The 167,211-nt window shown below is 35.3% G+C and carries 139 protein-coding genes and 1 riboswitch (1 of these 140 running past the window's edge); of the genes, 68 read left to right on the top strand and 71 right to left on the bottom strand.

The window, feature by feature from the left end; all coding sequences use genetic code 11:
* Positions 1-631: nucleotidyltransferase family protein (locus V4538_07700; GenBank protein ID MES2380910.1), on the bottom strand; the 631-nt coding region annotated here is incomplete at its 3' end.
* A gap of 137 nt (positions 632-768) precedes the next feature.
* Here V4538_07700 and V4538_07695 point away from each other — a divergent pair.
* Positions 769-1,239 (top strand): heme-binding domain-containing protein, encoded by a 471-nt coding sequence (locus tag V4538_07695; GenBank protein ID MES2380909.1) that lies wholly within the window; start codon positions 769-771, stop codon positions 1,237-1,239.
* A gap of 18 nt (positions 1,240-1,257) precedes the next feature.
* On the top strand, positions 1,258-1,665 hold the full coding sequence (locus tag V4538_07690) for an AAA family ATPase (GenBank protein ID MES2380908.1): 408 nt from the start codon (positions 1,258-1,260) through the stop codon (positions 1,663-1,665).
* A 2-nt stretch (positions 1,666-1,667) separates the two neighbouring features.
* Here the strand turns inward: V4538_07690 and purQ are convergent, their stop codons facing one another.
* Both purQ and thiL read right to left on the bottom strand, forming a co-directional pair.
* Positions 1,668-2,360, bottom strand: a complete 693-nt coding sequence (purQ, locus tag V4538_07685; protein MES2380907.1) for a phosphoribosylformylglycinamidine synthase subunit PurQ — start codon at positions 2,358-2,360, stop codon at positions 1,668-1,670.
* A 68-nt stretch (positions 2,361-2,428) separates the two neighbouring features.
* Positions 2,429-3,463: a thiamine-phosphate kinase gene (gene thiL / locus V4538_07680; protein ID MES2380906.1), complete on the bottom strand. Its 1,035-nt coding sequence runs from the start codon at positions 3,461-3,463 to the stop codon at positions 2,429-2,431.
* Between the two features lie 107 nt (positions 3,464-3,570).
* Here thiL and V4538_07675 point away from each other — a divergent pair, with 107 nt between their 5' ends.
* The 3 genes from V4538_07675 to V4538_07665 all read left to right on the top strand — a co-directional run bounded on the left by V4538_07675 (position 3,571) and on the right by V4538_07665 (position 6,563).
* Positions 3,571-4,215 carry a carotenoid biosynthesis protein gene (locus V4538_07675; GenBank protein ID MES2380905.1) on the top strand — a complete coding sequence of 215 codons (645 nt, stop codon included), beginning with the start codon at positions 3,571-3,573 and terminating at the stop codon, positions 4,213-4,215.
* 67 nt (positions 4,216-4,282) lie between these two features.
* Positions 4,283-5,509 carry an FtsX-like permease family protein gene (locus V4538_07670; protein ID MES2380904.1) on the top strand — a complete coding sequence of 409 codons (1,227 nt, stop codon included), beginning with the start codon at positions 4,283-4,285 and terminating at the stop codon, positions 5,507-5,509.
* 13 nt (positions 5,510-5,522) lie between these two features.
* Positions 5,523-6,563 carry an acyltransferase gene (locus V4538_07665; GenBank protein ID MES2380903.1) on the top strand — a complete coding sequence of 347 codons (1,041 nt, stop codon included), beginning with the start codon at positions 5,523-5,525 and terminating at the stop codon, positions 6,561-6,563.
* A 32-nt stretch (positions 6,564-6,595) separates the two neighbouring features.
* Here V4538_07665 and V4538_07660 read toward each other — a convergent pair whose 3' ends face one another.
* The 11 genes from V4538_07660 to V4538_07610 all read right to left on the bottom strand — a co-directional run bounded on the left by V4538_07660 (position 6,596) and on the right by V4538_07610 (position 17,787).
* Entirely contained in the window at positions 6,596-7,696 is a 1,101-nt protein-coding gene (locus V4538_07660) for a mannose-1-phosphate guanylyltransferase (protein ID MES2380902.1), read from the bottom strand.
* 172 nt (positions 7,697-7,868) lie between these two features.
* A complete protein-coding gene (locus tag V4538_07655) occupies positions 7,869-9,266 on the bottom strand; it encodes an MBL fold metallo-hydrolase (GenBank protein ID MES2380901.1) in 1,398 nt (465 codons plus the stop codon).
* 197 nt (positions 9,267-9,463) lie between these two features.
* Complete coding sequence (locus V4538_07650; GenBank protein ID MES2380900.1) at positions 9,464-9,892, bottom strand: hypothetical protein; 429 nt, start codon at positions 9,890-9,892, stop codon at positions 9,464-9,466.
* A gap of 12 nt (positions 9,893-9,904) precedes the next feature.
* On the bottom strand, positions 9,905-10,432 hold the full coding sequence (locus tag V4538_07645) for a hypothetical protein (GenBank protein MES2380899.1): 528 nt from the start codon (positions 10,430-10,432) through the stop codon (positions 9,905-9,907).
* Positions 10,433-10,459: 27 nt separating this feature from the next.
* A complete protein-coding gene (locus V4538_07640; GenBank protein ID MES2380898.1) occupies positions 10,460-11,023 on the bottom strand; it encodes an RNA polymerase sigma factor in 564 nt (187 codons plus the stop codon).
* Positions 11,024-11,072: 49 nt separating this feature from the next.
* Positions 11,073-11,774, bottom strand: coding sequence for a DNA repair protein RadC (gene radC / locus V4538_07635; GenBank protein ID MES2380897.1), 702 nt, complete (start codon positions 11,772-11,774; stop codon positions 11,073-11,075).
* A gap of 111 nt (positions 11,775-11,885) precedes the next feature.
* Positions 11,886-12,185 carry a 30S ribosomal protein S20 gene (gene rpsT, locus V4538_07630; protein ID MES2380896.1) on the bottom strand — a complete coding sequence of 100 codons (300 nt, stop codon included), beginning with the start codon at positions 12,183-12,185 and terminating at the stop codon, positions 11,886-11,888.
* A 108-nt stretch (positions 12,186-12,293) separates the two neighbouring features.
* The gene (locus V4538_07625; protein MES2380895.1) at positions 12,294-12,620 is read right to left on the bottom strand and encodes an iron-sulfur cluster assembly accessory protein; all 327 of its coding nucleotides are present in this window, start codon (positions 12,618-12,620) and stop codon (positions 12,294-12,296) included.
* Between the two features lie 98 nt (positions 12,621-12,718).
* Positions 12,719-13,387, bottom strand: a complete 669-nt coding sequence (locus V4538_07620; GenBank protein ID MES2380894.1) for a SprT-like domain-containing protein — start codon at positions 13,385-13,387, stop codon at positions 12,719-12,721.
* Positions 13,388-13,478: 91 nt separating this feature from the next.
* Positions 13,479-17,324 (bottom strand): S8 family serine peptidase, encoded by a 3,846-nt coding sequence (locus V4538_07615; GenBank protein ID MES2380893.1) that lies wholly within the window; start codon positions 17,322-17,324, stop codon positions 13,479-13,481.
* Positions 17,325-17,340: 16 nt separating this feature from the next.
* A complete protein-coding gene (locus V4538_07610; protein ID MES2380892.1) occupies positions 17,341-17,787 on the bottom strand; it encodes a hypothetical protein in 447 nt (148 codons plus the stop codon).
* Between the two features lie 124 nt (positions 17,788-17,911).
* On the opposite strand from V4538_07610, the gene pssA reads away from it, so the two are divergent.
* The 6 genes from pssA (at position 17,912) to V4538_07580 (ending at position 24,771) form a co-directional block, all read left to right on the top strand.
* On the top strand, positions 17,912-18,616 hold the full coding sequence (gene pssA / locus V4538_07605) for a CDP-diacylglycerol--serine O-phosphatidyltransferase (protein ID MES2380891.1): 705 nt from the start codon (positions 17,912-17,914) through the stop codon (positions 18,614-18,616).
* Entirely contained in the window at positions 18,613-18,864 is a 252-nt protein-coding gene (gene purS, locus V4538_07600) for a phosphoribosylformylglycinamidine synthase subunit PurS (GenBank protein ID MES2380890.1), read from the top strand. The genes pssA and purS overlap by 4 nt, the downstream gene beginning before the upstream one ends.
* A gap of 38 nt (positions 18,865-18,902) precedes the next feature.
* Positions 18,903-20,186: a M28 family peptidase gene (locus V4538_07595; GenBank protein MES2380889.1), complete on the top strand. Its 1,284-nt coding sequence runs from the start codon at positions 18,903-18,905 to the stop codon at positions 20,184-20,186.
* Positions 20,183-21,631 (top strand): oligosaccharide flippase family protein, encoded by a 1,449-nt coding sequence (locus tag V4538_07590; protein ID MES2380888.1) that lies wholly within the window; start codon positions 20,183-20,185, stop codon positions 21,629-21,631. The genes V4538_07595 and V4538_07590 overlap by 4 nt, the downstream gene beginning before the upstream one ends.
* An 18-nt stretch (positions 21,632-21,649) precedes the next feature.
* Positions 21,650-22,081, top strand: coding sequence for a dUTP diphosphatase (gene dut / locus V4538_07585; GenBank protein ID MES2380887.1), 432 nt, complete (start codon positions 21,650-21,652; stop codon positions 22,079-22,081).
* A 158-nt stretch (positions 22,082-22,239) separates the two neighbouring features.
* Positions 22,240-24,771 carry a zinc-dependent metalloprotease gene (locus V4538_07580; protein ID MES2380886.1) on the top strand — a complete coding sequence of 844 codons (2,532 nt, stop codon included), beginning with the start codon at positions 22,240-22,242 and terminating at the stop codon, positions 24,769-24,771.
* A gap of 132 nt (positions 24,772-24,903) precedes the next feature.
* Here V4538_07580 and V4538_07575 read toward each other — a convergent pair whose 3' ends face one another.
* Positions 24,904-25,239 (bottom strand): hypothetical protein, encoded by a 336-nt coding sequence (locus V4538_07575; protein ID MES2380885.1) that lies wholly within the window; start codon positions 25,237-25,239, stop codon positions 24,904-24,906.
* Positions 25,240-25,683: 444 nt separating this feature from the next.
* On the opposite strand from V4538_07575, the gene V4538_07570 reads away from it, so the two are divergent.
* Positions 25,684-26,400 carry a hypothetical protein gene (locus tag V4538_07570; GenBank protein ID MES2380884.1) on the top strand — a complete coding sequence of 239 codons (717 nt, stop codon included), beginning with the start codon at positions 25,684-25,686 and terminating at the stop codon, positions 26,398-26,400.
* A gap of 115 nt (positions 26,401-26,515) precedes the next feature.
* On the opposite strand, the gene V4538_07565 is transcribed toward V4538_07570, so the two are convergent.
* The 12 genes from V4538_07565 to V4538_07510 form a co-directional block, all read right to left on the bottom strand.
* Positions 26,516-27,592 (bottom strand): DUF2971 domain-containing protein, encoded by a 1,077-nt coding sequence (locus V4538_07565; protein ID MES2380883.1) that lies wholly within the window; start codon positions 27,590-27,592, stop codon positions 26,516-26,518.
* Between the two features lie 43 nt (positions 27,593-27,635).
* A complete protein-coding gene (locus V4538_07560; protein ID MES2380882.1) occupies positions 27,636-28,187 on the bottom strand; it encodes a hypothetical protein in 552 nt (183 codons plus the stop codon).
* Positions 28,188-28,368: 181 nt separating this feature from the next.
* A complete protein-coding gene (locus V4538_07555; GenBank protein MES2380881.1) occupies positions 28,369-28,926 on the bottom strand; it encodes a hypothetical protein in 558 nt (185 codons plus the stop codon).
* 23 nt (positions 28,927-28,949) lie between these two features.
* Positions 28,950-30,965, bottom strand: a complete 2,016-nt coding sequence (locus V4538_07550; protein ID MES2380880.1) for a thioredoxin domain-containing protein — start codon at positions 30,963-30,965, stop codon at positions 28,950-28,952.
* 78 nt (positions 30,966-31,043) lie between these two features.
* The gene (locus V4538_07545) at positions 31,044-31,907 is read right to left on the bottom strand and encodes an RNA polymerase sigma factor RpoD/SigA (protein ID MES2380879.1); all 864 of its coding nucleotides are present in this window, start codon (positions 31,905-31,907) and stop codon (positions 31,044-31,046) included.
* A 220-nt stretch (positions 31,908-32,127) separates the two neighbouring features.
* Positions 32,128-34,491 carry a M6 family metalloprotease domain-containing protein gene (locus tag V4538_07540; GenBank protein MES2380878.1) on the bottom strand — a complete coding sequence of 788 codons (2,364 nt, stop codon included), beginning with the start codon at positions 34,489-34,491 and terminating at the stop codon, positions 32,128-32,130.
* 82 nt (positions 34,492-34,573) lie between these two features.
* On the bottom strand, positions 34,574-34,768 hold the full coding sequence (locus tag V4538_07535; protein MES2380877.1) for a DUF5522 domain-containing protein: 195 nt from the start codon (positions 34,766-34,768) through the stop codon (positions 34,574-34,576).
* A 2-nt stretch (positions 34,769-34,770) separates the two neighbouring features.
* On the bottom strand, positions 34,771-35,811 hold the full coding sequence (locus tag V4538_07530) for a DUF5074 domain-containing protein (protein MES2380876.1): 1,041 nt from the start codon (positions 35,809-35,811) through the stop codon (positions 34,771-34,773).
* 3 nt (positions 35,812-35,814) lie between these two features.
* On the bottom strand, positions 35,815-36,804 hold the full coding sequence (locus V4538_07525) for a T9SS type A sorting domain-containing protein (GenBank protein ID MES2380875.1): 990 nt from the start codon (positions 36,802-36,804) through the stop codon (positions 35,815-35,817).
* Between the two features lie 207 nt (positions 36,805-37,011).
* On the bottom strand, positions 37,012-38,652 hold the full coding sequence (locus V4538_07520; GenBank protein ID MES2380874.1) for a DUF4465 domain-containing protein: 1,641 nt from the start codon (positions 38,650-38,652) through the stop codon (positions 37,012-37,014).
* A gap of 15 nt (positions 38,653-38,667) precedes the next feature.
* Positions 38,668-40,539, bottom strand: coding sequence for a TonB-dependent receptor plug domain-containing protein (locus V4538_07515; protein MES2380873.1), 1,872 nt, complete (start codon positions 40,537-40,539; stop codon positions 38,668-38,670).
* 151 nt (positions 40,540-40,690) lie between these two features.
* Positions 40,691-40,915, bottom strand: a riboswitch (cobalamin riboswitch).
* 156 nt (positions 40,916-41,071) lie between these two features.
* Positions 41,072-41,491: a BrxA/BrxB family bacilliredoxin gene (locus tag V4538_07510; GenBank protein MES2380872.1), complete on the bottom strand. Its 420-nt coding sequence runs from the start codon at positions 41,489-41,491 to the stop codon at positions 41,072-41,074.
* Positions 41,492-41,733: 242 nt separating this feature from the next.
* Between V4538_07510 and ahcY the strand changes: the two genes are divergently transcribed.
* From ahcY to ade, 3 genes are all read left to right on the top strand, one after another.
* Positions 41,734-43,047, top strand: coding sequence for an adenosylhomocysteinase (ahcY, locus tag V4538_07505; protein MES2380871.1), 1,314 nt, complete (start codon positions 41,734-41,736; stop codon positions 43,045-43,047).
* Positions 43,048-43,234: 187 nt separating this feature from the next.
* The gene (gene ndk / locus V4538_07500; GenBank protein ID MES2380870.1) at positions 43,235-43,651 is read left to right on the top strand and encodes a nucleoside-diphosphate kinase; all 417 of its coding nucleotides are present in this window, start codon (positions 43,235-43,237) and stop codon (positions 43,649-43,651) included.
* 112 nt (positions 43,652-43,763) lie between these two features.
* Positions 43,764-45,353 carry an adenine deaminase gene (gene ade / locus V4538_07495; protein MES2380869.1) on the top strand — a complete coding sequence of 530 codons (1,590 nt, stop codon included), beginning with the start codon at positions 43,764-43,766 and terminating at the stop codon, positions 45,351-45,353.
* Between the two features lie 16 nt (positions 45,354-45,369).
* Here the strand turns inward: ade and V4538_07490 are convergent, their stop codons facing one another.
* A complete protein-coding gene (locus tag V4538_07490; protein MES2380868.1) occupies positions 45,370-46,152 on the bottom strand; it encodes a patatin-like phospholipase family protein in 783 nt (260 codons plus the stop codon).
* 109 nt (positions 46,153-46,261) lie between these two features.
* On the bottom strand, positions 46,262-47,479 hold the full coding sequence (locus V4538_07485; GenBank protein ID MES2380867.1) for an acyl-CoA dehydrogenase family protein: 1,218 nt from the start codon (positions 47,477-47,479) through the stop codon (positions 46,262-46,264).
* 102 nt (positions 47,480-47,581) lie between these two features.
* On the opposite strand from V4538_07485, the gene folB reads away from it, so the two are divergent.
* Positions 47,582-47,935, top strand: a complete 354-nt coding sequence (folB, locus tag V4538_07480; GenBank protein MES2380866.1) for a dihydroneopterin aldolase — start codon at positions 47,582-47,584, stop codon at positions 47,933-47,935.
* A gap of 63 nt (positions 47,936-47,998) precedes the next feature.
* Here folB and V4538_07475 read toward each other — a convergent pair whose 3' ends face one another.
* The gene (locus V4538_07475) at positions 47,999-50,596 is read right to left on the bottom strand and encodes a cation-translocating P-type ATPase (GenBank protein ID MES2380865.1); all 2,598 of its coding nucleotides are present in this window, start codon (positions 50,594-50,596) and stop codon (positions 47,999-48,001) included.
* 304 nt (positions 50,597-50,900) lie between these two features.
* Between V4538_07475 and V4538_07470 the strand changes: the two genes are divergently transcribed.
* The 7 genes from V4538_07470 to V4538_07440 all read left to right on the top strand — a co-directional run bounded on the left by V4538_07470 (position 50,901) and on the right by V4538_07440 (position 58,301).
* Entirely contained in the window at positions 50,901-52,193 is a 1,293-nt protein-coding gene (locus V4538_07470; GenBank protein ID MES2380864.1) for an aminopeptidase P N-terminal domain-containing protein, read from the top strand.
* Positions 52,194-52,304: 111 nt separating this feature from the next.
* Entirely contained in the window at positions 52,305-53,126 is an 822-nt protein-coding gene (locus V4538_07465) for a 1-acyl-sn-glycerol-3-phosphate acyltransferase (GenBank protein MES2380863.1), read from the top strand.
* A 161-nt stretch (positions 53,127-53,287) separates the two neighbouring features.
* The gene (locus V4538_07460; protein ID MES2380862.1) at positions 53,288-54,229 is read left to right on the top strand and encodes a GNAT family N-acetyltransferase; all 942 of its coding nucleotides are present in this window, start codon (positions 53,288-53,290) and stop codon (positions 54,227-54,229) included.
* Positions 54,230-54,343: 114 nt separating this feature from the next.
* Positions 54,344-55,165 carry a universal stress protein gene (locus V4538_07455; GenBank protein MES2380861.1) on the top strand — a complete coding sequence of 274 codons (822 nt, stop codon included), beginning with the start codon at positions 54,344-54,346 and terminating at the stop codon, positions 55,163-55,165.
* A gap of 81 nt (positions 55,166-55,246) precedes the next feature.
* A complete protein-coding gene (locus tag V4538_07450; GenBank protein ID MES2380860.1) occupies positions 55,247-56,392 on the top strand; it encodes a hypothetical protein in 1,146 nt (381 codons plus the stop codon).
* Positions 56,393-56,494: 102 nt separating this feature from the next.
* Positions 56,495-57,814, top strand: coding sequence for a regulatory iron-sulfur-containing complex subunit RicT (gene ricT / locus V4538_07445; protein MES2380859.1), 1,320 nt, complete (start codon positions 56,495-56,497; stop codon positions 57,812-57,814).
* Positions 57,798-58,301 carry a gliding motility lipoprotein GldH gene (locus V4538_07440; GenBank protein ID MES2380858.1) on the top strand — a complete coding sequence of 168 codons (504 nt, stop codon included), beginning with the start codon at positions 57,798-57,800 and terminating at the stop codon, positions 58,299-58,301. The genes ricT and V4538_07440 overlap by 17 nt, the downstream gene beginning before the upstream one ends.
* An 11-nt stretch (positions 58,302-58,312) precedes the next feature.
* Here the strand turns inward: V4538_07440 and V4538_07435 are convergent, their stop codons facing one another.
* Complete coding sequence (locus V4538_07435) at positions 58,313-59,002, bottom strand: c-type cytochrome domain-containing protein (protein ID MES2380857.1); 690 nt, start codon at positions 59,000-59,002, stop codon at positions 58,313-58,315.
* A 525-nt stretch (positions 59,003-59,527) separates the two neighbouring features.
* Between V4538_07435 and V4538_07430 the strand changes: the two genes are divergently transcribed.
* Entirely contained in the window at positions 59,528-60,580 is a 1,053-nt protein-coding gene (locus V4538_07430) for a class I fructose-bisphosphate aldolase (GenBank protein MES2380856.1), read from the top strand.
* A gap of 72 nt (positions 60,581-60,652) precedes the next feature.
* Complete coding sequence (accD, locus tag V4538_07425) at positions 60,653-61,519, top strand: acetyl-CoA carboxylase, carboxyltransferase subunit beta (protein ID MES2380855.1); 867 nt, start codon at positions 60,653-60,655, stop codon at positions 61,517-61,519.
* 37 nt (positions 61,520-61,556) lie between these two features.
* Here the strand turns inward: accD and V4538_07420 are convergent, their stop codons facing one another.
* Together V4538_07420 and pth are read right to left on the bottom strand one after the other, a co-directional pair.
* Positions 61,557-62,636, bottom strand: a complete 1,080-nt coding sequence (locus V4538_07420; protein MES2380854.1) for an AMP-binding protein — start codon at positions 62,634-62,636, stop codon at positions 61,557-61,559.
* Complete coding sequence (gene pth / locus V4538_07415; protein ID MES2380853.1) at positions 62,636-63,196, bottom strand: aminoacyl-tRNA hydrolase; 561 nt, start codon at positions 63,194-63,196, stop codon at positions 62,636-62,638. Before pth ends, V4538_07420 begins: the two co-directional genes overlap by 1 nt.
* Positions 63,197-63,311: 115 nt before the next feature.
* Here pth and mutL point away from each other — a divergent pair, with 115 nt between their 5' ends.
* The 3 genes from mutL to V4538_07400 are packed head-to-tail and all read left to right on the top strand — an operon-like array spanning position 63,312 to position 66,828.
* Complete coding sequence (gene mutL / locus V4538_07410) at positions 63,312-65,159, top strand: DNA mismatch repair endonuclease MutL (GenBank protein ID MES2380852.1); 1,848 nt, start codon at positions 63,312-63,314, stop codon at positions 65,157-65,159.
* Positions 65,160-65,172: 13 nt separating this feature from the next.
* Entirely contained in the window at positions 65,173-65,928 is a 756-nt protein-coding gene (locus tag V4538_07405; GenBank protein ID MES2380851.1) for a rhomboid family intramembrane serine protease, read from the top strand.
* Positions 65,929-65,946: 18 nt separating this feature from the next.
* Entirely contained in the window at positions 65,947-66,828 is an 882-nt protein-coding gene (locus tag V4538_07400) for a rhomboid family intramembrane serine protease (protein ID MES2380850.1), read from the top strand.
* A gap of 70 nt (positions 66,829-66,898) precedes the next feature.
* Here the strand turns inward: V4538_07400 and V4538_07395 are convergent, their stop codons facing one another.
* Positions 66,899-68,590: a DUF4139 domain-containing protein gene (locus V4538_07395; GenBank protein MES2380849.1), complete on the bottom strand. Its 1,692-nt coding sequence runs from the start codon at positions 68,588-68,590 to the stop codon at positions 66,899-66,901.
* Positions 68,591-68,669: 79 nt separating this feature from the next.
* Between V4538_07395 and V4538_07390 the strand changes: the two genes are divergently transcribed.
* Both V4538_07390 and V4538_07385 read left to right on the top strand, forming a co-directional pair.
* The gene (locus tag V4538_07390; GenBank protein ID MES2380848.1) at positions 68,670-69,290 is read left to right on the top strand and encodes a sigma-70 family RNA polymerase sigma factor; all 621 of its coding nucleotides are present in this window, start codon (positions 68,670-68,672) and stop codon (positions 69,288-69,290) included.
* Positions 69,269-70,327 (top strand): hypothetical protein, encoded by a 1,059-nt coding sequence (locus V4538_07385; protein MES2380847.1) that lies wholly within the window; start codon positions 69,269-69,271, stop codon positions 70,325-70,327. Before V4538_07390 ends, V4538_07385 begins: the two co-directional genes overlap by 22 nt.
* An 18-nt stretch (positions 70,328-70,345) precedes the next feature.
* Here the strand turns inward: V4538_07385 and paaD are convergent, their stop codons facing one another.
* Complete coding sequence (paaD, locus tag V4538_07380) at positions 70,346-70,831, bottom strand: 1,2-phenylacetyl-CoA epoxidase subunit PaaD (protein MES2380846.1); 486 nt, start codon at positions 70,829-70,831, stop codon at positions 70,346-70,348.
* A 31-nt stretch (positions 70,832-70,862) separates the two neighbouring features.
* Positions 70,863-71,366: a MarR family transcriptional regulator gene (locus tag V4538_07375; protein ID MES2380845.1), complete on the bottom strand. Its 504-nt coding sequence runs from the start codon at positions 71,364-71,366 to the stop codon at positions 70,863-70,865.
* 125 nt (positions 71,367-71,491) lie between these two features.
* Here V4538_07375 and V4538_07370 point away from each other — a divergent pair, with 125 nt between their 5' ends.
* From V4538_07370 to V4538_07360, 3 genes are read left to right on the top strand one after another with little or no spacing between them, the layout of a single operon-like run.
* A complete protein-coding gene (locus V4538_07370; GenBank protein MES2380844.1) occupies positions 71,492-72,532 on the top strand; it encodes an HlyD family secretion protein in 1,041 nt (346 codons plus the stop codon).
* 1 nt (position 72,533) lies between these two features.
* Entirely contained in the window at positions 72,534-74,108 is a 1,575-nt protein-coding gene (locus tag V4538_07365; protein MES2380843.1) for a DHA2 family efflux MFS transporter permease subunit, read from the top strand.
* Between the two features lie 15 nt (positions 74,109-74,123).
* On the top strand, positions 74,124-75,413 hold the full coding sequence (locus tag V4538_07360) for a TolC family protein (protein MES2380842.1): 1,290 nt from the start codon (positions 74,124-74,126) through the stop codon (positions 75,411-75,413).
* Between the two features lie 90 nt (positions 75,414-75,503).
* Here the strand turns inward: V4538_07360 and paaC are convergent, their stop codons facing one another.
* The 6 genes from paaC to V4538_07330 all read right to left on the bottom strand — a co-directional run bounded on the left by paaC (position 75,504) and on the right by V4538_07330 (position 80,380).
* Positions 75,504-76,253: a 1,2-phenylacetyl-CoA epoxidase subunit PaaC gene (paaC, locus tag V4538_07355; GenBank protein ID MES2380841.1), complete on the bottom strand. Its 750-nt coding sequence runs from the start codon at positions 76,251-76,253 to the stop codon at positions 75,504-75,506.
* Between the two features lie 31 nt (positions 76,254-76,284).
* Entirely contained in the window at positions 76,285-76,659 is a 375-nt protein-coding gene (locus tag V4538_07350) for a hypothetical protein (GenBank protein MES2380840.1), read from the bottom strand.
* Positions 76,660-76,758: 99 nt separating this feature from the next.
* Positions 76,759-77,748: a 1,2-phenylacetyl-CoA epoxidase subunit PaaA gene (paaA, locus tag V4538_07345; protein ID MES2380839.1), complete on the bottom strand. Its 990-nt coding sequence runs from the start codon at positions 77,746-77,748 to the stop codon at positions 76,759-76,761.
* A 58-nt stretch (positions 77,749-77,806) separates the two neighbouring features.
* Positions 77,807-78,409 carry a TetR/AcrR family transcriptional regulator gene (locus V4538_07340; GenBank protein ID MES2380838.1) on the bottom strand — a complete coding sequence of 201 codons (603 nt, stop codon included), beginning with the start codon at positions 78,407-78,409 and terminating at the stop codon, positions 77,807-77,809.
* A 159-nt stretch (positions 78,410-78,568) separates the two neighbouring features.
* Entirely contained in the window at positions 78,569-79,039 is a 471-nt protein-coding gene (locus V4538_07335) for a DUF255 domain-containing protein (GenBank protein MES2380837.1), read from the bottom strand.
* Between the two features lie 81 nt (positions 79,040-79,120).
* A complete protein-coding gene (locus tag V4538_07330; GenBank protein ID MES2380836.1) occupies positions 79,121-80,380 on the bottom strand; it encodes an aminotransferase class I/II-fold pyridoxal phosphate-dependent enzyme in 1,260 nt (419 codons plus the stop codon).
* A gap of 225 nt (positions 80,381-80,605) precedes the next feature.
* Between V4538_07330 and V4538_07325 the strand changes: the two genes are divergently transcribed.
* Positions 80,606-81,601: an aspartate-semialdehyde dehydrogenase gene (locus V4538_07325; GenBank protein MES2380835.1), complete on the top strand. Its 996-nt coding sequence runs from the start codon at positions 80,606-80,608 to the stop codon at positions 81,599-81,601.
* A gap of 11 nt (positions 81,602-81,612) precedes the next feature.
* Here the strand turns inward: V4538_07325 and V4538_07320 are convergent, their stop codons facing one another.
* The gene (locus V4538_07320) at positions 81,613-83,244 is read right to left on the bottom strand and encodes an amidohydrolase (GenBank protein ID MES2380834.1); all 1,632 of its coding nucleotides are present in this window, start codon (positions 83,242-83,244) and stop codon (positions 81,613-81,615) included.
* 66 nt (positions 83,245-83,310) lie between these two features.
* On the opposite strand from V4538_07320, the gene V4538_07315 reads away from it, so the two are divergent.
* Entirely contained in the window at positions 83,311-84,387 is a 1,077-nt protein-coding gene (locus tag V4538_07315; protein MES2380833.1) for a DUF4421 family protein, read from the top strand.
* A 1-nt stretch (position 84,388) separates the two neighbouring features.
* On the opposite strand, the gene V4538_07310 is transcribed toward V4538_07315, so the two are convergent.
* On the bottom strand, positions 84,389-85,096 hold the full coding sequence (locus tag V4538_07310) for an SAM-dependent methyltransferase (protein ID MES2380832.1): 708 nt from the start codon (positions 85,094-85,096) through the stop codon (positions 84,389-84,391).
* A gap of 108 nt (positions 85,097-85,204) precedes the next feature.
* Between V4538_07310 and V4538_07305 the strand changes: the two genes are divergently transcribed.
* The 5 genes from V4538_07305 to V4538_07285 all read left to right on the top strand — a co-directional run bounded on the left by V4538_07305 (position 85,205) and on the right by V4538_07285 (position 90,927).
* A complete protein-coding gene (locus V4538_07305; protein MES2380831.1) occupies positions 85,205-87,319 on the top strand; it encodes a SurA N-terminal domain-containing protein in 2,115 nt (704 codons plus the stop codon).
* A 68-nt stretch (positions 87,320-87,387) separates the two neighbouring features.
* Entirely contained in the window at positions 87,388-88,155 is a 768-nt protein-coding gene (locus tag V4538_07300; GenBank protein MES2380830.1) for an alpha/beta hydrolase, read from the top strand.
* Positions 88,156-88,235: 80 nt separating this feature from the next.
* On the top strand, positions 88,236-89,096 hold the full coding sequence (gene rfbA, locus V4538_07295; protein ID MES2380829.1) for a glucose-1-phosphate thymidylyltransferase RfbA: 861 nt from the start codon (positions 88,236-88,238) through the stop codon (positions 89,094-89,096).
* 35 nt (positions 89,097-89,131) lie between these two features.
* Positions 89,132-90,109 carry an SIS domain-containing protein gene (locus V4538_07290; protein MES2380828.1) on the top strand — a complete coding sequence of 326 codons (978 nt, stop codon included), beginning with the start codon at positions 89,132-89,134 and terminating at the stop codon, positions 90,107-90,109.
* Between the two features lie 56 nt (positions 90,110-90,165).
* Positions 90,166-90,927 (top strand): CpsB/CapC family capsule biosynthesis tyrosine phosphatase, encoded by a 762-nt coding sequence (locus V4538_07285; protein ID MES2380827.1) that lies wholly within the window; start codon positions 90,166-90,168, stop codon positions 90,925-90,927.
* 13 nt (positions 90,928-90,940) lie between these two features.
* On the opposite strand, the gene V4538_07280 is transcribed toward V4538_07285, so the two are convergent.
* From V4538_07280 to V4538_07255, 6 genes are all read right to left on the bottom strand, one after another.
* A complete protein-coding gene (locus tag V4538_07280) occupies positions 90,941-91,459 on the bottom strand; it encodes a rod shape-determining protein MreD (GenBank protein ID MES2380826.1) in 519 nt (172 codons plus the stop codon).
* Positions 91,456-92,301: a rod shape-determining protein MreC gene (mreC, locus tag V4538_07275; GenBank protein ID MES2380825.1), complete on the bottom strand. Its 846-nt coding sequence runs from the start codon at positions 92,299-92,301 to the stop codon at positions 91,456-91,458. The genes V4538_07280 and mreC overlap by 4 nt, the downstream gene beginning before the upstream one ends.
* Before the next feature lie 89 nt (positions 92,302-92,390).
* Positions 92,391-93,413 carry a rod shape-determining protein gene (locus V4538_07270; protein ID MES2380824.1) on the bottom strand — a complete coding sequence of 341 codons (1,023 nt, stop codon included), beginning with the start codon at positions 93,411-93,413 and terminating at the stop codon, positions 92,391-92,393.
* Between the two features lie 184 nt (positions 93,414-93,597).
* Positions 93,598-95,391, bottom strand: coding sequence for an HAD-IB family phosphatase (locus V4538_07265; protein MES2380823.1), 1,794 nt, complete (start codon positions 95,389-95,391; stop codon positions 93,598-93,600).
* A 115-nt stretch (positions 95,392-95,506) separates the two neighbouring features.
* Positions 95,507-96,199 carry a T9SS type A sorting domain-containing protein gene (locus V4538_07260; GenBank protein MES2380822.1) on the bottom strand — a complete coding sequence of 231 codons (693 nt, stop codon included), beginning with the start codon at positions 96,197-96,199 and terminating at the stop codon, positions 95,507-95,509.
* Between the two features lie 91 nt (positions 96,200-96,290).
* Positions 96,291-97,922, bottom strand: coding sequence for a LysM peptidoglycan-binding domain-containing protein (locus tag V4538_07255; GenBank protein MES2380821.1), 1,632 nt, complete (start codon positions 97,920-97,922; stop codon positions 96,291-96,293).
* A gap of 208 nt (positions 97,923-98,130) precedes the next feature.
* Here V4538_07255 and V4538_07250 point away from each other — a divergent pair, with 208 nt between their 5' ends.
* The 3 genes from V4538_07250 (at position 98,131) to V4538_07240 (ending at position 104,526) form a co-directional block, all read left to right on the top strand.
* Complete coding sequence (locus V4538_07250; protein MES2380820.1) at positions 98,131-100,206, top strand: cytochrome c biogenesis protein CcdA; 2,076 nt, start codon at positions 98,131-98,133, stop codon at positions 100,204-100,206.
* 250 nt (positions 100,207-100,456) lie between these two features.
* Complete coding sequence (locus V4538_07245) at positions 100,457-104,053, top strand: CotH kinase family protein (GenBank protein ID MES2380819.1); 3,597 nt, start codon at positions 100,457-100,459, stop codon at positions 104,051-104,053.
* A gap of 68 nt (positions 104,054-104,121) precedes the next feature.
* On the top strand, positions 104,122-104,526 hold the full coding sequence (locus tag V4538_07240; GenBank protein MES2380818.1) for a VOC family protein: 405 nt from the start codon (positions 104,122-104,124) through the stop codon (positions 104,524-104,526).
* Between the two features lie 180 nt (positions 104,527-104,706).
* Here the strand turns inward: V4538_07240 and V4538_07235 are convergent, their stop codons facing one another.
* From V4538_07235 to V4538_07225, 3 genes are all read right to left on the bottom strand, one after another.
* Entirely contained in the window at positions 104,707-111,651 is a 6,945-nt protein-coding gene (locus tag V4538_07235; protein MES2380817.1) for a BNR-repeat neuraminidase N-terminal domain-containing protein, read from the bottom strand.
* A 128-nt stretch (positions 111,652-111,779) separates the two neighbouring features.
* Positions 111,780-112,412, bottom strand: a complete 633-nt coding sequence (locus V4538_07230) for a response regulator transcription factor (GenBank protein MES2380816.1) — start codon at positions 112,410-112,412, stop codon at positions 111,780-111,782.
* A 66-nt stretch (positions 112,413-112,478) separates the two neighbouring features.
* A complete protein-coding gene (locus tag V4538_07225; protein ID MES2380815.1) occupies positions 112,479-115,448 on the bottom strand; it encodes a two-component regulator propeller domain-containing protein in 2,970 nt (989 codons plus the stop codon).
* A 299-nt stretch (positions 115,449-115,747) separates the two neighbouring features.
* Here V4538_07225 and V4538_07220 point away from each other — a divergent pair, with 299 nt between their 5' ends.
* Positions 115,748-116,203, top strand: coding sequence for a cold shock domain-containing protein (locus tag V4538_07220; protein ID MES2380814.1), 456 nt, complete (start codon positions 115,748-115,750; stop codon positions 116,201-116,203).
* A gap of 69 nt (positions 116,204-116,272) precedes the next feature.
* On the opposite strand, the gene V4538_07215 is transcribed toward V4538_07220, so the two are convergent.
* The 5 genes from V4538_07215 to V4538_07195 all read right to left on the bottom strand — a co-directional run bounded on the left by V4538_07215 (position 116,273) and on the right by V4538_07195 (position 122,027).
* The gene (locus tag V4538_07215) at positions 116,273-117,565 is read right to left on the bottom strand and encodes a cation:proton antiporter (protein MES2380813.1); all 1,293 of its coding nucleotides are present in this window, start codon (positions 117,563-117,565) and stop codon (positions 116,273-116,275) included.
* A 62-nt stretch (positions 117,566-117,627) separates the two neighbouring features.
* Positions 117,628-118,494 (bottom strand): universal stress protein, encoded by an 867-nt coding sequence (locus tag V4538_07210; GenBank protein MES2380812.1) that lies wholly within the window; start codon positions 118,492-118,494, stop codon positions 117,628-117,630.
* A 104-nt stretch (positions 118,495-118,598) separates the two neighbouring features.
* Positions 118,599-119,963, bottom strand: a complete 1,365-nt coding sequence (locus tag V4538_07205; protein ID MES2380811.1) for a M28 family peptidase — start codon at positions 119,961-119,963, stop codon at positions 118,599-118,601.
* Positions 119,964-120,102: 139 nt separating this feature from the next.
* Positions 120,103-121,374 carry a serine hydroxymethyltransferase gene (gene glyA, locus V4538_07200; protein MES2380810.1) on the bottom strand — a complete coding sequence of 424 codons (1,272 nt, stop codon included), beginning with the start codon at positions 121,372-121,374 and terminating at the stop codon, positions 120,103-120,105.
* A 20-nt stretch (positions 121,375-121,394) separates the two neighbouring features.
* A complete protein-coding gene (locus V4538_07195; GenBank protein ID MES2380809.1) occupies positions 121,395-122,027 on the bottom strand; it encodes a LysE family transporter in 633 nt (210 codons plus the stop codon).
* Positions 122,028-122,194: 167 nt separating this feature from the next.
* On the opposite strand from V4538_07195, the gene V4538_07190 reads away from it, so the two are divergent.
* Positions 122,195-124,159 carry a KUP/HAK/KT family potassium transporter gene (locus V4538_07190; protein MES2380808.1) on the top strand — a complete coding sequence of 655 codons (1,965 nt, stop codon included), beginning with the start codon at positions 122,195-122,197 and terminating at the stop codon, positions 124,157-124,159.
* Between the two features lie 16 nt (positions 124,160-124,175).
* Positions 124,176-124,952, top strand: a complete 777-nt coding sequence (locus tag V4538_07185; GenBank protein MES2380807.1) for a CPBP family intramembrane glutamic endopeptidase — start codon at positions 124,176-124,178, stop codon at positions 124,950-124,952.
* A gap of 11 nt (positions 124,953-124,963) precedes the next feature.
* On the opposite strand, the gene V4538_07180 is transcribed toward V4538_07185, so the two are convergent.
* A complete protein-coding gene (locus V4538_07180) occupies positions 124,964-125,626 on the bottom strand; it encodes a thiamine diphosphokinase (GenBank protein MES2380806.1) in 663 nt (220 codons plus the stop codon).
* A gap of 100 nt (positions 125,627-125,726) precedes the next feature.
* Between V4538_07180 and V4538_07175 the strand changes: the two genes are divergently transcribed.
* The 3 genes from V4538_07175 to V4538_07165 all read left to right on the top strand — a co-directional run bounded on the left by V4538_07175 (position 125,727) and on the right by V4538_07165 (position 129,978).
* A complete protein-coding gene (locus V4538_07175; protein ID MES2380805.1) occupies positions 125,727-126,530 on the top strand; it encodes a DUF4292 domain-containing protein in 804 nt (267 codons plus the stop codon).
* Positions 126,469-127,869 carry a peptidoglycan DD-metalloendopeptidase family protein gene (locus tag V4538_07170; protein ID MES2380804.1) on the top strand — a complete coding sequence of 467 codons (1,401 nt, stop codon included), beginning with the start codon at positions 126,469-126,471 and terminating at the stop codon, positions 127,867-127,869. The genes V4538_07175 and V4538_07170 overlap by 62 nt, the downstream gene beginning before the upstream one ends.
* 81 nt (positions 127,870-127,950) lie before the next feature.
* Positions 127,951-129,978, top strand: a complete 2,028-nt coding sequence (locus tag V4538_07165) for a tetratricopeptide repeat-containing sensor histidine kinase (protein MES2380803.1) — start codon at positions 127,951-127,953, stop codon at positions 129,976-129,978.
* 66 nt (positions 129,979-130,044) lie between these two features.
* On the opposite strand, the gene V4538_07160 is transcribed toward V4538_07165, so the two are convergent.
* The 5 genes from V4538_07160 to V4538_07140 all read right to left on the bottom strand — a co-directional run bounded on the left by V4538_07160 (position 130,045) and on the right by V4538_07140 (position 136,500).
* Positions 130,045-131,748: a M3 family oligoendopeptidase gene (locus tag V4538_07160; protein MES2380802.1), complete on the bottom strand. Its 1,704-nt coding sequence runs from the start codon at positions 131,746-131,748 to the stop codon at positions 130,045-130,047.
* Between the two features lie 136 nt (positions 131,749-131,884).
* Complete coding sequence (locus tag V4538_07155; GenBank protein MES2380801.1) at positions 131,885-132,388, bottom strand: GNAT family N-acetyltransferase; 504 nt, start codon at positions 132,386-132,388, stop codon at positions 131,885-131,887.
* Between the two features lie 50 nt (positions 132,389-132,438).
* Positions 132,439-133,179: a response regulator transcription factor gene (locus V4538_07150; GenBank protein ID MES2380800.1), complete on the bottom strand. Its 741-nt coding sequence runs from the start codon at positions 133,177-133,179 to the stop codon at positions 132,439-132,441.
* Positions 133,176-136,124, bottom strand: coding sequence for a histidine kinase (locus V4538_07145; GenBank protein MES2380799.1), 2,949 nt, complete (start codon positions 136,122-136,124; stop codon positions 133,176-133,178). Before V4538_07145 ends, V4538_07150 begins: the two co-directional genes overlap by 4 nt.
* A gap of 136 nt (positions 136,125-136,260) precedes the next feature.
* Positions 136,261-136,500 carry a DUF2158 domain-containing protein gene (locus tag V4538_07140; GenBank protein MES2380798.1) on the bottom strand — a complete coding sequence of 80 codons (240 nt, stop codon included), beginning with the start codon at positions 136,498-136,500 and terminating at the stop codon, positions 136,261-136,263.
* Between the two features lie 683 nt (positions 136,501-137,183).
* Between V4538_07140 and V4538_07135 the strand changes: the two genes are divergently transcribed.
* Positions 137,184-137,504 (top strand): hypothetical protein, encoded by a 321-nt coding sequence (locus V4538_07135; protein MES2380797.1) that lies wholly within the window; start codon positions 137,184-137,186, stop codon positions 137,502-137,504.
* Between the two features lie 44 nt (positions 137,505-137,548).
* On the opposite strand, the gene V4538_07130 is transcribed toward V4538_07135, so the two are convergent.
* Both V4538_07130 and V4538_07125 read right to left on the bottom strand, forming a co-directional pair.
* Positions 137,549-137,806 (bottom strand): hypothetical protein, encoded by a 258-nt coding sequence (locus V4538_07130; protein MES2380796.1) that lies wholly within the window; start codon positions 137,804-137,806, stop codon positions 137,549-137,551.
* 88 nt (positions 137,807-137,894) lie between these two features.
* The gene (locus V4538_07125) at positions 137,895-141,272 is read right to left on the bottom strand and encodes a methylmalonyl-CoA mutase family protein (GenBank protein MES2380795.1); all 3,378 of its coding nucleotides are present in this window, start codon (positions 141,270-141,272) and stop codon (positions 137,895-137,897) included.
* 353 nt (positions 141,273-141,625) lie between these two features.
* Between V4538_07125 and V4538_07120 the strand changes: the two genes are divergently transcribed.
* Positions 141,626-142,153, top strand: coding sequence for a GNAT family N-acetyltransferase (locus V4538_07120; GenBank protein MES2380794.1), 528 nt, complete (start codon positions 141,626-141,628; stop codon positions 142,151-142,153).
* A gap of 66 nt (positions 142,154-142,219) precedes the next feature.
* Here V4538_07120 and V4538_07115 read toward each other — a convergent pair whose 3' ends face one another.
* Positions 142,220-142,645, bottom strand: coding sequence for a YciI family protein (locus tag V4538_07115; GenBank protein ID MES2380793.1), 426 nt, complete (start codon positions 142,643-142,645; stop codon positions 142,220-142,222).
* Positions 142,646-142,820: 175 nt separating this feature from the next.
* On the opposite strand from V4538_07115, the gene V4538_07110 reads away from it, so the two are divergent.
* Entirely contained in the window at positions 142,821-143,510 is a 690-nt protein-coding gene (locus V4538_07110; GenBank protein ID MES2380792.1) for a hypothetical protein, read from the top strand.
* Positions 143,511-143,518: 8 nt separating this feature from the next.
* Here V4538_07110 and V4538_07105 read toward each other — a convergent pair whose 3' ends face one another.
* On the bottom strand, positions 143,519-144,457 hold the full coding sequence (locus tag V4538_07105) for a MerR family transcriptional regulator (protein ID MES2380791.1): 939 nt from the start codon (positions 144,455-144,457) through the stop codon (positions 143,519-143,521).
* 38 nt (positions 144,458-144,495) lie between these two features.
* On the opposite strand from V4538_07105, the gene V4538_07100 reads away from it, so the two are divergent.
* From V4538_07100 to V4538_07090, 3 genes are all read left to right on the top strand, one after another.
* Positions 144,496-145,401, top strand: a complete 906-nt coding sequence (locus V4538_07100; protein MES2380790.1) for a TIGR01777 family oxidoreductase — start codon at positions 144,496-144,498, stop codon at positions 145,399-145,401.
* The gene (locus tag V4538_07095) at positions 145,401-146,711 is read left to right on the top strand and encodes a deoxyribodipyrimidine photo-lyase (GenBank protein MES2380789.1); all 1,311 of its coding nucleotides are present in this window, start codon (positions 145,401-145,403) and stop codon (positions 146,709-146,711) included. The genes V4538_07100 and V4538_07095 overlap by 1 nt, the downstream gene beginning before the upstream one ends.
* Before the next feature lie 65 nt (positions 146,712-146,776).
* Positions 146,777-147,424 carry a metal-dependent transcriptional regulator gene (locus tag V4538_07090; protein ID MES2380788.1) on the top strand — a complete coding sequence of 216 codons (648 nt, stop codon included), beginning with the start codon at positions 146,777-146,779 and terminating at the stop codon, positions 147,422-147,424.
* 17 nt (positions 147,425-147,441) lie between these two features.
* Here V4538_07090 and V4538_07085 read toward each other — a convergent pair whose 3' ends face one another.
* Positions 147,442-148,026: a riboflavin synthase gene (locus V4538_07085; GenBank protein MES2380787.1), complete on the bottom strand. Its 585-nt coding sequence runs from the start codon at positions 148,024-148,026 to the stop codon at positions 147,442-147,444.
* A gap of 87 nt (positions 148,027-148,113) precedes the next feature.
* On the opposite strand from V4538_07085, the gene V4538_07080 reads away from it, so the two are divergent.
* From V4538_07080 to V4538_07045, 8 genes are all read left to right on the top strand, one after another.
* On the top strand, positions 148,114-149,133 hold the full coding sequence (locus V4538_07080) for an asparaginase (GenBank protein ID MES2380786.1): 1,020 nt from the start codon (positions 148,114-148,116) through the stop codon (positions 149,131-149,133).
* A 47-nt stretch (positions 149,134-149,180) separates the two neighbouring features.
* A complete protein-coding gene (locus V4538_07075) occupies positions 149,181-150,458 on the top strand; it encodes an anthranilate synthase component I family protein (GenBank protein MES2380785.1) in 1,278 nt (425 codons plus the stop codon).
* A 42-nt stretch (positions 150,459-150,500) separates the two neighbouring features.
* The gene (locus V4538_07070) at positions 150,501-151,622 is read left to right on the top strand and encodes a WG repeat-containing protein (GenBank protein MES2380784.1); all 1,122 of its coding nucleotides are present in this window, start codon (positions 150,501-150,503) and stop codon (positions 151,620-151,622) included.
* A 17-nt stretch (positions 151,623-151,639) separates the two neighbouring features.
* Complete coding sequence (locus tag V4538_07065; GenBank protein MES2380783.1) at positions 151,640-155,620, top strand: hypothetical protein; 3,981 nt, start codon at positions 151,640-151,642, stop codon at positions 155,618-155,620.
* 95 nt (positions 155,621-155,715) lie between these two features.
* Complete coding sequence (gene mnmE / locus V4538_07060) at positions 155,716-157,134, top strand: tRNA uridine-5-carboxymethylaminomethyl(34) synthesis GTPase MnmE (GenBank protein MES2380782.1); 1,419 nt, start codon at positions 155,716-155,718, stop codon at positions 157,132-157,134.
* 226 nt (positions 157,135-157,360) lie between these two features.
* A complete protein-coding gene (locus V4538_07055) occupies positions 157,361-157,567 on the top strand; it encodes a hypothetical protein (GenBank protein MES2380781.1) in 207 nt (68 codons plus the stop codon).
* A complete protein-coding gene (locus tag V4538_07050; protein ID MES2380780.1) occupies positions 157,564-160,200 on the top strand; it encodes an AAA family ATPase in 2,637 nt (878 codons plus the stop codon). Before V4538_07055 ends, V4538_07050 begins: the two co-directional genes overlap by 4 nt.
* Before the next feature lie 13 nt (positions 160,201-160,213).
* Complete coding sequence (locus V4538_07045) at positions 160,214-161,584, top strand: hypothetical protein (GenBank protein ID MES2380779.1); 1,371 nt, start codon at positions 160,214-160,216, stop codon at positions 161,582-161,584.
* A 267-nt stretch (positions 161,585-161,851) separates the two neighbouring features.
* Here the strand turns inward: V4538_07045 and V4538_07040 are convergent, their stop codons facing one another.
* Together V4538_07040 and V4538_07035 are read right to left on the bottom strand one after the other, a co-directional pair.
* Complete coding sequence (locus V4538_07040; protein ID MES2380778.1) at positions 161,852-162,100, bottom strand: hypothetical protein; 249 nt, start codon at positions 162,098-162,100, stop codon at positions 161,852-161,854.
* A gap of 407 nt (positions 162,101-162,507) precedes the next feature.
* Positions 162,508-163,293, bottom strand: coding sequence for a DUF4382 domain-containing protein (locus V4538_07035; GenBank protein ID MES2380777.1), 786 nt, complete (start codon positions 163,291-163,293; stop codon positions 162,508-162,510).
* Positions 163,294-163,550: 257 nt separating this feature from the next.
* Between V4538_07035 and V4538_07030 the strand changes: the two genes are divergently transcribed.
* The 5 genes from V4538_07030 to V4538_07010 all read left to right on the top strand — a co-directional run.
* A complete protein-coding gene (locus tag V4538_07030) occupies positions 163,551-163,673 on the top strand; it encodes a hypothetical protein (protein MES2380776.1) in 123 nt (40 codons plus the stop codon).
* A gap of 339 nt (positions 163,674-164,012) precedes the next feature.
* Entirely contained in the window at positions 164,013-164,522 is a 510-nt protein-coding gene (locus tag V4538_07025; GenBank protein MES2380775.1) for a hypothetical protein, read from the top strand.
* Positions 164,523-164,824: 302 nt separating this feature from the next.
* Positions 164,825-165,487: a hypothetical protein gene (locus V4538_07020; GenBank protein MES2380774.1), complete on the top strand. Its 663-nt coding sequence runs from the start codon at positions 164,825-164,827 to the stop codon at positions 165,485-165,487.
* Positions 165,488-165,591: 104 nt separating this feature from the next.
* A complete protein-coding gene (locus tag V4538_07015; protein MES2380773.1) occupies positions 165,592-166,182 on the top strand; it encodes a low affinity iron permease family protein in 591 nt (196 codons plus the stop codon).
* A 118-nt stretch (positions 166,183-166,300) separates the two neighbouring features.
* Positions 166,301-167,211, top strand: partial view of a PAS domain S-box protein gene (locus tag V4538_07010; GenBank protein ID MES2380772.1) — the beginning only. Its footprint extends 1,162 nt past the window's final position; 911 of the gene's 2,073 nt are visible here — the first part of the coding sequence; its start codon is at positions 166,301-166,303; its stop codon lies off the right edge, out of view.

Below are 167,211 nucleotides of genomic sequence, written 5' to 3'. Positions count from 1 at the left end.
GAGTACCTTTTGCTTTCATGTTTTCCAAAGCATTGGTTAATTGGTATTCGCCTTTGTCAGTAACATTGTTATCTAATAAATACTGTAATTCAGATCGTAAATAAGCACCATCTTTAAAGTAATAAATACCAATGATAGCCAAGTCAGATACAAAATGCTCAGGCTTTTCTACAAAATCAGTTATTACGTTTTTGTCGTTTACTTTTACTACACCAAACGGACGAGGGTCTTCTACTTTCTGAACCCATATAATTCCTTCTTTGCTTCTGTCCAATACAAAATCAGCTTTAAATAAAGTATCGGCAAATACTACCAGTACATTACCATCTAAACTTTCCTTTGCACACATAATAGCATGGGCAGTACCCAAGGCTTCGTGCTGATAATAAATACTGCCTTTTGCACCTAGTTTTTCTGCTACAGCTATTAAATCTTTTTCAACTGCTTTACCAAAGCTTGGCCCTATAATAAAAGCCACTTCTTCAATGCCTTTACCGCAAACTTTTTCTAAGTCTTCAATCAGTTTTTGAACAATGGGTTTACCTGCAACAGGTACTAACGGTTTTGGAGTAGTTAGTGTATGTGGCCTCATGCGCTTACCCATGCCGGCCATTGGTACTATTATTTTCATATGTTTTTTTGTGCAATTAAATAATAATTGAGCAAATATCCCCATTTGTTTTACACATATTTATACGCACTAAAACCTCCTTGAATTAACTATTTGGTTACAATATTTAGCTATTATTGTTTCATATTTGTTCACTTATGAGAAATAAACTCCTTTTCAAATTCGCACTCATCCTTATAGGTGCTTTTGTTATTCTTCAGTTTGTAAGGCCTGCCAGAAATCTGGGTGAAACACCTGTAAATGGAGATAGCTTATCCATTCAAACACCCGCAGAAATAAATACCATACTACAAACCTCGTGTTACGATTGCCATAGTAACCATACCAATTACCCTTGGTATACTAATATACAACCTATTGGTTTATGGATGCAGCACCATGTTGATGAAGGAAAAGAGGAATTAAACTTTTCTGTATTCAATACCTATTCAGCCAAACGTAAAAAACATAAATTGAAAGAAATAATGGAAGAAGTGGAAGAGCATGAAATGCCTTTGAGTTCGTATACGATGATACATAAGGAAACGGAATTAAGTGCCGAACAAATAAGTACTTTAACCAAATGGGCTGCTGCCGAAATGGAAAAAATAATTGAACCGGGTCATTAATAAACAGTACGCTATCCATTGGAAAACAAAACGCTCATTTTATTAAGAGGTTTACCGGGCTCAGGCAAATCATCATTAGCCGGTATTTTAGCTGAACAAGGCAAATACCCTGTTTTTAGTATTGATAGTTATTTTACGAATAGCAAAGGAGAATATAATTTTGACTATAGCCAAAACCATTTGGCTTATAAGCAATGCGAACAATTAACAGCAGAAGCAGCCCAACAAGCAACGGAAAAAATTTTTGTAGATAATACCTTTACCCTTGACTGGGAAATGGAACCTTACTTTAAAATAGCAAAAAAATACAATTACGCCATTTACGTATTAACTGTTGAAAAGTACCACACCCATAAAAATGTGCATGGTGTTTCGGAAGAACAACTGGAAAAAATGGCGGCTAAATATAAGGTGAAGCTTCTATAGCACTATTGTGCTACCAAAGTCAACAGGCTTTCAAACAACATACGTCCGTCAGTATTGTAAACATCGCTGTCAACAACACGTTCCGGATGCGGCATCATACCAAATACATTGCGGTTTTTATTGCAAATTCCGGCAATATTATCTAAGGCTCCGTTTGGATTACTTTCAGTGGTAATGTTTCCATTTTCATCGCAATACCTGAACAATACCTGGTCGTTGTTTTTTAATTCTTGCAAAGTTTCATCGTTACAATAAAAACGTCCTTCACCGTGTGCAATAGGAATTTTCAAACCTTTTCCAATTACAGCCTGACCTGTAATTTTGCTTTTATTGGTTTCGGCTTTTATAAATACATTTTTACAGTTAAACTTTTGGTGGTCGTTGTGCAACAAAGCACCCGGTAATAAACCGCTTTCGCATAAAATTTGAAAACCATTACAAACACCCCAAACCAAACCGCCATTATTGGCAAACTCTATTACACTTTGCATAATAGGAGAAAAACGGGCAATAGCGCCACTGCGTAAATAATCTCCGTAGCTAAAGCCACCGGGTAAAAACACTAAATCTACGTTTTGTAAATCAGTATCTTTATGCCAAAGCTCTACTACCTCCTGGCCAAACATATTTTTAAATGCCCAAATTGCATCTTTATCGCAATTACTTCCCGGAAAAATTAATACTCCTATTTTCATATATTTTGCTTTTGGCCGCTGGCTCCCGATAGCTATCGGGATGGCTGCTAGCCTGTGTTTATTTTATTTTAAAATGCTTTCCAGCCTTGTGCTTTCAGCTCGTGTTTTTGTCCGCCTTTACTTATCATATGCACCCCTTCTTCTGCTTTGGTAATATGCCCTATTACAGTAAAGTCAGGATGGTTTTCTAGTTTACTGTAATCGCTTTGTTTAATGGTAAAAAGCAATTCATAATCTTCGCCACCACTCAAAGCTGTTAAAGTCGGATCTAAATCCAGCTCGCGTGCCATATTGTAAGTAGTCGCGTCAATTGGAATTTTATCTTCATAAACCGTAATACCTACTTTCGACTGGTCGGCAATATGAAATAACTCTGAAGCCAATCCATCGCTCACATCAATCATAGATGTGGGTACAATTTCCATGGCCTTGAACATATCAATAATGTCTTTCCTAGCTTCCGGTTTTAACTGGCGTTCCAATATATAATCGTGTCCGGCCAAATCAGGTTGCACCTGCGGATTATCAATAAATACCCGTTTTTCTCGCTCTAACAATTGAAATCCTGCATAAGCACCGCCTAAATCGCCTGTTACACAAACCAAATCAAACTCTTTTGCCCCGTTTCTGTATGTTACATCGTTGGGGTTAGCTTCGCCAATTACGGTTGCGCTAATAACCAAACCCTGTTTGCTGGAAGTGGTGTCGCCACCCACTAAATCAATTTTATATTTTTCGCAGGCTACTGCTATTCCATCATAAATTTCCTGAATAGCCTCTACACTAAATTTACTGCTAATGCCTAAAGAAATAGTTATTTGTTTTGGCGTTCCGTTCATCGCATAAATATCGCTTACATTTACGCTTACCGTTTTATAACCCAAATGTTTTAAGGGGAAATAACTCAAATCAAAATGAATGCCTTCTAAAAGCATATCGGTTGAAACCAAAGTAACTTTATCTTTGGTTGGATTAATAACCGCTGCATCATCACCCACACCTTTTAAAGTATTGTTCTTTAATTCAATGTGTTGTGTTAATTGTTTAATTAATCCAAACTCTCCTAGGTCTTCTAATTTTGTTATTTCGGGTTCATTAAACATGGGTGCAAATTACTAAAAAATATAGGAAGTGAAAGAATAGAAAAAGCTAATTTTTGTTTTTTAAAAATAAATAAAATCCAAACTTACCTTTGGGCTTATTATCCAATATGAGAAAAGAAACCATTGCCATTATATTTCTTGCTGTTTTATATACCCTTCACTTAGTTGGTTCAACCATTTTACACTGGAATTTATTACCGCTTACACCTTTTCTCTTAATCATCAGTGCGGCTGTCCTTTTTTATTTTCATCAACCCAAAAATGCTTTGTTTTGGATTTGGGCTATTGGTGTTTTTCAAGCAGGATACATTCTAGAACTTTTAGGTATAAGCACCGGACGCATTTTGGGTCAGTATTTTTATGGCAATAGTCTTGGCTTTAAGCTGGCTGATGTGCCTGTAATTATTGGATTAAACTGGCTTATTTTGTGTTATATTTCTATGCATGTAGCTGCATTATTTTTCAAAAACATTTTAAAAAAACCGGACATCAATCCAATTATACAAATAGCATTCAGTGCATTTTTAATGGTTTGCATTGATATTTTAATTGAGTCCATAGCACCGCAGCTAGATTTTTGGTATTGGAAAAGTAGTGTTGTTCCACTGCAAAATTATACGGCTTGGTATATTTTTGCTTTTGCATTTATGTTTGTATACCATCAACTCGAGTTGCCATTGCAAAACAAAGTAGCACCTTGGCTCTATGGTTTACAGGTTTTGTTTTTTGCAGGTATGAATTTATTGTATTAACAAAACACTATTGTTTGCTTATATTTTTTAGCGATTAAACAGTATAATTGTTGCTCAATACCACCATTTGAACTTACCATTTAATATAGCCAGAAAATACTTTTTCTCTAAAAAGAAAAGTGGCTCTTACAATGCCATTACTGTTATTTCCAGCATTAGTCTGTTAGGTTATGTGGTGGGCACTTGTGCGCTGATTATTATTCTTTCTGTATTTAATGGCTTTGAAAATTTGTTTGCCAATATGTACAGTAATTTTGATGCGCAATTACAAGTAACGGCTTTAAATACCAAAACGTTTTCTGCCAATGCCATTCCTTTTAACAGCATACAGCAAATAGACGGCATTGCAACTTACAGCAAGGTTTTAGAGGAAAATGTACTGTTAAAATACAGCAACAAAACAGGTATTGCCACCGCCAAAGCAGTTGACGAAAATTATTTAAAGGTAGCGCATATTGATACGTGTATTGAAAAGGGGGTTGCGCTTATACAAAGCGGAGATACTAACTTTGCTTTATGTGGCGAAGGTCTGGCTTATCAATTGGGTATTGACCCAGATAATCAGTTTGATTTTTTAAGCATTTATGCACCTAAAAAGGGCGAAGTTAATTTTATTAACCCCGAAAATGCTTTTAACAGGGAGTTGGTTATACCCACGGGCATATTTGCTATTCAACCTGAAATTGACAACAAATTTATATTGGTTCCGCTCCGCTTTTTAAATGCTTTATTGGAAAAGGAAAATCAAATTAGTGCTATAGAAATAAAACTAAAACCCGATGCTTCTATAACACAGGTAAAGGCAAAGCTATCGGCTTTAATGGGACCTCAATTTATTGTTAAAAACAGGTTTGAGCAACGGGAGGCTTTTTATAAATTAGTAAAAACAGAAAAGCTAATCAGTTATATTATTATTCTGTTCATTTTAGTGATAGCTATATTTAATACGGTAGGTACTTTGTTTATGCTGGTAATGGAAAAGGAAAGGGAAATTAAAATATTGCACAGCATGGGTTTTAATGCCAACAGTATTGCCAATATATTTGCCTGGCAAAGTTTATTTATAGCCTGCGTAGGCGGTATTATAGGCATTATTTTAGGGGCTGTTATTTCGTTTGTACAACAAACTTTTGGCTTCATAAAAATAAGTGCTGAATCAACACAAGCTTACCCCATTGCATTTGCCGCTACCGATGCCATTATTGTTTTTATAACCATTTTTGTATTGGGTTTAATTACGGCTATATATCCTTGGTTAAAAGCAAAAAAAATAGCTAGTTACCAAATTAAGTAATGTGAATGTGCCTATGAAAAAACTTGAATTTATTGACTTTGCAAAAGGTATAAGCATTTTTGCCATTGCCTTTTTTCATTTTGGCCAATTTATTAGCAATGCTGAAATTCCAAGTGGCATGAATATGTTTTTTGCCGTTGGTGGCAGTGGTATTCATTTGTTTTTATTTTTAAGCGGATTTGGTTTAAGTCTTTCAAAACCAACCGATGCTTTCAGCTTTTTTAAACGCAGATTCTTTAAAGTATACACTCCCTTTGCTATTACTGTTACACTCATTTTTTTATCTAACTATATTTGGCATATATACCTTAACCAAGGGGTAAGGGAATGGTTAAGCAATGTGTTTTTATACAAAATGTTCGACTTTACCGGCAATGGCGATTTAAATGCCAGCTTTGGCGATCACTTTTGGTTTATTGGCACTATTATTCAGTTTTATATTGTTTTCCCTGTATTGGTCTTTTTATTGAAAAAATTGGGTAGCATTTGGTTCCTTGTTTTATGCTTCACTACCAGTTTTGCTTATTGGTACTTTTTAGATGTCAATAATCTTTTCTACCACAAGGCATGGTCAAGGGAGTTTCCGCAGTTTTTATGGGAATTTGCGTTGGGTATGGTTGCTGCTGAATTGTACAAAACAAAAAACTTTGAATTTTGGCGTTTACCTTTATGGCAAGCCATTCTTGCCACTATTGTATGTGTACCAACTGTATTTTTATTGGTTAAATATTTAGGCAGAACGGGACAAATATTAAACGAAATACCTTCACTTATTTTGTTTACTTCCTTGGTGGTAATTGCTTTTCAAATCTTTCAAAAATATATTCCATCCATCAAGCAGTTTTTTATTGGTTTAGGTAATTACTCTTTTGCTTTATACCTAAGCCATATTTGGGTATTGTGTATGTATGGACTTGTACTTCAGTCTTTGGGTATAACCATAAACATTTTGCACCTTCCTGTATTTTTGGCTTTAGCTACTGTAATTGCCTTTTACTATAATAAGGTGGTTGAGTTTATACAAAATAAAAGAGCACCTAAAACTTTGTCTTAGGTGCTCTCCATAAATATTCAATAACATATACCTTAAGTATATTTTTCATTGAATTTTATTTTAATATCGGTAGCAATCTGTTTTACTTCCTGCTCTTGGCTTTTATCGCATATCAGTAAAACATCTGGCGTATCTACTACTATTAAATCTTTAACTGATTTAAGGGCAATTATTTTTCCATTTAAGCTCTCTGATTTGTTCACCAAACAGCCTTCCACATTGTATAAAAATACGTTTTTACCTTTTACTGCATTTTGCGATTCATCTTTACTTGATATTTCATACAATGAAGTCCAGGTACCTAAATCGCTCCAGCCAAATTCACTGGGTATTACATACACATTTTCTGCCTTTTCCATAATACCATAGTCAATACTAATGCTGCGGCATTGTTCGTAAAAAACTCTGATGGTTTCAGCTTCATTTTCAGTAAATAAACTATGTGAAGCATTCTCGAAAATATCGTACTGCTCGCTTAAATGTTGCTTAAATGCTTTTTTTATTGATGATATAGACCAGATAAAAATACCTGCATTCCATAAAAAATCGCCACTTTCTATAAAGGTTTGTGCAATTTCAAACGAGGGTTTTTCTGTGAATGTTTTTACTTTAAAAATATCCCTGTTGCTATTGTCTTCGTCAATATATTGTATGTAACCATAACCTGTATCAGGTCTACTTGGCCTGATGCCTAAAGTAACCAAAGAAGGATTTTTGTGTGCATAGTTTAAACCCAATTCTACATAGTTTAAAAACTTGGCTTCATCTAGTATTAAATGGTCGCTGGGAGCTACAATACAAGCAGCGTGGGTATTTAACTTGTGTATTTTAGCACTTGCATAAGCAATGCAGGCAGCGGTATTTTTTGCCGTTGGTTCACCCAAAATTCTATCCTCCGGCATATTGGGTAACTGTTGCTTAACCAAAGGTAAATAAGCAATATTGGTTACTATAAAAATATTCTCTGGTAAAAATGCTTTTAAAAATCTATCGTAAGTCTGTTGTAAGAGTGTTTTACCTGTACCTAATATATCTAAAAATTGTTTTGGATATGTTCCTCTGCTTGCTGGCCAAAATCTACTTCCAACGCCACCCGCCATAATTATGGCGTAATTATTTTTACTTTTTTCCATTAAATTTTGTTTAACTAAAAACTAATCTATGTTGCAATAATAAGCCCTCTTTTTATTAAAAATTTATGCCTAAGAATTACTCTTGCAAATAACTATTTTTTTTCGCCTTTTTTAAACTATTTTTATTGATCAAATTTCAATGTTAATGAGGCATTTAACCATTTTAGTTTTACTATTTTGCAGTTGCGTTGTCTACTACAATATTGGCTTTTTCTTCTAATTTTATTTGTGCCCAGCCTCCCCAAACATTTTTCACATTGGTAAAACCTTTTCTTTTTAATATAGTGGCAGCTACCATACTTCTATAACCACCGGCACAATGAACCAAGGTTTCTTTATTTTTGTCTAACTCTTCGGCTTTGGTATTTATATCAGCCAATGGTAAGTTTATAACATTGGCTAAATGGCCATCTGCAAACTCGGTTGGTTTACGTACATCTAATATAACAGCACCGGGGTTATGCAAATTATCTAAAACCAATTCTTCTGAAGAAATGCTAATAACCATATCATACCTTTTATCTGCCTCTCTCCATGCATCAAAACCGCCTTCTAAATATCCCTTAATATTATCAAAACCTACACGTGTTAATCGCTCAATAGATTCTTTTTCTGTTTCTGATTTTGCTACAATTATTATTGGCTCATGAATATCAAGCAGGGTAGCAGCCCAAATTGCATACTGTCCGTTTAAACCAAAGTTTAACGATTTGGGAATACAACCTAATTCGTAAAAATCGGCTACACGTGTATCAACAACCACAGCCCCTTCTTCCATTTCCTGTTGAAATTGGCTAACTGTTAAAGGTTTGTAGCCTTTGTCAATTATATCTTCAAAACTTGCATAACCTTGTTTGTTCAGTTGGGCATCTTTGAAAAAATAAGCCGGTGCCGGTGTTATACCTTCTGTTACTGCTTTAATAAAATCGGCCTCACTCATTGGCTGTAAAGCATAGTTACTGCGTTTTTGCTCGCCAATAGTGCTAAAGGTTTCTTTACCTATGTTTTTACCACAAGCTGAACCGGGACCATGCGCAGGATAAACAATTACGTCATCAGCTAATGTTTTTATTTTGGTATTGAGTGAATTAAACATTTTAGCTGCTAACTCTTCTTTGGTTATGATGCCATCTAATAAATCAGGTCGGCCAACATCACCCACAAACAAGGTATCACCTGTAAAAACACAGTAGTCTTTTCCGTTTTCGTCTATTAACAAATAACTGCTCGACTCTAATGTATGGCCGGGTGTATGTAATACTTTAATTTTTAACTTACCTAAACTAAGTATTTCATTGTCATTGGCTACATGTACTTTGTATGAGGTAGTTGTTGTGGGGCCATAAACGATGGTAGCTCCTGTTTTATTGGCTAAATCTATGTGTCCGCTTACAAAATCGGCATGAAAATGTGTTTCAAAAATATATTTAATTTTAGCGCCATTGCTATTGGCTTTATCAATATACATCTGGTAATCGCGCAAAGGATCAATAATGGCTATTTCTCCTTCGCTCTCAATATAATAGGCTGCCTGAGCAAGGCAATTGGTATATAGTTGTTCTACTTTCATTGTGGTATTTAGTTATCTTATTTAATACAAATGTTACACTTTTTGTTTTACCAAAAAAATATTGAAGTTTAATTAGTAATAATTGTACCATATTTTACTTAAGGTGTTTTGACATAATAAGTTTATTGATAACGCAATAAAAAAAAGTCATTCAAATAAATGAATGACTTTCCTTATAAAAATAAATGAAATAAAAACTAGTCTCGCTTACGCTGTGAGAGCTTTTTCAGTAATTCTCGTTTAAAATCATTTTCGGCTTTAAACAGTAATACTACTTTTTTTATGGGCAATACTTTTTTAAACTCTTGCGCATATTTCTTTATTAATTCTGCTTCGTTCATTTTAAAATTGACCATATCATTTAAAACTTTTTCTGCTTCAGTATCAGTCATAGTTGTCATATCAGCCATTTCTTCGCTTATTTTACCCTTTGTGGTTTGGCGCAGCTTTTTAAGTTCGTCTGTAAATTTATTATAAACAGGCCAAAACACTTTAGCTTCTTCTGATGTAAGATTTAAACGTTCTGTTATAAATCCTATTTTCATGGTTTCCAGCCTTTCTCCATTCTGCGCCTTAGCCAGTAGTGTCAACCCGACAATTAAGCTTATAAATAATATACGTTTCATAATTTTTACTTTTTATAGTTCTTCTAATAATACCTGCTCGTCTGCATGGTCAATCAAGTACTGTTCAATTTCTTTTGTATTTGCAGGTGTGCTTTCTTTTGTCTGCGTATAGTTAACCTCACTAATCCATTCTATTTTCACATCGTTAGTAGCCAGGTAATCTATCAACTCATCCTGGCTTACTTTATTCAATTTGTCGCTTAAGGTTTGTGCTGATTTGTTTTTAATTACAATAAAAAAAGTAATTCCAACAATGGCTATAAATACTGCTGCCACCTTTGCAACATTACTCCAACTCCATAAGTATATTTTTTTAGGCTCAACAACTTTTACTTTTTGTAAAATTTGTTGCGTTGTTTGTTCAAAATAACCATCAGGTACTGTGTAGCCTCCTTCTTTACCAACTGCTAAATCATCATTGATTGTATGAAGCAATCTATCAGCCGATTGATTAAAGTACCCATCCGGCACTTCAAATCCTCCACTAACAGGTAGCTTTCTAATAAACGAATCATCTATATGTTGATCTTGCTCTTTCATTTGTATTACTCTGATAGATAGCTTTTTTTAACTTTGGTTTAATTGCTTTTTTAAATATTCTTCAATTTTTTTTACCGCATGATGATATGAAGCTTTAAGCGCCCCAACACTGGTATTGAGTACTTGCTGCATTTCTTCGTATTTTAAATCATCATAGTATTTCATATTGAAAACTATTCGTTGCTTTTCAGGAAGTGTCAATATAGCCTGCTGTAATTTTAATTCAATTTGGTTGCCATTAAAATAAGCACCTGCACTTAATTTTTCAGTTAGTTCATTGGCCACATCATCAAACTTTGTATTTAGGTTTTGTTTCTTTTTTTGCAAAAACTGTAAAGCTTCATTCGTGGCAATCCTATAAATCCAAGTATATAGCTTACTATCTTCTCTAAACTTTGCTAAATTCTCCCACACCTTAATAAAGGTGTTTTGCAAAATATCATCCGCATCATCGTGGTCTATTACTATCCTCCGTATATGCCAATAAGTTTGCTTCTGATATTTTCTTAATATCAATTCAAAAGCCTCATTTTTTTTATTTGCTTGTGCAAACAAGGCTATTAACTCATTGTCTTCAGTCTCTACTTTCAAATAGTGATTGCTCTATTTTGCAGGTATGATAGTAAATTACCCAAAAGGTTTAAATTATATCTTTATCAGCAAAACTGTAGTAGCCGTTTTGCCCGATAATTAAGTGGTCTATTACTGATAAATCAAGGAATTTGGCTCCATTCACCAAATTTTTGGTAATTTGAATATCAGTACTACTTGGCTTTAAATTTCCTGAGGGATGATTATGACATAGAATAATGCTACTCGCTAAATTTTCAATGGCATGTTTAAATATAATACGCGCATCTACAACGGTTCCTGTTAAACCGCCTTCGCTTATTCTTTTTCTACAGATTACTTTATTGTTTCGGGCTAATAATAAAATCCAAAACTCTTCGTGAGGTAAGTCGGTTAACAGGGGTTCAAAATAATTGAATATGTCGCGGGAACCTTTAATAATCTCAACCTGCTTGGCATCTTCATCTTTTCTTCTACGACCCAGCTCCAGTGCAGCCGCTATTATAATAGCTTTTGCTTCACCTATACCTTTTACTTTGGTCAGGCTATTTATATCAAGCTTGGCTAATTCATTTATATTGTCTTTGGTTAAAGCTAAAATATTACGTGCTAAATCAACAGCACTCTGGTCTTTAGCACCAGTACCTATTAATATGGCTAATAATTCTGAATTACTTAAACTTTGCTTTCCTTTTGCTAAAAACTTTTCTCTTGGCCTGTCATCTTCGGCCCAATACTTAATGCTATTTTTTCTGTCTAAACTTGATTTCATCTGTTCAATATCTTAGTTGCAACATAAACATTTGAAAAGAGCAAACAAAAAAAGCCTGTCCATTTTCTTAAATGAACAAGCTTTCAATATTATAATAAACTAACAGCTAAATTATGCTGCTTTTTTCTTAGTAGTTTTTGTTGCTTTTTTAGGAGCAGTTCCAATCTTGTTAACTAATTTAGCTAATTTAGATTTTTGGTTAGCCGCTTTATTTTTGTGAATAATGCTGCGTTTAGCCAATTTGTCTAACATACTTGCAACTTTTTTGTATAACTCAGAAGCAGCACCTTTGTCTTCTGAAGTGCGAAGTTCTTTTATAGCAGTACGGGTACTTTTAGCTTGGTAACGGTTACGTAAGCGTTTTGCAGCATTACTTCTATTGCGTTTAATCGCTGATTTATGATTAGCCATCTTTTATTTATTTAATCGTTTTAAATTTTACTGAATCTATTTTACTCAATAAAGGGCTGCAAATATAATTGTTTGATTTAAAAATCAAACAATCCACAAAAAAAATGTTTAGACTGAAAAACTTTCTCCACAACTACATGTACGTGAAGCATTTGGATTAATAAAAGTAAAGCCTTTTCCATTTAAACCGTCTGTAAAATCAAGCTCAGTACCAAATAAATACAAAACACTGCGTTTATCTGTAACTACTTCTACGCCATTATCTCCAAATTTTTCATCACCTGGTTTTAATTCATTGTCAAAATCAAGTTTATAGGAAAGACCTGAGCATCCACCGCTTTCAACGGCTACTCTTAAAAAATGTGATGGCGTATAATTTTGCTCAACTATTAATTCCTGTATACGTTTTTTTGCTTTTTCGCTAACTGTAATCATCTTATTCTGATATTTTTAAATATAAAATACAACTACAAACATAGTTGCTTTATAAAAACTGAACAACTATTTTATCCTTTTTGTTTCTGCCAGTCTATTTAATTTTCAATAATAGTGACTTCCACCATGGCATGTACCCGGTATTTTTTCCCGTTTGATGATTCGCAAAGAACGTAGGTACGTAATTTTTCTATTTTTTTTAAAACATCCGGATGTCCTTTCATTCTAAAAGAACTACCTACGGGTATATCTGCCAATACTTTAACATTTACTTTACGCCCATCATACTTTTTAAGTGCCTGTAGCAGGTTTACATCTGACGAATGGGTATATTTAGGGTTACGCATGTGTTTAGCCAATGCCGCTTTTAAATCGTATGGAAAAATATCGTCTGCTTCAAAAAAGGGAATCATATTTTTTTGAAATTCTTTTTTCCATTCTGCACCGTGAGGGTCATGGTTTGAACCAAATTTAACGTAAGCAGTATGGTGCGACAGCTCATGAATAAAAGTAACTAAGAAATCGAATTTACTTAAATTGTAATTAATACTTATCCTGTTCCCTTTTCCATCATGCGGGCTATAATCTCCATACTTTGTTTTGCGTTCTTTTTCTATATGCAAATGGAGGTTATGGTAAATAATTAGCTCTGCACAATACTCAACTGCCGGTGCAGGAATAAACCTTTCTAATGCCATTACAAACTGTTGTTTTTGTACAATTTGTTTAGCTGTTAATTCCGTAAATAATTTTAATTCTTTCTTCAAGTTTATCGGGATGATTCCACATCATTACAATAAAAGCTACCATACTATTTAAAGTATGATAGCTTTTAATATTGAATACAAAAATAACTGTTTAGTCTTTAGTGAATCGCTTGTTTGATGAATGATTTAAACCATCAATTTTCAAGAAATAAATACCTTTAGAAAGACCTGATACATCTATTGTTTGTTCATCGTTAGCTATAAAATTAAATTGATAATTGGCTACGTTTTTACCCAATATATCAAACAAACTAACTTTTACATTTTTAGCATCTGCACCATTCCATTTTATATTTAACTGGTTTGATGTTGGGTTAGGATAAATAACAAACTGGTTAGCGGCATCTATATTTTTCACCCCGGTGTTTAACAGGCTTACGGCTAATGTTTTTTGTAATCCATTACATTGGTTTGTTCCTTTTTCAGTAACATTTACCGTCCCATTGGTGGCTGTTGTACTCCATTTTACATTAATAGCATCTGTCAGGTTTCCGTTTAAAATAGTTCCACCTGAAACGGTCCAGTTAAAGGTTGAACCTATTGTGCCTGTAACACTATAAACAATGGTGTCGCCTTTATAAGCAGGTTGCTTGGCAGGAGTTATTTCGCTGGTAACAGGGCGGGTTAACTTATTAATTGTAACAGGTAACGAGGTTGAGAAACAAGCTCCGTTAAATACTTTAACAACAAAGGTACCCGAATCGTTATAGTTAAGGGTTGTAGCGGTTTGGCCTGATAAATCTACTCCGTTTCTTACCCATTGGTTATTGGCAGTAGCAGTAGATGTTAAAGTAAAGGCTCCACCATCGCAAAAAACATTGCCTGCTAAACTTTTACTAACAACTGCAACCGGAGGTTTTACGCCCGTTGTAAATGTATACATATTTGATTGAGCAGCACAACCATTGGCGGCCATCGTTCTTACTGCATAACGCCCACCATCTTTTACTACTAAATTTAATCCATTTGCGCCTGATAAGGCTATACTATCTCTATACCATTGTAAGTTAGTACCTGAAGTTACCAATAAAGAAGAATCTCCATCGCAAATAGCTAAACTACCTGTTAAATTGGCTACAGGGCTTGTAGGTACTTGTTTAACCTCAAAAGCATTATTAACGGTTATACTATCGGCACCTGAACTGTTGGTAGCTTTTAACTTAACATTGTAAAAACCTGTTTGTGTAAAATTAAAAACGGGTGTTTTTCCGGTAAATGTTTGATTAGTTGGGCCGGTTACAGTCCATTCCCAAGTTAAAGGATTATTGATAGTGGTATCGGTTAAGCTAAAAGGTTGTCCTGAACATACGGTGGCTGGTACGGTAAAACCTGCTTTGGGTTTAAATGGCGTACCTGTAACATTTACATTGTCTATAAAAATATTGTTTCCTCCTGAGTAATAAGCGTTGAAACGAATCATTACATTGTTCAATCCAACAAATGGTGTTAGGTTAATATTGGTACATGGTGTACTGTTTGCATCGCTGCTACACCAATCAGCGGCCTTAGTTGGAATAAAGAATGAATTAGCTGTTTGTGCAGCATTACCCGGCCCGGTATAAGTAGCCAATCTTGCACCTGCATTCGGGCGTGTTTCTGTTAAACCAACCAATCTTGTCCAGGTACTTCCGCAGTTGGTACTTATGCTTACAATTAAAGAATCTCTATCGCTGGTAAAATATCTGGTATAAGCATGTTGGAATGTAAGGTTGGCATTTTCCATACCTCTTAAATCAAGAACGGGGCTAAATAAATCGTCTCTTGTACCGGCAGTTGGATTATCGTAATTGTTTAAGCCTGCCACAAAACTGCCCGGTGATGTTCCTACTGTATTATCCCAAAGTCTCCAGGTTGAATCCGCATCAGGATTATTAACTGTCCATAAACCAAGTGTGCTTGATGTTGGCTCAAAAGTTTCCATAAAAGGCAACGTAGCTCCACCTACTTTAACAAAATTTACTTTATAAATAGAATCAACTCCACTTAAGCCAACTACTTTAATAGCTGCTGCATATTGTCCGGCTGTAGCATAGGTAACTACCGGATTGGTTGCTGTAGAAGTTGAAGGTGTGCCACCCGGGAAATACCAGGTAACTGAAGAACCTCCTACTGATGCATTGGTATAGGTTACTTGGGCACCCACACAAATATTTTGTTTATTAGCTGTAAAGTTAGCAGCCGGTTTAGGGTTAATACCGCTAATTACTAATGAAAAAGTCTGGTTAACATTTGCTGCTAATGAACCTTTGTAAGAAACAGTAACAACATAGGTTCCTGCACTTGGTGCATTTATAAATATTTGCTCTACATTGTCTCTTGTATTGTCGCCCGTAGTTGCAGCAGCATTGGGTGTAGCCGGATTTAATATATATGGATAATAAACGGTGTTATCGTTTAATCTGGTTAACCTAACATCTAAATCGTTAACTAATTTTTTGGTCCCTTCATCCACAGCTCCTGAAGCGGGATTACCCGGTCTGTCTGTCCAGCACAATGTTACTTTTAGTGGTGCTGATCCATTGGAAACAACTGTTTTGCTATAAGGGGTTGAACTGTTGAAATTCAATTGTGATTCTATAATATTATTTGTTCCGCTATCGGTTATTGCCTGAACAGCTTTTGCTGTATTCATTAAACCCCAACCATAGCTATAATCAGGACCAGCGTTGGTACCTGCTTCATCGGCTGTATGTATAATAAGGCCTTTTAATGTGGAAGCACGTAAAAAACGGCTTTTCAAATTATTAAAATGTTGTTGTATTAACAATGCTGACCCACTAGCACTAGGTGTTGCCATAGAGGTTCCGCTAATGGTACTGTAAGCCGTATTTGAATTAGAAAAGCTTGAAGTTAAATTTACACCTGCCGCACATACATCCGGTTTTATACGACCATCATCTGTTGGGCCCCAACCGCTAAAGCTACTCATTACTACTGAGCTGGCACTTGACCAACCATTGGTAATTTTATTAACTGCCCCTACTGTAAGTATATTTTTAGCATTGCCATAAGTAGCTATACAATCATACGGACCATCTGCCGCAGGAATAGTACTGCCAAATTCTTCCCATGAACCTGTATTGACGTTAAAAAATTGTTTTGGAGTAGAACCTGAAGGATAATCACCTCTATCGTTACCTGCTGCTTTAAAGGGTAAGTAAAATGGATTGTCGTAAACCAACTGATCCCAAGTTTGTGCCCTGTCATCATATTGCCCAAAGTTGGCATCTTCAGTTGTACTTGCTGAAATATTACCATACCATTTCCAAACATTTTCTGATTCATCAAAATTCCAACCTACTATATTTCCATAACTGTGATTAGAGATTAATAAGCCTAATCCTGCAGCTCCACTCATTTCTGAATTATCACTATTCCAATCATAACATTTTAAAGGTGCCTGAAACGACATTCCTTTTGCATTGGCTTGCACACCACCCGCAACCATTGTTCCTGCCACGTGTGTAGCATGGTCGCTTAAAGTTGGTGATGGAGAGTCCATTTGTGTAGCTCTTCCCTGAAACTCCTGATGGGTTGTTCGTACACCACCGCCATCCCAAACGGCAAGGCGGTTGGTCATGCCACTGCCTGTAAGGCTTAAACCCAAACTTCCGCCCGGATATAAGCTATTGGTGCCTATGGTTTGTGCTGCACCTGCATTGTTTGTTTTGTTATATAAAGGTATTCCATTTTTAGAAACACCTACCAACTGTTTAATAGTTCCATCTGCTAATAATTGTGGTTCTGTTGACAAGCCTAATACATCTCTTGCATAAGCCAATTCTGCTTTTACATTTTCCGCATAAATGGCTTGTAATTCTTGCCCGTTTTTAGCTTCTAATAAACTTCTGTGTGGTATTTTTATATTGCTATGTTGTGCATTTATTTCTGTAAACAAAAATAAAGCGAGAGATGCCTGGAGTAACTTTTTATACATATATGGATTGATTATTTTAAAATGTTTTAACGTATTCTTTGGGTTTTGATTTTACTGTTAATGATGCTGAAATATTGATGGTTGATCGTCCGTTTTTTATTTTGCCTAAAAAAATAACGATGTATTGACGGGCAATGCCTGTACACGAAATGGATACCTGAACATTTCCTACGGAAGTATATGTTCTATTATTTTTTGAATCTATATAGGTTATTTTTATAGTCTCTTCTTTTAACCTTTTTCCACAGGCAAACTGGCTTTCCTCAATATTGTTTAATTCAATTACACTGGTATTGTTACCAATTATGCTCAAATTAATCATTCCGTTCAGGTTTTCGAACTGGGCATTTGGTTTTGCTGCAAACTTTAATGTTTTACCATTTTGCGTTAAGGTAACCCTGTTTTGAGCCGTTGAAGCCAAAACAAGCATTATTGTAAAAATTAAAACCGCAATTTTTTTCATTAAACATTTGAAATTTAGTCTTCAAAAGTATAAACCTATCCTAAATAAGCAACTTATTATTATCTTCATTTTGTCAAATTATGAATTAACCAATACTTTGCAAAAGTTTTTACCCTTCCTATCTATGAAAAAACATATTCCAAATGCACTCACTTCCTTTAACTTACTGTTTGGTGCTTTATCAATTATAGCCAGTTTAGTTAACAACGATTTGGAGTTAGCCGCTTACTTTATTGGTGCTGCTGCTATTTTGGATTTTTTTGACGGTTTTGTAGCCCGGGCACTAAAAGTAGGCTCGGAAATGGGCAAGCAGTTGGACTCGTTGGCCGATTGCATTAGTTTCGGCCTGGCTCCGGGTTTTATTTTTTATAAAATAACCAATATACCTATTGATTTTACTCATTTCAATATTTTGTCCTATCTGCCTTTTATTATTCCTGTATTTTCAGCTATCCGCTTGGCTAAATTTAATATTGATACCCGCCAAACTGATTCATTTATAGGGGTACCTACGCCTGCTAATTCATTGTTTATAGCTGCTATTCCATTTGTTATTGCACAAAACAACTGGGGCTTAGGCACCTTTTTTGAAAACCCGGTTTTCTTGGCTGTATTTCCTTTCATCAGTGCTTATTTATTGGTAGCTGAACTACCATTATTTGCATTAAAGTTTAAAAGTTTCAGCTGGCAGGCAAATCAATTGCGTTATGTGTTTTTAATATGCTGTTTGATTAGTTTATTTGCATTCGGATTTTTAGGAGTAAACATTAGTATTATACTTTACATTCTATTTTCAATTTATAATAATTTTCAAAACAATAAAAAATGAAATACACCGCAGACATAAACATTATGCCGCACAAGGCTTTATTAGATCCACAAGGAAAAGCCGTTACAGGTTCTATGACCAATATTGGTTTACCCAACATAAACAATGTTAGAATTGGTAAACATATTACTTTAGAATTGGAAGCAGCTAATGAAACTGAAGCTAAAGAAATGGTTGATACTGCATGTAAAAAATTATTAGCCAACCTAATTATGGAAAGCTACGATTTTACTGTTCAAGCTTTATAATAAATAGCCAAAAGCCCTTATTATCTTTTAAACAAAACATGAAAAAATTCTTTTATTTATTTTGTTTACTGCCCCTTATTGGCTTTAGCCAAAACAAGGAGTATGCTAAACAGGTAATTGAAAGATTATGCTCCGAAGAGTTTTCGGGCAGGGGTTATGTAAATGAGGGAGATAAAAAAGCGTCCAAATTTATAGCTGAAACATTCAGGCGATTCAGACTTGGTTCGCCTAATGTTGATTACTACCAGCCTTTTGGCTTTCCGGTTATTACTTTTCAAGGTGAAACTTTTTGCAATATTGATGGGGTAGGCTTAGAGCCCGGCCGCGATTTTATTGTAAATGCGGGTTGCCCACCTGTTAAAGGCAAATTCAATATTTTATATGTCGACTCTGCTACCATTGACAATGCCAATGCATTTGAAACTTTTATGAAAAGTGCTTTCAGAAAAAGTTTTATAGTGATTACGGCTATTCAAAAGAAAACATTTTTACACCCTGAAAGAGCGGAGCAAATTTTAAAGAATAAGGTAAAGGCAAAAGGTTTAATTATTGACAAGCAGGATAAGTTTACCTGGAGTGTTGCCACCGCTAAAGATGAATACCCAATAGTTTATGTTCAAAAAGATGCTATTAAGCATAGCATGATTGAAATGGAGATAAACATTGAATCGACTCCTGTTAACCACCAAACCCAAAATGTAATTGGTGTATCAAAAGGAAAGCTTTATCCTGATTCGTTTATTGTATTTACTGCCCACTATGACCACTTGGGCATGTTTGGCCCCGCTATGTTCCCGGGCGCTAATGACAATGCCAGCGGTATAGCCATGATGCTTGATTTGGCGAGTTATATCAGCAAAAATCCACTTGATTATTCTGTTGCATTTATTGCTTTTGCAGGCGAAGAAGCAGGCTTGTTTGGCTCGTACTATTTTACCCAAAACCCATTAATACCTTTGGAGAAAATGGCTTTGTTAATCAATATTGATTTAATGGCAACGGGCGATAAAGGTTTAACGGCTGTAAACGGAACTATTTTCCCTGATGAGTTTAAACTACTTAATTATGTAAACGACCAGGGAGGCTATTTACCCACCATCAATGCCAGAGGTAAAGCACAAAACAGTGACCATTATTTTTTTACGGAAGCGGGTGTAAAATCTTTTTTCTTTTACCTAATGGGCGATTACCATTTTTACCACGATATTGACGATACGGCTAAGGCTGTTACGCTAAGCAAATACAATGAGGCTTATAAGTTGATTTACGATTTTGCATCGGCCTATATAAAGTTAAGTATAAGCAATAGCCCTAAAAAATGAGTTCAATAAAAAAACTGGTATCGCAAACGGCTGTATACGGACTAAGCACCATATTGGGCAGGTTCTTAAATTACCTGCTGGTTCCTTTACATACGGCTTTGTTCAGCAAGGCCGACTTTGGTACCAATGCGGAAATGTATGGTTATGTTTCTTTTTTCAATGTAGTGCTTTTGTATGGAATGGAGACTGCCTTTTTTAGGTTTGCGAGCGAAAACAAAGACAACCCAAAGGTATTTTCAACAGCTCTTATTTCTGTACTTGTTTCATCTGTTGCTTTTATTTTTTTATTCAGTGGTTTTGCCCAACCTATTGCTGACTTAATCAGGTATCCTGACCATGCTGAATACGTTTCTTATTTTGCTATTATCATCGGGTTGGATGCTATTGCTTCCTTACCCTTTGCTTACCTGAGGCAACAGAACAAAGCGTTGAAATTTGCGCTTATTAAAAACATAAGCATATTTACCAATATTGGTTTAAACTTATATTTTCTATTGCTGGGACCTTATATGCAAAACAAGGGTGTTATTATTCCTTTATACGATGGAACCATTGGTATTAAATACATTTTTATAAGTAACCTGATAGCAAGTATTATTACCATACCTTTATTGTTTATTGAGTTGAAGCAAATTAAAATAGGCTTTGATAAAATAATCTGGCGTAAAATGATGCATTACGGGGCACCATTGATTATAGTGGGTTTAGCGGGCATGGTTAACGAAACGCTTGACAGGGTATTGATTAAATACCTTTACCCGGATGTGGCATTGGCCAATGATATGAACGGTGTTTACGCGGCCAATTATAAGCTATCTATACTCATGACCTTGTTTATACAGGCTTTTCGTTTTGCGGCTGAACCTTTCTTTTTCAGCCATGCCCAATCAACCGATAAGAAAACCATTTATGCAACGGTAATGGATTATTTTGTACTGGTATGCTTAACCTTATTCCTGCTGGTTACTATGTATATTGATGTATTTAAGAATTTCATCAATATAAAGTTTCATGAAGGATTACATATTGTGCCTGTTTTATTGTTGGCCAATATGTTTTTAGGTATTTACTATAATTTATCTATCTGGTATAAGCTGTCAGATAACAACAAAAAAGGCGCTAATATTTCACTGATGGGTGCAGGTATAACGGTTCTTTTAAATGTTATATTGATTCCTATTTGGGGTTATACGGGCTCTGCCTGGACCACTTTTATATGCTACTTTACCATGATGATAGTATGTTATTTAATGGGCAAAAAATATTACCCTATTAACTATAATATTGTAAAATGTACGCTGTATACTTTGGTAGCGGTAGCTCTTTTTTATTTAACACCGTTTATTCCTTTTACAGGCTCAGCTTTACTGGTTACCAAAGCAGTTATTATAATGGCTTTTATTGGCCTTGGCATATTAAACGAACGCAAACAATACATACGCTAAACAGCATCCGCTTACTTTATGGAAATAAAAATAATTAATACCTCCACCAATGATTTACCTGCTTACGAAACACAACATGCAGCAGGCATGGATTTAAAAGCATTTATAGATAGCCCTGTTGTGTTAAAACCTATGCAAAGAGCATTGATACCTACGGGCTTGTTTATGGAATTACCCATAGGTTACGAAGCACAAGTAAGACCCAGAAGCGGATTGGCTTTTAAACATGGCATAACCGTATTAAACAGTCCCGGCACTATTGATGCTGACTATAGAGGCGAAATAAAGGTATTGCTTGTTAATTTGGGTACTGACGATTTTACCATACAAAACGGTGAGCGCATAGCACAAATGGTAATAGCTAAACACGAAGCTGCTGAGTGGGTTAAAGTGACTGAGCTAAGTGAAACCAACAGAGGTGCCGGAGGTTACGGAAGCACCGGCAAATAATTGGCAGTTTGAGCGGAGTCGAAAACGGTAAATGTACCTGTCTCGGCTCAGCTCGACAAACCTTTAGTTAAAACGCATACTCATTTCTTATATTACATAAATGGTTTTGTTATTTTTAATTTAAAAAGCACATTTGCTTTTTATACCCAAACTCATTTATGCGTAAAATTTACTCCCTTGCTATCCTTTCTATTATTGTTTCATCGTGTGCTACCAAAAAGCCACCTGTAGCCAATGCAGCACCTGCACCCAAAACTGTTTCCATTGCCGATAAAACAAAATCGTGCAAAAAAATAGATGGTTTGTTTCCATTATACCAGGATACGCTTACAGGAAATGTATTGATGCTGATTAAGAAAGATCAGCTGAACAAAGAATACATTTACTTTTCGTATACGGAAGATGGCGTAGTAGCCGCAGGACACCACAGGGGAAGCTTTAGGGATAATAAAGTATTTACCATTAAACGTTATTTTGATAAAATAGAATTTGTGGTACAAAACACGGGGTACTATTTTGATACCTTAAACCCCATCAGTAAATCGGCCAAAGCCAATATAAGCCCTGCTATACTGGTTAACCAGAAAATAATGGCGGAGGATGCTAAAAAAGGAGAAATACTATTAGATGCCAGTACCATATTTTTAAGTGAAAGTATGTGTCAGGTAAAACCATCGCCATTCTTTGGTTTACCTCCGGGCATGCAAATGTTTTCGTTGGGTGGTTTAAGCAGGGATAAAACCAAGTTTACCAGCTTAAAAAACTACGAAAAAAATACCGACTTAGTTGTTGAATATGTTTACGATAATCCAATGCCTGTGGCAGGCGGAGGAAAAGAAGTAACGGACGAACGTGCGGTAAGCATTGTATTACAACACTCGTTAATAGAAGCCCCTAAAAACAATTTTAAACCTCGTTTTGACGACCCGCGTATTGGTTATTTCAGTGAGCAGGTAGAAGACATGACTACTACCAACGCTGTGGCGTACCGCGATTTAATACACCGCTGGAATTTAGAGAAAAAAGACCCTAACGCTGCCCTTTCTGAACCGATAATACCTATAGTTTGGTGGATTGAAAACACTACGCCAAAAGAATTCAGAGCTACTATAAAAGAAGCAGGCGAAAAATGGAACCTGGCTTTTGAAGCAGCGGGTTTTAAAAATGCCGTGGTAGTAAAAGAACAGCCAGATACTGCTACCTGGGATGCCGGGGATATACGTTACAATGTATTGCGTTGGACATCGTCACCACAACCACCATTTGGCGGTTACGGACCAAGCTTTGTTGACCCAAGAACGGGAGAAATATTAGGTGCAGATATTATGTTGGAATATATATTTATAACCAACCGCTTACGCCAGGAAGATTTATTTGATGCGGCTACCGGTATGCAAAACCCATTGAACCCTGACAAGCATACTTTTTGTGATGCAAGTAACCAATTGCACCAAACTTCTTTATTTGGTTTAAATGCATTGCAACTGCAAGGATTAAATGATATTGAAAAACGCGATTATATTAAACAATCATTATACTATTTGGTACTGCATGAAATGGGCCATACCATGGGCTTAAACCATAACATGAAAGCCAGCCAAATGTTGAAGCCAAGCCAGTTGAACGATAAAAACATTACACGTAAAATAGGCTTAACGGCTTCGGTTATGGATTACCCTGCTGTAAACGTAGCGTTGGATAAAACCAAACAAGGCGACTACTTTACTACCTGCCCCGGACCTTACGACAATTGGGCTATTGAGTTTGGATACTCTGCTGCTGTAAACGATGAAGCCAAAGAAAAAGAACGTTTAGCCAAAATACTTTCACGCTCGGCTGATACTTTATTAATTTTTGGAAACGATGCAGATGATATGCGTGGCTTTGGCAGTGGCATAGACCCACGCATTAACGTAAACGACATGAGTGGCGATGCCATTACTTTTGGTGTAGACCGCATAAAACTAGCCAACCAGTTGTTTGCTAAAATAAAAGACAAATACAGCAAGCCGGGCCAAAGCTACCAGGAGTTACGCCAGGCCTACAGCATAGCACAATCGGAATATTTTAGCCAGGTAAATGTAATAGCCCGTTATATAGGCGGTGTGTATGTAGACAGAAGCTTTATAGGACAAACAGGTGCTACTAAACCTTTAATACCGGTTGACTACAAAGAGCAAAAACGTGCCATGGAAACTTTAAGCAAATATGCTTTTGCACCTGATGCTTTTGCCGTACAAAATGATTTGTATAACTACTTACAATTACAACGCAGAGGCTTTAACTTTTTTGGTACCAATGAGGACCCTAAAGTACATGCACGTGTGCTTGGTTACCAAACCATGCTATTGATGCATTTGTTAAACCCAACTACTTTAAAACGTTTAACTGATTCAAAACTATATGGAAATAAATATAGTGCTTTGGAAATGATGAACGATTTGACGAAAGCATGCTTTGCAACCGATGCAAGCAACCCGAATACTTTCCGCCAGAACTTACAGAACGCCTATACGGAGAACTTAATCTCCTTATTTAAATCAAGCCGTTACGATGCTGTTTCGCAAGCGGCTGCATTAGCCCAATTGAAACAAATTTTAACTACCTGCAAAGGTGGTAGCACCGAAGAAGCCAAAGCGCATTATGCCAATTTAAAACTAAAGATTGATCAGGCGTTTACGGAGAAATAAAAAGAATATATTTTACAAAAGAAAAGAGGCTTATGTTTCCATAAGCCTCTTTTCTTTTTATCACTATAGTTGTTGGTGAAGAACACCAACAACGGCTGAACCACGGGCAAAATGTACAAAAAGCTAAAGTCTTTAAAACACCTTATAAACCAAACAATCACTATTTAAATCAATTGATACAGTTGCAGTACCACAAACATTTTTAAATGTAACCGACTTTTTACCTCGTTTAGTTGTAACAGTCAATGAAATCTTAGATGCAGTACAGCTGCTTGGAGCAATGGCTTGCCAGTTTGTTATTTGTCCTACACTGGTGCTATCTATTGATACATCGACATAACCACAACCATTGTCTCTGCTTATCCAAAAAGTTATTTTTCCACTTGGTGTACTACTACTACTTTCTTTGGTACACGAATAATTCAATAGTAGTAGAAATGTAAATCCGAGAATTGTTAATTGTTTCATTTTATAATTTGTTTAGGGGTTTATTTTTTTATAGCCTCCCTTGCAAGTACTGTACCATTAAATAATTCCTGATGCTTTAAAAAAGTAATTACTATTTTATTTAGGCAACTTCCTTTCGTTTCTATTTCAAAAAATAAAAACATCCGGTAACTCCTTTATGGGCATTTCAGAAAATTTATGGACACATAGTAACTCCTTTATAGACATTTTGAAAAAATTATAGCTATAAAGGAACTCTCTTATAGGCATTTCAGAAAAATTATAGCCATATAGTAACTCCTTTATGGGCATTTTGAAAAAAATATAGGCATAAAGGAACTCCTTTATACCCTTAAAAAGTTTAAACCACCCATGTAGGAGTTTCCATACATTTTTATAAAAAATATGTACAGCCACACTACTTTAAAATAAGCTTCGTTATCCTGTTATATTAATTTTCTTATTATGGAAAGAACAGACAACAATGTTCCTGAACCTCCGGATGATGTTCCTGAACAACCCGCAAAAAAAACCGTTAAAAGTAATGTAGCTAACAGAGATGCTGATTTAAGCACCTTAGCTATTACCGTTTCCGATGTTTGGCTCACCAAAAACAACATTACGTTGCTTTGGAAAACAGCCGAAGATTTTAGCGAAGAAGTAGCAGCCTTCGCGCTTTTATTAAACAGCAAAAGCAATACAGGTAAGGACCGACCGCGTATAACGCACGACCTGCAACGATGTAACGATGCTTTAGACGCTGGCATAACCTTGCTTAAGAAGGCCATTGACGCAGATTCAAGGTCTATGGAGGAAGCCCGTGCTACTTATGCCCGCTTTGGTATTGTACTGGAAAACCGCACTTACCGCCTACCGCTTGAACGTAACAACCGTTTGTTTGCTTTAAGGCTCATATTGCCTGCTTTGCTTGCAGCGGGTTACGATAAGAAAACTTCTATAGGTACAGCTTACTTTACCCCGCTTATAACCCAGTATACTACGCTTACTCATTTAGCTACCAATACGGACCAAGATGTAAGCGGTATTATAGGTAATAAGAACGAACAGAAGAAAAACATAAGCAAGGTACTGGTAGCCTTAGCCAGGGTAATACAAGGCAATTACCCCGACACCTATAAAAACGAATGGCGTGCCTGGGGCTTTCAAAGAGAAAAGTTTTAGGGGTTAAAACTTGAATAGTGCATAATTGAAAACAAAAAGCTACTCTGTAATGGAGTAGCTTTTTTGTTTTATATCATATCTAGTAGAATGCTTTGCTAACCATAAAAATTGCAGGTTACTCGTCAAGGTGCTGCCATTCTCTAAATTCCATAAGTTTGCCAGAAACTATTTCACAGTCATAAAACTGAATAGTTTTGCTCCATCTATTAAAAATTTTATAAATCCTATTTTTTACATTTTCAGGAGTATTACACCCAAAATAAATTGCACTTAAACATTCAATGGGATAATGGCGTATTCTATCTTCAGGTTCCTTAGAATCACCGAAATTTATCTCAATAGCCCGCCATTCATTTTCATATTTCCATGGGTTTGTTTTGATAGAAAAAATATTTTCTAGTTCGTAAGCAAACCCATGTGTCCAACTTTTGGATAATCCTATTAAATCACAATCGTACTCATTATCAAAAACGGGAAAAAAGTCAAAAAAATTAATATATGGTTGTTCTTCTTCATAAGTTACTTTTTTTAAACGACCTGAGTAAACAAGTTCTTTTACACTCCACTCGGAGGCTTTACTTTTGTATTTTTCTTCATTTGTTTCTCTTTTCCCTATCATTCTGTATGGAAATAAACCTTCAGATGGTAATGAGAATTCAATGCAAATACCAGAATGTTTACTAGCATAATGTGACCACATCAATGGATTATCATTATTTTCAGAAAAGCATGTTGTATAACTGTTTGCCAAAAATTTTATAGTCAACCTATTTATTTCTTTTTTAAAATTTTCTATATCAAATTCGAAATTAAGACTACTTGTGGTACTCTTTAAAACCTGTTCAAGTTCATAGATTGTGATTATTTCATTTGGTGTTTTAATTTCCTGTAATTGTTTAAATATTTCCTTTTGAAGTTTATTCTTTGAAACATTATTTGTATTAAATTTATACAATGATTTGTTATTTTCTTCTTCTGAATGTGAAATGGATTCAAAATTCATCTTAAAAGACGTCTTGAACATTACTTTAAGCAAATTTGAAATTTGTTTAATATCATTAGTTGTAAAATCAATTTTAGCCTTTAAATCCAATGGGTCATTTAATTCATTATATGATGCAAAGTAAATTTCTTGATAGTATAATTCCTTGAATAAAAATTCCGATAAAGGTCTGTATTTATAAAGTTTCATGGTCCTTGAAATCAAGTTTTTTAGTGTTACTATACTTCTTTTACTAGGATTTTACCAATTGTAAATAACCAATAATTAATCCAACAATAGTCAAAACAATACCAACTATAGTAGCTATTTTATTCATATTGTCCGGCTTGGTCTTATTATATTTAGGATTAATTTCAAAGTTGGAAGAGGTTTGATTTACTTCTTTAGGGTTGTCACCAACAACCATGTTACCATAGTTTGTAATGTTTTGGTACTTATTGTCCATAGTATTCTTATGTTTATCGTCTATAAGGCCAACTGCTGCTAAATACTCAACACCTTCCAAACTTATAGAATATCTTTTGTCAACTTTACGATGAAATGGTAGTCCGGGAACTGGTCCACCATCTTTTTCAGTCTTGATAATCCAATTTTTAGTTTCAAGTTCTGTCATTACAGATTCAAATTCAGGCATTCCTCCTCCAGGCATATTATCAAGGAAAAGGTCGCTAAATGTTATAGGTTTATTACTTTCATGCAGCACTTTTAAATAATGAATTAAAAGGTCTTTGCGAGACTCATAGTCACCTTTTTTATGATAAAACGGATTTTCTTCTATTGTCATGGTGTCGTCTTAATTAGGTTACTTTTTATACACACTACTCGATAGTTTTTTATTACTCAATAATAATCTTTTTAGTCACTATTCAACACCCACCTCATCCACACTAAAAACAGGCAATGCACCTATTTTATCCGTGCAAACATATATAGCAGTTTTACCGGCTACCAAAGGTTTATTGGTTCTAATTGGTTGTCAATTCAACCAAGTCAATATATGCTCCACTGTTTTGGCTGGTGCTTTGCATAATTTTTACTCTTAATGAGTCTTGGTTCTGCAAAGAAAGCGTGTCTATCACGCTGAATTTTTTCCAGTCGTTAAAAGCCAGATGGGAATCAGATTTACTATCAATTACCTGGCCTCCCCTTATATGGTATAAAGAAAGATAAATATCCTGTCCACCATATAGTGACCTTATATATGCTGAAAGTGAAATGATTTTTTTTCCTGAGATATTAGTTATATAGGTTTCAGCATATGGATTCCACTTAACATCCTTTGTGCCCTCCAACCGCAGTGAAAATTGCCCTCCACCTACTGGGACTGTATTTGAAAAAGTATCAGGAAAAGTTCTAAAGTCCTTCACTAAATTCCAGCCGTTCACACTCCCTTTCCCATTAATTTCAAAGCTTGCATTATTAATAAGATTATTTATAGGTGTTGGATTATCACTAATTTCTTTATCTTTTTCGCACGCCATAAAAGTACTTGCGATTAAAATGGTTATCAAAATGTATTTCATATTCTTCTCTTTTAAACTTATCATTATTTAACACCCACCTCATCTGCACTAAAAACAGGTAAGGCACATGTTTTATCGGTGCAAACATATATAGCGGTTTTATCGGCTACCAAAGGCTTATCCTGTACCAACGGAATGGTGGATTCAGCGGTGGCTATAGCAAATAAAGTATGGGGCCTGTATGGTTGTTGCAGTTGCTTTATTACATCCCTGGCATCGGCTCCTGCTACTACTATTTGTTTTACGCCTTGTAGTTGGTTTAAACATACCTGCATCCAGTTAGTATAACCACTGGTGCTTTTGGCAAATTTACTTTGTACCAGCAGCAACATTTGCTGTAGCATTTTTTCGTATTCGGTATTATCAAAATAATAAGCCAGTGCCTGTAAGCAATGTGCAAAGGTGCTGTTGGCACTAGGTATTACATCATCGTTTAAATCAAGCTTACGGGCTACCAATGCTTTATCGGTATTTGATTTAAAGTAAAACAATTGTTGGGTTTCATCGTAAAAACAGGCAATGCTTAATTGCATCAGCTCATTGGCTTTATGCAGGTATTTTTCGTCAAAGCTTATCTGGTAAAAATCAATGAAGGCTTTACATAAGCAGGCGTAATCTTCGGCAAAAGCAGGTATACTTATCTTGCCATTTTTATAAATGCGGTACAGGGTTTTATCTACCCAAAGCTCATCTAGTAGACCATCTATAGCCTTGTGGGCTGCGTTGTAAAAAGCTACATCGTTAAACGCTTTGTAAGCCTGGCAATAGCCGCTTACCATTAAGGCATTCCAACTGGTTATTATTTTATCATCCAAGCCGGGCTTTACGCGCTTGTTGCGTTCCTGTACCAAAATAATATTGCACTGCTGTATGGTTGCTTCAATAGCTGCTATGTCTTTACCCGTAAGCTGCTCTAACTCTTCGGCACTGCGTGTTTTATACAATATATTGGCTCCATGCTCCCAATTGCCATAGGCATCAACGGAATAATACAGGCTAAACAAGGGTTCTTTATCGCCTAATAATTGTTGCAGCTCTGTTTTGGTCCATATATAATATTTGCCTTCCACGCCTTCGCTATCGGCATCTAAAGCAGAATAAAACAAACCCGTAGCGTGGGTCAGCTCATAGCTGATGAAATGGTGGGTTTTATATACCACATCGCGGTACAGCTCGTTATGGGTTAATTGATAGGCTTCTGCATATAAGCCCATTAATTGTCCGTTATCGTAAAGCATTTTTTCAAAGTGAGGTGCTTTCCAATATACATCGGTGCTGTAACGGGCAAAGCCACCTGCTATCTGGTCAAATATACCGCCATTGGCCATTCCATTCAGGGTTTCGGTTACGGCCTGTAAATATAATTTATCTTTTGAGTGCTTGTAAAACTGTAAATAAAACTGCCAGTTATTAGGCATAGGGAACTTGGGCGACCATACATAACCGCCTAAATTTAAATCGAAATTACTGCTCCAGTCATGTACGGCTTTTTCTATGGTTTCTACCTTTATGCTTGTTTCATTGTTGGGTAAAATAACATCTAACTTTTTTATGCCATTGGTTAAATCATCGGCAAAGCCATAAGCTTCGTCTTTTTTTGTTTTATAAAAATCAGCTATGGAAAGCAAGGTTTGTTTCCATCGTTCCATAGGAAAGTATGTTCCACCATGCAAAGGTTGTCCGTTAGGCAATGCAAAGCAGTTTAAAGGCCAGCCTCCCTGCCCTGTTAGCAGTTGTACGGCATCCATATATATCTGGTCAATATCGGGGCGCTCTTCCCTGTCTACTTTTATGCATATAAAATGCTCGTTCATAATGGCAGCTACTTCTTCGTTCTCAAAGCTCTCATGCTCCATTACATGACACCAATGGCAAGCGGAGTAACCTATGCTCACCAGCAACATTTTATCCTGCTTTTGGGCCAAAGCCAGTGTTTCATCATTCCACTCTAACCAGTTTACAGGGTTGTGTGCATGTTGTAATAAATAAGGACTGGATGCATGGATTAATGCGTTGGTGTATTTATGCGTAGTTTCCATAATGTAGGGGGTATTAAAATAAAAAAATCCCAATTGCAAAATACAATTGGGATTGATGTTAAACTAACACAAATATGATTAGCCTAAATATGTTTTTAAAATTTTGCTTTTCGATGATTTACGTAACCTGCGTAGTGCTTTTTCTTTGATTTGGCGCACGCGTTCACGGGTTAAGCCTATTTTCTCGCTAATATCTTCTAAAGTGTGTGCAGGGCCTCCGTCTAAACCATAATAGAATTTCAATACGTCTTTCTCTTTTTCGCTTAAAGTAGAAATAACGCGGTTAATTTCTTTTTGTAATGACTCGTTGATTAACTGTACATCGGGACGAGGCTCATCATTGCTATCTAATATACCTAATAATGTATTGTCTTCTCCTTCTGTTAAAGGTGCATCAATTGATAAATGGCGACCTGTGCTTCTTAATGCGTTTTCTACTTCCAAAATCGGAATATCCATCGCAACAGCAATTTCTTCTACTGTTGGTTCACGCTCTAATTCTTGCTCTAATTTAGCCGCAGTGTTTCCAATACGACCAATTGAACCTACTTTATTTAAAGGTAAACGAACAATACGGCTTTGGTCTGCCAATGCCTGTAAAATAGATTGACGAATCCACCAAACGGCATAAGAAATAAACTTAAATCCACGGGTTTCATCAAAACGTTTAGCTGCTTTAATTAATCCAAGATTTCCTTCATTAATTAAATCGCCTAAGGTTAAACCTTGGTTTTGGTATTGTTTTGAAACGGAAACCACAAAACGTAAGTTGGCATTTACTAAACGCTCCAAAGCTACCTGATCTCCTTCTCTAATTCTCCTTGCAAGCTCTACTTCTTCTTGCGCATCTATCATCGGAACTTTGCTTATCTCGTTAAGGTATTTGTCTAACGATTTGCTTTCGCGATTGGTAAATTGTTTGCTTATTTTTAGTTGCCTCATGGCTTAAATATTCCCTCTTTACTTAATTAAACGTTTAAAAATTGACTTGCAAATGTCGTATAATTTTACAGCCTTTTAATCATTTAACCATATAAATTTAAAATTGTTTTCTATATTAATTTATTAAGCACTGAAAGACAAAATCTTATAGTATAATAAAATTTCTATTATTTTTTCGTGCCAAACTTCTTAAATCGGCACTTTTCAATAAACTATTTTACTATCTGTTGATTTTAAGAACCTTATAAACAAAAAAGCTATCATTTGCTCTTATTGTTAAAAAGTAAGTGCCTTGCATTTGCGTACCTATTTCGTTGCTCAAATCAAGGGTGTTTTTACCTTTGCTTAAAGCTATTTCTTTGGCAAATATTTGCTGGCCAATAATATTGCTCATGGTTACTGTTGCATCACCGCTCGACAATGATTCTATGTCAACCATTAACTGGTTTGTAAATGGATTTGGAAAAACAGATACATTTTGCAATAAGCTGAACTCATTAATACCGAGGTTGTAAATATCTAATTCAAAGTTAAAAGTATCGGTACAAGTAGCTTTGTAAGCAATAAGCATAGCCGACATTTTTCCTGGACTTGATGCTTTTAAAATAACAGGTTCCTGGCTGCTGTTACTGCTTGAACCAAAACGCCAGGTAACAAAATCATAATTGGTTGAAGTGTTGGTTAACAGGAATGAATCTGGTCCCAATCTGTTAATTAAAGCGGCTGCTTTAGGACTTTCATTGATAACAAATGTTTGACTGTTTGAATCAACAATATTGTCAATTGAATCTAACACATAAAGAGTTACTTTATAGCTTCCTTTTTGCGTAAATACGTGTGTAGGATTGGTTTCACTGCTTTCTCCAATGCTATCGGCAAAAATCCATTTGTATTTATTGGCAAATAACGAGTTGTTATTTAAGGTAACAGTATACGGAACACAACCATTTAAGCTGGCTGCACTGTATGAAGCGGAGGCTTTATTGCCTAAAGTAAAGGTAATAGAGCTATCTGCATTCAGCGTTATGTTTGATATAACTACATTTGAAGATGCTCTTACACCACCACTTGTTGTAGGATATAATGCTGATGAAGGGTTGGTAGTGCCGCTAAAGCTTCTATTAGTTGTTGTACCCGGAAATAAATCGCCTCCATCACCCCTGTTGGTTGCTTTTTCCAAGCCTCTTAATCCGTCTGCCTGCACTAAACCCATTCCGTATTTGGAAGTATCGTTGTTTACATTATTACCCCCACCTTGCGAAAGTAAACGGGCGGTATTGGTATTGATATGCCAGATAGCTAAACCTTTTCCGGGTATGTAGCGGTCAAAGCCTTTTAGCTGTTTGTTTTCTAACAAGAAATACTCATTGGCTTTAGGGGTATTAATTCTATAGCAGAAGTTAGAGTCAACTGCTGCTTTTTTAATAGTGTACGTACCATTTTGCGAAATAACGGTTGGTTGTAACCACTCCATTACGCTTTTACTCCAAGCATCAAAAAGGCAAGGTGTTTTTTCATTGTTTAACCACGGACCACCGGCCATATTGGTAAAGTTACCTGCTCCCTCACCTCTGCTTTGTGTACTGTATAAATCGGGTAAATCAAGTATATGTCCAAACTCGTGGCTAATTACACCTATACCTACTGCCGTATATGATCCACCATTGTATCTTTTTTCGGGAAACATACAATATGAATTAACACTAACGCCTGCGTTGGTAACCACCGAACCTGAACCTAAACTGCTTCTAAAACTCCAAATATAATCGTTGGCATTAGGTGCGCTTTGTTCTTCTGCTCCAATACCTGAGTGTAGTATAAGCAATCCATCCACTTCTCCATCTAAATCATTGTCATATGCAGAAAAATCTACTCCTGCAGAATCTGCTGATTCTACTGCATCGCGTACTAAAGCACGTGTATTTGCTGAATAGTTAACATTGTTTTTTCCGTAAAATTTATAGCCATTATCTGCCGTGTACCAACCATATACATCGCTGTTTAAGGTTAACTGCCCGTATGATGTTTTTAAATAATAATCTCTAAAACTACCTGTTGATGTATAGTTTACTTGGTTAAATAAATTCTGGTATACCGTTTTATCAATGGTAGCCAACAAATCAGGATATTGAATTAACAGTACACAAACTTTATTAACTCCTTTATTGGGGAATCCTTGTGGTGCTTTTTTGCCTAAACCTGGTTTTGATTCTAATTGCGTAAATATTTCAGCTAAAATAGCTTTTTGGCTATGGCTGTAACGCAGGTGTTTTTCAGGTGTTGCTTTGCCTTTAAAGGTAACTTTGTTATTGGCTTTTATGCCGCTTGGTACTAAATTACCAGTGTTATCAATAGTAGCATATTCAAAAACACCTTCACTATTGGCTAAAATGGTATAACCATCTTTTGTTTCTAAATAATGTTCTTGTTCGTTTCCGTAAGCTAATACGGTAATTTCACTTCCGTCTTTTTGGGTAAATGTATTGGGTTCCGGTGAAACGCCACAGTTGCTTCTTTGTGCAAACAATGGGTTTGTACCAACTAAAAGTAAACTTAATAAAGTAATTGTAAAATATCTCTTCATGATGAATAATTAGATTTGCAAAATACTGATTATTCATTAAAATACAACTGCTTACAAAAAGGCCGCAGGTAATTTTACAAAATTAAAACTGAACGTTTTTATGATTATACGGGCAATGCTTACAGCCATTGCCACAACAGTAACCACGTAATTTGTGATAGGCCTCGGTAAAAACCATATAGCCCTGTTCATTAAAATAAAAATGTTCTCCTTCTTTTAATTCATTTTTGGCAGGTAATTTATTGGCTTTTATATCTTCATTAATTCGATTTGCCATCTCTAATCTGCATAAAAGTAAAAATCGCTTGTTATTTTCCCTCCGTTTAGTTTCTCTATTAAACTTCCATTCAGGTCGTAGCGGTATATATCGCTGGTGGTATTAAAATCTTTTACATCGCTAACCCATATCTGGTTACGCTTATTGTCAATATTAAACCCATAAAAAAGCCTGCCTGCTTTTTCAATAAATGCCTGTGTAGGTAACTGCTGCTCGTAAATACCCATTTTAAAAATACCTTCATCTATCCAAAACAGGGTATTGCCCGCTTTGTTTATGTGTAGTTTACTGGCAGCTGTTTGTGGAGTTGTTATCTGCCATTGATGTATAATGGATTGTGTATTGATATCTATCTGAACTATAAAATGTTTTTTATCCGTAGCATTCACATCGCCACAGAGTATCCATAAATTATGGGCTGAATCCTGTACGATGCTTTTGGGTGCAAACGGTGTTGCTATACTATCTGTAATCTGGTCGGTTAATTCATCAATAATACTTATGTGGTTTGTTTTAACATTGGTTACATAAGTTTTCCCTTTATACGAAATCATTTCTTCGCTCCATCCAAATAAATCAATGGTTTTGGTGGTTTCATAAGTGCTTAAATCAACTACGGAGATTTTGTTTGCATATAAATCGCTCACGTATATTTTGTTGTAGCTTGTTTTGCAAATATAACGCGGGGAGCGTAAGCCTTTAATGGTATTTACTGACTGAAATGTTTTGGCATTGATTACTTCTACTTTACCTGAATTATTAATAACCAAATAGGCATTATCGTTTATAACAGTCATTGACTGAAAAACATCGCCCAGCTTCCTGTTATTTTTGCTTTCAAAAACATTATCGTATGTTTTATTGGTGCTATAGTCTATAAAACCTAAAGTAGCGTTGCTTTGGGTATAGTTACCTTCATTTACAATAAAAACACCTCCCAACGTAGAGTCAGGCAAGGTTTGAATTGCCTTTGTTTGTGGTGGCTTATCGCACGCAGTTAAAGCAAAACAAACAACTAAAATATAAAGGCAATATTTATTCATTGTTTAGTTTAACATTAATGTTTTAGCATATGTTTTATTGAGCCCGTTAACCAATAAAACATATACGCCTTTGTGTAATCCTTCAGTATCAATAAAACTATCTTCACTTGTTTCTTTGGTTAACAAACATTTTCCATTGGCATCAAACAAACTAATGGATGCTTGCTGGCTATTGTTGATGTATATTTTATCACCTGCTTTTACCGGATTTGGATATACTTTAAATACTTCATGCTCACTGTTAGCAATGCCATTAGGCTCTGCCTGATTCATAACACCTACGGCATCTAAATCGAAACCACCTGCTGCAAATGGTGTTGGCCATGGGTCGTTTATTTTATTACCTAAATTATCACGGGTAGCGTATACATTGTTAATGCTTCCTACTACATCTATAATTTTTACATGGGTAATTTTATTTATATTCAGGTTTGGCTGATTGGCTAAAACTGCTAAATCGAAAGGGGTTCCATAGTTAGCAATATATTTACCTGCTAAACCATCTACCAAATTGGTATTCATATAATCGAAAGAAGCCTTTTGAACCAGTGTATCTATTTTTGATTGGGAAGGAAAACGGAAAAACTGAACGCCATCGCTACTTACTTCTACGTGCGCATATTCTAAAAAAGCTTCCGCCACACCTGAATTAAGGGTAAAGCCATTTTCAAACACACAAAAATCATAGCCTTGCCCATTGGTAATTGGTCTTTCAAATTGCAGAATTGCAATACCCGAATCGCCTAAGCTTAATACCGTTCCATCGGCTATGCCTGTGGTGTAAAAAGGAGTGCCCACCGTTGCTTTACCAAGGCTTGTATCGCTAATATCCTGCCAGCCTCTTTGCAAAGTAGTTTTGGTAGCCCAAGCTTTTATAATACTGCTATCTTTATGGATAGCATTTTTTGCACCAAAACCTACCTGGTTATCGAATTGTGCACTCAACTTACCCGTGCTTATAATGATTAAAATAAGGACTAAACTTTTTTTCATTTTATAACTTTATTGATGTATTTAAAACTGTATTGATTGTATTTAAACTTACCTTCATAGTCAAGCTCAAATTAAAGGTAAAACAGCTGTAACAAATAGCAAAAAATTTAATAAAGTGACTTTGGTAAATAAATACCAAAGCCACTTTATAGAATATATGTTTGGCTAAACAAATTGATTGATGCCTTTATATTAAAGGCATAATCGTTATTCTTTAATAAATTTACTTTTAATGGTTCCGTTGCTTGTTGTTGCACTTACCATATATACTCCCTGCTCCAGTAAACTTACATCTACACTATTACCTGTAGTAGTCAATACTTCCTGACCTTGTACATTGTATATATTTACTGTTTCTATTTTTTCATCAGCCATTAATTGAATATAGCTAGCACTTGGATTTGGATATACTGTTAAGCTTTTTAATTTATTGATATCAGCCACACCAACTCCTGAGTTTAATGTAGTAAAATCATCAATAGCAAAGTAAGCAGGGGTATTCATTCCAAATTGTCCTACATCGCTTGACTCTAAAGTAAACTGTAAGCTGTCAACATTACCAAAGCTGGTTAAATTAACCCATCCCCAATTTTTTAATATATAATCCTGGCTGTTATCAGTAAATCTAAAATCAGCTAAATAAAACAACACGCTATCGTTTAATTTTGTTCCGTTGTGCCATGCTTTAATATTTAATCTAAACCAATCTTGATCGTTTCCAGTTGCACCACCGAATTTTTTAGCAAATGCATCGCCTTTTAACATGCTGTAATAAGCATAAGTACCATTGTTTACATATAAGCCTGATACTCTTTTTCCAATAGCAGTGCTGGTTAGTTTAATGATTGAGTTGTTGTTTGCAATAGCATATTTAGCTGAACCATTGCTACCTTTTCCATTTGCACTTGCATAAATATTATCCAATCCTTCAGTAACACTATCGGTATAATTAGAAATAGCAAATCCTTTACTCCAGTAGTTGTATGAAGGACTAACAGTATAAGCACTTACAAAATTGGCATTACCGTCAGTATATACTTCGGTAAATACTTTGCTGCCTCTGTTCCAATAGTTTTGGCCAAAAGGAAAAGTTAAATTTTCAAAAGTAGCGGTATCTGTTTGTGAAATAATTTCATCAATTGCAAAAAAAGCAGGGGTGTTCATACCAAACTGGCCTGCATCGCTTGAGCTTAATTCAAACATTAAACTATCTACATTACCAAGACCTGATAAATCAACCCAAGTCCAGTCTTTAATAATATAATCGTTTGCGTTGTTGCTTGATCTGAAATCGGCTAAATAAAAATCAACTGCCTGGCTTTTTAAAGTACCACTGCTGTATCCTTTAATTTCTAGTTTAAACCAATCTGTATCGTTTCCAGTTGTACCACCAAATTTTTTGGCAAATGCATCACCTGTTTTCATACTTAAAGCAGCAAATGTTGCATTGCTCACATACAAACCTTTTAGTGTGGTATTTTGTGCTGCAGTACTTAAGCTAAGAACTGTATTGTTTTGTCCTACTACATAAGCCGGGCTATTGTTATACCCTTTATTTGCATAAGAACTATATAAGTTATCAAATGATTGGGTAGTGGTATCGTTTACTTTTGAGTAAGCCCAACCTGCACTCCAGTAACCGCCAAAACCAATTTGGTAAACACTTTTAAAATTACATGAGCCACTGGTAAACTGGCCAACAACACTGCCGTTGCTAGGAATTTTTACGTTGTTTGCTCCGCCTAATTCAACTGACTCGAAAGTTGAAACCGTTTGTGCATTAGCTCCAACTCCCAATAAAAAGGCAGTGGCTAAAACGCTGATTTTTGTGTAGATTCTATTTTTCATTTTATATATTTAGTTTTAATTTAAAGTATATTGAATTGTAAATTGGTAGTTACGTAAAGGCATAGGTCTGTCTGGCATAACCAAATAACTTTTATCCCATACATTGTTCACTGCTACCTGTAAATTGAGTTTGTTTTGTTGATTAAGCGCAAAGCTTTTTGAAACAACAAAGTTGCCTATGTCAAAATCATCGTTCCACTCACTGTGGTCTGATTTTGTAAAGCTAACCCCGTTATAAATGTGGTTGTATTTTAAGGTTAAGCTTTTGTACAGGAACAAAATATTAAATACATGCTTTATCCTGGGTGTAAATATTAATTGCAAGTCACTGTTTTGGTCAACTGCTTGCAAAAAGCTACCTAAGTAACTGCCCTTAATACTTGATTTCTCTGAAGTTTGAACAGTTGACTTTGCTATGAATTCAATTCCTCTGGCATTTACATTGCCAATATTAATAGGAGAGAAAATGGCTGCATTGATAGGAATCCATTGAATATAGTTTTCGGTGTTTCTGTAAAAAACCGATAGGGTTATATCATAGTTCCATTTGTCCTTATTCTTTAGGTATGAAAAAGCACAATCGCTGCTCCAGCCTTGTTCCGGTTGTAAATTTATATTGCCTCCGTTTTTCCAGTATAAATCGTTAAACGTTGGTAAGCGATAGGTGCGGGCTATGTTTATTTTAAATAATATATTTTTTACAAGGGGTAGCTGCATATAATAACTTGGCATCAAAGGGATAAATTTTTCATTTACCAACTCGCTTCTTAAGCCAAATTGTTGCTGCATTTTTATTTTTTTAATGCCTGATTTATAATAGGCAAATCCGGCCAACCTGTTCTGGTTTACCTGCTGGTCGTAACCATCTACATTGGCAAAAGCAAGCCAATTATTAATACCAAAATGAATACTGTTTTGGCTATTGAATGTTATTTGATGCTCTCCTGTTAAATTAAATGTATTGCTTTTGCTTAATGATTGAGGTATATCATAGCTGCTGTAAAATATTTCATCGTAGTAATAAGCCAGTTTTACCTCATTGCTATGCTTAGTTGTTTTATTATTCCAAGTAATAGCGGCTCTTGCATTTTTATCCTTTTGATTGGCATTATTAAATGCGGCATTTAAACTAGGGGCAATTTGCTTGTCGCTTTCATTGTACCAAAACAATCCAGTTATGGTATTTTTTGCGTTGGCCTGATAAGCCAATACCTGTTGAAATCCTTTGTCGTTTAAATGGGCATTCTTTTGATAGAAATCCTGCCCCCTGTATCGATACATAAAGCTGTTATCGCCTGTATTTAAAAAGGCCTTTGTGCTTGAAAATAGTTTTTTATAGTTAAAGCTAACTTTGGCTCCCTGCTGAAATACACCATAGTCGAACGCACTGGCCAATAGCTCTACTTTTAACTTTTTATTGGTACTTACGGCACTATTAATAAAAAGCAAGCCAGCCATAGCTCCACTGCCCCATACGCCTCCGTTTCCTCCATACTGCAAGCTAATTTCATCGCTTAAAAAAACAGGAATAGAACTGAAATCGATTTGTCCATTCATTGGATTCTGGATATTGATTCCATTCCAGATTACCGGTGTATGGTAGGCATTACTGCCCCTGAAACTGGCGGTAGCTAAACCTCCGGAGCCATAGTTCCTAATAAATATGGGGGTGTTTTCCTGCAATACTTCGGCCATTGTACTGCCTTGCCTGCTTAATAAATCGGTGGTGGATAGTGTTTGAATAACACTGGCACTATTCAGGTTTGTGGCACGTAACCCTTTAATAAAAACTTGGTTTAACTGGTGCGCAGAGTCTGTTTGGCTAGTTTGGCCCCAAGCCAAATTAGTCAATAAAATACCTACAACTACACAACAATATTTTTTCATTTCAAAAAAATTAAAATAGGTGTAGCCGGGAAATCAATTAGTATGAAAGAACCAGTCTTTTCAAACTAAGTTGAGTAATGATACCGATGATAAAACTTTTTAAAAGTATTATTGAGTCGAAACCACTGCACGCTTTTATTCCCGAAAGCTACAATATTTTTTTGCATATGGCAGGTCTTCTGACTCGTATCATTTTTATTCAGTCTTCCCATCGTTACGATAGTGACAAAGAGTGGAAACAAAAATTAATTTTAGTATTTACTAAAATTGAGATACTCACAGCAGCGGGTACTGTTTAGGTTTTTCACCTAATTCCCTTTTAATTTTTTAAATAAACTACGTTATTATTCTCAAAACCAAAATGCAGCGCAAATATAATTTGAAACATTTATTGAGCAAGGTTTATTTTTTTAATAGCTAAATTTTACGCTGGCTCTAAGCATATATGTTTTAGGCAAGGCTATTAAATAAAAAAGTCTGACAAACTTGAAGCTGTCAGACTTTTCCTATTAATATTTGGTTAAATATACTATTAGCAATATTCTTCGAACACCGCTTTTAAATGTTCTGCTATCATATCGGCACTTCTGCCCTCAATATTGTGGCGCTCCACAAAATGAACCAACTCGCCATTTTTGTATAAGCCAATTGAAGGTGATGAAGGGGGGTAAGGTGCTATAAACTCACGGGCTTTAGCAACTGCTTCTACTTCCTGGCCCGCAAATACCGTCAATAACTCAGTGGGTACTTTACTTGACTCTTTAATGGCTTTCATCACTCCCGGGCGTGCAGTTCCTGCAGCGCATCCACAAACTGAATTAAAAACCATTAACTGGGTTCCTTCTGTATTTTTCATAGCGGTTTCTACTTCGCTGGCTGTCATTAGTGATTTGAAACCCGCATCAACTAACTGTTGACGCATTGGGGCTACTAACATTTCTGGATATGGCATAATATTTTTATTAAAATTTATATAATTAGATAACTGCAATTTTACAATTTTGTTTCCAAATAGTTTAAATAAGTCTAATTGTCATTTAATTTAACTTTAAAACAATTTATCCGGTAATACCGTTATTTCAAAAGCAGGAATTTTACATGACAATTTGTAAAACAATTAAAATCAAATTTTCATAAGTGTCATTTTATACTATTTTTGCATCAAAATAAGATACTTATAAATTAAAAAATAATATGTCAGAAACAAAATCAGTAGCTCCTTATAAAGTAAAGGACATCAGTTTAGCCGAGTGGGGCCGTAAAGAAATTAAATTAGCTGAAGCAGAAATGCCGGGTTTAATGTCAATTAGAAAAGAGTATGGCCCTCAACAACCGTTAAAAGGTGCTCGTATTGCTGGTTGCTTACACATGACTATTCAAACTGCCGTGTTAATTGAAACACTTAAAGTTTTAGGTGCTGAGGTAACTTGGAGTTCATGTAATATTTTCTCAACTCAAGATCATGCTGCTGCTGCTATTGCTGCTGCCGGTATCCCTGTTTACGCTTGGAAAGGTCAAAATGAGGAAGAGTTTGACTGGTGTATTGAGCAAACTTTACGTGCTTTTGAAGGCGGTAAAGCATTGAACATGATTTTAGATGACGGTGGGGATTTAACCAATATGGTTTTTGACCGTTTCCCTGAGTTAACTAAAGATATCAAAGGTTTATCAGAAGAAACTACTACCGGTGTTCACCGTTTATACGAACGTATGAAAAAAGGTACTTTAGTAATGCCTGCTATCAACGTTAACGATTCGGTTACTAAATCTAAATTTGATAACAAATACGGTTGTAAAGAATCATTGGTTGATGCTATTCGTAGAGCAACTGATATTATGATGGCTGGTAAAGTCGCTGTTGTTGCTGGTTACGGTGATGTAGGAAAAGGTTCTGCTGAGTCATTACGTGGTGCTGGTGCAAGAGTATTGGTTACTGAAATCGATCCTATTTGTGCTTTACAAGCTGCAATGGATGGTTTTGAAGTAGTAACTATGGAAGAAGCTTGTGGCCGTGCTAATATTTTTGTTACTGCTACCGGTAACGTAAATATTATTACTGACCGTCATTTCAAAGCTATGCGCGATAAATCTATCGTTTGTAACATTGGTCACTTTGACAATGAAATAGACATGGCTTGGTTAAACGGTAATTTTGGTAAAACTAAAGATACTATTAAACCACAAGTTGATATTTATAATGTAAACGGTAACGAAATTATTATATTAGCTGAAGGTCGTTTAGTTAACTTAGGTTGTGCTATGGGTCATCCAAGTTTTGTAATGAGTAATTCATTCTCAAACCAAACTTTGGCTCAAATTGAATTATGGAACCACAGTGATAAATACGAAAACAAAGTTTACGTATTACCTAAACACTTAGATGAAAAAGTTGCATTCTTACATTTAGAGCATATTGGTGCTAAATTAACTAAGTTAGATGCTAAACAAGCTGAGTATATTGGTGTAAAAGTAGAAGGTCCTTTCAAAGCTGAAATGTACAGATACTAATTAACCATTAAATATAATTCTAAACCCTGAAAATTAATTTTTTCAGGGTTTTTTTATGCCTGTCAAAATCTCTAACATTATATTTATGATAATTATTTATAAAATAATACCATTATAAGTGTGAATTAGCTTGTTCGTAAAGGGTATTATAAATACCTTTGCAGCGCAAAAATTTAAAGAAAATACAATGAGCAATATAACATTCACAATGATTAAGCCTGATGCAGTAGCAAATGGCAATATCGGTAAAATTTTAGATCATATTACTTCAGCTGGTTACAAAATTGTAGCTATGAAATATATTCACTTAACTGAAAAAACGGCTGGTGAGTTTTACGGTATTCACCGTGAGCGCCCTTTCTTTAAGGATTTAGTTGGCTTTATGACCAGTGGTCCTATTGTAGCAGCCGTGTTACAAAAAGAAAATGCTGTAGCTGATTTCAGAACTTTAATCGGTGCAACTGATCCTAAAAAAGCTGACGTTGGAACAATTCGTAACTTATACGCTGATTCAATTGAAGCGAATGCGGTACATGGTAGCGATAGCGATGAGAATGCAGCCGGTGAAGCTTCTTTCTTCTTCTCTAACTTTGAAAGATTCTAATTCAAAAAAATAATCATAAAGGAGCCCATTTAGTAAAACACTAAATGGGTTTTTTATTGCCCTAACTTTACCCGTAATAAGTTAATTTGCCTTCTCAAACTAAATTGGCTACATGCAAATAAAATCTAACCTTATTGATATAGGCAATCAACAAATATATGCTGCATTAATAACTGTTGATGAAGGGAAAATTACTGGTATTACAGCCATTAACGAGCAACTTGATACGTATATTTTACCCGGGTTTATTGATGCGCATGTACATATAGAAAGTAGTTTATTGGTACCAAGTGAATTTGCCCGTATGGCGGTTTCACATGGCACTGTAGGTACAGTTAGCGACCCTCACGAAATAGCCAATGTGTTAGGCTTAACGGGAGTAGAGTTTATGATTGACAATGCCAAACAAGTACCGTTTTACTTTTATTTTGGGGCTCCAAGTTGTGTGCCGGCTACTGCTTTTGAAACGGCTGGTGCTCGGTTAGATGTAAATGAAGTAACGCAACTTTTAGCCAGACCTGAAATTCGTTATTTATCTGAAATGATGAATTTTCCGGGGGTCTTGCATAACGATGCGGAAGTAATGGCTAAAATTAAAGCTGCTCAGCAATACCAGAAACCTATTGATGGCCATGCTCCCGGATTAACGGGTGATACAGCCAAACAATATATTAATGCGGGAATAAGTACGGACCATGAATGTTTTACTTACGATGAAGCTTTGTTTAAAATTGAACATGGCATGAAAATAATTATCAGGGAAGGAAGTGCCGCTAAAAACTTTGAAGCGCTTATTCCATTAATGGATAAACATGCTGAAATGCTGATGTTTTGTAGCGATGATAAACATGCCGATGCATTAGAACTAGGACATATTAATCAATTGGTAGCAAGAGCCATTGCCAAAGGACATGATTTGTTTAAAGTATTACGTGTTGCGTGCATCAATCCTGTTGAACATTACAAACTGGATACAGGTACTTTAAAAGTGGGCGATTGGGCTGATTTTATTATTACCCGTGATTTAACTCAATTCCATATTGACCAAACCTATATTAAAGGGCAATTGGTAGCTGACAATGGGCAATCTTTTATTAAACCTGTCCATATTGAACCTATCAATCAATTTAAATGTACGCCTAAAAAACCTATTGATTTTACTCATACGCCCAAAGAAACTGAATTGGTTATTGAATGTATAGATGGGCAGTTAATCACTAATAAACTAGTCGTTCCACAAGAAGCATTAAGCAAGGAAAATGACATCTTAAAAATAGCTGTTATCAATAGATATGCGGAAGCACCTATTGCTTTGTCTTATGTAAAAAACTTTGGTTTAAAACAAGGCGCTATAGCCAGTTCTGTAGCACACGATAGTCATAATATTATTGTAGTAGGAGTTGATGATGAAAGTATATGTAATGCTGTTAATTTGATAATTGAACATACAGGTGGGTTAAGTGTGGTTAACGATACTGTTAAAAAAGTATTGCCTTTGCCTGTTGCGGGTTTAATGAGTGACCAAGATGCTTGGCTTGTTTCAAAAAATTATACGGAGCTAGACCTTTTTACCAAACAAACACTGGGTTCCACCTTACAAGCTCCTTTTATGAGTTTATCGTTTATGGCGTTACTGGTTATTCCACATTTAAAACTAAGCGATAAAGGATTATTTGATGGTGATACTTTTGCTTTCTGTTAATTTCTGTAAGGGTTATTTACACCAAATCTTCTATGCAATCAAATACTTCCTTTTGATTGAGCAACTCTTTGGTGTAATGGTAACAATATAAAAATATTTCTTCTGCTTTTTGTACTTCAAACATACCAAACCGGCTCATATTTGGTGGATCAATAAACAAATCGCATTGGCTTGCTTTATCGTAAACCGTTTTACTCATCGTTAAATGAAAAGTTCTATCCAACATGTCTTTTAGTTTAAAGTCTGCCAGCTTAGGGCTCATTTCATTTACATGTACACCAATAATAAAATCGCATTTACCAACTAAGGCTTCCACTGGCAGGTTATTTAAAATTCCACCGTCTAAATATATGCCATCGTTATAGTGTATAGGTTCAAAAACCAAAGGTAAACAAGAAGAAGCCATCAATGCTTTAGCTAAACTGCCTTCTGTAAAATATTTGGTTTTTGCCTTTATCATATCAGTTGCGGCTATACAAACGGGTATGGGTAATGCTTCTATTAAATCTTTGGGAAAACACTTTAAATAAATTTGTTCAAACGACTTCATGGCAAACAAACCCGAGGCTTTACGCAGCATTAAGTTTGACATACTGAAAAAGTTCCCTTTGCGGGCTATTTCCATTATTTCCTCCGGCTCATATCCTGCTGAATAAAAAGCAGCTACAATGGCTCCGGCACTACTACCGGCCATAATGGAAGGAGTAATATCAATTTCTTCTAATGCTTTTAAAACACCCAAGTGTCCAAAACCACGGGCTCCTCCACCTGATAAAACAATTCCAACTTTTTTCATCATAACAAAATTACTATTTAATCGGGTTTTGAAAGAGTAAAAATTCAGCATAAAAAAATCCCACCTAAATACTTAGATGGGATTTTTTATTCATATAATCATATTAGGTTAATTATGCGAAAGCATTTTCACCTGTAACATCTAGTCCTGTAATTAATAAATGTATATCGTGTGTTCCTTCGTAAGTTACTACCGATTCTAAATTCATCATATGGCGCATAATAGGGTACTCGCCTGTAATACCCATACCACCCAGCATTTGACGGGCATTGCGGGCTACATTTAAAGCCAAATCAACATTGTTACGCTTAGCCATACTTATTTGTGCCGGAGTAGCTCTGCCTTCGTTCATTAAAACACCTAAGCGCCAGGTTAACAACTGTGCTTTGGTAATTTCGGTAATCATTTCAGCTAACTTTTTTTGTTGCAATTGGAAACCAGCAATAGGTTTACCAAACTGAATACGCTCTTTGCTGTAACGCAATGCGGTATCGTAACAATCCATAGCAGCCCCTAATGCACCCCAACTAATACCATATCGTGCAGAGTTTAAACAAGTCAATGGACCTTTTAATCCCTCTACACCCGGTAAAATATTTTCAACAGGAACTTTTACATCGTTAAACACTAACTCACCGGTAGCACTCGCACGTAAGCTCCATTTGTTATGCGTTTCCGGAGTGGTAAAACCTTCCATACCACGCTCTACTATAATTCCTTTTATTTTTCCGTTTTCGTTTTTAGCCCAAACTACTGCTATATCAGCATAAGGTGAATTGGAAATCCACATTTTAGCGCCATTTAAAATAACGTGTTTACCATCACCGGCAGGTTTAAAATTGGTAGTCATTCCACCCGGATCTGAACCATGGTTAGGTTCTGTTAAACCAAAACATCCCAATAAATCGCCTTTGGCTAATTTGGGTAAATATTTATGCTTTTGCTCTTCGCTACCAAATTTATAAATAGGATACATTACTAAACTTCCTTGTACCGAAGCAGTAGAACGTACGCCTGAGTCGCAACGCTCTAATTCCTGCATCATAATACCATAAGTAATATAATCCATTCCTCCGCAACCGTATTCAATTGGTAATTGAGGGGCATAGCAACCTAATTCTCCCAGTTGTTTAACCATGTGAACAGGAAATACTGCTTTTTGAGCCACATCTTCTATAATGGGTGAAAGTTCTTTTTTTACGTAATCGCGTACTGCGCTACGAATTAATTTATGTTCTTCACTCAATAATTCATCCAATAAATAATAATCTGGATGGTTGTAAACATCTTGCTTGTTGGCTTTTGTGAATTCTTGTGCGTTTGTTGTCATGTGTTTATTTGTTTAACCGCTGCTCATGTAGCTTTGGCAAAAGCGACTGGTTTTTTATTGTGGTGCGAAAATAGTTTTTTTGTTCCATTATTTAATAACCTCATGAAAGTAGAAACCTGTTTAGAGAACCTTGAATTTTTTGCCTACCACGGATTATATGACTATGAAAAGGTAAATGGCGGTAAATTCAGGATAGATGTTACTTTGAGTGAAAACGTAAACAACAACAAAAGCTTTGAAACGCTTGAAGATGTATTGAATTACGAAAAGGTATTTGCCATAGTAAAAAAAGAAATGGAACAACCCAGGGATTTTATTGAAACAGTGGCAGCCGATATTATTACACAGCTAAAAACTGACTACAATCATTTAGCCAACATTACGGTTAAAATTACCAAATACAACCCAGCAGGTAAATTTGATGGTGGCAATGCCAGTGTGACTTTGAGTATATGATAAATTGTTGGATGGTATTAAGAGAAATGGAACATCATCTGCCTGTTTCAAAAAACTGCACACTTAATTTTTCGCCATTCTAAACCTTTTCACTCTTTTCTCTAATTCTACTGCCCAAAATACAATACTTGAAACAGCAATGGTAATAGCCAGCTCTAAAAAAGTTAACGGTTGTGTTTTAAATACATTATTCAGAAAAGGAAGATAAATAACCAACAATTGAAGACCAACAGTTATTAAGATTGCCAAAAGCATGGGCTTATTTGAAAAAATACCAATTTTAAAGATGGATTCCTGCTCTGAACGTACAGCCATAGCTTGCCCTAGTTGACTAAAACAAAGCACTGAAAATGCCATGGTTTGCCAATGTGTTTTACCACTATAAATAGCCCAGGCTTGGAGTCCAAGTGTAGTTGCTCCAATTAAAAACCCTACCCACAAAATATGAATAGCCATACCTCCACCAAAAATATTTTGTTTAGCATTTCTGGGTGGTCTATTCATAATGTTTTTTTCAGCTGGTTCCGATGCCAATGCAAGCCCTGGCAATCCATCTGTAATTAAATTAATCCATAGAATATGAATGGCTAATAATGGAATAGGCAAACCTAAAAATGGTGCTAAAAAAATAGCCCAAATTTCACCTGAATTACCTGTCATAATGTATTTGATAAACTTTAAAATATTATCAAAAACTCGTCTGCCATGCTTAACTGCTTTCACAATGGTCGAAAAATTATCATCTAATAATATCATGTGAGAAGCCTCTTTCGAAACCTCTGTTCCATTTATGCCCATGGCTATGCCAATATCAGCATTTTTAAGAGCAGGCGCATCATTCACTCCATCTCCTGTCATGGCTACATAATGATTTTTTTCTTGTAAAGCTTTTACTATTTGTAGTTTTTGTTCAGGATTTACCCTCGCATATACTCTTACACTTTCTACTATTTTTTTAAACTGGCTTTTACTTAAATCTTCCAATTCAGCACCACTTAATATTTTATCTTCATCAGAACTAAGAATGCCTAATTGTTTAGCAATAGATTGAGCTGTCAATTTATGGTCACCAGTAATCATTACAGTAATAATTCCGGCTTTTTTACATTGTTCAATAGCCTTTTTTGCTTCTTCTCTAGGTGGATCCATTAATCCTACAAAACCTACTAAAGTTAACGATGTTTCTATATCTTCCGCTTTCAAATCCGTTGGCATCGTTTCAAATGTTTTCATGGCAAAAGCCAAAACCCGATAACCTTGTTCTGCCATTTTATTAGCATTTGATTCAAAATCTTTGACTTCTTTCGTTTGATTCTTTGAAAGTTTTTTCAATAAAATTTCCACCGCACCTTTGGTAATAGCAATTACTCCGTTTTCAGTTTGATGAAAAGTAGTCATACATTTTCGGGTAGAATCAAAAGGAATTTCAGCTAATCTTTTATATTTATTTTCTAAGGATTTTCTCTTAAAGCTTTTATCAAAAGCATATTGTACCATAGCTACCTCGGTTGAATCGCCCATCCAATTTCCTTCTTTATTTTTTGACACATCATTGTTTAAAGCCATGGCACTAAACAATGAATTTTCAGTCTCAAAAATGGTGTTAAAACTTTTGTCCGATGTTTCAAAAACTTCTTCCACCGTCATTTTATTTAAAGTAAGTGTTCCCGTTTTATCCGTACAAATTACATTAACAGAACCCAGTGTTTCTACAGCAGGAAGTTTTCTTATTAAGGCTTTACTTTTTACCAATTGTTTTGCACCTAAAGCAAGTGCAATAGTTACTAAGGCTGGTAAAGCCTCCGGAATAGCAGCTACTGCTAGCGAAATAGCGGTAAGTAACATGGTTAAAATATTTTCACCCCGAAACAAACCAAAACCAAAAATGATGGCACAAATAATTAAAATAACTACCGATAATCTTTTACCAAAAGCAGCCAATCTTTTTTGCAAAGGTGTAACGGTTTCATCGGTTTGAATCATTTTTGCAATGCTACCTAGTTCTGTATTCATTCCTGTTTCCACCACATAAGCAAGTGCCCTTCCATTGGTTATAAAAGTACCTTTAAAGCCAATATTGGTTCTATCTCCTAATGCATAATCACCTTCGGGTAATTCTTCGGGATATTTTTCTACATTTTCCGATTCACCAGTTAAAGCCGATTCATCTACTTTAAGCTGATGTGTTTCAAAAAAACGAATATCTGCGGCTATAATATTTCCGGCTTCCAGCAATAACACATCACCCGGAACCAAGTCTGATGAAAGAATTTCAATGGTTTTATTTTCACGGATTACCTTTGCATTACTGGTTGCCATTTTTTTCAATGCTTCAATGGCTTTATCGGCTCGGTATTCTTGAATAAATCCAACAATTGCATTAATAATGATGATGGCAAATATGATAATGGTATCTGTTAAATCGCCCAAAATGCCAGAAATAACAGCTGCTGCAAAAAGGATCAGAATCATAAAATCTTTAAGCTGATTCAAAATCATGTGCCAAACCGTTTTTTTCTTTTTATCCTCCAACTGGTTTTTTCCAAATTCTGTTAAGCGTTGCAAGGCAATGGCATTGGTCAAGCCTTCTGGTTTGGTACTTAATAATTTTGTTATTTCAGTAAGCGGAAATAAATGCCAATTCGTTTGCTGCTTTTTCATTGATTCAGGTTGGTAAAAGAAAAAAGTGAATACCCAAAGGTTAAATATAAATCTAAAAAAATATTACATAAAGAAAGGAATTATAAAATTCATGGGGAAATGGGGTAGCTATAAAAAACTATTATTGCAGTTTATCTTTATGGTAATCCACATTATAGTTTCGCAAAACTAATATGTTTGGAATATCATTGGTTAAATATAAATAATTATTAATTTCATTTTCATAAAAAACAACCACTCAAAAAATCAAATGTGTCCATTTCAAAAATTAAAATAAATTCGCAACTTATAACTCTAGTATATTATGCAAAAATACGGTCCCATTAACAACGAGCTTTTTAAGTTAAATAGAGCCAATTTTATAAAACAATTAAAACAAAACAGTATTGCTATTTTTAATTCAAACGATGAACATCCTTGGAATGGCGATGCTACCCATAAGTTTAAACAAAACAGCGATATTTTTTATTTAAGCGGAGTAGATCAGGAAGAAAGCATTTTGGTTATTTATCCTGATAGCCCGACACCTGAATTGCGTGAAGCTTTGTTTATAAAACAAACCAATGATTTAATGGTAACCTGGAATGGCTACAAGCTTACTCCGGCACAAGCGCAAGAGGTAAGCGGTATAGCCAATGTATTTTGGTTGGATGATTTTGAAACCAAAATTCGCCCTGCCATTAACTATGCTCAAAACATTTACTTAAGCTTAAACGAAAACGACCGTAGTTCTGTAACAACGCCATACAAGGATTTGCGTTTTGCTCAAAGCATGCGCGAAAAATACCCCTTGCATAATTTTGAACGTGCAGCACCTATTGTACAACGTTTACGTTCCATCAAATCTAAATACGAATTGGCATTAATGAATAATGCCATTGGCTTAAGTGAAAAAATGATTCAAAGGCTTTTTAAATTTATAAAACCCGGTGTTTGGGAATACGAAATTGAAGCAGAGATTATTCATACCTATATAAGCAACAGGGGTAACGGACATTCATTCCAGCCTATTGTAGCCAGCGGCCAAAACTCGTGTATTTTGCATTACAACGACAATAACCAACAATGTAAAGATGGGGATGTAATTTTAATAGATAGCGGTGCTGACTATGCTAACTACGCAAGCGATATGACTAGGACATTGCCTGTAAACGGCAAATTCACGCCTCGTCAGAAACAAGTATACAATGCAGTATTGCATGTAATGAACGAAGCAAAAAAACTACTAAAACCGGGTGTCATGTTAATGGAATATCAGGCACAAGTGGGTTTAATTATGGAAGAGCAACTGGTAAAACTAGGTTTACTTACGGCTGATGATATAGCAAAACAAAATCCGAACTGGCCGGCTTATAAAAGATATTTTATGCATGGAACCAGTCACTTTTTAGGCATTGACGTACATGATGTAGGCATGCGCTACGAGCCGATGAAAGCAGGTATGACTTTTAGCTGTGAACCGGGTATTTATATTAAGGAAGAAGCTATAGGTATTCGTTTAGAAAATGAAATATTAATTACTGAAACCGGTTGTGACGATTTAATGGCACATATTCCTATAGAAGCTGATCATATTGAAGATTTAATGAATAAGTAAAAAGCTTTTGGCAAATTATAAACAGTATTTTGCCCATGATAGCTATATTATCAAAGCAAAGTCAATTACAATATTGAGATCGCTTTGATAACTTCAAAATAATAAATCCCAATGATAGATATAGACAAAGCTTTTGAAGATAAAAATCCGCAATTGTATAAACTGTTGCCTGGCTTTTTATTGAGTTGGATTAAAAAAACCATACACCAAGACGAAATAAACAACTTTGTAATAGCCAATGAAAATAGCAATGGCATTACATTTGGTACCAATGCTATTGCTGCGCTTGGTGCTCAATCAGCATCTACGGGTATAGAAAATATTCCTAAAACAGGCGGTGTTATTATAGCTGCTAACCACCCAATTGGTGGTGCAGATGGTTTGGCTTTTATAGCTGAAGTAGGTAAAGTGCGTAGCGATTTAAAATTTATTGTAAACGACTTGCTGATGCAGTTTAAAAGTTTAGAAGAAATATTTATACCGGTAAATAAACACGGTACCAATACTAAAAACAACCTGCTAAGAATAGAGCAACTTTATGCTGAAGGTCACTGTATTTTAATATTTCCCGCAGGTTTATGCAGTCGGAAACAAAACGGAAAAATTATAGATTTACCTTGGCAAAAAAGTTTCATTAACCAGGCTATAAAAAACCAATTGCCTATTATTCCTACTTATATTAATGCCCGCAATAGCAATAAGTTTTATAACATAGCTATAATTAGAAAATGGTTAGGCATAAAAGCCAATTTAGAAATGTTTTTTTTACCCGCTGAAATGTTTAAACAAAACGGAAAAACTATTCATTTTACATTTGGACAACCTATACCTGCTACTGCTTTTAACAAAACCAAAAACACTTACCAATGGGCGCAAGCACTTAAACATTTCATATACCAACTAAAAGAAAATAGCCAAGCCCGTTTTGAATAGTATAAGTTTAACTTAGTTTTTGGATATATAATTAGTAAACAACAGTATAAGCTGTATTAGTTTTACTTATTGATACTTGAAGTGTATTTAATTTTTAATATTTTTATCATTAGCCTACAAAATGCAAATATTTTTTACATCTTGCAACTATTATAAGATTGATGCAGCAAATAGTTGACAAAATAGATAGAGCCCTGCTAAAAAGCGAACTTACAGCTGAAAGGTTTGTAAGACCTACCAACAATATTACTAACGAAATATATATTTTTGACGGAAATACTGCGCCTAATCTTATGCTTGAAGTTGGTCGTTTGCGCGAAATTTCATTTAGAGAGGCCGGAGGAGGATCAGGTAAAAGTGCTGATATTGATGAACACGATAACGGCAAATATGCATACAAGCAACTGATAGTTTGGAACCCCGAAGATGAAGAAATAGTAGGTGGTTACCGTTATGCATTATGCAATGATGTGGTAGATAAAGATGGTAACTACCACCTTTCAACGGCTGAAATTTTCAGCTATAGCGATAAACTTAAAACTGATTATTTTCCTTATACTATAGAGTTGGGCAGAAGCTTTGTACAACCGCAATACCAACCATCGCTTGATAACAGAAAAGGTTTATTTAGCCTAGACAATTTATGGGATGGTTTAGGTGCTTTAACCGTTTTGCACCCACACATAAAATACTTTTTTGGCAAGGTAACTAACTACCAACATTTTAGTAAAGAAGCCCGGGATTATATATTGGCTTTTATGGATTATTATTTCCCTGAAAAAGATGGTTTGGTTTTAATACCTAACCCTTTAAAAACGGAAACGGATTGCACTGCGTTTTTAAAAAATATACATGGTTTACCTTTTAAAGAAGGGCATCTATACTTAAACAAAATGGTTCGTTCTTTAGGTGAGTATATTCCACCTTTGTTTAACAATTACATGAACCTGAGTCCAACCATGAAAACCTTTGGAACTGCTGTAAACAGCCACTTTGGTTATGTAGAGGAAACTGGTATCATGGTTACTATTGACGACATCTATCCAACTAAAAAGGATAGGCATATTAAAAGCTATATTGAATACTTAAATGCCAAGCAATAAAAATTGCTTTTAGTTAGTTTTTATGGTGAAAACAATCAGCCTAAACTTGACATTTAAATAACCTATTAATGCCAATTTGTTTATTACCTTTGAAATAAATAAACCTATTCCGTTATGCTTAACAATATTCTTTGCCCGACAGATTTTTCATCAGTGGCCAGTAATGCACTGACATTTGCCATTGATTTATGCAAAAAAGCAAATGCAACTTTGCACATATTGCATGTTCAAAATATTCCCATTGTTGATGTCAATTATCCGATGGATAATTATCAAGCTTTTATTGAGCAAGCAGAAAGTTTTACTGACGAAAACTTTAAAGCGTTAGAAAGCAAAACTTTGTTGCCAAGCCAAATAAAATACAAAACACATAAAACCATAGGCTCCTTTGTAAGCAACGCCATAATCGATTTTACCGAAAAAAACAGTGTCGATTTAATCATTATGGGAACCACAGGTGCCAGTGGCATCGAATCTGTATTAATTGGAAGCAATGCCGCATCAGTAGTAGGTAAATCAGAAGTACCTGTTTTTGTTATACCACCTTCCGTTACTTCAACTGGTTTTAAACATATACTTTATTCGTCTGACTATAACGAACCTGAATTTCCAACTTTATCGCAATTAAAATACTTTGCCGACTTATACCATGCTGATATTACAGTATTGCACGTGGCCACTGAAAGCGATCATTATTTTGACATAGAAGGAAGCTTCTTTGTGAAAAACAAAAAAGAATTAGGTGATGTACAACTTGTTACTGTTGAGAATATGGAAATTACAGATGCCATTAACCAACAAATTGAAACCCACCAAATAGATATGGTAGTATTAGCCAAACACAATCGTGGTTTCTTTGACAGGCTGTTTCACCGCAGTTTCAGTAAGCAAATGACTTACCATACTACTACTCCTTTACTAGTGCTTAATAAATAAAACAGTACTTGTTTATAACAAACGTATTTATTTAACTGCCGGGCTTTGCCCTTAGCAATATTTTTTTGTTATTTGCAGGTAATGCAATTTAAAACTATTGTAGGCCAAAAGCCTTTAATACAAAAACTTATTCAAACCACTAAAGAAGGGCGCATTAGCCATGCGCAACTTTTTTTAGGTGCTGAAGGAAGTGGTAATTTAGCCTTAGCCATTGCCTACGCCCAATACATTAATTGTTTAGATGCCAGTGAAACGGATAGTTGTGGTGTATGTTCAAGTTGTGTTAAATACCAAAAATATATTCATCCTGATTTACACTTTACCTATCCAACTATATCGCCAAACAAATTAAGTGTTGAACTGATTAGCGAGTTTAGGGAAGCTATTATTGAAAACCCTTACCTCAATGATTTTGATTGGTTAAGCAAACTGGATAGTGCAGGTAACAAACAGGGAAATATTACCGCTGATGAATGCAGGGATATTATAAGAAAACTAGGCCTGAAAGCATACGAAGCCAAATACAAAACAATAATTATCTGGATGCCCGAATACATGAAAAACGAGGGCAATATTTTACTGAAACTATTAGAAGAACCACCAGAAAATACACTTATTATTTTGGTAGCTAACGATACGGAAAAAGTTTTAGCTACCATTCTATCGCGGGCTCAATTAATAAAAGTACCTCAAATAACGGATAACGATATTGAACAGGTTTTAACTACACAACACCAAATAGATGCTAACAAAGCACAAGCTTTATCGCGACTAGTAAGTGGTAATTACAATTTAGCTTTGCATTTAATTGATATTGACCACGATGATTATTTAAGCTTGTTTATTGACTGGATGCGTAAAGCTTATACCTACAATAAAATGAATAAAGAAGGCTCTGCTACCGATGAATTAGGTTTGGTGGTAGATAGATTAGCCAATGCAGGAAGAGAACAGGTAAAAAGTTTTTTAACTTACAGTAGTCAAATGATTCGCTCTGCTTTTATTTTTAAATACGGGCATGCTTCATTACGTAAAAACAGTGAGGCGGAACTGGCTTTCCTTAACCAGTTTAGCAGTGTGTTTACGCCTGACAATTTGGGTCTTATTTCAACCGCTATTGACGAAGCTATATTCCATGTGGAGCGTAATGCAAGTGTTCGTATTATGTATTTAAATCTTTCTATGTATATTGGCAAACAATTACAACAGGTAACAGCAAAAAAATAATGCTGTATTTTGCACTGTTTTAATTGTGTTTTTGAGGAATTAGCACACCACAAAAACTTTAAATTTTTTGATGTTTAATTATTTAATAATAAATAAAAGTAAATGGGTTGTTCAAGCGGAGGCTGCAGCACGGGTGGCTGCTCAAGTGGAGGGTGTAGCACCGGAGGGTGCAATAAATTAAATACATACGATTGGTTAAGCGACATAGTAATGCCGCCACATACAAAACCTTTTGACGTAGTAGAAGTACGTTTTAAGGGCACGCGTAAAGAATATTACAGAAACTTACATAATCTTGATATAACCAATGGTGATACCGTTGTTGTTGAATTAGAAAACGGTTACGATATTGGTGTAGTAAATTTAAAAGGTGAATTAGTAAAACTACAATTAAAAAAAGTAGGACTAACTCCTGAAAGTGAGCATATCAAAAAAATTACCCGCAGGGCTAACGAAACGGACGAAACAAGATTTAAAGAAAATAAAGAGCTTGAAATTCCAACCATGTTTAAAGCACGTACACATGCGCTACAACTTGGCCTTAACATGAAGTTAAGTGATGTGGAATACCAAGGAGATAGAAGAAAAGCTACTTTTTACTATACCGCAGAGGAGCGAGTGGACTTTAGAGAACTTATTAAAAAATTAGCTGATGAGTTTAAAGTGCGTATAGAAATGAAACAAATTGGTTACCGCCAGGAAGCGGGCCGTTTAGGTGCTATAGGTAGTTGTGGACGCGAGTTATGTTGCAGTACCTGGTTAACCGATTTTAAAATGGTTCATATCAATGCAGCACGCTACCAAAATTTATCTATCAATCAGCTGAAACTTTCAGGGCAATGTGGTAAACTAAAATGTTGTTTAAACTTTGAGTTAGATGTTTATCAGGAATCGCTTAAAGATTTTCCTGAAAAAGACAATACTATATTGGAATTTGCCGGTGATTTACGTTACCGCCAAGTAAAGTCAGACATACTAAAACGAACCTTGTTTTTTGCGCCAACTGGCGAAACAAGTGGCGAGTGGATTGAGCTAGGTGTAGAAGCCGTTAACCAATATATTAGCCAAAACAAAGAAGGTATAAAACCTGATTTGGTGGTAAAAGTTAAAACGCAGGTTAATAAAGTGGTAGAGCTGGAGTTTAAAAACGATATGGGAATGGATAGCGTTACGCGTTTGGACGATAAGGATAAAAAACGCAATAACAATAATAGAAACAAAAACAACAGGAACCATAAACCTAACAACAACAGACCTAATAATAATACTTCTCCTGCAAATGCAGAAGCAAAACCAAATAACAATGTGGTAGCTACTGCAGAAAATGGCACTCCAACTAAAGCTGCTTCCCACAAGCCGCGCTATAAAAACAAAAATAATAACAGGCCCAACAATAATAAACCCAATGATAAAAAAGAGTAAACAAGCCTTTATTATAATTTATTTTTTAGTTGCATCGTTCATCATTACTTCTTGTGCTGATGAAAACCGTTTATTTGATGAAAACAAAGAAATACCAGCTTTAGCGTGGGATTACAAAATGCCTTTACAGTTTGATATCAATATTTCTGATACTACTAAATACTATAACCTGTTTATTAACCTGCGTATAAATGGCGACTATAAGTACAGCAATTTGTTTATGTGGGTTAGCGAAACCCTACCGGATAAATCGGTAAGTAAAGAGCGTGTAGAATTTGTTTTAGCTGACGACAGGGGAAAATGGTTGGGCAAAGGCTTAGGCAATTTATACAGTTACCAATTACAGTTTAAACCCCGAATGAAGTTTAAACAACAAGGCATTCACGTATTTACACTGGAGCAAAACATGCGCGATGATATTTTACAAAATGTACAAAGTGCCGGAGTAAGGGTAGAATATTGGAGCAAAGAATCTAAAGCCTGGTAAAGCAGGTTTTCTTATTGAGGGCAATTATTAGCCGCCCAAATTTTTATTTTCCTTATATTACAAGTGCTTAACATAGCGCCTCCCTGTGGCATAAACTTACAGCCGGTATTGGTTATGGAACAAATTAAGTTTCCGCTAAGCGTTTGACTTTTCACATCGCTATAATTATCTAAATTTATATTACCTTCTTTATTACCTGTATTGTGGCAAGCTTTGCAATACGTATTCATTAAAGGAACTATATGTGTACCGTAGGCTACATTGGTAGTATCGCAATTGCTGGTATTACAAATGGTATTCCTTCTTCCTTCCTTAATCCATTTTTTAATTAAACTAATATTGGCTGTATCCATACGTGGCTGAGGTGGTGGAGGCATTCTTTTTGATTCTTTTGTATGGGTAATATATTCAATCAAATCGCCATCTTTAGCTAACTTACTAATAGCTGAATAAGTTGTTAAGTTTAAATCTTCCTCTTCAGTAATAGGGTCGTGACAGCCGCTTTGCGCACAACTAGAAGTAATTAAAGGCAATATTTGCGTATTAAAGCATACCGAATCGTAAGTTGGTGTAGGTGTTACGGGTGGGTTGTTATTGGTGGTATCTTTGGTTATAATTATTTGAGTGGCTTCGTGTTTACAGGTAGCTAATAAAAAAACAGCAAATACTATTAATGCAAAAGTTGTAAAAAGGTTTTTCATGAATTATCTTAAAAAATAAAGCGCCAAATTTAAGGCAAACCAAATGGCTTTACAATTATTACTAAGTTAAATAAAACAGGAAATACAATTCTATTTGGTTCTTAAATAAACAAAATATCTCCCAAAATGAAACAAGAACATTAATGAATGTTTTAACTAATGCCTTGCAATCAAACTGTTACAAAATGGGTGAAGTTATTGCTACCTATTTTTTACTTCATCGGTTCTAGATAAAACTAATAATAAATAAATGTAATTGATAATGTTATCAGTTTTGATTTGTTAAGTGGATTACTAGACAGAAGCCAACCAATAACCAAAAGCCCTATAAATAAACTATTACGCCTCACTTTCCAATAGGAAGTGGGGTGTTTTGTTTTTACCAAAATACTCTCCATAAGCATATTAAAATATTTAATTTCCAACTGCTTACAAGCATGCCTGCAAAAAAATGATATATTCATAAAAATGCATAAATTGCACCGCTCAAAAATTTAAAAACTATACATTTTAAAAAATAACACTATGTCGAAAATTGTTGAATTACTTGGCGATAAAGCCGATTACTATTTAAATCACGAAAGTAAAACTATTAGCAAATCAAATATTCATTTACCAGGTAGCGATTTTGTAGATCGTATTTTTGCACAAACCAACCGTACTCCACAAGTATTGCGTAGCCTTGCTCAATTATATGGTAATGGTCGTTTAGCAAATACCGGTTACATGTCTATTTTGCCTGTTGATCAAGGTATTGAGCATTCTGCCGGAGCTTCATTTGCACCAAATCCTGCTTTCTTCGACCCTGAAAATATTGTTAAATTAGCTATTGAAGGTGGTTGTAATGCGGTTGCTTCTACATACGGAGTATTGGCTTCTATGTCGCGCAAATACGCACATAAAATTCCTTTCATTGTTAAAATTAACCACAACGAGTTTTTAAGTTACCCTAATAAATTTGACCAAATTATGTTTGGTTCAGTTGATGAGGCTTACAATTTAGGTGCTGTAGCAGTAGGTGCTACCATTTATTTTGGTTCTGATGAATCAGGCAGACAAATACAAGAAGTAGCTGCTGCATTTGAACGCGCACATGAATTAGGTATGGCTACTATTTTATGGTGTTACTTACGTAATAATTCATTTAAAGTAGATGGTGTTGATTACCATGCTGCTGCTGACTTAACAGGTCAGGCAAACCATTTAGGAGTAACTATTCAAGCTGATATTATTAAACAAAAATTACCTACCAATAATGGTGGTTACAATGCTACTAAACACGGTAAAACACATGCTAAAGTATATAGCGAGTTAACTACTGACCACCCTATTGATTTAACCCGTTACCAAGTAGCTAATTGCTATATGGGCAGACAAGGTTTAATTAACTCAGGTGGAGAAAGTAAAGGTGCAAGCGATTTAGCTGAAGCAGTAACAACAGCAGTAATTAACAAACGTGCAGGTGGACAAGGTTTAATCAGTGGTCGTAAAGCTTTCCAAAAACCTATGAACGAAGGAATAGCTTTATTAAACACTATTCAAGACGTTTATTTAGATAACAGTATTACTATTGCGTAATTGCAATCAGGCTTTTGGTAGCTTCATTTTTCTATTGGGTTACCAAAAGCTTAAAGTTATAAACTACAAAAAATGAGTTGGTTTAAAAGAGTAAAAGAAGGAATCACGACATCAACGTCTGATAAAAAATCAGTACCAGATGGATTGTGGCATAAATGCTCGCGCTGTAAAAAAGCGGTATTGAGTTCAGACCATGCAACAAATAAGTATGTATGTATGCACTGCAATTACCACGATAAAATAGGCTCGAGAGAATATTTTGAAGTATTGTTTGACGAAGGCACTTTTCAAGAATTATTCAGCCAGATAAAACCTACTGATCCTTTAACATTTAAAGATACAAAAGCATACAAAGATCGCTTAGCTGAAACCATTAAAAAAACAGGAATGGATGATGCCATGCGTGTAGGTGTTGGAAATTTAGATGATATGCCACTGGTAGTAGCTTGTATGGATTTTGGATTTATTGGTGGAAGTATGGGAAGCGTGGTAGGTGAGAAAATTGCCCGTGCTATTGATTACGGACGCGAAAACAGAATTCCGGTTATGGTTATTTCAAAATCAGGCGGAGCACGTATGATGGAGGCTGCATTCAGTTTAATGCAAATGGCCAAAACTTCGGCTAAACTAGCTTTGTTAGGTCAGGCAGGAGTACCTTATATAAGTTTACTTACCGACCCAACCACAGGTGGTGTTACAGCATCATTTGCTATGCTTGGTGATGTGAATATAGCAGAACCTGAAGCATTGATAGGATTTGCCGGACCACGTGTTATACGTGAAACCATTGGTAAAGACTTACCAAAAGGTTTTCAAAGCTCAGAGTTTTTATTGGAACATGGCTTTGTAGACATGATAGTACCACGTACGCAACTAAAACAACAATTAAGTACGCTATTGCATCTTTGGGCTGAAAAGCCTTTTGCAAAAGCTGAATAATAAAAAAGCTGCCTCAAAAGGGCAGCTTTTTTTATGTTTACTTTATTTGTAACATAATTTTATTTCTATCTAGTTTTTGGCTAAGTGTATAAAAAAAACGAGGTACTTCTACCATTTCCTTTGGTACCTCATAAGGATGTAGCACTTGCTTTAAAGCTGTTTGCAGGCTTTCAAATAATTGTTTGGCAAAAGCCCCTTGCTTTATTACTAAAACTACTTTCTGCCCCAATAAATCATCAGGAATACTGCTTATAAAAAACACTACGTTTTGTATCTGTTGCTGGTTCAAATAAATCAATATTTCTTCTTCAACCTTTAAAGCATTTACTTTAAAACCACCGCTGTTAATGATGAAATCATAGCGCCCAACCACCATAAAAGTTTGCTTGCTTATAATTACAATATCATTGGTTTGTAACCACTTATTTTGGGTAACTATATTTTTAATTTTTAAACAATGGCGTTCATCTAAAGCTATAAAATTATTTGGCAATAAATGAAATTCAGCATCACGTTTAATATTACGCAAAGCAATATGACTAAGGGTTTCGGTCATTCCATACGTGTGCCATACTTCGCAATCCAACTGCTGAATAGCTGCATTTAACTGTGCATGTATGGGTGCTCCACCCAATAATATATGTTTAAATTTGTTCAATATGCCTGCCCCATTTGCTTCTGCTAAAATTACTTGTATTTGCATAGGCACTAAGGAGGTTATGGTGTACGCATGGTTTACATCTATAGCTTGAAATGGATTGCTACTTGGACTTACAATAGTTATATCAGCATTGAGCAAAATAGCACGTGCTAGAAGCATTGCCCCGGCAACTAAACCTATATCTAAACAAATAAAAAAATGGTGTTTATCATCCACTAAATTTAAGTACTCAATAGTTTGCGTAGCTGACCAAACAACATCGGATTTTGCAAAAGTAAATGCTTTTGGAATGCCTGTACTGCCTGAGCTATGAAAGGTAAAGGGCTCTTCTTTATACCATTTTTCAATAAAGAAAAATGCTTTTAGTTGGTTGTTGTTTAATTGGGTTGTATCAATTGTTTTTAAATCGTTTAACGATTCAATTACAAATGGAATATGGTTAATAAATAAACGCATTATTTATTAAACTCATTCATGGTTTGCGCTAAACCTCTAAAGGCAAAAGACTCCACGGCATCAACCGATTTTTGAATAAGAAATGGTATTTCTTTTTTTTCATCGGTGCTCCACTGCCCCAATACATAATCAATTTGTCGGCCTTTTGGGAAGTTGTTGCTAATACCAAATCTTAGTCTTGGGTAGTTTTGGGTATTTAAAACTTCGGTAATATTTTTCAATCCATTGTGGCCAGCATCACTACCATTTCCACGAATACGAAGTTTGCCAAAATCTATGGCTAAATCGTCCACCAAAACAAAAATATTTTCAATAGGAATTTTCAATTCCTGCATCCAAAAACGAACTGCTTTACCACTTAAATTCATGTAAGTAGTAGGCTTTATAATATGTAATTGTCGTCCTTTGGTATTTGCTACAGCATATTCTGCATGCTTGTTTACATCAAAACTAACCTGGTGTTTTTGTGCCAATACATCGGCAATATCAAAACCAATATTATGGCGCGTTTGCGCATAATCAGCACCTATATTTCCTAAACCTACTATTAAATATTTCATTGATTAATGGTCAAATATAATAAAGTAAAAAATGAAGCAATCTATTTTGCAAAAAATATGCATAAACTTTATTTCATATTGTGCTTATTTTATCGGTTTTTTGTGTTTAATAAATATGTCGGATATAATAAAACTCTTACCTGAGCACGTTGCCAATCAAATAGCTGCTGGCGAAGTTATTCAACGCCCAGCAAGTATTGTAAAGGAACTGTTGGATAATAGTATTGATGCTGGTGCTACTCATATACAACTCATTGTTAAAGATGCAGGAAAAGCATTGGTACAGGTTATTGATAATGGTAAAGGCATGAGTGAAACGGATGCACGTATGTGTTGGGAAAGACATGCTACTTCAAAAATTAATTCCATTGAAGATGTATTTAAAATAAAAACCATGGGCTTTAGAGGAGAAGCACTGGCTTCGGTAGCCTCAGTAGCGCAGGTTGAACTAAAAACCAAAAGGGCTGATGATACCATTGGTACTTATATTTTAATTGAAGGAAGCCATATTGTTAAACAGGAAGCCATAGCGCAAAATGTAGGAACAAGCATTGCTGTTAAAAACTTATTTTTCAATATTCCTGCACGTAGAAATTTCTTAAAGTCAAACCCGGTTGAATTCAGGCATATAGTGGATGAGTTTACAAGGGCTGCTTTGGCTAATCCGCATATTGCTTTTGATTTGTTTCACAACGATGATAAAATACATAGTTTAAAACCTACTGATTTAAACCTGCGCATTATTGATTTTTTCAGCGACAAGAAAACAGAAAACTTATTGCCATTTACGGAGGAAACTACCATTATGAATGTAAGTGGATTTATAGGAAAGCCTGAAATAGCTAAAAAAACCAGGGGTGAACAATTTATTTTTGTGAATAGCCGTTTTATAAAAGATGCTTATTTAAACCATGCCATTGTAAGCGGTTTTGAAAATATTATTGCCAAAGACCAATACCCTTTTTACTGCATTAATATTGAAATTGAACCATCGAAAATAGATGTAAATATACACCCTACAAAAACGGAAGTTAAGTTTGAGGACGAACGTAATATTTACCAGATTTTACGAGCCATTACCCGCAAGGTATTGGGTGAAAATTTCAGCTCCCCTTTGCTTGATAACAGCTACGATGACAACCAGTTTTTACAAACTGATTTATACAACAAACAAGTAACTCATTTTAAAAATATACAAGGCCCCGAAACACAAACTGCTGCTAACAATAACAGCTTTGGCAAAAACGAATTGTTTAAAACGGAATATGCCAGTGCCCGCAATTTTAAAAAACAACAAACTACCAATTGGGAAGATTTATTTAAAATAGCGCAAAGTGATTTACCAACTGAAAATAATGATGTTGACACACAACAGGTGCTTATTAACCATAACGAAAACCAAACGGGTCAGCAATTTTTACAAATACAGCAAACGTATATAGCTACGCAGATTAAAAGTGGTTTGTTATTGATTCATCAGCAGGCGGCACACGAGCGTATATTGTTTGAAAAATATTTAATAGCCATACAAAACCAACCCATAGCCAGCCAGCAAAAGCTATTTCCAAAAGCCATTACTTTAAATACGGCTGATGAAAGCATACTATTGGAAATAATGCCGGAGATACGCACGCTGGGGTTTGATGTAAATGAATTTGGTAAAAATACTTTTGTGGTAAATGGTGTACCTGCCGAAATGCAATACAACAATGAGCAGGAATTATTGCTTGATTTAATAGGAAACTATAAAAACAACAAAAGCCAAAGCGAAAGCAAACACGAGCTTATTGCCAAAATTTTAGCCAAAAAGGCAGCCATTAAAGCTGGCACTTTGCTTGCCAATGATGAAATGAACCGTTTAGTAGATGAACTTTTTGCCTGCAGCGAACCTAAATATTCGCCTGATGGTAAAGCTTGTTTACTTACTTTAAACATGGCTGAACTGGCCAATATGTTTAAATAAAAAATAAATAAAAATGTATAAACAATACCGTCCACCTAGCCATAATGTATTACCTATTGCGGTAAAAAACTTATTAATTATTAATGGCTTATTTTTTTTAGCTACTTACGTTTTACGAGATAGAAACGTAATTGATTTAACAAAAATATTTGGCTTGTACTACCCTACCAGCGTTAATTTTAAACCTTTTCAGTTATTAACGTATATGTTTATGCATGGTAGCCTGAACCATATATTTTTTAATATGCTTAGCTTATGGATGTTTGGCTCTACCATTGAAAACTTCTGGGGCTGGAAACGCTTTAGCATTTATTATGTAGTAACGGCCTTAGGTGGCGCATTATTATACTTAGCCGTTAAGTATTTTGAGTTTAACCATTTAAAAGGTTTGTTACCTGTTGATGTATTTAATCAGGTAATTACCGAAGGGGCTGAAGTACTGAACAAAGGATATAATTTTACTGACGCCAATGCAGCGAATCTCAATTTGCTTATTAATATTCCGGTAGTGGGTGCCAGTGGTGCTGTATATGGTGTTTTACTGGCTTTTGGTATGATGTTTCCGAATACGGAAATAATGATGTTGTTTTTTCCTATTCCTATCAAGGCTAAATACTTTGTAATTATAATGGGAGCGCTGGAACTGTTTTCGGGAGCCAGTAACAACCCGGGTGATAATGTTGCCCATTTTGCCCATTTAGGCGGTATGCTATTTGGTTTTATTTTGATTAAATACTGGAACAAAACAAACAGAAGAACTCTTTATTAAGATATACGTATGTCTTTAATGGATGATATAAAATATAAGCTGAATAGCCATCATGCGGTAACACGTATTATTGCTATTAATGTAGCCGTTTATTTGGTTTTTGCTTTGGCTTATGTACTGTTTTGGTTGTTTCAGGCTACTCCGCTTATTGCGGGTGCAGAGCAATATTTTTTTCTGTATGCCAAGCTAAGTAACTTTATTAAACAGCCTTGGGGAATTGTTACTTACATGTTTTTTCATGCGGGCTTTTTACACTTGCTCTTTAATATGCTTTGGTTGTATTGGTTTGGTATGTTGCTGCATGAATACTTAGGCAATACGCGCGTATATCAAACTTATTTTATTGGTGGCTTATTTGGTGGCCTTTTGTATATTTTAGCTTATAATGTTTTTCCTGTATTCAATGCCAATTTAGACGGTTCTTATGCATTGGGTGCATCGGCAGGTGTATTGGCTGTAGTGGTGGCTACTGCTACTTTATTACCTCGTCATACTATATTGTTATTTGGTATTATTCCTTTACAGTTAAGGTATATTGCGCTTGTATCTGTTTTAATTGATTTAGTTAATATTCCTACTGATAACCCCGGAGGCAGAATTGCCCATTTGGGTGGGGCGCTTTCGGGTTTCTTATTTATAAAATATTTGTATACCAATAATACTTTTACCAATGGCATGCATCAGGTAAGTGAAAGCATCAAAAAAATATTTAAAACCAAGGCTAAATCAAACCTTAAAGTGCATCACAAAGCAGCAAAAGGTAATGTAACTCCACAAGCTCCTTTTAACAAACCTAATCAAGCTGATGTAGATGCTATATTAGACAAAATAAGTAAGAGTGGCTATGAAAGTTTAAGCAAAAAGGAAAAAGAGATTTTGTTTAAAGCCAGTGAAGACTAACATATTGAACTTATAAAACAGAAAGGACTTTTCAATCAGTTGAAAAGTCCTTTCTGTTTCTAGTTTAAACCTACAAACCGTTTACCGGCTTGTTTTTAGGGTACCTTATTTCATAAGTAAAGGTAATTTTTTTACTCTCTTTGGCTCCTAATTTTATATGCCATTTCAGTTTACCGGTTGGTTCATCCAGCTCTGCTTTATCGCTATCTATTAAATTTACCTTAATCTCTTCTGTTCCCTGCACTATTGGAATCTGATCTTCCAAATCCATTTCAACCGTTATGCCTTTGGTATTTCTAATGGCTATTTCTATGGTACGTATTTCTACTTTTTCGTTGTCAATAAACTTCACTTTAAATTTCTCTTTTATTTTTTTGCGTGATATTGCAATTGTTTTATCTCTTCCCAAATTTACACTTAATGTATCAGTATTGCTGCTGGCATCTAATAGCATTTCACCAACGTAGGTACCATCAAAATATAATCGTGCATTACCGGGTATAATATTCAGGTCTTCCCAACCTACAATTTTTGCTTGTAAAAAAGCATCTTCACTTAATTTAGGAACAGCTGCAAAAGCCAGTAACATAGGCACCGAACGCTGGTTAATTAATACCCTGTGTGATCTTCCATCGCTGGCAATATTATAGTTCAACTTTATTTCATATTCCATCCTAATCAGGTTTTGTGTTACATAAATATAATCGGTTAATGGTTTTTCTATAATGGTAGCGTTCGCACTTGCATTATACTCCCGTTTCATACCATCATTATCTGTTGTCGTTTGTTGTGATTTTGACTCTACCGTAGCCTGAACAGGCACTAATGTATTTGATAAATAGTTAATGCTTCTTGTTTGTTTAAACTCTAAAAAACTAAGGTACCAAGGTGTTAATTCTGGTTTAAAATTGGCTTCATTTGGGTTTGATGTACTTAGCGTTAAGCTGGTATTTTTCCAATCTAATCCTGAGTTCTGCACTACATCAGCAAAATACCTTAACTGAAAGTTATTGGTTTGTGTAGTTGCCTGCAAATCGTACTGAGGCACCCAACTAGCCTCGGCAATTAAATAGTTAAAGTTTACTTGAGCTGGGCCTGCAGTTTCAGCAAAAATAGTTACCACCACCTGATTGGTTGGCTGCGCTTCTTCTTCGTTTGTTTCGCCATTGCTATTTTGCAAATTAATAAGCAATTCGTAGCGTTCATTTAATTTATTCAATACTTTATTACACTTGGCTTTGTTCTTTTCTATCTTTAGTTCCTGCTCATATAGTTCATTCAGTTTGGCTCTTAAAAAAACAAGGCTCTCCCGCAACAGCAGCAAAGAATCTTTCATGAGTTCTCCTTTCATTAGTTTATTATTGAGCAGTAAATTTTTCTCGGTGCTTACTACAATCGATTTGTTGTTTAACTCTGTAGCTAAAAATTTAAAATCTTCTAACGAGTCTAAAACATGTGCTATTTCTCTTTCATATGTTTTAACTATTGTTGGCCTTTCTTGATATTTAATAGTATGCCTCACTTCCATTACGGTAGCCTCCCTACTATTGGCTTGCAGAGAAGTAGCATTTATATTGGGCGAAATATTTTCAAAAACTATATCGTTGATACCGACAGATAAATTAACCGTTTCGTTGTAATACAAATGAGCACCTTGCAGGTAAACAACTGCTTTTTGCAATTTTGCTTTAATAGGCCTGGTATTTTCGGCTAACATTATTGTGCTGCACAATAATGCCATACTTAACATTTTTAGTTTCATGTGTTAAATTTTTAATGGTTTTACCTGATAGATACTTTTAGCGTTTATATTCCATAAAAAAAATTCATATTTGTTTTTTTTGATAACTAAAACATACATACAAAACGATGAAGAATTGGTAATACTGTACCAAAGCACCAAAAACAATCTGGTACTTGGCGAGTTGTTTAAACGCCACTCTTTAATGTGTTATGCAGTATGTTATAAATATTTAAAAGATGAAGACAAGGCTCACGATGCCACCATGAGTGTTTTCGAAAAATTGTTTATTGATTTACAAAACCACCAGATAAATAACTTTAAGAGTTGGCTGCATACGGTGTGTAAAAACTACTGCCTGATTCAACTGCGTAAGCCCAATGTTTTAGTAAGTATTGACCAACAGGAAGAAGAAAATGAAAGTTTTTTTATGCAATTGTCAAACATTATGAATCATACTGATGACAAGCATGAAAAGGAAGAAAAATTAGTGGCTTTAGAAGCAGGCATTTTAACACTCAAGGATAAACAACGGGAATGCATTGAACTATTTTACTTAAAACAAAAAAGCTATACTGAAATAGCAGAGCAAACCGGCTATACCGTTAATGAAGTAAAAAGCTATATACAAAATGGCAAACGCAATTTGAAAATACTATTGGAGGAAAAAGGAATAACACTAGGTTTAGCATTATTAATATGGGTACTACCACGTGCATAAATAATACTATTTGGGAAGCTTACGCTAATAAAAGCATAAGTAAAACCGATATGATTTACATGGAAAAACATGTGAAAACATGTGAGGTATGTGCCGATATTAAAGATGGAATTGATGCTATGGATAATCCATCTCAATTAATGCAAAAGGTAAATACCATTAACCGGGAAATTGATATTTTAGTAGATGCAAAAAAACAGGTTAGTAAAAACAATTGGTACTGGGCTATTGCGGCTTCGCTAATGATTAGTTTTGGCCTTTTAATTTATAACTATATACAGCTACCTCATGGAAAAGTAGCATTGAATGAAGTAAATAAAGAAGAAGAAAAAAAACCTATACTAACTGAAGAAAAAAATGTTGCTCTTCAAAGTGATACTGTTATAAAAAATGAAATTGCATCTGATATTTTAGCAGAAAATAACAGTAAACCGAAGGAAGAAATTATTACACTTAAAAGAAATATTAGCGAGCCTGCACCTGCTGTGGTTGAACAACAACTAGCATTTGCAGACGATGTAGCAACAACTGGTAAAAATAACGATGAGGCAAATAAGGAAATCGTATTAGTTCCTGAACAAATAAGCTCTAACGCTACTGCAACTAAAGCAGAGGAAAAATTAAAAGCAGAAACTGATTTTACAGTAGTAACAAAAAGTTTTAAAGATAAAACCGCCAGTACTCCTGCTGCATTATCTAATAACAATTACGCTGCCTTTTTTAACAATAATAATTTAAACTTAACGCTTAACGATTCTGTTTCATTTTTTCAGGTATACAAATTGGATTCGGCAAACTTTAGCAAAGCACAAATTGCCTATAACAAAAATAAATTTGACAGCTGTTATATATGGCTAAGCAATATAGTTGACAATCCGAATGGATACTTGTATGAAGATATTTTATGCTTAAAGGCTAACAACTTTATTAAACAAAATAAAATTAATGAGGCTAAGCAAGTATTAAAGCAATTAATAAAACACAAAGGGAAAAAGCAAAAAGAAGCAACAGCTTTGCTTAAAACAATTACACGCTAATAGCAGTAATATTCAAACCTACACTACAGGTTTAAACTGTTCAAATGCCTGTAAGCAACTATTACAGTAGTGCATAGAACGACATAAGGTAGGACCGAAAGGTGTTTTCATTTCGGTATTTGCGCTTCCGCAATGGGGGCAAACACTGGTTTCTAATAATTCATGGGTAATTTCGCCCTGATGTTTGGGTGGTGGAGCTAAACCATGTTTTTTTAAACATAGTAAACCGCGTTCTGTTAGTTTATTACTATTCCAGGGTGTATCAAAAGTAGTACTAACGTTTACAGTTGTTATGCCAATTTCTTTTAATCTGTCGGCCACCATATTCTCCATCATTTTTATAGCGGGACAACCTGTAAAGGTAGGTGTCATTTCTACATACACATTGCTTTCGCCACGCACCTCTACTTTGGTAATTATACCCATATCTACCATACTTAAAGTAGGTATTTCAGGGTCTTTAACAACCTCTAAAGCTTCCCAAATTTCTTGTTCAGTCAACATAAATTATAAAACAAAAGTAGTTTAAAATGGTCTAAAAAACTTGTAATAGCTTGCCTTCATTTTTGGCTTCATGGTGCTGTACTATTTTAAACATGCATTCTATCATAATATCAAAGTTTTTTGTTCCCACTATTTCTTTGTACTCTTCTGATAAAACAATTACACAACTTTTAGTATCAACCACTAGTTTTTTTCCTTTTGGGGTCAGGAATATCAATGAAGCACGTTTATCATCTGCATGTTTTTCTACACGTATAATACCATGTTGTAATAACTCTTTCACTACTTTACTCATTGCCTGCTTGGTTACTTTGGCTTTTAATGCAATTTCATTATTGGTACTGCCTGTATTGGAAATATTCATAATAAATGGCATATAGCCCATTTTAAAATAGCTATACCCATGCTCAAAAAGCTGTTCATTGGCCCAGTTATCAAAATAACGTTTCCACATATTCAATAAGCGCCCTATATTTTTAGGGTTATGCATCTGCAATGTTTTTTCTTCTTTTCCCGTTAATTCAATTGTTTTCATAACCATTTCAAATTTACTAAAATACCTAGCTTATTTGTTTGCAATGTTAAGAAATAAAAAATAATTAGTCAACCTACTTGACTTTTATAGTCAACCTAGTTTACTTTGTGCCCTCAAAATATTTTATGGAAACAACAACACAACCTAAAAAGAAAAAAGCCCCATTATTAATTTTTGGTACGCTGGGTGTAGCCTTAGCTATTTTTGGCGGGTTTAAATTATATCATTCGTTTACACACGAAAGCACTGACAATGCGCAAATTGAAACCAATGCCATTCCTATAGTAAGCCGTTTGGCTGGTTATATTGATTCAATAGCCATTCAGGATTACCAAACTATAAAAGTAGGAACGACATTGGTAACCATTGATAAACGTGAATACGTTATTGCAGTAGAGCAAGCCAAAGCTGATGTGCTTTCGGCACAAGCCGATTTATCAAACGCCAATGCACAACTGGTAAGTGCCAATGTAAACAGCCATGTGGTAGAAGCTAATTTAGACGTTCAGAAAGTACGGCTTAACAAAGCCAAAGCTGATTTGGAAAGGGATCAAAGTTTATTCAAAGACAACTCCATAACTCGTAAACAATTGGAAGATAGCAAGGCTAATTATGAAACTGCTCAAAAACAATTCCGTGCCAACCAAGACCAAGTGAGTTATGCCGAATCACAAATAAGAAACAGTCAGGCACAAATTGAAAAAGTAAACGCTTCTATTATTGCTAAAAAAGCAGCATTGAGCAATGCGCAATTACGCTTAACTTATACTACCATAACAGCTCCTGCATCCGGCAAAGTAGGTAAAACCAATTTACAACCGGGACAATATGTTCAACCGGGACAATCGTTATTTACCATTGTAAACAATGAAAATTACTGGGTTACAGCTAATTTCAAAGAAACACAAATTGAAAACTTACACGAAGGAATGGATGCTGAAATTAAGTTGGATGGTTATCCGAACTTAAAAGTAAAAGCAAAAATTATGAGCTTAAGCGATGCTACAGGTGCTCGTTTCTCCTTACTTCCGCCTGACAATGCAACGGGTAATTTTGTGAAGGTAACACAACGTGTACCGGTAAGGTTATCCATTGAAAATATAGCAGAAGTAAAAGCGTTTTTGAAAGCCGGTTTAAGTGTAACTGTCGATATTAAAACAAACTAGCATGTATCCTACCGGTATAAAACGGGCCATGATTGTTTTTACAACCATATCGGCTGCCATTATGGAGCTGATTGATACGAGTATTGTAAATGTGGCTCTTTCGCAAATAAGCGGAAACTTAGGTTCCACTATTGAAGATACATCGTGGGTGGTAACAGCCTATGCCATTGCCAATGTAATTATTATTCCAATGACCGGATTTTTGCAACGCTTTTTCGGTCGCAAAAACTACTACTTAACTTCTATTTTCATATTCACTATAGCCTCTTATATGTGTGGCAATGCCGATAACTTATGGATGTTGGTGGCCTGGCGTTTTATTCAAGGTGTAGGCGGAGGAGCATTGCTCTCTACCTCGCAGGGCATTTTGTTTGATGCTTTTGAACCTAAAAAACGTGCCATGGCTTCAGGCATTTTTGGTATGGGTATAGTACTTGGCCCTACTATTGGCCCTACCTTAGGTGGGTTTATAGTTGATAATTATTCATGGCCTTTGATTTTCGATATAAATATTCCTTTTGGCATTTTAGCCGCAATACTTACCATTACTTTTATTGATAGAAAAGAGGATGAATTAAACATTGACCGAAAAGCTATCAATATTGATTATTTTGGCATTGTGATGCTTATTATTGGTGTAGGCTCGCTGCAATATGTATTGGAAAAAGGCCAGGCTGACGATTGGTTTGAAGATACTAATATTAGAATTTTAACGGTAACGGCTATAGCTGGCTTAGGTACTTTTATTTGGCGACAGCTACATGTAGAAGTACCTATTATTAATTTAAAGGTGCTAAAGAACAGGAATCTTTTTGCCAGTAATATTCTCACTTTTGTGTGCGGATTCGGCCTCTTTGGTTCTGTGTTTATTTTCCCTGTATTGGTTCAGCGGATTATGGGTTATACACCTACAGAAGCTGGTTTATCTATTATTCCGGGAACCATCATAGGTTTATTCTTAATGCCTGTTATTGGTAAAACACTAGGCTCAGGAACCCCTCCTATTGTATATGTAATTATTGGATTTGCTTCATTTATTATTCATGGTTATTTATCATCATTAGCCACTGCTGAAGCAAGCAGAGCATGGTTTGCCATTCCTCAATTGTTTAGAGGAATTGGAACAGCCTGTTTAACGGTTCCTTTAATTAACCAAGCAGTAGTAGGTTTGGCTCCAAAAGATTTGCCCTCCGGAATAGCACTCACCAATATGTTAAGGCAGTTGGGCGGTGCCTTTGGTATCGCCATGATGAACACTTTTGTTATACAACGTTTTGCCATACACAGAACTGACCTAATAGCCAATACTGCTTCTAACGATCCTGAAATGTTGCAAAGAATAACATCATCGACCCAAATGTTTTTAAGCAAGGGATTTAATAGTTTAGATGCACAGCAACTGGCTTATCGCTCTATTGACAATACCATAACTAGGCAGGCATTTTTATTATCTTACCTTGATTCATTCCTGCTGATTAGCTTATTCTTTATAATAACTATTCCTTTTTTATTCATGCTTCGTACCCAAAAAACCAATAAAGAAACTTTAGCAAAAATTGCCGAAGAATCGCATTAAATATACTATCAAACAATGAAAAAATATATCATCGTATTTGTTTTATTATTAAACATTATCAACTTAAAGGCGCAACAAAACAGTGAGTTAATGAGCCTCATCAATGAGTCGTTTAATTATTATCCCAAATTAAAAGAATTACAACAAGCGGAGTTAATAACGGCTGAACGTTTAAAAACTACACAAAGCAATTACCTGCCAAACGTAAACGGGTCGGTTAGTTATAATTATGTTGACCCTATTAGTCAGTCTTCATTCCCTGTAGGGCCCGGTGTTACACGTATATTGCAGTTTCAGCCCAATAATAATTTCAATGCCAATATTGCTGCCAGTTATGTGTTACTTGATTTTGGTCGCTTAAAATCCACTGTTGAAAAATCGAAGGAAGAGCTTAACTACAGCAAACAAAATACACAATACAATAAAGTTCAATTGGCTGCACAGGTAGCCAACATTTATTACTATGTGGTTTATTTAACAAAAGCTGTTGCCATACAGGATAGTGTTATTAATTACTACAAACAAAATAAAATAGTAATTGAAAGTCGTTTAAAAAATGGTGATGCATTAAAGGTTGATTTATTCAATATTGATGCAAGTATTGACAACGAAGAAAACCGCAAAGTTGATTTAAAAAACTTACTGCAAAAACAATCGAACCTACTGGAGTTTACTACGGGTAAATCAAGTATTCAATTAACTCAATTTGACTTTAGCGTAAAAAATGGCAGCATTGATGATTATATTAAATTAGCTGAAAGCCAAAACAGTGAATACGCTTTGGTTAAAAGCAAAATTACACAAGCTCAATTGGATGTAAAATACAATAAACGCCAACTCACACCAACACTTAATGCCAGTGCCAATGCGGGTTTTAAAAACGGCTATCAACCTGATATTTTTGAAAACAGATTTAATTATCTAGCAGGCTTAAGCTTAAATGTTCCTATATACAGTGGTGGTAAAAACAAATCGCAGGTGGCGGTAGCTCAACAATCGTTAAAACAAACTGAATACAGTTTACAAAGTTTAAATAATTTATACCGTAAAGATATTAAGCAAGCTATTACTGATGTAGCCAGTAACGAGGAACGCTTAAAGAATGCCGAAAGCCAGATTAAATCAGCACAATCGGTATTGGAGTTAACGCAATCAAGGTACAGGAATGGTGTAGCTACTTATCTGGATTTAAACTACGCAGCCAATGGCATTCAAAGAGCCGCATTGAGTAAATTACAATTCGAATACCAACTATGTGTTGCTAAAATTGAATTGGCAAAACTGTGTGGCGAAAAGTATTGGTAATGGCCTTTAATAATTTGTTTGTTTACTTTTTCTAAAACAAAAAAGCTACTGTTTCAACAGTAGCTTTTTGTTTTTATCTTTAATTATTGTTTACCATTCAGCGTTTGGCTCAATTTTAAACACTTCGCTCATTTCATTTACCAGTTGCTCTAAATGCTCTGTATGGTAACCTGTTCTGCCTCCTAAAACAGGTGCCCAGTGTTTTTCATCAGGAATTTTTAAATTGGCTTTTTCTATAAGAGGAGTGATAACGGCTAACCAACGATTTTTTAAAGATACTTCACCTTCAAATACATTGTTGTCTATTAACTCTTTCTCCAATTTACTTTCTTCAAATATACCCAATGCATAATTCCATGCATGATTTAAAGCCGTTTGCATACGTGCATGGCTTTCCTCATTTCCATTGCCCAATTTGTTTAACCAAATATCAGCATGAAAAACATGGTATTTTAACTCGCCTTTTATTTTACGTGCTACCTTAGCCAGTGGTTCAAAACTACTGTTGGCTAAGTTATCAAAACGCAACTGGTCTGCGTGGTCAAACAAGAAATGACGTATGGTTGAAAAATCATAATCATCGTTTGGCAACTCAAGCAACTGTGCATTGTGAAACTGTTTTGCTTCACGCATAAATGCATTCGTATCCGGCTCTGCTTCGCCTAATTCATGCAGTATTTGAAACAAGGCTTGTGAGTGACCAATTTTATCCTGTGCCATTGATGAGAAAGCAATATCCTCTTCTAATATTGGGCCTAATCCTGTCCATTCACTGTTTCTATGACCTAATACCAAAAGGTCATCGGCCATTTTATATAATAATTCTTTGATGTGTTCCATGTACTTAAAATTGTAAGATTTGAATTCGCGATTAAACTGCCTTATTCTCTTTCTTATATTTATTAATCTTATCCATTACTTTATACCCACCTGCTTCGCGGTATTGTTTCTCAGGCGTAGTTTCAAAAATATCCTGGTCTTCGTATTCGGTACAAAAAACATTGCTGGTTTTTACCACCCAAATATTAGCTGTTATACCGCGTCTGCCAAATTGATCTTTACCAAAAAGTAAAGCCATTTCTGCATTAGGGGCATGCACAATACCAACGTGTACATGTTGGTCACCACGTTTTTTTTGATGAAATACTTCATACGTTTCCCAATTATCCATATCGGTTAATGGCGCAATGGTATTGTCTTCTGCTATTTTTTCCCTCGCTATCCTCGGGTCTAATGAGTTTATCATTTCTTTATTATTACGTGTTATCTATTGCGTGTTGTTTTTTATTAATTATTTGTTTTAACTCTTCATAATTAATATTCAACCCGAAATAATCAATAAGTCTTAAGCTAATGGCAATACATATTTTTCTGACTTGTTCAATAATGCCTGGCGCACCCAACGGCCTTTTTCTTCAGCCATTCTGCGCACCGCTAAACGCTCTGCATTGCATGGGCCACCACCATTGATTACGCGTTTAAATTCATCCCAATCCGGCTCGGTATAATCCCATTTACCTGTTTCTTCATTTTTCTTCAAATTAGCATCGGGAACAGTTAAACCTAAATCCCAAATTTTGGGTACATACATGTTTAAGAATTGTTGACGCATATCATCGTTAGTAGCCATCTTCACTTTCCACTTCATTAGTATTTCTGTATGGCTCGAAATTTTATCGCTTGGGCCAAAGAAATGCATAATAGGTGGCCACCAACGGGTTAATGCCTCTTGCACCATTTTGCGTTGTGTAGGTGTTCCTGTAGCCAATGTTACTACATTATCGTGTCCGTATTTTAAATGGAAACTTTCTTCTGTGCAAATTCTATCTAAGGCACGGCAATAAGGGCCGTAACTTCCTTTGGCATTGGCTACTTGGTTAATAATAGCTCCGGCATCAATTAACCAGGCTATAATACAAGCATCAGCCCAGGTATATGCAGGATAGTTAAATACGTTTGAATATTTTGATTTACCAGTAATTAAATCGTTAATCATGGCTTCGCGGTTTTTACCTAGTGTTTCTGCCGCACTGTATAATAGTTGTGCATGACCAACTTCATCCTGTACTTTAGCCATTAAAGCCAATTTGCGTTTAAAACCGGGTGCACGGGTAATCCATGTTCCTTCTGGTAAAGCACCAATAATTTCTGAATGACCGTGTTGTTCAATCATCCTGATTAATTGTTTTCTGTACTCACGCGGCATCCAATCTCTTGGTTCAATTTTTTCGCCACGTGCAATACGTGCTTCAAATTCAGCTAATTTAATTGGATCCTCCCCATCAATAATTGATTTGGGTTTTTCGTTTGGATCGATGTAAGCATTTCCGTACATATATTTTTTTCTTAGTTGTCAGTTGATAGTCCATGGACCATAGTCTATTGGCTATGGTCTATAATACGTCCGTTACCAAACGTTTGCGTAAACCACCCATAATAAAATTACTTAGTTTTTCTGCTATTTCTGCAGCGTTCATTTTACCTTCCGGGTTATACCATTCGTTTACAAAATTGATAGTTGAAAGAATACTTAACACGGCAAATTTTTTGTCTGTCTGGTCAAAAATATCCTCATTTTCGCCATCAATTAAAATAATGGTAAACTGGTTTTCGTATTGATTACGTAATTGCTTAAACAAGCCCAATTTAGGCTCACTTAAATTACGCCACTCGCTTAAAAACACAGCAGATTGGTTTTGATTTTCTGTAATGGTTTCTATGTGTAATTTAATAGCCATGCGCAAACGCTCTTCTGCGTTAAAATAAATATCGTTTACCTCTTTGGCGTTTGATATAAATTTATTGGCCATATCGAAACAAATGCTTTCTAAAAGTTCTTCTTTCGATTTAATGTGGTGATAAATACTTGCTGCTTCTATACCTAATTCAGTTGCCAAATCGCGCATACTGGTGGAAACATATCCTTTTTGTTTAAATAGCAATGCGGCTGCATCTACTATCTGGTCTTTTCTATTGATGTTCAACGATTCAGCCATAACCTAACATTTGTTAGGCGAAGATAAAAAACGGATTGGCATTTCCAAAAAAAATTTGAGCCGTAAAAAGGAGGCTATGTGGCAAACAAATAAGCATATAAAAAGGCTGCCCTTTTGAGGCAGCCTTTCTAAATTACATATAACGCGTTCTAAAAGTATTTATTGCCCTTTTAAACTTTTTTGAATATCAACTAAAATTACGCTCATATCGGCTTCGTTTTTATAACCTACTTCTAATTTTGTTTTATGCGATTTAGGATTGATAAAAACAGTTGTAGGATAACCACTAATACTATTATTGCTAATAGCTCCAGCTAAGCCTGGTCCATCGTATGTTTTACCATTATAGCTATAAGTTACACCTGTTACCTCCGGGTTAAATTTAACCACTACGTAATCTTTGTTTAGTGCATTTACAATACTTGGTTTAGCATAGGTATCTCTATCCATACGTTTACACCAGCCACACCATTCTGTATACACATCAACTAAAATTATTTTGTTTTTCTTTTTAGCCAGTTTATATCCATCGTTAAAATTAAGCCACTTTACTTCTTCCGTTTGTGGTTTAAAAGCAAATAAGCCTAGTACTACTATAAATACACTTAATATGATTGCTATCTTTTTCATTTTCTTTTTTGTTTATACTTTCAAAAATAGAAAAATTAAACCTAAAATTTTTCTAAATTATATATTTAATTGTAAGCTGGCTTACGCTTTAGCCAAATCGCCCATGGAAACAAATGCTGTTTCTTTATAAGCACCTGCATCCAGTTTTTCTTTAATAACTGAAAAGGCAGCAATGGTTTCTGTTACATCTGCTAAAGTATGTGCCGCTGTCGGAATTAAACGCAATATAATCATTCCTTTTGGTACTACAGGGTAAACAACTATTGAACAGAATATATTATACACTTCTCTTAATTCATGTGTAATAGCAGTTGCTTCGGGTATAGTACCATTTAAAACTACCGGTGTAACCGGTGTGGTAGTAACACCTATATTGAACCCATTTTCTTTTAAACCGCTCTGTAAAGCTCTTACTATAGTCCACAATTTGGCTTTGTTTTCAGGGAAATCGCGTAACAATGAAAGGCGTTTTAAAGCACCTATTACCATTGGCATTGGTAAGCTTTTAGCAAAAATCTGAGAACGTATATTGTAGCGTAAATGTTTAATTACTAAATTTTCACCAGCTATAAAACCACCTATACCTGCCATACTTTTAGCAAAGGTACCAAAGTAAACATCTATAGCATCCATTACACCTTGTTCTTCGCCTACGCCTGCTCCTGTTTTACCCATGGTACCAAAACCATGCGCATCATCAACAAACAAACGGAAGCTGTATTTTTTCTTTAACTCAGCTATGGCTTTAATATTGCCTTGTGCACCTGTCATACCAAATACGCCTTCGGTAATAACCAATATTGAACCACCCGTTTCAGCTACGAGTCTTTCCGCACGCTTTAACTGGGTTTCTAAGCTTTCCATATTATTATGTGTAAACACAAAACGTTTACCCATGTGCAAACGAACGCCATCTAAAATACATGCATGGCTTTCGGCATCATATACTATTACATCGTGGCGGTCTACCAAACAATCAATAGCAGAAACCATTCCCTGGTATCCGAAATTCAATAAAATTGCATCGGGTTTGCTAACAAATGCTGCTAACTCGCGCTCTAACTGTTCGTGAAAACTGGTGTTTCCACTCATCATCCTAGCTCCCATTGGGTAGGCTAAACCATATTGAGCGGTTGCTTCTGCATCGGTTTTACGTACTTCCGGATGATTGGCTAAACCTAAATAATTGTTTAAGCTCCAGTTTAATTTTTCTTTACCTCTGAATAACATACGAGGACCTATTTCTCCCTCTAATTTAGGGAACATATAATACCCATAACTATCATCACCATGTTGCCCAAGCGGACCCGGTTTAGTCTTCAGCTTTTCAAATAAATCCATCTAATAGAAATTTTAATAATGAGGCAAATGTAAGGGTATTACGCTAAAAATAAATAGCTGATAAATGTTGGTGTAAATGGTATTTTCTAATTAATTGAACAAAATTTAACCCAAAAAGGAAAATATACCAACATCATCCAAGTCGAAAACATTTCCTTTTCTAAAAATTGTTAATTCTTGTTTTATCGGCTATTTTTGGCGCTTATATTTATTACAAAAGATATGATGAAATTGGCTGTGGTGGGCGCTACCGGACTGGTAGGCTCTGTTATGTTAAAAGTATTACAAGAAAAGAATTTCCCTGTTACTGAATTAATACCTGTTGCTTCTGATAAATCGGCAGGAAAAAAAATAATGTTCAATAACAAGGAATATACTTTACATACCATGCAACAAGCCATTGATGCAAAGCCGCAAATAGCTTTATTTTCTGCCGGTGGAAGTGTTTCTTTAGAGTGGGCTCCAAAGTTTGCTGAAATTGGTTGTTATGTTATTGATAACTCATCTGCTTGGCGTATGGACGAAACTAAAAAGTTAGTAGTACCGGAAGTAAATGCCCATGTATTAACCACCAACGATAAAATTATTGCCAACCCTAACTGCTCAACCATACAAATGGTATTGGTTTTACAACCTTTGCACAAAAAATATAGAATAAAACGCGTGGTGGTTTCTACTTACCAATCAGTTACGGGTACCGGTGTAAAAGCGGTACAGCAAATGGAAAATGAACGCCAGGGTATACAGGGTGAAATGGCTTATAAATACCAAATTGATAAAAATGCTTTGCCACATATAGATGTTTTTTTAGAAAATGGTTACACCAAAGAAGAAATGAAAATGGTGAAGGAAACTAAAAAAATAATGGGAGATGACAGTATAAAAGTTACTGCTACCTGTGTGCGCATTCCTACTACCGGTGGGCATAGCGAAAGTGTAAACATTGAGTTTGAGAACGATTTTGATTTAGCGGAAGTCAAAAACATTTTAGCCCATACATCTGGTGTTACTTTGCAGGATGATGTAGATAATTTTATATACCCTATGCCGCTGTTTGCCGATGGTAAAGACGATGTTTTTGTAGGTAGAATTAGAAGGGATGAAAGCCAGGCCAACACTTTAAACTTATGGATTGTAGCGGACAATTTGCGCAAAGGTGCTGCTACCAATACGGTACAAATAGCTGAATACTTATTGGCAAACCAATTAATTAAAGCTTAGTCAGGCTTTATTTACTTTACTTTTTTACCTGCCACAAATACTTGTTGTGGTTTGGTATTGCGTATTTTAAGTAAATCCTTTTCGTTTAATAAATCAATATCGCAAACTATAAAATCCGCCATTTTATTGGTTTCAATACTTCCTTTTTCGTTTTCTTCAAAAGCTGCTTTAGCCGCCCAAATAGTCATACCTTTTAAAGCCTGTTCACGACTTAAAGCATTTTCTTTGTTAAACCCATCTATAGGTTTTTTATCAGCATCCTGCCTTGATACTGCTGCATAAAAAGTATAAAAAGGTGAAACCGACTCTACAGGAAAATCTGTACCTAATGGTAGCCAATTGTTTTGTTGCAGCAATGTTTGATAAGCATAGGCTTGTTTAATGCGTTCTTTGCCTAATCTATCTACGGCCCAATACATATCGCTGGTAGCGTGTGTAGGTTGAACTGAAGGTATAATGGCATACTCCTTAAATAAACTTAAATCGGCAGGATTAACAACCTGGGCGTGTTCAATGCGCCAACGCCTGTCGTTACTTTTACCTAAAGCCTGGCTGTATAATTTTAAAATATATCGGTTGGTTGAGTCGCCAATACAATGGGTGTTTAACTGAAACTTACTTAACGCAATTTGCCGGATATACTTTTTCATTTTATGAATATCCGTTAATAAAAAACCTTTATTGTGCACATCATCACTATATGGTTCAATCAAACAGGCACCACGCGAGCCTAATGAACCATCGGCATACATTTTAAAACTGGAAACGTTTAACATATCTGTTTTATATACGCCTATTTGAAGTGCTTCTTTTAAATTTTCATCATTTAAACTTACCATGGCATATAAGCGTATGCCTAATGTATTGCTTTGTTGTAAACTATCAATTAAATGTATAATGTTTAACTCCAATCCTGCATCGCATACACTTGTTAAACCATAGCTAAAACAATGCTGTTCTGCTATTTTCAGTGCTTTAATTTTATCGCTGGTAGTAATTGCAGGCAATACTGCTTCCACTAAATCTACTGCATTATCAACCAACACGCCTGTTGCTTTATTATTTGCAGTTACCACTAAACCACCACTCACTTTCGTGCTTTCTGTTATAAGGGCTAATTTCAATACACAATCATTTACCATGGCTGCATGGCCATCAACTCTTTTAAGCATAACTGGTATTTGAGCAAATAACTCATTCAGTTTATCATTGGTTGGAAAGCTTTTGCTGTCCCATAAATTCTGGTCCCAACCTCTACCCAATAAAATAGTTGGTTTGTGCAGTGCATAAAATAATTTACAGCGTTGCACACATTCATCCCAGCTTTTTGCTCCCGTTAAATCAACCATTTGTAAAAAATTTCCCAAGCCATAAAAATGACTGTGTGCATCAATTAAACCCGGATATACAAACTGTTGCTTTAAGTCTATTTTTTGTAAACTTTCATACTTTGAAAGAATGCTTTCATCACTACCTACTTCAACAAACTTACCATCCCTTATAGCAAAAGCTTGCTTTTTACTCATGGCAGTATCAACGGTAATAATTTGACCGTTAAAACAAATTGTATCTACTTTTTGTTTACTACTACATGAATTTAGCAGAATGATTATAATTGCACCGTAAAATAAGTTTTTAATCATGCAGCGAAACTATCATTTTTATAGTAGCAATTAAACCTTTTATCATTTTAGCGCTCTAAAAAACGTTTGAAAAAAATACTCATCATAATACTTGGCTTACTAAGCTTTTTAAATCAACTAAGCGCTCAGGATTCGTTGCGAAGAAAGCAGTTACCACGGGAGTATTTTATTGATGATATTTCCGACCAATTAAACGTAAGTTTATTTGCATTAACGAACAAAAGCGACATTAATGTAATAGGAAAAGCAGGAGCCAACTTAACTTATACGCCAAACGATTATACTGCCATAGGTGTGAGTGTAAGACTTAACTGGCTTGGCTTGGCCTTTAGTTACGCGCCAAAAAATATACAGGAAAAAGAAAAAGGAACTACTACCTACACCAATATAAAATTAAGTAGTTATGGCAAAAAAATGGGCTTTGATATTTATTACCTGGATTATTCAGGCTATTACTTAAACAATACCAAAGATGTTTTACCAAACACTCCTCCAAAAACTTTTTACATACGTAATGATTTAAGTACCTTAAATATTGGTGCTAATTATTATTATATTTTTAACCATAAACGTTATTCTTACAGAAGTACATTTATACAAAACGAAATTCAAAAACACAGTGCAGGTAGTTTTATGTTAAGCACTTCACTTAATTATTATAATATCAGGGCTGACTCTTCTATTGTTCCAAGAAATGTAAACCCTGATAAATTTGGTGCAGAGAGCAAACTGCAAAAAGGCGATTTTTACAACTTGTGTTTTATGCCCGGCTATGGACATACTTTTGTAGCCTACAAACGCTTCTTTTTAACTTTATCTGCCTTTGGCGGTATTGATTTTCAACAACAACACTACACCAGTGAATTAATAAATGGGAACAAGGTATTTGATGAATTTGAAATTATACCACGTGCCATGGGAAGAGCGGGTATAGGCTATAATTACAGACGGTTTTTTACAGGCCTAACAGGGGTGGCAGATGTATACAATTTACCCTTGGGCAAAAATGAACGCATCAGCTACAGTGTTGGTAGTGTAAGTTTTTATTTTGGTTATCATTTTAGTTTACCAAAATCTATTAAACGTTATACTGATTACATGAAAAAGTTTCCCAATCTTAACTTTCAAAAATCGAAACATTAGTTTAAACACCCAAAATAAATATAGCTGGCTTTTTATGTAAATCAGGCTTAGCACTTGCCCATTCTTTCAAGGTTTTAGTTTTAATAAACTCATTGGGTGAGCTTACGTTACAGGCTATACAAAGCAAGGTGTTCGGAAAACCATTTTTAATTAATTCATCCAACAATTGGTTATTTCTATAGGGTGTTTCCATAAATATCTGTGCTTGCATTTTACCAATAGCTTCACGTTCCAACTCTTTAATGCGTTTTACCCGCAATGCTTTGTCAATGGGAATATAACCGGTAAAAGCAAAGTTCTGTCCACTAAAGCCACTTGCCATTAAGGCCATAAAAATAGAGGAGGCACCTGGTAATGGAATAATCTCTATATTTTTTTGATGTGCCAAAGCCACTAATTGATAACCGGGATCAGCCACACAAGGCAAACCGGCATCGCTAATAATACCCGCATCCTGTTCATTTTCCAGTGCTTTTAACAGCTGATGGTAACTTTTAGTTTCGGTATGCTCATTCAATATAAAAATTTGCAGTTCGTTTTGAGGAGTAGCCAGTTGCAGTTTTTTTATCAAAGCCCTAGCTTCTTTTTCACTCTCTACTACAAAATTTTTTATGTGATGGCTCATTCTTTTTACCATTTCAGGCAAAAAATCAGTATTTGCCTCATTCGATAAAAAGTTGGGAATTAAGTATAGTTTTCCGTATTTCATTTTTATGCTATTTGTTTAACTAACTGATTTTATTGCTAGTGCAAAAATAAATAACATTTGCCTTGTATGTACAATGCGCTTATTTTTGCCACTCTTCAAAAAAACCGTATGGCAATATTAACTAAAATAAGAAACAGAAGTGGACTTGCAATTGGATTTGTGGGTTTGGCGTTGGTGTTATTCCTTGTATCAGATGCATTAACAAGTGGAAATAGTATTTTCAATAACTCCAATAATGATATCGGAAAAATTGATGGTGAGTCAATTAGCATTAAGCAACTTGAATTAGAGATTGCTAAACAAGAAGAGGGGTATTTACAACGTAGTCAAGGACAACCACTTGATGAAAATACTCGTAGCCAGATAAAAGAACAAGCATGGAACACCATAGTACAACAAAACTTAATGAGTAAAGAATTTACTGATTTAGGTATCACCGTTTCAAACGATGAGTTGTCTGATTTATTTTATGGTGAAAACATCCATCCACAAGTAAAACAAGCTTTTACCGACCCTAAAACAGGTTCGTTTGATAAAAATGTAGTCATTCAAAACTTGAAACAGATTACTGAAAAAGGTGATGAAAAAACTAAAAAACAATTACGTGATTTTGAAGATTACTTATACCAAGATGGTATGAGCCGTAAATACACTACCCTATTGAAAAAAGGTATTTATACTACCAATTTAGAAGCAAAAAAATTGTACGAAGCACGTACACGTACAGCAGAGTTAAACTATGTAGTATTACCATTTAACGCTATTGCCGATTCAACTATTAAAACAGAAGAAGGTGATTTAAAATCGTACTTCAACAAAAACCAAAACAAATACAAAGAGCGCGAAAACAGCCGTAAATTAAACTTTGTAGTGTATGATTTTGCACCAAGCAGAGAAGACAGCATGGAAATGAACAAATGGGTTTCTGAACAAGTAAACTTATTTGCCCAAGCTAAGAATGATACTCAATATATAGACCAAAACAGTGAAACAAAGTTTGATGCAACTCCGCGTTCTCGTAAAGATTTCCCTGAAGATATAGCAGATAAATTGTTTTCAGATTCAGTTGGAGCTATTGTAGGTCCAATATTTAAAGACAATAAATACCAAATTTATAAAATAAGTGGTGTTAAAAACGATACTGTATTATTTATGCGTGCCAGCCACATTTTATTTAAAATAGAAGGTACAGGCACTGCACAAGATACTTTAAACAGCAAAACAAAAGCAGAAGAAGTATTGGCTCAAATTAAAAAAGGTGGCGATTTTGCTATGTTAGCAGCACAATACGGTACTGATGGAACTAAAGACAGAGGTGGTGATTTAGGTTGGTTCCAAGATGGCCAAATGGTAAAAGAATTCAATGCATTTTGTAAAGCAGGTAAAAAAGGTGACGTAGGAATTGTTAAAACACAATTCGGATGGCACATTGTAAAAATCACTGAAAACAAATCAAGCAAAAAAATAGTTGTTGCTTTATTAGACCGTACGTTTAAAGCAAGCGACAAAACTACTCAGTTAGCCTTTAACGAAGCCAGCCAGTTTGCATTAAGTGGCAGAAATGCTGAAGATTTTGAAGCTAATGCAAAAGAGAAAAAATTAGATATTAAAACGGCTGATTTTGTAAGAGAAAACGATAATTTCTTACCTGGTTATGCTGATGCACGCGAAGCAGTAAAATGGGCTTTTAACGCTAAACAAGGCGATGTAAGCGAAGTAATTACTGTTGGCGATAAACACTTAATTGTTATGGTAAAAGAAGTTCGTGAAAAAGGAAAATCGAATTTTGATGCTGCTAAAACAAAAGTAGAGGCTGATTATATCAGAGATAAAAAAGCGGAACAATTAACTGCTAAAATAAAAGAAGCAATGGATGGCGGAGCTAATACCCTTGATGCAATAAGCAAAAAATTGAACTTAACTGTTACTCCGGTTGGTAACCAAAGCTTCGAAAACACTAATATTGCTTATGTTGGTCAGGATAATTCATTTGTTGGTGCAGTATTAGGTTCAGCCCCTGCTAAATTACAAGCACCATTCAAAGGTGATGCAGGTGTTTATGCTTTCCAAGTAAATAAATTTACCGAGCCAACTCCGGTTAAAGACTATATGCAATACAAAGCTGAGTTAAAACAACCGGCTAGCCAACGTATGGAATATAGTTATATGGAAGCGCTTAAAGACATGCGTAATGTTGTTGACATGCGTTACAAATTTTACTAGTACTTTATCATTATAAAATAAAAAAGCCATTTGAATTCAAATGGCTTTTTTATTTTGCAACATCTTTTATGTTACACTATTATACCTATCAATCGCAGAAACCGCAAACACTTGTACTTCTTCATGGTTTCTGTGAAAGCAGTGCTCTTTTTAACCTGCAAGTGCAGGAATTGAAACAATGGTTTGATATTATTACTTTTGATTTACCAGGTTTTGGTAAGAGTTGTGTACACGAAAAAATTACAATAGAGTGCATGGCAGATAAAGTAAAAATTGCTCTTGATGCACTAAAAATAAAATCATGCATTATGATTGGCCATAGCTTGGGTGGTTATGTAACCTTAGCTTTTGCAAAAAAACATGCTCAATACTTAAAAGGGTTTGGCTTATTACACTCAACAGCCACTGCCGATAGTCAGGAAAGAATGAATAAAAGACGGCAAGTCATTAAGTTTATTCAGGAAAATGGCAAAGACGCTTATTTTAAAAACTTTTTCCCTACCCTTTTTAAAGACGCTGAAAAAAGTACCGTAGCTATTGCTAACCTTATAGAAGAAGCTAACAAAGGCACGACTGAAGGCATTATTGATGCCATTAGAGCCATGATGAACAGGGAGCGTACTTTTGATTTATTAGAAAAAACAAAATTACCTGTATTTTTTGCCATTGGTAAACAAGACAACCTGATTACTGAAAACGATATGCTGGCACAAGCAGCCTTATGTAATGAAGCTGAAATATGCTATTTGCAGGAATCCGCTCACATGGGAATGTTAGAGGAACCAACAAAACTAAACCAAGCCATTAAGCATTTTGTTACACGTGTTTGGCCTTAGAAATTCTTATCGTTTTTTTCATTATTCTTTTATATTGCAACCGTAAGAAAACGCTTACTTAAAAATTTACATAACTTAGTATGAAAGGAATAATATTAGCAGGCGGCAGTGGTACCAGATTGCACCCGCTTACATTGGCCGTTAGCAAACAACTAATGCCTGTATTTGATAAGCCAATGATATATTACCCTTTATCGGTATTGATGTTGGCTGGCATAAAAGAAATTTTAATTATTTCCACTCCGCATGATTTACCGGGTTTTAAAAAACTACTTGGAGATGGCTCGCAGATTGGGTGTACTTTTGAATATGCAGAACAACCTTCGCCAGATGGGCTTGCACAAGCTTTTGTAATAGGTGAGAAATTTATTGGTAAGGATAGCGTAGCACTGATTTTAGGTGATAATATTTTCTTTAGCTCAGGACTTAAGTCTTTATTACACGCTAACAATAACCCGGTAGGAGGTGTTGTATTTGCTTACCACGTAAGTGATCCAGAAAGATATGGTGTAGTAGAGTTTGATGAAAATATGAATGCGTTAAGCATTGAAGAAAAACCTGCTGTTCCTAAATCGAATTATGCGGTACCTGGCTTGTATTTTTACGATAACTCAGTAGTAGAAATTGCCAAAAATATTAAACCTTCGCCAAGAGGTGAGTATGAAATTACCGATGTAAACAAAGTGTACTTACAACAAGGAAAATTAAAAGTGGGCGTTTTACAAAGAGGAACAGCTTGGCTTGATACCGGTACTTTTAGTTCTTTAATGCAGGCAGGTCAGTTTGTGCAGGTAGTAGAAGAAAGACAAGGCTTAAAAATAGGCTGTATAGAGGAAATAGCTTACCGAATGGGTTATATAAACAAATCGGAATTAGAGCGCGAGGCTCAAAAATTACTAAAAAGTGGGTATGGTCAATACCTTATGAATTTAATTAAATAAAATTTAACACAACACAATCAGGCAATAGTTATATTATGAATCCACAACACGAAGCATTAAAAAAATTTAGTTACCAAATTGAATTTGCATTAAGCAACTACACACCACATGGTTTAAACCTGGCTAATTATACCAACATAATTATTGGTGGTTTGGGAGGAAGTGGGATAGGTGGACGTTTGGTTAAAAACATTTTTATGGACCAGTTGCCTTTACCTGTTGAGTGTATTGCTGATTATACTTTACCTGCTTACGTAAACCAAAAAACGTTGGTTCTGTTAGGCTCATACAGTGGCAATACAGAAGAAACATTGACCATGTTTGATGAAGTAAAAAAACGTGGTTGCGATATGTTAATTTTAACCGGTGGCGGTAAGTTAGGTGCTTTAGCAACTGAACATGGTATAAAACAATATTTTTTAGAACCGGGTTTTCAACCACGCATGGCACTAGGTTTTTCATTAACTTATCTGGTACAAATTTTTGCTGAGTTTATGCAAAAAGATGTAAAAACCGAGTTACAACAAATAGCTGATAAAGTTAAAAATACCCAACCTTACGAAGAACAGATGAGTAGTTTGTTTGAAACCATTAAATCAAAAATTTCAAACAAATTTATAGTAGTAACCGATGCTTATTTTGAAGCTTTGGGATTACGTTTTGCGCAACAAATACAAGAAAATGCCAAACAGGAAGCATTTACCCATGTGTTACCAGAAGCCAATCACAATGTAATCGAAAGTTATTATGGAGTAGTTCCATCTATATTTTTCTTTATTGATTCAGGACACAATGAAAGAGTAAGTGCCCGCTTTGAGTTTTTAACCAACTTATTGGAAGTGGAGAACCACAAAGTAATCAATATGTCGGTTGAAGAATTTAACTTAAATGCTATTTATGAAATTAACCACAGACTTGACTGGTTAAGCATATATGTAGCCGATGCACGTAAGGTAGATTCATTAAATGTTCCTAATATTGCTTCGTTAAAAGAGTATTTAGACCAAGTTTAATTACTCCATAAAAATCTCAATCAAGTAATTCAAGCACTTAAACACGACTATACAAATTGGGATTTTTAAAAAACTTATTCGGTACCAAAGAAACAGTTGAACAAACAACTGTTTCTTTCCAAAACCCTATTCACGTAGAAATACACTCCCATCTTATACATGATGTTGATGATGGTGTGCAAACACTGGAACAAGCTGCAGATGTTTTAAAAATATTTGTAGCCATGGGTTATAGGAAAATAATTACTACTCCACATGTAATGAGCGATTTTTATAAAAATGGTGCTCACAATTTAATACCCAAATTAGCTGAACTTAAAGCTTACGCAAAAGAACAAAATATACCTATTGAGCTGGAAGTAGCAGCAGAATATATGATAGACGATGGCTTTGAAACTAAAATAGCCAACGATGATATTCTTAGTTTTGGCGGGGATAAAAAATACGTTTTAGTAGAAATGCCTTTTATGGCTGAATCAATAAACCTTAAATCAGTATTATTTGAACTTAAAATAAGAGGCTACCAGCCCGTATTAGCGCATCCGGAACGATATACTTACTACCACAATAAAAAAGAAAAATACGAAGAGTTTTTTGACCAGGGTATATTGCTTCAATTAAATAATTTATCGCTTATTGGTTATTATAGCCCGGCCGTTCAAAAGGCTGCCGAATACATTATTGAAAAGAAATTCCATAGTTTTTTGGGGAGCGATGCACATAACGCCAAACATGCCAGCATCATACAAGGAAGTGTTGTTAACTCTCGCTTATACAAAAAAGCTTGTATTCCTGAATTATTAAATAATACTTTATAAAGGGTAAGGTTTACTATTTCTTCTTGGCTACTTTGTAAAACAATAACTGCCCAATACTAATTAATAGTACTGTAAATAAGGTACTGAAGAATATACGCGTAATGGTAGAGAAAAACTGCTGAATGGTAAATGCTTCTAAAAAGAATAAAACAAAATGATGCATAAATACCAATACCAAAGCATACACTAAAAAACCAACGGGGCCTTTGCTGCTAATACTCGGCTCAATATTCGTTTCCTGGTCATCCTTATTGGTACTAAACATAATATAGAAACGTCTGAAATAGCCCATAAAAACAGTTGCTGCAATATGCGGACCGGGTAAACTACTAAATGTATCCATGGTCATTCCCAATAAAAAGCTTAGTACTAAAACCAACCATGGTTTGGTATTGTATGGTAAACTTAAAATAAAAGCAACGTATATATATGGATTAACATAGGTGCTTAAATCTATGTTGTTAACCACTACTACCTGGAAGAAAACCAATAAAACAAAACGCATTAAGTAGTTAAAAAACTCTAGTATCATTTTTTAGCCTCCTCTTCTGCAACCGCTTTTGCTTCTGCTGCTATTTGTTGTTCTTTAAATAAATTTCGTACTACATAAACGCTTTTAAGCCTGCTAAAAGGAGTATGCAAAACAATGGTAATATCGTATGAGCTTTTCTCCGGATTACGGTCAATTTTTACAATTTTACCAATAGCAATATCTTCCGGGTATGATGGCGATTGTGCGGTTGATACTATTTCATCGCCAACGGCAACTGGAACATAATTATTTACTTTACTTAACTGGGCTAACAAAGCATTATCGCCATTCCATGAAACAGAGCCAATATCGCCCGTTTTTTTAACTTTTGCTCCTGTACTGCTTTTGCTGTTTAATACTGACTGTACTAAACTATAATATGGTGTCACCTGCCAAACTATACCAACTATACCATTGGGGCAAATAACCCCGTCAAAACGTTTTATACCGTGCAGACTACCTTTATCAATAGTAATATAGTTATTGCGTTTGCTAATGGAATTATTAACTACTAAAGCCGGAATATATTCATACTGCTGCTTGTACATGGTATCGTTTACGGTAGTAGCTGTAAATCCATTCTGGTAAAATGATTGTAATAACTGTGAACGTAAACGTGCATTTTCTGCCTGCAAACTATCGTTTTGTGTTTTTAAGTTAAAATAGCCTGTAGTGCTATTAATTGCATTGTATATGGACGAACTTGTACTGGCTGTATAATTTAAGAAACTAGCTTGCTGGTAATTATTAAAGCGGAACAATACAACAAGTGCAAACAGCTCAAATGCAAAAAACATAAAGAACACATAATACTTATAGAAAAAAAACAGCAGATTTTTCATTGGTCTATGTTCCTAACAAATTGCCTTTGGCTTTTCAGTTTGGTATTTAATGGATGGTAAAATAGGGAAGAATAATTTTAACAAAAATATTAGGTCATTAAAAACTTATAGCTTTTTAAATTTTTAAGTGCCATACCTGTTCCTCTAACTACTGCTCTAAGCGGATCTTCTGCTACATGCACAGGTAATTTTGTTTTAGCTGAAATACGTTTATCTAAACCGCGTAATAAAGCTCCACCACCTGTTAAATATAACCCTGTTGAGTAAATATCAGCTGAAAGCTCCGGAGGGGTTAATTCTAATGCACGTAAAATAGCTTCTTCAATTTTTGAAATTGATTTATCAAGCGCTGCTGCTATTTCTGAGTAGGTAACACTAATTTGTTTAGGAATACCTGTCATTAAATCGCGGCCATTTACCGCATAATCTTGCGGAGGATTTTCTAATTCGCTCAAAGCAGAACCCACTTCAATTTTAATTCTTTCAGCTGTACGCTCTCCAACAAGCAAATTATGTTGCCTGCGCATATAATCTAAAATATCATCGGTAAATTCATCACCGGCTACACGAATTGATTGATCGCAAACAATACCTGCTAAAGCTATAACTGCAATTTCGGTTGTTCCACCACCTATATCAATAATCATGTTTCCCATTGGTTCAAAAACATCAATACCAATACCTATGGCTGCTGCCATTGGCTCATGAATTAAATAAACTTCTTTAGAGCCAGCACGTTCAGCACTGTCTTTTACCGCACGTTTTTCCACTTCGGTAATACCTGAAGGAATACAAATTACCATGCGTTGTTGAGGTTTTATTAATTTATTGGTTTGTGGAATCATACCAATTAAACCTCTTATCATGTGCTCTGCTGCTTGAAAATCGGCAATTACACCATCTTTCAAAGGGCGAATAGTTTTAATATCCTCATGCACTTTTCCATGCATTTGTTGTGCCTGACTACCTACAGCTATTACATTTCCATTTCTACGATTGATTGCTATAATTGACGGTTCATCAACTACCACCTGATCTTTATGAATGATTAAAGTATTCGCTGTACCTAAATCAATGGCTAAATCTTGTGTTAAAAAACTAAGTATCCCCATTTATTGCTGCTTTCTTCGGTTAAGTTTGTATTATTTTATTTAAAAACGTTGCAATTTAATGCAATTGCATGCAATCTTTTTTCATTTATTAACTATGTTCATAAATTATTTATTTATTCTTTTTTGTCCCTTATTTATTTCAATTAGCCAGTAATTGAAATAGATAAAAACAGAGTGATACTGACTAATAAATAATTCTAAATTTAAGGGTGCCTTCTATTTGTTTTAATTCATTAATAGCCTCTGAATTATATTGCTTCACTACATCTGTAATTACATATCCCAATGTTTCATTGGTTTTTAGGTACTGACCTGAAATATTGATTTTATGCAGTGCCAATATAGCATTAATTTTTGCCAATAAACCAGGTTTGTTTTCATGCACATGAATAAACCTGTGTGAGTTTAATAAAGCAGGGAGTTGTATTTCCGGAAAGTTTAAGTTTTTTCCTACATTTCCGGTATTTATATATTCAATTACTTTTTCTGAAATAAAACCGGCTATCTGTTGTTGTGTTTCGGCTGTTGCATTTCTTTTATTTAATGTAACTATTGTTTGCTGGGTGGCTTTAATATTTTTATATGTTTCTGCATGGTTGCAATCCATTGCAAAACCTGCTATTTTCCTACTACCAAGTAGTTTATTCACTGCTTTTATATCTACAGAATCGTCATAACTTAAATTAATCAACATGGCGTTTGTATGCAAGTGCTTAAGCTCCTTTTCTCCAAGTAATACTCCTTCATTACTGCTATTCATCAACACAATATAATCGCTGCGTTTCAGTACATCATTCATTGTTTTATAAGCTATGGCATTTCCTAAAGGTGCTCTGTCTCTTTTATCGTAAAACAATACCTCCATCCCTAAATTTTGCGCCAATACACTTAATAAACCTCCGGCATTTCCGTACCCAATTAAACCTAATTTTTTCCCCTTTATTTCGGTGTTTGCATAACGCGAAAGCTGTAACATAAAGCCCAAAGATAACTCAACAGCACTGCGCGAGTTGGCAAAAGGCGAATGGAATATGGGAATAGCCGTTTGTTGTGCATTTAGCAAATTAAACTGCTCATTATGAACACCCCAAACACTGGCACATAAAAGCTTTGAGCACTCACTAATATCAATCATTTGGTTAATAGACGATACAATAATGGACGCTTGTTTAAGTTCTTTTTTTGCCGAGTTGGTTATTTGCTCAAACTTAGCTACCTGATACCCTTCTAATTTAAAATAATGAGCAGCCTCAAAAGTTTCTTTGCCTAATAAAACTACTTTTATCCTGCTTTTTGGATACGAAAGTGCCATAGGCAATTTCATTTTATATAAAATTTCGTCCAAGCTTGGAGCTACATAATCAGCCTTTTGTAACACGCTTAATCGGGCTATATTTTCAGTAAAGGCAAAAAAGAAATTGGCCTGACCGCTTGCTTTCATTTCATAATCAGTATAACCATCGCCAATAGCAAATACATCTCCTTTCAGTTTTAATTCTTTCAGGAGTTTTACCTTTCCTCCTTGTTGAGATAGTGGATTTCGTTCATCTGTACCGATAATATTGTTTTTGCTATCGTAAACAAAGGTATTGGCATAAATGCAATCTTCGTTAATATGGAAGCTTTTTACAACGGGTGCTATAAATTCTTTAAATCCGCCTGATACAATTAATATACGCCCTTGGTATTCTTTAAAAAAAGCTTTATTTCTTATAAATGAAGGTGATACTTTTTTCCTTAATTTATTTACCAGCATATTAATATGGTATTTTTTAGCTGATAACAAGGTGATGCGGGCTTTTAGCGATTTATTAAAAGGCATTTTACCTTCCATAGCTAAATCGGTCAAATGCTTAATCTGACCAATAATTGATTCTTTTTCCGGGTCGTTTTTTAAACTAATGGCAGCCAATTCTTCCATGGCTTCTACTTGTGTAAAAGTGCTATCAAAATCAATAATAAACCAAGGTTTTTGCATGCGATAAAATTAATGCTTAATGATACAAATAAGTTACATATACTCAACAGAAATATGCACAAAAAAAGCCGAAGTGTTTAACTTCGGCTTTTCCAATATCTCTTTATAAGTACTTTTATTCTTTCACAATTTTGTGAACTAACAAACCTTTATCGGTAACTACTTTTAATATGTAAATACCTGCAGGTAAGCTTTCAATGTTAATTTGATTGTTTGTTGCAATCGGGTTTAAAACCATTTTACCCATCAAATCAAAAATAGCTGTATTTTGACACTCCACACCTGTAATTGTTATAATATCTTTTGCAGGGTTAGGGTATAAATTATAATTGTCTTTGCTTACTCTTGGAATACCAATTTGGCTTCCATCGTAATCCAAAACAATAAGCATTTCGCTATATCCATGTATTAAATCGCCTACTGTAAAACCTTCTAATGTGGTTAAGTTCAGTTTAAAACTTTTTGTTCCCCAAAAAATATTGTCAGGAATTACATTTAATTTAAATCTGATTACATTTCTATAACCCATTTGCCCTGGGGCAAATTCTACTTTTTGTTGAGCAGGTGTAATATTAAAATTGATTCCGTTTTTAGCTGTACTGGTATTGTCATCAACCGATAAAATAGCTGAATACGGACGTATTGTACTATCTTGTTTAGCATTAAACAATGAAATATAGATAGCAGCACCAGTATCTCTACTACTAAAGCTTTCAAACGCTTGTGGGTAATCGAACCCGTAGTTTATCTGCGCATTCGCAGTAATAACTGTAAATAAAGCTATTATAGATAAGTAAATCTTATTCATAGTTAGTTAATTTTTATTAGAGTTTACAATAATACTAAATTGCTTGATTTAAGCAAATGAATATTAGTTGCATGTTCTGTAAAATTAATTTTTATCTGATTCGAATTTTCTGCCCTTCGTTCAATTGATTTAAACCAGTGCTGTTTAATTTTTTTAATTCTATAATGGGTACATTGTATTTTCGACTGATGCCGAAAAGGGTTTCTCCTTTTTCCACCGTGTGGTAAAATGCTTCTGTATTCTCGCTGTCTTTGCTTTGTTCAACTTGCTTTTTAACAGGCACAACGGTTAACTGCTGGTCTATTTTTATATCGTTACCAGTTAAAGTGTTGAGCGCCTTTAAATCGCTTACAGAAATATTATACATTTTTGCAATTGAAAACAGGGTTTCTCCATGGCGAACAATATGGTAACCCGGAACCGGTTGTGGTTCTTTGGTATCGGCAGTTGGTAAATTTGGGTTTATTATTAATTTTTGGCCTACTTCAATGGTATTGTTTTTTAAAGCATTTAAAAACTGTAAGGCATCTACTTTTATATTGTATTTTTTAGCAATGCTGTACAGGGTCTCGCCAGCCTGCACCGTATGAAAAAACGATAATTCTGCTTTCTTTTCTTCCAATGTATCAAAGTAGCTCAATGTATTTTCATTACTTGGAAACATGGTTTCTATATTTTTTTTAGGATCTTCATACACTTTTTCATTCATCACAATGGTATCCACTTTAACCTCATTTGGTTTTATTTCGGTTTTTACAATTTCTACCACATCCCGCTGAATAGATGTATCGGCCATTACCAGAGTATTCGGGCGTTTATTATTGAGGTAAATAACCTGACCAATTGCCGGTTGCTGATTCAATACTAAATTATTCCGGTCTAACAACCTCTCTAATTTAATAGCAAAACGTTGCGATATTTTATGCATGTTATCGTTTTTAGCAAAAACATAGGTATCAACCAATGCTTTGTTGCGTTTGTGTTTTAGGTAAATGGTATCTCCTTCGTGGCATTCATCATCTTTTTGCAAATCGTTATACTTATACAGTTGAAACACTTTTATGTCATAATTCAATGCAATTTGGGCAAAACTCTCATTTGCCTTGGCAGTAATGGCTGGCACCTCATTAACCATAAATTCTTTACCATAGGTTTTAACTACTTCCGCTTTTTGTTCGTTAAGCTCTTTTTGCTCTTCTTCGCTTATTTTAGTCCCATCATATTTATGTAAACTATGCTTTTCAATAAATGAAATAAGCAATTCGGGGTATTGTGGGTTGGTAGCATAGCCCGCTTTTTTCAAACCAAAAGCCCAGGCTTTATAATCTTTAATTTCTAAATCGAACAAAAAAGCATAACGCTTATTATTCATCAAAAAATCGGAGTGATCGCGGTAGCTATCAATAGCCGCATCGTATTTTCTAAAGCACTCTTGCGGAGCATCATCGTCTTCGTAAATGGTTTTGCCTGTCCAGGTATTTTTACATTTTATACCAAAATGGTTATTGGCATCGGTTGACAAACGACTGTTTCCGTTCCCACTTTCTAAAATACCCTGTGCTAAGGTAATACTAGCCGGAATATGGCTACGGTACATTTCGTCAATAGCTATAGGTGCATATTTTTCAATATACTGTTCTACCGTTAATTTGACTTTTACATTGGACTGCGCTTGGCATATAGTACACCAAACACAAAAAATAACTACAAAAAAATTTTTCATTCTTTTTAATAAACGCAATTAACAAAAGTAATATCTACATTATTTTTAACTAATTAGTTAGCCAAGCCTTTGCCAACATTTATTACCATCTGTTTACGAAAATATACGTCCATTGTAATGTCAATTACATTTTAAGTATTTATTCATGTTTGCGTTTTACAAAATACTTATACATTTGCTTTTCATGCAAAAGCATACTTTTACAACTATGAGCATTCAACAAAATAAATCTTTTTTTATTTTATTTTTATTGACCTTTTTAGGCTTGCAGCCTTTGTTTGCACAGTTAAAAAAGGATCCTGTATGGAAAATAACAAGTAATAAAACGGAAGCTAAAATTGGTGATGAAGTTGAGGTTATTTTAACCAGTGTTATAGCAAAAGACTGGTATATGTACAGCAATGATATGGATACCAATTTAGGACCTCAAGTTGCTGAATTCACATGGGCTAAAGACAAATCGTACCAGTTAGTCGGTAAAACCAAACCCATTGGTAGCCATAAACATTACGAAGAGGTTTGGCCAGGCACGGTAAGTACCATGAAAGGCACTGCTAAGTTTATTCAAAAAATTAAATTGCTTTCGGCTAAACCAAAAGTTAAAGTTAAAATTTATTTCCAGGAATGTTCTGAGGTTACGGGTATGTGCATGCCTCCTTATGAACAAGAGTATGAATTGAAAGATTTACAGGTTAGTGCAGCTGCCAACGAAACACCGACTGAAACTGTAAGTCAACCTGTTAAAGAAGCATCTATTTCAGCCCCTGTTGATTCTAATAAAACCATTACAAAAGCGGACTCTAATATAACTACCGTAAAAAAAGGTACTAATACAAAACCAAAAGAAGCCGGCTTTTTAAGCTTTTTAATCATTGCTTTTTTGGGCGGATTAATAGCTGTAGTTACTCCATGTGTTTTCCCTATGTTACCCATGACAGTTAGCTTTTTTACTAAAAAAAGCAGCACCAGAGCTGAAGGAATTCAACGTGCTTTTACTTTTGGTTTGTCTATTATAGGTATATATGCATCGTTAGGTTTGGTATTTGCATTTTTTGGTTTAGGGCCTGATTTTGGAAATTGGCTTAGTACGCATTGGTTACCTAATATTCTTTTCTTTGTAATTTTCTTAGTTTTTGCCGCTTCTTTCTTAGGTATGTTTGAAATTACATTACCTCATGCTTTTGTAAATAAAGTAGATTCAAAAAGCAGCATGGGTAATTTTGCCGGTATTTTCTTTATGGCATTCACATTAGCATTGGTTTCCTTTAGCTGTACAGGACCGGTTGTAGGCAGTTTATTAATTGAAGCAGTAGGAGGAAAATTTTTAAAACCTTTGTTAGGCATGGCTTCATTTGGTTTTGGCTTAGCTTTACCTTTTACATTATTTGCAGTATTTCCAAGTTGGTTGCAAAATTTACCTAAAAGCGGTGGCTGGTTAAACTCGGTAAAGGTGGTTTTAGGTTTTATTGAAATTGCTTTTGCTTTTAAATTCCTTTCAACTGCTGATGTTGTTTACCATTGGGGAATATTGGACAGGGAGATTTATTTAACCATTTGGATAGTAATTGCCTTTTTATTGGGTATGTATTTACTGGGCAAAATAAAATTCAGCCATGATAGTGATCTACCTTTTGTAAGTGTGCCTCGTTTTTTATTGGCTTGTCTTTCTTTTTGTTTTGCGGTATATATGATTCCTGGGTTATTTGGTGCACCATTAAAAGCACTTTCGGGTTTATTACCTCCAATGCAAACACAAGATTTTATTTTAGGAGCTGATAATTCACATTCAAACTATCAAACACAAAATAATAAAGTAATTACAGCCAAGCACAATGATTTTCTGCATTTACCACACGGTTTAACTGGATACTTTGATTATAAAGAAGCATTGGCAGCATCGAAAGCAACTGGGAAACCCATATTTGTTGATTTTACAGGTCATGCCTGTGTTAATTGCAGAAAAATGGAAGAATATGTTTGGGCGAAGCCGGAGGTATTAAAACGATTACAAAACGATTTTATCATTGTATCTCTTTATGCAGATGAGCGTAAAGAATTAGCAGAAAACGAATGGTATACCAGCAAAAGGGATGGAAAAGTTAAAAAAACTATTGGGGAACAAAATCAGGATTTACAAATATCTAAATACAATTTCTCTGCTCAACCTCAATACATTGTAATTGACGGTAACGAAAAGCAACTTTCGGGTCCACGTTTTTACGATACGGACGAAGCAGCCTTTGTTGAGTTTTTGGATATGGGAAAAAATGCTTTTGGTAAATAAGGACGGTTTTTTAATTAAACTACTCTCTTTTTAATGCCTGCCTATTCAATTACAATTGAAATAGGCTTGTTTTTACACATTTAGTGCCTTTTTGCATATTATCACTATCGTTTTACAATCAGTCACTTAGGCTTTTATTATTGGCTTTTTACACGAAAACCGTCCAAAACAATAGCTTTTAATTCTTAAATTAAACTTAACAAACTGTTAAATTAATTTTAAATTAAAAATTTTAATGCACTTTTGCAGCATGCAGACCCTAAGACATTTTTTCGCTAAAAAATATGCCCATTGCTTTTTGCTTTTGGTTAATCTATTTATTTTTCAAGCACATAGTTTTAGTGAAACCCCCAAACTAACTTCTTTTAAATTTGAAGTAATTCACAATTCGGTTTTATTTGAGAATATTAACTGTACTATATTTGACGATAGTTTAATCATTGGTATTATTCCTTATAATACCAATCTTAACTCTTTAAAAGCCTCTTTTACAACTGAAAGCACTGATAGTATTTTAGCTAACAGTATAACTCAGCAAAGCGAAATTTCTGCAAACAATTTTATAAGCCCTATAACCTATACTCTTTGGTATGGAGGTATTGCAGTAAAAACATATATAGTAAAACTTGTTTATACGGGCTTACCAGTAGTATACATAAATACCGAAAACGGAGATCCTATTATATCTAAGGATAATTATTTAAATGGGAATATTAAAATATTCCCTAACCAATATATTAGTGTTGGTGTGTTTAATGCCCCATTGCAAGTAAGAGGCAGGGGAAATTCAACCTGGTCAATGCCTAAAAAGCCTTACAAAGTTAAGTTGAATACAAAGGCCAGTTTATTGGGAATGCCTTCAGACAAAGATTGGGTTCTTTTAGCCAATTACTCTGATAAAACGCTTATGCGTAACTATCTGGCTTTTGAATGCAGCAACAGGTTTTCTATGGCTTATACGCCACGCTCACAATTTGTTGAATTGGTTATAAATGGGGAATATGTAGGAAACTACAGTCTTTGCGAGCAAATAAAGGTTTCAAGTAATCGATTAAATATAAAAGAACTTAAAATAACGGATCTTACTACTCCTAACATTACGGGCGGTTACCTTCTAGAGGTTGATGAAAGGTTAGGCGAAGATTTTTGGTTCAGAACTAACACTGGTGTTCCTATCTGTTTCAACTCTCCTGATTCTGTTGATTCACTCCAATTTAATTACCTTAAAGACTTTATACAGCAAACTGAAGATACGCTGTACGGGGCCAATTTTGCCGATACTACTTCAGGCTATGCTAATTTTATAAAAACGCAAACTTTTGTTGACTGGTATTTAATTAATGAACTATTTAAAAATAATGATGCCATTTTTTATAGCAGTGTATATATGTATAAAGACAGAAACAGCAAATTATGCATGGGCCCGGTATGGGATTTTGATATAGCTGGTGGTAATATTAACTATAATGGCAATGATAATCCGACAGGTTGGTGGATAAAAAATGCACCTTGGATTAGCCGACTTTTTAATGATCCCGCATTTGTAGAAAAAGTTAAAGTACGCTGGAACTCACTCAAAACAAGTAAAATTGAAACCTTGATTGCTTTTGCTGATAGCGTAGCTAATGGCTTGGAAAACTCTCAAAAAGAAAACTTCAGGGTTTGGCCTATTTTAAATACGCTGGTATGGCCTAATCCGGCCATAAGGGGTTCGTATGCTAACGAAGTAGAATATTTAAAGGATTGGTTAAGCACACGTATTAACTGGATGGATTCTATGTATAACTTAACTTCATTGAAGGCATTTAGTTTATCGTTACCTGCCAATAACAGTACAATAGCTATTCAAAACACAAACTACTCTTCCAAGGTTTTTGTGTGGGGAAGTTCAGGCTCTCAAACAGGTGTTACTTTTAAATTTAAATTAGATAGAGAAAATGGCAACTTTACCAGCCCTATAGCTGTATTTGCTGCTGACGATAATGGTTCTGATTATAAAGTAACTTTATTGTCTTCTCAGATTGATGATATATTATTAAACTTAAATGTTAAAACAGGCGATTCTATTAATTTAAAATGGACTGTATATGCCTATCTTGCTAATGATTCGCTTAAGGCATCGCAAACGTATACGGTTACTTTCATTAGAAACTCACACAATGGTGCTTTTGACTTATTGACTCCGTTAAACTATAACAATACAACTATTGATTTAAAATTAAACCCATCCTATTTATTTACATGGAATAAATCAAAAAATTGGGGCATAACTTATAAGTGTGTATTTTCAAGTGCTAACCAATCAATTGATGTTCCTCCTGTTTCTATAATGTCAAATCATTCGGGTTCTGACACCTCGGTTAACATCAATCTAATGGCTTTACAAAATATACTTTCTGAAGCTGGTTATTTTGATAAGGGCAGTAATGCGGTAGCATTACTTTGGACTGTTTATGCTTTCCGCTCAACAGATGATTCGCTGATAGCGAATCAAACAAGGAACATTTCATTCAAGTTTAAACAGACAGAATTTTCTTTATCGGAACCAAGTAATCTTTCTACTTTTTCTTTTGTATCAGGTAGTGAAGATCCTATTGTTTTTAACTGGACCAAATCTTTATTCAGCAATAATTATTCGTGTACTTTTGACATAAATGGCAGATTATTAACCATGCTTTCTGATAACAGTGGTATGGATACCACGCTAACTTTAGATGCTTCTTTCTTTGAAAATACTTTAGTAAACACGATTTTAAGTAATAGTTACTTAAAAGAGGGTATTGTAAAATGGAGCGTTTCTGCCACTAATATTGATAAGGACTCATTGCCAGCAAACCAAAACAAACAATTAAATATTGCTATTAAATATCCTTTACAGGCTTTTAACTTAAGTTACCCGGCTAATAATTTTACTACTACCGTAAAAACCAATAGCACTGACTCTATTCCTTTTTCATGGAATAAATCGGCCTTTTTCGATACGTATAAATTTGTATTAACCGGCAATAATGCTGCTGTGCCTTTATATAGTTATATTACCAATCAGGATACTTCGCTTCAATTATCTGTTTCGTTTATAGATGAATTGTTGGCCTTAAACCATGTTAAAAAAGGCAATTCTGTTACTTTAAACTGGTTTGTTTATGCTTACCAAGGTTCTAGTGACTCACTCCAATCTATAGAGGCAAATGAAATAACTTTTACCAGAAATCGTGAACTGCAAAGTTTTGGACTGTTACAACCTGCAAACAATGAAAAAATTGAATGGAAAGAACAGGATGTTAAGTCTATTCCATTTTCATGGCAAAGCTCTTTAAGCAATGCGCTCTATAAGGTATATTTTGATTTTCCTACCGGCACTTTTACGGCTCCTATTATGAGCCTTGATGCTGGTAATAATGGACAGGATACCGTTATTATGTTAGACAATGAAAGCTTGGAATTAATGCTAGCTGATAATGGTGTTACATTTACAGACTCTTTAGCAATTAAATGGAAAGTAATTGCCTATACCAACGATGATACGATTGATGTTACCAGCTCATTTTTATTTCATTTGAAAAAGATTAACTCGAGCAGTATTAGCAATACATATGAGTTGAATAGCAGTGTGCTTGTATATCCTAACCCAAGCAAAGGAATAGTTAATATTGAACTTACTTCTGTACACCCCTCATTTAAAGTTAGTATAACTGACATAACAGGTAAAGAGTATAATACTTATGAGTTGCCAAGCAATACAATTCAAAAAATTGATTTAAGCGGATTCCAAAATGGATTGTACTTTATACAATTTACTGATGGTAATAAAGTATACAGCCAAAAATTAATTATTGGTTCTTTCTAAACTGCTCTTATTTCTTTTATTGGTTTATAATTTTGTTGCATTTATTTGTAGCTTAACTTTTGTAACCAATGACTTTTCCAATTTCTCAAATACGTATTGCCCGCCCTACTAATCAACTAGACGCACTTACTCGTTTTTATAAAGATGGGTTGCTTTTTAATGAAATTGGTTCATTTACTAATCATGATGGCTATAATGGAATTATGTTGGGTATGCCTGATGCAAGCGTTCATTTGGAATTTACACAACACATTCATGGTAGTCCATGTCCGGCACCTACAAAAGATAATTTGCTAGTATTGTATTTTAACACATCAACTGACAGGGATTTATACGTTGACAGGTTAACTCAAATGGATTACCCTATAGTTGAGCCTGAAAATAGTTATTGGTTGGCTAATGGCATCACTATAGCTGATCCTGATGGTTGGAGAGTAGTCCTTGTTAATAAGCCTGGTTTTTCCGTTGAATAACATTGTTTATTTTAGAACTAAAAGGAGAATCATTTACGGCCAATTACAAGTGCTTTTTACTTTCAATCAATAAACACCTTTTAAAAGTAGTGGTTGCTAGTGAACTCCGGCTTCATTACAAAAAATCCCTGATAACATATCGCTATCAGGGATTGAAAATTAAACAAATATTCTACTTGATTAATTCTTTACTACTTTTATTATTTGGGTTTCGCCATTCATAGTTAGGTGTAATAAATAAACGCCTAATTGCATTTTATCTATATTATCTACTTTTACTACGTTGGTTCCTTTTGTTAAAACCAATGATTGAGACAATACTACTTTACCTTGCAAATCGAATAACTGCAAGGTAACATTTGCATTATTAACTGCATTTATGCTTACATAGTACTCGTCTTTTATTGGATTAGGATAACCTGATACATTAAATAGCGCTTGTTGCTCTTCTGTACTTATTTTAACTACTGGGCTGTAAGTAAACTGCGCATCGTAATCAATTTGTTTTAACCTGTAATAAATAACGTTGTTATTACTTGCTTTTACATTCACATCTGTAAAACTATACTTTTCGTTCTTATTGCTGTTTCCTTTTCCCTTAACAAAACCAATTGTTTCAAATGTTTTTGCATCGAAAGAACGCTGTAATTCAAACCCTTTGTTATTTTGCTCCATAGCAGTAGCCCAGGTTAATAAAACATCTTTGTTTTGTAAGTTAGCGCTAAATGTAATTAACTTAACCGGTAGTGGATTGCTTAAATTTTCGTCAGCACCCATGTATGGTTTTGTTAAATCGCGGGCTTGATTATCAAAATCGGTTGTAATACCTCCAACAGGTTTAGCTATTAAACCTAAATCGCCTAATGAGGTACCTGTTAAATGAAAGTCAATAAAGGAAGCACTGGCACCACTATTTACAAAATATACCGGTTTGCTTGCGCTGTTAGCATCTGTGCTTGATGCCGTTTGCCAATCGAAAAGGGCTGCCTGATTAACTGAAGCAAACATGCCTACATAGGTTGAGTATGTATTAAAGTTATTATAGTTTGAGGTTAAACCTGTATTTGAACCTGCGTTAATGGCATAATGATTTCCCGTACCACCAATTCGGTTATTAATAAATAAATTATTGAATAATGAATCGCTGCCTGTACTTGTTCTGCTAACTGCAAAAGTATTACCTGCACCACTTGCCACAACACCACTTAGGTAAACTGTATTATAAATCACCCTGGCATTTCCACCTGAAATTAAAATACCTGTCAGTATTGGTGTTGATGTCAGTGAATATCCATTGCTATCTACACCTAATCTAACAACATTGTTATAAATACGGGCTGTACCGCCTGCTATTTGTAAACCTATTTGACTTGCAGTAACTGATGATGATAATGTATTAAAACTATGTATGGTATTACGATCAATTATATCGCCTGTAGCACCTGCATAATAAATACCTATTGTTTGTGTTGCTTCGGTTAAATTATTGTGGTTTATAGTGGCTATATTATTGCGGCTAATGGTATTGGTTGCCGTTGCAGATGTCATTGAGATACCGATAACAGGAGCATTTATACCTGTACTAAGCTGTGCTGAATTGTTTGCTAAACTATTAATAACATTATTGGTAATGGCATTATTACCTGCAGTGGTGCGTATACCTATTGTTTGTGAATTACCTATTGTATTGTGGTAATTATTTAAATTACTAATGGTATTATTATTAATAGTTAAAATAGCGGTACTGATATTATTGATACCATAATTTACCTGCGCTGTAGTAGATGAAGATGTTAAATTAGCTATACCTGCTGTTCCTCCTATAATATTACCGTCTATTTGGTAACTAACGGTATTGGTTGCTGAAGCAATATATATACTATAAATATTTACGGCTGCTGTTCCTGAGCCGCTTACTCTTATACCGGCAATTTTATTACCTCTTACGGTGTAAGACCCTGCAACGTTAGCAGTAAGTGCTATTGGGAAAACAATGGCTCCACTGGCTGCATTAATTATAATTGAATTACTGTCTGTTAATGACCCTATTAAATTACTGTCAATATTTACTTTACCACCAATATATTGGAAGGCATTCCAAACTCCCGGTGTACCTGTAAAGGCTGATGTTGATGTGATATTAAAGTTAGCAAATGTATTGTTTTTTACAGTAGTGGCTGTTTGGTTTCCAACATTGAAATAACTATTAAACTGGCCTGTTGAGGCTGTTTGTGTCCACGGTGTTCCACCACATAATGGAGCGCTTCCTCCTATATAGTTATTAGTAACAATCATATTGTTTAATGAGGCTTGCGCCATAGCATCATCTACATTGGTACCACCATCAACTATTCTATTCCAATTCATTAGATAATGTATAACATTAAACGCTCTTGGTACTGTTTGGTATACACTATTATTGGTAATGGTCCAGTTGGTATTACCTTTTGAAATTTTAAAAGCATTTGTCTCACCTGAGGTAGCTGAGAAATTATACAAATTACAATTGCTGATTACATTATCATTATTGAATTTGGTTAATGCATCAAACGAACCTCTTCCCTGAACTAAAGTTGCCGGAAGTGAGGCTGCATCAGCAATATCGCAGTTGTCAATTAAATTACTATCGTTTCCGGTTACTACACCCGTACCAAAATTTACCACACCAATGGTTGAATTGGTTGATGCTCCTCTGAATACAGCGTGCTTAATTATATTAGCTGTAGCATCGTTTATAAAACTTAAAGCGGAACCTCCTACGTTATCATTTTGTACAATTAAACTTCTTGATGTTCCTGTACCGCCTTGCATACCATTTATAACAAAATATTTACTAGCATCTAAATTGATAGTTGACCCGGCATTAGCAGAAATAATAGTTGCTACATTACCCGGCCCGGGTTGAATGGTTAATTTGTTGGTATTGCTCATACCTGTATAGGTATTGATGTTTATTGGGAATGTTTCTCCAGTAGTAGTTGCATAGCTGGCATCAACCAAGTTTAATGTAACGGGGCCTGAAAGACCTAGTACGCTCAAATCTGCCAGAGCTGCGGTAATGGTTGTATATGTTTGGCCGGCTCCTACGTTATAACTTCCATTTAATGATGCTGCTATGGTGCGTGCGCCAAATGGATCGCCATTGATAAGGGAAGGATTAATACCTAAACTTAAACCTATACTATCTACTCTGGCATCAACGAAATTACCTGGTGTTGCTGAAACAGCAATATCGTATGTTAACCAAAAGTAGTTAACACCGGGGCTTAATGCTTTGGTTCCTGAAATGTAAAATGTTCCATTTGGTGCAACTACTGTTGAACCGTATTGGGTAGCGGTACTCAATACATTTGATGAACCTGTATAGTAAACTCGTGCATTGCTTATGTTGGCTGTATTGGTTGTTCCTGCAGTATTGAATTTTAATGACAATACGTTGATAGGGTTAACTGCTCCGTTAGCATGAATTCTCAATGCTATGATAGCCTGGTTTTGGGTTCCGGTTGGGATAATAGTGGTTACCTGGTCAACATTACTTGAATCAATGGTCATTCCCAATGATAAGAAGTTTCCTGCATCTGCTCCAATATCTGTTGGTGAAAATGCAGAACGGGCTTGTCCGTCATAATCATCGGTAATGCTTGCCAGCAATACTCCTGCTGATTCAACAGGGGTAGTTACGCTTGGGTTAATATGTAAATCAACTACTGATGCTGAACCTGCTGAACCTCCGGTTGGATTCATAAATTGTGGATTTGCAAAAGAGCTGTTTACATCGGCACCTGACCAGCCTGAAATAAATGTAGCTATATCTGATGTACCGTTATTGGCTGTTGCAAAAACATAACCTACTCCTGCACCATAGTATAGGTTATTGGCTAATGATAAACCTGTAACTGTATTTAAAAATAATACATAATGTTTACCACCGACCCCTACGTTTGAGCGGTTATTGTATACTATATTGTTTTTAAACTCGTGTGTACCTGAAGCGGCATTTCTATAAAAACCAACTGAGTGTTTTACTGTAGAGCCTACTGTATCCCCACCAATATAAATGGAGTTGTGGTATAGATTGGTAGCCGTGGTGGTGTTTAAATATATACCTCTGATTACTGCTGTGTTGGTAAAATTATAGCCGCTTGGCAAGGTTCCTAATTGAACCATATTATTGGCTATAATGTTTGAACCGCCTATAATATCTATTCCAACTAAAGTGGTATTTTGATTAACTCCTGAAGCGTATAAATGATGTATAAAGTTTCTTGCTATTACGTTTGTTGGTGTACTTCCATTTAAACTAATAACTAAACCTTCAATGTATGATGCTGCCGTTGAAGTTGCATTGCTCAATACTATTGAGTCAACTCTATTATCGGTTACGGTACTTGGATTGGCTGTACTTACTAAAATACCAATTACAGCTGATGTGGTACCTGAACTTGTATAGGCACTGTTACTGGCTAAATTGGATACTTTATTATTGGTTACAAATGATGTGGTAGATGATGTTAAGTTTATACCACGTAAATACCCGGTACTTGTTCCTGTATAATTATTGGTTATGTTAACTACTGTGTTGTTGTTTATATTGGTCCTGATTCCGGCAACTACGCTTATACCGTACACTGATTGTGTTGAAGTCGCATTGTTTGATGAATATAAACTATTTGGCATAGTTATACTACCCACGGTATTGTTAAAAATATTGGTATAGGAACCACTGGTAGCTGCAATTCCATATAAGTTAGCTCCACTGGTAGCCACTGATGATGAAACGGTAATTCCTGCAACTGTGTTGTTGTATATATTAATGGTATCTGACGATGCTGATGTGCTTCCATTTTTTATACCATATGAAAAAGAACCTGTACCTGATGTAACTAAAGTAATTGCTCCCGCAACGGTTGAAGAACCTATTGTATTACCTGTTACGGTGCCTATATCAACATTTCCGTTATTACCTGTACTGATACCACGGAATAAATCATTGGCGGTAGTTGTGGTTGATGTTAATGATATATTGGTGATGGTGTTTCCTTGTACTGATGAAGGGATGGTTCCTGTATGGTTGATATCCATACCCCAAAAATTGGTTACAACGGCTCCGTTTAAGGTCCAGGTACCTGTACCTGCACTGTTATTGCCACCTATATAATTATTAAGAATCTTAAACCCGCATGCTCCGGTAACTGTAGGTGTAAGCCAAAAGGCACGGTGCTGGTTTCCTGTAGTAAAAGTACGCGTAGCTGTTTGGTATATTTTATTATTGCTTATGGTAAAAGCATTACTTCCACCATCTAATTTAACAGCCGTGCTTGCCAATGTTGCACTAAAGAAATCGTAAATATTACAATCGCTAACAATATTATAATCGTTCCAGCTTGCTGTAGTTGTAGTTGCTCCGTATGATGCAATACCTATGGCAGGAAATCCTGTTGTTGTTGCATGTATATCGCAATTTAAAATCTGGTTACTATCGTTACCTAAAAGTGGAATGGTGCTGGTGGTACCGAAATAAATTACTCCACACGGTGCGGTTGAGGTTGAACTGGTGTTTTGTCCCTGTACATCGCAATACATAATTTTATTGTATTGTGCATCGTTCATAAACTGCGCAGTAACACCAGCTGTATTGGTATTTATAATGGAAAGCATGCTGCTTGTTCCAACACCACCCGGTCTTCCATCTATGGTAATGTATTTGGCTGCATCGTACAAAAAGGTTTGTGCTGCCGAAGAGGTTATGGTTAAAGGTGACGAAACTGTAATATCGGGTCTGATGGTAATGGTTTTGGTTGAAGATACGCAAGGGTTTTCGGGGAATACTATTGGAAAGGTTTCTAAAGAACTGTTATAGGATGGTTGTAATTCAATAAATACATTACCACTTAAGCCGGAAGTGCTTACTGCGTTAATAGCACTTGTTAAGGTGCTGTATGTTCCTGATGCTCCTACTGATATTGTTCCGGTTAATGAGCCACAGGCCGCTGTGGTGTAGGTTCCGGCTAATGGACTTGTTGTTAAATAATTTGCGTAATAACAACTTGAGCCTCCATTGAATGAATAAATATAAAAATCGTATCCGGTACTTGGCGTTAAACCAACGGCTGAAAATGCGTTTGTAGCTGGTATAGCCGCTACCCTGCCTAAACCCATTGTTTGACCAAGGGTATAGGTGGTTCCGTTTACGGGAGCTGTAATGGTTGTTGTTCCTTGTGGGTATCTTACTACTAAATAATTTGTTGGCGGTATAGCCGGTGCAGTAAAAGTTGCAGTAATACTTCCGCTACCGATTGAAGTAGAGTTAAGCGCAGTTGGTTGCGCAGTAGGGGCAGTACAAGGGGGTACTGCTCCAATACTATATATGTTCATTACATTGGTTGTTGTTGTTTTAGCAATGGTTACTGAAGATACTAATTTGGTATAGTTGGTAGTATTAATAGCTAAAGCCATTTCGGCAAAATATTGGCAAGCACTGTAGTTTCCGCATCCAGTAGTAGTGTTGGTTTGTATTCTATTGTAATTAGTGGTTGTAATTTTTGTATAGTTACCTGACGATGCGGTGTTACACCAGTCTTGTGCAGTTTGTGCGGTGAAAACCTGGGTTGTTGCATCGGTAAAGGTTACAGTTACATCTACTCCACTTGTAATGGCTCCTCCACCGGCAACACATAATAGGTATAAATTAGCTACTGACATGGGCGTGGCAAAAGTAAGGGTAGCTGACCCTACGCCTGTACCTGTAGCCGGAACTCGCAATGCATTGTTACCTGTATATGACTGTAACTGATAAACGAGACCTGGCGCTGCTGTACTTGTTATTAATTTATTGGCCGGTAGAATATTGGCAGTGGCTAAAGCACATGTTGCATTGTACTGATATGTTCCATCTATAAAAACATAGTTTCCGTTATCGACTCCAAGGTCGGTGGCTGTAGTTGTGGATGAAGCTGGTGCACCAATACCTTCTGCTACCTGATCGGAATTGTAACCTGTTGCAGGCACATATACCTGTGCATAGGATACTTTAAAAAATAAGACATGGAGTAAAAGAATACATGCAACACGCAATGTTCTTTTTGAAAACATGGAAAAAACATTTTTGTAGTAAAAAATTTTCATATTGGGCTTTCGTTTAATTTTCTGGTTTTAGAATTTATATAATTACATAAAAACAAGACCCCAAAATTAACCCAAAATTAAAACCAGCAAACTACATATGCATGTAGAAATAGTGTCATAATAGCCAATCAAATTTCGCCTTTTAAGGCTTTGGATAAGATTTCAGCTTTGCTGTTAACGTGTAGTTTTTTGTAAATGCTTTTAATGCGAAAACGTACGGTATCTATGGAAATAAAAAGCCTATCGGCTATTAATTTATAACTTAAACCATCCAGTAAACCATTAATTACTTCGCGTTCACGTTCGGTTAATACATAGTTTGCTTTTTTGGTAGGCACTTTAAAATGCTCTACTACTTTTCGGGCAATGGATGGAGACATATAACTTCCTCCTCTGTAAATTTCTAATATGGCCTTTTTTATTTCGGGCATTGGTGTTCCCTTTAATAAATAACCTGTGGCTCCTGCACACAATGCATTAAATATTTTATCGCTATCCATAAAAACGGTTAGCATAATTACATCGGTATTGGGTACGAGCTTTGATATTAATTTAATGCCATCTATACCGTCTATGCCGGGCAAGCCTATATCGCTTAAAATTACATTGGGCTCGTAATTATTTTTTAAACGCTCTAATATGTCTTCCATATTGCCAAACACTTCTACATCCTGGATATCTGCTTGCTGGCTAAAGTATTCCTTCAGGCCATTTCTGATATCTTCTATGTCTTCAACTATGGCAAGTTTCAATTTATTCATGGGTTTATTACTGCGCTACAAATCTTTACTTAAAATAATCTTAAACAAGCTACATAAAGATGTAGTTTATTTGCCTGTTATTTTTATGGTAAAAATTTCTTTTTGGGTTAGAATAATACATTCGGCATTTATTTTTTGAGCCCGCATTTTAATATTACGTAAGCCTTGTCCACTGCTGGTATTTAAATCAGCAGGTGTTGCTTTATAATCATTTTCTATTACCAGCTCAAAATGATTGCCTTTTTGTTTGTATATAATTTTTACAAATGTAGCCTGACTATGTTTGGCTATATTATTAATGGCTTCTTTAAAAATTAAATACAACTGCTGGCGCTTATCGGCTTTTATTATTTTTTGCTGTTGGGTTTCTGTAAAGTCAAACACCAAGTCAATGTTTAAAGGAAACAGCATCATTTCTGCATGCTCTCTCATGCGGTCTGTCAGGTTTCCGGCATAATCGTTTCGGGCATCTATACTCCACAATACATCGCTCATGGTATTGGTTGCATTTCTGCTTAATGCTGATATTTTTTCGAGCTTTAAATTCTTATCGTCTATATTGGAGGAACTATAACGGGCACTATCGGTTGACATAATAATACTGGTCAGTAAACTTCCTACTTCATCATGCAGGTTACTGGCAATTTGTGTGCGTAGCTGTTGCTTTTGGTTGATGTTATTTAGGTGCCACCTGAAATACGCAAAAATTAAAAGTATTGCGGTACATGCTAACAGCACATAAAACCACCATGTTTTATAATATACCTGCGCTAGTTTTACTTTGTATAATAAGGCTGAACTTGCTTGCATTCCTGCTCTGTTGAACCCTATAATTTCAACCATATACTCTCCTGCGGATAGGCCTTCTAACCTTAACTGGTTTTGATTACCTAAACTAATCCATTCGTTATACAACCCTTTTATTCTGTAAAAAAAGGTATTGGTTTCTACTTCATTGTAATCACTTAAACCAAATGTAAAGGTGAGTAAATGGTCATCGGGCTTCATTAAAATAACACTGCTGTCTTTTACTTCTTTAAAAACTTCGTCTGACTGGTTCCACTTGTGGATACTTGCGGTAAATATGGCTAATGCCGGGTTATGGGGTTTAAATAAACGGGGATTGATAATATTGATGCCATTGATACCTCCAAAATAAAACTGGCCTGACGAATGCTTGTACAAGGCGTTTTGATTAAACTCATTGTCGGTAAGTCCGTTGTCGATAAAGTAATTGGTAAAGGTATTGTTTTGAATGTCGTAGCGGCATAGGCCATTGGCTGTGCTTACCCATGCTATGGATTGGTTTTCTGATATTAAACCATATACTTCGTTACTTGATAATCCTTTTGATTTATTGATAACTAATGATTGGTTATGTATATAGTCTAGTTTTATTAAGCCTGATTTTTTTGTACCTAGCCAAACTATCTGGTTTTTATCTTCTGCTACAAAAATATAATCATCAGCAGGAATGAGTGTTTTGCTATTGACATTTGCTTTATACTCTTTGCTAACGCCATTGTCTATATCTATTAAATAGACTGCATTTAATCCGCATACCCAAAACTTATTGCTATTTTTTGATGCATTGATGTAAAATAGCTTAATGCTGCCTATACTGTATTTCCCTGCAATATGTAGCTTTAAAAGGCGGTCTTTGGGATTGTAGGAAGCCAAACCTTTATCGGTAGCCAGCCAATAGGTATTATGCTTATCGCGGTATATGCTAAAAACTGAATTTATCTGTGCGCCTAACGGACTTAATTTATAAAAATCGCCTTCGTACTTTTTTGTTTTTATATTGTATCGGTAAAAGTATTGATCTGTCGACTCTGTGCCTGCGTACAAATAATTACCTGTGTCAAGGCAAATGGCTCTGGTGTAAAACGGGAATATGGAATCGACTATGTTTTTTGTATAATGGGTTAGGGTGTTGTACTGGTAGATGCCTTTATAGGTAGCTATAAACATATCGTTGTTTTTGGCTTCTACTATTTGCCTGATACTAATTGGTGATACATTGCTGCTAAAAATGGAGGTAAATGGATATTTGGTTTGGTAGGGTACTTTTATTAATCCTTTATTGGTGCCAAGCCATAATACCATAAAATCGTCAAGGTACATGGTGTTCATTGTTTTTGAACTTAGCTGAAAATTGGCTCCTGCTGAAATAGTTTGCCATTGGCCATCGACTAAATAGTATAAATTATGATAGCCTTTTTGGGTGGCATACACTTCGTTATCTTTTATGTAAATGGTATGGTATTTAATATGCTGTGTTGCTTCCTGACTTTTTTGTATGGCCAGCGTAGCAGCAGTTGGTTTAACCGAGGTTGGCAGTACTCTATAACCCCCAGAATTATACAATATCACATAATAGTCTTTGGCACTTGTTAAGCTGCTTATGTTCTGGCTTGGGTATTCTTTTAAAATAACACACTTGCCTGTAGCTAATTGTAAGCTAATAAGAAAGGGGAACTTATTACTGGTAAAAATAATATTGCCTTTTTGGTCATGCGCAATTGATTTTTTAATGGTGGCATTTTGCAAACCCAATGCAAGGAGTGAAAACACTTCTTTACTCAATAAATTACTGCCAATGCGTACAATGGTTCCATTCATAAATACAATGTACTTGCTTTGGTTATAAGCTATTATTTTTATTACTTCTGAAGCATTGGTTTGGTATATATTTTTCTCTAATAAACCGGTGCTGATGTTGTAATAATGTAATCCTTTATTGCAGCCTATCCAAAGGGCATTTTTAGCGGAATCAAAGTATATGGTATTAATCCTGTATCCTTTTAGTTCGTTTATTTCGGTAAAGGTATAGCCATCGTATTTATTAAGCCCGCTTTCTGTGGCTATCCACATAATGCCTGTTTTGTCTTTTATTATTTCGGTTATCTGGTTGTTTGATAAACCTTTCCCATCATCGTACAAAACAGGGTTTGCCTGCAGCGATAAATGGGTAATAGTTAAAATAAAAAAAACGAAAAACGAAAAACGCATGGTGTATAGACTTGCTATCAAAAGTAATTATTCAGCCTAAAAAACAACACCGGCCATTATTAAAAATTGTATAATAGCCTGCTCCATTAAGCGGATTACTGCAATTTATGAATTTGCTTAACCCATAAAAACGCTGATTGCTATACTATTATCTAATGTTAAATTAATAGTTTAAAAATGCGGCTATTTAATTTTTTGCAAAAATTTGAATTAATAAAGCTACCTTTGAAAACCTTTAATTTTTTTCACAGCTAAAACTTCTTAATAAAAGCCAAAGCCCTGCAAAAACATTTTTGGGCACTCACAATTAACAATACATAATGGCTAAATCACAAGAAACATTCAGTAAAAAGGAAAAAGAAAAATTAAAAATTAAGAAGAGAAAAGAAAAAGAGGAGAAGAGAGAAGAACGTAAAGCAAATGCAGTAAAAGGCCAAAGCCTTGAAGACATGATGGCTTATGTTGACGAAAATGGTAATATTACCAATACTCCTCCTGATCCGAAAAAGAGACGTGTAGTAAATGCAGAGGATATGCTTATTGGTGTAGCCAAACAAGTAGCTCCTGAGCCTGCGGAATTAATCCGTGGTGGAACGGTTACTTTTTATAACGACTCAAAAGGTTACGGTTTTATAAAGGATGAAAAATCGCAGGAGAGCATTTTTGTTCATGCGCATGCGCTGAGCACTCCTATTAAAGAAGGCGACAAAGTAAGTTTTGAAATTGAAATTACCCACAAAGGGCCTAATGCCAAAGATGTTAAACCAAAAGTTTAATCTTTTATAAATAAAAAAGCTGCCTTCTTTCAAAAGAGGCAGCTTTTTTTATGTCTTCTTATTTCTTTATTAAACAAATAAGCCTTCCTGCTCTTTGTCTTTTTGCTCTATATCCTGTTCCATTTTACGTTTAATTAAAAACTGCAAAGCCGGACCGGCCATAATAGAAGTAACTACGGCCATAATAACGATAGCCACAAATAGCTTTTCGCTTATTAAACCTGCCTGTAAGGCCAATAAGGCCAATATTATTTCCATAGCACCACGGGCATTCATACCAAAACCCACTGCTAAACTTTCCTTTTTGCTTAATCCTCCCCAAAGGGCACCTAAACCAGCTCCCAGTAGCTTACAAACTATAGCTAATACTAATACTACTGTTGTTACCTGCCAGTCGAAATTGGCAAAAAAGTCTACTTTAAAACCTATGGCTACAAAAAATAAGGGCGCAAATATATTGGTTACAAACTGGTTGACTATTTCGCGGGTTTTTTCGGTTAAATGCACACTATCGCCAAATGCAATACCGACAATAAAAGCACCAAATATGGCATGTATGCCTATATACTCGGTAAATGCTGCTCCTAAAAAAGCCAAGCCTAATGATATGCTTAAAAAACCTCCGGGCCAGCTAAAGTTTTTTTGTGCCCAAGGCAAGGATTTATTAATAACTATACGCCCAACGGTAAGCATAGCTACTGCATAAGCTATTGTTAAACCAAGGGTATAAACAAACCCATGGCTAACAGTACTTGTTTTAAGCATACCTAAAATAACGGAGAATAATAACCATCCTATTATATCGTCAAACATGGCTGCGGCTATTATTATCATGCCTACTTTGGTTCTGAATAAACCTAAATCCATTAAAGTACGTGCTATAACGGGTAATGCTGAAACGGCCATAGCTGTTCCTACAAATAAACTGAATATGGTTAATTGGGTACTTGTATTAATGCTTTCGCCAAATAAATGATGGTAGTTAAATGCTACTAAAAAACCTAAACCTAAAGGTATAACTAAACCCAATAAACTTGTTTTTAATGCTGTTTTACCTTGTTGACGAATTAGGGATAAATCAACTTCCATACCGGCTACAAACAGTAACATAATAACTGAAATAGAGGTAATGCCGCTAAAGGCAATGGTGGAGTTACTCTGTTTTTCTAACACAAAACTACTTACCTCGGGAAAATACTTACCTAATAATGTTGGGCCTAAACAAATACCTGCTACTAACTCGCCAACCACCAGGGGCATTTTAAATTTTCTGAAAAATTCACCCACCAGCCTTGCTACAATAAGTAGAATACCTAAGCTTAAAACTAAACTTATTGTTTCATGGTGATTTAACGCTTTCATTGAGCTATGGTAAATTTTAGGTGATTATAAAATGGTATTGTTTTATGGTTTATTGTTATCGGTTAATCTTCTTTTACATTAACCAACAATAAATTACAAGGCAAATCGGCCAAAGCAAATTCTATATCGTTTGGAAAAACCCTGTCAATTAAATTGAGTTTTCTATCAGGTGAGTTTAATATCAATAAATCGGCTTCGTGCTCACGTGCATATTTTGATATTACATAACCGGGTTTACCTTCTATACGCTCTGTATTTATTTTTATATTGCCACAATCGTTGCAACTAAGTATGTAATCTAATTTTTGGTCTTCTTCTTTTATCAGGAGTTCTTTATGCTGTGCGGTTTCGTTTTCTTTGAACTCATCGCTTCTTATTAATGCTGCTTTTGACAAATCGGTTTCTTGTATAATATCAACCGTTTGCGCATTGTAAGCTTTGGCATATTCAAAAGCCACGGCAATGGTACTTTTGGTTTTAACATGGTCAGCTCCTTCTACTACTATGTGTTTAATATTAGTGGGATTTTCACTTGGTTCTGTCAACATAAGCATACTGCATTTTACTCTGCGACTTAGTTTACGTGCTACGCTTCCCATAAAATATTTAATCAGGTTTTCTTTTTCTAAAGCACCTGCTACTAATAAATCTATGGCTTGCTCATCGCATATGGTTAAAATAGTATCTACGGTATCTCCGTCTTTCCAAATTACCTGGTAATTGGCTGCATCTATTTTTTTATTGTTAATCAGCTCTGACAAATATTTTTCCTGCTCGGCTGTTTGTTTGCCAATATGTATAAAAACCAAATGGGCATTAAATACTTTTTGTAATTGGGCTGCTTCGGCCACTATAGCTTCAATACGGGGTGAAAAAGCTATGGCAATTCCAATTTTATTAAATACGCTTTCTGTTTTCTCTGCACTCATCTTTTAGAAAAATTTTATTTACAATGTTAAAGGATACTTTGTTACTTAGATATTAAAATTAATAACACTTTATATAAACTAGTGTTTTGGTTTTCCCTTTTCTTTTATTCATTACTTAACAGCCAAACTAAACTCGCTATGGCTGCGGCTCCCAAATGTAATTCTCTTTCGTTTACATGCTCAAAAACATCGTTTTCGGTATGGTGGTAATCAAAATAGCGTTGCGAATCGGGTGTAAAACCAATCAATGCTTTACAGTTGTTTTTTAAGGGGCCAATATCGGCACCGCCACCACCAAAATCTATTTTATCCCATCCATATTCTCTGAACAAATTGGCTTTGGCGCTGATACTTGCGTAAATAGTGGAATCGCTAATGCCAAAACCTCGTGGTACAAATCCACCTGCATCGGTTTCAATGGCTGCATAATGGTTCTCTTTATTTTGGGCAGCTAACGCTGCATATTTTACGCCTCCGCGTAAACCATTTTCTTCGTTCATAAATAAAACGGCTCTGATGGTTCTTTGTGTTTTAATATGTAATGTTTTAAACAATCGCAGTACTTCTATGCTTTGCACACAACCTGCTCCATCATCGTGGGCACCTTCGCCTACATCCCAACTATCTAAATGGCCACCTACCAGAATAATTTCATTGGCTTTGGTGGTTCCGTTCATTTGCCCAATTACATTGTAACTTAAAACACTATCGATGGTATTGGCGCAATTCAGGTTAAAATAGAATTGGGTTTGTTTGCTGTTTTTAATGGCTAAACTTAACCTGTCGGCATCGTTACTACTGATGGCACAAGCAGGAATTTTAGGAAATGAATCGTTGTAATGCATAGCACCTGTATGGGCAAAATCATCGTGTGCCAATGTCATACTGCGTACCACCACACCAATGGCTCCTAATTTAGCTGCCTCTGAAGCACCACGACCACGTTGGTTTACCGCTCCACCATAAGCAGCACCTGTACTAATATGTTTAGGGTCCATTGGTCTGTTAAAAAACACTATTTTTCCCTGTACTTTTTCTTTGCCTAAGCTATGCAGCTCTTCAAAGTTTTTTACTTCTATAACACCTGCAGTAAGGCCATTTTTGGGTGTTGAAACGGAACCACCTAATGCCAGAATATTTACTTGGTAAGGTTTGTTTTCGTTTACTATTTTACCAATCTCTGTTTTTTTGCTGCCTCTTGTCCACCTGGGAACCATAACGGGCTGCAACCATACGGAATCAAAACCATAGGCTTTCATTTTTTTAAACATTAACTGTACTGCTTTTTCAGCCTGTGGACTCCCACTAATTCTATTACCGACTTGCTTACATAAATCGCGCAAATCGCCATACGCTTTTCCGTTGCTTAATACTTCTTCGGTTAATTGTTTAATAACAACAGCATCGTTGGTTTGTGCAGCTATTTGTAAGCAGCCTAGTGAAAATAAAAGTAGAAGGATTTTGTTCATGTATAACGTTAATTATGCATTCAAATATATTGTTTGGTTTGGATATTAAAAGTGTGTTTAGGTTTGGTTTTTGAAAACAAAAAATCCCTTCCGGTTAAACTGAAAGGGATTTCCTTATAATTTGATTTTATACTAAGTTCTATTTGTACAATGGGAACTTAACCATCCAGTCGTTGATGTTTTTTCTAATATCAGCCAGCTTGCTTTCGTTTTCGTTGTTCATTAAAGCTATGTCAATATAGTCTACTATTTGTTCCATATCGCTTTCCATCATACCACGTGTGGTAATGGCTGCTGTTCCAACTCTAATTCCGCTGGTTACAAATGGCGATTTATCATCGAAAGGAACCATGTTTTTGTTAATGGTAATCTCGGCTTTGCCTAAAGCTGCTTCTGCTAATTTACCTGTCAGGTTTTTACTGCGTAGGTCTATTAACATTAAATGGTTATCGGTTCCACCTGAAATAATTTTATAACCACGGTTTACAAATGCTTTGGCCATAGCTTGTGCATTTACTGCTACTTGTTTTACGTATGTTTTATAATCGTCAGTTAAACACTCGCCAAAAGCTACTGCTTTAGCCGCAATTACGTGCTCTAACGGACCACCTTGTGTTCCGGGGAATACAGCGCCATCTAATACAGCGCTCATCATTTTCAAATCGCCTTTTAAGGTTTTTTGTCCAAATGGATTTTCAAAATCGTTACCCATCATAATAATTCCACCACGTGGGCCACGTAAGGTTTTATGAGTTGTTGAGGTAACTATATGGCAATATTGAATAGGGTCGTTTAATAATTTACCTACTATTAATCCTGCAGGATGTGAAATATCGGCCAATAAAATAGCCCCTACACTATCAGCAATGGCACGCAAACGGGCGTAATCCCAATCGCGACTGTAGGCAGAAGCACCACAAATAATCATTTTTGGTTTTTCCTGTTGGGCTTTTGCCTCTACTTTATTCCAGTCTATTAATCCTGTTTCTTGTTCTACTCCGTAAAATGAAGGAACATATAATTTACCTGAAAAATTAACGGGTGAGCCATGTGTTAAATGCCCACCATGTGAAAGGTCGAAACCTAAAATTTTATCGCCCGGATTTAAGCAACCTAACATAACGGCAGCATTGGCTTGCGCACCTGAGTGTGGTTGTACATTGGCCCAGGTAGCACCAAACATTTGTTTTAATCTGTCAATCGCTAAATTTTCTACCTGATCAACTATTTCACAGCCACCGTAATAACGTTTACCCGGTAAGCCTTCTGCATATTTATTGGTTAATACACTGCCCATAGCTTCCATTACTTGTGGACTGGTAAAGTTTTCTGAAGCAATTAATTCAATGCCATGTTCCTGGCGGCTTTTTTCCTGATTGATTAAATCAAATATAACGGTATCTCTTTGCATGTTGTATATGTATAAATTTCTTAAACTATATTTTCAAAATAGGGTTTTATAACGGGCCAAAGCATGGCAAAAGCAACTATTATAAAAACAACGCCTATAATATGATTGAGCAATTGCTGCATTCTTACTGAAAATAAATGTTTTACTTTATTGGCTGAGTAACAAATAATAAACTGATGAAAAAACATAGCTCCTAAGGTAACACTGAAAAACAAAACCACTTCAAACAAAGTGGGTAAACTACTTTTTACAAAAGCGGCTAAACCTAACCAAAATAACAAGGTAAGCGGATTAATGCTGTTAATTATAATGCCTTTCATAATATACAGTATATTTTTATTGCCCGTTGTTTTTATTTCACTTGGGTGGGCAGCTTTTTTCAGGTAGGTGCTAACCCCTAAAACAATTAAGGCTATAAAACCTACTATGCGAATTTCGGTATCGAGTTTTTGTAATTGGTTTGAAACAAATGATGCTGCAAATACACAAAGGGCTACAAAAAACAAATCGCTTAATAACATACCCAATGCTATTAATAAACCCTTTTTATAACCTTTGCTAATACTTGCATGTAACAATGAAAAAAAACCAGCGCCAAATGAAAGCGAAAGAATTAATCCAGTGGCATAACCTTTTAAAATTGTTTGAACCAAAACTTATTTATGTAATAATGCTGGCAAAATAATATTTACTTATATAAAACCGCTAAAACAGTAAATTAAATATTTAATATCAGCCTAACTAATAGTTACATAAAAAATTTGGGTATTATAAATGAAGCTATACATTTGCAAGCTTATTTATTACATACAAAAAAATCGTGGGCGAACATCACCATAGCCAAAACAAGCTTTCATTAGCTGGGCTTTTAGTTACTCTAGGTATTATTTTTGGAGATATTGGAACATCGCCTCTTTACGTATTAAACGCAATTGTTGGCGATAAGGTTATTTCAAAGGATCTCATTTATGGTGGTTTATCATGTATTGTTTGGACTCTTACCCTACAGACTACTTTAAAATATGTTTTAATTACACTGAATGCTGATAACAACGGTGAGGGTGGCATTTTTTCACTTTACGCTTTAGTAAGAAGACGCAGGCCTTACTTAATTTTTCCGGCCATTATTGGTGGTTGTGCTTTATTGGCCGATGGTGTTATTACACCTCCCATTTCTGTTTCATCAGCTATTGAGGGTTTACATTTGATTAAGTCGGATGTTTTTAATTTTTCAGAAATTCCTACCGTTCCCATTGTAATTGCTATTATCAGTTTCTTGTTTTTAATTCAACGAGTTGGTACTTCTATAGTTGGTAAGGCTTTTGGCCCTATTATGTTGCTTTGGTTTGGTATGTTAGCGGTTTTGGGTATTTCAAAAATAGGCACACATGTAGATGTATTAAACTGCTTAAACCCATACTACGCTTATAATTTATTGGTAAACTACCACGAGGGTTTTTGGATACTTGGCGCTGTTTTTCTTTGTACCACCGGGGCTGAAGCTTTGTATTCTGATTTGGGCCATTGTGGTAAAAACAATATCAGGGTAAGTTGGATTTTTGTTAAATCGGCCTTGCTTTTAAATTATTTTGGTCAGGGGGCTAATTTATTAACTCATGAGGGACAAACATTAACGGAAACGGGTATTAATCCTTTCTATAATATTATGTCGCCAGAGTTTTTACCTTATGGCGTTGCTATTGCAACAATGGCTGCTATTATTGCCAGTCAAGCTTTAATTAGCGGGTCATTTACGCTTATTTCAGAAGCCATTCGATTAAATGTTTGGCCTAAAGTAATGATTAAGTTTCCGAGTGAAATGAAAGGTCAATTATATGTACCAAGTGCTAATTTAATTTTATGGGCAGGTTGTATTGGTGTTGTTTTATACTTTAGAGAAGCAAGTGCTATGGAAGCTGCCTACGGTTTAGCCATTACCATTGCTATGCTCATGACCACTTTATTGTTGGTAAATTATTTACGTACTATTAAAGTAAATAAATGGCTGGTGGCTGTATTGTTACTGGTATATGTAGCTATAGAGGGTTCATTTCTGTCGGCTAACTTACTTAAGTTTACGCATGGAGGATGGGTAAGTTTGGTAATCAGTTCTGTATTTATATTTATTATGTGGATTTGGTACAAAGGCCGAAAAATTAAAAACCGATTGACGGAATTTGTTCAACTCAAATCGTACATACCTATTTTGGAGCAGTTAAGCAAAGACGAATCGGTTTCCAAATTCGCTACCCACCTAGTTTATTTAACCAGTGCCGATACTCAAAATGAAATAGAATCGAAAATTATATATTCTATTTTGCAAAAACAGCCTAAGCGAGCAGATATTTATTGGTTTGTGCATATACATGTGGACGATGAACCTTATGCTATGCAATATAAAGTGGACCACATAGTACCTAACGATATTATTAAAGTGGAGTTCAGGCTTGGTTTTAGGGTGGAACAAAAAATTAATTACTACTTCCGTAAAGTAGTAGAAGAACTGGTAAAAAATGGAGAGGTAGATGTAACGAGCAGATACGCTTCGTTAAGGGGGCAGAACATTACCGGTGATTTTAAATTTGTGGTATTACAACGCCATTTATCGAACGAAAATGAACTTTCGGCATACGAACAATGGATAATGGATGTATATTTTTCTTTGGACAGGTTGAGTCTTTCGGAAGCTAAAGCTTTTGGTTTAGATACCAGTTCTGTATTGATTGAAAAAGTACCTTTATTAATTACTCCGTTGAAAGAGTTTAGAATGAAACGATTTTATTAAAAGCTCAGCGGTGTGAATGATAAAGCAACTAATAAAAACCGTTTACGATAAGGCTGAAAACAATAAACAGGAAGTAATAAAAGCCCAAGCCTTTATTGTTTGCATAGCCGCTGCTGTATGTATTAGTCTGGATGAGTATTTTGGCAAAACCGAATTTACCTTACAGTTTATACAGGGTTTAGGCTTTCAGGAATTAGCCCACAAATACCACACTTTTATGGCAGACCAATTACATGCACTGGCCTACTGGGTAGCTGTTATTGTATTGTTTTATGCCATTGTTCCAATAGCTATTATTACTTTTGTTTTTAAAGATAAATTAAGCAATTATGGCTTAAGTATTAAAGGTGCTTTAAAGGATTATAAACTATATGCCGCCATGATTGGTATTATGTTACCATTGGTTTTTATAGCTTCGTTTACGCAAAGTTTCCAAAACAAATACCCCTTTTATAAATTACAGGCAGGCGAATTACTTTATCCTCGTTTTTTGGCTTGGGAGCTATTGTATTTATTACAGTTTTTTGCTGTTGAGTTTTTCTTCCGTGGTTTTATGTTACACGGTAATAAAAATCGTTTTGGCTTTTATAGTATTTTAGTAATGACTATTCCATACTGTATGATACATTTTGGTAAGCCGCTACCTGAAACATTAGCCGCCATTATTGCCGGATTGGTATTGGGTATACTGAGTTTAAAAAGCAATAGCATCTGGTTAGGTATTGCTATTCATTTTTCGGTAGCTATTACTATGGACTTTTGCTCGCTTTGGCAAAGGGGTTTGCTGTTCTAAACTGGCTGCGCTTAGTCATTACATTCCATCAGGAGCAGATTGCCTTTTTCAAAAGTAATTTCAACCAGTCCATCGCTTTCTGTTTTATTGCTGCTGCTGGTGCGTTCGCCCAAATGTAAATCTTCGTTGTTTAAATTATAGGTTAAGCCTTTTGTCTGCAAATTATACACGCTCCCCAAAGGAATAAGCGAAAGCGGATAATTGGCAGGATACCATTTGGTAAAGTGTTGTGGCAAATTATAAATACGCGAATAGTCGTCTAAAATAACCATGGTTATTTTTTGCTTGTACTTAACTAATGTGCTTAAATTATTAATATGATGGTCACCTCTGCGGCCTGTAGCCCAAACAATATTGGCAGTTTTGTGTCCTTTGGCAATTAAAAAATCGAGACCCTTTTCTAAATCTGTTTTATTTTGGTCTGGGGTGTGCACTACTTCCACCGGTTGCTGGTCTTTTAACAGCTCTTCCCAGTTTTCTTTTTTATCAAAATCGCCTAATACTATATCTATTTTTATACCTAGTTGTAATACGCGGTGTATAGCACCATCCAGCACCATTACTACGGGGCTCCATTCTAATAACTGGCCCAATAACTCAAAACTACAGCTTTCTCCATTGGCTATTATCAATGCTGGTTCCTGCTCGTCTCTTACTATATGGTGGCTCGACATTTTTTGCTAATTAATAGTTTGGCTTTTGGACAAACTTAATATAAAACAATTTTTATATTAAGCAGCTTACAAGCATATTTGCTGCAAATAAAATTTAAAAGTGAAATATATTGTTATAAAAGTTTTTTGTTTACTGGCAGCATTGCTTCTTTTTATGTCGGCCTGTAAAACAAAAAAAGGTTTAGGTGTTAAATTGCCGCAAGGAACAAGTATTGACAGTACTTTTTATAAAAACAATGAAGCTTTTATAAACAATATTAACCAACAGCAAAACACTTATAATTACTTAAGCTGCAAAGGGGAATGTGAATACAGCGATGGTAAAAATGACTACACTTTTGACATTAGTTTGGAAATGGAAAAAGGTCATTTTATTTTTATAAAAGCTACTTACTTATTGGGTATTGAAGTGGCCCGTTTATACATAACGCCAAGCCAAATTCAAATTATTGACCATTGGAATAAAGTAAACACACTGGCTTCTTATAGCTTTTTAAAAAAATACAGTTCGGCTCCTTTACAGTTTGAAAACATAGAAAACATGCTTATTGGCAATGCGTTGTTTACCAATACTACTGACCACACTGCCATTGACTCCAACCAAGCTCAGTTTATTCTTAAAACTTTTATAAATGAGGTAGCACAAATTTGTTACTACAACAAAGGGCAAATAGCTAAAATAAATACTAGCTTGTTACAGGACTCATTAAAAAACCAGCAAATGGATATTGCTTACAAGCAATTTTTTCAAAATGGTACAAATTACTATCCAAGTGAGCTAGCTATTAACATTAGGGCAGAAAAAAATGTAGGATGCTCCATGAAACTTTTCAATTTTGTATTTGAAAAAAAGAGAGATCCGCAAATACGTGTACCTAATAGCTACAAAACCATTGCCCACTAAAAGGTTACTTACAACCACCGCCTTATTAAGCCTTAAAGGGCTATTTATATGCTTTTTACTTTTTGCTGTAAGCACTCACTCCCATGCGCAAAAAACAAGTGCTAAACGCAAGCAACTGGAAACAGAGCGCAAAAACCTTTTGCAAAAAATTGACCAGACAAAAAAGGTAATTGCTGAAACCAAACAAAAAGAAAACACCAAGCTTACTCAATTAAAAGCCATTACTGCGCAAATAAAAACACGCGAAAAAGTAATTGATAATATTGCCCAACAAATATTTGAAGTAAGTGTTGAGGTGGATGAAAGTATTATAACCATTGATACTTTAAACGCTCAATTGAAAAGGCTTAAGCAGGATTATGCCAACAATATGCTGGCTATTTATAAAAGCAAAAACCGTGTAAATAATCTGGGTTTCTTATTCAATGCTGAAGGATTTAACGATGCCTACAAACGCATTAAGTATTTAAACAAACTCTCGGAGTATAAACAAATGCAGGTACGTTCCATTATCAATACGCAAAAAGCGATTGAGCAAGAAATAAACAATATGCGTAAAATCAGGAACGAAAGCATAAAACTGTATGGGGTAAAGGAAACGGAAAAGAAGGAACTGGAAGTTGATAAAAAAGAAGAAACACAAGTACTTACTGAACTGCAAGGCAAACAAAAACAACTGCAAACGGAGTTAAAGGAAACGGAAAAAAACTACCAAAAACTGAGTCAGAAAATTGCTGACTTAATACAAAAAGAAATTGAAGAAGCCCGCAGAAAAGAAGAGGAAAGACGCAGAATAGCGGAAGAAAAAGCCGCTAAGGAAAGGGCTAAATTGATTGCTGAAAATAAGAAAAAGGGTATTACCACACCTACGGTTGAACCTAAAAAAGTACCCTCAACAGAGCTATCACCTGAGGATTTAAAAGCCAGTACTGATTTTGTTAACATGAAAAACAGATTACCTTGGCCTGTTAACAATGGTTTTATAAGTGAGGGGTTTGGTACACACCAGCACCCAACACTAAAAGCGGTAAGAACAACGAATAATGGTATTAATATTTCGTGCAAAAAACAAACGGAAGTAAAGTGTGTATTTAAAGGAAAAGTGAAAGCCGTATTTGAAGTACCGGGCATGGAAAAAATTGTGCTTGTTAAACATGGAGAATACTTTACCATTTATGCCAAAGTAGAAAATGTGCAAGTGCGCATTGGACAAGAAGTAAATGCAGGTGAACTGATTGGTACTGTTTATACCAACGATTATGACAACAAAACAGAAATTCACTTTGAGGTGTATAAAAACAAACAAGCTCAAAATCCTGAAATATGGCTGCGTAACTAGTAACTTAATATTTGTTTACTTATTAAAAAAAAATTAACTATTTTGCCTTTATAATTCATCCTAAATCAAAAAAATGATTTGATGCCAAAACACAAAAAGTACATAGCTCTTATTCTGTTTCTGCTTACTCAGGTTACTATTACCTTAGCAGCTGAGCCTGAAAGTGTAAAGGAGATAAAATTAAGAATAGCTGAGATTAACCATAAAAAAGAAGACTCTGTTTTTGCCTTTACTGAAACCTATAATATAATTAATGCAAGCAAAAAACTAAACTACAAAACGGGTGAAGTGGCTGGCACAATGATGTTGGGCTATTTAACCTTTTTGCATGGAAATATTGAAAAAGCGGGTGTTTATTTATACGAAGCTTATGAAACCAATAAGGGATTACATGATGATACGCTTATGGCTCAAAACCTAAGGTATTTAGGTATATACCACGATGAACGTTTTGAACTAAACAAGGCTATTGATTACTTTTTTCAGAGTTTACAAATAAGACAACGTTTAAAAGACAAAAGGGGAATAGCTGAATGCTATAACAGTATAGGTGTTGTATATGCTCATAACGACAAAATAAACCGCGCTGTTGAATATTATAAAAAGGCCCTGGCATATTTTGAAAGCGAAAACATTGCCTATAAAATATCGGCTATATGCAACAACTTAGGTTCTGCATACCAAAACTTAAACATGCCGGATTCGTCTATTTATTTTTTAAATAAGGCAGCCAAATACAATTTGATTAATAAGGATAATTATGGCCTGAGCAGAATATACCATAACTTAGCAACAGCTAATTTGGAATTGGGTAATTTTGACAAAGCCTACGCATTGTACCACCAATCCATTAAATCACAAGGAGGCGGAGAGGGCAACTCGAATAATTTAAACTCATACTCCGCCATCGGAAGGTTGTTAATGAGGCATCACAGGCGTAAAGAGGCTGAAGTATATTTAAACAAGGCGCTAAATATGTCGTTTGAACATAACCTGCCCTCTTCTCGTTTAGAAATATATTCTTTTCTGATTGAACTAAAGTATGACCTAGGCGATTTTAAAAGCAGTCTGGCTTTAAAAAGGTTACACAAAAATTTATATGACTCTCTGGAAAATGGTAATGATATTCAAATTTTACTGGAAACTGAAACCAAGTATCAAACCTTAGCCAAAGAAAGCGAGAACCAATTGCTTACGGTACAAAATAACTTGTTACAACAACGCTCCATAAACAATGCATACTTAGCTGTTGCTTTGTTTGTGGTATTAGCCATTAGTACCTTTTTAGCTATTAGTTTAAATAAAACACGAAAAGCAAAACAACTACTGCACACTAAAAGCGAAGAGATAACCAGTAAAAATGAACAATTGGAACATCTAGTACAAGAGAACCAGGGTTTAATAGGCATTTTAGCACATGACTTGCGTTCTCCCTTTTCTAAAATTATAGGCTTACGCAATTTGGTGGCGCACGAAGATGATGAACATGAGAAGGAAACTTATTTAAACTATATAGAAAAAATTAGCAGGGAAGGTTTACGGTTAATACAGGATACGATTGACTTAAGCAGAATATCGAACCCGAAAATGTATGGGCAAAGCCACAAAATGGAATACTTTAACGCTAAAGAAACGGTACGCGATATGGTAAATGGTTTTAAAGCCATAGCCAACGAAAAAAGTATTGAAATAAGCCTGAAGGAAGGTGATGGCGATTACAATATATATTCATCGAAAGAGTACTTCTCACGCATTATTGATAATCTACTAAGTAATGCTATTAAGTTTTCGCCCGATAAGTCTAAAATAACTTTTTCAACTGCTATTGAAAACGACAAGGCTCTCTTTAAAATAAAGGACCAAGGACCCGGTTTATCTGACGATGACAAGGAAAAACTATTTCTGCGTTTTCAAAAGTTAAGCGCACGGCCAACTGCCAGTGAATCGTCAACAGGATTGGGTTTATTTATAGTAAAACAACTGGCCGACCTAATAAATGGTGATATAACTGTAAATAGCATACAAGGCCAAGGGGCTGAATTTGTATTAACATTGCCACTTATGCACGAAGAGAGCAATAATACTGACCCAGTATTGGCAAGCAATTAAATTCATTCTACTTACTCAAATTGTTTAAAGTAAATAGAGACGTTGCAAGCAACGTCTCTACAATAGCTACATGCATTTTTTCAATTCTTCTTTTACAAACTCCATCAATTGTTTGATGTAGGTATCGGTAAAATTAAATTCGATACCTGCTGTTTTATAAATATTACCAATGGTAGTGGTATAGCCCAAACTCAAGGCGGCTTTGTATTGTGCCAATGCGGTTGGTTTATCGGCAATATAATTTTTCCAAACGGCTAAGGCTCCTAGTTGTGCCATACCGTATTCAATATAGTAAAATGGTACTTCGAACAGATGTAATTGTTTTTGCCATGTATAAGCTTGTATGGCTTCAAATCCTGTCCAGTCAACCATACCTGTTCCAAACTCTTTGCTTAATTCAACCCAATAGGCTTTGCGTTCTTGTGCGGTGTGGGTTGGATGGGTATATATCCAATGTTGAAATTTATCGATAGTAGCAATCCAAGGTAATATTTTAATAATGCCTTCCAGGTGTTCTTCTTTTGCCCTGTTAAAATCGGCCGGTGTTTTGTAAAATTCATCTTGTCCATCGTAGCTGATTAATTCCATGCTCATGCTGGCTAATTCGGCTACTTCGCTCGGGCAGTTTTTAAAGGCTGCCAGTTCTAAATCTTTGCTTAAAAACGAATGTACGGCATGTCCACCTTCATGTACCATGGTTTCTACATCGCGGGTTGACGAGGCTGCATTCATAAATATAAATGGTACGCTGGTTTCGGCCATTGGGTAGTTGTAGCCTCCGGGTGCTTTGCCTTTCCTGCTTTCTAAATCCAAACGTTGCATGTTGTCCATGGTTTCTATACAATAAGCAAAGTAGTCATCTACCTTTCTAAAGCATTTTACTGTTTTATCTAACAAATCAGCACCGCTTGTAAATGGTTCCAATGCTTCTCGGTTTTTGGTATCTACTTCCATATCCCAAGGTTTTAAATCAAAACCTAAATCTGCTTTGCGTGTTTCGTTAAATGCTTTTACCAATGGTAATACTTCTTTTTGTATAGCATCGTGAAAAGCAAAACAATCCTCTGGGGTATAATCAAACCTGCCCAATGTGGCAAACATGTAATCTCTGAAATTAGCAAAGTCTGCATTTACCGCTACCTGATGGCGCAATGCTATGAGTTTATCAAAAAGCTCATCTAACTCAGTGGTATGTTTTGCACGTACTTCGTTTATTTTTAAAAAGGCATTTTCGCGTATGCTTCTATCAGGATTCTTTAAAAAATTAGCTGCTTGTTGTAAAGTTAATTCTTTGCCATCTATCTCTACACTCATGCTACCTACTATGCTGCCATATTTTTGGCTTTCGGTAGCTATTTCGGCCATTAAAGGCACGTTTTCTTCTCTGAATATTTCTATTTCTTTCTTTACTCCGCGTAGGTATATAAAGTATTTATCGTGATCCAGTTCGTCAATGTATTTACTGGCTACTAATTTTCTGTTTAACTGATCGTTTAAGGGAGAAATTTGAGGCTCTATTTCTGTTACAAAAAACAAATAGGCTTGCTCTAAATCTTTGTTGGTGGTATCGCACGTCATTTTTACATAACGCCAGGCTAAATCTTCGCTTACAAAAGCTTCTAATTCGCTTCTATCTTTTAACCAATTTTCTAAATCGTCTTTGGAGTTAATGGCTCGTTCGAGCAATTGTGTAAAGTATGGAGCTAATACTTCCCACGATGTAACTTTTATTTTATTCGGTAAAAATCTGCGGTTAATTATAGTAATCATGTAGTGTAAATTTATGCCACAGATTTAGCATAGATTTATGTAAGAAAAAAATATTTGTACGCAAATAATATAGAATTTTTACAGCCAAATAGCTGAGTAAAAAAGATGCTGTATCCTGTCCTCTTTTATTGTTCTATCAGACTTTGTAAATGTATCGCACTGATTCTTCCATGGTGTCTTCGTCCATATAAAAGGTATCGAAGGTTAAACCTATTTGAGCTAATATTTTTACGGAGGCAACATTAGCAACGGATGCCCGACCAATTATATTGGGTAGTTGTAATTTAATACCATAGTCTAATACTGCTTTTGCAGCTTCTACTGCATACCTGTTGCCCCAATATTTTTGTATGTACCGGTAACCTAAATCTATTTCTTCGCCTGTGTTTTTTAAACCACACCAACCTATAAATTCATCGGTGGCTTTTAAATGAACTGCCCACCTGCCAATATTATGCTGGTATTGTGGCAATATGGCTTCGGTTAAAATTTTTTCGGTATGTGCTATACTATCCCAAGGTAATGGGTCGCCAGTATAACGTGTAATGGCCGGATCCTGATGCATTTCAAAAACCATGGCTGCATCATCAAGCGTAAACTCGCGCAGGTATAATCGTTCTGTTTCTAATTTAATATGCATGTATTCAAATGTACAAATTAGCTATTATTAAAACCTAAAGTTTAAACTGTTTAGCTTTTATTTAACAATTCCAACAGCTCTTCTTTTCGCCTGTCGGCAATAGTTATGCTTGTTCCATTTTCTATTTCTATAACACCTGCTTTGTATTTAGATTGTTTTTTTAGTTTGCTCAGGTTAACCAAATAATCATCGTGTACCCTGTAAAACGGGTAAAGGAGTATGTCTTCGTAGTAATCTAAACTATCAGTTAAAGCTACTTCTTCGTCTGTATTTAAAAACAACTTGCATGTATTATCTGTCCTTGCTATGTAAAGTATATCTGCAACGGCTACTTGTATTCTTTCATCCGTTGCATTCATTACAAGGGTATCGAATATGGTATTGTTTACCAGTTTGTTTTTAAAATTGCCTATTACATTGCATTTACTTTCGTCCTGAAAAATTTTAGTTAGCACTTGTTTGATGTCTTCTAAATCAATCGGCTTTAACAAATAATCTACTGCTGAAAACTTAATGGCTCTAATGGCATATTGATCGTAAGCGGTAGTAAAAACTACCCGAAACGTCATGTTATCAAATTTTTTTATAAAGCTAAATCCATCGCAGCCGGGCATCTGAATATCTAAAAAAACTATATCGGGAGCAAGCTGCTTGGTCATTATTAGCTCGTAAGCCTGAAGCGCATCGCCTGTTTCGTGTATTACTTCTATATCAAACCCACTTACTTTTAAAACTTCGTTTAAAGCAATTCTACAGTTTTTTTCATCGTCAATAATGATACACTTTTTCATATGCTTCCTTTATTCAAAACGGGCACCAATATTTCAACGCGGGTTCCTACCTGCTGATTTTTTTCCTGCAGATCTATTATCTTAATAACTTCTTTGTTTGGTTCGTTCAACAACAGTCTTATTCTTTCTTCTGTAAAGTTAATACCTGATGATACGTACAATCCATCTTTTTGTTTGTCTTTGTCTATACCTCTTCCGTTATCTTCTACTATGCAATACAAATCATTATCTCTTTTTTCGAACTTAACTTTTATAACTCCTACTCTGGCCAATAGGCCTGTAATTCCGTGCTTAATGGCATTTTCCACAAAGGGCTGTATCATGAGCGAAGGAATAACAATATGTTCTGCAAACAGCTCATCGCTATAGCTTATTTGAAAGTTAAAACTGTTGCCAAATCTTTCTTTCTCCAACTCAAGGTATGATTGTAGTAATTTTATTTCGTCCTTTAAATTTATTTCTCCTTTTACGGAGTAGCTCATAACGGAACGTATTAGTTTTGAAAACTTAGTTATATAGTTATTGGCTTTATCTATTTCGTTGGTCAACACAAACGATTGAAGGGATGATAGACTATTGAAAATAAAATGCGGATTCATATACAATCGCAATGACTTTAATTCGCTTTCTACAATTTTACGGTTGTATTCCTGTTTTTGTTTTTGGCCTTTAACAGTGCCTACCACCATAATAATTACCACAATTAATATAACTGCTACGGCTACTATTTTAAACATAAACGTATCCCACAAAGGTGGTAGTACAGTAATGTTTATTATTTTAGGATTAATGCTCCACAAACCATCTATATTTTTTACGCATATAAAAAACTGGTAAGCTCCCGGAATAAGTGAACTTAACTGAATGGTACCTGATTGATAATAATTGGTATCGTAATGGTTGCCTTTTTTTATAACAAACTGGAATATGTTGTTGTTACCTGAGCGATAGCTAGGCGAGCTGAAATGGAAAGTAAAATTGTTATTGGTATAAGGCAAATAATAGGTATCGCGTATAATGGTATCCTGGTTATTAATTTCAAATTTCTCTAAAAAAACGGAAGGGAATTTGTCTTTGAAAATAATACGTTGCGGAAAAAAACTTAAGCCTTTGGAGGTGGCTACGTATACGGTATCTTTAAAAAAGGCTATATCGTTTACTTCATTGTCTATTAAATAATCTAACGAGGTAAAATTGGTTATGTTATTTAAGTTATTTAGGTCAATGCGCGATAAACCTTTATTGGTACATACCCATATCCTGTTATCGTTTACTACGCTTTCGGTGGTATAGTCTGATGGTAAACCTTCAATAGAAGTAATATTTACAATGTTGTTTTGATTGATTAAATAAATGCCATTGGTATAGGTTGATACGATTAGCTGATTATTGTACTTGGTAACATGTGCTATTTTTCCATTGATGGCTTTTATGTTATAGGCTATTTTGTTGTTGATTAAATACAATTTAATTAGGCCTTTATTGGAGGCGAGGTAAACGGTATCTTTATCTAAATATACGGGTTTAATATTGTCTATATAAATATCGTTTTTAACCAAAAACGACTCTATCATATTGTACTTGTAAAAGGGAACTACTACATTATTGGGCGTATGTTGGGAAATTCCTTTTTCTGATAGCATGGTTATTCCTTGATTCCATTTCATATCGAAATAAATAAGGCTGTCGCCTATTTTATTGGTATTACCTACTTCATACTTTGTAATGCCATTTTTATTGATGAAAAAATTAGCTGAACCTTTTACAAAAATAAAGGAGTCTTTAAAAGAGGTAGCGTATTCAAAAAATCGTTCCTGGCTGGCTACATTCTTATCGTGGCTTATATTCAGTTTTTCGAGCTTGTTATTGGATAAAGCACAGGTATATATGTTCTGGTTGAAGAAGTATATTTTTTCGTTTAGGTTTTTAACGTATAGTATTTTTTCATTTTCACCTATTTCTTTTTGGGTTAAATGTTTAGAGTTAAAATCGCAAACAAAGGTTCCGTTTGCATAGGTCGAAATCCAAAATAAGTTATCTTTCGATTTACATATAGAATGTACCGGTGTATTTTCAAAGAAGCCTTCTGGCTTAACGCTACTGCTTAATGTTTTTTTGTATTTAAACAATCCGTTCAAACTACATACCCAAATATTGTTGTTGTCTTCTTCTTCGTATATATTAAATACTTCATCGTTATTATACAAAGGTAACTGTAGTTGAACACTGTAATTGTTTGGGTTGTATTTAAAAATGCCTGTTTCGTTGGTTAAGAAAATAGCATCCTTGGTTTTAAATATACGCGGAACTACTCTTTTACTATGTGTGTTGGCGGGTAAAATTTCTTTTGTGCCGTTGTTGGTCAACAATAAAACACCTACAGTAGTGCCTATCAGGTACTCGTTGTGTTTTATTTCTACAAAATTGTACGCTGCTTTTTTATTGTTAATGGGTATGGGCGATAGCGTAAAGTCGTCATTTACCTGGTATAGTTTCCTTCCATCGCGGCTTATTATTTTTACTTTTTTATCAAAACCTATATCAACCCAGCCAAACTTATCGTTTGATTTTACTTTGGTAAAGGTTCCATTTTTAAACGCAAATATTTTAAAGGTTGTTGTTAAAAACCACAGTGTTCCTGCTTTGTCCTCTACTACTCTAAACAATCCTGTTTCATCGTACCCATCCTTATAGTTAAAATAGGAGAATTGTTTGCCGTCAAAACGGGTTACATTTTTTTCGGTTAAAAACCATAGGTAGCCTTTGCTATCTTCAAAAACATCGTATACAAAACTGCTGGGTAAACCATTGTTAATACCAAAATTGCGGAAATTGAAATGCTGTGCCTGTACTTGTGATATACTTATAAAACAAATAAAAATATAAAGTAGCCTGATGGTATTTAATACCTTTTTGGCCCGATATATTGATAGAAAAAACGGCATTGCTAACTGGTAATAATTGTATAAATATATATGGAGCAATTTAATACAATATTTGAAATTGCCAGTGTTTTTAGCAGCACCAGGTAGTGGTATAAAAAAAGCGAGTAAAGAATACTCGCTTTTAATTTGGTATTAATTATTTCTCTTCTTCGTTAGCATCATCCCACTCGTCTTCTTCCATTTCAAATTCGTTCAAATCAAAATCATCATCATGCATAATAATGGCCATTTTAAATGTTGATTCGCATTTATTGCCTTCTACATTAAACCAAATACAATCAACAAAAGCTTTGCCTTTATTTGATTCGTTTATGGTCATTAACGGACCGCCTGATAATAACCTAACGGTATCGCCTATTTCAAATTCTTTTTCCATAATTATATTTATTAGTAAAGTAAAGTTAGGCTTATCTTATTATATAAAGGTTACTAAAAAAATAATTGATTATAAAACAGGCTTGACTCCCAAAACAGACTGAGCAACAAACCTGTTACATTTAAACTTTGCTGTCCGTGGTTGGTGTCCTCACCAACCACTTTTTGGGCAAGCTAAATAAACTCATTGTAATGCACTAAAAAATCAAGTTCGGTTTGCAAGCCATTATAGAACTTCGCTGATGAATAAGTGAAGGTTGGTGAGGACACCAACCTTGGACACATATCATATTCTTTGTTGCAGCTGGAAGCTGCTTTATAATTACTCGTGAAGTTTCTTTTTCGCATTGCAAATGCTTATAGTAACTAAGTGCGGTTTGCAAAACCGCACTGGCGGGCTTTTTGTATATGCACAGAAAAAGGCGTTTAAAGGCTGCCGCATTTGCTTTTAGTATAAAAATTATCTGTATTTTATTCCCGCATATCGCAGCAGTTAATAAAATATCATTTTTTGTTTGCCGCATAACCAAGCTGATAATAAAAAATCAATATTTATTTCTCCATGATATATTTTTACAATTAACTATCTGTATTTACTTGCCAACTAACGCAGCTGATAATTATTTATCGTTTTTGATGCTAAAAAAGTACCCTTTTCGTTTACTTATAAAATAGTTTAGAACAATGGCTGCAAACAGAGAATTAAATATGCCACATAATGGCCATTTATTGGCAAAGGTAATGGCTGAAAAAAGGTTTACGCATGCTCAGTTAGCAAGGGCATTAAACACTCCGCAAATGACTATTAAAAGGTTTACTGAAAAACAAAGTATAAAGAGTAATGACCTTTGGAATTTGGGTGTGGCTATGGATGTTAACTTCTTTATCCTGTTATCGCAATACCACCCTGTTAAGAGCAGTACTGAAAAGGAAATTGCTTTACAGCAACAGGTGTATGACTTGCAAAAGGAGGTAACTATTTATAAGGATTTATTGAAAAAATAAATGGGTTATTAAGTACCACATTTAAACGTAACTGTGCAACGTATCTAAAATACCAAAAACAAAGCATAACTTATTATGCCAAGCACTAAAACCAATATGGTATAATGTAAAACCTGTATTGTTTTTCGTTGTGCATCTGCCGGGCCTTTTTCTATGTAAAGGGTAAAATAACCCGATATTAAATAGGCTATAAAATCGGAAACAGTAATGGTTAAATTATACTTTTTGTTGTAGTGGTATAGTATGCTCGATTTTACTAAATGAACAGCGAGAATGAAAATAATAAGTAGTTTGATGTCCATAGATTATGTTTTGAGGAGACGTTATATGTAACTCTCTACCTTTAACAAAAAAAAGACGTTGCAATGCAACGTCTTTTCTATTTATATTTTACATATTTCGTCTATACTGTCCGCCTACTTCAAACAAGGCGTTGGTAATTTGTCCTAATGAGCAGTATTTAACCGTTTCCATTAAAGCATCAAATATATTTCCGTTGTGAATGGCTACTTGCTGCAAGGTGTGGAGCATTTCTTTGCCTTTTGCTTCATTGCCTTTTTTCAACTCGTTCAACATGGTAATCTGGTATTCTTTCTCTTCGGTGGTTGAGCGAATAACTTCTTTAGGCAATATGGTTGGTGAGCCTTTGCTTGACAGGAATGTATTTACCCCAATAATAGGAAACTCACCTGTGTGTTTTTGCATTTCGTAATACATACTTTCTTCTTGTATTTTATTACGTTGGTACATGGTTTCCATAGCGCCTAATACACCTCCACGTTCGTTTATTTTATCAAACTCGCTTAACACGGCTTCTTCTACTAAATCGGTTAACTCTTCAATAATGAATGAACCTTGTAACGGATTTTCGTTTTTGGCTAAACCTAACTCACGGTTAATAATTAACTGGATAGCCATAGCACGTCTTACCGACTCTTCTGTTGGTGTAGTTATAGCTTCATCATATGCGTTGGTATGTAATGAATTACAGTTGTCGTAAATAGCATATAAAGCTTGTAAGGTGGTGCGTATATCGTTAAAATCTATTTCTTGTGCATGTAGGGAACGACCGGAAGTTTGAATATGGTATTTTAACATTTGCGAACGCTCGTTTCCACCATATTTTAGTTTCATGGCTTTAGCCCAAATTCTACGGCTTACACGACCAATTACTGAATACTCAGGGTCTATACCGTTGGAGAAGAAGAATGATAAATTGGGTGCAAAATCGTCAATGTTCATTCCACGGCTTAAGTAATACTCTACAAAGGTAAAACCGTTTGAAAGTGTTAATGCCAACTGGGTAATAGGGTTGGCTCCTGCTTCGGCTATATGGTATCCGCTAATAGAAACAGAATAGAAATTACGTACGGCATTGTCAATAAAATATTGCTGTACATCGCCCATTACGCGCAATGAAAACTCGGTAGAGAAAATACAGGTGTTTTGCGCCTGGTCTTCTTTTAAAATATCAGCTTGCACAGTACCGCGTACTTGTTTTAAAGTATCGGCTTTTATTTTTGCATATACATCGGCCGGTAAAACCATATCGCCTGTTACGCCTAATAACATTAATCCTAAACCGTCATTGCTTTCGGGCATAGCTTCGTTATAGGTCGGACGTGTGGTTCCTTTGGCTTTAAAAATAGCTTCTATCTTTTTATCAATTTCTGCTTCTAATCCATTGGCTTTAATATACAATTCGCATTGTTGGTCAATGGCGGCATTCATAAAAAATGCACAGATAATAGCTGCCGGCCCATTGATGGTCATGGAAACGGATGTTTTAGGATCGGCTAAGTTAAAACCTGAATATAGTTTTTTAGCTGCATCTAAACTCCATACGCTTACGCCTGAATTACCAATTTTTCCATATATATCCGGTCTATGGTCAGGGTCGTTTCCGTAGAGCGTAACTGAATCGAAAGCGGTACTTAAACGTTTGGCCGGCATACCTTGCGATACATAATGGAAACGTCTGTTGGTACGCTCTGGCCCACCTTCTCCGGCAAACATACGTGTTGGGTCTTCACCTTCGCGTTTAAACGGATATATACCGGCAGTATAAGGAAAATCGCCCGGGAAATTTTCTTGCAATGCCCAACGCAATATATCACCCCAAGCCCTGAATTTAGGAACGGCTACTTTGGGTATTTGCGAGTGTGAAAGCGATTCTGAATGGGTTTTAATTTTTATTTCCTTGTCGCGTACTTTAAAAACATAATACTCGTTGCGGAATAAATTCTTTTTCTCTTCCCAAGTTTCCAGTAATATTTTATTGCGTGGGTCAAGGTTTAATTCAATGTCTTTGTAAGCTGCTTTCAGTGCATCAATTAAAGCTGCATCTATATTTTTGTTGGCCGATAGGGTTTCAACTGACAATTGTAAAGCAAATAACTTATCGGCTATCTCTACTTGTTTATCTACCCATTTATCATAACCTCTGTTGTTCTCGCTTATCTCTGATAAATAGCGGATGCGCGATGGTGGAATGATATAAATTTTCTCACTCATCTCTTCGCTTATGTGGTAGTTTGATTTTAAATCAGCTCCCGAGCGTTCTACTATTTTATCCATAATGGCCTTGTACAAACTATTCATACCCGGGTCGTTAAACTGACTGGCTATGGTTCCGTACACTGGCATTTCATCGGGCGATTTATCAAATAGCTTATGGTTGCGCTGGAATTGTTTTTTTACATCGCGCAATGCATCTAAAGCACCTTTTTTATCAAATTTATTGATAGCAATAATGTCGGCAAAATCCAACATATCAATTTTTTCTAATTGGGTAGCGGCTCCATACTCCGGAGTCATTACGTATAAACTGGTATTGCTATGTTCTATAATTTCGGTATCGCTTTGTCCAATACCTGAAGTTTCTAATATGATTAAATCGAAATTGGCTGCTTTTACTATATCAACGGCTTCTTTTACATATTTTGATAAAGCTAAATTGCTTTGACGTGTAGCCAATGAACGCATATACACACGTGGATTTTTAATGGCATTCATACGAATACGATCGCCTAATAATGCGCCACCTGTTTTGCGTTTACTTGGGTCAACAGAAATAATAGCTACTGTTTTGGTTTTAAAATCTAATAAAAACCTACGTACTAATTCATCTACCAACGATGATTTACCTGCTCCACCGGTACCTGTAATACCTAAAACTGGAATGGTGCTGTTGGCTATGTTTTTTGATATTTCATTGTGTTGCGCAGCAAATGTTTCCGGAAAATTTTCGGCTGCTGAAATTAGCTTGGCTATTGATTTGTAATCTTTGTCTTTTAAATGTTTTACTTCGCCATTTAAGTTGGTTCCGGTAGCAAAATCGCATTTTTCCAACATATCATTTATCATACCCTGTAAACCCATTGCACGCCCGTCATCCGGACCATAAATGCGGGTAATTCCATAACCATGCAGTTCTTCCATTTCCTCGGGCAGAATGGTTCCACCTCCACCTCCAAATATTTTAATATGGCCACAACCTTTTTGTGCCAATAAATCGTGCATAAACTTAAAGTACTCCACGTGTCCGCCTTGGTACGATGTCATGGCAATAGCATTTGCATCTTCCTGAATAGCAGTATCAACCACCTCTTCAGCACTTCTATCGTGGCCTAAATGAATAACCTCAGCACCACTCGCCTGAATAATTCTGCGCATAATATTGATGGCGGCATCGTGGCCATCAAATAAAGCTGCTGCTGTTACAATACGAATTTTGTGCTTTGGTTTATATGCTTCTACAGTTTCCATTAAATTGATAAATTGAAAGCACAATTATAGGGAAAATGCCAATAGTTTAAGCATAAAATATGGGATTATTCTAAGCTGGTTTTGTGGTTTTATAGCCAAGGGCTTGATTGATATACTCACTCGCTAAACGCGAGCGAGGGCTTTGGAAATTACTTAAAATATTGAATTAAAGGGCTGGCTACTTTTATTTGATTTTGTTCTTATAATAAAATATTTTTGTCGCCAAATAAACGCCTCTGTTATTCAAAATTATAGGTCAGTTGCCTGACCTCGTTTAAGATTTCAATTCATTTTTTTAACTCTTTTTATGAAGGGTTTTATTTATTCATGTCCAAATCTTAAACAAAAATAAAATGTATCAAATACAATCAGAAAGACTAATACTGATGGCTTTATCCTGCGAGGAAGTCACTATATTATCTGAAAGTCGTAATAAGCTGGAAAGTTTTTTAGGTCTTAATTTCTCCAATCTTCAACTAAATGCGGACGATTCTTTTTTAGAAGAGTTATCTACTGCCATAACTGAATTTATTTTACCTATGGTTAAAGCGAATCAAGACCATTTTCAATGGTTTACTCAATGGCTCATTGTAAATAAATTGGAGAACATAACTATTGGCGGTATTGGCTGTAATGGGCTGCCCGATAAAAACGGGGAAGTTATGATAGGCTATTATATTGATAAAAAGTATGAAAACAAAGGTTACGCAACGGAGGCAACAAGTTGCTTAATTCAATGGATGTCAGAAAATCCGGACTTAAAATCAATTATAGCTGATACACTACCAGATGGTATTCAATCACAAAAAGTACTTCAAAAAGCAGGCTTTAAGTTATTGGGCCCAGTAGAAGAAGGCATCAGGTGGATTTATTCAAAATAACCCCTAACACAAAAACAACATCCAATGGATGTTGTTTTTGTTTAAAATCACTTGCGAAAGGCCTATTTATTCATTTATCAATAAAGCCAATGAAAATGGATGTAATTCAGCCGTCATTACGTTTTGCATAACGGCAGGGTCGCTGTTCATTAATTTTTTTGCCGCTTCTAAATTTTCTGCGTTAAATATGACGATACCAAAATTAGCTGGATTATCCTTAGTATAATCTGTTTTTCCTGCTAAAATCACCTGTCCATCCTCTTTCAGTTTTTTCAATTGGTTAAAATGAGCCGTAACTATTTTACGTGTTTCATCTGTCCAGTTAGCCTCGTTTTGGTAAGTAGGCGTTAGCTTAAGCACATAAATAAATTTGCTCTGTTTGTTTGCGGTTTGTTTTGGTTTAGGAGTTTGTTCTGTTTGTGGTGCCGACTGCCCGTAAGCGGTTAAAACCAACAGAAGAAGTCCAAGTATTGTTGTTGTAATTTTTTTCATTTTAATGATTGTAAGCTAAAGGTTTGTTCCAAATATTTCCTTTAAGCAAGTAAGTGAATTGCTCTTTTGTTTCCAAATAAAAGAGTGCTTCATTAGGGTTTGATGAAGTGAAGTGTTATGGTAAGTTTTGGATAAATGGTTAATTAACTATCAATTATTTATAGCTATTTGCAGTATGATGAAACGCGTTTCTATTGCCATTATATGCCTCTTTTTTGTGCAAACAGCTTTTGCACAAAACACCATTAAGCAAGGAAAAATATTTTACGAAATGGATTTTCCGGATATTCCGGCTGAACAAAAAACGGCTATGGCTGAAATGTTACCCAAGGATGCTACTGCTTATTTTAAAGATGGTAAAACCCGTGTGGAAACACCTATGCCTTTTGGTAAACTCATTATTATAAGGGATCCGAATAAAAAGCACTTTTTGTTTGCCTTTAACAATGCAGAGCGCAAAAAGAAAGTAGCCTTTATTAAAACCGATGAAGAAATAAAAAAAATGTTGGGCGACAGCAGCAAGTTTCAGGTGGAGATTGAAATAACCAAAGAAACTAAGAAAATTGCCGGCTTTACTGCTACCAAAGCCATACTTAAAATGAAGGTAAACGGGCAGGACATTGTAACCGAATGTTGGTTTAGTAAAGAAATTCCTAAAATAAACATGGGTGGCGAACAGGATGATGTATACAGCAAACTGGATGGAGGCCTATTGGAGTACACAACCATACAAGGTGGCATTAAAACCGTTATGCGCATCAGACAAATATTACAGGAAGAGATAAATGATAAATTGTTTGAATTAGGTCCTTCGTATAAAATGGTTAATAACGAAGATGAGCTGGCAACAGAAATGTTGAAATAGTTGTTGGCTTAAGAAGCACGTAAATGCTCAATGGAAAGGCCATTGACAAAACCTAAAAAGTCTTCCATTCTTTTAATTAAATGCACATTGGTTGGCAGGTTTAAATCAGCAATCATAAACTGATAACCGGTCACTAATATTTGCGATTGCGTCCAATTCTGGCTTAAAAAATCAACCAATTCCTGCATCGATATTTTTAAGTTACACGAAGTAGCAATGGTAAAAATATAATCGGGTGATTCTGCTTTAAAAGCTTCCTGCAAATCGCGTAAAGGCACATCTTGCCCCAAGAAAACAACTTCATGGCCTCGCGAACGAATTAAAAAATTAGCAAATAACAGGCCCATGGAATGGCTTTCACTTTCGGGCAAAAAAAGTAAAAACCGCTTTTTACAATGGCATAGTTTCCCTACCTGACTCTCAATAGCTACATATAGTTTTTGCTTAATAATATTGGAAACAAAGTGCTCATGCACCGGCTGAATAGAACCTATTTGCCATAAAATGCCTATTTCATTCAAGAGCGGCATTAGTATTTTAATAAAGGTTTGCTCTAAGCCGTATTGTATAATATTCTGATTCAGTTTTTGGTGAAAATCCAATTCATCAAAACTCAGCATGGCTGTTATTAGTGATGTTATCTGGTTGGAGTATTCATTGTTTTGACTAGTTAGCTTTACCACCAAAGCGGCTATATCGCAATGGCTCAGTTTGGCAATTTCTGAAATTTTAAAGTTGTGGTTATTTAAAACACTAATGTTTAGCAGCAGCTTTAAATCGCAATCATCGTAATAGCGTATATTGGTATCAGTACGCTTTGGTTTTATAATACCATAGCGTTGCTCCCAAATACGTAAGGTATGACCCTTAATACCGGTTAAGGTTTCTATATCTTTAATCGAAAAACTGGCCAATTTACTTTGATTATTTTTATTACTTGTAAACATTATAGCTATCAGATTGTTTCGAAAATAAACTATATTTTATGAAATACCTGATAACTGGTGGCAGTGGACTGATTGGCAAAAGGATAACACAAGAAATGCTGTTAAAAAACAACAGGGTAAACTGGTTAAGCAGCAGCCATAAACAACAAAATGGGGTGGAATCTTTTCACTGGGATATTAAAGCTAATAAAATAGATACGGATTGTTTTAACGAGGTAGATGCGATTATACATTTAGCAGGTGCGGGGGTTACTGACCACAATTGGACACCTGCCTACAAAAAAGAAATGATAGACAGCCGGATACTATCAACCCGTTTATTGTTTAACAGCTTAAAGGATTTACCACAAAAGCCTAAAGTAATTGTTTCTGCATCGGCTATTGGTATTTATGGCAATATAACGGAAGACTTAACATTGGAAAATGCACCTGCAGGTGATACTTTTTTAGCCAAACTCACTCAACAATGGGAAGAGGAAGTAGACTGGTTTGAGCAATTAGGTATAAGGGTAGTGAAATTACGTATTGGTATTGTATTGGCGGCTGAAGGTGGCTTTTTAAAAAAGGTAGCAGCACCTGCAAAATGGGGCTTGGGAGCAGCTTTAGGCAATGGAAAAATGATAACCAGTTGGATTCATGTAAACGACCTTGCCAATATGTTTTTGTTTGCCGCACACCATGAAAATATAAATGGGGCTTATAATGCGGTAGCACCTCACCCCGTTTCTAATTATGAAATAACAAAACAAATTGCCAAAGCTTTGCATAAACCTTTTTTTATGCCCAATGTACCGGCCTTTGCATTACGCTTGGTCTTTGGCGAAATGACTTCTATTATATTAAGCAGTCAGCATATTTCTTCGCAAAAAATAACAAATGCCGGTTTTACTTTTCAATTTAATGAAATTGAACCCGCTATAAACCATTTATTAGCATCAAAATAATGAACAAACCTGCCATAGCTGTTTTTTGGTACCGAAGAGATTTAAGACTGGAAGACAATGCCGGATTATACCATGCTTTAAAAAGTGGTTTACCCGTATTGCCGTTGTTTATTTTTGATAAGGATATATTGGATAAATTAGAAGATAAGCAGGATAAACGTGTAAACTTTATTTATGAGCAAATTGAATTATTAAAGCGGGAGCTTAACCAATTGCAAGGTGACTTATGGGTTGAATATGGTTCTCCTTTAGCGGTATGGCAAAAGCTAATTAGTCAGTTTAATGTACAAAAGGTATTTACTAACCACGATTATGAACCTAGCGCCATTGAACGTGATAGCCAAGTAAAGCAACTGTTAAGCAAAGCCAGAATAACATTTAACAGCTATAAGGACCAATGCATTTTTGAGAAAGAGGAAGTAGTAAAAGATGATGGCAAACCTTATACGGTGTTTACTCCCTACTCAAAAAAATGGAAAGCCCGGTTGAACGATTTTTATTTAAAAGCTTACCCAACAAAAAAATACTTTTCGCAACTGTATAAACCCGATACTATACAGGCATTGATAAGCTTACGAAGTATAGGGTTTGAAAAAGTACAAGTCAACTATCCTGCAAAACAAACTACCCAAAGCATTATAAAAAACTATGCGGAGCAGCGAAACTTCCCGGCCATAGCAGGTACCAGCAAACTGGGCATTCATTTTAGGTTTGGCACCATAAGCATTAGGGAAAAAGCAAGGAAAAGTAAAAAAGTAAGTGAAACTTATTTAAATGAATTGATTTGGCGCGATTTCTATATGATGATCTTACATCATTTTCCGCATGTAGTAAATGGTGCTTTTAGAAGTGAATACGAACGTATACAATGGCTAAACAATGAAAGTGATTTTGAAAACTGGTGCAATGGACAAACCGGCTACCCAATAGTAGATGCAGGCATGCGTGAGCTCAACACAACAGGCTTTATGCATAACCGTGTACGGATGATAGTAGCCAGCTTTTTAACCAAACACTTGCTTATTGATTGGCGTTGGGGTGAAGCATACTTTGCCCAAAAACTACTCGATTTTGATTTAAGTGCTAACAACGGAGGTTGGCAATGGGCGGCAGGTTGTGGCACTGATGCAGCTCCATACTTCAGGGTATTTAACCCTACACTACAAACCGAAAAGTTTGACAAGCAAGGCGAATACATAAAAAAATGGGTTCCCGAATTACTCACTCTTGGTTATCCGCAACCTATAGTTAACCATGAGTTTGCCCGTAAGCGTTGTTTGGAAGTTTACAAACAAGGACTAAGCAAATAAAGCTCGTTTGGCTAAGAAGCTATTTTGTAAATAATATTTTTACCTTTGTTTGCAATAAGAAAACCATGCGCACTTTAGCAGAAGAAAACTACCTCAAAGCCATTTATAATTTAAGCCAACAGGCAAGTGGTGCAACTGCCAGCAAATTATCGGAAAAGCTTAAATTGAAATTACCTACCATAAATAGCATGGTAAATAAACTGGCCGAAAAAGAGTTGGTTGAATACCAAAAATACAAAGGGTTTGTGTTAACTGAAAAGGGTCAGAAGTATGCTTTGGATGTAATTAGAAAACATCGACTTACTGAATTGTTTTTGGTAAAAGTAATGGGCTTTGGTTGGGAAGAAGTACATGATATAGCTGAAGAAATTGAGCACATCCAAATTCCTGCTTTTTTCGATAAAATGGATTTGATTTTGAGTAATCCAAAGTTTGATCCACATGGTACGCCCATACCTGATAAAAATGGAAAACTACCCAAAAGTACCCTTAAGCAATTGTCAAATATTGAAGTTGGAAAAAAAACAAAGTTTGTTGCGGTGAGCGATTCTTCGACTGATTTTTTAAGCTACTTAAGTCGAATTGGATTGAAGCTTTATGAAAACATTGAAGTGCTAGACCGCGAAGTATTTGACGGTTTATTGAAAATAAAAATGGGCAAACAAACCATTAGCCTAAGCGGACAGGCTGCTGAACGCATTTTAGTTGAATAATTTATTAAGGAACAAAACTATCTGGCGTGTATTTTATTGATGTATTTGCCGATTACATCAAACTCTATATTTACTTCACTGCCTTCTTTAAACTGGTGAAAACCGGTATGCTCAAAAGTATAAGGAATAATGGTTACACTAAACCAATCTTCTATTGCATTTACAACCGTTAAGCTTACCCCGTTAATACAAACCGAACCTTTGTTTACCAATAAGTTTTGATGTATCGGATTGATTTTAAAAAAGAAATTCCAACTGCCGTTCATGTCTTCTATTTTAGCACAAATAGCCGTGTCGTCCACATGGCCTTGTACTATGTGCCCGTCAAACCTGCCATGTGCCGGCATGCAACGTTCCAGGTTTACTTTTTCCCCTACCTGTAAATGTTTTAAATTGGTTTTCTGTAATGTTTCATCAACAGCGGTAACGCGGTATACAGAGTGGTTTATTTCAACTACGGTTAAGCAAACTCCATTGTGTGCTACACTTTGATCAACCTTTAATTCATTGGTAATAGGGCTATGAAAATAAAAATCTATATTGGTGTTAACTACTCTTTTTTCTACTAAAGTAGCCATTGTTTCTATAATTCCTGTAAACATATTATTGATAAAAAGTGCGCAAACATACATAGTTTATCCTTTTGTTATTGTATATTTTTTATTTGCTTGCAACTCCAAATAATAAATATGCAAAACCCCATTTTAGTTGAAGTTTACAGAGCTAATGTATTAGAAAGTTTTCACCGAGGAACGGTTTGTGTGGTGGATGAAAACAACCAAGTTATTTTTAGCAAAGGCGATGTAAACCAAATTTGCTACCCGCGTTCGGCTATGAAGTTTATTCAGGTTTTACCTTTAATAGTTTTGGGTGGAATAGAAAAATTTGGTTTTACGGTAGAGGAAATTGCTATTATGTGTGGCTCGCACAATGCTGAGCAAGAGCATTTGCGCGTAGTGGAATCTATACTGAGTAAAATAGGTTTAAGCAAAAGCGAACTGTTTTGCGGACCACAATATCCATCATCGAAACGCGATGCTGATCAGTTAATAAAAGACAATAAAAAACCGGAACATATACATAATAATTGTAGTGGTAAACATGCGGGCATGTTGGCTTTGTGCCAATTATTAAATGTTCCAACCACAGATTATATCAATCCAGCGCATCCGATACAGCAATTAATTTTAGAATATGTAGAAAAGCTTTACGAGTATCCTCGTCAGAAAATGACAACTGCTTTAGATGGTTGTTCAGCGCCTATTTATGCTATGCCTGTTATTAACCAAGCCATTGCTTTTAAAAATTTGGTTCACAATAATTATGAAACAAAGCTGACACAGGCATGTAAAACAGTAATAGAAGCAGTGAGTGAATATCCGTTTATGGTAGCGGGTTCTAAAAGATACTGTACTGACTTAATGCAAATATGCGCCCCACAAATTATAGGCAAAACGGGTGCTGAAGGGATTTTTTGTATCAGTTTACCGGAACAAAAAATAGGTGTTTGTATAAAAATAGACGATGGTAAAATGCTGCCTCAATACAATGTTGCCCAAGCTTTTGTGGAGGCCACAGGCTTGTTTGATCAGGAAACACTCAAACCATTGCACCATTATTTGCAAAACGATTTAACCAATTTCAATAAATTTACTACCGGTGAAATTAAAGCCGTTGATGGTTTATTTGAAGGGTTAACGATTCAATAAATCGATTGTTATTATTGTTGAATTGTTAAAAGATACTAGCACAAACCTTGAACACCGAAGAATTAAAACATATAAAACAAAAGGCATTGCATTGGGCAAACCAGTATGATGTATGTGTGCTGTTGGATAACAATGAAAGTTTGAATGCTTATGGTTTAAATCATATAGAGTTTGCCATGGCTGTTGGTGTTAAAACATCTTGTATAGGTAAGCATGAAAACAACTTTGAAGCTTTAAAAAAATTCAGAACGGAGCATGCAAACCAATATAGTTTTGGGTATTTTACTTACGATTTAAAAAATGAAGTGGAAGCCTTACAATCCAATCATTTTGACGGTTTAGAGTTTCCAAGCTTGTTCTTTTTTGTGCCTGAGCATTTATTGTTAATTGATAAGAACCACCAGATAATATTTGAAAGCATTACATACAATAGTTTTGCTGAATGGTTAAATGCTGCTGGAAATATAAACCCAACTAGTGAAAGCATTGCACAAAAAACAAACTTACAGGCTCGTGTAAACAAAGCTGATTACTTAGCCAATGTAGAAAAAATAAAGCAGCACATTATTGAAGGCGATGTATATGAGCTGAATTATTGTATGGAGTTTTTTGATAACAAAGCAGTCATCAATCCAACAACAGTTTACACACAATTACTTGAAAAATCGCCCGTGCCTTTTGCCTGTTATGTAAAGCATGGGCAGCAATATTTACTTTGTGCAAGCCCGGAAAGATTCATTACCAAGCAAGACAATGTATTATACTCACAACCCATTAAAGGCACTATTAAACGTGATTTGAATAATGCAGCAAACGACTTACAACTTAAAAACGATTTGCTGAATTCAGAGAAAGAACGTGCTGAAAATTTAATGATTGTTGATTTGGTGCGTAACGATTTAGCAAGAGTTTCAAAAACAGGAAGCGTACAGGTAAATGAAATTTTTGGTATCTATTCATTTAAGCAAGTACATCAAATGATATCAACCGTATCGAGCCGGATAAAAGACGATGTGCCTGTAACAGATGCCATTAAACATGCTTTTCCCATGGGCAGTATGACAGGTGCGCCCAAAGTAATGGCCATGGAATTAATTGAACAATACGAGCAAACCAAACGCGGCTTGTATAGTGGAGCAGTGGGCTATTTTGCCCCTAACGGAAACTTCGATTTCAATGTAGTTATCCGCTCCATTCAATACAATGCCAATAATCAATATTTAAACATAATGGTAGGTGGAGCCATTACTTACGATAGCATAGCCGAACAGGAATACGAAGAGTGTTTGTTAAAAGCACAAGCCACTATGCAGGTATTGCAATAAAATGTTAATTATAAAAAACCTATAAACCTTACTATTGTAGTTATGAAACACCCTTTATTAACCTTTGGCCTTGTTGTTTTTGTTTCACTCAGTGTGAGTGCACAGCAGTTGTTTCCTATACTGCTTAAAAACAAATGGGGTTATATGAATACCGAAGGAAAAGTAATTATTCAACCCAAATACGATATTGCTTTAGAGTTTAATGAAGGCCATGCTGTAGTTGCCTTAAGCAACCAGCCTTGCTTAATTAACGTACAGGAAAAACGAATTATTGATACGGGTTTGTATGAATACATCTCCACCTTTAGCGAAGGCTTGTGTGCCGTTCGCGATTTCAAAAAACACTGGTGCTATATAAACAATACAGGCAAAACTGTTCTAAAACTCGATAGCTTTGTATATGAGGCTAACCCATTTTACAACGGCCTGGCACGTGTGAGTAAAAAGGTAGATGATATAACCCAAAAGTTTGGTTTCGATATTAGTAATCTCTCTTATCGCTTTGCTTATATTAATAAAAACGGAGCTTATGTATCGGACTTTAAATACCGCGATGCTGTTAACTTTAATACCCATGTAGCACGGGTAAGGGAAAATGGCTTAACCTATTTAATCAATACAAGTTGTACCAAAATATCGGAAGAGTATAGCGAAATAAGCGACTTTAGCGATAGCTTAGCCATCTGTATCAAAGAAGGAAAGTTTGGTTATATAAACACCAACGGAACTGTTGTTATTCCCAATCAATATGATTTTGCCACCATGTTTTTTAACGGCTTTGCCGAAATATCTATGAATGGTAAGTCATGCTTTATTAATAAATTGGGAGAGAAACAATTTGAACCTGTTTACGAAGAGTTACGCCCGTTTGCCGAAGGTTTTGCCGGTTTTAAGCAAGGGGCCAAGCTAGGCTTTATCAATGCCAAAGGCCAAATACAAATGAATCCTTACTACGATGAAGTAGCCTATTTTGCCAACGGCTTATGTCCTGTAAGAAAAGGAAGCAAATGGGGAGCCATTAATGCACAGGGCAAACTAATTATAAAATTAGAATACGACTTTGTTGGCACTTTTGACGATGGTATTGCCGAGGTTGTATACAGCGGTGTTTCATTGTATGCTGATACCAGAGGAAACTTATTACCTATCTGGGATAAACAATAATCCGTATTAATTAAAGTATGGGTTATAAATGGAAATATATACTGCTGTTTGTTTTATGGTTTAGTGCTTCTAAAATTGTTAAAAGCCAGGTTGACTCCACCAATAACCAGTTAAAGTTTGATTTTGGTTTGGTGCGCGATAAGAACAGGCACATGTGGCCACTGATTTACAAACACAAAACAAAAGACTATAAAGATTTACAGCTTTTCTTTACTATTTACAGAAGTTATAAATCGTATACAACACCTTACAAGCACAATCATTTTTTACCCTTTTACTGGTACGATAGCAGCGCTGCTTTAAAAGACATCCGAATTGGTACGCTTTATTATCCAAGCTTGTTCCGCATCATCAGCGATACTACCTCTAAAAGTAAGTCGTACCGCTTTTTAGAGTTGGCTCCTGAAATCAATTTTTTAAACATTACTAAATCAAAAACAGGCTTATTAACGCAAAACAATTTTTTCTTTTTTATATGGAGTAAAAACGATGTGATAAACAACAAAAGTAATTTTGTGGCCTTCCCTATTTACTGGTATTACCGCAATGAATATAGAACTACCAATACTTTATTTCCCATTTACAGGTATGTAAAAATAAACGACTTAAACGAAAAAAACTTTTCCTTTTACCCGGGCTTGTATTTTTACAAGAAAGAAAACCGAACGGTACGACACTCAGCCTTATTGTTATTTTACTCTAAAAAATATGAACAAAACGATTCTGTACACTTAGCTCATAAAACAGTTTTGTTCCCTTTGTTATTTACCCATACCAATAAAGACTTTACCCGCTTTACATTGTTTCCATTGGTGCATTACGACAAAACATTTGATTGGTTAAATCCAAAAACAAACCTTGTGGTAACGCCTCTTTTTTGGCATAAACGCACCACTGAGTTTAACCGAAACATATTGTTTCCCATCTATTGGCAAAAGAATGAATATTGGAAAAATGATACTTCGCGAAGGACTTTTGTATTCCCTTTATATTATACTTATAAAAGCAAAGCATACACGAACAAATCATATATACCCATCGTGTGGTATAAGCGCTCTATTGTTGATACTTCATTAACGGTATTTCCGTTGTATTGGCAATCGCGTGGGGCTAACCAAAGCAGTCATTTACTGTTTCCGGTTTGGTACAGGTTTAAACAAGTTACCAGGTATGATACTATATACAAACAGTATTTTATTCCCTTTGTATTTTATAAAACATGGAATAAGGAAAAAAGCTTAGCTGTATTTCCATTTTATTATAAAGAAGCCAATGGTTATGGCTCATCAAGCAAATATATATTCCCTGTTTATTATGCCGAGAAAGACAATAACAGTTCTTTTAAATCCTTACTTCCCCTATACTTCTATAATAAAAACACGCAAGCCAAGTTTCACCTTTTATTGCCAATATGGTATAATAAAAAACGATACCTCGGGGACGATACCATCAAAACGAATTTGATTTTACCTGTTTATTATAGCTACAAAAGCAAATGGGAAAACACCCGTTTAATTGTGCCCATTCTTTATAAAAACGAGTATAGCTATAAGTCACGAAAAGTTGACTGGCACGAAAAAACATTTGCCTTGTTTCCGTTTTACTTTAAAAACGAAAGCAACAACAATTCCAAAACCATTGGTATTACTCCATTGTACTGGGCTCACGACAGCTACGATAAAAATTTAAAAATTAACCGTACTTCCAAAACGCTGTTCCCCGTTTGGTGGTATAGAAACATTTTGGTTGATAGCCTGCCCTACTTAAAAAGCAATACTATTTTTCCTGTTTGGTTTTCAAAAACCAAGAAGCAATACCAACACAAAGTATTGTTTCCTATTGTATGGAAATACCAGGATGCAGCTTATAAAAACCTAACGGTATTTCCATTTTATCAAAACTATGCTTTAACCAATAAAAGCTATCAGCTAAGCGCTTATACCCCTTTTGTATGGCGCGTAAAAGGCGACAGCCAAAGTCGGTATTTTATATTTCCTTTTGTGTGGAGCGATAAGCGTGTCAGTAAAAACGATACTACCGACAACACTGTTATTTTCCCATTTTACTGGCACTATAAAAACAATTCACACAACAATACAACACTGTTTCCTTTGTATTGGAAATACAAAGACCAGCAGCACAAATCAGTTACTGTTTTACCTTTTGTACACTTTGAACAAAATGGATTCGACAGCAATGCCATCAAACAACTATCTATTTTTCCTTTGTTTTACAAAACACGAAGCAAGAGCTTAAATAAAACAACATTACTTCCTATATACTTTAGTAAACAAACCAAAGACGAAAAAAACACCGTTTTGTTTCCTTTGTGGTGGAGTACAAAAGATAGTTTTCATCAATCAAGCTTATTGATTCCTTTTTACTACAGAAACAAGGAATACTCCGGCTTAACCACAACGGCTGTTACTCCTTTATTTTGGAGTATAAAAGCCCTGGGTTATAGTAGAACTGTATTGTTCCCTATTTGGTGGAGTGGAACGGACAGCAACAGGACTTACAGGTGTTTATTCCCTCTTTATTATAGGGAAAAGCTGGCAGACAAAACAACCATAACAGCTATTACACCTTTATTCTGGAAGACCAAATCGCCTGAAATGAAAAGCCATGTACTGTTTCCAATCTGGTGGAGCAAAATGGATAGTTTTCAAAAATCGCGTACGCTGTTTCCTTTGTTCCATTACCAAAGCAGCACCGATAATTTACACAAGCTTATTGGCATAACGCCTTTGTATTGGTATTTTAAAGATGGCTCGTATACCAGCAAAACATTGTTCCCGCTCTGGTTTAATAAAAAAGATACGGGCAAATACGCTTACCAGTCAAACTTTATATTCCCTTTGGTTTACAGTTACCAAAGTACAAATAAAACCACGCTTCATGTTTATCCGTTGGTGTTTGCCAATAAAACACCTGCTAAAAAATCGTTCCTGTTTATTCCGCTTTATTTTCACGATACCCGGTTTAATAAAACAAGCACGCAAAGAAGAACCATGTTAACCCCATTGGTTTGGATTAATAAGGATTCGAGTAATACATCACTCAATCGTTTTAGAATTTTGCCTATTTATTGGCACAAATACGAATACGGAGGAGGGCAAACAAAAACGAGTAATACCTTGTTTCCAATTTATTTTGATGTAGTTGAACGATATGCGAACTACCCAACAAAACGCAAACGTGTTGTATTCCCAATAGTTTGGAGCTTTAAGAACAATGATAAAAAATGGTTAACCCTATTTCCGGTTTACCATTTCAACAAAGATGCAGTTTCACAAAACCTGGCCATTACTCCGCTGTTCTGGTCCATTAAAAACCTAAAAAAAGAGCAGCATTTTTTATGGCCTTTATACAACTATAACCGCTTAAAGGATAATACCAATACGCGCTTTAATATAGCTTACTTTTTGTACCGTTACCAAAAAACCGACAAGGTAAAATCGTGGAGTTTTTTATGGCCGCTGGTACAACGTATAAAAGGAAACAACTACAGTTATTTCCATGCAGCACCATTGGTTTGGTATAAAAAGTCCGATAGTATGAATTACTTTTCCGTTCAGCCTTTGTTTTTTAGCCAGCGCACCAATACCAGCAAACGTTTTCAATTGTTATGGCAACTATATAGCTACCGGAATACTTTTAATGTAAAAACCACCAATAGCTTTTTATGGAGAACTTTTTACAAAGACCAATATGTTAATGGCGATTACGAAACACGATTGCTTTATAAGCTATATGCCAATGTAAAAAAAGATAGCAGTACTGAGAGGGGGTTGTTCCCGTTATACAACGTACAGCAGTCTAAAAATGGCGATTACTACAAAGCTTATTGCTTAAACATATACCAAAAAACCAAAACGCAAATTCCCAATACGAGCGAGTATTATATTGAAGAAAAGATATTCTGGTATATACGCTTACGCAGTAACTTTAATTACCTCAAACAAAAAGGCGTTATTAAGGACCGGAAGTTTAAGTAGCGGTTGTGTTGGATGGTTAGTATTGTTGAATGGCTTTATTGTTAAATTGTTTTGGCTAATAGCCTCTGGCTAAAAAAAGCTATTTTTGCCCCCTCATGACAAATTATTTAAGAAGTGATTTAAACGATACCATTTGTGCCTTAGCTACGCCTGAAGGCATTGGTGCCATTGGTGTTATACGTATAAGTGGCGCTAATGCCATTACTTTGGTTAATGAAGTTTTTGAAGGCAAAAACCTGAGCAAGCAAGCTACACACACCGCTCATTTTGGCCGCATAGTTGATAAAAGCAATACCGAAAAACCACATATTATAGATGAGGTATTGGCCACCTTATTTGTAGCTCCCAAATCGTACACAGGCGAAAACACGGTAGAAATTAGTTGCCATGGTTCCGCTTATATTCAACAACAAATACTACAAACCTTAATAAAAAAAGGAGCTCGCTCAGCCAAGCCCGGTGAGTTTACCATGCGTGCTTTTTTAAATAAAAAGCTTGATTTAACACAAGCTGAAGCCGTTGCCGATTTAATAGCCAGTAACAGCGAAGCCAGCCACCAAACGGCCATGAGCCAGATGCGCGGAGGTTTCTCCAGCCAGATAATTGATTTACGCGAACGCTTGGTCAACTTTGCTTCTTTAATAGAATTGGAGTTAGATTTTGGCGAAGAAGATGTAGAGTTTGCCAGCAGGCCACAGCTCAAAGAACTGGTGGAGAATATTTTGCACCTGGTCCAATCATTATTGCAATCGTTTAAATATGGCAATGCCATTAAAAACGGTATTCCAACGGTTATTGTGGGTAAACCCAATGCCGGTAAATCAACCTTGCTGAATGCGCTGGTGAATGAAGAAAGAGCCATTGTTAGCGATATAGCAGGGACCACGCGCGATACTATTGAAGAAACATTTGTGATAGATGGTATTTTGTTCAGGCTGATAGATACAGCCGGTATAAGAAAACATACCAACGATGCCATTGAAACCATAGGCATAGAACGCACCTTTGAAAGCATTAACAAAGCCGGTATAGTTATTTACCTGTTCGATTCCAGCACTACCACCTGTGAAGAGCTGCAAGCTGAATTAGCCGCTTTGGCTAGCAACCATGCAGTGATTATTCCCGTAGCCAATAAAATTGATTTACTCAGCGAAAGCAACAAAGAGGCCATTTTAAATACTTTTACAGCTACCGGCACCCAGGCCAAACCGATATTTGTAAGCACTTTACAGAAAAACAATTTAGCAGCACTTAACCAAAAGCTAATAGAAATAGTGCGTGGCGATGAAGTAAAAAACGATGTAATTATTACCAATATGCGTCACTACGAAGCTTTGTTAAATACTGCCACCGCACTGCAAGATGTATTAACAGGTATGGACATGCAACAAACAGGCGACTTGTTGGCTTTTGATATACGCAAAGCCATATTTCACTTAGGCGAAATTGTAGGCGATATTACCACCGATGATTTATTGGAGAATATCTTCAGTAAGTTTTGTATTGGGAAGTAGGTTGTTTTATTTTCTTATCAAGATCTCTTGAAAGCACCATAAATACTGATTGTTTTTACGGGCTATATTCTGACTTTTTAGATGTCTGGGTCATAGTATAGGCTTACTTTCGTCAAAGCCTAGTTTAGAAAAGAAGCGTAAATACATTACCCATTTCTTTATATTCGCCAAAATATGTGATAATAATATCGAGCTTTAGCTGGCTCATAATAGAAACAAATGCATCATGGCCTTTAATGAAATTTCACGCGTAAAAATTCCTTCGATAAATGAACAAGAAAACCAACAACTCTCTTCCTTACGGGATTGGTTGCTGCCTATGTTGATTAATGGACAGGTGACGGTTGGTGAGGCTGAGGAAATGGTGGAGGAGCAATACGGAATGGTGACAGAAGACTGGGCATTGTATAAAGGTAGGAGGCCTACTAAATGAATTTTGCTCTGAGAAAAAAAATAGAAGAGGCTATAAGCAATCCTAATTTACTAAAGATTGCTAACTCGTCTGAATTCTATTTTCAAAAGGCAAAGGATGCCCTTCAGCACTTTTTGCAGTTAGAAGTTAACGATGAGAGTAAGAATTTACTCATTGCAAGGAAAAAGGATTACCATGAGTTAAAAAAACTCCTTGAAAACTCTCAAGATATTCTTTCATTTGGGAATGCAATATTTAGTGTTATTTCCTATTGTGACGCAAAAGCCCACCGAAAAAATGAGTTTAATGAATATGAGGATACAAGGGTTCTAGCATTGGCCTTTGTAAGAATGAATAATTGGGTTGAACAACTCATTACATACAAGTTTGAAAAAGTTTTGGTTGATGGTTCGGTTAAAAATGCCGTTGAGTATCTTTTAAACCCTATTGACCATTTTACCATGTTGAGTGAAAATCATAGAAGTCAGATTTCTCAAAATTTGTTTATGAAGCCTTTTAATGGGGTAACATTTAAGAATGATTTCATAGAGTTTTTCTCAGAACTGACATTGACGGTTAATAATACTGAAAATTACACTCATTTTCTTACTCGGATATGTTATGCTATCGAAAAAGAATGGAAAGATTCTGTAATTGGTTTGGTCTGTCCGGATTCAACAGGTTGGCAAGAAGATGCTATAAGTGATTCTGAAAATGGTAAACCTATTGTATTATGGAATCACAAAAAGCCGGTTGGCACCTCAAGTACGCTAAAGCTTCTGAAACAGTGTATTGAAGAAGATGGCTTTTTTAGAGTGTTTTATACTTCAAAGCACGAGGTAAAGTATATTGCTGAGATTATTGATTTTGCGGAAAATCAACAAGAATTGGATAAGGCTACCTGGTCGAATCTATATGGACAAATTAATTGGTATCAAGAGAAGTTCTCAGACTATTCAGATGGAAACAAGTCGGCAAGTTGGGTTTACTTAGCGAGGAAGATTGAAAGCGTAAATCCAGAGGATTATCAAGATTTTAAATATTATAAATCTAGCTATCCAAGTGTAGGGAATCAATCACCTGTTGTTTCATATAAATGTTATAGAGAAGTTAACTATCAAAATCAGATGAATAAAATTATTAACCTTCTTAGCTACAAAAAGCAAATCATCCTCCAAGGTCCTCCGGGAACAGGGAAAACAAGATTAGCTAAAGAAATGGCGGTTGATCTTGTAAAAGATACGTTGGAATACTCATCTCTTGATGATGCATTTATCACAGCAAATCTTCAGATTGGTCTTAGTATCCCTACTCCTGATGGGTCATCTAGTTTCAAAATTTTAAACATAGAGGCAAATACGGTCAAAGTACAAATAAATACCGGTGGTCCCTATAGCGTCACATTTGATAAAATTAGAACTGTAGTTAAAGAGAAGTCTTCCAATCCAGATACTTATGCGAATGGGATGGCTATTTTCCTAAAAAAGCGGTTAGCAGAATCAGCATATAAAATTGTCCAATTTCATCCCAGTTACACATACGAGGATTTTGTTAGAGGAATAGTTGCTGAATCAAGAGGAGATAAAATTGAATATAAAAGTGTAAATAAATGTATTGGATTATTTGCAGAGGAAGCGTTAAAGAGCTTCTTGGACTTTAAGAAGACACCAGAGCTTATCTCTAAGGAAATTTGGGTTGGGACGGAATACAAGAAATTCAAGGAAATCCTTGAGTTGGAATTGGAAAAGCATGGTGAGATTTTAATAAAAAGTGAAACTAAGCCTAAAATAATAGCGATAGAAGATAAATCAATAAGGGTTAACCGATATAGCAACGAAAAGGATTCCGTACTGATTAAGGATAATGATATTATTAACGGGTATATAGGATTGTATCTTTCCACGCCTTCAATAAAGATTAAGGATAACAAAGCTCTTTCGAAATCTGCGCGAAGTGGGATGTATTATTTATATCAAAATTTAATAGAGAAATTCAAGAGCCACTTAACGGAAAATAAGCAGTCTTTTGACCCGAAAACAATAGGTGAAAGGCAAGCATTGAAAAGCTACACATTAATTATCGATGAAATTAACCGGGCTAATCTTTCATCTGTGCTGGGTGAGTTAATTTACGCTCTTGAATATCGCGGAGAAGAAGTAGAGGCTGTATATGAGGTTGATGGATCCAATAAATTGGTATTACCTCCCAATCTTTACATTATTGGTACAATGAATACTGCGGACCGTAGCGTAGGACATATTGATTATGCCATTAGAAGACGTTTTGCCTTTGTGGAGGTATTACCAAAAAATTTACAACAAGAGTTAGGTGATGATTTTAAATCGGAAATCTTTAATGTGGTTGCAGGTTTATTCGTCAAGAACTTTAATCCCGAAATGGATTATTCTGCGAATGCCATCGCAATTGAAAAGTCTGATTATTTAAACACCGACTTTGATCCTAAAGATGTCTGGTTAGGACATTCTTATTTTATTCAGCAATACGAAAAGGATGAGAATGGAAATAATATAAAAGAAAAGCCAATCGATTTCAGTTTGCGAATCCAATATGAAATCAAACCCATTCTTGAAGAATATATCAAAGACGGTATTTTGAAAGAATCCGCAAAAGCGATTATCGACCAACTAAGTTAATGGGTGTAGGCCAATGCTAAATATCTCTGAACATTTTGAATATTATTATCAGCAGAATCATCTGAAGGTTTTTCAACAGCTGACAGATTGGGATACTTATTTTACATCCGATATATTGGAGGATCAGATTTGTATTAATGGAGACTTGGAAAAAAATTGTGTATCCATCCAGTTAGGTAAACAAGAGGGCGTTTATTCTTGTGGGATTTCAACATCCTATTATATTGGCCTAGACCGCTTACCGAGATTAGGTTTATCAATATATGTGGCACCAAAACTCAATACGGATCAATACCAAGTTAACTATATTGAAATGCTCTTGGAAGCATTAAAGGAATCAGAAAATTTTGATCATTTGGATGGATTGGTTGTTACAAAATTTGAAGATGATTGGATAGAAATCGAGAATAAAATGCAGCCTCTTTTAACTCCATTTCTCATTGCACAATTTTTATCTGCAGTGAAGGACTTGCTGAAACGAGGATTGAAAAAGTCTTATTATCAAAGGCAAGAAAACTTATCGGGCCGAATTAAAGGTAAAATCTTAGTAGGGCATCAGATCAGACAAAATGTATTTAGGAATAGGCTTACAAGCACTGTATGCCAATATCAAGAGTTTGGTGTAGATACTGAAGCAAACAGGTTTATTAAGCATATTTTATCTGTAATTCCTCGGGAACTAGATGAATTTCCGGCCCAACATGAGATTAGAAAAAGTCTCTCTGATATATGGCGTTACTGTCAGGGTGGATTTCAACAAGTAGGAAAACAGTCTTTTTCACATTTAATCTATAAAGAAAACAACCCTTTTTACAAGAACTATAATCGAGTTGTTCAGTTGGGGAATCAGTTGTTAGCTCTGAGAGATTATAACATTGCCAGAAGTGTTTCTGCGGAAAAGTGTTTGCACCCACCTTTCTGGATAGATATGAGTAAGCTGTTTGAGTTGTTTGTTTTTAAGAAGTTGAAAGAAGAGTTTTCAGGAGAAGGAGAAGTAAAGTATCATCAAAAATTTTATGGACAAGAGCCGGATTTTATTATCAATACATCCACGGGTTTAAAAGCGATAGTGGATGCCAAGTACAAACCCCGATATCAAAATGGTAATCCAAGTATTGCTGATGCCCGACAATTGGCGGGTTATACAAGGCTGAATAAAATTTATGAGGAGCTGGGAATCAATGATTCAAGAGTGATTCCGGCCTATTTTGTTTATCCAGGTAATATTGTTATTGCTGAAACTGAAATCAAAAGTGAGAATGAGGAGGATTTTAAGGAAGATTCTAAATTATACTCTAAGAGACTGCTCAATGGCAAATTCAGAAATTCTACTATGTACAAGGAGATGTATCTTCAGGAAATTGATCTCCCTTTGGTAGGCTGATAAAAACTAAGAAAGCCTCCTGTTAAAAAAATTCAACTCATTGCAGCACTCCAAACAATTATAAAAATCAAAACAACCTGTATAGTTGGTTTGTCCCATTCTGTAAGCATTGGCATTTATCATTATTTCGGAGCACAACAATGTATCCTTCCTTCATTCGGTTTGTTTACCGGAGGCTATGTAATTAGGCCTGCTGAAAGCGATAGGGTGGTTGCTATTGTTGGTGAGGGGTTAATACAAGTTGCCTAATGTAATACCCGTTTCAACTTACACCCACCCAATAAGCGTTAAAGGCAAAACCTTTTCAGGGTCTTTAATGGGTGGCGGTTGTATTTTAGCCGGGTCATCTTCATCCGGTTGTTTAGTAGGGTCAGGATTTTCCTGCGGTACGTCAGGTATATGTCTTTCCGGTTGCTTGTTAGGGATTTGCTTTTCCGGGTCTGGTGGTTCAGGATTTTTTTCCGGGCTTTCCTGGTAAAGTATTCCAAAGGAAAGCATTGTTAAACTGAGGTCCATAATATTGTTATTTAAGCATTGGTATATTAAAAATACAAAGCCCTCCCGTTAAAAGGAGGGCTTAGGTTTTTGATGTTTGTACTATTTGTTTTTCTTCGATTAGCCGAAGAAAAGAAAGAGATTGTTCGGAATATTCTGACTAAAAACAGCGTTTTCTGAAAATTCTTTTTTAGTAGTACTGTTATCAAATACTACTTATATACAATGCAAAATAATGCCAGTTTTATTTATGGCCTGTATGTCTTTGTATTTATGCGCTTCTTAACAGGTTTAATTAATATTACAAATACCTGTAGGAAAAATATTCCCCACTTTATATGGGGAAACAATTCCGCATTTATAACAACTTGCATAAACAAAAAAGGAAGCTAATAGCTTCCTTTTTTGTTTTAAATAAATTTGATGTTTTAAGGAATAGAAATCTGGCCTAGGTTTGTTTCTTGCCCTGCCGATACAGAAACATTATTAATGGTTTTTACATCCGCTTTTTCTTTAGTCATTAATCCAACATTATAGGTTCGTGGTAATAAGCCCCATAATTTAAATGTTCCATCCGATCTTAAGAAAGTCATGAAGGTATCGTTTACATTGTTTACAGGGACAGCGTAAGCAAAATAAGCTACATTGTCCGGGTTTACATCACCAATAATAGCTCCTGTAAAACTATGAATAAAACAACGTATAACCGGTTTTAAAGAAAAACCTCCATTGCCTTTTACCACAATAGATTTATGAACATTGAAATCAAGCCAGATGGTACATTTTGCACCAGCAGTAACTGCTTGATTAATCTTAATTTTTAACCCTGACTCTTCTGCTGAAGGAGCATCCATAGGCCAAGTAGTTCCGTTTACTACCACGGTATTATTAGGGCCTAATATTAGTCTTACTTCGGTTACGTTTCCAACAGGAACAGAAGAAGATGCAATTAGTGTATCAATACCATTATTAAGTTCCAGAATATTATAAATACCTGTACGGGTTGGGGTAACATCTACCCATCCTCTTCCTTCTATGTTGACTTTAATCCCCTGAACATCTATATACACTTTATCATAAAAGCCTACATCGTCTGTCATGCGTACATCCATAGTGCCTTGTTCTGACGAACCACTTGAATCTTTTGTACATCCCAGCCCTGCAAGGATGACTGCTACCATAATAAGTAGCCCGGCTAATCTTAAATTTTTCATATCAGTTGTTATTTATTAAATAATATAAAACAAACTTTATTCCACATTCCATTTATACAATCTTACCTCATTACCTCTTTCAGGTTTACTGCAACAACATTTTTATACTCATCCGTTATAAAAAATTAAGTAGTTCCCCATTTAAAAGTGGCACCTATTTTACTCAAATGCTGAAAATCCTTCCACATAAAATAGTACAAACAACTTGTTTTAACAGCAAAGTTGGGCTGGTTCGTTTTTTGTACTTACAAAACACTATGAAATCAGGAATTATATTAATGGGCCTTTTAAGTACAATGCTGTTGGTTACCGCAACCGATGCCACTACTTCTGCTACATTGATACCTACTTCGGATATTACTTATACCAGCGAAGAATGAAAATTTGAATTGGTTGATGTTGATTTAATAGGTGGTGAAATGTTTGCTTCAGGAGCCTTACGTCCATTGGCTAATTCCATAGATAATGTTATTTAAATTAAAGCAAATGGTGTTACGATTAAAATCGAATGCACTATTAAATAAAGACCTTTTCTCTGCGAAAAGAACAACAATACCAAAGGCAATTTTTCAATTCAATGTTGAAATACAAAATTGGAGCTGAAAACAATCCTGGGTATTTAAAATGCTTCTTCTACGGAAGAGGCATTTTTACAAAAAAAAATATACAAAGTACTATGGCATGTACTTTGGTTAATTACCCAATAAAATAAAACTATTATGAAAACTAAACATCTTTTAATATTAGGGTTATGGATTTCCCTAATGTTCCCTTTTATAAGCCGTGCACAATCAATTAATAGTAGTACTTACAGCACAGCCATTGGCTTACGTGCAGGAGGAACTTCAGGACTTACTATTAAGCATTTTACCAGCAGTGGCGCAGCGCTGGAAGGAATTATAGGATTATGGGGCAATGCTTTTAGTATAACCGGCTTGTACGAAAAACACGCAAACTCAGGGGCCATTGGCTTAAACTGGTACTACGGTGGTGGTGGCCACATAGCAGCATCTGATCGTTACCGCGGCCCAAGCCGTTATTACTACAGGGATTATTACTCTGATGGTGGAGTTGGACTTGGTATAGATGGTATTGTGGGACTTGAGTATAAAATAACACCCATTCCATTTGCTATAAGCTTTGACTTAAAACCCTTTTTAGAGATTAACACCAATGGTGGAGCTTTCTTTGCGCTTGACCCTGGATTAGGATTAAAATTTGCCTTCTAAATAAAAAGCAAACTAATAAAAAAGAGCACGTATTAAATTGATTAATACGTGCTCTTTTTACTGTAAACCGCCTCTCTACCCTGTAGAAAAAAATACCCATAATAGGGATAAAATACCCATTTCTTGTTGCTGCAATCATGCACTCTTAAAACCTTTATTATAATTAAGTTATTTATTTAATCAATACCCACAGGGCTTTCCCTTGATTTGGTGCTAAATTTTATGTTTATATAATCAGTCAACACTGTACGGGCACACAGATTGTACCCATGCTGAAAATATTAACACTAAACCAAAACATCATGAAAACAGCATTTCTACAAAAAGCAAAAGATGGATTATTTATATTCGCCATGCTAGCCACTTTTTTCACACTATCTTACTGTAGTGATCGCGGAAAAGAAAAAACCCAAAAATCAATTGCCGAATTTAAAGTTTATGTAAAAGAACATAAAGATGCATCTGAAAAATATATGGACCAAAAATGGGAGGACATGGAAAAAGAGTACGACTTAAAAAAAGCTGAACTGGATAAACATGCCGACAAAATGGACCAGGAAATGAAAAACAATTATGATGAAACTGTTGCAGAATGGCAAGCTTTTAAAGCCGATTACCAAATAAAACGTAAAGAAAAAGAAGAGATGGCTAAAGTGGAAACCTTAAAATCCGCTATTGTTCCGGCAGATATTCATACTGACTTTTCAAATGTGAACGGATCAAATATTGTTAGCGTTTTTGAACACTTTGTAAATACAGTAGACAGCCAAAAAGAAATTTATAGCAAAGAAGAATGGGTACTTATTAATGACTACTGGAAAAGCTTAAAAGATTTAGCTTCACGTTTGGATGATGCAAAAAAAATATCAAAAGAGGATAACAGAAAATTGACCGGACTTAAAATAAAATACATGGCTATTAAAACAATGAATAAACCATTTGCCGGCTCAGAAAACTATAAATAACCTACCACAAACAGTACATACAAATAGCAATCAATTCAAAACGGCTTTTATAAATTATAAAGGCTGTTTTGAATTTTTACTGAATCCCCTTTTGAGCTTATCCTATGAAAAAACAGAAAACAGTTTTCAAAAAAAACGCATTTGAGCAGTTTGCTTTTGTGGCAACTAAAGCAGCAGGAAGTACCGCTGCATTTGCATGTGCGGCAGGCCTTATATTGGCATGGCTAATTAGTGGGCCTTTATTTGGTTTCTCTGATACATGGCAACTTGTTATTAATACAGGTACAACCATTATTACTTTTCTGATGGTATTTCTTATTCAGAAAACACAAAACAAAGACTCTATTGTAATTCAGGTTAAACTAAATGAATTAGTTGCCGCTGATGGTTTTGCAAGCAACCGCATTATTGATGTAGAAGACCTTACCGAACAAGAGTTAAACATACTGCATCAGTATTACCGGGAACTGGCAGAGATGACAAAAAAAGCAACTGATATAAGAAGCTCTCACTCTGTAGAAGAAGCCAGAAGTAAGCATGAGATGAAGATGAAGAAGGCAAGTTTCAGCCCACTTAAAAAAACAGCAAATTCAGCATACAAAAAGCATAAGCCAAAACCTGAAGTTATTTCGCCTGATAAAATTATAAAAAAAGCCGAGACCCAATCAGTTAAAACACACGCTCCAAACAAATAGGATGTGTTTATTTTTCCTGATTGCCTTGCATTATTATTTAAGCTATATTCAAATTTTTATTTTAAATTTTCACTATCGGAATATCAGTTGATATTATACGGAACATTGCACAGCAAACATGAACCAGGAGCAAAAGAAACCAAGGCCCATTAAGGAACCAGCCTCCGATATATTAAGTGGATCGCTATTACAGAGAAGTGAAATAAAACACAAACACTTGTTATCAAGTTTGCCTATTGCTGTATATACCTGTAACAGAGATGGGATGATTGATATGTATAACGATGCGGCTGTGGAATTATGGGGACGTGAGCCTGAAATAGGAAAAGACTATTGGTGCGGTTCATGGAAAATATTTCGTCCGGATGGTTCATCAATGCCAGCAGATGAGTGCCCCATGGCCATTGCTTTAAAAGAAGGAAGAAAAGTAAGCGGGGTTGAAATTATTATTGAACGTCCGGATGGGGATAGAAGATTTGTGGTACCTCACCCAGAACCTATTTTTGATAATGAGGGAAATGTTACCGGTGCAGTAAACACTTTAATTGATATTACCACCCAAAAACAACTGGGCATAGCACTGGAAGATAAGCTTGAAAAAAGAGTAACAGAACGTACTACAGCATTAAAGAAGAAAACAGTTGACCTTATAGAAAGTGAAGAACGTTATCATAAAATGATTGATGAGGTTCAGGACTATGCTATACTTATGTTAGACCAAACTGGAGTTATTATTAACTGGAATAAAGGTGTTCAAAAAATAAAAGGATACGCTGCAAACGAAATTGTAGGGAAAAACTTTTCTATTTTTTACAAAGAAGAGGATCAGATAAGCGGACTACCCAATAGATTATTAAAGGAAGCAAGAGAAAACGGAAGAGCATTACATGAAGGTTGGCGTGTACGAAAAGACGGAACTTTTTTTTGGGGAAGTATTACTATTACCGCTTTACACAACAACGAAAATGAGGTTATTGGCTATACCAAAGTAACCCGCGATTTGACTGAACGAAAAAACGCGGAAGAACA

This window comes from Bacteroidota bacterium (assembly GCA_040388375.1).
In the GTDB taxonomy this organism is placed as follows: Bacteria; Bacteroidota; Bacteroidia; order UKL13-3; family UKL13-3; genus JAAFJM01.
This window is presented reverse-complemented; position numbering and strand designations above follow the sequence as displayed.

What these genes read in the sequence shown, in the direction of transcription:
- V4538_07615 (MES2380893.1), bottom strand. Translation starts at nt 17,324, where the DNA reads ATGTATAAAAAGTTACTCCAGGCATCTCTCGCTTTATTTTTGTTTACA.
- V4538_07650 (MES2380900.1), bottom strand. Translation starts at nt 9,892, where the DNA reads ATGAAACGTATATTATTTATAAGCTTAATTGTCGGGTTGACACTACTG.
- V4538_07030 (MES2380776.1), top strand. Translation starts at nt 163,551, where the DNA reads ATGAAATCAGGAATTATATTAATGGGCCTTTTAAGTACAATGCTGTTG.
- V4538_07150 (MES2380800.1), bottom strand. Translation starts at nt 133,179, where the DNA reads ATGAAAAAGTGTATCATTATTGACGATGAAAAAAACTGTAGAATTGCT.
- V4538_07385 (MES2380847.1), top strand. Translation starts at nt 69,269, where the DNA reads ATGGGTACTACCACGTGCATAAATAATACTATTTGGGAAGCTTACGCT.
- V4538_07530 (MES2380876.1), bottom strand. Translation starts at nt 35,811, where the DNA reads ATGAATAAATATTGCCTTTATATTTTAGTTGTTTGTTTTGCTTTAACT.
- V4538_07130 (MES2380796.1), bottom strand. Translation starts at nt 137,806, where the DNA reads ATGGACATCAAACTACTTATTATTTTCATTCTCGCTGTTCATTTAGTA.
- V4538_07335 (MES2380837.1), bottom strand. Translation starts at nt 79,039, where the DNA reads ATGAAAAAGATAGCAATCATATTAAGTGTATTTATAGTAGTACTAGGC.
- V4538_07330 (MES2380836.1), bottom strand. Translation starts at nt 80,380, where the DNA reads ATGGATTTATTTGAAAAGCTGAAGACTAAACCGGGTCCGCTTGGGCAA.
- V4538_07280 (MES2380826.1), bottom strand. Translation starts at nt 91,459, where the DNA reads ATGATACTAGAGTTTTTTAACTACTTAATGCGTTTTGTTTTATTGGTT.
- V4538_07105 (MES2380791.1), bottom strand. Translation starts at nt 144,457, where the DNA reads ATGTTTACAAGTAATAAAAATAATCAAAGTAAATTGGCCAGTTTTTCG.
- V4538_07565 (MES2380883.1), bottom strand. Translation starts at nt 27,592, where the DNA reads ATGAAACTTTATAAATACAGACCTTTATCGGAATTTTTATTCAAGGAA.
- V4538_07045 (MES2380779.1), top strand. Translation starts at nt 160,214, where the DNA reads ATGCTAAATATCTCTGAACATTTTGAATATTATTATCAGCAGAATCAT.
- ricT (MES2380859.1), top strand. Translation starts at nt 56,495, where the DNA reads ATGGGTTGTTCAAGCGGAGGCTGCAGCACGGGTGGCTGCTCAAGTGGA.
- V4538_07395 (MES2380849.1), bottom strand. Translation starts at nt 68,590, where the DNA reads ATGAAACTAAAAATGTTAAGTATGGCATTATTGTGCAGCACAATAATG.
- V4538_07405 (MES2380851.1), top strand. Translation starts at nt 65,173, where the DNA reads ATGTATAAACAATACCGTCCACCTAGCCATAATGTATTACCTATTGCG.
- V4538_07595 (MES2380889.1), top strand. Translation starts at nt 18,903, where the DNA reads ATGAAAAAATTCTTTTATTTATTTTGTTTACTGCCCCTTATTGGCTTT.
- V4538_07260 (MES2380822.1), bottom strand. Translation starts at nt 96,199, where the DNA reads ATGAATAAGATTTACTTATCTATAATAGCTTTATTTACAGTTATTACT.
- V4538_07450 (MES2380860.1), top strand. Translation starts at nt 55,247, where the DNA reads ATGCAATTTAAAACTATTGTAGGCCAAAAGCCTTTAATACAAAAACTT.
- mreC (MES2380825.1), bottom strand. Translation starts at nt 92,301, where the DNA reads ATGAAAAATCTGCTGTTTTTTTTCTATAAGTATTATGTGTTCTTTATG.
- V4538_07035 (MES2380777.1), bottom strand. Translation starts at nt 163,293, where the DNA reads ATGAAAAATTTAAGATTAGCCGGGCTACTTATTATGGTAGCAGTCATC.
- V4538_07125 (MES2380795.1), bottom strand. Translation starts at nt 141,272, where the DNA reads ATGGAAACTGTAGAAGCATATAAACCAAAGCACAAAATTCGTATTGTA.
- V4538_07695 (MES2380909.1), top strand. Translation starts at nt 769, where the DNA reads ATGAGAAATAAACTCCTTTTCAAATTCGCACTCATCCTTATAGGTGCT.
- V4538_07525 (MES2380875.1), bottom strand. Translation starts at nt 36,804, where the DNA reads ATGAAAAAAAGTTTAGTCCTTATTTTAATCATTATAAGCACGGGTAAG.
- V4538_07265 (MES2380823.1), bottom strand. Translation starts at nt 95,391, where the DNA reads ATGCAAAAACCTTGGTTTATTATTGATTTTGATAGCACTTTTACACAA.
- V4538_07625 (MES2380895.1), bottom strand. Translation starts at nt 12,620, where the DNA reads ATGATTACAGTTAGCGAAAAAGCAAAAAAACGTATACAGGAATTAATA.
- V4538_07020 (MES2380774.1), top strand. Translation starts at nt 164,825, where the DNA reads ATGAAAACAGCATTTCTACAAAAAGCAAAAGATGGATTATTTATATTC.
- pth (MES2380853.1), bottom strand. Translation starts at nt 63,196, where the DNA reads ATGAAATATTTAATAGTAGGTTTAGGAAATATAGGTGCTGATTATGCG.
- V4538_07310 (MES2380832.1), bottom strand. Translation starts at nt 85,096, where the DNA reads ATGAAATACGGAAAACTATACTTAATTCCCAACTTTTTATCGAATGAG.
- V4538_07460 (MES2380862.1), top strand. Translation starts at nt 53,288, where the DNA reads ATGCAGCAAATAGTTGACAAAATAGATAGAGCCCTGCTAAAAAGCGAA.
- ahcY (MES2380871.1), top strand. Translation starts at nt 41,734, where the DNA reads ATGTCAGAAACAAAATCAGTAGCTCCTTATAAAGTAAAGGACATCAGT.
- V4538_07400 (MES2380850.1), top strand. Translation starts at nt 65,947, where the DNA reads ATGGATGATATAAAATATAAGCTGAATAGCCATCATGCGGTAACACGT.
- V4538_07430 (MES2380856.1), top strand. Translation starts at nt 59,528, where the DNA reads ATGTCGAAAATTGTTGAATTACTTGGCGATAAAGCCGATTACTATTTA.
- V4538_07135 (MES2380797.1), top strand. Translation starts at nt 137,184, where the DNA reads ATGGCTGCAAACAGAGAATTAAATATGCCACATAATGGCCATTTATTG.
- V4538_07145 (MES2380799.1), bottom strand. Translation starts at nt 136,124, where the DNA reads ATGCCGTTTTTTCTATCAATATATCGGGCCAAAAAGGTATTAAATACC.
- mnmE (MES2380782.1), top strand. Translation starts at nt 155,716, where the DNA reads ATGACAAATTATTTAAGAAGTGATTTAAACGATACCATTTGTGCCTTA.
- V4538_07455 (MES2380861.1), top strand. Translation starts at nt 54,344, where the DNA reads ATGCTTAACAATATTCTTTGCCCGACAGATTTTTCATCAGTGGCCAGT.
- V4538_07365 (MES2380843.1), top strand. Translation starts at nt 72,534, where the DNA reads ATGTATCCTACCGGTATAAAACGGGCCATGATTGTTTTTACAACCATA.
- V4538_07160 (MES2380802.1), bottom strand. Translation starts at nt 131,748, where the DNA reads ATGATTACTATAATTAACCGCAGATTTTTACCGAATAAAATAAAAGTT.
- V4538_07590 (MES2380888.1), top strand. Translation starts at nt 20,183, where the DNA reads ATGAGTTCAATAAAAAAACTGGTATCGCAAACGGCTGTATACGGACTA.
- purQ (MES2380907.1), bottom strand. Translation starts at nt 2,360, where the DNA reads ATGAAAATAGGAGTATTAATTTTTCCGGGAAGTAATTGCGATAAAGAT.
- V4538_07580 (MES2380886.1), top strand. Translation starts at nt 22,240, where the DNA reads ATGCGTAAAATTTACTCCCTTGCTATCCTTTCTATTATTGTTTCATCG.
- V4538_07660 (MES2380902.1), bottom strand. Translation starts at nt 7,696, where the DNA reads ATGGAAAAAAGTAAAAATAATTACGCCATAATTATGGCGGGTGGCGTT.
- V4538_07520 (MES2380874.1), bottom strand. Translation starts at nt 38,652, where the DNA reads ATGAAAAATAGAATCTACACAAAAATCAGCGTTTTAGCCACTGCCTTT.
- V4538_07570 (MES2380884.1), top strand. Translation starts at nt 25,684, where the DNA reads ATGGAAAGAACAGACAACAATGTTCCTGAACCTCCGGATGATGTTCCT.
- V4538_07350 (MES2380840.1), bottom strand. Translation starts at nt 76,659, where the DNA reads ATGATAAACTCATTAGACCCGAGGATAGCGAGGGAAAAAATAGCAGAA.
- V4538_07245 (MES2380819.1), top strand. Translation starts at nt 100,457, where the DNA reads ATGCAGACCCTAAGACATTTTTTCGCTAAAAAATATGCCCATTGCTTT.
- V4538_07290 (MES2380828.1), top strand. Translation starts at nt 89,132, where the DNA reads ATGAATCCACAACACGAAGCATTAAAAAAATTTAGTTACCAAATTGAA.
- V4538_07070 (MES2380784.1), top strand. Translation starts at nt 150,501, where the DNA reads ATGAAACACCCTTTATTAACCTTTGGCCTTGTTGTTTTTGTTTCACTC.
- V4538_07110 (MES2380792.1), top strand. Translation starts at nt 142,821, where the DNA reads ATGATGAAACGCGTTTCTATTGCCATTATATGCCTCTTTTTTGTGCAA.
- V4538_07325 (MES2380835.1), top strand. Translation starts at nt 80,606, where the DNA reads ATGAAATTGGCTGTGGTGGGCGCTACCGGACTGGTAGGCTCTGTTATG.
- glyA (MES2380810.1), bottom strand. Translation starts at nt 121,374, where the DNA reads ATGCAAAGAGATACCGTTATATTTGATTTAATCAATCAGGAAAAAAGC.
- paaC (MES2380841.1), bottom strand. Translation starts at nt 76,253, where the DNA reads ATGGAACACATCAAAGAATTATTATATAAAATGGCCGATGACCTTTTG.
- V4538_07475 (MES2380865.1), bottom strand. Translation starts at nt 50,596, where the DNA reads ATGAAAAAGCAGCAAACGAATTGGCATTTATTTCCGCTTACTGAAATA.
- V4538_07080 (MES2380786.1), top strand. Translation starts at nt 148,114, where the DNA reads ATGCAAAACCCCATTTTAGTTGAAGTTTACAGAGCTAATGTATTAGAA.
- V4538_07655 (MES2380901.1), bottom strand. Translation starts at nt 9,266, where the DNA reads ATGAAAGTAGAACAACTATATACCAATTGCCTTGCTCAGGCAGCCTAT.
- V4538_07220 (MES2380814.1), top strand. Translation starts at nt 115,748, where the DNA reads ATGGCTAAATCACAAGAAACATTCAGTAAAAAGGAAAAAGAAAAATTA.
- V4538_07370 (MES2380844.1), top strand. Translation starts at nt 71,492, where the DNA reads ATGGAAACAACAACACAACCTAAAAAGAAAAAAGCCCCATTATTAATT.
- V4538_07360 (MES2380842.1), top strand. Translation starts at nt 74,124, where the DNA reads ATGAAAAAATATATCATCGTATTTGTTTTATTATTAAACATTATCAAC.
- V4538_07665 (MES2380903.1), top strand. Translation starts at nt 5,523, where the DNA reads ATGAAAAAACTTGAATTTATTGACTTTGCAAAAGGTATAAGCATTTTT.
- V4538_07095 (MES2380789.1), top strand. Translation starts at nt 145,401, where the DNA reads ATGAACAAACCTGCCATAGCTGTTTTTTGGTACCGAAGAGATTTAAGA.
- V4538_07205 (MES2380811.1), bottom strand. Translation starts at nt 119,963, where the DNA reads ATGAACAAAATCCTTCTACTTTTATTTTCACTAGGCTGCTTACAAATA.
- pssA (MES2380891.1), top strand. Translation starts at nt 17,912, where the DNA reads ATGAAAAAACATATTCCAAATGCACTCACTTCCTTTAACTTACTGTTT.
- V4538_07560 (MES2380882.1), bottom strand. Translation starts at nt 28,187, where the DNA reads ATGACAATAGAAGAAAATCCGTTTTATCATAAAAAAGGTGACTATGAG.
- V4538_07210 (MES2380812.1), bottom strand. Translation starts at nt 118,494, where the DNA reads ATGAGTGCAGAGAAAACAGAAAGCGTATTTAATAAAATTGGAATTGCC.
- V4538_07090 (MES2380788.1), top strand. Translation starts at nt 146,777, where the DNA reads ATGCGCACTTTAGCAGAAGAAAACTACCTCAAAGCCATTTATAATTTA.
- dut (MES2380887.1), top strand. Translation starts at nt 21,650, where the DNA reads ATGGAAATAAAAATAATTAATACCTCCACCAATGATTTACCTGCTTAC.
- V4538_07470 (MES2380864.1), top strand. Translation starts at nt 50,901, where the DNA reads ATGCAAAAATACGGTCCCATTAACAACGAGCTTTTTAAGTTAAATAGA.
- V4538_07485 (MES2380867.1), bottom strand. Translation starts at nt 47,479, where the DNA reads ATGACAACAAACGCACAAGAATTCACAAAAGCCAACAAGCAAGATGTT.
- V4538_07305 (MES2380831.1), top strand. Translation starts at nt 85,205, where the DNA reads ATGGCAATATTAACTAAAATAAGAAACAGAAGTGGACTTGCAATTGGA.
- V4538_07085 (MES2380787.1), bottom strand. Translation starts at nt 148,026, where the DNA reads ATGTTTACAGGAATTATAGAAACAATGGCTACTTTAGTAGAAAAAAGA.
- rfbA (MES2380829.1), top strand. Translation starts at nt 88,236, where the DNA reads ATGAAAGGAATAATATTAGCAGGCGGCAGTGGTACCAGATTGCACCCG.
- V4538_07535 (MES2380877.1), bottom strand. Translation starts at nt 34,768, where the DNA reads ATGGCAAATCGAATTAATGAAGATATAAAAGCCAATAAATTACCTGCC.
- V4538_07645 (MES2380899.1), bottom strand. Translation starts at nt 10,432, where the DNA reads ATGAAAGAGCAAGATCAACATATAGATGATTCGTTTATTAGAAAGCTA.
- V4538_07180 (MES2380806.1), bottom strand. Translation starts at nt 125,626, where the DNA reads ATGTCGAGCCACCATATAGTAAGAGACGAGCAGGAACCAGCATTGATA.
- V4538_07340 (MES2380838.1), bottom strand. Translation starts at nt 78,409, where the DNA reads ATGGCTGAATCGTTGAACATCAATAGAAAAGACCAGATAGTAGATGCA.
- V4538_07185 (MES2380807.1), top strand. Translation starts at nt 124,176, where the DNA reads ATGATAAAGCAACTAATAAAAACCGTTTACGATAAGGCTGAAAACAAT.
- V4538_07155 (MES2380801.1), bottom strand. Translation starts at nt 132,388, where the DNA reads ATGCATATTAAATTAGAAACAGAACGATTATACCTGCGCGAGTTTACG.
- V4538_07215 (MES2380813.1), bottom strand. Translation starts at nt 117,565, where the DNA reads ATGAAAGCGTTAAATCACCATGAAACAATAAGTTTAGTTTTAAGCTTA.
- folB (MES2380866.1), top strand. Translation starts at nt 47,582, where the DNA reads ATGAAAGTAGAAACCTGTTTAGAGAACCTTGAATTTTTTGCCTACCAC.
- V4538_07435 (MES2380857.1), bottom strand. Translation starts at nt 59,002, where the DNA reads ATGAAAAACCTTTTTACAACTTTTGCATTAATAGTATTTGCTGTTTTT.
- V4538_07065 (MES2380783.1), top strand. Translation starts at nt 151,640, where the DNA reads ATGGGTTATAAATGGAAATATATACTGCTGTTTGTTTTATGGTTTAGT.
- V4538_07250 (MES2380820.1), top strand. Translation starts at nt 98,131, where the DNA reads ATGAGCATTCAACAAAATAAATCTTTTTTTATTTTATTTTTATTGACC.
- purS (MES2380890.1), top strand. Translation starts at nt 18,613, where the DNA reads ATGAAATACACCGCAGACATAAACATTATGCCGCACAAGGCTTTATTA.
- thiL (MES2380906.1), bottom strand. Translation starts at nt 3,463, where the DNA reads ATGTTTAATGAACCCGAAATAACAAAATTAGAAGACCTAGGAGAGTTT.
- V4538_07575 (MES2380885.1), bottom strand. Translation starts at nt 25,239, where the DNA reads ATGAAACAATTAACAATTCTCGGATTTACATTTCTACTACTATTGAAT.
- V4538_07255 (MES2380821.1), bottom strand. Translation starts at nt 97,922, where the DNA reads ATGAAAAATTTTTTTGTAGTTATTTTTTGTGTTTGGTGTACTATATGC.
- V4538_07120 (MES2380794.1), top strand. Translation starts at nt 141,626, where the DNA reads ATGTATCAAATACAATCAGAAAGACTAATACTGATGGCTTTATCCTGC.
- V4538_07300 (MES2380830.1), top strand. Translation starts at nt 87,388, where the DNA reads ATGTTACACTATTATACCTATCAATCGCAGAAACCGCAAACACTTGTA.
- V4538_07140 (MES2380798.1), bottom strand. Translation starts at nt 136,500, where the DNA reads ATGGAAAAAGAATTTGAAATAGGCGATACCGTTAGGTTATTATCAGGC.
- V4538_07270 (MES2380824.1), bottom strand. Translation starts at nt 93,413, where the DNA reads ATGGGGATACTTAGTTTTTTAACACAAGATTTAGCCATTGATTTAGGT.
- V4538_07230 (MES2380816.1), bottom strand. Translation starts at nt 112,412, where the DNA reads ATGAATAAATTGAAACTTGCCATAGTTGAAGACATAGAAGATATCAGA.
- V4538_07235 (MES2380817.1), bottom strand. Translation starts at nt 111,651, where the DNA reads ATGAAAATTTTTTACTACAAAAATGTTTTTTCCATGTTTTCAAAAAGA.
- V4538_07465 (MES2380863.1), top strand. Translation starts at nt 52,305, where the DNA reads ATGATAGATATAGACAAAGCTTTTGAAGATAAAAATCCGCAATTGTAT.
- V4538_07100 (MES2380790.1), top strand. Translation starts at nt 144,496, where the DNA reads ATGAAATACCTGATAACTGGTGGCAGTGGACTGATTGGCAAAAGGATA.
- V4538_07025 (MES2380775.1), top strand. Translation starts at nt 164,013, where the DNA reads ATGAAAACTAAACATCTTTTAATATTAGGGTTATGGATTTCCCTAATG.
- V4538_07040 (MES2380778.1), bottom strand. Translation starts at nt 162,100, where the DNA reads ATGGACCTCAGTTTAACAATGCTTTCCTTTGGAATACTTTACCAGGAA.
- V4538_07015 (MES2380773.1), top strand. Translation starts at nt 165,592, where the DNA reads ATGAAAAAACAGAAAACAGTTTTCAAAAAAAACGCATTTGAGCAGTTT.
- V4538_07540 (MES2380878.1), bottom strand. Translation starts at nt 34,491, where the DNA reads ATGAAGAGATATTTTACAATTACTTTATTAAGTTTACTTTTAGTTGGT.
- V4538_07055 (MES2380781.1), top strand. Translation starts at nt 157,361, where the DNA reads ATGGCCTTTAATGAAATTTCACGCGTAAAAATTCCTTCGATAAATGAA.
- V4538_07320 (MES2380834.1), bottom strand. Translation starts at nt 83,244, where the DNA reads ATGATTAAAAACTTATTTTACGGTGCAATTATAATCATTCTGCTAAAT.
- mutL (MES2380852.1), top strand. Translation starts at nt 63,312, where the DNA reads ATGTCGGATATAATAAAACTCTTACCTGAGCACGTTGCCAATCAAATA.
- V4538_07165 (MES2380803.1), top strand. Translation starts at nt 127,951, where the DNA reads ATGCCAAAACACAAAAAGTACATAGCTCTTATTCTGTTTCTGCTTACT.
- V4538_07240 (MES2380818.1), top strand. Translation starts at nt 104,122, where the DNA reads ATGACTTTTCCAATTTCTCAAATACGTATTGCCCGCCCTACTAATCAA.
- V4538_07490 (MES2380868.1), bottom strand. Translation starts at nt 46,152, where the DNA reads ATGATGAAAAAAGTTGGAATTGTTTTATCAGGTGGAGGAGCCCGTGGT.
- V4538_07610 (MES2380892.1), bottom strand. Translation starts at nt 17,787, where the DNA reads ATGAAAAAAATTGCGGTTTTAATTTTTACAATAATGCTTGTTTTGGCT.
- V4538_07545 (MES2380879.1), bottom strand. Translation starts at nt 31,907, where the DNA reads ATGAGGCAACTAAAAATAAGCAAACAATTTACCAATCGCGAAAGCAAA.
- V4538_07440 (MES2380858.1), top strand. Translation starts at nt 57,798, where the DNA reads ATGATAAAAAAGAGTAAACAAGCCTTTATTATAATTTATTTTTTAGTT.
- V4538_07675 (MES2380905.1), top strand. Translation starts at nt 3,571, where the DNA reads ATGAGAAAAGAAACCATTGCCATTATATTTCTTGCTGTTTTATATACC.
- ade (MES2380869.1), top strand. Translation starts at nt 43,764, where the DNA reads ATGCAAATAAAATCTAACCTTATTGATATAGGCAATCAACAAATATAT.
- V4538_07420 (MES2380854.1), bottom strand. Translation starts at nt 62,636, where the DNA reads ATGCGTTTATTTATTAACCATATTCCATTTGTAATTGAATCGTTAAAC.
- V4538_07510 (MES2380872.1), bottom strand. Translation starts at nt 41,491, where the DNA reads ATGCCATATCCAGAAATGTTAGTAGCCCCAATGCGTCAACAGTTAGTT.
- accD (MES2380855.1), top strand. Translation starts at nt 60,653, where the DNA reads ATGAGTTGGTTTAAAAGAGTAAAAGAAGGAATCACGACATCAACGTCT.
- ndk (MES2380870.1), top strand. Translation starts at nt 43,235, where the DNA reads ATGAGCAATATAACATTCACAATGATTAAGCCTGATGCAGTAGCAAAT.
- V4538_07375 (MES2380845.1), bottom strand. Translation starts at nt 71,366, where the DNA reads ATGAAAACAATTGAATTAACGGGAAAAGAAGAAAAAACATTGCAGATG.
- V4538_07050 (MES2380780.1), top strand. Translation starts at nt 157,564, where the DNA reads ATGAATTTTGCTCTGAGAAAAAAAATAGAAGAGGCTATAAGCAATCCT.
- rpsT (MES2380896.1), bottom strand. Translation starts at nt 12,185, where the DNA reads ATGGCTAATCATAAATCAGCGATTAAACGCAATAGAAGTAATGCTGCA.
- V4538_07550 (MES2380880.1), bottom strand. Translation starts at nt 30,965, where the DNA reads ATGGAAACTACGCATAAATACACCAACGCATTAATCCATGCATCCAGT.
- paaA (MES2380839.1), bottom strand. Translation starts at nt 77,748, where the DNA reads ATGTACGGAAATGCTTACATCGATCCAAACGAAAAACCCAAATCAATT.
- paaD (MES2380846.1), bottom strand. Translation starts at nt 70,831, where the DNA reads ATGTTGACTGAACAAGAAATTTGGGAAGCTTTAGAGGTTGTTAAAGAC.
- V4538_07515 (MES2380873.1), bottom strand. Translation starts at nt 40,539, where the DNA reads ATGAAAAAATATTGTTGTGTAGTTGTAGGTATTTTATTGACTAATTTG.
- V4538_07555 (MES2380881.1), bottom strand. Translation starts at nt 28,926, where the DNA reads ATGAAATACATTTTGATAACCATTTTAATCGCAAGTACTTTTATGGCG.
- V4538_07115 (MES2380793.1), bottom strand. Translation starts at nt 142,645, where the DNA reads ATGAAAAAAATTACAACAACAATACTTGGACTTCTTCTGTTGGTTTTA.
- radC (MES2380897.1), bottom strand. Translation starts at nt 11,774, where the DNA reads ATGAAATCAAGTTTAGACAGAAAAAATAGCATTAAGTATTGGGCCGAA.